The 194,204-nt window shown below is 64.3% G+C and carries 213 protein-coding genes and 2 pseudogenes (1 of these 215 only partly in view); 120 read left to right on the forward strand and 95 right to left on the reverse strand.

Annotated features, from left to right (window positions below; all coding sequences use genetic code 11):
• Together HJO_RS11155 and motA are read right to left on the reverse strand one after the other, a co-directional pair.
• Positions 1–275, reverse strand: partial view of a hypothetical protein gene (locus tag HJO_RS11155; RefSeq protein ID WP_035616937.1) — the 5' portion only. Its footprint begins 145 nt before the window's first position; the window shows 275 of its 420 coding nt (coding positions 1–275); it begins with the start codon at positions 273–275; its stop codon lies off the left edge, out of view.
• Positions 276–354: 79 nt separating this feature from the next.
• Positions 355–1,236: a flagellar motor stator protein MotA gene (gene motA, locus HJO_RS11160; RefSeq protein WP_035616938.1), complete on the reverse strand. Its 882-nt coding sequence runs from the start codon at positions 1,234–1,236 to the stop codon at positions 355–357.
• Positions 1,237–1,394: 158 nt separating this feature from the next.
• Between motA and HJO_RS11165 the strand changes: the two genes are divergently transcribed.
• Entirely contained in the window at positions 1,395–1,856 is a 462-nt protein-coding gene (locus HJO_RS11165; RefSeq protein WP_035616939.1) for a hypothetical protein, read from the forward strand.
• Positions 1,857–1,906: 50 nt separating this feature from the next.
• Positions 1,907–3,172, forward strand: coding sequence for an MFS transporter (locus HJO_RS11170; protein WP_035616940.1), 1,266 nt, complete (start codon positions 1,907–1,909; stop codon positions 3,170–3,172).
• Here the strand turns inward: HJO_RS11170 and HJO_RS11175 are convergent, their stop codons facing one another.
• Positions 3,173–4,555 carry a lytic murein transglycosylase gene (locus HJO_RS11175; RefSeq protein WP_035616941.1) on the reverse strand — a complete coding sequence of 461 codons (1,383 nt, stop codon included), beginning with the start codon at positions 4,553–4,555 and terminating at the stop codon, positions 3,173–3,175.
• Positions 4,556–4,667: 112 nt separating this feature from the next.
• Between HJO_RS11175 and ykgO the strand changes: the two genes are divergently transcribed.
• The 8 genes from ykgO to HJO_RS11215 all read left to right on the forward strand — a co-directional run bounded on the left by ykgO (position 4,668) and on the right by HJO_RS11215 (position 9,699).
• Positions 4,668–4,793: a type B 50S ribosomal protein L36 gene (gene ykgO, locus HJO_RS11180; RefSeq protein WP_034736570.1), complete on the forward strand. Its 126-nt coding sequence runs from the start codon at positions 4,668–4,670 to the stop codon at positions 4,791–4,793.
• A 31-nt stretch (positions 4,794–4,824) separates the two neighbouring features.
• Positions 4,825–5,433 carry an HAD-IA family hydrolase gene (locus HJO_RS11185; protein ID WP_035616942.1) on the forward strand — a complete coding sequence of 203 codons (609 nt, stop codon included), beginning with the start codon at positions 4,825–4,827 and terminating at the stop codon, positions 5,431–5,433.
• A complete protein-coding gene (locus HJO_RS11190; protein ID WP_241764731.1) occupies positions 5,433–6,014 on the forward strand; it encodes a tetratricopeptide repeat protein in 582 nt (193 codons plus the stop codon). Before HJO_RS11185 ends, HJO_RS11190 begins: the two co-directional genes overlap by 1 nt.
• A gap of 5 nt (positions 6,015–6,019) precedes the next feature.
• Complete coding sequence (locus tag HJO_RS11195; protein WP_035616943.1) at positions 6,020–6,964, forward strand: alpha/beta fold hydrolase; 945 nt, start codon at positions 6,020–6,022, stop codon at positions 6,962–6,964.
• Positions 6,965–7,009: 45 nt separating this feature from the next.
• On the forward strand, positions 7,010–7,270 hold the full coding sequence (locus HJO_RS11200; protein WP_035616944.1) for a DUF2312 domain-containing protein: 261 nt from the start codon (positions 7,010–7,012) through the stop codon (positions 7,268–7,270).
• Between the two features lie 41 nt (positions 7,271–7,311).
• Positions 7,312–7,809 carry a hypothetical protein gene (locus HJO_RS18615; protein ID WP_035616945.1) on the forward strand — a complete coding sequence of 166 codons (498 nt, stop codon included), beginning with the start codon at positions 7,312–7,314 and terminating at the stop codon, positions 7,807–7,809.
• 28 nt (positions 7,810–7,837) lie between these two features.
• Positions 7,838–8,722, forward strand: a complete 885-nt coding sequence (locus HJO_RS11210) for an SDR family oxidoreductase (RefSeq protein ID WP_035616947.1) — start codon at positions 7,838–7,840, stop codon at positions 8,720–8,722.
• A gap of 89 nt (positions 8,723–8,811) precedes the next feature.
• Positions 8,812–9,699: an SDR family NAD(P)-dependent oxidoreductase gene (locus HJO_RS11215; RefSeq protein WP_035617186.1), complete on the forward strand. Its 888-nt coding sequence runs from the start codon at positions 8,812–8,814 to the stop codon at positions 9,697–9,699.
• Here the strand turns inward: HJO_RS11215 and HJO_RS11220 are convergent.
• Positions 9,690–9,974, reverse strand: a complete 285-nt coding sequence (locus HJO_RS11220) for a hypothetical protein (RefSeq protein ID WP_035616949.1) — start codon at positions 9,972–9,974, stop codon at positions 9,690–9,692. The two genes, HJO_RS11215 and HJO_RS11220, sit on opposite strands and share 10 nt — an antisense overlap.
• On the opposite strand from HJO_RS11220, the gene HJO_RS11225 reads away from it, so the two are divergent.
• Positions 9,973–10,911 (forward strand): DMT family transporter, encoded by a 939-nt coding sequence (locus tag HJO_RS11225; RefSeq protein WP_035616950.1) that lies wholly within the window; start codon positions 9,973–9,975, stop codon positions 10,909–10,911. The two genes, HJO_RS11220 and HJO_RS11225, sit on opposite strands and share 2 nt — an antisense overlap.
• A gap of 47 nt (positions 10,912–10,958) precedes the next feature.
• A complete protein-coding gene (locus tag HJO_RS11230) occupies positions 10,959–11,981 on the forward strand; it encodes an SDR family oxidoreductase (RefSeq protein WP_035616951.1) in 1,023 nt (340 codons plus the stop codon).
• A 10-nt stretch (positions 11,982–11,991) separates the two neighbouring features.
• On the opposite strand, the gene HJO_RS11235 is transcribed toward HJO_RS11230, so the two are convergent.
• Positions 11,992–12,216: a DUF1674 domain-containing protein gene (locus HJO_RS11235; RefSeq protein ID WP_035616953.1), complete on the reverse strand. Its 225-nt coding sequence runs from the start codon at positions 12,214–12,216 to the stop codon at positions 11,992–11,994.
• Between the two features lie 103 nt (positions 12,217–12,319).
• Here HJO_RS11235 and htpX point away from each other — a divergent pair, with 103 nt between their 5' ends.
• The 7 genes from htpX to purH all read left to right on the forward strand — a co-directional run bounded on the left by htpX (position 12,320) and on the right by purH (position 21,246).
• A complete protein-coding gene (htpX, locus tag HJO_RS11240) occupies positions 12,320–13,219 on the forward strand; it encodes a zinc metalloprotease HtpX (RefSeq protein ID WP_035616954.1) in 900 nt (299 codons plus the stop codon).
• A 4-nt stretch (positions 13,220–13,223) separates the two neighbouring features.
• The gene (locus tag HJO_RS11245) at positions 13,224–14,498 is read left to right on the forward strand and encodes an RsmB/NOP family class I SAM-dependent RNA methyltransferase (RefSeq protein ID WP_035616956.1); all 1,275 of its coding nucleotides are present in this window, start codon (positions 13,224–13,226) and stop codon (positions 14,496–14,498) included.
• 187 nt (positions 14,499–14,685) lie between these two features.
• A complete protein-coding gene (locus HJO_RS11250) occupies positions 14,686–15,183 on the forward strand; it encodes an outer membrane lipoprotein (protein WP_035616958.1) in 498 nt (165 codons plus the stop codon).
• A 95-nt stretch (positions 15,184–15,278) separates the two neighbouring features.
• A complete protein-coding gene (gene rpe / locus HJO_RS11255) occupies positions 15,279–15,947 on the forward strand; it encodes a ribulose-phosphate 3-epimerase (protein WP_035616959.1) in 669 nt (222 codons plus the stop codon).
• A 23-nt stretch (positions 15,948–15,970) separates the two neighbouring features.
• On the forward strand, positions 15,971–17,698 hold the full coding sequence (locus HJO_RS11260) for a heparinase II/III family protein (RefSeq protein WP_156945599.1): 1,728 nt from the start codon (positions 15,971–15,973) through the stop codon (positions 17,696–17,698).
• Positions 17,695–19,587, forward strand: a complete 1,893-nt coding sequence (locus HJO_RS11265) for a polysaccharide biosynthesis protein (protein ID WP_051618531.1) — start codon at positions 17,695–17,697, stop codon at positions 19,585–19,587. Before HJO_RS11260 ends, HJO_RS11265 begins: the two co-directional genes overlap by 4 nt.
• A gap of 57 nt (positions 19,588–19,644) precedes the next feature.
• The gene (gene purH / locus HJO_RS11270; RefSeq protein WP_035616961.1) at positions 19,645–21,246 is read left to right on the forward strand and encodes a bifunctional phosphoribosylaminoimidazolecarboxamide formyltransferase/IMP cyclohydrolase; all 1,602 of its coding nucleotides are present in this window, start codon (positions 19,645–19,647) and stop codon (positions 21,244–21,246) included.
• An 11-nt stretch (positions 21,247–21,257) separates the two neighbouring features.
• On the opposite strand, the gene HJO_RS11275 is transcribed toward purH, so the two are convergent.
• From HJO_RS11275 to HJO_RS11315, 9 genes are all read right to left on the reverse strand, one after another.
• Positions 21,258–22,262 carry a zinc-dependent alcohol dehydrogenase family protein gene (locus HJO_RS11275; protein WP_035616962.1) on the reverse strand — a complete coding sequence of 335 codons (1,005 nt, stop codon included), beginning with the start codon at positions 22,260–22,262 and terminating at the stop codon, positions 21,258–21,260.
• Positions 22,263–22,323: 61 nt separating this feature from the next.
• Complete coding sequence (locus HJO_RS11280; protein WP_035616963.1) at positions 22,324–22,818, reverse strand: hypothetical protein; 495 nt, start codon at positions 22,816–22,818, stop codon at positions 22,324–22,326.
• Positions 22,802–23,455, reverse strand: a complete 654-nt coding sequence (locus tag HJO_RS11285; RefSeq protein ID WP_035616964.1) for a DUF5671 domain-containing protein — start codon at positions 23,453–23,455, stop codon at positions 22,802–22,804. The genes HJO_RS11280 and HJO_RS11285 overlap by 17 nt, the downstream gene beginning before the upstream one ends.
• A 64-nt stretch (positions 23,456–23,519) precedes the next feature.
• The gene (locus HJO_RS11290; RefSeq protein ID WP_051618549.1) at positions 23,520–24,485 is read right to left on the reverse strand and encodes an alpha/beta fold hydrolase; all 966 of its coding nucleotides are present in this window, start codon (positions 24,483–24,485) and stop codon (positions 23,520–23,522) included.
• A 66-nt stretch (positions 24,486–24,551) separates the two neighbouring features.
• Entirely contained in the window at positions 24,552–24,854 is a 303-nt protein-coding gene (locus tag HJO_RS11295; protein ID WP_035616966.1) for an SCP2 sterol-binding domain-containing protein, read from the reverse strand.
• 123 nt (positions 24,855–24,977) lie between these two features.
• Positions 24,978–25,322 carry a DUF1428 domain-containing protein gene (locus HJO_RS11300; RefSeq protein ID WP_035616967.1) on the reverse strand — a complete coding sequence of 115 codons (345 nt, stop codon included), beginning with the start codon at positions 25,320–25,322 and terminating at the stop codon, positions 24,978–24,980.
• Between the two features lie 130 nt (positions 25,323–25,452).
• Positions 25,453–26,421, reverse strand: coding sequence for an SRPBCC domain-containing protein (locus HJO_RS18700; protein WP_241764732.1), 969 nt, complete (start codon positions 26,419–26,421; stop codon positions 25,453–25,455).
• A gap of 44 nt (positions 26,422–26,465) precedes the next feature.
• Complete coding sequence (locus tag HJO_RS11310; RefSeq protein WP_035616968.1) at positions 26,466–26,909, reverse strand: SRPBCC family protein; 444 nt, start codon at positions 26,907–26,909, stop codon at positions 26,466–26,468.
• Between the two features lie 5 nt (positions 26,910–26,914).
• Complete coding sequence (locus HJO_RS11315; RefSeq protein WP_035616969.1) at positions 26,915–27,532, reverse strand: TetR/AcrR family transcriptional regulator; 618 nt, start codon at positions 27,530–27,532, stop codon at positions 26,915–26,917.
• A 137-nt stretch (positions 27,533–27,669) separates the two neighbouring features.
• On the opposite strand from HJO_RS11315, the gene HJO_RS11320 reads away from it, so the two are divergent.
• Together HJO_RS11320 and HJO_RS11325 are read left to right on the forward strand one after the other, a co-directional pair.
• A complete protein-coding gene (locus HJO_RS11320; protein ID WP_035616970.1) occupies positions 27,670–29,217 on the forward strand; it encodes an acyl-CoA carboxylase subunit beta in 1,548 nt (515 codons plus the stop codon).
• A 114-nt stretch (positions 29,218–29,331) separates the two neighbouring features.
• The gene (locus tag HJO_RS11325) at positions 29,332–30,222 is read left to right on the forward strand and encodes a DUF4349 domain-containing protein (RefSeq protein WP_035616971.1); all 891 of its coding nucleotides are present in this window, start codon (positions 29,332–29,334) and stop codon (positions 30,220–30,222) included.
• Positions 30,223–30,285: 63 nt separating this feature from the next.
• Here HJO_RS11325 and gltB read toward each other — a convergent pair whose 3' ends face one another.
• Positions 30,286–34,827 (reverse strand): glutamate synthase large subunit, encoded by a 4,542-nt coding sequence (gltB, locus tag HJO_RS11330; RefSeq protein WP_035616972.1) that lies wholly within the window; start codon positions 34,825–34,827, stop codon positions 30,286–30,288.
• 5 nt (positions 34,828–34,832) lie between these two features.
• Positions 34,833–36,278 (reverse strand): NAD(P)-dependent oxidoreductase, encoded by a 1,446-nt coding sequence (locus HJO_RS11335; RefSeq protein WP_035616973.1) that lies wholly within the window; start codon positions 36,276–36,278, stop codon positions 34,833–34,835.
• Between the two features lie 248 nt (positions 36,279–36,526).
• Between HJO_RS11335 and HJO_RS11340 the strand changes: the two genes are divergently transcribed.
• Both HJO_RS11340 and HJO_RS11345 read left to right on the forward strand, forming a co-directional pair.
• Entirely contained in the window at positions 36,527–37,378 is an 852-nt protein-coding gene (locus tag HJO_RS11340) for an undecaprenyl-diphosphate phosphatase (RefSeq protein WP_035616974.1), read from the forward strand.
• A gap of 69 nt (positions 37,379–37,447) precedes the next feature.
• Positions 37,448–38,008 carry a PA2169 family four-helix-bundle protein gene (locus HJO_RS11345; protein WP_035616975.1) on the forward strand — a complete coding sequence of 187 codons (561 nt, stop codon included), beginning with the start codon at positions 37,448–37,450 and terminating at the stop codon, positions 38,006–38,008.
• Between the two features lie 276 nt (positions 38,009–38,284).
• Here HJO_RS11345 and HJO_RS11350 read toward each other — a convergent pair whose 3' ends face one another.
• The 3 genes from HJO_RS11350 to HJO_RS11360 form a co-directional block, all read right to left on the reverse strand.
• Entirely contained in the window at positions 38,285–39,274 is a 990-nt protein-coding gene (locus HJO_RS11350; RefSeq protein WP_035616977.1) for a complex I NDUFA9 subunit family protein, read from the reverse strand.
• Between the two features lie 137 nt (positions 39,275–39,411).
• On the reverse strand, positions 39,412–40,920 hold the full coding sequence (locus tag HJO_RS11355) for a glycerol-3-phosphate dehydrogenase (protein WP_035616978.1): 1,509 nt from the start codon (positions 40,918–40,920) through the stop codon (positions 39,412–39,414).
• 9 nt (positions 40,921–40,929) lie between these two features.
• Positions 40,930–41,553, reverse strand: coding sequence for a DnaJ domain-containing protein (locus HJO_RS11360; protein ID WP_035616979.1), 624 nt, complete (start codon positions 41,551–41,553; stop codon positions 40,930–40,932).
• Between the two features lie 31 nt (positions 41,554–41,584).
• On the opposite strand from HJO_RS11360, the gene HJO_RS11365 reads away from it, so the two are divergent.
• Together HJO_RS11365 and HJO_RS11370 are read left to right on the forward strand one after the other, a co-directional pair.
• Positions 41,585–41,857, forward strand: a complete 273-nt coding sequence (locus HJO_RS11365; RefSeq protein ID WP_035616981.1) for a BolA family protein — start codon at positions 41,585–41,587, stop codon at positions 41,855–41,857.
• 77 nt (positions 41,858–41,934) lie between these two features.
• The gene (locus HJO_RS11370; RefSeq protein ID WP_035616983.1) at positions 41,935–42,276 is read left to right on the forward strand and encodes a hypothetical protein; all 342 of its coding nucleotides are present in this window, start codon (positions 41,935–41,937) and stop codon (positions 42,274–42,276) included.
• On the opposite strand, the gene HJO_RS11375 is transcribed toward HJO_RS11370, so the two are convergent.
• The 3 genes from HJO_RS11375 to HJO_RS11385 are packed head-to-tail and all read right to left on the reverse strand — an operon-like array spanning position 42,256 to position 45,243.
• Positions 42,256–43,518 carry an HlyC/CorC family transporter gene (locus tag HJO_RS11375; RefSeq protein WP_035616984.1) on the reverse strand — a complete coding sequence of 421 codons (1,263 nt, stop codon included), beginning with the start codon at positions 43,516–43,518 and terminating at the stop codon, positions 42,256–42,258. The two genes, HJO_RS11370 and HJO_RS11375, sit on opposite strands and share 21 nt — an antisense overlap.
• A 25-nt stretch (positions 43,519–43,543) precedes the next feature.
• Positions 43,544–44,674 (reverse strand): 3-dehydroquinate synthase, encoded by a 1,131-nt coding sequence (aroB, locus tag HJO_RS11380; protein WP_084141962.1) that lies wholly within the window; start codon positions 44,672–44,674, stop codon positions 43,544–43,546.
• On the reverse strand, positions 44,671–45,243 hold the full coding sequence (locus HJO_RS11385; RefSeq protein ID WP_035616987.1) for a shikimate kinase: 573 nt from the start codon (positions 45,241–45,243) through the stop codon (positions 44,671–44,673). The genes aroB and HJO_RS11385 overlap by 4 nt, the downstream gene beginning before the upstream one ends.
• Before the next feature lie 108 nt (positions 45,244–45,351).
• Between HJO_RS11385 and HJO_RS18840 the strand changes: the two genes are divergently transcribed.
• Positions 45,352–45,486, forward strand: coding sequence for a hypothetical protein (locus HJO_RS18840; RefSeq protein ID WP_277813167.1), 135 nt, complete (start codon positions 45,352–45,354; stop codon positions 45,484–45,486).
• Positions 45,476–47,065, forward strand: coding sequence for a hypothetical protein (locus tag HJO_RS11390; RefSeq protein WP_035616989.1), 1,590 nt, complete (start codon positions 45,476–45,478; stop codon positions 47,063–47,065). The genes HJO_RS18840 and HJO_RS11390 overlap by 11 nt, the downstream gene beginning before the upstream one ends.
• 8 nt (positions 47,066–47,073) lie before the next feature.
• Here the strand turns inward: HJO_RS11390 and cysK are convergent, their stop codons facing one another.
• On the reverse strand, positions 47,074–48,060 hold the full coding sequence (gene cysK, locus HJO_RS11395; protein ID WP_051618550.1) for a cysteine synthase A: 987 nt from the start codon (positions 48,058–48,060) through the stop codon (positions 47,074–47,076).
• Between the two features lie 87 nt (positions 48,061–48,147).
• Between cysK and HJO_RS11400 the strand changes: the two genes are divergently transcribed.
• Together HJO_RS11400 and HJO_RS11405 are read left to right on the forward strand one after the other, a co-directional pair.
• The gene (locus HJO_RS11400; protein ID WP_035616990.1) at positions 48,148–49,062 is read left to right on the forward strand and encodes a tyrosine recombinase; all 915 of its coding nucleotides are present in this window, start codon (positions 48,148–48,150) and stop codon (positions 49,060–49,062) included.
• A 70-nt stretch (positions 49,063–49,132) separates the two neighbouring features.
• Positions 49,133–49,366 carry a hypothetical protein gene (locus tag HJO_RS11405; RefSeq protein ID WP_035616991.1) on the forward strand — a complete coding sequence of 78 codons (234 nt, stop codon included), beginning with the start codon at positions 49,133–49,135 and terminating at the stop codon, positions 49,364–49,366.
• A 77-nt stretch (positions 49,367–49,443) separates the two neighbouring features.
• Here the strand turns inward: HJO_RS11405 and HJO_RS18225 are convergent, their stop codons facing one another.
• Positions 49,444–49,617 carry a YqaE/Pmp3 family membrane protein gene (locus HJO_RS18225; protein ID WP_084141933.1) on the reverse strand — a complete coding sequence of 58 codons (174 nt, stop codon included), beginning with the start codon at positions 49,615–49,617 and terminating at the stop codon, positions 49,444–49,446.
• 111 nt (positions 49,618–49,728) lie between these two features.
• Here HJO_RS18225 and HJO_RS11410 point away from each other — a divergent pair, with 111 nt between their 5' ends.
• From HJO_RS11410 to HJO_RS11425, 4 genes are all read left to right on the forward strand, one after another.
• Positions 49,729–50,784 carry an HpcH/HpaI aldolase/citrate lyase family protein gene (locus tag HJO_RS11410; protein WP_035617192.1) on the forward strand — a complete coding sequence of 352 codons (1,056 nt, stop codon included), beginning with the start codon at positions 49,729–49,731 and terminating at the stop codon, positions 50,782–50,784.
• A gap of 86 nt (positions 50,785–50,870) precedes the next feature.
• Positions 50,871–51,308 carry a hypothetical protein gene (locus HJO_RS11415; protein ID WP_035616992.1) on the forward strand — a complete coding sequence of 146 codons (438 nt, stop codon included), beginning with the start codon at positions 50,871–50,873 and terminating at the stop codon, positions 51,306–51,308.
• Positions 51,305–51,721 carry a nuclear transport factor 2 family protein gene (locus HJO_RS11420; RefSeq protein ID WP_035616993.1) on the forward strand — a complete coding sequence of 139 codons (417 nt, stop codon included), beginning with the start codon at positions 51,305–51,307 and terminating at the stop codon, positions 51,719–51,721. The genes HJO_RS11415 and HJO_RS11420 overlap by 4 nt, the downstream gene beginning before the upstream one ends.
• On the forward strand, positions 51,718–52,254 hold the full coding sequence (locus HJO_RS11425) for a GNAT family N-acetyltransferase (RefSeq protein ID WP_035616994.1): 537 nt from the start codon (positions 51,718–51,720) through the stop codon (positions 52,252–52,254). The genes HJO_RS11420 and HJO_RS11425 overlap by 4 nt, the downstream gene beginning before the upstream one ends.
• Here the strand turns inward: HJO_RS11425 and HJO_RS11430 are convergent.
• The gene (locus tag HJO_RS11430; protein ID WP_051618532.1) at positions 52,251–53,987 is read right to left on the reverse strand and encodes a putative bifunctional diguanylate cyclase/phosphodiesterase; all 1,737 of its coding nucleotides are present in this window, start codon (positions 53,985–53,987) and stop codon (positions 52,251–52,253) included. The genes HJO_RS11425 and HJO_RS11430 overlap by 4 nt on opposite strands.
• A gap of 141 nt (positions 53,988–54,128) precedes the next feature.
• Here HJO_RS11430 and hisB point away from each other — a divergent pair, with 141 nt between their 5' ends.
• From hisB to HJO_RS11450, 4 genes are all read left to right on the forward strand, one after another.
• Positions 54,129–54,725, forward strand: a complete 597-nt coding sequence (gene hisB / locus HJO_RS11435; RefSeq protein WP_035616995.1) for an imidazoleglycerol-phosphate dehydratase HisB — start codon at positions 54,129–54,131, stop codon at positions 54,723–54,725.
• Between the two features lie 15 nt (positions 54,726–54,740).
• Positions 54,741–55,382 (forward strand): imidazole glycerol phosphate synthase subunit HisH, encoded by a 642-nt coding sequence (hisH, locus tag HJO_RS11440; protein ID WP_035616996.1) that lies wholly within the window; start codon positions 54,741–54,743, stop codon positions 55,380–55,382.
• Positions 55,382–56,110: a 1-(5-phosphoribosyl)-5-[(5-phosphoribosylamino)methylideneamino]imidazole-4-carboxamide isomerase gene (gene hisA, locus HJO_RS11445; RefSeq protein WP_035617194.1), complete on the forward strand. Its 729-nt coding sequence runs from the start codon at positions 55,382–55,384 to the stop codon at positions 56,108–56,110. The genes hisH and hisA overlap by 1 nt, the downstream gene beginning before the upstream one ends.
• 69 nt (positions 56,111–56,179) lie before the next feature.
• Entirely contained in the window at positions 56,180–56,785 is a 606-nt protein-coding gene (locus HJO_RS11450; RefSeq protein WP_035616997.1) for a hypothetical protein, read from the forward strand.
• Positions 56,786–56,806: 21 nt separating this feature from the next.
• Here HJO_RS11450 and HJO_RS11455 read toward each other — a convergent pair whose 3' ends face one another.
• A complete protein-coding gene (locus HJO_RS11455; protein ID WP_035616998.1) occupies positions 56,807–57,001 on the reverse strand; it encodes a hypothetical protein in 195 nt (64 codons plus the stop codon).
• Positions 57,002–57,108: 107 nt separating this feature from the next.
• A complete protein-coding gene (locus HJO_RS11460) occupies positions 57,109–58,215 on the reverse strand; it encodes a hypothetical protein (RefSeq protein WP_035617000.1) in 1,107 nt (368 codons plus the stop codon).
• A 168-nt stretch (positions 58,216–58,383) separates the two neighbouring features.
• On the opposite strand from HJO_RS11460, the gene HJO_RS18430 reads away from it, so the two are divergent.
• Positions 58,384–59,379: a LysM peptidoglycan-binding domain-containing protein gene (locus HJO_RS18430; protein ID WP_162173823.1), complete on the forward strand. Its 996-nt coding sequence runs from the start codon at positions 58,384–58,386 to the stop codon at positions 59,377–59,379.
• 72 nt (positions 59,380–59,451) lie between these two features.
• Here HJO_RS18430 and HJO_RS11465 read toward each other — a convergent pair whose 3' ends face one another.
• Complete coding sequence (locus tag HJO_RS11465) at positions 59,452–60,153, reverse strand: TIGR02391 family protein (RefSeq protein ID WP_162173824.1); 702 nt, start codon at positions 60,151–60,153, stop codon at positions 59,452–59,454.
• A gap of 138 nt (positions 60,154–60,291) precedes the next feature.
• On the opposite strand from HJO_RS11465, the gene hisF reads away from it, so the two are divergent.
• Positions 60,292–61,050 carry an imidazole glycerol phosphate synthase subunit HisF gene (hisF, locus tag HJO_RS11470; RefSeq protein ID WP_035617002.1) on the forward strand — a complete coding sequence of 253 codons (759 nt, stop codon included), beginning with the start codon at positions 60,292–60,294 and terminating at the stop codon, positions 61,048–61,050.
• 38 nt (positions 61,051–61,088) lie between these two features.
• A complete protein-coding gene (gene hisE / locus HJO_RS11475) occupies positions 61,089–61,439 on the forward strand; it encodes a phosphoribosyl-ATP diphosphatase (RefSeq protein WP_051618533.1) in 351 nt (116 codons plus the stop codon).
• 102 nt (positions 61,440–61,541) lie between these two features.
• On the opposite strand, the gene HJO_RS11480 is transcribed toward hisE, so the two are convergent.
• Entirely contained in the window at positions 61,542–62,276 is a 735-nt protein-coding gene (locus HJO_RS11480; RefSeq protein ID WP_035617003.1) for a DUF6065 family protein, read from the reverse strand.
• A gap of 59 nt (positions 62,277–62,335) precedes the next feature.
• Here HJO_RS11480 and HJO_RS11485 point away from each other — a divergent pair, with 59 nt between their 5' ends.
• Together HJO_RS11485 and HJO_RS11490 are read left to right on the forward strand one after the other, a co-directional pair.
• Positions 62,336–62,830: a prolyl-tRNA synthetase associated domain-containing protein gene (locus tag HJO_RS11485; protein WP_035617005.1), complete on the forward strand. Its 495-nt coding sequence runs from the start codon at positions 62,336–62,338 to the stop codon at positions 62,828–62,830.
• A gap of 85 nt (positions 62,831–62,915) precedes the next feature.
• The gene (locus tag HJO_RS11490) at positions 62,916–63,932 is read left to right on the forward strand and encodes an aldo/keto reductase (RefSeq protein WP_035617007.1); all 1,017 of its coding nucleotides are present in this window, start codon (positions 62,916–62,918) and stop codon (positions 63,930–63,932) included.
• Positions 63,933–63,943: 11 nt separating this feature from the next.
• Here HJO_RS11490 and HJO_RS11495 read toward each other — a convergent pair whose 3' ends face one another.
• Positions 63,944–66,391 (reverse strand): DNA translocase FtsK, encoded by a 2,448-nt coding sequence (locus HJO_RS11495; protein ID WP_035617008.1) that lies wholly within the window; start codon positions 66,389–66,391, stop codon positions 63,944–63,946.
• A 521-nt stretch (positions 66,392–66,912) separates the two neighbouring features.
• Positions 66,913–68,319: an ammonium transporter family protein gene (locus HJO_RS11500; RefSeq protein ID WP_035617009.1), complete on the reverse strand. Its 1,407-nt coding sequence runs from the start codon at positions 68,317–68,319 to the stop codon at positions 66,913–66,915.
• 213 nt (positions 68,320–68,532) lie between these two features.
• Between HJO_RS11500 and HJO_RS11505 the strand changes: the two genes are divergently transcribed.
• On the forward strand, positions 68,533–69,771 hold the full coding sequence (locus HJO_RS11505; protein ID WP_035617010.1) for an FAD-dependent monooxygenase: 1,239 nt from the start codon (positions 68,533–68,535) through the stop codon (positions 69,769–69,771).
• Here HJO_RS11505 and HJO_RS11510 read toward each other — a convergent pair.
• From HJO_RS11510 to trxA, 4 genes are read right to left on the reverse strand one after another with little or no spacing between them, the layout of a single operon-like run.
• Positions 69,768–70,076, reverse strand: a complete 309-nt coding sequence (locus HJO_RS11510) for a gamma-butyrobetaine hydroxylase family protein (protein ID WP_035617011.1) — start codon at positions 70,074–70,076, stop codon at positions 69,768–69,770. The two genes, HJO_RS11505 and HJO_RS11510, sit on opposite strands and share 4 nt — an antisense overlap.
• Positions 70,073–70,297 carry a Trm112 family protein gene (locus HJO_RS11515; RefSeq protein ID WP_035617012.1) on the reverse strand — a complete coding sequence of 75 codons (225 nt, stop codon included), beginning with the start codon at positions 70,295–70,297 and terminating at the stop codon, positions 70,073–70,075. The genes HJO_RS11510 and HJO_RS11515 overlap by 4 nt, the downstream gene beginning before the upstream one ends.
• Before the next feature lie 11 nt (positions 70,298–70,308).
• Positions 70,309–70,959: an LON peptidase substrate-binding domain-containing protein gene (locus HJO_RS11520; protein ID WP_035617198.1), complete on the reverse strand. Its 651-nt coding sequence runs from the start codon at positions 70,957–70,959 to the stop codon at positions 70,309–70,311.
• Positions 70,960–71,010: 51 nt separating this feature from the next.
• Positions 71,011–71,898: a thioredoxin gene (gene trxA, locus HJO_RS11525; RefSeq protein ID WP_035617014.1), complete on the reverse strand. Its 888-nt coding sequence runs from the start codon at positions 71,896–71,898 to the stop codon at positions 71,011–71,013.
• 244 nt (positions 71,899–72,142) lie between these two features.
• On the opposite strand from trxA, the gene HJO_RS11530 reads away from it, so the two are divergent.
• The 4 genes from HJO_RS11530 to HJO_RS11540 all read left to right on the forward strand — a co-directional run bounded on the left by HJO_RS11530 (position 72,143) and on the right by HJO_RS11540 (position 75,007).
• Positions 72,143–72,808: a LolA family protein gene (locus HJO_RS11530; protein ID WP_035617016.1), complete on the forward strand. Its 666-nt coding sequence runs from the start codon at positions 72,143–72,145 to the stop codon at positions 72,806–72,808.
• A gap of 292 nt (positions 72,809–73,100) precedes the next feature.
• The gene (locus HJO_RS11535) at positions 73,101–73,904 is read left to right on the forward strand and encodes an exodeoxyribonuclease III (RefSeq protein WP_035617017.1); all 804 of its coding nucleotides are present in this window, start codon (positions 73,101–73,103) and stop codon (positions 73,902–73,904) included.
• 183 nt (positions 73,905–74,087) lie between these two features.
• Positions 74,088–74,255, forward strand: a complete 168-nt coding sequence (locus HJO_RS18435; protein ID WP_156945605.1) for a hypothetical protein — start codon at positions 74,088–74,090, stop codon at positions 74,253–74,255.
• Positions 74,256–74,398: 143 nt separating this feature from the next.
• Positions 74,399–75,007, forward strand: coding sequence for a hypothetical protein (locus HJO_RS11540; RefSeq protein ID WP_156945606.1), 609 nt, complete (start codon positions 74,399–74,401; stop codon positions 75,005–75,007).
• A 51-nt stretch (positions 75,008–75,058) separates the two neighbouring features.
• On the opposite strand, the gene HJO_RS11545 is transcribed toward HJO_RS11540, so the two are convergent.
• Positions 75,059–75,745: a response regulator transcription factor gene (locus HJO_RS11545; RefSeq protein WP_035617199.1), complete on the reverse strand. Its 687-nt coding sequence runs from the start codon at positions 75,743–75,745 to the stop codon at positions 75,059–75,061.
• Between the two features lie 105 nt (positions 75,746–75,850).
• Here HJO_RS11545 and HJO_RS11550 point away from each other — a divergent pair, with 105 nt between their 5' ends.
• A complete protein-coding gene (locus HJO_RS11550; protein WP_035617020.1) occupies positions 75,851–76,360 on the forward strand; it encodes a L,D-transpeptidase family protein in 510 nt (169 codons plus the stop codon).
• On the opposite strand, the gene HJO_RS11555 is transcribed toward HJO_RS11550, so the two are convergent.
• Positions 76,357–77,016 carry a YggS family pyridoxal phosphate-dependent enzyme gene (locus HJO_RS11555; RefSeq protein ID WP_035617200.1) on the reverse strand — a complete coding sequence of 220 codons (660 nt, stop codon included), beginning with the start codon at positions 77,014–77,016 and terminating at the stop codon, positions 76,357–76,359. The genes HJO_RS11550 and HJO_RS11555 overlap by 4 nt on opposite strands.
• Between HJO_RS11555 and HJO_RS11560 the strand changes: the two genes are divergently transcribed.
• Positions 77,015–77,641 carry a thiamine phosphate synthase gene (locus tag HJO_RS11560; protein WP_206741850.1) on the forward strand — a complete coding sequence of 209 codons (627 nt, stop codon included), beginning with the start codon at positions 77,015–77,017 and terminating at the stop codon, positions 77,639–77,641. The genes HJO_RS11555 and HJO_RS11560 overlap by 2 nt on opposite strands.
• A gap of 8 nt (positions 77,642–77,649) precedes the next feature.
• Here HJO_RS11560 and HJO_RS11565 read toward each other — a convergent pair whose 3' ends face one another.
• The 3 genes from HJO_RS11565 to HJO_RS11575 all read right to left on the reverse strand — a co-directional run bounded on the left by HJO_RS11565 (position 77,650) and on the right by HJO_RS11575 (position 80,718).
• Positions 77,650–78,858, reverse strand: coding sequence for an APC family permease (locus tag HJO_RS11565; RefSeq protein ID WP_199285758.1), 1,209 nt, complete (start codon positions 78,856–78,858; stop codon positions 77,650–77,652).
• A 154-nt stretch (positions 78,859–79,012) separates the two neighbouring features.
• Entirely contained in the window at positions 79,013–79,465 is a 453-nt protein-coding gene (locus tag HJO_RS11570; protein ID WP_162173825.1) for an NtrZ family periplasmic regulatory protein, read from the reverse strand.
• A 74-nt stretch (positions 79,466–79,539) separates the two neighbouring features.
• The gene (locus HJO_RS11575; protein WP_162173826.1) at positions 79,540–80,718 is read right to left on the reverse strand and encodes a porin; all 1,179 of its coding nucleotides are present in this window, start codon (positions 80,716–80,718) and stop codon (positions 79,540–79,542) included.
• A gap of 116 nt (positions 80,719–80,834) precedes the next feature.
• Here HJO_RS11575 and HJO_RS11580 point away from each other — a divergent pair, with 116 nt between their 5' ends.
• The 4 genes from HJO_RS11580 to holA are packed head-to-tail and all read left to right on the forward strand — an operon-like array spanning position 80,835 to position 85,360.
• Positions 80,835–81,257, forward strand: a complete 423-nt coding sequence (locus HJO_RS11580) for a DUF3576 domain-containing protein (protein ID WP_035617023.1) — start codon at positions 80,835–80,837, stop codon at positions 81,255–81,257.
• A gap of 34 nt (positions 81,258–81,291) precedes the next feature.
• On the forward strand, positions 81,292–83,859 hold the full coding sequence (gene leuS / locus HJO_RS11585) for a leucine--tRNA ligase (protein WP_035617025.1): 2,568 nt from the start codon (positions 81,292–81,294) through the stop codon (positions 83,857–83,859).
• Positions 83,856–84,329: an LPS assembly lipoprotein LptE gene (locus HJO_RS17790; RefSeq protein ID WP_051618535.1), complete on the forward strand. Its 474-nt coding sequence runs from the start codon at positions 83,856–83,858 to the stop codon at positions 84,327–84,329. Before leuS ends, HJO_RS17790 begins: the two co-directional genes overlap by 4 nt.
• Entirely contained in the window at positions 84,329–85,360 is a 1,032-nt protein-coding gene (holA, locus tag HJO_RS11595) for a DNA polymerase III subunit delta (RefSeq protein ID WP_035617026.1), read from the forward strand. Before HJO_RS17790 ends, holA begins: the two co-directional genes overlap by 1 nt.
• Here the strand turns inward: holA and HJO_RS11600 are convergent, their stop codons facing one another.
• The 9 genes and pseudogenes from HJO_RS11600 to hemE all read right to left on the reverse strand — a co-directional run bounded on the left by HJO_RS11600 (position 85,361) and on the right by hemE (position 94,985).
• A complete protein-coding gene (locus HJO_RS11600) occupies positions 85,361–86,275 on the reverse strand; it encodes a ParB/RepB/Spo0J family partition protein (RefSeq protein ID WP_035617027.1) in 915 nt (304 codons plus the stop codon).
• Between the two features lie 5 nt (positions 86,276–86,280).
• Positions 86,281–87,093 carry a ParA family protein gene (locus HJO_RS11605; protein WP_035617029.1) on the reverse strand — a complete coding sequence of 271 codons (813 nt, stop codon included), beginning with the start codon at positions 87,091–87,093 and terminating at the stop codon, positions 86,281–86,283.
• On the reverse strand, positions 87,080–87,703 hold the full coding sequence (rsmG, locus tag HJO_RS11610; RefSeq protein ID WP_035617030.1) for a 16S rRNA (guanine(527)-N(7))-methyltransferase RsmG: 624 nt from the start codon (positions 87,701–87,703) through the stop codon (positions 87,080–87,082). The genes HJO_RS11605 and rsmG overlap by 14 nt, the downstream gene beginning before the upstream one ends.
• 3 nt (positions 87,704–87,706) lie before the next feature.
• The gene (mnmG, locus tag HJO_RS11615) at positions 87,707–89,566 is read right to left on the reverse strand and encodes a tRNA uridine-5-carboxymethylaminomethyl(34) synthesis enzyme MnmG (protein WP_035617205.1); all 1,860 of its coding nucleotides are present in this window, start codon (positions 89,564–89,566) and stop codon (positions 87,707–87,709) included.
• A gap of 74 nt (positions 89,567–89,640) precedes the next feature.
• Positions 89,641–90,975 (reverse strand): tRNA uridine-5-carboxymethylaminomethyl(34) synthesis GTPase MnmE, encoded by a 1,335-nt coding sequence (mnmE, locus tag HJO_RS11620; protein WP_035617031.1) that lies wholly within the window; start codon positions 90,973–90,975, stop codon positions 89,641–89,643.
• Positions 90,976–90,991: 16 nt separating this feature from the next.
• On the reverse strand, positions 90,992–92,269 hold the full coding sequence (gene rho, locus HJO_RS11625; RefSeq protein WP_035617032.1) for a transcription termination factor Rho: 1,278 nt from the start codon (positions 92,267–92,269) through the stop codon (positions 90,992–90,994).
• Positions 92,270–92,432: 163 nt separating this feature from the next.
• Positions 92,433–92,861 carry a CopD family protein gene (locus tag HJO_RS11630; RefSeq protein ID WP_035617033.1) on the reverse strand — a complete coding sequence of 143 codons (429 nt, stop codon included), beginning with the start codon at positions 92,859–92,861 and terminating at the stop codon, positions 92,433–92,435.
• A 47-nt stretch (positions 92,862–92,908) separates the two neighbouring features.
• A pseudogene (hemH, locus tag HJO_RS11635) lies at positions 92,909–93,939 on the reverse strand (ferrochelatase); the annotation flags it as partial.
• An 8-nt stretch (positions 93,940–93,947) separates the two neighbouring features.
• Positions 93,948–94,985 (reverse strand): uroporphyrinogen decarboxylase, encoded by a 1,038-nt coding sequence (hemE, locus tag HJO_RS11640; RefSeq protein WP_035617034.1) that lies wholly within the window; start codon positions 94,983–94,985, stop codon positions 93,948–93,950.
• Positions 94,986–95,332: 347 nt separating this feature from the next.
• Between hemE and HJO_RS11645 the strand changes: the two genes are divergently transcribed.
• Genes HJO_RS11645 through dnaQ form a run of 5 tightly spaced genes read left to right on the forward strand, consistent with a single transcriptional unit; the run spans position 95,333 to position 98,880 of the window.
• Positions 95,333–96,175, forward strand: a complete 843-nt coding sequence (locus HJO_RS11645) for a pyruvate, water dikinase regulatory protein (RefSeq protein ID WP_035617035.1) — start codon at positions 95,333–95,335, stop codon at positions 96,173–96,175.
• The gene (locus tag HJO_RS11650; protein ID WP_035617037.1) at positions 96,172–96,768 is read left to right on the forward strand and encodes a Maf family protein; all 597 of its coding nucleotides are present in this window, start codon (positions 96,172–96,174) and stop codon (positions 96,766–96,768) included. Before HJO_RS11645 ends, HJO_RS11650 begins: the two co-directional genes overlap by 4 nt.
• Complete coding sequence (aroE, locus tag HJO_RS11655) at positions 96,765–97,580, forward strand: shikimate dehydrogenase (RefSeq protein WP_035617038.1); 816 nt, start codon at positions 96,765–96,767, stop codon at positions 97,578–97,580. Before HJO_RS11650 ends, aroE begins: the two co-directional genes overlap by 4 nt.
• Complete coding sequence (gene coaE, locus HJO_RS11660) at positions 97,577–98,185, forward strand: dephospho-CoA kinase (protein ID WP_035617039.1); 609 nt, start codon at positions 97,577–97,579, stop codon at positions 98,183–98,185. Before aroE ends, coaE begins: the two co-directional genes overlap by 4 nt.
• Positions 98,182–98,880 carry a DNA polymerase III subunit epsilon gene (gene dnaQ / locus HJO_RS11665; protein ID WP_084141939.1) on the forward strand — a complete coding sequence of 233 codons (699 nt, stop codon included), beginning with the start codon at positions 98,182–98,184 and terminating at the stop codon, positions 98,878–98,880. Before coaE ends, dnaQ begins: the two co-directional genes overlap by 4 nt.
• Positions 98,881–98,883: 3 nt before the next feature.
• On the opposite strand, the gene secB is transcribed toward dnaQ, so the two are convergent.
• Positions 98,884–99,396 (reverse strand): protein-export chaperone SecB, encoded by a 513-nt coding sequence (gene secB, locus HJO_RS11670; RefSeq protein ID WP_035617041.1) that lies wholly within the window; start codon positions 99,394–99,396, stop codon positions 98,884–98,886.
• A 135-nt stretch (positions 99,397–99,531) separates the two neighbouring features.
• Here secB and HJO_RS11675 point away from each other — a divergent pair, with 135 nt between their 5' ends.
• The 3 genes from HJO_RS11675 to HJO_RS11685 all read left to right on the forward strand — a co-directional run bounded on the left by HJO_RS11675 (position 99,532) and on the right by HJO_RS11685 (position 101,981).
• Positions 99,532–100,149: a Tim44/TimA family putative adaptor protein gene (locus HJO_RS11675; RefSeq protein WP_035617042.1), complete on the forward strand. Its 618-nt coding sequence runs from the start codon at positions 99,532–99,534 to the stop codon at positions 100,147–100,149.
• A gap of 68 nt (positions 100,150–100,217) precedes the next feature.
• Positions 100,218–101,438, forward strand: coding sequence for a murein transglycosylase A (gene mltA / locus HJO_RS11680; RefSeq protein WP_035617209.1), 1,221 nt, complete (start codon positions 100,218–100,220; stop codon positions 101,436–101,438).
• A 9-nt stretch (positions 101,439–101,447) separates the two neighbouring features.
• A complete protein-coding gene (locus tag HJO_RS11685; protein ID WP_035617043.1) occupies positions 101,448–101,981 on the forward strand; it encodes a Smr/MutS family protein in 534 nt (177 codons plus the stop codon).
• Positions 101,982–101,997: 16 nt separating this feature from the next.
• On the opposite strand, the gene HJO_RS11690 is transcribed toward HJO_RS11685, so the two are convergent.
• Together HJO_RS11690 and HJO_RS11695 are read right to left on the reverse strand one after the other, a co-directional pair.
• Positions 101,998–102,669: a DUF1013 domain-containing protein gene (locus HJO_RS11690; RefSeq protein WP_035617045.1), complete on the reverse strand. Its 672-nt coding sequence runs from the start codon at positions 102,667–102,669 to the stop codon at positions 101,998–102,000.
• 134 nt (positions 102,670–102,803) lie between these two features.
• The gene (locus HJO_RS11695) at positions 102,804–103,778 is read right to left on the reverse strand and encodes an NAD(P)H-quinone oxidoreductase (RefSeq protein WP_035617046.1); all 975 of its coding nucleotides are present in this window, start codon (positions 103,776–103,778) and stop codon (positions 102,804–102,806) included.
• Between the two features lie 96 nt (positions 103,779–103,874).
• Here HJO_RS11695 and HJO_RS11700 point away from each other — a divergent pair, with 96 nt between their 5' ends.
• On the forward strand, positions 103,875–104,054 hold the full coding sequence (locus tag HJO_RS11700) for a DUF1192 domain-containing protein (protein WP_035617048.1): 180 nt from the start codon (positions 103,875–103,877) through the stop codon (positions 104,052–104,054).
• Positions 104,055–104,118: 64 nt separating this feature from the next.
• Complete coding sequence (locus HJO_RS11705) at positions 104,119–104,667, forward strand: DUF1465 family protein (protein WP_035617049.1); 549 nt, start codon at positions 104,119–104,121, stop codon at positions 104,665–104,667.
• A 3-nt stretch (positions 104,668–104,670) separates the two neighbouring features.
• On the opposite strand, the gene HJO_RS11710 is transcribed toward HJO_RS11705, so the two are convergent.
• Together HJO_RS11710 and HJO_RS11715 are read right to left on the reverse strand one after the other, a co-directional pair.
• Positions 104,671–105,702 carry an acyltransferase family protein gene (locus tag HJO_RS11710; RefSeq protein ID WP_035617050.1) on the reverse strand — a complete coding sequence of 344 codons (1,032 nt, stop codon included), beginning with the start codon at positions 105,700–105,702 and terminating at the stop codon, positions 104,671–104,673.
• 70 nt (positions 105,703–105,772) lie between these two features.
• Positions 105,773–106,372: a TetR/AcrR family transcriptional regulator gene (locus HJO_RS11715; RefSeq protein WP_035617051.1), complete on the reverse strand. Its 600-nt coding sequence runs from the start codon at positions 106,370–106,372 to the stop codon at positions 105,773–105,775.
• Between the two features lie 144 nt (positions 106,373–106,516).
• Here HJO_RS11715 and HJO_RS11720 point away from each other — a divergent pair, with 144 nt between their 5' ends.
• Positions 106,517–107,143: a carbonic anhydrase gene (locus HJO_RS11720; RefSeq protein WP_035617052.1), complete on the forward strand. Its 627-nt coding sequence runs from the start codon at positions 106,517–106,519 to the stop codon at positions 107,141–107,143.
• On the opposite strand, the gene HJO_RS11725 is transcribed toward HJO_RS11720, so the two are convergent.
• The 5 genes from HJO_RS11725 to HJO_RS11745 form a co-directional block, all read right to left on the reverse strand.
• Positions 107,136–107,759, reverse strand: a complete 624-nt coding sequence (locus HJO_RS11725; RefSeq protein WP_035617054.1) for a LysE family translocator — start codon at positions 107,757–107,759, stop codon at positions 107,136–107,138. The two genes, HJO_RS11720 and HJO_RS11725, sit on opposite strands and share 8 nt — an antisense overlap.
• 18 nt (positions 107,760–107,777) lie before the next feature.
• Entirely contained in the window at positions 107,778–108,320 is a 543-nt protein-coding gene (ppa, locus tag HJO_RS11730) for an inorganic diphosphatase (protein WP_035617055.1), read from the reverse strand.
• A gap of 100 nt (positions 108,321–108,420) precedes the next feature.
• On the reverse strand, positions 108,421–108,720 hold the full coding sequence (locus HJO_RS11735) for a putative quinol monooxygenase (RefSeq protein ID WP_035617056.1): 300 nt from the start codon (positions 108,718–108,720) through the stop codon (positions 108,421–108,423).
• A 32-nt stretch (positions 108,721–108,752) separates the two neighbouring features.
• Positions 108,753–109,367: a TIGR02466 family protein gene (locus tag HJO_RS11740; protein ID WP_035617057.1), complete on the reverse strand. Its 615-nt coding sequence runs from the start codon at positions 109,365–109,367 to the stop codon at positions 108,753–108,755.
• Positions 109,368–109,434: 67 nt separating this feature from the next.
• Positions 109,435–110,328: a class I SAM-dependent methyltransferase gene (locus HJO_RS11745; RefSeq protein ID WP_035617059.1), complete on the reverse strand. Its 894-nt coding sequence runs from the start codon at positions 110,326–110,328 to the stop codon at positions 109,435–109,437.
• Between the two features lie 201 nt (positions 110,329–110,529).
• On the opposite strand from HJO_RS11745, the gene HJO_RS11750 reads away from it, so the two are divergent.
• Positions 110,530–111,012 carry an Hsp20 family protein gene (locus HJO_RS11750; RefSeq protein ID WP_035617060.1) on the forward strand — a complete coding sequence of 161 codons (483 nt, stop codon included), beginning with the start codon at positions 110,530–110,532 and terminating at the stop codon, positions 111,010–111,012.
• A 68-nt stretch (positions 111,013–111,080) separates the two neighbouring features.
• Here the strand turns inward: HJO_RS11750 and HJO_RS11755 are convergent, their stop codons facing one another.
• The 3 genes from HJO_RS11755 to HJO_RS11765 are packed head-to-tail and all read right to left on the reverse strand — an operon-like array spanning position 111,081 to position 113,866.
• A complete protein-coding gene (locus HJO_RS11755; protein WP_035617061.1) occupies positions 111,081–111,554 on the reverse strand; it encodes a DUF2269 family protein in 474 nt (157 codons plus the stop codon).
• Complete coding sequence (locus tag HJO_RS11760) at positions 111,554–112,846, reverse strand: SDR family oxidoreductase (RefSeq protein ID WP_035617062.1); 1,293 nt, start codon at positions 112,844–112,846, stop codon at positions 111,554–111,556. Before HJO_RS11760 ends, HJO_RS11755 begins: the two co-directional genes overlap by 1 nt.
• 24 nt (positions 112,847–112,870) lie before the next feature.
• Complete coding sequence (locus HJO_RS11765) at positions 112,871–113,866, reverse strand: glutathione S-transferase family protein (protein ID WP_035617210.1); 996 nt, start codon at positions 113,864–113,866, stop codon at positions 112,871–112,873.
• Between the two features lie 140 nt (positions 113,867–114,006).
• Between HJO_RS11765 and HJO_RS11770 the strand changes: the two genes are divergently transcribed.
• Positions 114,007–115,056, forward strand: a complete 1,050-nt coding sequence (locus HJO_RS11770; protein WP_035617211.1) for a glycosyltransferase — start codon at positions 114,007–114,009, stop codon at positions 115,054–115,056.
• Positions 115,057–115,065: 9 nt separating this feature from the next.
• On the opposite strand, the gene HJO_RS11775 is transcribed toward HJO_RS11770, so the two are convergent.
• The 3 genes from HJO_RS11775 to HJO_RS11785 all read right to left on the reverse strand — a co-directional run bounded on the left by HJO_RS11775 (position 115,066) and on the right by HJO_RS11785 (position 117,444).
• Entirely contained in the window at positions 115,066–115,521 is a 456-nt protein-coding gene (locus tag HJO_RS11775) for a bifunctional diaminohydroxyphosphoribosylaminopyrimidine deaminase/5-amino-6-(5-phosphoribosylamino)uracil reductase RibD (protein ID WP_035617063.1), read from the reverse strand.
• Complete coding sequence (gpmA, locus tag HJO_RS11780) at positions 115,518–116,231, reverse strand: 2,3-diphosphoglycerate-dependent phosphoglycerate mutase (protein ID WP_035617064.1); 714 nt, start codon at positions 116,229–116,231, stop codon at positions 115,518–115,520. Before gpmA ends, HJO_RS11775 begins: the two co-directional genes overlap by 4 nt.
• 70 nt (positions 116,232–116,301) lie before the next feature.
• On the reverse strand, positions 116,302–117,444 hold the full coding sequence (locus tag HJO_RS11785; protein ID WP_035617065.1) for an AGE family epimerase/isomerase: 1,143 nt from the start codon (positions 117,442–117,444) through the stop codon (positions 116,302–116,304).
• Between the two features lie 84 nt (positions 117,445–117,528).
• On the opposite strand from HJO_RS11785, the gene HJO_RS11790 reads away from it, so the two are divergent.
• A complete protein-coding gene (locus tag HJO_RS11790) occupies positions 117,529–118,179 on the forward strand; it encodes a hypothetical protein (RefSeq protein ID WP_156945607.1) in 651 nt (216 codons plus the stop codon).
• Here HJO_RS11790 and HJO_RS11795 read toward each other — a convergent pair.
• Complete coding sequence (locus HJO_RS11795; protein ID WP_035617067.1) at positions 118,176–119,915, reverse strand: amidase; 1,740 nt, start codon at positions 119,913–119,915, stop codon at positions 118,176–118,178. The genes HJO_RS11790 and HJO_RS11795 overlap by 4 nt on opposite strands.
• Positions 119,916–120,112: 197 nt before the next feature.
• On the opposite strand from HJO_RS11795, the gene HJO_RS11800 reads away from it, so the two are divergent.
• From HJO_RS11800 to HJO_RS11840, 8 genes are all read left to right on the forward strand, one after another.
• Entirely contained in the window at positions 120,113–122,197 is a 2,085-nt protein-coding gene (locus HJO_RS11800) for a prolyl oligopeptidase family serine peptidase (protein ID WP_156945608.1), read from the forward strand.
• Positions 122,198–122,301: 104 nt separating this feature from the next.
• The gene (locus HJO_RS11805; RefSeq protein ID WP_035617069.1) at positions 122,302–122,892 is read left to right on the forward strand and encodes a GNAT family N-acetyltransferase; all 591 of its coding nucleotides are present in this window, start codon (positions 122,302–122,304) and stop codon (positions 122,890–122,892) included.
• Positions 122,893–123,079: 187 nt separating this feature from the next.
• On the forward strand, positions 123,080–124,549 hold the full coding sequence (gene ffh / locus HJO_RS11810) for a signal recognition particle protein (RefSeq protein ID WP_035617213.1): 1,470 nt from the start codon (positions 123,080–123,082) through the stop codon (positions 124,547–124,549).
• Positions 124,550–124,864 carry a chorismate mutase gene (locus HJO_RS11815; RefSeq protein ID WP_035617070.1) on the forward strand — a complete coding sequence of 105 codons (315 nt, stop codon included), beginning with the start codon at positions 124,550–124,552 and terminating at the stop codon, positions 124,862–124,864. It begins immediately after the preceding gene.
• A 33-nt stretch (positions 124,865–124,897) separates the two neighbouring features.
• On the forward strand, positions 124,898–125,362 hold the full coding sequence (rpsP, locus tag HJO_RS18955; RefSeq protein WP_035617071.1) for a 30S ribosomal protein S16: 465 nt from the start codon (positions 124,898–124,900) through the stop codon (positions 125,360–125,362).
• 159 nt (positions 125,363–125,521) lie between these two features.
• Positions 125,522–126,232, forward strand: coding sequence for a beta/gamma crystallin-related protein (locus HJO_RS17795; RefSeq protein ID WP_051618539.1), 711 nt, complete (start codon positions 125,522–125,524; stop codon positions 126,230–126,232).
• A gap of 50 nt (positions 126,233–126,282) precedes the next feature.
• Positions 126,283–126,816, forward strand: a complete 534-nt coding sequence (gene rimM / locus HJO_RS11835) for a ribosome maturation factor RimM (protein WP_035617072.1) — start codon at positions 126,283–126,285, stop codon at positions 126,814–126,816.
• Between the two features lie 77 nt (positions 126,817–126,893).
• A complete protein-coding gene (locus tag HJO_RS11840; protein WP_035617073.1) occupies positions 126,894–128,540 on the forward strand; it encodes a beta/gamma crystallin-related protein in 1,647 nt (548 codons plus the stop codon).
• A gap of 18 nt (positions 128,541–128,558) precedes the next feature.
• Here HJO_RS11840 and HJO_RS11845 read toward each other — a convergent pair whose 3' ends face one another.
• Positions 128,559–129,308 carry a glycosyltransferase family 2 protein gene (locus tag HJO_RS11845; RefSeq protein ID WP_035617075.1) on the reverse strand — a complete coding sequence of 250 codons (750 nt, stop codon included), beginning with the start codon at positions 129,306–129,308 and terminating at the stop codon, positions 128,559–128,561.
• Between the two features lie 135 nt (positions 129,309–129,443).
• On the opposite strand from HJO_RS11845, the gene HJO_RS11850 reads away from it, so the two are divergent.
• From HJO_RS11850 to HJO_RS11865, 4 genes are all read left to right on the forward strand, one after another.
• Positions 129,444–129,764 (forward strand): DUF6614 family protein, encoded by a 321-nt coding sequence (locus HJO_RS11850; protein WP_035617218.1) that lies wholly within the window; start codon positions 129,444–129,446, stop codon positions 129,762–129,764.
• Positions 129,765–129,863: 99 nt separating this feature from the next.
• The gene (locus HJO_RS11855) at positions 129,864–131,243 is read left to right on the forward strand and encodes a hypothetical protein (protein ID WP_156945610.1); all 1,380 of its coding nucleotides are present in this window, start codon (positions 129,864–129,866) and stop codon (positions 131,241–131,243) included.
• Positions 131,240–131,884 carry a vWA domain-containing protein gene (locus tag HJO_RS11860; RefSeq protein ID WP_035617078.1) on the forward strand — a complete coding sequence of 215 codons (645 nt, stop codon included), beginning with the start codon at positions 131,240–131,242 and terminating at the stop codon, positions 131,882–131,884. The genes HJO_RS11855 and HJO_RS11860 overlap by 4 nt, the downstream gene beginning before the upstream one ends.
• 94 nt (positions 131,885–131,978) lie before the next feature.
• The gene (locus HJO_RS11865; RefSeq protein ID WP_035617080.1) at positions 131,979–132,593 is read left to right on the forward strand and encodes a hypothetical protein; all 615 of its coding nucleotides are present in this window, start codon (positions 131,979–131,981) and stop codon (positions 132,591–132,593) included.
• A 51-nt stretch (positions 132,594–132,644) separates the two neighbouring features.
• Here the strand turns inward: HJO_RS11865 and HJO_RS11870 are convergent, their stop codons facing one another.
• Positions 132,645–133,121, reverse strand: coding sequence for a hypothetical protein (locus HJO_RS11870; protein WP_035617081.1), 477 nt, complete (start codon positions 133,119–133,121; stop codon positions 132,645–132,647).
• Positions 133,122–133,242: 121 nt separating this feature from the next.
• Between HJO_RS11870 and trmD the strand changes: the two genes are divergently transcribed.
• A complete protein-coding gene (trmD, locus tag HJO_RS11875) occupies positions 133,243–133,968 on the forward strand; it encodes a tRNA (guanosine(37)-N1)-methyltransferase TrmD (protein ID WP_035617220.1) in 726 nt (241 codons plus the stop codon).
• Positions 133,955–134,554 carry a 50S ribosomal protein L19 gene (gene rplS / locus HJO_RS18960; RefSeq protein WP_035617082.1) on the forward strand — a complete coding sequence of 200 codons (600 nt, stop codon included), beginning with the start codon at positions 133,955–133,957 and terminating at the stop codon, positions 134,552–134,554. Before trmD ends, rplS begins: the two co-directional genes overlap by 14 nt.
• Before the next feature lie 60 nt (positions 134,555–134,614).
• Here the strand turns inward: rplS and HJO_RS11885 are convergent, their stop codons facing one another.
• Positions 134,615–135,523 (reverse strand): LysR family transcriptional regulator, encoded by a 909-nt coding sequence (locus HJO_RS11885; RefSeq protein WP_035617084.1) that lies wholly within the window; start codon positions 135,521–135,523, stop codon positions 134,615–134,617.
• Positions 135,524–135,614: 91 nt separating this feature from the next.
• Between HJO_RS11885 and HJO_RS11890 the strand changes: the two genes are divergently transcribed.
• The 12 genes from HJO_RS11890 to HJO_RS11945 all read left to right on the forward strand — a co-directional run bounded on the left by HJO_RS11890 (position 135,615) and on the right by HJO_RS11945 (position 144,288).
• The gene (locus HJO_RS11890) at positions 135,615–136,622 is read left to right on the forward strand and encodes an NAD-dependent epimerase/dehydratase family protein (protein WP_035617224.1); all 1,008 of its coding nucleotides are present in this window, start codon (positions 135,615–135,617) and stop codon (positions 136,620–136,622) included.
• A gap of 78 nt (positions 136,623–136,700) precedes the next feature.
• Positions 136,701–138,098, forward strand: a complete 1,398-nt coding sequence (gene leuC, locus HJO_RS11895; RefSeq protein WP_035617085.1) for a 3-isopropylmalate dehydratase large subunit — start codon at positions 136,701–136,703, stop codon at positions 138,096–138,098.
• A gap of 99 nt (positions 138,099–138,197) precedes the next feature.
• The gene (locus HJO_RS11900) at positions 138,198–138,833 is read left to right on the forward strand and encodes a glutathione S-transferase family protein (protein ID WP_156945611.1); all 636 of its coding nucleotides are present in this window, start codon (positions 138,198–138,200) and stop codon (positions 138,831–138,833) included.
• Complete coding sequence (locus HJO_RS11905) at positions 138,830–139,675, forward strand: VOC family protein (protein ID WP_035617087.1); 846 nt, start codon at positions 138,830–138,832, stop codon at positions 139,673–139,675. Before HJO_RS11900 ends, HJO_RS11905 begins: the two co-directional genes overlap by 4 nt.
• Before the next feature lie 9 nt (positions 139,676–139,684).
• Positions 139,685–140,314 carry a 3-isopropylmalate dehydratase small subunit gene (gene leuD / locus HJO_RS11910; RefSeq protein ID WP_035617088.1) on the forward strand — a complete coding sequence of 210 codons (630 nt, stop codon included), beginning with the start codon at positions 139,685–139,687 and terminating at the stop codon, positions 140,312–140,314.
• The gene (locus HJO_RS11915) at positions 140,293–140,520 is read left to right on the forward strand and encodes a hypothetical protein (protein ID WP_035617089.1); all 228 of its coding nucleotides are present in this window, start codon (positions 140,293–140,295) and stop codon (positions 140,518–140,520) included. Before leuD ends, HJO_RS11915 begins: the two co-directional genes overlap by 22 nt.
• A 2-nt stretch (positions 140,521–140,522) precedes the next feature.
• A complete protein-coding gene (locus HJO_RS11920; protein ID WP_241764739.1) occupies positions 140,523–140,813 on the forward strand; it encodes a putative quinol monooxygenase in 291 nt (96 codons plus the stop codon).
• A gap of 124 nt (positions 140,814–140,937) precedes the next feature.
• Complete coding sequence (locus tag HJO_RS11925) at positions 140,938–141,246, forward strand: hypothetical protein (protein ID WP_035617091.1); 309 nt, start codon at positions 140,938–140,940, stop codon at positions 141,244–141,246.
• A gap of 51 nt (positions 141,247–141,297) precedes the next feature.
• Complete coding sequence (locus tag HJO_RS11930; protein ID WP_035617093.1) at positions 141,298–141,633, forward strand: hypothetical protein; 336 nt, start codon at positions 141,298–141,300, stop codon at positions 141,631–141,633.
• Positions 141,634–141,686: 53 nt separating this feature from the next.
• Positions 141,687–141,956 carry a hypothetical protein gene (locus HJO_RS11935; RefSeq protein ID WP_035617095.1) on the forward strand — a complete coding sequence of 90 codons (270 nt, stop codon included), beginning with the start codon at positions 141,687–141,689 and terminating at the stop codon, positions 141,954–141,956.
• A gap of 7 nt (positions 141,957–141,963) precedes the next feature.
• On the forward strand, positions 141,964–143,019 hold the full coding sequence (gene leuB, locus HJO_RS11940; protein ID WP_035617096.1) for a 3-isopropylmalate dehydrogenase: 1,056 nt from the start codon (positions 141,964–141,966) through the stop codon (positions 143,017–143,019).
• Between the two features lie 75 nt (positions 143,020–143,094).
• The gene (locus tag HJO_RS11945) at positions 143,095–144,288 is read left to right on the forward strand and encodes an amidohydrolase family protein (protein ID WP_035617097.1); all 1,194 of its coding nucleotides are present in this window, start codon (positions 143,095–143,097) and stop codon (positions 144,286–144,288) included.
• On the opposite strand, the gene HJO_RS11950 is transcribed toward HJO_RS11945, so the two are convergent.
• Entirely contained in the window at positions 144,285–145,088 is an 804-nt protein-coding gene (locus tag HJO_RS11950) for a TIGR03084 family metal-binding protein (protein ID WP_241764735.1), read from the reverse strand. The genes HJO_RS11945 and HJO_RS11950 overlap by 4 nt on opposite strands.
• A gap of 13 nt (positions 145,089–145,101) precedes the next feature.
• Entirely contained in the window at positions 145,102–145,473 is a 372-nt protein-coding gene (locus HJO_RS11955; protein WP_035617099.1) for a nuclear transport factor 2 family protein, read from the reverse strand.
• A 126-nt stretch (positions 145,474–145,599) separates the two neighbouring features.
• Here HJO_RS11955 and HJO_RS11960 point away from each other — a divergent pair, with 126 nt between their 5' ends.
• Positions 145,600–146,643, forward strand: a complete 1,044-nt coding sequence (locus HJO_RS11960; RefSeq protein WP_035617100.1) for an aspartate-semialdehyde dehydrogenase — start codon at positions 145,600–145,602, stop codon at positions 146,641–146,643.
• 21 nt (positions 146,644–146,664) lie between these two features.
• Here HJO_RS11960 and HJO_RS11965 read toward each other — a convergent pair whose 3' ends face one another.
• Positions 146,665–147,744 carry a hypothetical protein gene (locus tag HJO_RS11965; RefSeq protein WP_051618541.1) on the reverse strand — a complete coding sequence of 360 codons (1,080 nt, stop codon included), beginning with the start codon at positions 147,742–147,744 and terminating at the stop codon, positions 146,665–146,667.
• A gap of 203 nt (positions 147,745–147,947) precedes the next feature.
• Between HJO_RS11965 and rarD the strand changes: the two genes are divergently transcribed.
• Positions 147,948–148,862 carry an EamA family transporter RarD gene (gene rarD / locus HJO_RS11975; RefSeq protein WP_051618542.1) on the forward strand — a complete coding sequence of 305 codons (915 nt, stop codon included), beginning with the start codon at positions 147,948–147,950 and terminating at the stop codon, positions 148,860–148,862.
• Positions 148,863–148,968: 106 nt separating this feature from the next.
• Here the strand turns inward: rarD and HJO_RS11980 are convergent, their stop codons facing one another.
• Both HJO_RS11980 and HJO_RS11985 read right to left on the reverse strand, forming a co-directional pair.
• Positions 148,969–149,586 carry a LysE family translocator gene (locus HJO_RS11980; protein ID WP_035617230.1) on the reverse strand — a complete coding sequence of 206 codons (618 nt, stop codon included), beginning with the start codon at positions 149,584–149,586 and terminating at the stop codon, positions 148,969–148,971.
• 1 nt (position 149,587) lies between these two features.
• Entirely contained in the window at positions 149,588–150,709 is a 1,122-nt protein-coding gene (locus HJO_RS11985) for a serine hydrolase domain-containing protein (protein ID WP_035617104.1), read from the reverse strand.
• A gap of 176 nt (positions 150,710–150,885) precedes the next feature.
• Here HJO_RS11985 and HJO_RS11990 point away from each other — a divergent pair, with 176 nt between their 5' ends.
• From HJO_RS11990 to ftsY, 8 genes are all read left to right on the forward strand, one after another.
• On the forward strand, positions 150,886–151,773 hold the full coding sequence (locus HJO_RS11990; protein WP_035617105.1) for an HpcH/HpaI aldolase/citrate lyase family protein: 888 nt from the start codon (positions 150,886–150,888) through the stop codon (positions 151,771–151,773).
• Positions 151,774–151,785: 12 nt separating this feature from the next.
• Positions 151,786–152,133 carry an ArsC/Spx/MgsR family protein gene (locus tag HJO_RS11995; RefSeq protein ID WP_035617106.1) on the forward strand — a complete coding sequence of 116 codons (348 nt, stop codon included), beginning with the start codon at positions 151,786–151,788 and terminating at the stop codon, positions 152,131–152,133.
• An 80-nt stretch (positions 152,134–152,213) separates the two neighbouring features.
• Positions 152,214–152,498 (forward strand): hypothetical protein, encoded by a 285-nt coding sequence (locus tag HJO_RS12000; RefSeq protein ID WP_156945613.1) that lies wholly within the window; start codon positions 152,214–152,216, stop codon positions 152,496–152,498.
• A 44-nt stretch (positions 152,499–152,542) separates the two neighbouring features.
• Positions 152,543–153,592 (forward strand): MaoC family dehydratase, encoded by a 1,050-nt coding sequence (locus HJO_RS12005; RefSeq protein WP_035617108.1) that lies wholly within the window; start codon positions 152,543–152,545, stop codon positions 153,590–153,592.
• A 52-nt stretch (positions 153,593–153,644) separates the two neighbouring features.
• Entirely contained in the window at positions 153,645–154,061 is a 417-nt protein-coding gene (locus HJO_RS12010) for a hypothetical protein (protein ID WP_035617109.1), read from the forward strand.
• A gap of 50 nt (positions 154,062–154,111) precedes the next feature.
• Positions 154,112–154,921 (forward strand): diaminopimelate epimerase, encoded by an 810-nt coding sequence (gene dapF / locus HJO_RS12015; protein WP_035617111.1) that lies wholly within the window; start codon positions 154,112–154,114, stop codon positions 154,919–154,921.
• Positions 154,922–154,989: 68 nt separating this feature from the next.
• A complete protein-coding gene (gene mtaB, locus HJO_RS12020; protein ID WP_035617112.1) occupies positions 154,990–156,264 on the forward strand; it encodes a tRNA (N(6)-L-threonylcarbamoyladenosine(37)-C(2))-methylthiotransferase MtaB in 1,275 nt (424 codons plus the stop codon).
• Positions 156,261–157,649, forward strand: coding sequence for a signal recognition particle-docking protein FtsY (gene ftsY, locus HJO_RS12025; RefSeq protein WP_035617113.1), 1,389 nt, complete (start codon positions 156,261–156,263; stop codon positions 157,647–157,649). The genes mtaB and ftsY overlap by 4 nt, the downstream gene beginning before the upstream one ends.
• A gap of 3 nt (positions 157,650–157,652) precedes the next feature.
• Here ftsY and HJO_RS12030 read toward each other — a convergent pair whose 3' ends face one another.
• The 3 genes from HJO_RS12030 to HJO_RS12040 form a co-directional block, all read right to left on the reverse strand.
• Positions 157,653–157,868, reverse strand: a complete 216-nt coding sequence (locus tag HJO_RS12030; protein ID WP_035617115.1) for a helix-turn-helix transcriptional regulator — start codon at positions 157,866–157,868, stop codon at positions 157,653–157,655.
• Positions 157,869–157,872: 4 nt separating this feature from the next.
• Positions 157,873–158,277 (reverse strand): hypothetical protein, encoded by a 405-nt coding sequence (locus tag HJO_RS12035; protein ID WP_035617116.1) that lies wholly within the window; start codon positions 158,275–158,277, stop codon positions 157,873–157,875.
• 74 nt (positions 158,278–158,351) lie between these two features.
• Positions 158,352–160,091: an N-acyl-D-amino-acid deacylase family protein gene (locus HJO_RS12040; RefSeq protein WP_035617117.1), complete on the reverse strand. Its 1,740-nt coding sequence runs from the start codon at positions 160,089–160,091 to the stop codon at positions 158,352–158,354.
• A gap of 111 nt (positions 160,092–160,202) precedes the next feature.
• Between HJO_RS12040 and HJO_RS12045 the strand changes: the two genes are divergently transcribed.
• Together HJO_RS12045 and HJO_RS12050 are read left to right on the forward strand one after the other, a co-directional pair.
• The gene (locus tag HJO_RS12045; RefSeq protein ID WP_035617118.1) at positions 160,203–161,078 is read left to right on the forward strand and encodes an EamA family transporter; all 876 of its coding nucleotides are present in this window, start codon (positions 160,203–160,205) and stop codon (positions 161,076–161,078) included.
• Positions 161,079–161,158: 80 nt separating this feature from the next.
• A complete protein-coding gene (locus HJO_RS12050; RefSeq protein ID WP_035617119.1) occupies positions 161,159–161,800 on the forward strand; it encodes an inner membrane-spanning protein YciB in 642 nt (213 codons plus the stop codon).
• Here the strand turns inward: HJO_RS12050 and HJO_RS12055 are convergent.
• On the reverse strand, positions 161,797–162,348 hold the full coding sequence (locus tag HJO_RS12055; RefSeq protein ID WP_035617121.1) for an NUDIX hydrolase: 552 nt from the start codon (positions 162,346–162,348) through the stop codon (positions 161,797–161,799). The genes HJO_RS12050 and HJO_RS12055 overlap by 4 nt on opposite strands.
• Before the next feature lie 126 nt (positions 162,349–162,474).
• On the opposite strand from HJO_RS12055, the gene HJO_RS12060 reads away from it, so the two are divergent.
• A complete protein-coding gene (locus HJO_RS12060) occupies positions 162,475–163,083 on the forward strand; it encodes a MarR family winged helix-turn-helix transcriptional regulator (protein ID WP_035617123.1) in 609 nt (202 codons plus the stop codon).
• A gap of 6 nt (positions 163,084–163,089) precedes the next feature.
• Here HJO_RS12060 and HJO_RS12065 read toward each other — a convergent pair whose 3' ends face one another.
• The 5 genes from HJO_RS12065 to ccmA are packed head-to-tail and all read right to left on the reverse strand — an operon-like array spanning position 163,090 to position 165,761.
• Positions 163,090–163,614, reverse strand: a complete 525-nt coding sequence (locus HJO_RS12065) for a redoxin domain-containing protein (RefSeq protein WP_035617124.1) — start codon at positions 163,612–163,614, stop codon at positions 163,090–163,092.
• Positions 163,611–163,775 (reverse strand): heme exporter protein CcmD, encoded by a 165-nt coding sequence (gene ccmD, locus HJO_RS18230; protein ID WP_162173827.1) that lies wholly within the window; start codon positions 163,773–163,775, stop codon positions 163,611–163,613. The genes HJO_RS12065 and ccmD overlap by 4 nt, the downstream gene beginning before the upstream one ends.
• Positions 163,775–164,506 (reverse strand): heme ABC transporter permease CcmC, encoded by a 732-nt coding sequence (ccmC, locus tag HJO_RS12070; protein WP_035617125.1) that lies wholly within the window; start codon positions 164,504–164,506, stop codon positions 163,775–163,777. The genes ccmD and ccmC overlap by 1 nt, the downstream gene beginning before the upstream one ends.
• 20 nt (positions 164,507–164,526) lie before the next feature.
• The gene (gene ccmB / locus HJO_RS12075) at positions 164,527–165,192 is read right to left on the reverse strand and encodes a heme exporter protein CcmB (RefSeq protein ID WP_084141947.1); all 666 of its coding nucleotides are present in this window, start codon (positions 165,190–165,192) and stop codon (positions 164,527–164,529) included.
• A complete protein-coding gene (ccmA, locus tag HJO_RS12080) occupies positions 165,189–165,761 on the reverse strand; it encodes a heme ABC exporter ATP-binding protein CcmA (protein ID WP_241764736.1) in 573 nt (190 codons plus the stop codon). The genes ccmB and ccmA overlap by 4 nt, the downstream gene beginning before the upstream one ends.
• Before the next feature lie 115 nt (positions 165,762–165,876).
• Here ccmA and acnA point away from each other — a divergent pair, with 115 nt between their 5' ends.
• Together acnA and HJO_RS17800 are read left to right on the forward strand one after the other, a co-directional pair.
• Complete coding sequence (acnA, locus tag HJO_RS12085) at positions 165,877–168,648, forward strand: aconitate hydratase AcnA (protein ID WP_035617127.1); 2,772 nt, start codon at positions 165,877–165,879, stop codon at positions 168,646–168,648.
• A 122-nt stretch (positions 168,649–168,770) separates the two neighbouring features.
• The gene (locus HJO_RS17800; RefSeq protein ID WP_051618543.1) at positions 168,771–169,445 is read left to right on the forward strand and encodes a DUF1223 domain-containing protein; all 675 of its coding nucleotides are present in this window, start codon (positions 168,771–168,773) and stop codon (positions 169,443–169,445) included.
• Between the two features lie 9 nt (positions 169,446–169,454).
• Here the strand turns inward: HJO_RS17800 and HJO_RS12095 are convergent, their stop codons facing one another.
• The 7 genes from HJO_RS12095 to purE form a co-directional block, all read right to left on the reverse strand.
• Complete coding sequence (locus tag HJO_RS12095; protein WP_035617128.1) at positions 169,455–170,513, reverse strand: DUF4340 domain-containing protein; 1,059 nt, start codon at positions 170,511–170,513, stop codon at positions 169,455–169,457.
• A complete protein-coding gene (locus tag HJO_RS12100; RefSeq protein ID WP_035617129.1) occupies positions 170,510–172,408 on the reverse strand; it encodes a GldG family protein in 1,899 nt (632 codons plus the stop codon). The genes HJO_RS12095 and HJO_RS12100 overlap by 4 nt, the downstream gene beginning before the upstream one ends.
• A 4-nt stretch (positions 172,409–172,412) precedes the next feature.
• Positions 172,413–173,168 (reverse strand): ABC transporter permease subunit, encoded by a 756-nt coding sequence (locus HJO_RS12105; RefSeq protein WP_241764737.1) that lies wholly within the window; start codon positions 173,166–173,168, stop codon positions 172,413–172,415.
• A complete protein-coding gene (locus tag HJO_RS12110; protein WP_035617130.1) occupies positions 173,165–173,896 on the reverse strand; it encodes an ABC transporter ATP-binding protein in 732 nt (243 codons plus the stop codon). Before HJO_RS12110 ends, HJO_RS12105 begins: the two co-directional genes overlap by 4 nt.
• Positions 173,897–173,974: 78 nt before the next feature.
• Complete coding sequence (locus HJO_RS12115) at positions 173,975–174,730, reverse strand: creatininase family protein (RefSeq protein ID WP_035617131.1); 756 nt, start codon at positions 174,728–174,730, stop codon at positions 173,975–173,977.
• Positions 174,731–174,734: 4 nt separating this feature from the next.
• Positions 174,735–175,814: a 5-(carboxyamino)imidazole ribonucleotide synthase gene (locus HJO_RS12120; protein ID WP_035617133.1), complete on the reverse strand. Its 1,080-nt coding sequence runs from the start codon at positions 175,812–175,814 to the stop codon at positions 174,735–174,737.
• Positions 175,811–176,299, reverse strand: coding sequence for a 5-(carboxyamino)imidazole ribonucleotide mutase (gene purE / locus HJO_RS12125; RefSeq protein ID WP_035617134.1), 489 nt, complete (start codon positions 176,297–176,299; stop codon positions 175,811–175,813). Before purE ends, HJO_RS12120 begins: the two co-directional genes overlap by 4 nt.
• 164 nt (positions 176,300–176,463) lie before the next feature.
• Between purE and HJO_RS12130 the strand changes: the two genes are divergently transcribed.
• The 4 genes from HJO_RS12130 to HJO_RS12145 all read left to right on the forward strand — a co-directional run bounded on the left by HJO_RS12130 (position 176,464) and on the right by HJO_RS12145 (position 178,565).
• Complete coding sequence (locus tag HJO_RS12130) at positions 176,464–177,129, forward strand: GGDEF domain-containing protein (RefSeq protein ID WP_162173828.1); 666 nt, start codon at positions 176,464–176,466, stop codon at positions 177,127–177,129.
• A 114-nt stretch (positions 177,130–177,243) separates the two neighbouring features.
• The gene (locus tag HJO_RS12135) at positions 177,244–177,411 is read left to right on the forward strand and encodes a YdcH family protein (RefSeq protein WP_035617135.1); all 168 of its coding nucleotides are present in this window, start codon (positions 177,244–177,246) and stop codon (positions 177,409–177,411) included.
• 59 nt (positions 177,412–177,470) lie between these two features.
• Entirely contained in the window at positions 177,471–177,797 is a 327-nt protein-coding gene (locus HJO_RS12140; protein ID WP_156945614.1) for a hypothetical protein, read from the forward strand.
• A 6-nt stretch (positions 177,798–177,803) separates the two neighbouring features.
• Positions 177,804–178,565 (forward strand): SDR family NAD(P)-dependent oxidoreductase, encoded by a 762-nt coding sequence (locus HJO_RS12145; RefSeq protein WP_035617139.1) that lies wholly within the window; start codon positions 177,804–177,806, stop codon positions 178,563–178,565.
• Positions 178,566–178,568: 3 nt separating this feature from the next.
• Here the strand turns inward: HJO_RS12145 and HJO_RS12150 are convergent, their stop codons facing one another.
• Positions 178,569–180,281 (reverse strand): alkaline phosphatase D family protein, encoded by a 1,713-nt coding sequence (locus HJO_RS12150; RefSeq protein WP_035617244.1) that lies wholly within the window; start codon positions 180,279–180,281, stop codon positions 178,569–178,571.
• A 90-nt stretch (positions 180,282–180,371) separates the two neighbouring features.
• On the opposite strand from HJO_RS12150, the gene HJO_RS12155 reads away from it, so the two are divergent.
• On the forward strand, positions 180,372–181,391 hold the full coding sequence (locus HJO_RS12155; RefSeq protein ID WP_035617141.1) for an RluA family pseudouridine synthase: 1,020 nt from the start codon (positions 180,372–180,374) through the stop codon (positions 181,389–181,391).
• An 8-nt stretch (positions 181,392–181,399) separates the two neighbouring features.
• Here the strand turns inward: HJO_RS12155 and HJO_RS12160 are convergent, their stop codons facing one another.
• Positions 181,400–182,293 (reverse strand): DUF3108 domain-containing protein, encoded by an 894-nt coding sequence (locus HJO_RS12160; RefSeq protein ID WP_035617143.1) that lies wholly within the window; start codon positions 182,291–182,293, stop codon positions 181,400–181,402.
• A gap of 248 nt (positions 182,294–182,541) precedes the next feature.
• Between HJO_RS12160 and rpmB the strand changes: the two genes are divergently transcribed.
• From rpmB to HJO_RS17805, 6 genes are all read left to right on the forward strand, one after another.
• Positions 182,542–182,832 (forward strand): 50S ribosomal protein L28, encoded by a 291-nt coding sequence (gene rpmB, locus HJO_RS12165; RefSeq protein ID WP_035617144.1) that lies wholly within the window; start codon positions 182,542–182,544, stop codon positions 182,830–182,832.
• 167 nt (positions 182,833–182,999) lie between these two features.
• Entirely contained in the window at positions 183,000–184,667 is a 1,668-nt protein-coding gene (locus HJO_RS12170) for an amidohydrolase (RefSeq protein WP_035617145.1), read from the forward strand.
• A gap of 280 nt (positions 184,668–184,947) precedes the next feature.
• The gene (gene cobS, locus HJO_RS12175) at positions 184,948–185,931 is read left to right on the forward strand and encodes a cobaltochelatase subunit CobS (protein WP_199285759.1); all 984 of its coding nucleotides are present in this window, start codon (positions 184,948–184,950) and stop codon (positions 185,929–185,931) included.
• A 17-nt stretch (positions 185,932–185,948) separates the two neighbouring features.
• Positions 185,949–186,617, forward strand: a complete 669-nt coding sequence (locus HJO_RS12180; RefSeq protein ID WP_035617147.1) for a dienelactone hydrolase family protein — start codon at positions 185,949–185,951, stop codon at positions 186,615–186,617.
• Positions 186,617–188,593, forward strand: a complete 1,977-nt coding sequence (gene cobT / locus HJO_RS12185; protein ID WP_051618545.1) for a cobaltochelatase subunit CobT — start codon at positions 186,617–186,619, stop codon at positions 188,591–188,593. Before HJO_RS12180 ends, cobT begins: the two co-directional genes overlap by 1 nt.
• A 68-nt stretch (positions 188,594–188,661) precedes the next feature.
• On the forward strand, positions 188,662–190,449 hold the full coding sequence (locus tag HJO_RS17805; protein ID WP_051618546.1) for an alpha/beta hydrolase: 1,788 nt from the start codon (positions 188,662–188,664) through the stop codon (positions 190,447–190,449).
• 53 nt (positions 190,450–190,502) lie between these two features.
• Here the strand turns inward: HJO_RS17805 and HJO_RS12195 are convergent, their stop codons facing one another.
• The 3 genes from HJO_RS12195 to HJO_RS12200 all read right to left on the reverse strand — a co-directional run bounded on the left by HJO_RS12195 (position 190,503) and on the right by HJO_RS12200 (position 193,270).
• Positions 190,503–190,940, reverse strand: a complete 438-nt coding sequence (locus HJO_RS12195) for a baeRF12 domain-containing protein (RefSeq protein ID WP_035617148.1) — start codon at positions 190,938–190,940, stop codon at positions 190,503–190,505.
• A gap of 134 nt (positions 190,941–191,074) precedes the next feature.
• The gene (locus HJO_RS18235; protein WP_084141951.1) at positions 191,075–192,013 is read right to left on the reverse strand and encodes an HNH endonuclease; all 939 of its coding nucleotides are present in this window, start codon (positions 192,011–192,013) and stop codon (positions 191,075–191,077) included.
• A gap of 15 nt (positions 192,014–192,028) precedes the next feature.
• Positions 192,029–193,270 carry an argininosuccinate synthase gene (locus HJO_RS12200; protein ID WP_035617149.1) on the reverse strand — a complete coding sequence of 414 codons (1,242 nt, stop codon included), beginning with the start codon at positions 193,268–193,270 and terminating at the stop codon, positions 192,029–192,031.
• 175 nt (positions 193,271–193,445) lie between these two features.
• Here HJO_RS12200 and HJO_RS12205 point away from each other — a divergent pair.
• A pseudogene (locus HJO_RS12205) lies at positions 193,446–194,204 on the forward strand (hypothetical protein); the annotation flags it as partial.

The following is a 194,204-nucleotide window of genomic DNA, read 5'->3' on the forward strand; positions in this document are numbered from 1 at the left end:
AGTTCGAGCACTGTTGCGAACCCGAGCACGATGACGGCCGCAGCATCGCGCCGGCGCACGCCAATGGTCAGGGCAACCCAAACGGTGAGGGAGGCAAAGGCGACAACCCGGACCACATGGTCCTGCAGGTCGATTCCGACGCCGGAATTGTACATTGTGGCCTTGATTGCCACGAATATGGCAAGCATGCCGGTCAGGAGCGTCGCGCCCTTGGCCAGGTTGCCCGATAGCCAGTAATTGCGCTTGATATTACCTTCGACTGGAAGTTCCGACATGGCTGCGACCTCGTCTTGCGGATTTCAGGCAGACTGGCAGAGCCGGATTTCCCAAGGCTTAAACTGAACCTTTGAATTTTCAGGCGGCGTTTCTGCTGGCCGGAACGAAGCGGGCGGCGCTGATTGCCCGCTCGAGCAGGTCGGGATCAGGCTGAAGCGCCAGCGGGATCGTTGCACGGCCCAGTTCCAGCGCGATTCCGGGTTGCTGGCCTTCCGCGAAGGCGCTGAGCACATTGCGGGCAACATCCAGGAACCTGCCCTCTTCCTCAACCACTTGCCCGAAACGCGCCGCAACAGGCCCGACAAGGCCGTAGGCGAGGAAAACACCGAGAAACGTGCCGAGCAGGGCCGACCCGATCATCGTTCCCAGCACGACCGGTGACTGGTCGATCGAGCCCATGGTGCGGATGATGCCGAGCACGGCGGCGACAATCCCGAGGGCCGGCAGCGCGTCCGCCAGCGTATGCAGCGCCGCCACGGCCTTCATGCGCTGGTCGAGATAGACGCCAATCGCCTGGTCCATCCGGGTTTCGGCGCGGGCCGGGTCTGACAGGTCGAGCGCCATCAGGCGCAGGGAGTCACACACAAGGCTGCAGGCAGCGGCATCGCCGAGTATGCGCGGAGCGGCCGCAAACACGGCTGAATCCTGCGGCGCCTCGATGTCCGATTCGACCGCCACGAAGCCGCCATTGCGCGCCTTGCGCATCAGCGTGCCGAGCAGGACCAGCAGGTCCTGGTAATCCTCACGCCGCCATTTTGCGCCCCGGAATGCCTTCGCAAACCCGCCCAGCGCCTCACGCGCCACGCTCAGCGAGTTGCCGATCAGTACGGTGCCGATGGCAGCGCCCCCGATCAGCGCCAGTTCGAACGGCAATGCATGCATGGTTGCGCGCCCGCCGGTCAGGACAAGACCGCCGAAGACGAGCACGATGACAAGGACGAGGCCGAAGAGTTGCGCCAAGCAGGATACCTTTCGAGGCAGGAGCCAGGGCCGAGTGTGCCCAGAAGGGTCTTAACCCTGCGTTTCTTTCCTGATGGTGAGGCAGTTGATCCCTGTGCGGCCACAGCCTATCAATTCGGGGTCTCCGGCACCGGGGACGGTTTGTGTAGAGTCGGCCGATGCGGATTTTCCTTGCAGCACTGCTTGCCCTGCCGATGCTTGCCGGCCAGGCCGCCGCCGACACCTATCGCACCTGCCCGGCGACGACGACCGAACAGGGCCGCAGCATCGTCTCCGCCGCCTGTGGCGCGCTCTCCGCGCCTGGTTTCACGGCTGCCAGTTTCACATCACCCCTCGATCTTGATGCCGCGCGCGGCGACCGCGATGCCTTCCTTGCCCGGGTTGATGCGTATGCGGCCTGCGTCTCCGATTTCATCGACAGGTCCCGCCAGCCAGGCATGTCCGCCGACAGCCTGACGCCGGACCAGGCCGCCTGTGCCCATTCCTGGGCCGAGGACCAGGCCACCGAAGCCGTACGCACCTTTGGCCGCGCCTGTATCGATTATGCCAACCGGTCCGTCATGGACGCCCGCCTCACGCCCTGGACGGGGGCGTGCTATCCGTCGCCGGACATCAATTAGGCCCCTCATCTGTCTGGACTTTTCAGCGGACCCAGACGAAGAAGCGCGCCATGACCCAGTCCCCCGATCCGATGCTGGATGTATCGCGGCCTGATCGCCGCCGCGCGTTCTTCCTGCTCTTCTTCTCGCTGATGGCGATCGGGGCGGGCAATACGATGCTGATCGCCGCCGTGCTGCCGCCGCTTACCCGCGAGATCGGCCTGCCGGACTGGATGGCCGGGTCGATCTTCGCCCTCTCGGCATTCTGGTGGTCGGTGTCGTCTCCGTTCTGGGGCAAGAAATCAAACCGCTTTGGCCGGCGCCGGATCGCGGCCATCGGCCTTGCCGGCTATGGCCTGTCGATGGCGCTGCTGCTCCTCTTCGGCTGGCTCAGCCTCAGCCACACGATCACAGGCACCGTGCTGGTCTTCGCCTGCCTGGCGGGGTCACGGTCGTTTTTCGGCCTGATCGGCTCTGCCGCCAACCCGGCCGCACAGGCCTATGTCGCCGACCGGACCAACCCCGCCGAACGCCAGTCGGAGATCGCGTTCATTACATCCGGCTTCAGCGTCGGCACGGTGATCGGCCCTGCGATCGCCGCTGCGCTCGTTGCCACGGCCGGCCTGCTCAGCCCGCTCGCGCTGTCCGCCATCATCGCCTTCACCATGTCGGCCCTGATCTGGTTCCGCCTGCCCGAACAGCGCGCACCCGTGACGGACGCGACCCTGTTCGAAGAAGAGCCGGGCGCCCGCGGCCTCTGGCGCTCCGGCTCGGTCCTGCCCTTCCTGATCTTTGCTGTCCTGCTGTCGCTGACGACCGGCATCCTGACCCAGGTTTTCGTGTTCACCGTGATGGACCGGATGGGCGTGGCCGGGCGTGAAGCGGCGCAATTCACCGGGCCTGCCTTCACGGTTGGCGCGCTCGCCGTGCTGCTGGCCCAGCTCGTCCTCATCCCGCGCCTCAAGATGCGCAACAAGACGCTGATGATCGTTGGCTGCCTGCCGCTGCTGGCGGGCGCCATCATCCTGGTCTTTGCCCGCGACTATGCCAGCCTGATCCTGGCGCAATTCTGCATCGGGCTCGGACAGGGTCTCGCCCGGCCGGGCTTTTCCAGCGGCGCTTCGCTCGCCGTGTCGCCACAGCTTCAGGGCAATGTGGCCGGGCTGGTGATCTCCGCCAACGGCATGGGCTTCATCATCACGCCCTTCTTCGGCCTGTACGTCTACCAGTACGTCAACCCGCACCTGCCCTTCGTGTTCTGCGCGGGCCTGCTGGTCTTCATGATCCTGTTCGCGCGCTTCGCCCTGAAGGACGGGATCGGCGAATATGACGAGTGATCAGCTGGGGCCTTCGGTCGCCGACGAGATGCCGACGCCGCCGGCGCCCGTCCCGGTCACCAGCTGCAGCATTTCGCGGGTCGGATAACCGTCTGCCACCAGGCCTTGCGACTTCTGGAAGTCCTGCAACGCGGTCTTGGTCTGGCGTCCCGGGATGCCATCGACCGGACCGGCGCTGAAGCCCTTGGCGTTGAGGCCGGCCTGCAAGGCCTTGATGTCCGCCACCGACAGGGGCCGCAGATGGGTCGGCCAGGGGGTTGCCGGACCCGGACGTCCGATCATCGCATTGCCGGCCATGCCGACCGCGAAGGCATAGGAATCGGCGTTGTTGTACGTCTTGAACACCTTGAAATTGTTGAACAGCAGGTATTTCGGCCCCTCCGCCCCGGCCGGCAGCCAGAGCTGCGCGAAATCGGCGCCGCCCGTGTTGAACGGCCCGCCGGTGATGGGTGCCAGCCCTGCCGCCTGCCAAGTCTCCATGCGGCGCTCCTTGCCGTCGGCCATGGCGAAATCGAAGCCCGCCGGCACCACGACCTCCAGCCCCCAGGGCTGGCCCATCGCATAGCCGGACTTCTTCAGGTAATTGGCGGCAGACGCCAGCGCGTCGCCTTCATTCTTCCAGACATCCTTGTGCCCGTCGCCGTCGAAATCCTCGGCAAAGACAAGATAGGTCGACGGCATGAACTGGGTCTGCCCCAAGGCGCCTGCCCAACCGGCAACAAGCTCGTCGCGGTCGGCATCGCCACGCTCGACGATTTTCATCGTCGCCAGCAACTCACCCTCGGCAAAGCTCCGCCGGCGCCCTTCCACGGCCATGTTGGCCAGCACGTTCGGCGCGTCGAAACTGCCGATGACGGCGCCATAGCTGGTCTCCATGCCCCAGATCGACACCAGCACCTGCCGGTCAACGCCGTAGCGGGCCTCCAGCGCGTCAAACAGCGCCGGGTTCTCGCTCAGGCGTGCCTTGCCCCCGGAAATGCGGCTCTCGCCCAGCGGCACTCTCAGGTATTCCCAGACCGGCTTTGCGAATTCCGCCTGGTCGCCGATCCCGGTGCCGGCCACCTGCACGTCGGGGCTCAGCCAGAGCGGGATCGGCTCGATCCCGGCCAGCATCGACTCGACCAGCGCCCGGTCATGGCCGGCCGCCAGCGCGCGGTTCGAGAAATCATCGCGCCAGGCGTCCATGGCCGCATGGCCGGACGAAACATAGGAAATCGGGCCGGTCGCCGGAGCCGGATCGCCGGGCGCCGGCGTTCCCGAATTCCCGCCACTGCCCGGTGTCGGCGTCGGCACGGGTTGCGGGCCGGCGGCGCACGACGCCAGCAAGCCCGTCAGGGCAGCCACCGCGAGCAGCTGTGTTCTGGCAAGGCCATTACGTTTCATTCCCGATCTCCACTTTGTTGGCGACGCTTGGCAGCACGCGTCCTTGACTCTGTCACCCGGATTCATTACTCGCACCGCTTTCCCAATACTACATGATCGTCAGGCTAGGCCCATGAAAGTCCGTTCGTCTCTCAAATCCCTCAAGGCGCGTCACCGCGATTGCAAGATTGTGCGCCGCAAGGGCCGCGTCTACGTGATCAACAAGACCAACCCGCGCTTTAAAGCGAAACAGGCCTGAGCCGAAGATGAACAGGCAATGAGGCGGCAAGATGACCGTGTCCATTGCCCTCTTCGACCTTGGTCGCGTCGTGCTCGATTGGCAGCCGGCGTACCTCTACGACAAGATTTTCGACCGGCCTGAAGACCGCGACCATTTCCTTGGTTCGGTCTGCACGATGGCCTGGCACATGCGCCATGATGCCGGTGCCACCTTTGCTGAAAACGCTGCTCCGCTGATTGCCGAACACCCCGGCTTCGAATCCCCGATCCGCGCCTGGGGCGGCCGCTGGATGGAAATGTTCCACGGCTACATTCCCGGCACGGCAGCCCTGATCGAGCGCCTCGACGCGGCTGGCGTGCCCCTCTACGCCCTCTCCAACATGCCTGCCGACCCCTGGGCCGAAATGCTTGCGCATTTCACGATCCTCCAGCGCTTCCGCGATGTCGTCGTCTCGGGCGAGATAAACATGATCAAACCGGACCCGGCGATCTTCCGTTACACGCTGGAGCGCATCGGCAACCCGGCTCCTGAATCCGTGCTCTTCATCGACGATAGCGCGGCCAATATCGCCGCCGCCGCTGCGCTCGGCTTTGCCACGCATCACTTCACCGATGCCACCGGCCTCGAGGCCAGCCTCTCCGCCTGCGGCCTGATTTGATGCGAACGGGTGTTGCCGCCGCGCGCTACCCGGCCATATTGATTGGCATGTTCAAGCCCTTGATCCTCGCGAGCCTCGTCCTCCTCGCCGGCCAGGCCATCGCCGCGCCGTCGGATGAAATGTTCGAAAAGCTGCAGAATGCGCCGAGCGAGAGCGAGGCCAATGACATCGCGCAGGATATCTGGGCCTCCTGGATGGAATCCGGTTCGGCCACGATCGACATGATCATGGAGCGCGCCGTCGACGCCCAGACAGTCGGCGATTACGAGACGGCCCGGGCCTTCTACGACCGCGTGATCATGATCGACCCCGAATATGCCGAGGCATGGAACCGCCGCGCCGGCCTGTTCCTGATCGACGAGAATTTTCCCGAAGCCCTGCGCGACATCAACGAGGCCCTGCGGATCGAACCGCGCCATTTCGGTGCCTGGGCCGGCCTGGGCATCATGCTGGAAACCATGGGTGCCGAAGACGAGGCGCTGGACGCCTATCGCGAGGCATTGAAGATCTATCCCCTGATGACCCAGGCCATGCAGGCGGAAAAACGCCTGTCGAAAGCGGCCGAAGGACAGGGGCTTTGAAGCGGGTGATCGGCGCAGCCTTCATTGCGATTTCTGTGGTCGGTGCCGGCGCCTGCGTGTCGAGTGCGGCCTACACGTCCCGCGTCGAAGCGGCCAATCCCGGGTCAGACGGGCAACGGCTCGCGATCAACGGCCATGACGTCAACGTGCTGACGGCTGGCACCGCGGGCCCGCCGGTCCTGATGATCCACGGCGCCAGCGCCAATGCCCGCGAATTTTCCTGGACCCTCGCCCCCCGCCTGTCAGGCGATTATCGCGTGCTGATGGCCGACAGGCCCGGCCACGGCTATTCGCAACGCTTTGAGGGTGCCGACCGGCTCGGCGCGCAGGCCGCGCAGATGGCGGGTGTGCTCGACCAGCTGGCCCCCGGCGAGAAAGCCGTCATCGTCGGTCACTCCTTTGGCGGCGCGGTCGCCCTGCGCCTTGCGCTCGACCGGCCGGATCGCGTGAAGGGGCTCGTCCTCCTCGCGCCGGTCACGCATGACTGGGGCGGCGGCGGCCAGGCCTGGTACAACGGCCTTTCGGCCCGGCCGCTGGTCGGCCCCGTGTTCACGCAAATCGTGCCGACGGTCGGCCCCCAGCAGGTCAAGGCCGGGATCACGGATGTCTTCTCGCCCGCGCCCGTACCGGACCGCTATTTCGAGAAATCCGGCATCGGCCTCCTGTTCCGCCCGCCCGCCTTTCGCGCCAATGCGCAGGACGTGCGCGGCCTGCGCGCAGAGCTCGCCGCCCAGTCGCCACGCTACCCGGAGCTGGAAGTGCCGATCGTCGTGTTTTCCGGCAGCCTCGACACGGTGATCAAGCCGAACCTGCATGTCGGCCAGCTGAAGAAGCAGGTGCCTGTCGATCTCGTGATCCTGCCCAATGAAGGCCATATGCCCCATCACGCGCACGGCGCTGATGTGGCCGATGCCATCAGGCGGCTGGCCACGGACACTGAGTCTCGCTAAGAGGCTCGGCCTGCCCGACAACCCATCCGATTCGAGGACCTTTCCATGGACGACGCCGCCGCAACGCATCTCACCGAAACCACCAAGGAAAAGCTGCGCCAGACTGTCGCCAAGATCGAGCGGCTGGAAGAAGAGAAAAAGGAAGTCGCCGAGCAGATCAAGGAAATCTATGCCGAGGCCAAGGCCTTCGGCTTCGACGTGAAGGCCCTGCGCCAGGTCATTCGCCTGCGCAAGGTCGACAAGGCCGACCGTGAAGAGCAGGAAATGATGCTCGAACTCTACCTTCTGGCCACCGGCGACGCGTGAATCGATTGGCCTCGCGCGCCGAATGACCTAACATTCCCGCCATGGCCCGCGATGTCGACGACCGCAAGAAACGTGCTGCCCTGCGCAAATTGCGCAAGGCCGCCGCGCTTGCCGAACTGGGCCTCGGCCCGGAACTCTCCGATTGGGAGCGCCAGTTCCTCGAAGAGGTCGAGACGCGAATCGAAACCTATGGCTCGGCCTTTGCTGATCCGGGAAAGGGCGCCGACGGCGAGGCCCTGTCCAGCCTCCAGCAAGTCAAGCTGAAGGAGATCGACAAGAAGGCCCGCGGCAAGGGCAAGACGGGCTTCAAGTCGAAAACGCGCAAGGCCTACACGCCGCGCGTGCGGGACGTGACCGCCGACACGACGGATGCCGCACCGCCGCCGGACGCGGCCGAGCCACCCTCTTCCGGCCCCACGAGGCCCCACCTCGTGCCCACCTCACCGCCCTCACCTCCCCCCCGCAACACCCCGTCCGCCCTGCCGTCACGGCCCCGGTTCCGGGTCATCGAAGGCGGCAAATCCGACACTGACGACTGACCTCATCCCACCGGAAGAAAACCCCGACATGCCTCAGGACAAGACCGAGACCTTCCCGCGCACCGTCCTTGTCACGGGCGCATCGACCGGCATCGGCGCAGCGACAGCCACGCATCTTTCCCAGCTCGGCTGGCGGGTCTTCGCCAGCGTGCGCAAACAGGCCGATGGTGACGCCCTCAAGGCCGGCTCGACCGGCGACCTGAGACCCATCCTCCTCGACGTTACCCAGCCGGACAGCCTGGAAGCGGCGGTCAAGACCGTCGCCAAGGCGCTTGGCCGCCAGCGTCTCGCCGGGCTCGTCAACAATGCCGGCATCGCCAGGATGGGCCCGCTCGCGATCCAGCCCCTCGCGGATTTCGAGGCGCATTTCGCGGTCAATGTGTTCGGCCTGTTGCGCGCGACGCAGGCCTTCGTTCCGCTGCTCGGGTCCGACCCCGCGCGTACCGGCCCGCCCGGTCGCATCGTCAACATCACCAGCGTCGGCGGCCGGATATCGGCACCCTTCCTCGGCGCCTATACCGCCACCAAGCACGCCGTCGAAGCCATGACCGACACCCTGCGGCGGGAACTCGTGATCTACGGTATCGACGCCATCGCCGTCGGGCCCGGAGCGGTCAGGACGCCGATCTGGGACAAGGCGGAAGCCGACAATGTCGACCAGCCCTACGCTGCCAGCGACTGGGCTGCGCCGCTGAAACAGTTCGAGAAGGTCATGCTCAATGGCGGCCATACGGGCCTGCCAGCATCCGATGTCGCGAAAGTCATCCAGACCGCACTCGAAGACCCCAGCCCCAGGGCCCGCTACGCCCCTGTCCCCAACAAGCTGACCAACTGGTCCATCCCTTCGCGCCTGCCCAAACGCACGCTCGACGGCATCTTCCGCAAACGCTTCGGCATGCGCAAACCGGACTAGCCGGTGACGGCCGGAAACTTTTCGGCGCCTCCCTTGACGTTCCCTGCGGAAGCCCGGCGCATGTGACCGGAAAACCGGAGGAAACGAGCATGACAGACCTGAGCGGCAAGATTGCCATCATCACAGGCGCAGCCAGCGGCATTGGCCTTGCCGGCGTCGAGACCTTTGTGAAGGCGGGCGCGAAGGTCATCGCCGGCGACGTGCAGGACGAAAAGGGCAAGGCCCTTGAAACCCGCTTCGGCGCAGACACTGTCCGCTACATCCATTGCGATGTCACCGACATGGGCGAACTCGAAGCGCTGATGCAATCAGCGGTCGACGCCTTTGGCGGCCTCGACATCCTGTGGAACAATGCCGGTGCTGGCGGCACGCCGACGGATATCGAAGACCTCGACCTCGATGGTTACGACTTCACCATGAACCTGCTGCTGAAGCAGGTCTTCGCGGGAACCAAGTTTGCCATTCCCCACATGAAGGCGCGCGGCAAGGGCGCGATCATCAACACGTCGTCGATCAGCGCCGTCTGTGCCGGCTATGCCCCGATCACCTATTCGGTTGCCAAGAAGGGCGTGGCGCATTTCTCCAAGCTGGCCGCCGCCCAGCTGGCCAAGTACCAGATCCGGGTCAACGCCATCCTGCCGGGTTTCATCGCCACGTCGATCTTCGGCGGCGCGCTCGGCATGACCCGTGAACAATCTGACCAGATGGCCGAAATGCTGGCCCAGGCTGGCGGCAAGATGCAGCCCATCGGTCGTGTCGGCCGCGGCGGCGACATCGCCGAAATGGCCGCCTTCCTTGCCTCGGACGCGGCCGGCTTCGTCACCGGCGGCGAATTCCTCGTCGATGGCGGCATGACAGTCGGCCCACCACACAGCTGGAACGAGGAAGTAGCCAGTCCGATCCTTGATGCCCTCGGCATCACGCCGGAACAGGCCGAGCAGATGCGCGTCGCGATGGCGTCCGGGTCTCAGTCCTGAACGACCGCTTCCAGCCCCGGTATCGCCTCGACGGCGTGCAACAGGTCGGCCAGTGTCGGGGCCCGGAACATGCGGCGGCCATGCTCGTCCGCCAGGACATAGCCCCTGGCCGTCTTGGTCAGGGGAAACCGGCGCCAGTGCGCCCGCGTGCGGAAGATCCAGACCTGTTCGGGTTCTTCCCCGGCGGTTGCCCAGCCGGTCCACATGTGGTCGATCGGCAAGAGCCGCCAGAGGCGGTCAATCTCATCGATCTCCGACGCGGTGAATCGTTCCATGCCTGATAGCCCAAACCTGTTTGCCGTTCGCGAAGATAACCGTCCCCAACGGGCGCGCAACCTCGAAGGGGCGTTGTGGATGATTGCCTCGGGCGCCGTCTTCACGGCGTTCCTGACCCTGTCGAAACTCCAGTCGGCCCATTTTGATCCCGGTTTCCTCGCTTTCTGGCGCACCGCCATCGCGCTGGTCATCACCTTGCCGATCATCTTCCAGCAGGGGCTGGGCATCATGCGCATCCAGCAGCCCGGCATGGTCTTCCTGCGCAGCCTGTTCGGCACGATGGGATTCATCCTCAGCTTCTATGCCGTCTCCGACGCGGTTGGGCTGCCGCTGTCCGAATTCAACGCGATCAGCTTTTCCCGGGCCATGTTCATCACCATCATCGCCGCGCTCTTCCTGGGCGAGACTGTCGGCTGGCACCGCTGGGGCGCAACGCTGGCCGGCTTCATCGGCGTCCTCGTGATGACCCAGCCGCAAACCGGCGTCAGCGTCGGCACCCTGCTAGCACTCGGCGCAGCGGTCTGCATGGCCGGCGCCATCGCCCTGGTGAAATCCCTGTCACGGCTGCACCGGCCGATGACCCTGCTGATCTGGGCGAACCTCCTGTCCTCGGTGCTGCTGTTGCCGCTGGCGATCTGGAAATGGCCAGCCGTCGCGCCATCCTGGCAGGACTGGAGCCTGATCGGCCTGATGGGCCTGTGCGGCGCCGTCGGGCAATATCTCTACATCCGCGGCATGAGCATCGGGGATGTCTCGTTCCTGTCGCCGATCGACTATCTGCGCCTGCCCATGGCGGCCCTGGTCGACTGGCTCCTGTTCCACCTCCTGCCGGGTCCATGGACCTGGGTCGGCACAGCCATCATCATCGCCGCCACGTTCTACATCACCTATCGCGAGCATCGCCTGCGCGCCCGGGTTGTGGCGCCGCCCTTGTGAACCCGCCCGTTCACGCTCATGATTGAACAAAGCTGAGGGAGAGTAAGATGGCCAGGGTTCTCGTCACGGGTGCAACGGGGTTCATCGCCGGGCACGTCATCCTTCAACTCATCGCCGCCGGGCATGAGGTCCGCGGCACGGCCCGCTCTGCCGCCAGCGGCCCAAACCTCAACGCCGTGCTCAGCAAGTATGCCGGCAAGCCGGTCTCCATCGAGCTCGTCGCCGCAAACCTCGACCGTGACGAGGGCTGGGCCGAAGCCATTTTCGGCATGGACTTTGTCCTGCATGTCGCCTCGCCCTTCCCGGCCGGCGTGCCGAAGGATCCCGACGACCTGATCCGGCCCGCCCGCGACGGCGCGTTGCGCGTCCTGAAAGCGGCGAAGGCGGCGGGCGTCAAACGCGTCGTGCTGACCTCGTCCATGGCCGCAATCGCCTATGGCTGGGGTGACCAGCGGCCGGCCCTGCTGACCGAGGAACACTGGTCGAACCCGGACAACCTGAAGGACAACACCGCCTATACGAGATCAAAGACGATCGCGGAGCGCGCCGCCTGGGACTATGTGAACGGTGAGGGCAAGGGCCTTGAACTGGCCGTGATCAATCCCGCCGCCGTTCTGGGACCGGTGATGAGTGGCGACCTGTCGGCCTCCCTCGAACTGCTGACGCAGCCCATGTCAGGCAAGATTCCTGCCGTACCGCGGATCGGCTTTGGCATTGTCGATGTCCGTGACGTCGCATCCGCCCATGTTGCCGCCATGACCGTTCCGGAAGCAGCCGGCGAGCGGTTCCTCGTCTCGCAGCCCTTCATGTGGTTTTCCGAAGTCGTCGAGATCCTGCGCGCCGAATTCCCGGCCTATCAGAAGAAGCTTCCGAAAGGCACGCTGCCGGACTTCCTGCTGAAAGGCATGGCCCTGTTCAATCCGAGCCTGAAACTGATCCTGCCGGAGCTCGGCCGCGAGCGGAACATCTCGAACGAGAAGGCCCGGCGCGTGCTCGGCTGGCAGCCGCATACGGCGGAGGAGGCCATCCTCGCGGGGGCGCACAGCCTGGTCGATGCGGGCGTCGTCTGACCGCACTGCCTCAGAAATCGTAGGCGATGCCCTTGCGTTCCCAGTCACCGTAGCGCGTCGGTTCGATCGTGCGCGGCCCACCGGATTCGTCATCTGGCAGCTTCGCCGCAGCCGCATTCGCGGCAGCACGGCGGGCATCAGCCTCTTCCAGCGCACGTTGGGCTGCGGCCGGCAGGGCCATGCGGCGCACCTTTTCCAGCGGGTCGGTCTTCCGCTGTGGTAAATTATCAGTCATGTGTGCGCCGACTCCTTAATTCATTAACGGTCACCATATATTTTGCGGTACCTGCCGTAAATGGCCGCGACGGCATGACACGTGAGAGTGGAGTATAGACCCGATGGGGACAGCGAAGACCTTCATACTGCTGGCAATGCTGACAGCACTCTTCATGGCGATCGGCTACCTGGTCGGCGGCGTGCCGGGCATGGCGATCGCTTTTGTTGTCGCCGCAGCCATGAACGTGTTCTCCTACTGGAATGCCGACAAGATCGTCCTCAGGATGCAGGGCGCGCGCGAACTGACACCGGAAACCACGACGCCGATGCTGCGCACGTTCGCCAATGATGTCGTTTCGCTGGCCGAGCGCGCCGGCCTGCCTGCGCCGCGCATCTACATCATCGAGACACCCCAGCCGAACGCCTTCGCCACCGGCCGCAACCCGGACCATGCTGCCGTTGCGGCGACAACGGGCCTGCTCGGCATGCTGACCCGCGAGGAAGTCGCTGGCGTCATGGCCCACGAACTCGCCCATGTCCGCAATCGCGACACGCTGACCATGACGGTCACGGCCACCATCGCGGGGGCAATCGGCATGCTCGCGAATTTCGCCTTCTTCTTCGGGCGCGACCGGGCCGGCCTGATCGGCTCCCTCGCCATCATGATCATCGCCCCGATCGCCGCCGGCCTCGTCCAGATGGCCATCAGCCGGTCGCGGGAATACGAAGCCGATGCCAAAGGCGCCGAAATCTGCGGCAACCCGCTCTGGCTCGCCTCCGCGCTGGAAAAGATCGAGCGCGGCTCGCGTGCCTCGGTCAACGTACAGGCCGAACGCAACCCCGCGATGGCCCACATGTACATCTCCAACCCTCTTAGTGGGCGCGGCGCCGACAATCTCTTCTCCACCCACCCGTCGACAGCGGCCCGCGTCGAAGCGCTGCGCCGGATGGCCGGCGAGCGCATGGAAGCGACTGCAGCGCCACTCGAGCCTGCCCGCCACGCGGTCGGACCGTGGGGTTGAACCGATGAGTGGCGCGGACATTCGCCGCGCAGCGGCCGACCTTCTTACCCTGACACTGGACAGCCGTCGCACGCTCGACGATGCAATGGAGACCAGCCAGGTATTCGGCAGGCTGGAAGGATCCGACCGCGGCTTTGCCCGCGCCATCGCCAGCGCCGCCCTTCGGGAACTCGGGCGCCTCGACGGCGCCCTTGCCCCCCTCCTCTCACGTCCGCTACCCGCCGTGACCGCCCCCATTCGGGCCCTGCTGCGTACCGGCGCCGCGCAGCTCTGGCTGATGGATACGCCGCCGCACGCGGCTGTCGGCGAAACCGTCGAGGCGGCGAAGTCCTGGCCCGAAGCCCGTTCCGGCGGGGCCTTCCTGAACGCGGTCCTGCGCCGGGCCGACCGCGAAAGACCCGATTTTTCACAGCAATCACCCCTGGATATCTGGCCGGACTGGCTGCGCACCTGCTTTGTCTCATCCCTTGGCAGCGAAGCCGCTGAAGCGCTGGCCAGCAGCCAGCTCACCGAACCTGTCCTCTACCTCACCGCAAAATCCGACCCCGCCGCCGTCGCGGCCGCAACCGGCGGGGATGTCATGCCCGGAGGGGCGGTAAGGGTGCCTGGAGGGGCCATAGAGGCCAAGGAAGGCTATGCGGAAGGCGACTGGTGGGTACAGGACGCTGCGGCCATGCTGCCCGCCCAGCTGCTGGCACCGGCCGCCGGTGAGGCCGTGATCGACCTCTGCGCCGCGCCGGGTGGAAAGACGCTCCAGCTCGCAGCGGCCGGCGCGCATGTCACGGCTGTCGACCGTTCCGCACCCAGGCTGCGCCTGCTGGAAGAAAACCTGGCCCGGACGGGTCTTGAAGCCCGGATCGTGTCGGCGAACGCTGAAACCTGGCGTCCCGACGCGCCGGTCAGCAAGATCCTGCTCGATGCCCCCTGTTCCGCGCTCGGAACCCTTCGGCGCCACCCTGAAGGCGCCCATATCAGGCGGGAGGCCGACATTGCCCGGTTTCCGGCCGTGCAGGCCCGTCTCCTCGCCGCAGCGACAGACATGCTCCAGCCAGGCGGTACGCTGGTCTATTGCGTGTGTACGCCGCTCCCTGCCGAAGGCAGCGAGATCGTCGACGCCGCCATCGCTGAAGGCCGTCTCGAACGGCGTCCAGTGGAGGCCCATGAGGTGCCGGGTTTTGAGGCGACGATCACGAAGGCGGGAGATTTATTGACCCTGCCCGGCCCGGGACGCGACCACGACACGTTCTACATTGCCCGCCTGCAGCGGACCGAGCTGTGATTCCCGCCCGTTTTGCGGGCAAAGCCATGGTAAACAACCCACTTGGGCCCGTGCGATCGGGCACTGCATTTGGCCGATCAGGCCATTGAAAAGTCGCAGATTACAACGAAATGAGCGCTGCAGGTTCATCTGCTATTCAGCTGAGCCGGGGCAAAACGTGCCCATACAATGTGCAAGGAGCACTGACATGAATTCGACTACCCACTTCCGCACTGTTCCTGGCCGGTACATGGCCGGTGCACTGACCGCCCTGACGCTCGCCCTCGCGGGCTGTGCCAACAATCCGGGTGTCGGAACGACCAGCACCCAGTCCGTCGGCCAGGCTGCCACGGTCTATCAGGGCACCGTCACGTCGGTTCGGGCCGTCACCATCAAGCCGGACCGGTCTATTCTCGGCGTTGCCACAGGTGCCGTACTCGGCGGTCTTGCCGGGTCTGAACTCGGCGGCGGCGACAAGGCCCAGACGGCAGGCGCCATCGGCGGCGCGGTCGCTGGCGGCGTGATCGGCAACCAGGCCGGCAAGGCGCTCGGCACCAAGCAGGGCTATGCCTACATCGTCCGCTTCAGCAATGGCGAAGTGAAGGAAATCATCCAGGGCGCCGACATCTACATCGCGCCCGGCACGTCGGTCGACATTATTGCCGGTGCTGACGGCTGGAAACTGGTTCCCCGCGGCGGCTACTGATCCGGCCTGCCTGGCAGCCGGGCAAGCCATTAAATAATAGCTAACCGACAGCCGGCTGCCTTGTGCGGCCGGCTGTTCCATTTTAGGGAGGAAGGATGAGTACGGTCTTGATTTCCCCGTCGATTCTCTCGGCCGATTTTGCGTGTCTCGGCGATGAGATCCGTGCGATCGACGCTGCGGGCGCGGACATGATCCACATTGACGTCATGGATGGCCACTTCGTGCCGAACCTGACCTTTGGGCCACCTGTGATCGAAAAACTCAGGCCACACACGAAAAAGCCCTTCGATGTGCACCTCATGATTGCGCCGGTGGATCCCTTCATTCCGGCCTTTGCGAAGGCCGGGGCCGATATCCTGACCGTGCATCCCGAAGCCGGCCCCCACCTCCACCGCACCCTCCAGGCCATCCGCGCAGCCGGCATGCGCCCCGGTGTGGCGCTCAATCCCGGCACACCCGCGGCGCTGGTCGAACCGGTCATCGACAATGTCGACCTGATCCTCGTCATGTCGGTCAATCCAGGCTTTGGCGGCCAGGCTTTCATCGAAAGCCAGCTGCGCAAGGTCGAAATCCTGCGCCGGATGATTGACCAGACCGGGCGTGACATAATCCTGGAGATTGATGGCGGCCTGAATTCAGAGACTGCGCCTCGCGCCATCTCGGCCGGGGTGACTGCGATTGTTGCCGGCTCCGCCGTTTTCAATGGTGGCGGCTCGGCCTATGGTGCCAATATTCGGGCCCTTCGGCCGGGCGTTCACGTATAGTAGCTTACAGGATGGGTCGTGCCTTGGGAGGTGGAGACAGCGAATTCCAAGCTGACCGGCGAAGATCCGTAGCTGATGACGCGGCAATCTGGCGTCGATTCCGCGGCGTTGGCGGCGAAGATGCGCGCATCGGCGCCCTGCAGCGCCTGAAGCTTGCCGGCGCTGTGCCTTCGGGCTTTTCTGTCCGTCTTCCCGATATCATTCCGCCCGACACATGGCGCGGCGAGGCGCTGATGCGCGACACGTGGCGCATCGGGATGGAGCGGCTGACCCTTCCCAAGGGCGCCGCACCCTGGACCGCTGCCCTGCCCTCGCGCCATTACGCAGACCGCCTGCACCGCTTTGACTGGCTGCCCGACCTCATTTCTCAGGGCGAGGCCGGCGAACAACGCGCTGTCGAATTCGTCGATTCCTGGATCGAGGCATTCGGTGCATTCGACGGATTTGCCTGGCGCGCCGAGCCGACAGCCTATCGTTTGTGGAACTGGATGCGCTGTTCGGACGTGCTGTTCCCGAACGGTGGCGGGTCCGAAAGAGACGCACGGATGGAAAACCTCGTGCGCCAACTGCGGTACCTGGCCGACGCGCTGGAGCATACGTCAGACCCGAAAACCCGCTGGATGGGATCCTGCGTGCTCGTGGCGCGCGCGATCTGCCTCGACGGTGGACAGAAGCTCGACGAAGCACTTGCCCGCCTCGATGGGGAATGCACCGCGCAGATCCTGCCGGATGGCGGCCATGTCAGCCGCAGCCCTGCGCGGTTGCTGTCAGCGCTCCTCAACCTCCTCACGCTGCAGGAGGTGCTGCAGCAGGCTGGCCATGTGGTTCCGGAATTCTTCGGGAAGTGGGTATCGCGCATGGGGGCGATGCTCGCCTTCTTCCAGACCGAGGACGGTGCCCTCAACACGTTCAATGATGGCGACGAGGCCCGCCCCGAAACTGTCGAAGCGGCGCTGTCCCGTCTCAGCGCGCCGCCCCGGCGGTTCACGTTCGCCCCCAAGTCAGGCTTCCAGAAACTGCAGAAGGGCGCGTTGCGGCTTGTCCTCGACTGCGGCGAGGCGCCCTTGCCGCCGTTCGGCGATTTTGCCCATGCCGGCGCCCTCGGCTTCGAACTGTCCGACGGCCCCGCCCGCATCGTCACCTCGTGCGGGTACAGCGCCGAGGTCAACGTCGACTGGCAGGCGGCTGTCCGCCGCACCGGCGCCCACTCCACGCTCGTCCTGGCCGGCCGCGACTCCTCCAGTTTCGTCATGAATGATGAAAGCCGCGTCCTGGCTGCCAGCGGTCCGGAAGGCATTTCAGCCAAGCGGCTGGAGGAATCCGACGAGATCTGGCTGGACGCCCAGCACAGCGGCTACAAGGCGCCCTGCGGCCTGCTGCACCGCCGGCGCCTGTTCATGTCCGGCGACGGCGCCCGCCTGACAGGCGAAGACTCGCTGGTCCGGCCGATTTCCCAGCCACCTTCCGACGATAACAAGTTCATCAATTTCGAGATCCGCTTCCATCTCCATCCGACGGTAACTGCCATGATGTCTCGCGATGCTATCCGACTGATCTGTGACAATGGGACTGTCTGGCGTTTCAAGACCAGCCATGAGGGTACCCGCCTCGAACGCACCGTCTATCTCGCGCGCGGGATTGTCGAACAACCCGAGCAGATCGTCATGGCCGGCTATGCAGACCCGAACGGCGACGGCAATGAGCCGCCCAATTGCGTGCGCTGGGCATTCCTGCGGGAGGCAGCGGCATGAACCCGCTCCATGCTGCCCGCCGCGCCATGGCGCTGACGCTCGGATTCGACATTGTTGCGGCCACCGCCGCGATGATCCTTGCCTCTATCCTCGTCTGGTCGTCCGACAAGGTGGTCGGGGCATTGTCTCTGGACGCAATGATCGTCAGCACGACGTGTTTCGTGGTCGCGGTCGGCGCCGGATTCGTTATCCGCGGCGTGCAGAAGCAGGTCTGGCGCCACATGGGCTGGCCGGATGCCGTGATGATCGTCCAGGCGATCGGATTGTCGACCCTGATCTACCTGCCGGTCATGCTGTTGCTGAGCAGTCGGCTCGTGGCGCCCTGGGCAACCCTTCTCGTCGCACTCGTCCTGTTGACGGTCTTCCTGTTCTCGGGACGCATGCTGGCGTTGTCGCGATCGACACGCATGCCGCTGCAGATATTCAGCCCGGTTGCCCGGGCCGGCCAGCCGGTCCTCCTGGTCGGGGATGTCGACAGTTGCGTGAACGTGCTTCGCCGGCTGCAGGGCTCACCGCAGGGCGGCAAGGTCCGCGTACTCGGCGTGGTCGAAATGCGTGGCAAGGATCCCGGCCGGGCCATTCGTGGCGTGCCGATCATGGGCTGCCTGAGCGATCTCGGCACGGTGATCGATGTGATGAAGGTGCGCTACGGACAAACGCCCTGGGTCGCGGTAACCGGGGTCGCGCGCGAGCGCGACGGCATGTTGCAGGTCCTGGCCGTTGCCTCGACCCACGGCGCCGAGATCATGGCGCTCGGCAGCGACGAGGCCGCGCAGGTGCTCGAGCCCGTGCACCCTGCAGACCTGCTCTCCCGGCCGGAACGCCAGCTCGACATCACGCCAGTGCGCAGCATCGTGGAAGGTGCCAAAGTGCTGGTCACCGGTGGCGGCGGCACGATCGGCTCGGAACTGGCGCGCCAGGTCGCGGCCCTGTCTCCTGCCTGTCTCACCGTGCTCGACGCGTCGGAATTCAATCTCTACAGCATCGACATGTCCCTTGCGGCCGAGGCGCCTGGCGTTGAGGTCGTGACCCGGCTGGGCGACGTCCGCGATACGGCGCGTCTGACAGATGTCTTCCAGCGCGCCCAGCCGGATCTCGTGATCCACGCGGCCGCGCTGAAACATGTTCCCCTGATGGAACACAATCTCTGCGAAGCGATCCTCACCAATGTCGCCGGCGCCGTGAGTGCCGCGCGCGCCGCGGTCTCCGTCGGGGCCAAACGCTTCGTGTTCATTTCAACCGACAAGGCCGTTGATCCCGACAATGTCATGGGCGCAACCAAGCGGCTCGCGGAAATCGCGGTGTCGCGCATCGCGGCAGAATCGAACATGTCCGCATCCATGGTCCGGTTCGGGAACGTGCTTGGATCGTCGGGCTCGGTCGTGCCGCTGTTCGAGCGTCAAATTGCCGCCGGCGGGCCGATCACGCTGACCGATCCGGGGGTCACGCGGTTCTTCATGACCGTTGAGGAAGCCTCTTCCCTCGTGCTGCAGGCCGCCGCACTCGGTGGCGGGCAAGGCACGTCCGACCTGTTCGTTCTGGACATGGGCGAACCGATCCCGATCCTGCAACTGGCCGAGACGATGATCCGCCTCAAGGGCTGTGTCCCGGGAGTCGACATCGAGATCGTGACTATGGGCCTGCGCGACGGTGAAAAGATGCACGAAGTGCTGACCTATGACCACGAACAGATCAGCCCGACCCGCGTCGACGGGATCAACCGGGTCGCATCGGTCAATGGCCATGGCGAACTGTTCGACAAGCAGCTGTTGGCCCTGATCGAGGCTGCCAGCCGTCGCGACCGCTCCGAAGCCCTGCGCCTGCTCGGTATCCTGGTGCCGGAATACGGTGCCAATCGCGCAGAACGACTTCAACGCCACAGCGCTTGACGCTCTGGCCGGTCGTGCTACCCCGCGCGGACTGATTCAGCCGCCAGAGGAAACACCATGTCCGACCCAAACAGCGGATCCGCCATTCGCGTCCGCAGAGCCCTGCTTTCGGTTTCGGACAAGTCAGGCCTCGTCGACCAGGCCCGCAAACTCGCCGCAATGGGCGTCGAACTGGTGTCTACGGGCGGCACGTCGAAACTGCTGAAAGAGGCAGGCCTTGCGGTAAAGGACGTCGCCGACCTTACCGGCTTCCCGGAAATGATGGACGGGCGCGTCAAGACGCTTCACCCGGCCGTGCATGGCGGCCTGCTCTACCTGCGCGACAACCCGTCCCACGTGAAGGATGCCGAGACCCACGGCATCGGCGCCATCGACCTCATCTACGTCAATCTCTACCCGTTCGAGGCGACCGTCGCTTCCGGCGCGGATTTCGAGACCTGCATCGAGAATATCGACATTGGCGGCCCGGCCATGCTGCGCGCCGCCGCCAAGAACGGTGCCTTCGTGGCCGTCTGCACCGATGGCGGCGATGTCGACGCGGTGATCGCTGACATGGAAGCCAATGACGGCCAGGTGCCTGTCTCGCTCTGCCGCAAGCTGGCGGCCAAGACCTATGCCCGCACCGCCGCCTATGACGCCGCCATCTCCGGGTGGTATGCCGACCAGCTTGGCGAGAGCGCGCCCGACTGGGCTGCGATCGGCGGCAAGCTGCAGGAAGCCCTGCGCTATGGTGAGAACCCGCACCAGAAGGCCGCCTTCTACGTCACCGGCGCAACGCGCCCCGGCGTCGCCACAGCGAAACAACTTCAAGGCAAGGCGCTCTCCTACAACAATATCAATGATACGGATGCGGCCTACGAACTGATCGGCGAACTGGGCGCGGAAACGCCGACCGTTGCCATCATCAAGCACGCCAATCCGTGCGGTGTCGCGCAGGGCAAGACCATCATCGAGGCCTATCGCGCTGCCCTCGCCTGCGATTCAACATCAGCCTTTGGCGGCATCGTTGCCCTCAACCGCCCACTGGACGAGACGACGGCGAAAGAGATTTCCCAGGTCTTCACGGAAGTGGTCATCGCCCCCGGCGCCGATGCGGCCGCCGAAGCGGTCTTCGCGAAGAAGAAAAATCTCCGCCTCCTGATCACCGAAGGCCTGCCGGATCCGGCCGCACCGGGCCATTTCGTCAAGACGGTGGCAGGTGGCTTCCTGATGCAGGACCGTGACTTCGGCCGCATCACCCGGGCCGACCTGAAAGTGGTGACGAAGATTGCCCCGACCGAGCAGCAACTCGATGACCTGCTCTTCGCCTGGCGCGTCGCCAAGCACGTCAAGTCGAACACGATTGTCTATGCCAAGGACGGCGCCACGGTGGGTGTCGGCGCTGGCCAGATGAGCCGCATCGACTCCGCCCGCATCGCCGCGCGCAAGGCCGAGGATGCCGCCGAAGTCGCTGGCTGGCCGGAGCCGAGGACGAAGGGTTGCGTCGCCGCGTCAGACGCCTTCTTCCCCTTCGCCGACGGCTTGCTGCAGGCCGCTTCGGCTGGCGCGGTTGCCGTCATCCAGCCCGGCGGGTCGATCCGCGACGACGAAGTGATCGCCGCCGCGGATGAAGCCGGCCTTGCCATGGTGTTCACCGGCATGCGCCACTTCCGGCACTAGGCCCGCCTCTCTCAGATAGACAGGACGATCTTGCCGAAATGCTTTTGCGAAGCCTGATGGGCGAACGCATCTGCAATCTTGTCGAGCGGGAATGTCTGGTCCAGCACCGGCTTGATGCCATTGGCCTCGATCGCCGCAATCATGTCTTCCTGCATGCTTGCGGATCCGACCGTGATGCCTGACAGCGTGATGTTCATCGAGAACAGCGCCGCTGTCGGCACCTCTCCCGAAACGCCGGTCAGCACACCGATCAGCGAGATGTGCCCGCCCATCCTGCTTGCGGCGATCGACTGGGCAAGTGTCCCCGGTCCGCCGATTTCGACCACTTCGTCAACGCCGCGCCCGCCAGTCAGGGCCTTGGCTTTCTTGCCCCAGTCAGGCGTCGTCTTGTAATTGATCAGGTGGTCCGCGCCGAGCGCCTTCATGCGTTCGAGCTTTTCATCCGACGAGGAGGTCGAGATCACCCGCGCGCCGGCCGCCTTGGCAAATTGCAGCGCGAAGACCGACACGCCGCCCGTGCCCTGTGTCAGCACCCAATCGCCGGGCTTGATTCGGGCTTCCACCATCAGCGCCCGCCAGGCTGTCAGCGCGGCGCAGGGCAGCGTGGCGGCCTCCTCGAAGGAATAGCCTTCCGGCATCCGCGTGAACGCCGTCTCGGGCGCCGCGACGAGTTCGGCGGCAAAGCCGTCCGCCCCGTCTCCGGGCACGCTGGAGAAGCCTGCCATCTGCGGTGCGCCGGCATGCCAGTTCGGAAAGAACAGGCCCAGAACCTTGTCGCCTGGTTTGAACCGCGATGCCCCTTCGCCGACAGACACCACTTCGCAGGCCCCGTCCGACATCGGGATCCGCCCGTCCGGCGTGGGGATTCCCCCCATGACGACGACGAAGTCATGATAATTGAGACTGCTTGCCTTGACGCGAACGAGAATTTCACCCCGTCCGGGTTTCGGGTCCGGGCGCTCTTCGATCACCAGGTTTCCGGGACCTCCGGGCTTTTTGACGGCGGCTACTTTCATGGGGTGCTTCCTCTTCGCTTTCACCGAACGTGGGTTGGCGACGTTAGGGAAGTCAAGCAGATCAGTCGGGTTCCGCGACAAGACTCACGGTGTAGCAGAACCGCCCCGCCTCGGGACGCGGCGTCGCCAGGTCGATATAGTCAGCGCCCGAGCCATGATACGCCATCCCGGAGGTGCGGCCCGCGGGCCGGGCGAAAACCGCACAGATCTGGGCTTTCCGGTCGTTAATGGGCACAATCTCGAACGCCTCGCCTGAAATCGGATCGTCCTGCCATTGCGCATTGCGACACCCTGCGGCAAGCCGCGCCGGCGAACCTGAATCCTCGATCGCTATCCGGACGCTCTGCATGTCTTCCGGCAGGAGGCCAATCCCGCGGTGATAGCAGTTGAGCGCGTTGGCAGTCACTGCCAGCGCCTGAAGGCGCGCTGCGTCCTGGTTTTCCTGCCGCGCTGCTCCCGGACCGCCAATGATCGCGAGCCCCGCAACAATGGCGGCACCGGCCACCCCGACAAGCGCGATGGCCAGCCAGTCTCCGGATTCACTGGGAGTCCACATCGCCCTTGTCTCCCTTTTCTGCATTGCCGATGAAATAGGTGAAGATCGCCCCTGCGATCACGGCCACCACAAGGGATTTGAGGACAAACCGCACGGTCAGGTCTCCACCGAGGAAATTGTAGACTAGCGACATGCCGTCCCCAACCAGCGTACAGCCGGCGATGACGAGGCTGATATAGGTCAGCCATTTGCGAATGCGTGACCGCTGCATTTGCGGGTTCCGGCGCCGCGCGCCGCGCAGGATGTAACCCAGCCAGAGGAAGATCGGTGTCGCCACCAACAGGCCCGACACGCCGCTGCGAACCTGCGATTTCAGCCTCAGCACACGATAGTCGTTCGGGTTTGCCTTGTCCGGAAAGGCATACTCGATCAGCGCGAACAGCAGCGAGCCGAGGCTGTAGGACACAATGCCCAGCAGGATGAAGAACAGAAGGTAGAAGAAGGCTTCGCGGGCTGAAAGGTAAGGCTGCGGGCGGGGCACGGCGACCGGGAAGACCACATCGGAAAACGTTTCCAGCGCCGCGTCAACTTCGCCCTTGCGCCAGCCGGCCTTGGCCAGTGCGTCAACGATGGCGGTGCGCGACTGCCCTCGTTCGAGGCTCTCCTTGACGAATTCCACGAGTGTCTTGTCGGCCATCGCGTCCTCACTCCCCTGTTCCGGCAGTCAGTCTATCCCGTCTCCCAGTCCGTCACCAGTCGGATCATATGCCGGCGCGTTGCAGCAGGCGCTGGAAGCCTTCCCAGAACTCGGCACGCCGATCATCGGTTTCCATCAGGATTTCGTGCAAGGCCCCCTCGACGGTGACATGTTCACAGTCGGGCAGGCGTTTGCAGATGGCTTCATGCGACGCATTGTCGACCAGCTTCTCCTCGCTGGCCGATGCCACGAAGACCGGGATGGTCACATGCTTCAGGGCCTTTGCCTTGCCGAAGGTGGACAGGATGTTCATCGATGCGCCCAGCCAGCCCCAGGTCACCGGCCCGAGCTCCAGTTCCGGCGCGGCGTCGCACAGGTCGCGCTGCATCTGCCAGCGGCGCTTGTCGTGCGTCACGATATTGGTCTCGAACGTCTCCGGCGGGCCCGGCTGCTGGGCGTAATCGTCTGATCGGCCCGTCGCCCGCATCGCCCAGACGAGATAGTTCATGCCGAAGAACTTGGATTTCAGCCCCCACATCGGCGCCGAAAAGGCGGCGGCCTCCACCTTGACGAGATTCTGCGCGATGGCCGCCAGCGCAATCGCGCCGCCCATCGAGTGAGCCAGCGACACGTAGGGGCGCGGCAGGCGGTCATCGAGTTTCTCGAGCCCCCTCGCGAGCGCGCCCATGAAGGTCTCGAACCGGTCGATATGCCCCTTTTTCGTATCATCGAGCAGGCGATCCGACAGGCCCTGTCCCGGCCAGTCGATGATCACGACAGCAAAGCCCATGACCTGCAGCTCGCGCCCGACCTCGAAATACTTCTCGATGAACTCGGTCCGCCCGGGACACACGATCGCCGTGCCGCGCGGGTTCTTGTCGGTCAGGGCCGGGGCGACACAGGCGCGCAGTGATCGGCCGCCACTGCCCTTGAACCAGACGATCTCAGCGCCGTCCGGCGGCGGGTTGCCGGGAACGGTCACGAAGTCCTGCCGGTATTCGGCTTCGGGCGGCGCAATCTGGTCTGTCATGAGAAAAAAGCCGCCCACAGGTTTCCCCGGGGCGGCCCCTTCATAGCTGGAAAGCCGTCACGGGCCTTACGAGAATTTCTTCATCAGGTTCTGCAGCTGCATGGCAACGGACATGTCGCCCTCAACCTTCAGTTTACCCTGCATGAAGGCCATTGTCGGGTCCATTTCGCCGCCGGAAATCTTCTTGAAATCGTCCCAGTCGACCTTGATCGTCGCATCGGCTGCGCCGTCGGAATTGTCGACCTTGCCAGCAGCGCCATCGATGAACAGCTTGCCGATGCTGCCAAAATCAAACTTCACCTTTTTCGTGAAATCGCCGCCGGGCTGGACAGCGGATGATGCTTTTGCCGTGAGTTCTGTGAGATCCATATCGAGCTCCTCTTTGGAATGGGTCTTGCGGGGATAAAGCAGAGGGATGCAGGGGAACGCAAGTAAAGATTGAAGCGCGCCCGAATCGTTCAGGCCAGCCACGTTCGCCCGTCCGGTGCGGTTTCAGGCCTCGAAAATGGTCTCGAACCCGCCAAAGATCATGCGCTGGCCGTCAAACGGGACGTCATCCGGCGTCCCCATCTCCTGCATCACCGCCTCCATGCCCGTGTCGCGGGCTTCCTTCGACGGCCAGGTGATCCACGAGAAGACCACGGTCTCATCCGGCTTCAGTTTCACCGCCATCGGGAAGGAGGTGACCTTGCCATCGGGCACATCGCTTCCCCAGTTTTCCACGACGCTGAGCGCGCCATGTTTCTTGAACAGCACCGCGGTCTCGCGTGCGACCTCCAAATAGCGATCCTTGCGAGCGGTCTGCACCGCGATCAGGAATCCATCCACATACGTCATATTCGCCTTCCTTTCCTATCCTGCAAAAGCGGCCTCTATCACCGCGCTATCGAATTATATCATTCCCCTTCACGCCCCGCCTCCGCGCCGCTTTCATGCCAGACGAAAGGTGCGCCCTCTGGCGCGGCGATCATTCCGGCGCCGCTTGTTTCATCGCCGCCTGCAGGGCTTCGTTCGTGCGCGGCGCATTCTCGCCCGGTGTCGCAATCGACCAGCGGTGGCCAAACGGGTCTTCAACCATGCCGTAGAGGTCGCCCCAGAACTGGCGTTCCACCGGCATGACAAGCGTCGCCCCGGCCTTCACCGCCCTATCGGTCACACCTTGGGCATCGGTCACGCTCAGATGGATGGTGACGGGTGTCCCGCCGATGGATTTGGGGCCAAGGCAGCTCTGCTCCGGGAACTCGTCCACCAGCATGACCATCTGGCCATTGATGGCGACCGAGGCGTGGTAGAGGCGCCCATCAGGCGTCGGCAGGCGGATCATCTCGGTGGCGCCAAATGCACGCGCGTAGAAGGCGATGGCATCGGCCGCGCCGGCGCAGACAAGGTGCGGCACGACTTCATGGCCGTCGCCGGGATTGGCTGGCGCGACGCGCGCCTCTGTTTCCCGTGGCAGGCTTTTCGCGAGTTCCTCCAGCTGGTCGGCCGCTTTGCCCCAGCCTTCATGGAAGCCCATCTCCTCGTGCATCTTCTTGTCCTCGGCATTCCAGTGGCGAGCCACCGCGCGGTACAGCGTCGTGCCGTCGCCAAGGTCCTTGAAGGTAATGATCGAGGTCATGAACGGTTTCTCGGACGGCACCCAGCCGCCGACAAAAGCATCCGTCCCGACAATTCGCTTGTCCGGCACGACTTCCAGATACTGGCCGCGAACGTGATTCACTTCGCCGTCCGGTCCTTCCATTCGGTGGTAGCTCGCGCCACCAGGACGCAGGTCGAGCCTGGCTTCGGTCACCCTCCACGGCTTTGGGCAAAACCACTGCCTCACGAGCGTCGGCTCGGTGTAGCAGCGGTAGAGTGCATCCGCACCCGCGACTATCGTCCGCTCAAGGACAAGGTCAAGTGCGTGGGGCGTTTCGGGGGCAGTCGGATCAGCCATGATTGTCTCCTTTGCTGACGGGGTATGACGGGCCGGTCTCCGGATCAGTCGGGAATGTCAGGCTCCACCAGCCGGGCGAGGTTGAGCAGGGAGTCCTGCCAGCCGAGATAGCAACCCTCGGCCGGGATCTCATCAGGGATGCCTTCCTGAACCACGGAAATCTCGGTGCCGACCGACACGGCCTTCAGGTCTATGGTGGTCATCGTCTCGCCGGGCAGGTTCGGATCGTCGAACGTGGCCTTGTGTCTGATTCGCGCGCCGGGCTTCAGCTCGATATACTCACCGCCAAAGCCGTGGGTGTGCCCGCTGGTGAAATTGGTGAACGCCATGCGGTACGTTCCGCCGACTGTCGGATCCATGGAATGCACCTTCGCCGTAAATCCGTTCGGCGGCAGCCACTGCGCGTACGCGTCGGGATCGAGGAAGGCACGGTAGATTTTCTCGGGCGTCGCTGTCAGCACGCGATGCAGGCGGACGGTACTCGGCATGAGCTCTACTCCATTGGCACTGGGGGCAAATTGAACAGCATCCGCACATAGCGGATCAGGTGGTTGGCGGTGTCACGCGCCGCGCCGCCACCATTGTCGGCCTTGGCCAGGATGAAGGCGCCCTGCAGAACAGCTTGAGTGTGCAGGGCAAGGCTTTCGGCGGTCCAGTCGCCGGTCACGCCATGCCGCTCGCGAGCCGCCTCGATATCGTCAACCAATGTCAGCGCATGGCCCCAGATCGAGGCGTGACAGGCGGCGCGCAGCGCCGGCAGCGTGTCATAGGATTCCTGCACCATTGTGCCGACAAGACAGGTGAACTCCGCGACTGGACCGTCCAGCATGTCGCGCCGGAATTCCAGGTAGCCGAGCAGGCGGTCGAACGGGTCTTCGTGATCCATGTAGGGTGCGCTGCCGAAAAGATCATTCGCGTGGACCTTCCAGGCGTCGGCTGCCGCGATGCCCAAATCCACCTTGGTCGGGAAATGGTGGAAGAAGGCACCCTTGGTAACGCCCGCCTCGGCGCAAAGCTCGTCCACCGACGTGGCGTTGAAGCCCTTCTCGCGCACCACCTTCACGGCGGCTGCGATCAGCTTGTCTTTCGCGGGGGCCTTGCGTGCAGCCATGACGCATCTCCTCATCAATAACATACCGACTGGTCGGTATGATGTCAATCTGGATTCCAGCCTGCCGCAACGGCATCTTTCGCATTCGGTCCGTAAAGCCTTGACCACAGGGGGTTTCACCGCCGAATGATGGGGCCATGTCATGGAAAAAATCGATCGAGGAACTCCGCCGGCGCGAACGCCTGTCTGAAAAGATGGGCGGCGAGGAGCCGGTTTCACGCCAGCGCGGACGCGGCAAGCTGACTGTCCGCGAGCGTGTCGCCTTCCTGGCGGACCCGGGCAGTTTCCACGAGGTCGGCAAGATCGCCGGCAAGGCAACCTATGGCCCTGACGACGAGCTTGAGGCATTCACCCCGTCCACCTCCGTTACCGGCCGTGCCACGCTCGACGGCAAGCCCACCGTCATCCTCGCCGACGATTTCACCGTGCGTGGTGGCGCCTCCGATGCCGCGATCTGGCAGAAGATGGTCCAGTCGATCAGGATGGCGACCGAATACCGGATGCCGCTGGTCCAGATGATCGACGGCACCGGCGGCGGCGGCTCGGTCAAGAGCCTCGAGAAGGACCCGCGCACCTATATTCCCGAAACGCCCGGCTGGAACGAGATCGTCCACGGCATGACGCAGGTGCCATTCGTCTCGCTGGCGCTCGGTCCGTGCGCCGGCATGGGCGCGGGTCGCGTCGCCGCGAGCCATTTCTCGGTCATGGTGAAGGAACTCTCCCAGGTCTTCGTCGCCGGGCCGCCGGTTGCAATTGCCCTCGGCGAGAACGTCACCAAGGAAGAACTCGGCGGCTGGAAGATCCAGGGCCAGAACGGCACGGTCGACAATGTCGTCGACAGCGAAGCCGATGCCTTCGAGGCCGCCCGCCGCTTCCTCTCCTACCTGCCGCCTTCGGTCCACCACCTGCCCGAACGCACCGCGCCCACCGACGACCCGAAGCGCAAGGAGGACTTCCTGCTCTCCATCGTGCCGACCGACGGCAAGACGCCCTACAAGCCGCGCCGCATCATCGAAGCCGCTGTCGACCGGCACAGCTTCTTCGAGATCGGGCATGACTGGGGCCGCGGCATGGTCTGCGGCCTGGCCCGCATTGACGGCTACCCGGTCGGCATCCTCGCCGGCGACCCCTTCTTCCTCGACGGCGCCTGGACGGCAGATGTCTGCGACAAGGTCACCCGCCACATGGACCTCTGCTCGATGTTCCACCTGCCGGTCGTGCACTTTGTCGACTGCCCGGGCTTTGCCGTCGGCGTGAAGGCCGAGACGGCCGGCGTCACCCGTGCCGGCGTCCGCACCATGACCGCCATCTACCAGGCCAGCGTCCCGGTCTGCTCCGTCGTCATCCGCAAGGCCTATGGTCTCGCCGGCTCGGCGATGATGAACCAGTCCCGGACCAAGTGGCGTTATTGCTGGCCCAGTGGCGACTGGGGCAGCCTGCCAATGGCCGGCGGCATCGAAGCGGCCTTCCGCAAGGAACTCGCCGAGGCCGAGAACCCGGAGGAACTGAAGGCCCAGCTCTACAGGAAGTTCGAGGCCATCCGCTCGCCCTTCCGCACGGCAGAAAGTTTCCTCGCCGAGGAAATCATCGACCCGCGCGACACGCGCCCGTTGCTCGTCGACTTCATGCACCATGCGGCCCGCATCGTGGAGACCGGCGAGTTCCGCCACGGCTACCGCCCCTAGGGCCATCCGCTGCCTGACCCGGTGCGGGCGCACGCCCTGTCCATATTTCCAGCGTCATATTGCCTTTATTCGGGTTTCATGATGGCTCTGTGCACCTGTGGAGGGACCCTGAAAATGAACACATACAAGCTATTGATCGGCGCGGCTGCCGCCCTTGCGCTCGCCGCCTGTGGCGGCCCAGGCAGCATGGACCGCTCCGAGGCAGTACCATCCATGGCGCCGCCGCCACCCGCCCCGATGATGGAAGCCGGTGATGCCGCCCCGATGCAGGCCGATGGCGCGGCCCCGGCCGAACCGGGCGTCCAGCAATACATCGCCTACTCGCATGCCATCGGCATGCGCCTGCCGGTCAAATCGATCGAACCGGTGATGCAGGGCCATATCGCCGCCTGCAAGGCGGCCGGTCCCGACACCTGCATCATCACCAATTCCTATCTCAATGCCTGGTCGGAGGATGAAGCGTCCGGCTCGCTCTACCTGCGCGCCATCCCGGCCTGGATCGACACGTTCCTCGGCGGCGTCGAGGCTGAAGCCGACGCCGTCAATGGCGAAGTGACCAGCCGTCAGACCACTGCCGAAGACCTGACCGTCACGATCATCGACACCGATGCCCGCCTCAAGGCGCAGGAGGCGCTCCAGACGCGCATCCAGCAATTGCTCGACAGCCGCCCCGGCGACCTCGGCGAACTGCTCGACACCGAACGCGAGCTCGCCCGCGTCAATGGCGAGATCGATTCGTTGAAATCCTCGAAAAAGGCGCTGATGGCGCGGGTCAACATGAGCCAGCTCTCGGTCAGCTACGAGACCAAGCGCAACCCCGTGTCACGCGGGGCGCTCGAGCCACTGGGCAACGCCTTTGGCGGTTTCTTCTACAACCTGTCGAGCGCTGTCGCGGCCGTGATCACGGCCTTCGCCGTCGGCCTGCCTTGGCTTCTGCTGCTTGGCTTCTTCCTTTGGTTCTGGCTGAAGCTGATCTGGCCACGCATCCGCCGCAAGAAGACCTGACCACCGGCCACCCGGGCCTCATCCTCGCGACCGCGAAGGACGAGGCCCGGTCATGGACAGGTCTCAGGCTTTTTCGGCCACCTTCTTCTTCACCTTCGGCTTGGCCTTGGGCAACAGCAGGTGGGCAATCTCCTTCGGCACGATCATCAGGATCTGGTTGATCGCCGTGTTCCACTCCGCCAGCAGCTCGTTCGCGCGGATTGATCCCGTCCGGTCGGCATGTTCCTGGACCAGTGCCCGGCACGACTCGATATGTTCGGTCGGCATGCCAGCCAGCGAATGCCAGTCGATCGAGTCCGGGTTCGCGAACCGCTCGAACCGCTGCTCCGGATCCCAGACAAAAGCGACACCGCCCGTCATGCCGGCACCGAAATTGTCCCCGACCGGGCCGAGGATAACCGCGCGTCCGCCGGTCATGTACTCACAGCCGTTCGCACCACACCCCTCAACCACGGTCCTGGCGCCGGAATTGCGCACGGCAAACCGCACGCCCGCCGTGCCGGAGGCAAACAGCTTGCCTGCCGTCGCACCGTAAAGGCAGGTATTGCCGACAATCGCATCGCCGGATGCAGACCGCCGCTCGCGCGGTTTCGGCGCCACGACGATCGTCGCACCCGACAGGCCCTTGCCGACATAGTCATTGGCATCGCCGATCACTTCGAGCAGCAGGCCCTGCACGCTGAACGCGCCGAGCGACTGGCCGGCCGAACCTTCCAGCCGGATATGCAGCCTTCCCTCCGGCAATGCGCTCATGCCGAACTTGCGGGTGATCGCCGAACTCGACCGCGCACCGATGGCCCGCATCGTGTTCTGGACATTGTATTCCAGCTGCATCTTCTCGCCACGCTCGAAGAAAGGCTCCGCGTCACGCAGGATCTGCACGTCCAGCGAATCCGGCACTTCCTCGCGCCGGGTCGGCTGGTAGACGACGGGGTGATCGGTATCGACCTGCACCAGCAGCGGGTTGAGATCGAGGTCATCGAGGTGGGCTGCACCGCGGCTGACCTGGACCAGGAGGTCGGTCCGCCCGATCGCTTCATCGAGTGAGGTCAGGCCCAGCGAGGCCAGCACTTCGCGCACGTCCTCGGCGATGAAGCTCATCAGGTTCACCACCTTTTCCGGTGTCCCGGTAAAGTGCGCCCGCAATGCTTCGTCCTGGACGCAGACACCGACCGGACAGGTGTTGGAATGGCACTGGCGCACCATGATGCACCCCATCGCAATCAGGCTGGCCGTGCCGATGCCGTATTCCTCGGCGCCGAGCATGGCAGCGATCACAATATCGCGCCCGGTGCGCAGGCCGCCATCTGTGCGCAGCGTGACCTTGTCGCGCAGGTTGTTGAGGCTGAGAATCTGGTGCGCCTCGGCCAGGCCAAGCTCCCAGGGCAGGCCGGCATACTTGATCGAGGTTTGCGGACTGGCGCCCGTGCCCCCGACACCGCCGGCGATCAGGATGATGTCCGCCTTGGCTTTCGCCACGCCAGCGGCCACCGTGCCGACACCTGACTGCGCGACGAGCTTCACGCAGACCCGTACTTCCGGGTTGATCTGCTTCAGGTCGTAGATCAGCTGGGCCAGGTCTTCGATCGAATAGATGTCATGGTGCGGCGGCGGCGAGATCAGCATCACGCCGGGCGTCGCATGGCGCAGCTTGGCGATGAACTCCGTCACCTTGAATCCCGGCAGCTGGCCGCCTTCGCCGGGCTTCGCGCCCTGCGCGATCTTGATCTCGATCTCGCGGCACTGGTTGAGATATTCCGCCGTTACGCCGAAGCGGCCGGAGGCAACCTGCTTGACCGCCGAGTTCATGTTGTCGCCGTTCGGCAAGGGCCGGTAGCGCGCCCTGTCCTCGCCGCCCTCACCGGACACGGATTTCGCACCGATCCGGTTCATCGCGATGTTCAGCGTACCGTGTGCTTCGGGGCTCAGCGCGCCGAGCGACATGCCCGGCGTGACGAACCGCTTCCGAATCTCGTTGATCGACTGAACCTGCGTCAGCGGAACCGCCTCGCCCGCCACCTTGAAGTCCAGCAGGTCGCGCAGCTGGATCGGATCACGCGCATGCACGGCCTCGACATATTTGCGATAGATCGAATAGTCGCCGCGATTGCAGGCCGCCTGCAATGTGTGGATCAGGTTCCCGTCCAGCGCATGCGGCTCTTCGTTCGCCCTCAGACGGTAGAAACCACCAACCGGGAGAGACACCACATCCTCGTCAAACGCCGCTTCATGGCGAACCAGCGCGTTCTCTTCCAGGCCAGCGAGACCCAGGCCCGAGATACGGCTGTTCATGCCGGGGAAATAATCCGCGACAAGTGCACGCGACAGCCCGAGCGCCTCGAAATTGTAACCGCCGCGATACGACGAGATCACGGAGATACCCATCTTCGAGATGATCTTGAGCAGCCCGGCCTCGACAGCGTCCTTGTAGTTCTTGACGCACTCGTTCAGCGTCATCTCGCCGAACAGGCCGCGCGCGTGCCGGTCAGCGATCACGTCCTGCGCAAGATAGGCGTTCACACATGTTGCGCCGACGCCCACCAGGACCGCGAAATAGTGCGTGTCCAGGCATTCTGACGACCGCACCGTGATCGAGCAGAACGTCCGCAGGCCCTGCGCCACGAGGTGCGAATGCACCGCGCCGGTCGCCAGGATCATCGGGATCGCGATCTTGTCCGCAGACTGATACTGGTCGGTCAGCACGATATGTTCGCGGCCCTCGCGCACGGCTTCCTCCGCCTCGCGCCGGATCCGGCTCAGCGCATCCTTCAGCGCGCCGCCATCCGCAGTCGCGTCCGCCTCATCGAACGTGCAGTCGATCTCGGCCATGCCGACGCCCAGCCGGACGATCAGGCGTTCGTACATGCCCGTCGTCAGCACCGGGCTCTCCAGCACGAAGACTTCCTGCTGCGACTTGTCCGTATCCAGCACGTTGCCCAGGTTCTTGAACCGCGTCTTCAGGCTCATGACCCGCGCCTCGCGCAGCGGATCGACGGGCGGGTTGGTCACCTGGCTGAAATTTTGCCGGAAGAAATGACTCATCGGCCGGTAGGAGAAAGACAGGACCGCGGGCGCCGTGTCATCCCCCATCGACCCGATTGCCTCCTTGGCCGTTTCGGCCATGGGCGCGAGGATCAGTTCCAGCGTCTCGAGCGAATAGCCGGCCGCCGTCTTGCGCCGCAGGAGTTCCTCCTTGCTGTAAAGCTGGGGCTCCTCGCCCGGGCCGATTTCCGGCTCAAGCTCTGTCACGCTGGACAGCCATTCCTCATAAGGGTTTTCGGCAGCGAGGAAATCGATCAGCTCACGGTGTTCGTAGAACTTGCCTGTCTTGAGGTCGGCCGCAATCATGCCACCGGCCGGAATGGATCCGCGCTTGGCCACTTCATGGTCGCCCAGCGGGCACATGCCGGCTTCCGATCCGACAGCCAGGATGCCGTCGGTCGTCAGGGCGTAACGCAGCGGTCTCAGGCCGTTCCGGTCAAGCCCGGCAATCGCCCAGCGTCCGTCATAGGCGGCAATGCCGGCAGGGCCGTCCCAGGGTTCCATCACGGAATTGCAATAATCGTACAGCGCCTGGTGCGAGGACGGCATCACCGAATCCCGCTTCGACCAGGCTTCCGGTATCAGCATGGCCTTGGCCATCGGTGCCGGGCGGCCCGACTTGCAGAGCAGTTCGAACACCGAATCCAGCGCACCGGAATCCGATGAGCCGTCCGGGATGACCGGCTTGATGTCGTCGACATGTTCGCCAAAGGCTTCCGAGACCATGCGGATCTCGTGGCTCTTCATCCAGTTCTTGTTGCCGCGCAGCGTGTTGATCTCGCCATTATGGGCGATCATCCGGAAAGGCTGGGCCAGCGACCATTGCGGGAACGTGTTGGTCGAATAACGCTGGTGGTAGATCGCGAAGTTCGAGATGAAGCGCGGGTCGCGCAGGTCGAGATAGAAATTGTCGATGTCCTGCGCCAGGAACATGCCCTTGTAGATCAGCGAGGAATGGCTGAGCGAGCAGACATAGAAACCCGGAATCGCCATTTCGCGGGCCCGGCGTTCAATCCGGCGGCGGCAGATATACAGCGCCCGCTCCAGGTCTTCCGGCGAACGGGCCTGCGCATCGCGGAACATGATCTGTTCGATTGCCGGGCGCGTGTCCTTGGCCTTCTGGCCGATCACCGACACATCGACCGGCGGCTGGCGCCAGCCATAGATGTAAAAGCCGAAATGCAGCACTTCGGTCTCGACGATCGTGCGCGCCGCTTCCTGGGCCGCAAAATCGGTGCGCGGAAGGAATATCTGGCCAACACAGATCGGGTCGTCGGTCGGCGTGTGCCCGGTGCGGGTGACATGCTCACGGAAGAAATCCTGTGGCACGGCCACGCGGATACCCGCGCCGTCCCCGGTCTTGCCATCGGCGTCGACCGCCCCGCGGTGCCAGACATTCTTCAGCGCCATGATGCCCATCTCGACAATCTCGCGGCGCGGCTTGCCGTCCAGCGCGGCAACAAGACCGACGCCGCAGGCATCGTGCTCGTCGGCGGGGTCATAGGCATGGCCATCGACCAGCTTCTGGCGGTTGGCTTCGTACTGTTTCACGTAATCTGACATCTGCTCTACTCCGCCGCGACTTTCGCGGCCCGGGTGGCCGCCTTCATCGCCTGATGCATCGATGCGGCTGCATCGCGCCCGTCCTTGATCGCCCAGACCACGAGAGATGCCCCGCGGACGATGTCGCCCGCCGCATACACGCCGGTCAGGCTGGTTTCCATGGTTGCATAATCGACCCGCACGGCGCCCCAGCGGTTCACCGTCAATGCCGGTTCGTTGAACAGGTCCGGCAGGTCTTCCGGGTCAAATCCCAGCGCCTTGATCACCAGGTCGACCTTGACGTCGATCGTGTCGCCGGACTTGATCGGGCTCTGCCGTCCGCTCGCGTCCGGTTCGCCCAGCCGCATCAGCGCCGCACGCACCGCCTTTACCTTGCCGGCCTTGGTGACGAGGATCACTTCGGGCGAAGCCAGCCATTCGAACACGACACCTTCTTCTTCGGCATTGGCCACTTCGCGCGGGCTGCCGGGCATGTTCGCCCGGTCGCGGCGATAGAGACAGGTCACGGACTTCGCGCCCTGGCGCACGGCCGTGCGGACACAGTCCATCGCCGTGTCACCGCCACCGATCACGACCACGCGCTTGCCTTCGGCATTCAGCGTTCCATCGTCAAAGGCCGGCACGTCGTCGCCAAAACTCTTGCGGTTGGAGGCGGTCAGGTAGTCGAGCGCAGCCAGCACGCCTTCAGCATCTGCGCCGGGACATTTCAGGTCCTTGGCCTTGTAGACGCCTGTCGCGATCAGCACCGTGTCGTGCGTCTTGCGCAGGGCCTGAAGCGAGACATCCTCGCCGACCCGCGTATTGAACTTGAATGTGATTCCGCTGTCCTCGAGGCGCTTGATGCGCCGTTCCACGACAGGTTTTTCCAGCTTGAATCCTGGAATACCGTAGACGAGCAGGCCGCCGCCCCGGTCATAGGCGTCATACACCGTGACCTGATAGCCCTTGCGGCGCAGCTGTTCGGCAGCCGCCAGCCCGCCGGGGCCCGCGCCGATGATGCCGGCCGACTGCTTGCGTTCGCGCGGCGGCACGATCGGCTTGACCCAGCCCTCTTCCCACGCCGTGTCGGTGATGTATTTCTCGACGGCCCCGATCGTGACCGTGCCGTGGCCCGATTGCTCGACCGTGCAGATGCCTTCGCACAGCTTGTCCTGCGGACAGATACGCCCGCAGATCTCCGGCATGTTGTTGGTGGCCGACGAAACCTGCCACGCTTCCTCGAGCCGCCCCTCGGCGGCCAGTTTCAGCCAGTCGGGAATATTGTTCTGCAACGGGCAGCCCTGCTGGCAGAACGGCACGCCGCACTGCGAACAGCGCGCAGCCTGCGCCGCCGCGGCCTCAAGGTGGTAGTCGGAATAGACTTCCTCGAAATCCTGGGTCCGCTGCTCCGGCGCACGTTTTACCGGCATCGACCGTTCGAGCCGTACAAATTGCTGCATCTTTCCCGCCATTCGGACCTCCAGTCAGGACTGGCGTCCATTTACACTGCCGCGACGGCCTTTCACAAGCACCAAAGTCCTGATACAAATCATATTGATACTTTAATAGCGTATTCTGGAGTTATCTCCCGGGGAATTTTTGACTTCTTTGTCAATTGAGTATCGTTTTGATATCTCCATAGGCACTGCCTCAGCCGGGCAAACTCGGCTAGGCGAAAGACTTCACCCGACGACCCGCCTTGCCTGAAAGATGCTTCCCCATGTCCCTGCTGCAACTCATCATCATTGCCACCCTTCAGGGTTTCACCGAGTGGCTGCCGATTTCCTCGTCAGCCCATGTCCTGCTCGCCTCCGGCTATTTCGGTCTCGAAGGCCGTGACGAATTGCTGATCAATGCGGTCTCCAATCTCGGGACGCTGGCTGCGATGCTGCTGTATTTCCGCAAGGATGTCGCCCGCGCCGTGATGGGCGGGTTCGAACTCGTCGCCGCGCCGGTCAGCCGCAAGCCCCTCTCACCCGGCGCCCGTCTCGCACTCTGCATCCTCGTGGCAACGCCGGTCGCGCTCGCCGTGGCCGCGGTGTACGAAAAATTCCTGCCGCCCGAAATGCAGGCCATGCTTCGCAGCGCCTACACCGTCGCTGGCGCCACCATCGTGTTCGGCGCGCTGCTCTGGTGGGCGGATGCCAAGGGCGGACGCGAACGCACCGAGGCCGACATGACGCTCGGCCACGCTTTCCTGATCGGGGCAACCCAGGCCATCGCGGCCATCATCCCCGGCACCAGCCGCTCCGGCATCACGATGACCGCCGCACGTGCCTTCGGCTATGCCCGGCCCGAGGCAGCGCGGTTCTCGATGCTGATCGGCGCGCCTATTCTGGCGGCCGCTGGCCTCTATGGCGCTCTCGGGCTGATGGACACGCCGGCCACTGCCGGTGCCGTGACCTTCCAGGACGGAATGATCGTTGCCGGCGTGGCCTTCCTCACCGGTTTGGCCTCGATCGCGGCCCTGATGGCGATCCTGCGCAGGATAAGTTTTCTTCCCTTCGTGCTTTACCGGTTCGCACTGGGCATCGCGCTTCTCCTGACCACACCGATGGTCGGTCTCCTCTAGGCGGGGCGGAACCCATCTGCGTGGCCGCGAGTTGGTCCGGTGTCCAACAACACCGGAAAGGATTTTCCCATGAGACTCCACATTTACGCTCTGACCGCCATTGCTGCGCCGCTCGCCCTTGGCGCCTGCGCCAATGCCGGCCTCTCCCAGCAGGAGCAGGCCGCAGCGTCGCAAAGCGCGGCTGAAGCGCCCTATCTCAAGGCCGAAGTCACAGCCCTCAACAAGCTCGCCGCGATCTACATCGACGCTGCCGCCCTCTACAAACAGGCCGCCGATATTCCTGACGAGAACAATGGCCTGAAGGAAATGCTTCTCAGCCTGCACGACTACCGCAACGGCGAACGCGAAGTGATCCAGGACCGCGTCATTGCGCTCGGCGGCCAGCCAGCCACCATGGGCGAAGCGCTCGGCACCGGCCACCGGACCTTCACGGCCCTGCGGACTGCCGTCGACAATGATTCCGAAGTCGCCGTCGAGGAAGTGTTGCGCGGTGAGGAATACATTCGCGACGAACTTGCCAAAGTCGCCGCAAAAGACCTGACACCGGAAACCAGCGCCCTGATCGCCAAGCTCCAGGTATCGGTCAAGGCAGAGATCACGAAACTGAAGGCAACCGACCAGGCCATCTGACCTGATCGGCCCGGATGACCAAACACCCGGACGGCCATTCGTATGCGACTTGATCGTGTGCGGATGGCCATGCGATTCTGGCGCCACGCAAAGCAACACGCGCCCGGTGCCCAATTGGCGCCCCGCCGCGTGTTGCCCCTCTCGCATCGTGCGTCCCAAACGCCTGCGGAGAATGCCTATCTGATGCACCAATCAGGCACGCAAGACGGCACATATCAGGCAATTTGCGGGCATTTTTATTCGGGTAGCATTCAGGTTGGCTGTGCCAGCCGCCCGTCAGGCGTCGGCGGGCTTGCTGAATTCCCCGTACGGACGGAAACGCCACAGGTAGGTCGGGGCAATCGATTCAACCGATTCCAGATGCGTCAGGCCAAGCTCGGCGGCTGTCAGGGCATCCTGCGCCACTACATTGTCCGTCTTCAGCATCTGGACCTGGTCGCCCGTCAGGGGCGGCTCACCGATCATGCCCCAGGAAAACGGCGGGATGTAGCGCCAGATTGCTCCGAAGATATAGCCCATCGGGCGGGCAACGAAGAAGGGCAGCGACAGTTTGAACCGGCGCCGGTCAACCTGCTTCAGGATGTAGTCGTAGATCTCGTTGAACGTATATGTCCGCGGCCCACCCAGCTCGTAGGTCTTGCCGGCCGCGCCTTCCAGATCGACGGCCTGCGCGATCGCATCGGCAACATCGCCGGCATAGATCGGTTGCAGCCGCGTCTTGCCGCCGCCGACCGACGGCAGGATCGGCAGGAACCGTGTCATCTGGGCAAACCGGTTGAGGAAACCGTCTTCCGGGCCGAACACGATTGACGGCCGCAGGATTGTCGCCGTCGGAATTGCGGCGCGCACGGCCGCCTCGGCTTCGCCCTTGGTGCGGCCATAGTCGGAACGGGATTCGGTGTTGGCACCGATGGCAGACACCTGCACGAAGCGGGTGATGCCCTTCCCGGCCGCCACTTCAGCCAGCAGGGCCGCGCCATCGCGCTGCGCTGACTCAAAGCTCTGCGGGCCCTTCTCGAACAGGATGCCGACCAGGTTCACCACCGCGTCAGCGCCGTCCAGCGCCCGCTCGATGGAGGCGCGGTCACGAATGTTCGCCTGCACGATATCGACCCATCCCGGCGGGCCGGCGAGGCGCACGTCCTGCGCGGTGTTCACATGACGGCAAGCCACGCGAACGCGATAGCCTTTTTCCACAAGCGTGCGGGCTGCATAGCGGCCGATAAAGCCCGAGCCCCCGAAAACCGTTACCAGTCCCTTGGTCATGTCACCTGTCTCACTCGCTGGCTGGGCCAGAATTTTGCCTGCCGCCTTTGACCATAGAGACCGGCCTCTGTCCATGCGGCAAGAACTGACGCAGCGGGCAAATTCGCCCGCGCAATGGGCGCGGGCCGGTCATCCGGTCAGGTGGCACCCGTCGCGCCGCGATCTTGCCCGTTTTGCTCCATCCAGGCGGCCAGCGCTTCCTGTTGGGCTGCTGTCAGGTGCAGGCGCATCTTGCTGCGCCGCCACAGCACGTCCTCGGCGGTGACGGCAAATTCGTTCGCGATGAGATAGGCCACCTCCGCCGCATACAGGCCGGCACCGAAATCATGCCCCAAGCCGGAAACATCGGTGGCGTCGCCAAGCACCTCGGGCACGCGCGTGCCATAGGCCCGCGCCAGGCGGCGCAGCAGGTCTGGCGCCATCCAGTCATAGCGCTGCGCCAGGCCGGTCAGGAAATCCTCGAAGTCGGCCCGCGGAATGTCGCCGCCGGGCAGGCTTGCGTCGCGCGTCCAGGCCGGCCCCATGCCGGGAAAGTCGCCCGCCAGCTCCTTCAGGGCGTGTTCGGCCAGTTCGCGGAACGTCGTGATCTTGCCGCCGAACACCGACAGGACCGGGGCGCCGCCGGTGCGGTCGCAGTTCAGCACATAGTCCCGCGTCACCTTCGATGCGTTCGCCGCGCGGTCATCGTACAGCGGGCGCACGCCGGAATAGGTCGCCACGACATCGGCCGGCGTGATGGCGCGCTTGTAATACTCGCTGGCACCCGCGCAGAGATAATCGATCTCGTCCTGGCTGATCACGACATTGTCCTTGTCGGCCTCGAACGGCACATCCGTGGTGCCGATCAGCGTGAATTCGCCGCGCTCATAGGGAATCGCGAACATGATCCGCCCGTCGCCGTTCTGGAAGAAATAGGCATGGTCGCCTTCATGCCAGCGCGGCACGATGATGTGGCTGCCCTTGACCAGGCGCAGGTGTTTCTGCGTCCGGCCCGGCTCGGCCAGGCCAAGCACCGCGTCGACCCAGCCGCCAGCGGCGTTGACCACAGCCCGCGCCATCACGGTCCTCTCGCCGTCCGGCCCCTTGAGGGTCGCCTCCCAGTGATCGGCATGGCGCACCAGGCCCGTGCAGGCCGTGCGCGTGCGTATGTCGGCCCCGCGCGTCTGCGCATCCACCGCGTTCAGCACGACGAGGCGGGCATCCTCGACCCAGCAGTCGGAATATTCGAACGCGAGCCGGAATTCCGCCTTCAGCGGGTCCAGCCGGTCCGTCTTGCCGCGCCGCAGCGTCTTCGTCGGCGGCAGCATCTTGCGCCCGCCGAGATGGTCGTAAAGGAACAGGCCAAGCCGGATCAGCCAGGCCGGCCGCAGGTCCTTGTCATAAGGCAGCACGAATCGCATCGGCCAGATGATGTGCGGCGCCGCCCGCAACAGGATTTCCCGCTCGATCAGCGCCTTGCGCACGAGGGCGAAATCATACTGTTCAAGATAGCGCAGGCCGCCATGGATCAGCTTGGTGCTTGCCGAACTCGTATGCGCGGCCAGGTCATCCTTTTCGCAGAGAACGACTTTCAGGCCCCGCCCCGCCGCATCGCGCGCAATCCCGACACCATTGATACCGCCGCCGATGACCAGGAGATCATGCATGCCCGGGCCCTAGCCCTTCATCAGGCCCGCCGCCTTGAGCAGTTTGCCGGCCCGGATCACCCGTTGCAGCTTGTGCTCAGACGAACGGTCGCCCTTGTTCGAGTCCGGGTGGAAACGGCGGATATATTCGGCATAGCGTGCCCGGATCTCGGCCGGCGGAGCCGTCGCCTCCAGGTCGAGCTCGTTGAGCGCTCGCACCTGCATGCTCGAGCGGCGCGCCTGCGACCCGGCTTCGGCATTGGCGGCGTCATCGACATTGAAGAAGCCCCGGCCCGCCCAGGTGCGCGGATCATGGCTCTTGGACGCCTTCTTGCCGGCCATCGGCCCGGTGCCGAACTTCCAGGTGCGCTTGTGGCCGAACCGTTCGGCGCGTGTGAACGCGGCCGCTTCGGCCTCCGACATGCCTTCGAAGAAGTTGAAGCTGCGATTGTATTCGATGATGTGCGCCTGGCAGAAATGGTGCTTGCCTTTGCCGCCACGCTTGGGCGCCGGGAACGCGCCCTCCAGTTCGCAGCCATCATGCTCGCACACCCGTGTCTTGCGGGCACGTGCCTTGGAAGCCTCATCGGCCGGGGGTTTCACGCGAATATCGGTGAATTTGACGCGGTAGCTGAAGGGATCTGAATCTGACATAGCGGGCCATAATACGGATTGGATTGTAAACATGCCACAACCAAGTGACAGAACATCGCGAATTCGTGCACTTCTTACCGAAGCGTTCGAACCCACCCACCTCGAGATCATCGACGACAGTGCCCGTCATGCGGGCCATGCCGGCGCTGCGCCCGGTGGTGAAACGCACTATAATATAGAGATCACGTCGACTGCTTTCGAGGGCCTTTCGCGCGTCCAGATACAGCGCGCCGTCATGTTGGCCCTGCAGGCGGAATTCGATTCCGGCCTCCACGCACTCTCCCTGAAGGCGAAAATGCCATAATTGACCTTTTTTAATCCTTACGGGAACCCGATTTCGAATCAATCGTTTCGTCTTCGAACCGTCGAGGAGTACGGGTGATGGACTGCAAGAACCTCATACTGGGCGCCGCCTGCCTTCTGGCCAGCGGAACGGCCCTTGCCGAAAACCGGCTCGGCGAGCTGGACCTGCCACTCCTGCACAGGATTCAGGAAACGACCTGCGCCGGAAATGCCAGCATCATGTTCGTGCCGGTATCGAACGACGTCGACGCCTACCGCACCACCTATGCCGTCATCTCGCTGCGCAATCCGGCTCCCGACTCGGCCGATATCGTATCCGAACGCGAACGCCTGTGGCTGACGACGAATGGCTGCAACGGCCCGCGCGCGGACGCAATCATGGCCTCGGGCGAGAGCGACTCAGGCCGGGTCAGATTCTGAGATATTGAGCCCTGTCACCTGGTTGCGCTGGCGGCGCAGGATATTGAACCGGTAGCCGTGGAACACGAAGCTCTGCCCTGGTTCGGGAATCGCCTGCGCCTCATGGATCACCAGTCCGGCGACCGTGACGGCCTCCTCGTCTGGCAGGTCCCAGCCGGTCGCCCGGTTGAGGTCGCGGATCGGCACCCAGCCATCGACATTGACCGTTCCGTCGGCTTGCGGGCGCACACCCTGCACGGCGACGTCGTATTCGTCATGGATCGAGCCGACAATTTCCTCGAGAATGTCTTCCAGCGTGATCAGCCCCTGCAACTCGCCGTATTCGTCGACGACCAGGGCAAAATGGCTGCGCTTTGACAGGAAGAGGTCCAGCTGGTCCTGCACCGGCGTCGTTTCCGGCACGAACCACGGTTTCCGGAGAATCCCTTCAAGATCCAGCGCCGACAGGTCGCCGCCCAGCGGCAATGCCGCCCGCAGCAGGTCCTTGGCGTGCAGGATGCCGACAATCTCTTCCTTCTCCCCGCGATACAGCGGCAGGCGCGTATGCGGGCTCGCCAGTGCCTTCATCACGATCTGGCGCGGCTCCAGGTCGGCGTTCAGCATCTTGATGTTGCGCCGGTGGATCATGACGTCCTCGACGGTCAGGCCCTTCAGGTCCAGCGCGCCGACAAGGCGCAACCGGTCTGCGGCGGCCACGCCGCCTTCTGACGCATGCAGGTCGATCGCGCCGCGAATCTCGTCTTCCGCTGTCAGCGCGTCGGCCGGCGTCGCCAGGCCGAGCAGCTTCAATGTCGCCATCACGATCATCTGGATCAACTTGACGATCCACGAGGCCGAGACCACCAGCAGGCCGATCGGCCGGGCGACACCCATCGCCATCGAATCCGTGCGCGTGATCGCATAGGTCTTCGGCAGGACTTCGGAAAACACCAGCACCAGGATCGTCATCACGCCGGTCGCGACGACCATGGCCAGCCCGCCCTGTCCGAACAGCAGCGTGAACAGGGACGTCGCCAGGACCGAGGCGAGGATATTGACCAGGTTGTTGCCAAGCAGGATCGATCCGATCAGGCGCTCCCGGTCGGAAATCAGGCGGTTCACGGCAGCCGCGCGCCGGTCACCCTCCTTTTCCAGCTGGTGCATGCGAGCGCGCGACGCAGCCGTCAGCGCCGTCTCCGACCCCGAAAAGAATGCAGAAAGACCCAGCAATACCAGGATCGCGATGATGTATCCGACTATCATGGTGCCCCGAGAATGGAGATGTCCCTCACGCCTTGCCCAGTTCGGCGGCCAGGAAGGCCGCCACCGACTTGAGGTCGGCATCCGGATGAATATAGGACTGACCGATCCCCCGCGCCAGAATAAGCGGCACCCGACCGCCAATCGCCTTTTTGTCCTGTTTCATCAGGTTGGCAAGATTGGCCGCTTCATAAGGGCCGCCCGGAACCGTGCCCAGTGCCACCGGCAGGCCGGCAGCGGCGATCACGCGGCTGACCCGCTCGGCCGTTTCCGGCGTCGTAATCCCTTCGCGCGCGCCGTAACCGAACGCGAGCGCCATGCCGAGCGCCACCGCCTCGCCATGCAGGACGTCTGGCCCGAACCCATTGGCCGCCTCCACCGCGTGGCCGAATGTATGGCCAAGGTTGAGCAGCGCCCGCACGCCAGCCTCGGTCTCGTCTTCCGCGACGATTGCCGCCTTTGACCGGCAGGATGTCGCCACCGCCCTCTGGATCGCCACCGCCTCCAGCGCCAGCACGTCGGCGCCATGCGCCTCGAGCCAGTCGAAGAAGCCCGGATCATTGATCAGGCCGTATTTCAGCACTTCGGCATAGCCCGCACGCAACTCGCGCTGCGGCAGCGTTGCCAGCAGCGCCGTATCGGCAATCACGAACCGCGGCTGGTAGAATGCGCCGATCATGTTCTTGCCGTGCGCCGAATTGACCGCCGTCTTGCCGCCGACCGAGGAATCGACCTGCGCCAGCAGGGTCGTCGGCACCTGCACAAAGCCCATGCCGCGTTTCATCAGGCTGGCGGCGAGACCGGCAATATCCCCGATGACACCCCCCCCCAGCGCGACCAGGATATCGCTCCTGTCCGCACCGGCGCCAAGCAGCCAGTCGAGGATACGGTCCAGGTTGGCGAATGACTTGGTCTGTTCGCCCGGCGCCAGCACCAGCGTTTCCGCAGCGATGCCGGCCGGGGCCAGGGCATGCTCCAGCGCGCCCATATGCAGGCGCGACACGTTTTCGTCGGTCAGCACGAATACGCGCGGGCGCTTCAGCAGCGGCGCAAGCCGCGCGCCGAGGTCGCCCAGCGCGCCATGCCCGACAAGAATGTCATAGCTGCGCACGCCGAGATCCACACGGACGGTTTCGAGGGCCGGTGTGGAGAGGGTCATTGCGGTGTCCATGTCTTCAGCGCCTTGAGGATTGCGTTGACCGTCGTGCCGTGCGGGCCGTCCTTGGAATCAACCACGAGGTCTGCCTGCGAATAGATCGGTTCGCGCTCGACGAACAGGTTCGCCAGGACCGACTTGGCATCATCGCGCCGCAGCAGTGGCCGTGTCGACTTCTTCTGCACCCGCCGCCACAGGGTCTCGAGGTCGGCATTCAGCCAGATCGTCACCGCCTTTTCGCGCAACAGGGTCCGCGTCTCCTCGTTGAGGTATGCCCCGCCGCCCGTCGCCAGCACGTGCGGTTCCTCGGCCAGCAGGCGTTTCAGCACCTGCTGCTCGCCGCGCCGGAAATCGGCCTCGCCGTGCAGCGAGAAAATATCTGCCACCGAAAGGCCGGCTGCCTTCTCGATTTCCTGGTCGCTGTCATAGAATGTCCGGCCCAGCCGGTGGGCCAGACGGCGCCCCACTGTGGACTTTCCGGCCCCCATCAATCCGACAAGCGCGATCGTCCGCGTCGCATAGGCTGGCGCGGGCGGGGAAACAGGGGCAGGACTGTCGCTGTCGGCAGGCATGAAGGGCTTTCATTCACTATTCAGACCAATTCCTATAGAGACGAGGCCATGTGAGCAATCGGCCAGCCGCCGACGCCGGCCCGAATTCGACCAAGAGGTGAAATCCATATGCGCAAATACCTGATTCTCCTGGGCATTCTCGTTGTGCTCGGCCTGGTCGGGGCCTGGTGGCTCGGCCAGCAGGCCGAAAAGAACAAGCCGGTCGACGGTGAAGTGCGCATCGAGGTCGACGGTGTTCTCTAGGACACTCGCGGCCTGTGCCTGCGCAGTCGCTTTCACCCTCTCTTCGTCCGCCCAGATCGAGGATTCCGGGCTGCTGCAGGTCGATCCCTGGGGCACCGGCTTCCTGGCGGCAGGTGAGCCGGCCCTGCCGGTCACGATGTGGCAGGCCTCCGACAGCGCCTCCCTGCTGGCGCTGATGCAGGCCGCACCAACCGAAGGCCTCACCCCCACCGGGCGCAAGCTGATGCGCCGGATAGCGCTGTCCCCGGCCGCCGCCCCGCAGGGTGACGACACAGCGCCGCTTCTCGCCGAACGCGCCCGCATCATCTTCGCGCTCGGAGAACCGGCCGCCGCAGCTGGTCTCATCGCCCGGCTCGACACCGCGCCTGAGGGCATGGACGCCGCCGAGATCACCGCCGACCTCAACCTCGCCATCGGCAACGAGGCCGAGGCGTGTGCCGATCCGCTCGGCGGACCGAAGGACGGCGCCTACTGGGCCCGGCTGCGCGCCGTCTGCGCGGCCCTGCGCGACAATGGCGCCGGCGCCGAACTCGCCATCGAAATGGCCGCCGGGCAGGGCGTGAAGGATGGCTGGCTGACCTCTGCCGTATTCGCGGCCTCCGGCGAACTGCCGAAGCCGCCCCCGGCGCGCTATGACAGCGGCCTCGCCATCGCCATTTCGGTCAAGGCAGGCCTGGCGCCCCCCGACTCCCCCCTTTCCGACACCCGTCCGGACCTTGCCGCCGCCCTCGTCACCCGGCCCGGCATTCCCGCCAGCGTCCGCAACGCGGCCGCCGCCATCGCCGCCGAAGCCGGGCTGGTCGATACCGCGGCCTGGCGCAACACGCTGGACACGGCGCTTGCCGATCCGGACTTCACCCCCGAATCCAGGGTGGAAGTCGCCCTCGCCACCGCACGGAACATCGACATGCCGCAAGACGGCCGCGCCGATGCCCTTGCCGACGCACTGAACGCCGCCGCTGTCAGTCCCGCCCGCTTTGCCGCTGTCTCCCGCGTCCTTGCGGAAGACCTCGCACGCCTCAGCCTGACCAAGGAAACTGCGCCGCACGCCCTTCTCTTCGCCCGCGCCAGTATTGCCGCCGGTGATTTTGAAGGTGCGGAACTCTGGACTCTGGTGCCGGACATTGACGGCGCGCCGGACATCAAGCCGTTCGATTTCGCCATGATCGACGCCCTCGCCGTCCTCGCCGGCAACGGCGATCCCGATGCGGCCGCGACACGGCTGATCGAAACCGCGACCGCAAAAGGCGACGGCAAGACGGCCGCCCGCCTGTTCGCATTGTGGACTGTCGCCGGCATCGCGCCGCCGCCCGCGGCCCGCGCCCTGATGGCCGCCGAGAGCGAAACGCCGGGCAAGACCGGCAAGCCGGGAGCCGTGCTCGCCATGCTCGCCGCCGCAGATGCCGGGGCCGCAGGTGAAACGATCCTCGCCGCCGTCACCCTGGTTGGCAGCGATCCGTCAGGGCGCGACGCCGCCGATCTCGCACTCGTCGGCGCCGCCCTTCGCAGGATCAACGCCCCCGAGGCCGCCGCCAGCCTCGCCCTCGAAGCCAGCGGCTACTGGAAAGCGGCGAAGTAGGCGCTGCCTCAGCCAAGGCCTTCGAACAACAGGGTCGAGACATAGCGTTCCGCGAAAGACGGGACGATCACGACAACCGTCTTGCCTTCCATGTCCGGCCGCTTCGCCACTTCGAGGCCTGCGGTCAGCGCCGCGCCAGACGAGATGCCGACCGGAATGCCATCCGTCCGTGCCACCCGCCGCGCCGTCTTGATCGCATCCTCGTTCAAAACCTTGATCACGCCATCCATCAGGCGTGTGTCCATGTTGTCCGGAATGAACCCGGCACCGATGCCCTGGATCACGTGCGGGCCGGGTTCGCCGCCTGACAGGACTGAACTGGCTTCCGGCTCGACTGCGAACATTTTTACCGACGGCTTCTTCGCCTTCAGCACACGGGCGCACCCGGTGAACGTGCCGCCCGTCCCGATGCCCGCAATCACCGCATCGACCGCGCCGCCGGTATCGTTCCAGATTTCCAGCGCGGTCGTCGCCTCATGGATTGCCGGATTGGCGGGATTGTCGAACTGGCTCGGCATGACGGCGCCGGGAATCGCGGCCAGCAGCTCGGCCGCCTTGTCGAAGGTTCCCTTGATGCCAAGTTCCTTCGGGGTCAGGTGCAGTTCCGCGCCGAGGATCGCGAGCATTTTCCGGCGCTCGATCGACATCGAATCCGGCATGGTCAGGATCAGGCGGTAGCCGCGCGAGGCCGCCACCATGGCGAGGCCGATCCCCGTATTGCCTGATGTCGGCTCGACCAGCACCGCGCCCGGCCCGATCTTCCCGTCCTTCTCCAGCTGCGAAATCATGCCGATGGCGATCCGGTCCTTCACGCTTGCCAGCGGGTTGAAGAATTCGAGCTTCAGCAGCAGGTCACTCTTCAGGCCCTCTTCCGCCGAGATGCGCGGAATGCGCACCAGCGGCGTGTTTCCCACCGTTTCCCGGATCGAGTCATAGATCCGCCCGCGTCCCGGCTGGTCCAGCTTGACGCCATTATAGTCCATCGTTCCGCTCATCCTGTGTCCCCTGTCCTGGCTGATCGCCATCGCCGGCCCAGAACCGGCATAGAGGCGTCATTAACACAGGCGCGGTACAATTGCCCCATGTCGGACCGCGCCCGTATCGAAGCCTTTCTCGAAATGATGAGCGCGGAGCGCGGCGCCGCCGCCAATACGCTGGACGCCTATGCCCGCGATCTCCTCGACGCGTCGGAATTCTGCGGCAGCCGCCTGACCACCGCCTCCGGCCGCGACCTCTCCGCCTGGCAGGCCGATCTCAGCGTGCGCGGCATGGCCGCCACGACCTCCGCGCGGAAACTGTCAGCCGTCAGGCGCTTCTTCCGCTTCCTGTTCGAGGAGGGCGACCGCAAGGACGACCCGACCGCCAAGATCGACGGCCCGAAAACCTCCCGCGACGTTCCCGACGTCCTCTCCCGCGAGGAGATGACGCGCCTCATCGCCGCCTGCGGCGAGGATCTCCGGCTGACATGCCTGGTCGAACTGCTCTACGGGGCAGGCCTGCGTGCCTCCGAACTGGTCTCGCTCACCCTTGGCAGCCTGCCACGCCGCAAGGGCGCCCGCTGGGTGACACGCGACATCATCATCCGCGGCAAGGGCGGCAAGGAGCGCCTCTGCCCGCTTGGCCTGCCGGCACTCGTCGCCCTGTCGAACTGGCTCGCCGTGCGGGAAGACAGCCTGCCCGCAGGCAGCCTCGCCCGAGGCCGCGCCGAACCCTACCTCTTCCCGTCGCGCGGCAAGGAGGGCCACCTGACCCGGCGGCGCCTCGGCCAATTGCTTGACGCCCTTGCCCTCGCTGCCGGTCTCAACCCCGCGCGGGTCCACCCGCACGCCCTGCGGCACGCCTACGCCACCCATCTCCTGCAGGGCGGCGCGGACCTGCGCAGCGTCCAGACCCTGCTTGGCCACGCCGACATTGCGACGACGCAGATCTACACGCACGTCCTCACGGACGAACTCGCCGAACTGCTCGAAACATCGCATCCGCTGGCCCGCCGCTGACGATCTGAAAAAGGCCATTGCCATTCCCGGCCGGCGCGCCAATATCACGCTGAATAGCGGAGATTATTCCATGAACCGGTTCTTCAAGGCGCTCGTGCCAACCCTGCTCCTCACCGAGCTTGCCCTGATCAGTTCGGCAACCGCCGTCTGGGCCATCCTGTCGGAAATGCATGCCGGCAAGTACGTGGTCTTCGGCGCCGAGATTCTCGATGTCATCGGCGCGGTCCTGCTCTCGGTGGTCATCTTCCGCATGGCCTGGCGGTCGGAAGGCCGCATGAACCTCGAAAAAGCCGGCGACAACTAGCCAACTCCCACACTGCAAACGAAAAGCCCGCCTGCTCTGGAGCATGCGGGCTTTGTCATATCGGGTCGGGGCCTCTCTCAGGCGACGGCGGATCCGCCGCGCGTGTTGACCCAGAATGCGTGCACAACGCCCGGCAGCCAGCCGATCAGCGTCAGGATGATGTTGATGAAGAACTGGCCGCCAATACCCTCCTTCATCGCCACGGCGACAGGCGGAAGGAAGATTGTCAGGAGGATCATCAGGAGGGACATGGGCTTTTCCTTTGCGAGTGTTCACCTGACTTACGGGCCACATTCGGATTTGTTCCTGTTTGACGCGCCGCAACATCGGCCTTAGGCATCGGCACGCCTGAGGAGATGAACATGAGCCAGAAAACACCGCGCAACTTTTTCAAGCCACTCGCCATCGGCGCACCCGCCCCGATGCAGGAGCTGCCGACACGGCTGGAGCGGATGATCCATTTCGTCCCCGGCCATAATGAAAAAGTCCGCTCGAAAACGCCTGCCATGGCGCCCAAGGTCGACGTCATCCTCGCCAATCTCGAAGACGCCATCCCCGCCGACGCCAAGGACGCCGCCCGCGCCGGCGCCATCGAAATGGCTGGCATGTACGACTGGCAGGGCACCGGCACCGGGTTCTGGAGCCGCGTGAACCCGCTGAACTCGCCCTGGTTCCAGGACGACGTCACAGAGCTGGTCCTCAAGGCCGGCCACCAGCTCGACGTCATCATGCTGCCCAAGGTCGAAGGCCCGTGGGACATCCATTTCGCCGACCAGTATGTCGCCCAGCTCGAGGCGAAGGCCGGCCTGACCCGTCCGATCCTCTTCCACGCCATCCTCGAAACGGCCCAGGGCATGTCCCTCGTCGAGGAGATCGCGCTCGCCTCTCCCCGCATGCAGGGCATCAGCCTTGGCCCGGCAGACCTTGCCGCAGACCGCAAGATGAAGACGACCCGCGTCGGCGGCGGCCACCCCTTCTACCGCGTGATGGAAGACCCGAACGAGGACGGCAGCGCCCGCGCCAGTGTCCAGCAGGATCTCTGGCACTACACGATTGCCCGCATGGTCGACGCCTGCCGCATGGCCGGCATCAATGCCTTCTACGGGCCGTTCGGCGACATTTCCGATCTCGACGCCTGCGAACAGCAGTTCCGCAATGCCTTCCTGCTGGGGTGCGCAGGGGCCTGGAGCCTCCATCCGAACCAGGTCGACATCGCCAAACGCGTGTTCAGCCCGGCCCCGGACGAGGTGAAATTCGCCCGGCGCATCCTCGAAGCCATGCCTGACGGCACCGGCGTCGCCATGCTCGATGGCAAGATGCAGGACGATGCAACCTGGAAACAGGCCAAGGTTATCGCCGACCTTGCCGACCTCGTCGCCTCGAAGGACCCGGACCTCGCAGCCGCCTACAAGGCCTGATTGCCCCTTAACTTGCGCGAACAGCGTGCTAACCTCCGCTCATCGCCCCGGATTCTCCGGGCCGTCAATGATCGGAGGTCGGCGCAATGTTGAAAATGATCCTGGCAATCAGTGCGGCGACGATCGTCGCCGGCTCGGCGGTTGCGGATGAAGTCTGGACGACGCCGATCGGCGCCGTGATCTACGAACGCGAGTTGCCGAACGGTGATGCCGTCCTCTCCTATCCCGGCATCGAAGCCGAAACGCGCGGCCTGGCCTATATTCACGGCCTGGCTCAGGTCTATGAAGGCCGCGGCGCCTTTTCCGGTGTCTGGATCGAGCCGGACCTAGCTGACGGTGAAGGCTGCGCCGTGGCCATCGCCGATCCGGAATCAGGTGAAGCGCGCAACAATTGGGGCCGTATCGACCTCGTCTTCACGGAGCCTGACTTCCCGGGCGGATGGGTCGCCATCCGAGGGGAATGCTTTGTCCAGCCCGACGCCTACCTGATCGGCAAGCCTGTGGTGGCAGAGGGCGTGGAATGATCGCACTTACCGGCCACTCGCCCAATCTCCAGCGCTGGTTCGACTGGATGGAAGGCAGCCATGATGCCGCGGGCCTGTCGGACCTGCTGGCCGAGCACGTCGTCTTCCGCAGCCCCGTCGTCCACACGCCGCAGGAAGGCAAGGCCATCACCATGGCCTACCTCACTGCGGCCGGGCAGACTCTCGGCGGCGATACGTTCGAATACACACGCATCTTCGATTGCGGCGACAAGGCCGTGCTCGAATTCGAATGCGTGATGGACGGGATCAGCGTCAACGGCATCGACATGATCGAATGGGACGACCAGGGCAAGATCACCGATTTCAAGGTCATGGTCCGCCCCCTGAAGGGCATGCAGGCCGTCCACGCCGCGATGGGCGCCATGCTCGCCAAGATGAAGAGTGGCGCTTGATTACCGAGCCTCCAACACTCGTCACCGACCGCCTGATCCTGCGCCCGCAGCAGGCCAGCGACTTTGAAGACTGCGTCGCCATGTGGAACGATGTCGACGTCGTGCGCCATATCGGCGGTGTGACCCGCCCGCCGCAGGACGTCTGGTTCACGCTCGCCCGGTCACGCGGCATGTGGCCGCTGATCGGCTACGGCTACTGGGTCGCCGTCGAAAAGCCGACCGGCCGCTTTATCGGCGAAGTCGGCTTTGCCGATTTCAAACGCGGCATGAACCCGGACCTGTCGGCCTGGCCCGAGGCGGGCTGGGCATTCAACCAGCATTCCTGGGGCAAGGGCTTTGCCAGCGAGGCGGTCGCGGCGATCCATGCATGGCTCGACGAAAACCGTCCGGGTCCGACCCATTGCATCATCGACATGGACAATCTCGCCTCACGCCGTGTCGCGGAAAAGTCAGGCTACGAGTTCTGGTGCGAGGCGCTGTACCGGGACAAGCCGCTCAACGTGTACCGCCGCGAAGGCCCCGGCGCCGCCTAGCTGGCCTTGCGCGCATCCATCGGCCGCGGATTGGCGTGGAACGCTTTCAGGAATTCGAGGAAGGCGCCGTGCGGCAGGCCCGGGCTGTAAAGGAAGCCCTGCCCCATCGTACAGCCGCGCCGCCGCAGGAAGTCTGCCTGGCGTTCGGTTTCCACGCCCTCGGCGACCGTCTGCAGGCCGAGTGTCTCGGCCATCGCAAGAATCATCTCGACAATGGCCGGCGCCTGCTTGTCACCCTCCAGCGCCGACACGAACTGGCGGTCGATCTTGAACACGTCGAACGGCAACTGGGTCAGCATTGACAGGTTGGAGTGCCCGGTGCCGAAATCGTCGATGGCAAGCTTCATGCCCATCATGCGCAGCGGCCCCATCACTTCGGCCACCTTGGCGGGGCTTTCGACGGCCATGCTTTCCGTGATCTCCAGCTCCAGCCGGTTCGGGTGCAGGCCCGTGCGCTTCAGCACGCCCATCACGGTGTCGGTGAGATTGCCACGCTCGAACTGGCGCGGCGACACATTCACGGCCACCGAGACCTCAAGCCCCTCATTCATCCACACCCGCGCCGACTGGCAGGCTGCTTCGAGAATCTGTTCGCCGATCTGGCTGATCAGCCCGGTTTCCTCGGCCAGCGGGATGAACGCGGCCGGAGAAATGATCTTGCCATTGTGGCGGCGCCAGCGTGCCAGCGCCTCGGCGCCGACGACCTTGCCGGTCTTGAAATCGATCTTCGGCTGGAACACCGCCTTGAATTCGCGGTTGGCCACGGCTTCGCGCAATTCGTCTTCCAGCTTGTACTTGCCGCGCGCGACCCGCGTCAGGCGCGGCGTGAAGAAGCGGAAGCCGGACGTCGCCTCGTCGCGCACCAGGCGCAGGGCCAGCTCGGCATGGCGGAACAGTTTCGCCGCGCTGTCGGCATCTTCCGGCGCCATCACGATCCCGCCCGAAATGCCCAGGTTGACCGACTGGCCGTTCATGTCGAAGGGCGCCGCAAAGGCCTGGCGGATCGCCCGCGCAATCGTCGCGACATGCTCGCGGCTGATCGCACATGGCAGGTAGAGCGCGAATTCGTCTGCCTGCAGGGCGGCAATCGTCATGTCGCGCAACGCCGCACCGGATGGCCCGACAATCGCGCCGAGTTCGGTCTTCAGTCTCTGCGCAGCCAGCACGAGCAGGGCTTCGCTGGCATAGCTGCCAAGCTGTTCGGAAACGCGGGTGAACCGGTCGAGATCCAGCATGATCAGGGCGGCCGGCGCGTCAAAGGTCGCGGTCGGCAGCGTGTCGGAGATGGCGCGTTCCATCGCGATCATGTTGGCCAGGCCCGTGCGGGAATCGACATAGGCCGTCTCGCGCAGCTGCGCGTTCTCGCGCCGCAGCTTGCCGATTGTCCGGGTGACGCCGACGCGCAGCCGGCGGAGTTCGGCGAACTGCATGCCCTCCAGCGGGCCGGAATCATCGAAGCGCGCATTCATCAGGTAGTCGTTGAACCGGTCAATCGACCGGTGGAACCGGGATGCCGCCGCATAGGAGGCCAGCGCCGATGCCAGGATTGCGACAACGATCTCGATGGCCAGCACGACAGGCGGATTGGGCAGGATCGGCTTGCCCGGTTCGCCTGCTGCAAGATGGTAGGTGACTTCGATGACCAGCAGCGCGGAAAACACGATCACGGCGACTAGAGCGCCGGCCATCGCCGCGAACGCGGGGATGGTCATCGTGCCGAAAATTCGGCTCATCTGGCTCTTCTTATGCAAGCGCGAATCGCTTTCCTACTTCCCCTCAGGGGTGTGTCTGGAGTGACATTCGGCGAATATGTTTAGAAATCAGTGAACAAACTGCGCTAGCTGTTGTGTTTACAGCGCACTATATGGTTCCAGATGATTAAACACCGCACCGCCACCGTCGACCGCAAGACGAAGGAAACCGATATTTCGGTCACCCTTGACCTTGATGGCACCGGCAAGTCCGATATCGCCACCGGTATCGGCTTCTTCGACCACATGCTGGAAAGCTTTTCCAAGCACGCCGCCATCGACCTGACAGTCCGCTGCAAGGGCGACCTGCACATCGACATGCACCATTCCGTCGAGGATACGGGCATCGTCATCGGCCAGGCCATTCTCGAGGCGCTCGGCGATTTTGCCGGCATCACGCGTTTCGGCCACGCCTATATCCCGATGGACGAGACGCTGAGCCGTGCCAGTCTCGACCTCTGCAAGCGCCCCTACCTGATCTGGAAGGTCCAGTTCGCCCGCGACAAGGTGGGCGAGATGGATACCGAACTGTTCAAGGAATTCTTCCACGCCCTCGCCGGAAATGGCGGCATGTGCCTGCACGTGGAGAATCTCTACGGCGAGAACAGCCACCACATCATCGAGAGCTGCTACAAGGCCACTGCCCGCGCCCTGCGCACCGCCATCGCGGTCGATCCCAAACTCGGCGGCAAACCGGCCTCGACGAAGGGCAGCCTTTAGCCTAAACGCGGCGCCATGAACCTGGTCGCCCTCATCGATTACGGCTCCGGCAATGTCCACTCGGCCGCCGGTGCGCTGGCCGAGGCCGCCCGGCGCGCGAACCTCACGATCGAGGTCACCACCACGGCCGACCCCGCCACAATCGCGCGCGCCGACCGCATCATCCTGCCGGGCGTTGGCCATTATGCCGACTGCGCCGCCAATCTCCACGCCCGCCCCGGCCTGGTCGATGCCCTCGAATCCGCTGTCATGGACGCCAACACGCCGTTTCTCGGCATTTGCGTCGGCATGCAGCTCCTGGCCGATTTCGGCCTCGAGGATGGCGAGACGCGCGGCCTCGGCTGGATCCACGGCGTGGTTGACCGCATAGAGCCCGGCCCCGGCCATGCCATTCCGCATGTCGGCTGGAACGAGCTCTACCTGCCCCGCCCCCACCCCGTGCTCGACGGACTTGGCGAAGACCCCCACGCCTATTTCACCCATTCCTACGCGATCAGCCCGGAAGACCCGGCCCACGTCGCCGCCACCACCGAATATGGCGTGCCCTTCACCAGCGCTGTCGCCCGCGACAACATCTTCGGCACCCAGTTCCACCCGGAAATGAGCCAGCGCGTCGGCCTGCAACTGCTCACGAACTTCCTGCAATGGACGCCTTGATGACCTTCACCCTCTACCCTGCCATCGACCTGAAGGACGGCGCCTGCGTCCGCCTGCTGCGCGGCGAGATGGACGCCGCCACCGTCTTCAATGACAGCCCTGCCGACCAGGCCCGCGCCTTTCATCAGGCCGGTTTCAGCCATCTCCATGTCGTCGACCTCAACGGCGCCTTTGCCGGCCAGTCGGCCAACACCGAAGCGGTGAAGGCCATCCTCGCCGCGACGCCCGCGCCGGTCCAGCTCGGCGGCGGCATCCGCACCCGCGCCCAGATCGACGCCTGGCTGGAGGCCGGAATCTCCCGCGTCATCCTCGGCACGGCGGCCCTGCGCGACCCGGACCTGGTGAAAACCGCCGCCCGCGCCCTGCCCGGCCGCATCATTGTCGGCATCGACGCCAAGGACGGCATGGTCGCGGTGGAAGGCTGGGCCGAGACCAGCGACATGCCCGCCTCGGAACTCGCCAAGGCGTTCGAGGGCTGCGGCGTCGCCGCCATCATCGCCACCGATATCGGCCGCGATGGCCTCAAGACCGGCGTCAATGTCGCCTTCACCAGCGCGCTCGCCAATGCCGTCTCGATCCCGCTGATCGCGTCAGGCGGCGTGCGCGACGTGGCCGACATCACCCGCCTGCGCGCAGCCCCCGGCACCGCGGTCAGCGGCTGCATCCTCGGCCGCGCCCTGTATGACGGCGATATCGACCCCGCCACCGCCATCGCCGCCGCACGCTAGGCCCCCACTGCCGCCTGGCACGGGAATGTGCTACACTGGATTTCGTGTGTAGAGGGAGGGACAGGTCCGGTGAGGCATCAGGCGCCATGTGCGATCGTGCTGCTCGGCGCCCTTGCTGCCTGCGCCACGGCGCCGCCTGCCACGCCCCCCCAACGCCACGTCATCGCCGTCGGCAGCAGCACGCCGGCAACAGACCTCGACACTTGCATCAACGACGCCTTCACCCGCATGGCCGGCGGCTGGCACATGCGCTTTGACGCCAGCCTGCCCGACGGCACCGTCACGCACAGCGACGGCCACCTGCAGGTCCGCCCGGTTGCCGGCGACCGCTGGATCATCCTGCGGCCCAACCATGTCGGTGACTACGTGCCCTACAGCGAGATCACCAATTACGGTGACGGCCAGCTGGAATCGGTCCGCCTCGATGCGGTCTCCACCACGATCTTCCAGGAGCGCTACACCGCCTGCCATCCGCCTGATGCCAGTGGCCGTTTCAAATATGTCTCGACCCTGCTGGAGGCGATGCCAGGCGGCGCGCCCCTGCGCGTCACGCGCACCGGCTGGGGCACGGCGGACCACCATTACTCCATCGATGTCATGGAAAGCGCCGACGGCACCGGCCAGTATGCCCTGCGCACCCGCGCCGGCGAACGTGAGAGCCCGCCGGGCCACTAGGGCCCGGCCAGCGGTGTGCGCCTACAGCCGGGTCGACAGGCTGGTGCGCAGTTTGCGCCGTGTGCGCAGCGCATGCGCCAGGTCGCTTTCCGGCGTGTCCGGCGCATCTTCGGGCGGCACCAGCGGCGCCAGTTTCGCGGCGCGCCGGCTCAAATCCTCGGCGCCGGCATTCCTGATCGCTTCAGCCGCCCTGATCTCGGTGATCCTGAGGTCCATCACATGTCTCCTCTTCGGTTCAAGCCTCGCACGCGGGCCGCGGCCCGCGCGTGGGCACAGTATAGCCGAAAAGGGCCGCTCTTTCCATGAAAGGGCGGTCAGGTGGCCTATTGGTAAGCCGTGATCCCGACGCCGCGTGACGTGTCGGGCGCGCCATACAGCCGGCAGTCATCGGACACGACGCGGGCGCGCTGGCGCACGGCCTCGATGATGTCCTCGGTGCTGGCGGGCGCATCATTGCATGCCACCAGCCGCGTCAGGCGGACATCCTCCTTCTGCGCCAGGTCGAGCAGGAACACGGTCAGGCTCTGCGCCAGCAGGTGCGAGTTGAGCTGGTTGGCGCGCTTGCGGGCCGAGCGGGCGCCCATGCCGGTTTCGGCCAGGTTGCCCCGCCGGGCCTTGGTAAAGCCGGCATGTTCGCCGCGCGGTTCCAGCTGCAGCGACGCATAGTTCAGCGGGTTCATCTGGCCCAGCAGCACCAGCGCCGGCCCGGACAGTGCCGCCACCCCCGTCACCCATGTGTACGACTGGTAGGCATCATTCCACCCGGCCTGCGACACCTCGTCGATCGCGTCCCCGCCGAAAAAGTCCTGCAGCTTGGCATTGTTGTTCCACAACTCCACCAGCCCGCCTTCATACAGCGTGAACGCGCCAAAGGCCTGGGCCGCGCCGATCACGCCGGGCGCCGAGACATCATAGGCAAGGCTGGCATCCCGCTCGTTGAGGCCCGGATAGGCCGCGACAAACCGCGAGCCGATGCTGTTCTCATACACGACGGCATGCGTGCGCCGGTCGACAATCCGGTAGATCGCGTCCGTCTTGCCGGCGAAATTCCGGCCGAAGGCATCGGTGTCCAGGTCCGTGAACTCGATCTGCAGCGCATAGCGCGCGCCCGCCGCTGTCCTTGCCTGCAGGCCCGCCTGTTTCAGCGCCCGCGCCACCATCGGGCGAAACAATTCCTGGTTGGGCTCCTCGAACAGGTAGTCGCGCTGCGACATGCCGCTGATATAGTCCAGTTCCAGCCCATAGCGCAGGCGGTCTTCCGGGTACCATTTGATGAAATCCGTCACCGGCAGGGTCGGGCGCTGCATCTCGATCGTGTTGTGCCTGTTCATGAATCCGGGCAGGTTCATGGCGCCGTCCTTGGACGGCTGGTGGTTCGCACAGCCCGACAGGGCCAGGGCCGCCGCTCCCAGAAAAACATGTCTCAGCATCCTCGCCTCCCGGATTAGGTTCATCCGGAAGGTGATAGGCCGTAAACCTTAAGAATCTTTTTCTCCGCGTACCGGTTGCACGCGGCGGCTTCCGCGCAAGGGCGGCGCCGCGCTCGGCGCGTCAGGCGCAGCCGTAACCCACCGGGCAGGTGTGCGGCACGGGGCAACGTGGATATCGCGCCGCTCAACCTACCCTACGCTTGCTCAACGCGTGGCGTCGATTCTCCCCCAACGGGAATCGTGGCGACGGTAGAAGCGACTCATGAACTGATTGGTGAAAACTGGCGATTGCAACTTGTTATGCTTGAGGAAGAAAACGAACCAGAAACTGAGCCGTCCGTCGGATGGATTGCAAAGCTCGTGCTTCGCTGCGTTGCTATTTCGATCGCGCTTGGATCATACATCTGGTTGTCAGCGGCAAGCCTATCAAAGATTGCGGATTGGACGGCGATCTTGTTCACTTGGGGCGGACTTTACTTAGCCGTCTTTGAACCAAAAGCGCTCGGTTGGATCATCTCTCGAGTGGCGGCTTTTGTTCGACAATGGGATAAAGGGACTGCGCAATGGCCTAACTTTTGGGTGTCAGTCAAAAACTCTTGGTCTGGACTCAATTGGAGACGGCTCAGACGTCGGAAGCCGGCTGCACGCAAACGGACTGGTCCTAAAACCAGAGTAGCACCCGCACCGATCGTGCCTTCAAATGTTCAGCGAGGGAACGGAAGCACACCTCTTGTCGGTGATGAATCCATTCGGTTGGCAATCGTAGCTGCCGCTCTGGTTGCATTGGTCGCGATACTGCTGCTCACGCCGACGCCAGAGCAAGCTGCTGAGTCGACACCTGGAGTTCCACCTTCTGATGTAGTCGAAATTGTCGAAACTCCAGACGAGGCAATCAGCGGCATATTGGATGCGCCCGCGTCTATCCAGCCGCAAGTAGAGACCGACAGACACAAACTCATTCGCACAGGGGATACATGTTGGACCATTGCTGAACGCTGCACAGGCAATGCAGAACGCTTCGTCGAACTAGGCCCACCTGTAAACGACTGGCTCGACGTCTCGAATCGAGAATTCTGCCCTATCAACCCAGGTGAAGTTCTCAACATTCCCGACGACTGGCCAACGGATTGCCTTTTGGACCAAGCATTAACTCAGATCCCATAGGCGGGGTTAGGAAAACCGGCAATCCATCGGGCAGGTGCGGCGCACCAAGCCGCTAGTGAGTAGCGACAATCGCTATTCGTGAGGTTCGACAAGCTCAATTCGTGCCAGCAGAAAGCTACACGCAACCATGATTTGAAAGCACTCAATACGAGTGAACCCATTCCATCCGTGCGCCAATGGATTTCGGATTCCTCGAAAGATGCCGAGCAGCATATCTTTCAGTCCACCTGACACGGAAATTTCGCTTTCTGTAGAGCAGGGAGAAAATGCCAAATTTCCCGCACCGGCACCAAACACATCGTTGATAAGTCTATGTCCGTCGCCGTCCTGACCAGATATTCGACGAACCTCATCCATAATGACCTCTACCGCCGACCGAGCCGCAATAGAATAATTTTGATCGTTAAACTGAGGTAGAGAAGTGTCTCGTATCAGCGGATGCAATAGCTGAAACGGTTCGAAATCAATCTCGAATTCCTCTTGCGCAAATATCGCGTTTTCTTCTCCCCCGCGCCTATAATTTTGAACCGACCCTTGTACGGCAGGGATATCCTGAAATTCGATGTCAAAAAAATCATGCGGTTGCGCGAATCCAATGTGTCGCGCTAAGTCTGATCCCCGGGCAGGCGTAAAGTCTTCAGGAAACAGCTCCACAATACGTCTCCATGCACCACGAAATTCGGTTCGGTCCTCCAATTCGCGCAGGTCGTGATTCTCCAGATGCTGACGAGTCACTCGCGCCATATGTGCCAACGTATCAAGTCGAGAGATCATGTCTGCTCGCCAACGTCGCAGCTGCTCAGGAGTCATAGGCATATTATATATCCAACGAGATTGATTGAATCCATGATTGGCCAATTTAATAATTCGAAAATTCTTGGTCCATCTGTAGCAGTGCGCTAAACGCCTCCCATGCTCAAGACCCGCATCATTCCCTGCCTGGACGTGAAGGACGGGCGCACCGTGAAGGGCGTCAATTTCGTCGACCTGCGCGACGCGGGCGACCCCGTGGCGCTGGCCCGCGCCTATGATGAACAGGGTGCCGACGAGCTGTGCTTCCTCGACATTACCGCCAGCCATGAAGGGCGCGGCACGATGCTGGATATCGTCACCCGCACGGCAGAGGCCTGTTTCATGCCGCTCACCGTCGGCGGCGGCGTGCGCAGCGCGGATGACCTTGTCGCCCTCTTGAAGGCAGGCGCCGACAAGGTGGCGATCAATTCCGCCGCCGTGGCAGACCCCGCCCTGATCAGCCGCTGCGCCGCCAAGGCCGGGCGCCAGTGCGTCGTCGTCGCCATCGACGCGCGCCGCACCGGCGACCACTGGGAAATCTTCACGCATGGCGGGCGCACCCCCACGGGCATCGACGCCGTCACCTTTGCCGCCGAGGCCGAACAGCGCGGCGCCGGCGAAATCCTGCTCACCAGCATGGACCGCGACGGCACCAAGGCCGGCTATGACATCGCCCTGTTGAAGGCCGTCTCGTCGGCCGTGAACATTCCCGTCATCGCGTCGGGCGGCGCCGGCAGCGTCGGCGACCTTGCCCCGGCCGTGCTGGACGGCGGCGCCAGCGCCGTGCTCGCCGCCTCGATCTTCCATTTCGGGGAGGCGACAATCGCCGACGCGCGCAAGGCCCTCGCCGAGGCCGGCGCCCCGGTGCGGCCCCTGTGAACCTTTTCCCCGAAGGGAGAAGCGCCTAAGAAGGCCCCATGACCCACCCTCTCGGCCCCCTCGCCCGCCTCGGCGCGGCCCTCGCCCACCTCTCCGGCACGATCGACATGCGCGCCACCGAAGGCGATGCCGGCACCAGCTGGACTGCCCGCCTGCTGGCCAAGGGGCCGGACGCCTGCGCCGCCAAGATCGCCGAGGAAGGCGCAGAACTGGCCGAAGCCGTGATCCGCGAGAGCGACGACGCCGTCGCCAGCGAGGCCGCCGACGTGATCTATCACCTGATGGTCGGCCTGCGGGCGCGCGGCGTGCCGCTGGATGCCGTCGCGGCAAAACTCGAAGCCCGCCAGGGCACGTCCGGCCTCGACGAAAAAGCCGCGCGTCCGGGCTGATCGCACGGACGTCCGTGCACCCGCCGTGCTGTGTCCGTGCTTTGTCCGTGCCCCTGTTCGTGCAGGCCGCGCCCGGCCTTTCCGCCGGATACGGGCGGCGGCCTACATGTCTTTCGGTTGCTTCAGGCGGCGCTTGGTCTGGTGATCGTCGGCCTTGTCGCCGGTCACTTTCTCGCCCTTCATGTAGTGGCGCTGCCAGCGCTCCTTCATGGCCTTTTCCTCGCCGGTTGCGAGGCGAGAATTGAAGTCAGACCGGCTGGCCGTCCAGGCCTCGTATTCCTTCACCAGTTCCGGATTGGTCGACATTGCCTTGCGTTCCGGGGTGATCTCTTCCAGCTTCTTGTGCTCGAACAGCGTGATGAAGCAGAACGGTTCGCCCTTGCGGAACACCACTTCGCCGGGCCGCGTCATCGCCCAGTTCATCGTGAACGGGAAGGGCAGCCAGTCGGTTTCCACCAGGCCGGTCAGCGGCGCGATGCCGTCTTTCGGCCAGTTCGGCGGGCCGGTCACCCACACGCCCCAGCCCGGCGGCGTGCGGAACAGGTGGCCGGTATGGAACGTCACGATGCCGCGCATGAAGTGGCTGTCGGCAAAACTCGCCACCGCCTTCGGGTCGCCCGTGGTGAACAGCTTGATGTCTTCCTTGCGCGGCCCGCCATTCCACTGGATCTTGATATCCATCGGGCAGAGGATTTCCCAGCCGGTGGAATTCGCCATCGTCAGCGGCAGGCACCTGTACGGATGGCGGTCCGGAAACGCATCCATCCATTCGCGCTGGCTGCGCCCGGCCACGATTTCCGGTGCGATGTCATGTATCTTGTAGCATTCGAGGCGCATGGGGACAAAATTCTCCGGGAGGCTTGACGCTTGCCGCAAGTCTTGGCCCAAAGTGCCGGATGACTGCAAGCCCTGAAGCCCTTTTCGCCTACCTTGACGGTCTCGGCATCGCGCATCGCACGCACCGGCATGCCGCCGTGTTCACGGTCGATGAAGGCCGCGACCTGAAGGCCACGATGCCGGGCATCCACACCAAGAACCTGTTCCTCAGGGACAAGGCCGGCACTTTCGTCCTGATTTCCGCCGAAGCGAGCACGAAGATCAGCCTGAACCAGCTCCACCGCAAAATAAACACCCGCCGCCTCTCGTTCGGTTCTCCCGAGGACATGCTGGCGCTACTGGGCGTCACGCCCGGCTCGGTCACCGCATTCGCCCTGATGAATGACACGGCCGGCAGGGTCCGGTTCATTGCAGACGCCGCGCTCTTCACGGCCGATCCGGTCAATTTCCACCCGCTGACCAATACCGCAACCACGGCCATATCGCGCGCCGATTTCAGGCGCTTTGTCGAAGCGACCGGCCATGCCTGCAACGTGCACGATTTTTCCGCCTGACCTTGCGGCAATCATCCGGTGCTATGGCGCTGTCACGGTAAGCCGCTAGTCTTGATACAGCATCAGGTATTCCGGAGAGAAAATCATGAAAACACGTCGCCTCGGCAAGAGCGCCATCTACGTATCCGACATCTGCATGGGCACCATGACCTTCGGGTCCCAGGCCGACGAGGCGGAAGCCTTCCGCATTCTCGATGAATGCTATGATGCCGGGATCAATTTCTACGACACCGCCGAGAACTATCCCGTCCCGCCAGACCCGAAATGGGCCGGTCGTTCCGAGGAAATCGTCGGCAAGTGGATGAAGACCAAGGACCGCGACTCACTGATCATCGCCACCAAGGTCTCAGGCCCGTCGCACGGCTGGATCAAGAGTTCGCAGCGGGCCGGCATGACCGCCATGGACCGCCACAACATCACCCGCGCCGTGGAAGCCAGCCTGACGCGCCTCGATACCGATTACATCGACCTCTACCAGACCCACTGGCCCGACCACGGCACCGGTTTCGACGAAGCAATGGAAACCCTCGACGACCTCGTGCGCGCGGGGCTCGTCCGCATCGTCGGCTGCAGCAACGAGAACGCCTGGGGCCTGATGAAAAGCCTCGCGACATCCGAACGCCTCGGGACGGTCCGCCACCAGACCATCCAGAACAATTTCAGCCTGAACAACCGGCGCTTCGAGGACGAGCTGGCAAATATCTGCAAGCGCGAGGGCGTCAGCCTCATTCCCTATTCGCCGATCGCCGGTGGCGTCCTGTCCGGCAAGTACAATGGCGGCGCCACGCCCGAGGGCGCGCGCTTCTCCAGCTATATCAAGAAGGGCGGCCGCCACACGGCCATGGCCCAACGCTTCGTCAACGAGAAGTCGCTGTCAGCAACCGAGCGCTACATGGCGATCGCGAAAGAGGCCGGCATGTCGCCGGTGACGCTCGCAACCGCCTGGTCCAAGCAGCATGACTTCGTTGCATCCACCATTGTCGGCGTCAGCAAGCTGGATCAGGTTGCGCCCATCCTGGCGGCTGCAGACCTCACCCTGCCGGATGACGTCATGAAAGCCTGCGATGCGATCTCGAAGGAAATCCTCTACCCGATGGGCTAGGCCCGCCCGGATCAGTCGTTTCCAGGGCCGCCGTGAGCGAGCACTTCGCGCCGGCCGGCATGGTTCGGCGCGGAGATCACGCCGTCTTCCTCGAGCCGGTCGATCAGGCCAGCCGCCTTGTTGTAGCCAACCTTGAGACGGCGCTGCAGGTAGGACGTCGACGCCCGCTTGTCGCGAACGACGATGGCGATGGCCTGCGCGAACAGGTCTTCGTCCTCGTCACCGGTCGACGTACCGAGCATGGCGTCCATCACGGCCGAGCCGGTCGACCCGTCTTCCGGCGCTTCCAGGATGTCCATGACATAGTCAGGTTCACCCTGCTCCTTCAGCCAGTCGACCACCGAGCCGACTTCCTCGTCCGACACGAACGGCCCGTGCAGGCGCTGGGATTTCTTGCCGGGGGCCTGGTACAGCAGGTCGCCCATGCCAAGCAATTGTTCTGCACCCTGCTCATTCAGGATCGTGCGCGAATCGATCTTGGTCGTGACCATGTACGAAATCCGTGTCGGGAAGTTCGCCTTGATCGTGCCGGTGATCACATCTACCGACGGACGCTGCGTCGCGGTGATCAGGTGGATGCCGGCGGCCCGCGCCATCTGGGCGAGGCGCTGCACGCAGCCTTCGATTTCCTTGCCCGCCACCATCATCAGGTCTGCCATCTCGTCGATCACGACGACAATGTTCGGGATATGGTCGATCGGAAGCGACTCGGTTTCATGCACCGGCTTGCCGCGCTCGTCGAAGCCGGTCTGCACCTTGCGCACCATCTCCTCGCCGGAGGCGCGATACTTGGCGGCCTTGTCGTTGAAGCCGGACAGGTTGCGAACGCCGGCTTTCGACATCAGCTCATAGCGGCTTTCCATCTCGCGCACGGTCCATTGCAGCGCGTTGACCGCCTTTTTCGGGTCGGTCACCACCGGCGCCAGCAGGTGCGGGATGCCTTCATAGATCGACAGTTCCAGCATCTTCGGGTCGATCATGATGAAGCGGCACTGTTCCGGCGTGTGACGGTACAGCAGCGACAGGATCATCGCGTTGACGCCAACCGACTTGCCCGAGCCGGTCGTGCCCGCGATCAGCAGGTGAGGCATCTTGGACAAGTCGACGACCGTCGGCACGCCGCCAATATCCTCGCCGAGCGCCATTGGCAGGCTCGCCCGGGTCGCAACATAGGGCTCGGACTGCAGCAGGGTCCGCAGGTAGACGGTATCGCGGTCATCATTGGGCAGTTCGATGCCGATCGCGTTCTTGCCGGGCACAACAGCGACGCGGGCCGACACCGCGCTCATCGAGCGGGCAATGTCATCGGCCAGCGAGATCACGCGGGAAGATTTCACCCCCGGTGCCGGTTCCATCTCGAACAGGGTGATCACCGGGCCTGGCCGCACTTCCTTGATCCGGCCGCGCACGCCGAATTCCTTCAGCACTTCCGACAGGCGTGCCGCCTTGGCGATCAGCGCATCCTCGTCAACCGTATCACCGCGCTCTTCAGGCATCTGGAGCAGGTCGATCGACGGCAGGCGCGGCGTCTTCCCGCGGCGGGTCGTCTTGGTAACGCGGGGCGCTGACGGGCGCGGGGAAGGCTTGGGGGTCGCAAACCGGGTCGTGCGCACGGGCGGCGCAGCTTCCTCGGCGTCGACCTCATCCTCGTCGTCGAAGTCCTCGTCGTCTTCATATTCCTCGTCATCGTCGATATCGTCACTGACGGCGCGGCCACGGAAGAATCCGCGGGTTTCGCCCTCGTACTCGTCCTCGCCGGTCACCACCCGTGCACGGTCATCCGGATCAGTCGGGCGCCGCTTGAACTTGAAGACGCTGGCAATCGCAAACAGCAGTCCCACGGCGCCACGCGCCTTGCGCGCCGCGCGCAGGCCGGACTTCGACGCCGCCTCCTGCAGCAGGTGTGCATCATCGCGCCGGAAGCCAAGGGCCGTGAGTGCGGCCCAGACCGCCGCGATTCCGAGCCCGAATCCCGCCCATGTCGGTGGCGACGGCAATAGCAGCGCCTTGAAGGGCATCTCGGCATAATAGAATAGCGCATCGCCGATGACGCCGCCGAGCCCTGCGCTGAGCGGCCAGGATTCCGGCACCGGCCAGCCGGCAAAGCACGCAGCCGACAAGGGCACGAATGCCGCGCCCACCAGCCAGCGGCGCACGCTCGGTGCGCCGATCAGCACGGCCCGCATCGCCCCGCCGATCATCAACGCGAGTCCGGCGGTCCAGCTTGACCAGCCGAGCGTCTGGCGCGCGAAATCCGCGAAGGTCGCCCCGGCACCGCCGAACAGGTTCTGCACGGCCGCATCGGTCGCCGCGTTCCAGCTCGGATCGCTCGGCACGTATGACCCCACGCTGCCGCACACGAACACGCCCGCGCCAAAAGCGGCTGCGCCTGTCAGGATCCGCCAGACAGGATCGCTTACGCTCGTCAGTTCGTCGTCGGAATAGGCGTAATCTGTCATCAGGTGGGGGATCTCCGCGGGCGCTGTTCGGGAAACACCACTCATGCCGCAACAGCCTTAACGCCCGGCAAACGCAAATGCGGCAATCCCTGCTGGCGCGTTAACCTTTTGCGCGGCCTGCAAGCGCCCGGACGGCCAGGCCTGCGCGCCCGCCGCAGGGGCTGCGGGCCGCGTCCGGTAACCATCACCTAACGCACGGGTGCAGGCCAAACCGGGCCCTGCTGGCCCCCTGGCGGAGGCCCTGACGCCGATGATACCGCACCGCCGGCCCGGCGTTGCGGCCGCGCCGGTCCTGTTAACAGGTCCACCTTCCCGGGCTCAGGATTTTAACGATAATCCCGGTGCGATTAACGATTCCGCTGCCGTCATCTGCACACCAGGCCTGCGGGCCGATCCCCGGCCCAGCGTACGGCGAAATCAAAAGCGCCCCGGAAGCAAGGGCTCCGGGGCGCTTTCGCAGCCTGAATGTAAAACCCCGGCCGGTGCGGGACCGGCCGGGGTTTCGTTCACATGTTAGCCCCTCAGCCCGATGTGAACTCCGGATAGGCCTCAAGGCCGATCTCAGCCTTGTCGAGACCCATTTCCTCAGCCTCAAGGCTGCACCGCACGCCCATGGTCAGCTTGAGCAGCATCCAGACGACTGTCGAGGCTGCCACAACGAAGATGCCCGTCACGCCGACGCCGACCAGCTGGCCGATGAAGTTCGGATCGCCCGCTTCGTTCGGCATGAACGCCGCACCGTGCGTGGCCGGAACAATCATCGTGCCCCAGATACCGCAGACCAGGTGAGCCGGGATGGCACCGACGACATCATCGATCTTGAACTTGTCGAGCAGCGGAACCGCGAGGACGACAAGAATGCCGCCGACGCCGCCGATCAGCACGGCCTGCCCCATGCTCGGCATCAGCGGTTCAGCCGTGATCGACACCAGGCCGCCGATGGCACCGTTGAAGACCATGGTTGCATCGATCTTGCCCTTGTAGAGGACCGCCGTCGTGATCATCGCGGCCAGCACGCCGCCGACAGCTGCCATGTTCGTGTTGGCAAAGATCTGCGCGACCGAGTTGATGTCGGCAGCCGTACCCGCCGCAAGCTGCGACGCGCCGTTGAAGCCGAACCAGCCGAACCACAGCAGGAACGTACCGAGCGCTGCAAGCGGGATGTTCGACCCCGGCATCGGGTGAACCTGCTTGCCGAAATACTTGCCCGCCCGCGGACCAATGATGATGGCGCCGACAAGGGCTGCCCAGCCGCCGACCGAGTGAACCAGCGTCGAACCGGCGAAGTCGGAGAACGCCCACTTGGTGTCGAGGAAGCCTGCGCCCCATTCCCAGGACACGACAACCGGATAGATCACGGCCGTCAGGACGGCGGTAAAGATCAGGAAAGGCCACAGCTTGACCCGCTCTGCCACCGTACCGGAGACAATCGAGGCGGCGGTCGCAACGAACACCATCTGGAAGAACCAGTCGGACGCCGGCGCATAGCCTGCGTCGCTCTCGACACTGAGGTCCCCGCCTGCCCAGAAGAAGGCGTCCATCGCCGGCATGCCGAAGAATTTCAGGCCCTCGTCGCCACCGATCCACGCGCCCGGATAGGCGATATTGTAACCGATCACCCAGAACATCAGGCCCGCAATGGAATAGAGGGCAACGTTCTTGGTCGATTGCATCGCCGCATTCTTGGAACGGACAAGCCCCGCTTCCAGCATGCAGAAGCCTGCCGCCATCAGCATGACGATGATCCCGCCGATCAGGAACAGGTAGCTGTTGTCTACATAGCTGCTGGCGCTGCCACTCACGCTCTCTTCGAGCGCGGCCAGGCGCGCGGCAATATCGTCTTCCTGCGCGTAGGCAAGCACGCCCGCTGTCAGCGCGACCGGCAGTAACGCAGCCCCGCGTATCCATCTTCCAATCGTGTGGCCCATTTGGCCCCTCCTTCAGTGAATGACATGGAGCTCGGGACCCCCCGCGCTCTCCCATCGCTGATATGATTGGGGCGGCTCCCGAAAGTCGCTTGCCGGACTGGGGTGAGGCGGGATTCCGGGTGCTCGTGGTCAAACCCTGTGCAGGGTTGCGGCCAATCGCCCAATTCTGCGCCATTGCTGGATGCTTTGGTTACCGGTACCTAGCTAGGCGATATGGCTGTAACCTCCCGGACCCCGCCACTTGAGGCAGATATCGCCGTGATCGGCGCTGGTCCCGTCGGGACCAGCCTCGCGATCCTGACGGCTGCTGCAGGATTCCGCACCGTTCTTGTGGATGCACGGGATCCGGACCGCGACCCGCCGCGCGACACACGCAACTTCGCCATTGTCCGCGGCAGCTGGCGCCTGCTCGGCGCAGCCGGCGTGCATCCGGCGCTGCACGGCCTGACCCAGCCACTGCTGGGCCTTGAGGCAACCGATGGCGGGCGCCACTGGTTTGGCGCGCCCTCTGTCCTGTTTGGTACAGACGACCTGCCGCCGGACGCTGACGGCGAACCGCTCGGCGAAATGGTTCCGGCTGAAGCGCTGCAGGCCGCGCTCGATTCGATCGCCGCAAAGGCGGCCAACCTGACCTGGCTGCGCGGCCGCAAGTTCACTGCCCTGGCGACAGACGCCGCCTCAGCCCGGATCACCCTCGACACGGGCGATGAAATCACCGCCGGGCTCGTCGCTGCCTGTGACGGCGTCCGGTCACCTGTCAGGACCGCGCTCGGCATCCCCACCGAGGGCCGCGCATATGGCAAGTCGGTGTTCGCCGCCGATGTCAGGCTCGAACGCCCCCATAATGGCCTCGCCCGCCAGCTGTTCACCCCGGATGGCCCGTTCGCCACCCTTCCGCTGCCCGGAAACAGGGCAAACCTCGCCTGGTACATGAAGACGGGCGCGGCCGAGACAATGGCGGCGCTTCCGGCAGACGCCATCGAGGCCGAACTCAACGCCCGGTTCTCGGATTTCGCCGGGCCGATGACGCTCGACGGCCCGCCCCTCTCCTATCCGCTCCACCTGCAGATCGCGGCGGTCATGACCGGGCCGCGCACGGCGCTGCTGGGCGACGCCGCCCGGCGCATCAATCCACTCGCCGGGCAGGGCCTCAATCTCGGCTTCAAGGATGTCGGCGCGCTCGTCGATGTGATGACCGATGCCCGCCGTGTCGGCCTCGATCCCGGTGCGGCGACCTCGCTGCAGCGCTACCAGCAATGGCGCCGCGTCGACGCGGCCACCACAGCCATGTTCATGGATGCCGTCGAACGGGCCTTCTCGAATGACAATGCGATCCTGAAGCCCCTGCGGGGCCTTGCGCTGACAGCCGCCAGCAAGCTTGGCCCCGTCCGGCGCGCCATGGCCCGCCAGGCCAGCGCCGACCAGCCCGGCCTGCCGAGCCTGATGCGCTAGGCCGCCACGGTCAGCTGGCGCAGCAGGTCCCAGGTATAAAGCCCGCTGGAATGGCCATCCGAAAACATGATCCGCACCGCATAGCGCCCGACCGGCTCGGCTCCGTTGACAGAAATGTCGTCCGGCACCGGCGGCTGGAACGGTTTCGGGCCGGACCCGTGGCCACGCACGGCGGCTGACGGGCTTTCCTCGCGCAGGCGCTGGAACGACACGGTGCCGACCTGGCCGTCATCGAACTCTGCACGCAGTTCACGCGCCCCGCGCCGGAATGTCAGCCGGACAGGCCATGCCGCCGCGCCGCTCATGCCCCCGTCTCCGGGTCAGCCAGGTCACGCGCCTCGTCCGCCAGCATGATCGGAATGCCGCCACGGATCGGAAAGGCCAGCTTCGCCCGGCGCGACACCAGTTCGCCGGCGGCGCGATCATAGCTCAGCGGCTGGCGGGTTACCGGACAGATCAGGATTTCCAGCAGGCGCGGGTCGATGCCCGATCCGCGCTCCGTGCTCTTGCTGTCGTCTTCGGTCATGGTCTCGCCGCCTATTGCATCGTGCCGGCATCACTGCCCGGCACATCCATCTTCAACAAGGTGATGAGCGTTTCGGCGCGCGCTTTCAAGGTCGGCGCTTCAACAAGGGCCTGCTTTTCGATCGGCGAGAACGGGCAGCCCGAGCAGAGCGCGTTGACCAGCGTCTCCATCGGCGCGCCTTCGACAGCAGACCAGTCGGCCTGCATCTGGTTGGCTTCGACATAGGCGTGCAGCGCCGCGATCAGTTTCTCGCGGCTCGGCAGGGCGATCTCCTGCACGGCATGAAGGTCATCGGCGAACCGCTTCCAGCCCGGCCTCACCTGCCGGTAGGGCGTGGTGACATCCAGCTCCTGTTCGATCTCGAACCGGGCAATCCCGGTCAGCGTGATCAGGTAGCGCCCGTCATCGGTCTCGGCATATGTCGTGATCCGCCCGGCGCAGCCGACCTCCGCCACGTCGGGTTTTTGCGGGTCCCCGCCCATCGCCTGCACCATGCCGATCAGGCGCGACCCGGCCATCGCATCGTCGATCATGTTCAGGTAGCGCGGCTCGAATATGTTGAGCGGCAGCGGCCAGCGCGGGAACAACAGCGCGCCCGGCAACGGGAAGATCGCCAAGGTGGCCGGCAGGTCGTCGATCTTCCTGTAATGCGCTGCGGTCATCGGGTCGGGTCCAATCGGCTTCATGTCTGTGAAGGTGGGCCGATTGCCGCGTCAGGCAAACATCAGGGACGCCAGCCTCCGGCGGCCTTCGATGGTAACCGGGTCTGTCGGCCCGGCGGCTTCGAACACCTGCAACAGTTTTTCCTTCGCCTTGCCGTCGTCCCAGTCCATCTTCGAGCCGAGAATGATCAGCAGGTGGTCGACTGCGTCCTTGTAGCGCTGCGCGCCGACATATTTCTCGGCCAGTTCGAACCGCTTCTGGTGATCGTCAGGGGCTGCCGTGACGGCCTCCAGCGCGGCATCGAACTCGCCCGGCGGCTCGTCATCGGCCATCAGGTCGATCGCCGTGCGCACGCCCTTGACGGCATTGTCATGCTTTTTCGACTCCGGAACCATGTCCAGCGTCGCAATCGCCCGCGCCTTGTCGCCATTGGCGAGATAGCAGCGTGCAAGGCCGGCAATCGCCGTCACGTTCTCGGGGTCTTCCTCGATCACGCTGGCATAGATCTGCGCCGCCGTGCCGAGATCGCCTGCCTGGCTGGCCGCCTCGGCCTGCGCCAGCGCCTCGGCGATCACCTGTGCGCTGTCGGTGCCGGTCATGATCTTGTCGACAAAGCCCTTTACCTGGCTCTCCGGCAGGGCGCCGAGAAAGGCGTCGACCGGCCGGCCCTTGTCAAACGCATAGACTGCCGGGATCGACCTTACGCCCAGCTGGCCGGCATAGCCCGGGTTCTCGTCAATATTGATCTTGACCAGCTTGACCGCGCCCTTCTTGCTGTCGACGACGCGCTCGATCACCGGGCCGAGCTGCTTGCAGGGCCCGCACCACGGCGCCCAGAAGTCAACGATCACCGGTTGCGTGTTCGACGCCTCGACGACGTCGGCCATGAAATCCTGGTCGGTGCTGTCCTTGGTATTCAGCGAACCCATCTCGGTCATGCGTGCAGTATCCTTGTAAATCTGGGGCAAAGATGGGCTTGGATGGGCAAATACGCAAGCATCGGGTGTGCACGGTGGAAACAAGGCCGCAGGCAGCGCGTTCATCTCCGGGCCGGTTTGGCCCATCCGGCACGCCAGGCTGAACGCAAGCCAACGAAAAGCGGCTGAAATATCATTATCCTGCCCTGTTTAGGTGGGGTTCAGCCGCTTAGGTTTAGGGCATAGGTCAAAGGAGGCCGAGATCATGATGAACTTGCTGACGACACTGGGTGCAATTACCGCGCTCGCCACTTCGCCGCTCGCCCTGTCCCTGCAGGCGCCCACGCCCGCCGTGCCTCAACTTGTCGCGCCCACCGCAACCAGCAGCAGCCTGTCGGCATCAGAGCGCAGCCAGGTGCTGGCTGACGTCTCCACCGCCCTGACCGGCGTCAAGACAGCGCGGGGCAAGTTCGAACAGGTTGCCCCCGACTATTCGGTCACGACCGGCAGCTTTGCCCTGTCGCGCCCCGGCAAGGTCCGGTTCGACTATGATGACCCGACACCCATCCTGATCGTCAGCGACGGCACCACGGTTGCGCTGCAGGACAGCGAGCTCGAAACCACCGACCGCGTGCCGCTGGGCACGACGCCGCTGTCGCTGTTGCTGGACGACGATCTCGATTTCGAAACCGAGGCCGAAGTGCTTGACGTCGCCAAAGGCAATGGCCGGATCGAGGTCACCCTGCAGGACCGCTCCGGCGAAATGGACGGCACGCTGACCCTGGTCCTGTCAGATGGTACGCGTGACCTGCTCGGCTGGCGCACGGTCGACGGCACCGGGAACATCACGTCGGTGCAATTGTCGGGCGTTGAGTACGGCAAGAAGCTCAATCCACGCCTGTTCATCCTCAAGGACTTTGAAGACGACTAGGCGACTCCTGCAACGGGCAGGCCACGACCGGCCCGTTGCGGAACTTTAAAAAACTGCAAAAGCAACCACCTAACGCATAATTTACTTGAATTTTTTGCCAGTAGTGACATCTTTGCAACTGTCGATGAAACGGATACCCCGCGCAGCAATTGACCCCCCGCTGTGAAACCCCCGTGACATCACCGCCGGAACCTCCCTTACCGGCGAGACGTCGAATATCGCGTCAGGCGCGCCCGAACTCCCCCGCGTTCGGGCGCGTTGACGTTTCAGGCAGCGGTGCTACGCACGGCAAATGCCCAAGCCTCTCAAGATTGTCAGCTGGAACATCAACTCGGTCCGCCTGCGCGCGCCGAATGTCGCCGAATTCGTCGCCGCCGAGGCGCCGGACGTCATCTGCCTGCAGGAAACCAAGTGCCAGGACGGCGAGTTCCCGGAAAAGCAGTTCCGCGAAATGGGCCTGCCCCACCTTGTGCTGAACGGCCAGAAGGGCGGCCATCACGGCGTCGCCATCGCCTCACGTTTCCCGCTGGAGCGCGTCGACGTCCCGGATCTTTGCCGCGAGGGTCACGCCCGCGCGATTGCCGCGCGCGTCAATGGCATCGAAATCCACAACATCTACCTGCCCGCCGGCGGCGACGTGCCCGACCCGGCCGTCAATGACAAGTTCGCCCACAAGCTCGACTTCCTCGAAAAGCTCGGCCCCGGCTACAAGAAGCTGAAGAAGACGCCGCGCATCCTGGTCGGCGACCTCAACGTCGCCCCGCACCCGAACGATGTCTGGTCGCACAAGCAGCTCCTCAAGATCGTCTCCCACACGCCTGTCGAGACCGAACTGCTCGAGGACTCGCGCCAGGCTGCGGGCTTTGCCGACATTGGCCGCATGTCGGTGCCGGACGAACAGAAGCTGTATTCCTGGTGGAGCTATCGCGCCAAGGACTGGGCCGCCGCCAACAAGGGCCGCCGCCTCGACCATATCTGGGCCAATCCGGCCGCCCTTGCCGACACCAAGGTCGACTCCTACAGCGTCCACCTCGCCTGGCGCGGCGGCTGGAAACCCTCAGACCACGCCCCGATCAGCGTGAAGGTGAGTGTGTAATCCTTCCTCCATCCGCAGTCCCGGCGAAAGCCGGGATCTCATGCAATTGGAGACCAGCAAGAGCTGTCCCGGCCAGACGAGCGAGCTTGCGTCAACTTGATTGGCCGCCCAAAAACTAAGGGAGCGAACCGCTCTGATTAGTTTTACAGGTCCAAGAGCATGTGGCGATTGAGAGCAGTGGCAGTGTCCGCACTATTGGGCTTCGCAGCGGGCGATATTGTGGCGCTCATTCTCGGCTACGCAGACGGTTTGACTGACAGGCCCGCATTACTGATCGGCGCGGTCTTTTCTGCTGCTTTTGTCGGTTTGACGCTCATGAAATTTCTGACCGACCTTTTATTCAAGCGATAGGGGTAGCAAAGCGTAGGGTGGGTTGAGCAGAGCGATAACCACCGCCCCAACACGCGCCCCCCTCGTTCCCCAATCACACACCCATCCCTCACACAGACGACCCCTTATCCAACTGATATCCCGCCTGCGCTATAATGCGCCGCATGAGCCATCCGCCCGACTTGATCCACCACGGCCTTGAACAGGCGCGGCTCGCGCTGTGGGCAGTGATCAACATGACGAACGCGCATCTGCGCCCGCTGATGCTGAAGCGCAGCCTGAAGCAAAAGGCCATGGGGCGCCTCAAACAGCTCGAAATCATCGTCCGCCGCCTGCTGACCTTGCTGGCCCTGTCGCTGACCCTCGCCCCGGTCAAACCGCGCAGCCCGGCGACGCCTGGTTCCGGGGATCGGCTCGCAGACCCCGTGTGCCGCAAGGCCGTGCCGGGCTTTGCCCTGACCGGGAAGCTGCTCTCTGGGTTCGATCCGGACACGTCCGGGCTTTTTCCGTGCACTGTCCGTGCATCCGGCCCGGTGCCGGCCGCGCCGATCCTCGCCCGCCTCGCGGCGCTGCAGCAGGTGCTCGCCGCCCCGGACGCCCATGCAAGGCGTCTCGCCCGCGCGCTCCAGCGCCAGCGGGACCGCGGCGAAGCAAGGCCCGTCGCGCTGCCCATGACGCGCACCCATCGCATGGTGCCGGAACTCGGCATGATCGCCACCGCCCTGCCGGGCCTCATCCGCACGGCGCTGGAAAGCTGGGATAATTCAAGCTGAATCCGACAGCCTGTCAGACAGGTCCTGCCGGACGCCGAAGGGTGGTTCCGGTTACGGCTGCAGCCGGTAGCCGCCCGCATCGGTCAGCAACAGGCGCGCATTGGCCGGGTCCGGCTCAACCTTCTGCCGCAGGCGGTAGATATGCGTTTCCAGCGTGTGCGTCGTCACGGCGGCATTATAACCCCAGACTTCCGACAGCAATTCCTCGCGCGCCACCGGCTTGCCGCCGGCCCGGTAGAGGTATTTCAGGATATTGGTTTCCTTCTCCGTCAGCCGCACCTTGCGGCCTTCCGACGTCACCAGCAGCTTCATCGACGGGCGGAAATCATACGGCCCGATCTGGAAGGTCGCGTCCTCTGACTGTTCGAAACTGCGCAGGTGCGCCCGCACCCGCGCCAGCAGGACGGAAAACTTGAACGGCTTGGTGACATAATCATTTGCCCCGGAATCCAGACCCAGGATCGTGTCGGCATCGCCGTCCTGGCCGGTCAGCATGATGATCGGCGCCCGAACGCCCTGTCGCCGCATCAGCTTGCAGGCTTCGCGCCCGTCCAGGTCCGGCATTTCAATGTCCAGCAGGATCATGTCGAGCCGCTCGGCCGAAGCCGCCGCCACGCCATCACGGGCATTCGCCGCCTGCAGCGTTTCAAAGCCGTCATGCAGCTCGAACTGTTCGGCCAGCGCTTCGCGCAGGTCGTCGTCATCATCCACCAGCAGGATCCGTTTCTTGACTGACATCAAGGCGCTCCGTTCTTTTCCAATCACTGCCTTGCACATATCCAAGACAACACCTCTTGTCATAAGTATGTGCAAGGATTGCGATCACAACACAGGGAGACCCGCGTGAACAGCCTCTTCATTGCCCGCGCCAACGGGACCTTTTCGGGCATGGATATCGCCTGCCGCTGTGCACTCGGCGCCGGGGGTGTCATCGGCGCCAACCTGAAACGCGAGGGTGACGGGGCCTCTCCCATCGGCGTCTGGCCCGTCCGGCGCCTGTACTACCGGCCCGACCGCACCCTGCCGCCTGAAACGCGCCTGCCGAAAGTGCCGCTGCGCCCGCAGGACGGCTGGTGCGACGCGCCGGACGACCCTCTCTACAACCGCCCAGTGGCCCTGCCCTACCCGGCTTCGGCCGAAAAACTCTGGCGCGCCGACCATGTCTACAACCTGATTGTCGAGCTCGGCTACAATGACGATCCGGTCGTTCCCGGACATGGCAGCGCGATCTTTCTCCATCTCGCCCGCGAGACGTTCCAGCCGACAGAGGGCTGCATCGCCCTTGCCGAAGCGGACCTGCGGACGGTGCTGCGCTTCCTGACCCCGGATTCGCGCATCGAGATCGCGATTTAGCGCGCCCCGAACAGGGCCGAGCCAACCCGCACATGCGTCGCGCCAAACCGCGCGGCCAGTTCATAGTCACCGCTCATGCCCATCGAGAGACCCGCCAGCCCGTGTGCCCGCGCCAGCTTTGCCAACAAAGCGAAATGCGGGCCGGCCGGCTCGTCCACCGGCGGGATGCACATCAGGCCCTGCACATCGAGCCCGCAGTCCCTGACCGCGACCTCCAGCAGTGCCGCCAGCCCGTCCGGGTGCACGCCGGCCTTTTGCGGCTCCTCGCCGGTATTCACCTGCACGAACACTGGCAGCCGCCGGCCCGCCGCCGCCATCGCCTTTGCCAGCGCCCGCGCCAGTTTCTCCCGGTCCAGCGTCTCGATCACATCGAACAGCGCGACCGCATCGGCGGCCTTGTTGGTCTGCAGCGGCCCGATCAGGTGCAGTTCGAGATCAGGATAGGCAGCGCGCCGGGTGGCCCAATGCGCCTCGGCCTCCTGCACCCTGTTTTCCCCGAACAGGCGCTGGCCGGTCGCCAGCATCGCTTCGATCTTCTCGTCCGGCTGCGTCTTGGAGACGGCAATCAGGCGCGGCGGCGGCGTCGCGGCCTTGGCCAGCGCCGCAAGAATGTCGTGGCGCTGCTTGGCAAGGGAAGGAGAAACGGTATCTGTCATGGCCATGACGTTGAAACGCCAATCCTCGCAAAAGCGCAAGCTGTTCGCCGCCGCACGGATCGCCGCACGTCACCTTCCGCCCGCCCTGCCGCCGGTCCTGTTCCTGACCGATCCCGTCCGCACGCCAGACCCCGTCACGATTGCCACAATGCTCCCGCCCGGATGGGGTGTCGTCTTCCGCCATTTCGGCGCGCCGGACGCAGCCGCCATTGCGCATCAGCTCGCGCGGGTCTGCACGGCCCGCAAGCTCAGCCTGCTGATTGCGGCCGATCCCGCCCTCGCCCTCGCTGTCGGGGCCGACGGCGTGCACTGGCCACACGCGCGGCTTGGCCAGGCTCGCCGCTGGCACGGGCGCTTTGCCCTGATGACCGCCAGCGCCCATTCGCGGCGCGACCTCGCCGATGCGGCGGCATGCGGGATCGATGCGGCCCTGCTGTCGCAAGTCGCCGGATCACGCAGCCCGTCGGCCAGGCCACCGCTTGGCCTGCTGAAATTCCGGGAACTGGCACGCGCCGCATCCCTGCCGGTCTACGGCCTCGGCGGCGTCGATACACGCACTGCGCCAGGTGTGGCCGGCGTCGCAGGCCTTGCCGCCATCGATTCCCTGTCAGCCGCTTTCGGCTGAACCGGGCATCAGGCACCACCTTCAGCCGGGGTTCCGAACGCCGCGATCAGCAGGCCGAGCGCGGCCAGTGCACCATAGATCACGGCGCGCGGCCCGAGTCCGGCCTTGCGCCAGGCCGTGATCGAGGCAATCGCCGACTGGATCGCGTAATAGATGGCAAAGGCACGCGAGGCGTAGGAAATGATCTGGAACAGATCGATTGTCCACGTCATCACCAGGCCGATGGCAACCAGGATCGCATAGGCTTGGCGCTCCGATAGCCTTCCGCCCGTCACTTCCGCCGCCAGCCCGCCCGATCCACCGGTGTCGGCGATGGCCGCGCTGAACTGGGCCGTCAGGGCCGCCGCCACGAGCAGGTAAGGCAGCACGTTCGAAACGACCCGCATCATGTCGATGATCGCGGTTTCATGCAGGTCGAGCTGGTCACGCCGGAAGACATAGGCCAGCAGCACGATGTAGGTCATGTAGATCGCGGTGGATAAGAGCTGGGCTGCCCGCATCGAGCGAATGCGCGTTTCCGGGTCATAGGTCGCGCGCAGGTAACGCGATGTCTCGAACCCCTGCACGGTCACGATCAGCCCGAACGCCAGCGCAATTCCGGCCCAGCCCTGTTTTTCCGGCGCAAGGAAGACGAGGTCTCCCGACGCCACCCGCCCGGAAAAGAAGACGGCCAGCCCGACCAGCAGACCCAGAATGATCGCCAGCTTCACGCTGACCGAGACCTGCTCCATGCGCTCGAGCGCGCCAAACCCCTTCAGCCAACCGACAAGCAGGACCAGGACCAGCACGGCACTCGTCACGCTCCGGGCGGCCACCTTTGTGTCCATCGGCGTCAGGCTGACACCGAAATGACCGAACAGGTTCAGGTAATAGGCAACGGAAATCACATAAGCGAAGGCCAGCGTCGCCGAGGCGGCGGTTTCCATCCGTCCGATCAGCGACCCGGTCTGTGGCAGGCCGTCTTCGCGGCTCAGGATATTGTAGCGAATGGCCGATCCGAACAGGTAGGCCCCGGCGCACAGCGCCGCCATGACCAGCGGTGCATACTTGCCATAGGAGGAATCCAGGATCGGCCCGAGCACCAGGAACCCGCTGCCGATGATCGAGGCCAGCGGCGTGATCGTCGCCCGCCACGCCCTGGCGTTCGCGATGCGCGGCAGCAGCAGGATGACCGCGCTGGCCAGCGTCACCAGCAGGATCACGCCCGTCAGGATCATGCGCGGTCCGTGCCGCGTTCGGGAGGCACCGGCATCGATCTCATTGGTGCAAGCCCCTGTACATCGACCGGTTGCGGCCCGAATACCAGCTTAACGGCACACGACTTCCCCGCGCAACCGGGCGGAAAGCAGGAACAGCTGCATGATGGGGATTCTAGAACTTGAAGGCGGACTTCAGGCGAATGCCGGTCTCGACCTGACGGTCTTCCCATTCCGACGTGTCGTTCAGCCGGTCAGCGCCGACGCTGACTTCACCGCCGACCGAGAAGCGCGGCGTGACGCGGAACGTGGCGCCGGCCTGCATCTGCTCGCGCGGCAGGGGAGACGAGTTCGGACGGGTCAGCATGTCGAGATTGAGCTGCCAACGGGTATTCCCGCCGAACTGGACGGAAAAATCGTCGGTCGCATCGGGCTGCCATGACGGCTTGGTGTCGACCGGCTTGGCCTGCGCGAACTGGCGATACCATTCAGCTTGCGCCGCTTTGGTTTCGGAAAGGGTCGGCGCTTCGACCTTCATGACGGCTTCAGGCGCAACAGGATCGGCCACGGCTGGCAGGGCCAGCGCGGCTGAAATAATCGTGAGAGATAGGATAAAGCCCGTCTTCATTTCCTGCACCTTCCACAAGACAATAGTCATCCTGGCCAGTTAAGAGAAGATTAACATTCGGAAACCGTGGCAATTTAGAAGGATAGTGTGATTTCTAACACAACACCTTCCGCCGAATCGCGCTGCGAAGCCGGTCGCAAGGGCAGGATTTGCCGCTGGCGATTGTCCTGTTCGCGATAGCCAAGCGCCAGATTCACGCCGTCACGCACCTCTTTCGAGGCCCCGATGCTCCACGCCTCGCTGTCCAGACCGGTGAGATCGTCCTGCGATTCACCATAATCAAGCCCGAATGTCAGGGAAAACGCCTGCTTGGTCGCGCCGATCGTCCAGGCCGAATAGTCTCCCGGCCCTGAATCCACGCCATTATTGCTGCTCAGCACGCTCGCGCCGACCGTGACGGTGTCGAATTCGGCCGAGCCACCCGCCGACCAGGTCTCGACGGTGCCGTAGATCGGCGCAGCCGCTGCGCCGGCGTCCACGTCTGCCCGGCTATAGGCCAGCGTTGCCTGGAGCCTGATGCCGCTCTCTCGCAGGCGCCGGTTGAGGTTGAGCGCGGCTTCGGCCGCCGATTCGATGCGGATATCCGGCACGCCGGGGATGCTGCGCTCGGGATCGCGGTCAAGGCCGCGCACATCGGCGCGCGGCGTGAACGAGATCCCCGCCCTCAGTCCGAGGATGCGCGGGCTGGCATAGCTCAGCTTGGCCGCCGGGCCCGTCAGGTCATGGTCGGTGCGGATATAGCCGCCGCCGGCCGGATCCAGCACAGGATTGGCTGTTGTCGCCGCGCCGAAAATGCCCGGCGCGCCCTCGTGGAACCGCGCCGCCACGCCCCGGTCGCGCCCCAGCCGCACCTCGCCATAGCCACCCTCGGCATAGATATAGGCCGCTTCGAGCTGGCCGTGCGGGCCGACATGTTCCGATTGCGGGCCAAGCGCCAGGCCACTGAATGCGCCCTGCCAGCCACCCGCGACGCCTGTGCCGCCCCCCGGCACGCCGCTGAAGCCCGCCCGCGCCGGATGGTCAGCCTGGACCTCGAACCGCCCCGCCGCACCGATCTCCAGCCCGTTGTCGAGCACCCGGTTGGTCGACAGGGAAAAACGGCCCAGCCAGGCCACCGGCGCGCCGTCTGCTGTCGATGCGGCAACCGCAATATCAGCCTCGTGTTCGGTTTCCCAGACGTCCCAGTCGTCCTGCGCCACTGCGTGGGCGCCTGCGAGGCCCATAACCACTAGCAAACTCACGGGCTTCCACATCGGTCTCTCCTGCCTTCGGGGTGTATCCTTGTGCAGCATATCAGCACTGGCGAGCCCGGACTCCCCTTGTTATACAAACGCTCGTCAACAAGGTCTTGCACTCAGGAACAATCTTCATGGTCAAACACATCCTCACCGCCGCCCTGGCTGGCATGCTGATCGTTTCCGCCTGCCAGTCCCGCGGAAAGTCAGCTGAGCGCAACATCACAGCGGACAATGTCGGCACTGTGAACCCGTTCCTGTGGCGCGCCACACTGGACACGTTCGAGAACATGCCGGTCCAGAGCGCCGACCCGATTGGCGGGCTGGTTGTCTATGACTGGAAGTCCTTCCCGACCGCTCCGGGCGAGCGCATCAAGGCGACCGTCTACATCCTCGACACTCGCCTTCGCGCCGACGGCGTGAAAGTGTCGGTCTTCCGCCAGACCAATGAAGACGGCACCTGGGCGGATGCGAGCGTGGACCAGGAAACGGCGATCCAGCTCGAAAACGAGATTCTCAAGCGCGCCCGCCGGCTCAAGGCAGCGCAACTCGGCTAGAAAGCCGGCCACCCATTTTTCGAAGGAGCGGGACATGGCCACCCGTTACGATCCGCAGGCCGCGGAATCCAGATGGCGTGCTGCATGGGATGCAGCAGACCTTTTCAGGGCAAAATCACCGGCTGAGGCCGGGGACGCGCCCAAGGCGTACGTCCTTGAAATGTTCCCCTATCCATCGGGCCGCCTGCACATGGGCCACGTGCGCAACTATGCCATGGGCGATGTGGTGGCACGGCACAAACGCGCCAATGGCTATAACGTGCTCCACCCGATGGGGTGGGACGCCTTCGGGATGCCGGCCGAGAACGCCGCCATGCAGCGCGGCGTGCACCCCGGAAAATGGACCTACGAGAACATTGCCGCCATGCGGGCCCAGCTGAAGAAGCTCGGCCTGTCACTCGACTGGAGCCGCGAATTCGCGACCTGTGATCCGGAATATTACGGTGCCCAGCAGGCCCTGTTCCTCAAGATGATGGAAAAGGGCCTCGTTTACCGCAAGGCCAGCAAGGTCAACTGGGATCCGGTCGACAATACGGTGCTGGCCAACGAGCAGGTTGTTGACGGGCGCGGCTGGCGCTCGGGCGCGATCGTCGAGCAGCGCGAGCTGACCCAATGGTTCTTCCGCATCACTGACTATGCCGACGACCTGCTGGAACAGGTCCGGAAGCTGGACCGCTGGCCGGAAAAGGTCCGCACGATGCAGGCCAACTGGATCGGCCGGTCCGAAGGCCTGCAAATGCGGTTCGAGTTTTCCGGCGACGCGCCTGAAGGCTTCGAAAGCGGCGTCGAGATCTTCACGACGCGCCCGGACACGTTGTTTGGTGCAAGCTTCATTGCCCTCTCGCCTGACCACCCGCTCACCCTGCAGCTGGCCGCCGGCAATAATGCCCTGACGCATTTCCGCGCCGAGTGCGCTGCTGTCGGCACCAGCGAGGAAGCCATCGAGAAGGCGCCCAAACTTGGCTTCGATACCGGCCTCACGGTCCAGCACCCGTTCGACCCTGAACGCACCCTACCCGTCTGGGTCGCTAATTTCGTGCTGATGGGATACGGAACCGGCGCGATTTTCGGCTGCCCGGCACATGACCAGCGCGACATCGAATTTGCCCGCAAGTACGGTCTGGACGTGACACCCGTGGTGCTGCCGCCTGATGCCGCCGCGGCCAGCTTCAGCGTCGAAGACGACGCCTATACCGGCATTGGCACCCTGTTCAATTCCGGCTTCCTGGATGGCTTGGCGATCGACGACGCCAAACGCCAGGCCGTTGCGAAGATCGAATCCCTCGGCCTCGGCGAAGGCAAGGTGAACTACCGCCTGCGCGACTGGGGCGTATCGCGCCAGCGCTACTGGGGCTGCCCCATTCCCGTCATCCATTGCGCGGCCTGCGGCATTGTCCCGGTTCCTGCATCCGAGCTGCCCTTGCGCCTGCCTGACGATGTGGCCTTCGACAAGCCGGGCAACCCGCTCGACCGCCACCCGACATGGAAGCACACGACCTGCCCGTCCTGTGCCGGCAAGGCCGTGCGCGAAACCGACACGCTGGACACGTTCGTCGACAGCTCCTGGTATTGGGCGCGCTTCGCCAGCCCGGACGACATGGCTGAACGCGCCTACTGGCTGCCGGTCGACCAGTATGTCGGCGGTGTCGAACATGCCGTCCTGCACCTGCTGTATGCCCGCTTCTTTGCCCGCGCGATGCGCGATGTCGGCGAACTGGACCTGCCCAGCGGCGAGCCTTTCGCTGGCCTGTTCACGCAAGGCATGGTGACCCACGAGACCTACAAGGCGGCGAACGGCGACTGGCTGGAGCCCTCGGAAGTCGCGAACAAGGACGGTGCCTGGTTCGAGATTGCAACCGGCGCGCCTGCGCACGTCGGCCCGATCGAGAAAATGTCCAAGTCGAAAAAGAACACGGTCGACCCGGACGCCATCATCCAGGCTTTCGGCGCAGACACCGCACGCTGGTTCGTGCTGTCCGACTCGCCGCCCGAGCGCGACGTCGAATGGACACAGTCCGGCGCTGAAGGTGCCGCCCGTTTCGTGCAGCGCATCTGGAGCATCTTTGATGGGCTGCCGGAAACAGCGGCGCCCGCACCCGGCACAGACGCCGCCTCGATTGCCCTGCGCAAGGCATCCCACAAGGCGGTCGCAGCCATCGACAAGACGATCAACGAGTTCCGGTTCAACTCTGCCGTCGCCGGCATCCATGAATGGGTCTCGGTGCTGAAGAAGGCCGAAGGCGATACCGGTGCGACCCTGGGCGCGCGGTTCGAGGGCGCCTCGATGCTGGCCCGGTGCCTGGTGCCTTTCATGCCGCATCTCGCTGAATCGTGCTGGGAACGTCTTGGCGGCGACGGCTTCGTCTCTGCGGCAGCCTGGCCCACGCCCGACCCCGCCCTGCTGGAAGATGACAGTGTCACGATGGCGGTCCAGGTGAACGGCAAGCGCCGGGGTGAAATAACCGTCTCCAAAGCGCTGGCGAAGGACGCCGTCGAGGCTGCAGCCCATGCCGAACCCGATGTCGCAGCCTTCCTGGAAGGCAAGGACATCAAGAAAACCATTGTCGTTCCCGGCCGCATCGTGAATATCGTGGTCGCATGAAACAGGTTCTTGCCGCCCTCGCCCTGCTTGCCGCGTCTGCCTGCGGATTCCAGCCCGTCTATGCGCCGGGTGCAAGTTCGCTTGCCGACAGCGGGCCAATCAGTGTCGAACCGATCCGCGGCCGTTCAGGCTACATGCTGCGCCAGGCGCTGCAGCGCGAACTCGCAATCGGCTTGCCGGGAATCACGGAGCCCGCAACGCTGAACGTCATTCTCGACGATAACCTGACACGACTCGCATTCCAGCCCGATGGCGCGGCATCGCGGTCCAGCGTGGTCGCCTCCGGGCGTTACGTGCTCGCGCGTGAAAGCGGCACGGTTTCCGGCGAGGTCGATGCCGTGACCGATTTTGCGGTGCCAGACGCTCCCTACGGCGATGTCGCGGCCCAGACAGGCGCCTACGACCGCACGATGCGCCAGCTTGCCAAGAACATCGTGGCTGACTTGCGATTGCAACTCGCCGCCAACTGATGCTGCTCAAGGGAAAGCAAGCCGTCACATTCTCTCGCCGACCGGGGCCGGAATTCTGGGCGGTCCTGGCATTCGGCGACGACCCGGGGCTTGCCAGTGACGCAGCCGCCAGCCTGATCAAGGCGTGGACGCCCAAATCGGGCGATATCGAAGTCATATCGCTCGATGACGACTCGATCCGCAAGGACCCGGCACTCCTGTTCGACAACCTTGAGGCCGTTTCCCTGCTTGGAGAACCGCGTGTCATTCGCGTCCGCACCAGCGGCGACAAGATAGCTGCCCTGCTCGCAGAAGCGCTGACGGAGGGCGACCGGGAAAGCGGCCGGTATGCTGCCCGGCTGGTGATCGAGGCTGGCAGCCTGCAGAGTCGTTCCAAGCTCAGGGGCGCTGCAATGTCAGCCAGGCTGGCCGCCTGCCTCCAGCTCTTCGCCGACGAGGCGGAAGACATCGAAAGCCGGGTCAAGGCCGCCCTGCTCGAGGTCGGCGCCAGCATGGATGCGGACGCCCTGCATGCGTTCACCGGCGACCTGCCCGGCCATCGCGGCATCGCCAATGCAGAGATCGAGAAGCTGGCGCTCTATGCGCGCGGCCTCGGACGAAATCTCGCGATGGCCGACATTCGGGCCCTGTCGGCAACCGACATTGATCATGACCTGTCAGCCACCATCCGCGCGACGCTCGACGGCAACATCCCCGCTGCCCACACGGCGCTGCAGCGTCTCGACGTCGCCGGCACATCGCCGATTTCCGTGCTCCGGTCCCTGCAAAGCGAAACGCTGAGAATGCTGGACGCCCATGCGAAGATCGCAGCAGGCCAGGCCAATCCGGGCATGAAACTGCGCCCACCTGTCTGGCAGAGCGACTGGCCCGCCTTCCGCGCACGGCTCGCCAAATGGCCGCCGAAGCGCCTCGCCCGCATACTGGAACGGATCTACGAAGCCGAACGGCAAGCCAAGTCCGGCGGCGCGAGCGCTTCGCCCGTTGTCCGTGTACTGATTACCGAACTTGCCCGCGCTGCAGCGGCGGCCTGATCAGGCTTTGCGTTTGGCTGTCAGGCGGCGGCAGACATCGTCCAACTGCTCGAGATCACGATACTTGATGCGGATTTCACCGCCCTCGCGGCCATGTCGAATGTCGACGGCAAGGCCGAGTGTGCGAGTCAGGTCCGCCTCGAGGGCCTCGGTATCGACGTCTTTTTCGTCGGTGGGCCGTGCGGATTTCGTTTCGATCGGGCTGCTGCCCTTGGCGTCACGCGCCCGGGCCTCAACATCGCGCACGCTGAGGCCTTTTTCGGCTGCCAGTCGCACAAGCGCTTCCGGGTCCGGCGCAGCCAGGGCAGCGCGCGCATGCCCCGCACTTATCTTGCCCTCCCGGATATATGACCGCGCGCTTTCCGGCAGCTGCAGCAGGCGCAGAGTATTGGCGATATGGACGCGGCTCTTGCCGACGCTCGTCGCCAGGCTGTCCTGCGTACGGCCAAAGCGCTTGATCAGCGCTTCATAGGCCTCCGCCTCCTCGATCGGATTGAGGTCAGCGCGCTGGACGTTCTCGATGATCCCGATCTCGAGCAGTTCAAGCTCGTCGATCTGGCGGACAATTGCCGGGATGGTTTTCAGGCCTGCGATCCGGGCCGCGCGCCAGCGCCGCTCGCCCGCGATAATCTGGTACTTGCCGGCGTCCTTCGGATCCGGACGCACCAGAATCGCCTGCAGCACACCCTTGGTCTTCAGTGAATCGGCGAGTTCCTGCAACGAGGCCTCATCAAATGTCCGGCGCGGCTGGGCCGGATTGCGGCGGATGAGGTCGACATCAATCTCGTCCGATGCACGGACAGGCGCCTCCCCGGTCTTCGCGTCCGGCGCAGGGCCGACGGCGTCGACCTCGCCCATCAGGGCTGACAGGCCGCGTCCAAGTCTCGATGGTCTGCTCTTTGCGTCTTCGCTCATCTCGTTCAGGCCGCTCTCGCCTTCTCGCGTTGCAGGACTTCGGACGCGAGCCGGATATAGGCTTCGCTGCCCGGGCAGCGGTAATCATACAGCAGTGCCGGCTTGCCGAAGGAAGGCGCTTCCGACAGGCGGACATTGCGCGGAATCACCGTATTATACACCTTGTTGCCGAAGAATTCGCGGACCTGGTCTGCAACGTCATCCGACAGGTTGTTGCGGCGGTCATACATCGTCAGCACCACACCCTGGATTTCCAGGGTCGGATTCAGACCGGACCGGACGACTTCGACCGTTCGCAGCAGTTGCGTCAGGCCTTCCAGCGCCAGGAATTCGCACTGCAACGGCACCAGAAGGGCGTCGGCGGCGGTCATCGCGTTCAGGGTCAACGCCGACAGCGACGGTGGGCAGTCGATCAGGATATAGTCATACCGGACCAGTTCGCCATTGACGGTGCGGTCGATATAATTGTGCAGCGCTTCACGCAGGCGGTATGACCGCCGCGGATCGGCTGCAAGCTCGGTTTCGACACCGGAGAGGTTCTCGTCGCCCGGCACAATGTCGAGCCGCGGCACAATCGTCGACAGGACCGTCTTTTCGAGGCCCACCCGGTCGATTACCAGGTCATAGCTGGTCAGAGTCCTGTCCTGACGAGAGATGCCGAGGCCGGTCGATGCGTTGCCCTGTGCGTCGAAATCGATGATCAGGACGCGCCGCCCGACGGCCGCCAGGGCCGTGCCGAGATTGATGGACGTGGTCGTCTTGCCGACGCCGCCCTTCTGGTTGACCACCGCAAATATTCTTGGCTTAGCCGTCGACACGCTTGAGCTCCCTTATTTTCAATACGACCCCAGCCCCGCCGCTGCGACTCGGAATCGCCTCATACGCGAAGTTCCACACTTGCCGGGCATCCGTCAATTCTTCTTCCCAGCGTTCGCCCTTCAGGAACAGCCCCTTTGCGCCGTTTTTCATCCACGGCGCGGCGTAGTCCAGCAAACGTGGAAGCCTGGCAAACGCCCGGGCGGTGACGAGGTCGGCCGGGTTCACGGGGGCATTTTCGACCCGTCCCTGGACGACATCCGCCGTCAGGGACGCCGCCTGGATCGCCGCGCGCAGGAAAGCGGCCTTCTTGCCGACGCTCTCGATCATTGTCACGTGGACGTCCGGCCGCGCGGCCGCGAGGATGAGACCCGGAAACCCCGCGCCCGATCCCAGGTCGACGATTCGCGCGCCGTCCGGAACATGATCGAGCAATTGCAGGCAATCCCAGACGTGCCGGAGCCAGATGTTCGGCCATTCCTTCGGCCCGATCAGGTTGCACCGCATCCGCCATGCATCGAGCGTATCGATCACCTTATCGAGCCGGTCCAGTGTTTCACGTGAAACATCGTGGGCGGCCAGGAAAGCCGCCCGGTCATTATCCGCCGCCATCTTTCAGCCCGCCTTTGCCCGACGTTTTACATGACTGAGCAGCGCCGTCAGGGCGCCCGGTGTGACTCCTTCGATCCGGCCGGCCTGACCGAGTGTGACCGGGCGGATGGTTTCGAGCTTTTGCCGGACTTCGTTCGACAAGCCACCGACCGTTGCATAGTCGATATCACGTGGCAGCGTCAGGCCCTCGTCTCGCCGGAGCGCGGCAACATCGGCCGCCTGGCGCTCCAGGTATCCGGAATAAAGCGCCTCGATTTCCAATTGGGCGCCGACGGGGGCCGGAATGCTCGCAAGATCGGGCCATACACGGACGAGATCAGCGAGTCCGATATTCTTGTAGGCGAGATAGTCCCACGCCGTCCGCATCCGTCCATCCTGGTTGATATCCCATCCGGCCGCCGCGGCTTTTGCCGGGGACAGGGAGACAGATCGCAGTTTTTCGCGGGCGTCGGTTAACGCAGATTGTTTCACGTGAAACACTTTGGCCCGAATCTGGCCCACAATCCCCGATTCCACGCCCTTTTCGGTGAGTCGCTGGTCCGCATTGTCGGCGCGGAGCGCGAGACGGTATTCTGCGCGCGACGTGAACATCCGGTACGGTTCGGTGACGCCGCGCGTCACCAGGTCATCAATCAGCACCCCGATATAGGCTTCGGCCCGGTCAAACATCACTGCGTCCTTGCCGTCGACCGCGCGCGCGGCGTTCAGGCCCGCAACCAGGCCCTGGGCGCCCGCCTCCTCGTAACCGGTCGTGCCATTGATCTGGCCGGCAAGATAAAGGCCGGGCATCGACCGTACTTCCAGCGATGGCGTCAAAGCCCGCGGATCGACATAGTCATACTCGATGGCATAGGCGTGTTGGCGGATCACGACGTTCTCGAGACCCGGTATTGTCCGAATGAAGTCTTCCTGGACAGACTCCGGCAGCGACGTGGAAATACCGTTCGGGTAGACCGTGTCATCCTCCAGCCCTTCCGGCTCCAGGAATATCTGGTGGCGATCGCGGTCGGCGAACCGATGCACCTTGTCCTCGATGGAAGGGCAGTAACGCGGGCCGCGCCCGGCAATCGCGCCGGAATAGACAGCCGACTGGTTGATATTGTCCGCGATGATCTGGTGCGTTTCGGCCGTCGTCCATGTGATCCCGCAGGAAACCTGCGGCACGTCGATCCTGTCGGTGAGGTAAGAAAACGGCACCGGTTCTGCATCGGCCGGCTGCATCTCCAGCTGGTCCCATGCGATCGTGCTGCCATCCAGCCGCGCCGGTGTCCCGGTTTTCAGCCGCCCCATCGGTAGGTCCATGGCGTACAGCCGGTCAGACAATCCAATCGCCGGGGCCTCACCGACACGGCCTGCCGGAATGCGCTTGTCACCGATATGGATCACGCCCTTCAGGAAGGTTCCTGTTGTAATTACAACAGCACCCGCCCGGTATGACTTGCCGGTCAGACCGGTCACACCGGCAATCCGACCATCCTCGATGACCAGGTCTTCCGCCCCGTCCTCGATGATCGTTAGGTTTGGATAGTCTGCCAGTTCCGCCTGCATCGCTTCGCGGTAGAGTTTGCGGTCGATCTGCGCGCGCGGACCCCAGACGGCCGGGCCCTTGGACCGGTTCAACATCCGGAACTGGATCCCCGCCTTGTCCGCCATGCGGCCCATCAGACCATCGAGAGCGTCGATCTCGCGCACGAGATGGCCCTTGCCGAGGCCACCGATCGCCGGATTGCAACTCATCTCGCCAATGGTGGCGCGCTTGTGCGTGACCAGCGCAGTGCGCGCGCCATAGCGCGCAGCCGCAGCTGCCGCTTCACAGCCGGCATGGCCGCCGCCGATCACGATCACATCAAACTGGTCTGGCATCGCCATCTTCAGCGCCTCGGGGATTGGGGTCTCTTGGCCGACATATAACGGCGATGGCCGTCAAACCCTAGGGGTCATTTACCGATGCAGAACTCGGAAAACACTGCGCCCAGCACGTCTTCCACGCCAACCGTCCCGATAATCGAGCCGAGTTGGCGCAACGCCATGCGCACGTCTTCGGCCGCAAGTTCGGCGCCCACGCCTTCGGCCAGCATGTCGCGCGCCGTTTCCAGGCTGCGCAATCCGTCTTCGAGCCGGGCCCGGTGGCGTTGGCGCGTGATCACGGGCGCTTCGACCGACGCAGCCTGGCGCCCGACAAAGGCAGCGATCGCCTGTTCCAGGTCCGCAACGCCGTCACCGGACCTGGCCGAGATCACATGGTCGGCAACAATGCCAGGCGGCAGGGACCCGATATCCGACTTGTTGAGGACCACGAGATCCGTATCAGTTTTATAGTCCGTAGAAAGAGCACTTGTATCGGGTGCGGCGCCGTCGACCAGGAACAGCCGCAGGTCAGCGTCCCGCGCTGCCTGTTCGGCCCGGCGCACGCCTTCGGCCTCAATCTCGTCGTCGGTGGCCCGCAGGCCAGCTGTATCTGCGATCCAGACGACATGGCCACCCATCACCCGGCGCACTTCGATGACATCCCGTGTCGTCCCGGCGGCCGAATTGACAATCGCGGCGTCGCGCCGGGCCAGCCGGTTGAGCAGCGTCGACTTGCCGGCATTCGGCGCACCGATAATGGCCACACGGAACCCGTCGCGAATCCGTTCGCCGATCCCGCCATCGCCCAATGCTGACTTGATCTCGGAAATGACGCGATCGAGTTTCTTCAGGATCGGCGCGGTCGTGTTGTCGGGCGCATCGCCTTCATCCGGGAAATCAATGGCGACTTCAACCAGCGCCAGAACGCCAGTCAGTTCCGTCCGCCATGTCGCATAGGTCTCCGACAGGCCGCCGCCCAGCTGTCTCAGCGCCTGAGCCTTCTGCGCGCGCGTTTCGGCTTCGATGATATCCGCGACGCCTTCGGCCTCGGTCAGGTCCAGCTTTCCGGCCTCGAATGCACGGCGCGTATATTCTCCCGGCTCGGCGATCCGGACACCGGCATGCGCGGTCAGCGTGGCCAGCGCATGCGCAATCACTGCTGCCCCGCCATGCAGGTAGAGTTCCAGCGTATCCTCGCTGGTATAGCTGCCAGGCCCCGGCATGAAGACAGCAAGGCCCCGGTCGACCAGGGCGCCGTCCGCATCGGTCATGTCGGTGAGGGTTGCGTGACGCGGCGCCGGAACACCGCACGCAAGATGCTGCTCGGCGAGCATGCGGACCTGCGGCCCCGAAAGGCGCAGGATCGCTATCGCAGCCGGCGGCGCGCCCGAAGCGAGGGCGCAGATCGTGTCGCGCTCGCTCATGTGCGCTCCATCATGCCTAGTTCTTCATGGCCTCGAAGAACTCGTCGTTGGTCTTGGTCTGGCGCAGCTTGTCGATCAGGAAGTCGATCGCATCGTTCGTTCCCATCGGGCCGAGGATACGGCGCAGGATGTAGATCTTCGACAGCTGGTCGGCAGGCGTGATCAGTTCCTCTTTCCGCGTGCCGGACTTCATGATGTCGATGGCCGGGAAGGTCCGCTTGTCGGCAATCTTCCGGTCGAGCACGACTTCGGAGTTACCCGTACCCTTGAATTCCTCGAAGATCACTTCGTCCATCCGGCTGCCGGTATCAATCAGCGCCGTCGCAACAATAGTGAGTGAGCCCCCGTTTTCCACGTTCCGGGCTGCGCCGAAGAAGCGCTTCGGGCGTTGCAGGGCGTTCGCATCCACACCACCGGTCAGCACCTTGCCGGAGCTCGGGACGGTCGTGTTGTAGGCGCGGCCAAGACGCGTGATGGAATCCAAGAGGATGACAACATCGCGCTTGTGCTCGACCAGCCGCTTGGCCTTCTCGATCACCATTTCCGCGACCTGGACGTGGCGGGTTGCCGGTTCGTCGAACGTCGAGGCAACCACCTCGCCCTTCACGGTGCGGCGCATGTCGGTCACTTCTTCCGGGCGCTCGTCGATCAGCAGCACGATCAGGTAGCATTCCGGGTGGTTTTCCTCGATTGCAGCAGCAATGTTCTGCAGCAGAACCGTCTTGCCGGTCCGTGGCGGAGCAACGATCAGGGCGCGCTGCCCCTTGCCGATGGGTGCGACGATATCAATGACGCGGCCGGAGCGATCCTTCTTGGTCGGATCGCGGCTTTCCATCTTCATCCGCTCTTCGGGATAAAGCGGCGTCAGGTTGTCGAAGTGGACTTTCTGGCGAGCCTTTTCCGGCTCCTCGAAATTGATCTGCGACACGTCGGTCAGCGCGAAGTAGCGCTCGCTGTCCTGCGGGGCCGTAATCGGGCCCTCAACCGTGTCGCCGGTCCGGATATTGGCTTTTTTCAGCACTTCCGGGCTGACATAGATGTCGTCCGGGCCGGGCAGGTAGTTCGATTCCGGCGAGCGCAGGAAACCGAAACCGTCGGTGAGGACTTCCAGCACGCCCTGGCCGGTGATCTCGACCTCGCTGTCGGCCAGTTCCTTGAGAATGGCGAAGAGCATGTCCTGCGTACGGAGCGCGGAGGCGTTCTCGACCTCGAGTTCTTCGGCATAGGCCAGAAGCTCTTCGGGAGATTTTGCCTTGAGTTCGCGCAAGGTGACGCTGGTAACGTTGTCGAGCATGGATAAAGCCAATTTAGGGTGGAATCCGGATGTGGGTCGGGTCAGGACTGAATGTGGGGAACCGGGCGAACAGGAGAACGCGCTGCACAAGGACTGTGCGCCGATTGCCGCGCATATGGGGCAACCAGGGCTGCTTCGTCAAGGCATGAATGCCCGTGCCGCCTCAGAACGGCTCGACGACAACCAGGATGACGATGGCGATCATCAGCACGAAGGGCACTTCGTTCATCATGCGCAGACGCCGCACGGACACGCCGTCGGCGCCGCGGTCAACCTTCTTGCCGACCGAAATGAAGTGCCCATGCAAAGCCGACAGGATCAGCACGAGCAGAAGTTTCACATGCATCCAGCTTTGCGACAGCAGGCCGGGATTGAGCCACAGCATGGTCAGCCCGAGCAGCCAGACCAGGATCAGGCTCGGATTCATGATGATCATGCGCAATTGCTGCGACGCTTTCTTCATTGCCTCGAACAGGGGCTCGCCTGGCGCGCTCGACAATTGGTGGATCTTGTACCGCGGATAGATCAGCAGGCTCGCCATCAGCGCGATGACGCAAATAATGTGAAATGCGCGTACCCATTCATACAACACGGGCCTGCTCCTCTTCTGCTGCCAGCGACACGGCATGGCCCGCCGTGCGCACCACGTCTGCATGCGGACACCCCGTCGCGCCGGTTGGGCAGAGCCGGCTGCCGGCACATGACCGGATCCGTCCGGCCATACCAAGTGCCGCTAGGGTTTCGCCTGCCAGCACCGCGATGAAATCCGGATGATCTCCCAACGCCTCGACCCGTGTATAGCTCGGTGCGCCATGCTTTTCGGCCAGCAGGCGGTATTCCTCGCCGAGTTCGACCAGCGTTTCGATATGCTCGGAAACGAACGCGATCGGCGCAATCAGGATGTTCTTCTTGTCGGTCGCCGCGCGCTCGACCTCCGCATCGGTTGCCGGGCCGATCCATTTCAACGGGCCGACGCGAGACTGGTAACAGCCGACGACATCCCACTCCTGCGGCACGCGCGCGGCAATCATCGCGGACAAGGTCTCGCACTGCCACTGGTAGGGATCACCCGCCTCGACGATCTTTTCAGGCAGGCCATGCGCCGACAATAGCAAGCGAACATTCTCCGGCCGGCCCGCCTGCTCGTGTGCCGCCATGATCCGGTCGACATGTGCGCTGACAAAGCTTTCGGCGAATGGATAGCAACACACCGTCCGCGTCGGACCTGAATAATGCCGCTTCCACTCTGCCAGCGACGAACCCGTCGTGGTTGTCGAGAATTGCGGATAGAGCGGCAGAAGGACAATTTCGTCCGCGCCCCAAGCTTTGACGGCCTTGGCTGCGGCCTTCGTGAACGGATGCCAGTAGCGCATGGCGATGAAGGTCTTCACTTCGTCGTCCGGCAACTGGACGGCGAGATCTGCACGCAATGCATCTGCCTGCTTCTCGGTTTCCGGCAGGAGGGGAGATCCCCCGCCCATGATTGCATAATTCTTGCGGGCCATCGGTGCACGGGTACGGGAAATGAACCGCGCGAGTGCCCAGCGGACAAGTCCTGGCGCCTGGATGATCGCCGGGTCGTCAAACAGGTTCCGCAGGAAAGGCCGCACGGCTTCCGGGCGATCCGGACCCCCTAGATTGAACAAGACAACAGCGATCTTCCTGCCCATGACGGAGGTCAGCCTTCCCGCAGGATGTTCAGGGCGCGCTCGACATTCGCAATCGGCGTGTCCGGTCGGACGCCATGCCCGAGATTGAATATATGGGGCCGACCTGAATAGGCTGCCACCAGTTCACGGATGCGTGCGTCCATTCGTCCGCCACCTTCGATCAGCAACAGCGGGTCGAGATGCCCCTGCACAGGCAGGTTCTCCGGCAGGCTCGTATTCACGAATCCAGGCACTGCCGCTGTATCCAGGCCCACGGCCGATACGCCTGTCTCGCGCGCATACTCGCCCAGCATCACACCTGCGCCGCGCGGGAACCCGATAATCGGAACCGTGACTCCCATCTCGCGGATCAGCGAAACCAGCCGTGTTGTCGGCGCAATGATCACTTCCCGGAAAATATTGTCAGGCAGGCCCTCGGCCCAGCTGTCGAACAGCATCAGCACGTCAGCGCCAGCTTCAACCTGCCGCGCAAGATAATGCGCCGTCGCCTCGATCACATGGTCCATCACGGACTGCAGCTCTTCCGGCCTGCCATGCGCCCAGCGCCAGGCCAGCGACTTGTCAGTCTTGCCACGCCCCTCGATGGCATAGAGGCTGACCGTCCAGGGTGATCCGGCAAATCCGATCAAGGCCTTGTCCGGCGCGAGGGCTTCGCGGACACGCGACACCGTTTCATAAACAGGCGCCAGACGGTCGGCAGCGAGCCTGGCAGGTACTTTCCCGAGATCCGCAGCACTGCTGATCTGTTGGACAAGCGGGCCAACGCCCTTCTGGAACTCGACCTTCAGTCCCATCGCATCGAGCACCAGAAGGATATCGGCGAACAGGATGGCAGCATCCATATCGTAGCGCCGCACCGGCTGCAGCGTCGCTTCGCTTGCCATGGATGGGGTGTAGCAAAAGTCGAGAAAGTCCTTCGCGCGGGCGCGCAGCTCGAGATATTCAGGCAGGTGGCGTCCGGCCTGGCGCATCATCCATACCGGAGGCGTCTTGGCTGGCGTGCCGGAAAGAACCGAAATCAGTTTGGATGTGCTGGTTTGCCCCATGACCTGCCTTGTCTTTCATTATCTCAAAAAGCCCGTCAGGGCGCTTATGATTATTATGCGGTGTAATAGGGGGAGAAAGGCCACTGGCGATATTTGTCCAGCAAATTCCACACGCGAGTCACACCGTGTCGCACCCCGTTAGGATCTTCTTAACCCTCCGATCCTGCGGGGGTTAATGGCAGGTTAACACGCCTTGTGGAGTCACAGGATGAAACATAGCGGGAACCATGGGGAGTCAGATTCGCGTCGGTGTGGATGGATTGTGACTCCCTGTGTGGCAAATCCCCTGTCCACAGGTTGCACACAGGCCTTGTGAAACGGCGCGTGCCTCGGCAAGAGATAGAGCCATGTCCATGCCGCCACGCCCCAGCATCTATTTCAACGTGCACCTTGTGTCCGACAGCACGGGGGAAACCCTGAATGCCGTGCAGCGTGCCGCCTGTGCCCAGTTCGAGAACGTGCAGCCGCTCGAGCACAATTACTACCTTGTCCGGTCGGAACGCCAGCTCGAACGCGTGATGCGCGAAATCGAAGCAGCGCCCGGCGTGGTCTGGTACACGATTTCCGACGAGGCCTTGCGGGCGCGCCTCGAGACCTTCTGCCGCGAGCGCGGTGTTGCCACCCTGCCTGTCCTGGATGCATCGATCGCCATGCTCGGCCGGCACCTCGGCATTGCCGCAAACCACAAGGTCGCCGGCCAGCATACCCTCGACCAGGACTATTTCGACCGCATGGAGGCGATCAACTTCACGCTCGCCCATGATGATGGCCAGAATGTCGACGGCCTCACCGGCGCCGATGTCATCCTGCTCGGTGTCAGCCGCACGTCCAAGACACCGACATGCGTCTACCTCGCCAACCGCAAGGTCCGCGCCGGCAACATCCCGCTGGTGCCGGGCGTATCCATCCCTCCTTTTCTCGAGCAGTTCGGCGAGAAGGATCCGATGGTCGTCGGCCTCAAGATCAGCGCCGAGCGCCTCGTCCAGATCCGCCGCCAGCGCCTGATCTCCCTGAACCAGGACGAGCACACGATTTACGCGGACGAGGACGCCGTGCGCGACGAGATCACCCAGGCAAACCGCCTCTTCCAGCGCAACAAGTGGAAGACGATCGACGTGTCGCGCCGCTCGGTGGAAGAAACGGCGGCGGCGATCCTGAACATGCTCAATGAACGGCGTGCACAACAATGAGTACTGCCATCACCCTCGCGTCCGGCAGCGCCAGCCGGCGCGCGCTCCTCGCCGCTGCGGGCGTCGATGCGGCCAGCGTCAGGCCGAACGTGGACGAAGATTCTGCACGGGCCGCCATGCGGGCCGATGGCATGTCGGTCCGCGACCAGGCCATGCGCCTTGCCGAGCTGAAAGCCATCAAGGTGTCGCGCAGCACGGAGGGCCTCGTCATTGGCGGCGACCAGATGCTGTCAATCGACAGGGACGCGCTCGACAAGCCGGCTGACCTCGCCGCTGCGGCAGACCATCTCCGCCGCCTTTCGGGCAAGGCGCACACGCTGGAGACGGCGATCGTCATCTGCGAAAACGGCGCGCCTGTCTGGCGGCACCTCGCCCGGCCGAAACTCACCATGCGCCCTCTCAGCGAAGCCTTCATCGCGGCCTATGTCGAGCAGGTCGGCGAACCGCTCCTGGCCACTGTCGGCGCCTACCAGCTGGAAGGGCTCGGCGCGCAGCTCTTCACCGCCATCGAGGGCGATTATTTCTCGATCCTCGGCCTGCCGCTGCTGCCGCTTCTCGACTACCTGCGCACGCGTGGGGTGCTGCCCTCATGACCCGGCTCTATGGCGTCATCGGCGACCCTATCGCTCACTCGCTATCCCCCCTGATCCACAATGCCTGGCTGCGCGAGCATGGCATTGATGCCGACTACAGGGCGATGCAGGTGCCTGCCGGCCAGCTCCCCGATGCGCTGGAAACCCTGACCCGCCAGGGCTCGCGCGGGGTCAACATCACATTGCCGCACAAGCAGGTGGCCCTCCAGCTGGCGGAATCATCCGGCAGTCTCGTGATGCGCATTGGGGCTGCCAACACACTCATCCGGACCGATTCAGGCGGCTGGCATGCCGAAAACACCGATGCGCCGGGCTTCGTGCATGCGCTGGAGTCCGCCGGTATCCAGGTCGCCGGCAAGCGGGTCTTCCTGCTCGGCGCCGGTGGATCGGCTCACGCCGTTGCTGTCGCCCTCACGGATCTTCGCGCCGCCCTCACGATCTGCAACCGTACCCTCGCACATGCCGAATCCCTTGCGACCCGGCTCGACATCACGCCCGATATCCGCACGCTCGAGGCTGGTCTGGCGGACCTTTCGACTGCCGATATCGTCGTGAACACCCTCAGCCTTGGCTATGAGGGTGGCGGGCTGGACCTGCCGCCCGGCAGGGGCCGCACCTTTTACGATATCAACTATGGCAGGGCCGCCGCCGCCACGCGCGAACGCGCTGTCGCGCAGGACTGGAAGACGCTGGACGGACTCGGCATGCTGGTCGCCCAGGCGGCGTTCAGTTTCGAACACTGGTTCGGTATCCTGCCGGACATGGCAGCCGCCGAGCAACGCTGCCGCGCCGTCGTGGAGGCAACAACATGATCATCCTTGGACTGACGGGCTCCATCGGCATGGGCAAGTCGGCCACAGCGGCCCTGTTCCAGGACGCCGGCGTGCCTGTCTACGACGCCGACGCGTCCGTACACCAGCTCTATGGCAAGGGCGGCGCCGCCGTTGCGCCGGTCGAGGCCGCCTTCCCGGGCGTGACCAGCGATGGTGCGATCGACCGCCAGCGCCTGCGCGAGCGCGTGCTCGATGATGCCGCTGCGATGAAACGCCTTGAGGCCATCGTCCATCCCCTGACCGGCGCCGCCCAGCACGATTTCCGCGCCGCGGCCCGCGAGGCAGGTGAACCCTTCGTCGTGCTTGATATCCCGCTGCTCTACGAGACGGGCGGCTGGCAGTATTGCGACTACGTCCTCGTCGTGACCGCTCCACCGGACGTGCAGCGGGAGCGGGTCATGTCCCGGCCGGACATGACCGAAGCGGTGTTCGAGTCGATTCTCGCGCGGCAGGTATCCGACGCAGACAAGCGCGCCCGGGCAGATTTCATCCTGTCCACGGCGCACGGCTTCGAGTTTGCGCGAGACCATGTTCAGGCCATAATCGCCCTCATGATTCGCAAGCACGAGGAACTGGACTCATGACCGATCCGATCCGTGAAATTGCCTTCGATACCGAAACCACAGGCCTCAAGCATGCTGAGGGTGATCGCATCATCGAGATGGGCGCCGTGGAGCTCCTCAACCATATCCCGACCGGGAACACATTCCGGACGCTGATCAACCCGAAGCGGCTCGTATCGGCCGATACTGTTCGGATCACCGGCATCACCGACGATCACCTGAAGGATGCCCCCTTCTTCGAAGACCCCCTCGTCGTCAACGCTTTTCTCGAATTTGTCGGAGACGACATCATCGTTGCGCACAATGCGGGTTTCGACCGGGGATTCCTCAACATGGAACTGGCCCTGTGCGGCCGGGCGCCAATCCACGATGACCGGTGGGTCGACACTGCTGCCATGGCGCGCCGGAAATATCCGGGTGCCCCGGCCAGCCTTGATGCCCTCTGCAAGCGCTTCGATATCTCGCTTGAAAGCCGCACGCTGCACGGCGCCCTGCTCGACAGCCAGCTGTTGGCAAGCGTCTACCTTGAACTGCTCGGCGGCCGGGCCCGTGCTTTCGCTTTCGACACGCCGGAAGACCAGGCCACCGCTGGAACCCGTCGTCCGGCCAGCCAACGCCCGCAGCCCCTGCCCCCGCGCATTACGGAGGCAGAGGCGGCAGCGCATGCCGAGTTTATCGAGAGCCTTGGTCCGGACACGCTCTGGAAGCGCGCCTGAGGCCTATTGCGGTGTGTCGGTGCCTGCGCTCGTAGCGGCGGCTGCGCGGCGATACTGCGCCTGGTACAGCTGTACGAAGTCGACCGGGTCGATCAGCAGCGGCGGGAAGCCACCTTCACGCGTGATTTCCGCGATGATGCGCCGCGCGAACGGGAACAGCAGGCGCGGACATTCGATCAGCAGCATGGGTTCCAGCTGGTCTTCCGCAACATTTTGCAGTTGGAAAAGGCCGGCATAGTCCAGTTCGGAGATGAACAGCACGGTCTGGTCCGCCGTCGCCTTCGCCGACAGCTTCAGCGACACTTCATACAGCCCGTTGCCATCGGCATGCGGTGTGGCGCCGACATCGATGCCAAGATCGATATTCGGTTGGGTCTGCACCGGCGGATGGCCAGGATTCTCGAAGGACAGGTCTTTCACATACTGGCCGAGAACGCGCATTGATGCGGCGGGTCCCGATGTGCCATTGGGGTCCTGTGGGCCACTGGGGTTTCCCGGCGCGCTAGTGTCTGTCATGATGTTTCCTCTACCTGGATCGCACCGCGCGCCTAGCATGCAGCCAGAAAAGGCGCAACGCATCACTGGCTTATCGCGCGCGTCGCGACTATCTAGGGTGAGCAAGCCGAGTGGCTAAAAGGAAAAACGCGCCCGATGTTCGATCCAGTTATAGAGGTACTTGTACTTGCCGCGATTGCGCTTTTCGTGCTGTCGCGCCTTTACATGGCCCTGGGTCGGGGCGGCAATGACCGGCCCGTCCAGCGCCCGGCGTCCCCGGCACCCGGCGCAGATGCGCCGTCTGTCGACACGCTTGACCGGCGTGACCGGCGCGAGCCGGCCGACCATCCGATCTTCACGGGCCCTGCTGCCGGTGGGCTCGAAGACATCTACAATGCCGATAACAGCTTCTCGCTGTCGGCGTTCATGCAAGGCGCCAAGTCTGCCTATCAGATGATCGTCGCCGCCTATGCGCGTGGTGATCGGGACAAGCTGCGCCCGCTGCTCGACGATGATGTCTATGAGGCCTGGGACGCGGCGATCACAGCTCGCGAGACCAGCGGAGAAAAGGTCTTCGAGCTTCTGCGCATCAAGCGCGCCGAGATCGAGAGCGCCGAACTCGATGGGCGCACCGCGCGCATCATGATCCGCTACGAGGCAGAACTCGGCGACGGGGAAGTGACCCGGACCGCGAAGGAAGTGTGGACCTATATGCGGGACGTGAAAGCCAGCGATCCGAACTGGATTCTCGACGACGTCGAAATCGCCAGCTAGCAGCGCCGACCTGATCGGGCCGGATGTTTAAGGTGACAGGCCGGCCCGAAGCGTTCCATAAACAGCTGATGCTGCGCTCCCTGGCTGCCCTCACCCTGTCATTTGTCCTGGTGTCGTGCCAGAGCGCCCCGCCGCCGCGGCCAGTTCCCGTTGCGCCGCCACAACAACCCGTCTTCTCCCCGCCGCCGGCCTCTACACCCATGGCCTATCATGCGCTGCCGGGCTGGAATTCGGCGCAGATCCTTCCAGGCCTCGAAGCTTTCAAGCGCAGCTGCGCCCGGATCGAAACGCGGCCCGGCAACAGCCTCCTGTCTGCCAAGGCCGCCTGGGCCGGATCGGTTTCGGATTGGACGGCCGCCTGCGCCGCACTCGATGTCGTGGCCGATGAAGCAAGCGCCCGCACCGTCATGGAAACGCTGTTCGTGCCGATCGGCGTATCGGCGCCCGACGGAAAGAGCCGGTTCACCGGTTATTTCGAACCGATGTACGAAGCGCGCCGCTCGCCCGTACCGCCCTTTACCGAACCGGTTCCGGCGCTGCCCGCTGACCTCATTCCCAACGGCGCTTCGCCGCTCCAGCGCCTGCCCAATGGCCAGACGCGGGCCTACCCTGCGCGCAAGGACATTGTTGCCGGGGGTGTCAGCGCCATCGCCTATGCCCATCCTTCGGACGTCTTCTTCCTGCAGATCCAGGGCTCCGGCCGCCTGACCTTTCCGGACGGCTCGACGACGCGCGCGGTCTATGCGGCGCATAATGGCCAGCCCTTCAGATCGACCGCCAACTGGCTGATCGAGACGGGCCGTATTCGTGCGGGAGAGGCCAGCATGCAGGGCATCCGCGCCTGGATGGACCGGGCCGGTCCCGCCGAAGCCCGCCTCGCGATGAATCAGAACCCGCGTTTTGTCTTTTTCCGGGCTGAACCGGAAGGCGACCCTTCTCTTGGTCCGGTCGGCGCCCAGGGCGTGCCGCTCACACCGCTGGGCTCGATGGCGGTCGATACCGACATCCAGCCGCTCGGTGTGCCCATGTTTGTTGAAACCAGCGCTCCCGGCCTTGGCGGCGCCTGGTCGGGCCTGCTCGTCTCGCAGGACACCGGCGGTGCCATCAAGGGCGCCGTGCGGGGTGATCTCTATTTCGGGACCGGGATGGCTGCCGGCGACCGGGCCGGCACGATGAATGCGCCGGGCCGGTTATGGGTTCTGCTGCCGCGCGCCGTTGCGGCCCGCCTGCTGGCATCGTCGCGTACCGCGTCCACCGGAGCCCTTGGCGGCGTGGCCAGTGCGCCTTAGACGGGGCACATGACCAAGCGCCGCCTGACTGCCGAAGAAGCCCGTGCCTGGTCGCGCGTCGCCAAATCGATCACCCCCATCGGCCCTCGGCCCGACGATTTCGATTCCATGATTTCCGCGCTGGAGGCCGGGCTGCCCCCTGACCCGTCCCCTGCCACACCCTCACCGCCCACACGGTCGGGCGCTGCCACCCGCATGCCACCCCCACCGGCCCCCTCCGCCACCCCCGCAAACCGGGGGAAGGAGAAGCGCGTCAAACGGGGCAAGCTCGTCGTGGCTGCAACGTTCGACCTGCATGGACACACGCAGCTGTCCGCCGCCCGGGCCCTGCCCGGGTTCCTGTCGGGCCAGCAGGCCGGCGGGGCGCGCTGTGTCCTGGTCATCACCGGAAAGGGACGGCTCGGCGAAGGTGTGCTGAAACGCAACTTCCTGGCCTGGCTTGAAACGGCCGAAGCCCGACGTCTCGTGTCAGGATACGCCGAAGCACACCAGCGCCATGGTGGCGCGGGTGCGTTCTATGTTTTCTTGCGAAAAGTGCAGTAACTACTGCAGGGTTAGACTAGCTGAAGTCGCGGAAGACGTCGGCGGCAGAGACGTCCTTCTTGGGTTCTTCCTTGGCTTCCGGCTCGTAGGCAGCAGCGTCATCCTGAGCGGGCTGCAGGCCCGGGCCTTCGGTGTTCGCCGCCTTTTCAGCGTCCATTTTCCGGCGCTTGTCAGCTGCCCTTGCGATCACGTCGTCAAGTTCGATCTGCGAGCACAGGCCCAGTGTCACCGGGTCGACCGGGCGGATATTCTGCGAATTCCAATGTGACTTGTCGCGCACATTGTTGATCGTCGACTTGGTCGTTCCGATCGTCTTCGAGATCTGCGCATCGGACACTTCCGGGTGGTTGCGGATGAACCAGGCAACCGCATCCGGCTTGTCCTGGCGCCGGATGACCGGCGTGTACCGGCTGCCCTTGCGGGGCGGCTGCGGAATGTGGGCAATCTTGGATTCGGCCATCTTCAGCACGTAGTCGGGATCGGTCTCGCCGCGCGCGATTTCCTCGCGGGACAGGATACCACCGGCGATCGGGTCAACGCCCCGCATGTTTTCGGCGACATCACCATCGGCGATGCCTTTGACCTCAAGATGGTGCAGCCCGCAAAAGGCCGAAATCTGGCCGAAAGTCAGGGTCGTATTGTCGAGCAACCAGACCGCTGTGGCCTTTGGCATCAGGATCTCGGGCATGGAATTCTCCTTGGGGCATTGGCGCCTGAAATGCAGCCGCCCGACACAACGTGCCGGGCGGTCAGGGTTTCAGGCAAGCTTGGAACCTAGAATTCCTTATAAGTCATTGTCGCAGGAATGAAAAGGTGCAGCTTTCAGCGCGCCAGAATGATCTTGCCGGAATGTCCGCCGGCCTTCATGTGGGCTTGCGCGCCTTCTGCGTCAGCAAACGCGAACCGGCTGTCCAGCACCGGACGGATCCGGCCCGACACGACGTGTGGCCAGAAGTCCTTTTCGACGGCATCGCGTATCCGGCGCTTTTCGTCCACAGGGCGGGCTCGCAGGGTTGTTGCGGCGAGCGTCAGGCGTTTCATCAGCACCGGCGCGAAATTGACACTGACCTGGAACCCGTTCTGGTAGGCGATGTTGACGATGCGGCCGTCCACCCGTGCCGCGCCGATATTCTTCTGGACATAATCGCCGCCGACCATGTCGAGGACGACATGCGCGCCGCCAGCGGCGCGGACGATCTCTTCGAAGTCTTCCTCGCGATAGTTGATCGCGCGATCAGCGCCGAGCGATGTCGCCAGAGCGCATTTTTCCGCGCTTCCGGCCGTTGCATGGATTGTTCGGGCGCCTGCAACCCTGGCCATCTGGATGGCCATCACGCCGATGCCACTGGTGCCGCCATGGCAGAGGAAGTCCTCGCCGCTTTTCAGTCCGACCCGGTCAAAGACATTTGCCCAGACGGTGAACATGGCTTCCGGGAAGCAACAGGCATCCACCATGTCCATACCGTCAGGGACCGGCAGCAGTGAGCCCTCATCAACGCTCGCATATTCGGCATAGCCGCCGCCGGCGAGGAGTGCGCACACACGGTCTCCAACTGCCCAGCGGGACACGTCCGCCCCGACCGACGTGACCACGCCTGCGACTTCGAGACCCATGATCGGCGACGCGCCCGGCGGCGGCGGATAGGCCCCGGTGCGCTGGATCAGGTCCGCCCGGTTCAACCCGGCGGCCTTCACCTCGACCAGGACGTCGGACGGTCCGACCGCTGGAATGGCGACATCCTGCAGGCTGAGCGGCTTGCCATCCTCGGCGACCACCGCCTTCATCATTTTCGTCATCTGCTTATCCTTCGGAAAAACCTCTGTCTGGAGTCGCTTCTAGCGCGCGTTTCTGTTTTTATGAAAGCCCGGCACAGGAAGCAGCGAGGCCACAGAATGTTCGAAGAAGAGCCGATCCTGACAGATCGCGGTCAGACCCTGGACCAGATGTCGCTTGAAGACCTGCACGAGCGCATCAACCAGTTACGCCAGCAAATCGACGCGTGCGAGGCCGAAATTGCCCGCAAGCAGGCGCAGAAATCTGCAGCAGATGCTCTGTTTGGCGGAAAAGGTTAAGGCCCCGGAAACCCGTGGTATAGTTAGTGTGGACATTGGTATTTGGCGTTCAAAGGGTTTTGACATGGCGGCGAGTGAATCCCCCGAAAGCGAAGTCGGCGCCCTCGGTAGTTTCACCGGTGGCAAACTGTTCGACACCGTATTCGGCAAGGGCATGGCACTGGTTGAAGAGACGGCGTCCTATCTTGATGGTCCCGGGCGCGAGCATTCCCGTACGCTGCCGCGCGAAGCGGGCCTGACCTATTCAGCCTGGAGCATGGAGCTGACGACGCGCCTGATGCAGGCCGCGAGCTGGCTGGTCATGCAAAAGGCAGTTCGTGACGGCGAAATGCGGCGTGAAGATGCGGCCGCGCGCAAGTACAGGATTCGCCGGGACGATCCTCCGCTGGACCCGGATGCCCAGCGCGACAAGGGCCTGCCGCTGCGTTTTCTTGAACTGGTCGCCCGGTCGGAAGCGCTGTTCGAGCAGATCTGCCGTCTCGACAACGCCCTTTACGGTGCGCAGGGCGCGGGCCACGCGACCAACGCCGTCTCCGAACAGATCGCCCAGCTGCAAAAGGCTGCCGAAACGGGCGCGTTCGACCCGCTCATGGTCTGGCGCCGCGGCAAGTAGGACTCAGGACAGAAGGCGACCGGACTGGACGGCTCTTGCCGGTGTCAGCCGGAAAGGCGCGGGGCGCTGGAATAGCAGGTTCAGCCACGTGCGCACGGCGAGGCCGTGGAATGCCAGCGCGAGGCACATGGCGAGCATCACCGACAGGAACACAGCCAGGCCGCCGTCCGGGACCAGCCCGGTTGCCGCCAGCCCGCGCTGCAGCAAGGTCATGGGAATGGTGAAAACGAGGTAGATCGGCAGGAATTGACGACCGAGATAGGAGGCCGGCCCGGAAACCGGTGTCGAGCCAAGCGCCACTGCTGTGGCGACCAGGGCAAACGCGCCCGAAAAGCCCAGCACCAGCCCAATGATCGGCAATTGGTGGATATTGAGGGCAACGAAGGCGGCATTCACCATTGCCCAGCCAGCGAGCACGGGCCACAGGGTGCGCGCCTGCCCCGACATTCTTTGCGCGTATTCGAATATGTGCGGCGCAGCAGCGAACCCGGCAAAGAAGAAGACAAACCATTCGGCAAACAGGTTTGTGACATTCCAGCCGCTGACGATGAATCCGCTCGAGAACAGGACCTGGATCATGGCGGCAACCCCAAACACCTTCAGCGGCGGCAGGAAGCGGAGGATTCGCATGGCGGCGTGGAAGACTGCCAGCATGTAGATCAGGGACAGGCTTTCGGGTGGATCGACGAGGTTCGACACCAGTTGCCCTGCAAATTCCGACGGGCTGTTGATCAACGTGTCAGCGTCCAGGATCGCTGTCTGCAGCACCATCCACACGAGGTAGAAATAGGCGAGGCGCAGCAGCTTCCGGTCGATATAGGTGCGCGAGGAACCGAAGAGCGACAGGCTCAGGAACAGGCCTGCCACGAGAAATATGGCCGGGATCAGCGCTGGCTCCAGCCCGCGTGCGAGCAGCCCCATCCAGCCGGTCGGCTCGGACATGAGCGCATAGCTGGCTGCCCCGTAGGACGCCAGGATGAGGATAATGGCAATCCCCTTGGCGCGGTCGACCCAAGTTACCCGTTCGGTTGGCATTTTTGTTCATCCCCGGCTGCGTCAGCCCGGAACGATGCAATATTCGTGCAGGAATCCCGCCCCGCAGGCCCTAAAACGTCGCGTAGACCCGCAAGCAATTGCCTGCCTGCTCGGCGCAGAAGCCTTCGCGCACCGGTGCGCGCATGATCATCAGGCGATGCCAGAGCGGGCCGAGCAGCAGCTCAATGACCTCGTCCAGGTCAAAATCGCGCCGAATGACGCGCTTCCCGGCGAGCTCGGCAAGCAGCATCCGCAACGGTTGGCGGATATCGCGCCCGATCCAGGCCCGCCAGAGGTCTCCGGCGTCCTTGTCGTCAGCCGCTGCCAGCAATGCGACGCGCAGCACGGCATGCCCGTTTCCGGTCCGCGCCGTGGCTTCCAGCGGCACGATCAGCGCGGTGATCCGCTCCTGCGGATCGCGCCCGCCATCGGGACTGTCGGGAATCAGCGCGAGCGCCGCATCCACGCACATGGCGCCGATCGACGGCCACCACCGGTAAATTGTCTGCTTGGAGGCACTGGCCCGCTTGGCAACGCTGTCAACGCTGAACCCGCGCCAGCCCGTTTCGGCCATTTCCACGCGCGTCGCTTCAAGGATCGCAGCCTTGGACGCTTCGCTTCGAGTGGGGCCTTTGCGGGAAGGTTTGGTGCCTTCGGTTGTCGTTGACATGTATCTCTCCTGAAGAGGCGATCCGCCGCATGGGTTCGACGCCTAGATTGGCATTATACGCATATCGCTAATAATTTGTCCCGATTTGGCTTTCTGTATATGCAATATGCTCTAGTCCGACCGCGATGACGCAGGGAGCGGCACATGAATTCGATTGATGACCTGATTTCGGGCTACCGCCGTTTCCGGGCGGGCGTTTATGCCGAGCAGGCAAGCCTTTATCGCCAGCTCGGCCACGGCCAGTCACCCAATATCATGCTTATTGCCTGTGCCGACAGCCGGGCCGAACCATCAGACATATTCGATGCGGCGCCGGGGCAGCTGTTCGTCATGCGCAACGTCGCCAATCTTGTTCCGCCCTACCAGCCGAACGGCGGCCTTCACGGTGTCAGCTCCGGGCTGGAATACGCGGTGAACATTCTGGAGGTCGAGCATATCGTCGTTATGGGGCATGGCGGATGCGGCGGCATCGTGGCCTCGCTCGCCAGCGAGGGTAACCCTGCCATAGGTGAGTTCGTGACGCCGTGGGTCAGCCTGCTGGACGAGGCGCGCGACAAGGTCGTGGCGAGCGGATCGGTCAATCCTCATTTCGCGCTCGAGCTTGAGGGCATTGAAGTATCGCTCAAGAATCTCATGACGTTCCCGTTCGTCGCCCGGCGGGTCGAACAGGGCACGCTCAACCTGCATGGGGCCTGGTTTGCCATCATGCATGGAGAGCTGCACTGGCGGAATGCGACGACCGGCCGGTTCGAGGTGATTTCGACTACCTAGCCGTCGTCAGGAACGCGGCGAACAGCGCGGACGCCAGCATGGCAGCCGCTGCGAACCGGTTGAACCAGCGGGCGAAATCCGGATTCTGGAAGCGCCGGTTCATCGTGTCGGCAGCCCACGCGTAAACCGTCAGTCCCAGCATTTCGGTCATCGTGACGGTTCCCATGATGATGGCGGCCTGGGGAATGACGGGGCGGGCGGCGTCGAAATAGCTCGGCAGCAGAAGGCCGAAGAATACGAGCGCATTGGGATTGAGCAGCTGCAGGCCAACACCGCGCCCGAACAGGGCCGTGCGCAACGGGGCGAGGGCGGCGCTGGCCCGGGGCTGGGCCGGGTCGGTGCTGGCCATGGACCAGGCGAGCCATGCGATGAACAGCAGGCCGGCGATCTTGAGGCCGGTCAGGACAACCGGCAGGCTGGCCGCAAAGGTGGCGATCCCCGAAGCCGCGAGCGTCATCCAGACCAGGTTGGCTGCCGAAATTCCGACGGCGGGTATCAGCGCGATCCGGGCATTATACCGCAGGGACGTGCTCATCACGAGCATGACGGCAGGGCCAGGCGTCAGCCCGCCGGCAAAGAACAGGGCCAGCAGGGCAAGCCAGACTGATAAATCCATGGCTCGCCAGTGCGCCCCTCAGCCTTGATCGTCAGACTCTTTGCCGCGTTTGACGGCGAGTGAAATCAGCTCGCGCGCCTTTTCGATGCCATACCAGCCTTCGATCCGCGTCCACTTGCCCTTTTCGAGATCCTTGTAGTGCTCGAAGAAGTGCGCAGTCTTGTCGATCAGCGTCTGCGGCAGGTCGTGATACGTCGCGATCTTGTCGTAATAGCTGGTCAGGGCACCGTGTGGAACGGCGAGGATCTTTTCGTCCGGTCCCTTGTCGTCGGTCATCATCAGGACACCGACGGGGCGCGCGCGCACGACACTGCCGGGCACCAGCGGACGGTTGCCAACGACCATGACGTCGATCGGGTCTCCATCCAGGCTGAGGGTGTGCGGCACGAAACCGTAATTACAGGGATAGCGCATCTCGGTGTAGAGGTAGCGATCAACGAACATGGCGCCTGATGCCTTGTCGATCTCGTATTTGATCGGGTCGCCGCCCAGCGGCACCTCGATCAATACGTTGAGATCGTCAGGGGGGTTCTGGCCGGTTGTTATCTTCGAGAGGTCCATGGATCGGGCTCGCTTTTGAAAGCTGGGAGGATTGGATTTGCTGGCGAGGCGATGGCCTGTCGCGGCCTTCAGGTCAAGTCCGTGTCGGTGACGCGCGCCTCTACTTGCCCTGCCTTTCTGTTGCGTCGAATATCTTCATCCCGGTTGGCGCGGGAGACAATTCGCGGATTGCTCGGATGAATTCACCGCTGGCCGGAACGGCGAAGTGGGCGTGAAGGGCAGCCATGTCAGACCAATATTCCACGAACACCAGCCGCGCGGGGGTCTCGCAGTCCTGGTGCACATTGTGCGCGATGCATCCGGGCTCGGCGCGTGACCGGGCGACGTGTTCAAGGCTGAGGGCGAGGATATCCGCGTGCGAGTCGGGCGTGGTCACGACGCTGCCGATGACGATGATCATGCTGGGCAACTCCGGAAAACGATGCTGGCGGGCTATTTTCGCGTCAGCGCGTAATTGAAACTGATCGAAATCCGCGGGGTTTCGGACCGGTTTGCCATCACTTCATGGCGCAGCCAGCTCTCCCAGAGAAGGATCAGGCCATCTTCCGGTGTGACATAGACAAACCGGCGCGCGGTTTCAGGCGCATCGTCTTCCGGTTGCGGTGCAGCCATCATTGCGGTCAGGCGTGGATCCTCGAATTTCAGCTGGCCCGCGCCTTCGGGAATGCTGACATAGAGCGTGCCTGATATCACGCTGCCCGGGTGGACATGGCCGGAATGCGTGCCGCTTTCACCGAGGATGTTGACCCAGATGGCGTCGAGTTCCAGGGCGTGATCCCGCATGTCCCAGTGCAGGTCGCGGGCAAAGCCGGCAGCCGCTGCATCGAGACGGGTCTTCAGGTCGGCAAATTCCGGGAAGCGCTGCGGCAGGTCGTCGAGCGAGGCATAGGACGTGTAACCGTCATAGCCTTCCGCATCACACCAGTCATTGCCGGCCTCGTCTTCGTCCTCGAGGACCCAACACGCCTTTTCCAGCGCCTTGCGAAGCGCGTCATCATCGAGGCGGGCGTGTTTGACGAGAGTTGGGAAGAGGGTCTGGAGGGTCATGCGAAGGGGGTCCCAGGGGTGGCAAAGGGGTGTCGCCCCCCGGGGACAGGGGGTGGCAGGGCCGGTATCAGTCCGGCTTGACGAATTTCAGCGTCATCCGGTCGCTCTCGCCGATATCGGTGTAGCGCGTCGGATCGAAATCGTCCGGCGTGTTGCCGTCGCGGTCGGCTTTCGAGCTGACTGGCGGCAGCGTCCAGACGCCGAACGGGTGGTCAGCCGTGTCGGCGGGATTGGCGTTGATGTCGCTCGCGCCGACAAATTCGAAGCCGGCTGCGATCGCGCGAGCCTTGACGAAGTCTTCGTGCACATATCCGGTTGATCCGGTCGGGTCCTGGGTTGCAGTAGACGGCAGGCGGTGTTCGACAACGCCGAGCACGCCGCCGGGCTTCAGCGCGGCATAGGCATCAGTGAAGAATTTCTCCGTGAAGCTGCCGGCCATCCAGTTGTGGACGTTCCGGAAGGTCAGGATCGCATCAACGGTGCCCGGTTCGGTCAACGGGCCGCTGATGCCGGAAAAGACCGTGTATTCGATGGTGCCGAATTTCGGGTCGGCATAGTTCGCCTTGAATTCGGCGAGGCGCTCTTCGGTGCGCTGGCGGCGCGCTTCATCAGGCGCGGCTGCAGGGTCAAACCCCGCGGCGATCAGCTTGCCGCCGCCAGCCGCCAGGTAGGGTGCGAGGATATTGGTGTACCAGCCGCCGCCCGGCCAGATTTCGATGACCGTGTCGTCCGGTTCGATACCGAAGAAGGCGAGCGTTTCAGCAGGGTGGCGCCAGGCGTCCCGGGCCTTCTCCTCGTCCGAACGCGCATCATTGTTGATTGCAGCTTCCAGCGGCGTGAGTTCGGCAGCGGCTTCAGGTGCGGCTGCAGCAGGCGCGGCGGGGCTTTCGGCGGGCGTGCTTTTCGGTCCGCAGGCAGCCAGCAAGGCCATTGCGGCCCCGGCCATAAGGATATTCTTCATCGCGCCTTCTCCTCGTTCCACATCTTGAACACCCCTTTACGCTACCCACATAGCACTTGTCACGGTGCCGATACCGGGTCGTGGCCGGAAGCCGTACCAGTGCCGATACCGGGCTGGAAAATCGCGGTTTCCGAACCGAAACCGAGCCGCCCGGTTGCTATGGGCCGCTCACAGTTGCTTCAAATCAAGAGGACTGTTTCCATGAGCAATATCGATCTAACCCCTCTCTACCGCACGATGGTTGGCTTTGACCGCATGGCCACGATGATCGACACGGCGTCCCGTCTCGACGGGACCCAGGGATATCCCCCCTACAATATTGAACGCTCCGGCGAGAATGCGTTCGCGATCGAGATCGCAGTCGCGGGCTTTACCGAAGACGATCTCGACATCGAGACCAAGGAAGGCCAGCTGACAATTGCCGGCAAGAAAGGCGAAAACGAAGACGGCGACGGTCGTGAATACCTGCATCGCGGCATTGCCCAGCGCAGCTTCATCCGCCGCTTCCAGCTAGCCGATCACGTGATCGTGACCGGTGCCAATCTCGACCACGGCGTGCTGCGCGTCGACCTGGTGCGCGAGCTGCCGGAAGAGAAGAAGCCCCGGAAGATCGAGATCGGCGCAGACACGGAAGCGTCGAAGCCCAAACTGATCGGCAAGAAGGCTGCGGGCAACGCGGCCTGAGCCTTTGGCCTGACATGACAGAGCGGCGCGTCCCCATGGGGCGCGCCGTTTTTCGTCACGGACTGGTATCAGCCGAAAACGGGGCGCGTCACCATCAACCAGACGATCGCGAGCGCCGCGAAGAACGCCGGAAACCCGCAGGCAAACCATATCCGGTACAGGCGGAAATAGCGCTCGGGCAGCGGCTGGCCAGCCTGTACCGCGGCGCGGGCGAGGTTGCGCATCTGGTGTTGTATCCAGACCACCGGTAACCAGAACAGGCCGATCAAGACGTACAGCGCGAGCGAGGCAACCAGCCATCCTTCGGTCAGCGGCCAGCCTATGGCGCGCGCCAGAAGGACGCCTGTGACGGGCTGGGCGATCACGGCAGATGCCGTAAAGAGCCAGTCGGCCAGAACCACGATGGCGGCGGTGTGCGCGATCAGGCGCGCGTCGCGTGTCCTGTGCGCCATGACCATGAAGAAGGCGATGCCGGCCCCCGTGCCAAGAATGACGGCTGCACCGAGAATGTGTGCCCAGCGCAGGAGGGGGATCCAGTCCATCAGCGCGACTCGGCCAGTGCGCCGACAATGACGGCGAGCGCAATTCCAGGGATCACTTTCACCATCGGGCCAAGCGGGTCGGCCCAGAGCCATGGCACGAAGATGGCGGCACCGACCAGGTAGGCGAGGCTGAGCAGGATGGCCGCGAGGCAGGCGAGGCGCACAAGAGGGCGGACGAGGAGGCCCAGCCCGATGAGGATATCAAGTACGCCGCCGGAAAGAACAGCCAGTTTGACGAAAGGCGCCGGTACGGCACCCGCGATCAGGCCAAGCGCTGCGTCCTGGCGCAGGAGGCCGATCGTGCCGGACGCGATCCAGAACAGCGACAAAGTGATCAGCAGGAACGGAAACCAGAACATGGCGCGGGCGTGAATGCGTTCCTGAAGCGTCGACGGAAGGTCACGCAGGCTCTCGTCCAGTGTCCGCATCGTCTGGCCGCTTAGTGCCGGCCATGCCGCGGCATCGCCGAGCACATCGGTGGCGAGCACCCGCAGGGATGTGGTGCGCAGGGATGAGCGCCAGCCGAGATAGCTGGCGGCGTCCGCGAACAGGGCCACCACCCGGCCAAGGCCCAGCGGGACAGATACCGTGACAAGAGGCGGCCGGAAGCCGAGCCATTTCCGGACAGAGAGAGTCAGCGCGGTCAGCGTATGCGGTGCCTCCTCGACCAGCGCCGCATCAACGCCGGAAAGGGAGTGTTCAAGGGCGTGGAGAACGGCATTGGCGACGTCCCCGACATGGACAGTCTGGATCCTTGCCTGCCCCAGTGTGACGACCTGGATTGCGGGCATCGCTGCGAGGCGGCGGATCAGGCTGGTGCCGCCATAGGCATGGGGCGACAGGACGAGCCCCGGCCGCAGGATGGTCCAGTCGAGCCCGCTTGCTTTCAGCGCCTCATCCGCTTCGGCCTTTGTCCGGAAGAATTCGGTATCTGACGTGACGGTCGCGCCGGGCGCTGAAATCTGGACGAAGGCCCTTGCCCCGGATACCTCGCACGCCGCGATCAGGGCCTTGATCGCATCACGCTGCACCAGGGCCACCTGGTCGCGCAGGCCATTCTGCAAAAGGCCGGCCGCGTTGACGATCGCATCAACGCCTTCCAGCAGCGGCATCCACTTGTCGGCAGAGGTGAGGGTCGAGATGTCGGCTGTGACCCAGTCGGCATCAGGTGCGACAATCAGGCCTTTCGAGGCGGACCGGCCAAGACCGGTCACCTGGTGTCCATGCGCCAGCAGGGTTTGTGTAATAGCGGTACCGATCAGCCCGTATGCGCCGAGAACCAGTACTCTCAATCCTGCCCCCTGTTCGTCGGCGTGTCAGCCGATGTATTTATTGGCGCTCGCGCTCTCGAGGAACTCCTGGAGCGGCGTGTTGTCCTTCATCTCGCTGACGGCTTTCCGCACGGCCTCGAACGACCGAGCCGCATAGCGCTGGGTCGCCTGTTCGAACAGGCCGTCGGCCAGGGTTGCCGAGAAGCGTTTGCGGTTGCGCGAGGCGCTCGCCGCATTGGCACTCGCCCAGGGCAGGTAGGTCACCGCAAGTTCGCCATCGAAGAGCGGCACAAGGGTGGATTCCAGCGCAGCGAGGTCTTCGAACGGGCCACCGGCTTTCGGGTCTTCCATGTGTTCGCACCAGGCGGTGACGAAAGGCGCCCGGTCGTTCAGCCACACGCTGGGTGTCGGGTCGAGCAGCATCTGCTGGAACTGCGCGGCAATCGAGAAATCGGCTACCGAAGGGCGGCCGCCGAAGATGAACAGGTGGTCTTGCAGGTGCGTGTTCAGGCGCAAGGCAAACCGCCGGTAGGAGGATTCCAGCGTTTCGGAATTCTCGGCACCGGCGCCAACCAGCGGCAACCGCGCGGCCATGCGCTCGGCGATCTGCTTTTGCGGCGCCTTGCGGGCCCGTGGCGGCTTGCCGTCATAGAGTTGTGTGAGGACGCGCAGGGCGGCCGCCTCGCGATCCGGTGACTGGCCCCAACGCTGCTGGAACATGCACTTGTTCAGCCATTCGTCGCCATAGTCCTCGAGCACCAGGGCCAGCGCCGCGCAGGCGGCGTCGTCCGGCACGGTCGATGGTTCCGGATGGTCGGCCTCGAGCGCCGACAGGATGGCGGTCGAGTCCTGGCTGACGGGCCGCTGCGGCGACACGAGCAGTGGAACGGTCGCCAGTGTCTGGGCATTGGCCTGGAAGTCAGGCTCGTTGTTGCGCGAGCGCGGGATCCATTCAAACCCGACGCCCTTGTACCGCAGGAACGAGCGGACCTTGAGAGAATAGGGAGAGGTGTCTGCCCCGAACAGGCGATAATCAGTCATCAGGATACTCATGTTGGCTTGGCCCTTGTCTAGGGACTTAGCCTGCAACTGCCAAGCAGCGTTTGCCGCAGGGGCCGAGAATCGCTATGCGCAGCGGGGACAGCGGCCGGGGCGGGCCGAAAGACAGAAGGACGCAGACAATGCGCGCAATGCATGTGATGGCCGGTGCGGCCGAGGGCGGAGCCGAGAACATCATGCTGGAGTCCGTGCTGGCGCTGGCCGAGGCCGGCGTGGAGCAGCACGTCGTGACGCGGCCGGACAATGCCTTCCGTGTGCAGAAATTTCGTGAAGCCGGAATTGGCGTCGATGTCGCACCATTCAACAACAGCTGGCCCTTCCCGACGCGGCGCACGCTGGCAGAGGCGATCAAGCAGTTCCAGCCGGATGTCATCGAATACTGGATGGGCCGCGCCGGACAGTTCGCTCCGAAGCAGTACCGTGCCCGCTCGATTGCCTGGTATGGCGGCTATTACAAACTGTCGCGCTTTGCCAATTGCGAGTGGCATGTCGGCCTGACCATCGACCTGCTGCGCCACATCAGGGAGCAGGGCGTCAGCGAGGATCGCTCGGTTATCGTGCACACCTATGCAGACTTCACCGGCGAGGCACCTGCCAGCCGTGCGGCCCTGTCGACGCCGGACGATGCGCCCGTTGCGCTTGCACTGGCCCGCTTGCATGAAAAAAAGGGCCTCGACACGCTGCTTGACGCGACAGCGAAGATTGACGGGCTGTATGTGTGGATTGCGGGCGAGGGGCCGATCGAGGCAGAGCTGAAAGCACATTGCGCCCGGCTTGGTCTCGACGACCGGGTGCGCTTCCTGGGCTGGCGCAACGACCGCGGCGCGTTGCTTGCTGCGTGCGATGTCGTGGCCTTCCCGTCGCGCTACGAACCATTCGGGACGGTCACGGTCGATGCCTGGGCCGCCTCGCGCCCGCTGGTTGCGGCCGACGCGGTCGGGCCGGCGGCCTATGTCAAGGACGGTGTCAACGGCCTGCTCGTGCCCAAGAATGATGTCGATGCGCTGGCCGATGCGTTGCGCAAGGTGACCACTGACAAGGCGCTGGCGGCAAAACTGGTCGCAGGCGGGCGTGCCTCCTACGAGGCGCAATTCACCAAGACGGTGTTCCAGCGCGATTCACTGGCGCTCTACGAGAAAGTCGCGGCCCATGCCGGGCCGTTTGGTGCCTGACGGCCGGACTCAGCCGATCGACCGGAAAAACCTGTCATAAAGGCCCGCTGCCGTGTGTCGGCCAAGGCCGATGTCCACGCGGATACCGGCCAGCCGCAGGGCGGTGACCCCGCCATCGGCGAGCGGGTGCGGATCACGGATGGCGCAGACAACCCGGGCGAGGCCGGCTTCTTTCAGCCGGGCCGAGCAGGAGGGCGACCCGTTGGAGCGCTCCCGGCAGGGTTCGAGGGTGACATAGGCAGTGCCGCCGCGCGCGGCTTCGCCGGCTTCATCCAGCGCAATCTCTTCGGCATGGGGGCGCCCGCCAAGGGCTGTCACCCCTTCACCGACCGGGTGGCCGTCGCGGTCCAGGATGACGCAGCCGACGGACGGGTTCTCGCCGGTCAGGCCCTGGTTCAGCCGGGCGAGCGCAAAGGCGCGTCCCATCATCCGCCGATCGCGGCGGCGGGTGATCCGGTATGTCATGGCAGGTCCGGAAGCGAAGCGCTGCGCGCTGAATCCAAATACCGAACTTTGGTCGGCTTCAGGTTGGCGTCGAGGTCGATCAGGAGCGGGTTGCCGGTCGGAATCTCGATCCCGGTAATGGACTCATCCGGCACATTGAAGAGATGCTTGACCAGCGCGCGCAGTGAATTGCCGTGGGCGGCGATCACGGTATCGGTGCCGGCGGCCAGGACTGGCGTGATATCGCTGGTCCAGTACGGCAATACGCGCTCCAGCGTGTTCTTCAGGCTCTCTGTCGCCGGCACGTCGATACCGCGATAGCGTGGATCCTGCGCCGGATCGAACGGATTGCCGGCTTCGATCGGCGGTGGGGGAATGTCGTAGGACCGACGCCAGATATGTACCTGTTCGGCACCATGCTTCACGGCGGTCTCCGCCTTGTCGAGCCCGGTCAGGCCGCCATAATGCCGTTCGTTCAGGCGCCAGCTCTTTTCGACGGGCAGCCAGACACGGTTCATTTCCGTCAGCGCCATCCACAGCGTGCGAATGGCGCGGGTCTGCAGGCTGGTGAAAGCCATCCGGAAATCTGCATCGACATCCTTCAGCATCTGGCCGGAGTGGCGCGCTTCGGCTTCGCCCTTCTCGGTCAGGTCAGCGTCCCACCAGCCAGTGAAACGGTTTTCGAGGTTCCAGGCCGATTGGCCGTGGCGGACGAGGGCAAGTTTTGTCATCGGAGGGCTCTCTTCAATTCGGCGCCACGAAAGGCAACTGGCGGTCTTTTCGGGGTTTAAGCGGCAAGATTCAAGCGCGCATGATGCGCATCAGTTCGGAGAAGGCCAGCACGACATGGTATCCGGTCGACGCGGGCATGTCGCGCACCAGCACTTCGCCCTTGGCGCTGTAATGGTCGATCCAGCCGCCATCGGGGGTCAGGAACTCGTCCATGAGGACATCGAAGCTTTGGCACGCGGCGTCTGCGAAGCGGTCGTCACGCGTGGATTCGAACATCGCCAGATGGGCCTTGAGCGCCTCGGTCTGGGGCCAGGTGCGGCGCGAGCCGTCCTCGGCCGTGGCACCGCGCGTGACCTCCTGACAGGCCCGGCCATCCTGGTCGAGCGAGGAAATGCCGAATGTATACAGCCGCGTTGCCGCATCAGGCACAGGCAGGCCGGCGGCGGCGGCGTACGTATGCAGCAGCCAGACCCATTCGAACTGATGGCCGGGTTCGACGATTTCGGCATCGCGCCCGGTGGGCTCCTGCCACCCTGTGGTGAAGCGCTCGCCCAGAAGGCCGCCGGGCCCGGCGGTGAAGCGTGTCTCGAACAGGCTGATGATCTCGCCCGCACGGGCGAGATAGGGTGTGTCCGGGTCTGCGCGGTGGAGTGCCAGGCAGGCTTCCAGCAGGTGCATGTGCGGGTTCTGCAGGCGCATGGGTGGCGGTGGCAGGGTCTCGGCGTACCCGCCATTCGTCCGGTCGCGCATCTGGCGGTCGACAGAATCCAGCAGTGCATTGGCACTCGCCCGGACTGCGCCGGTTCCGCCGAGTGCCGCGCCGGCCTCGGCGAGGGCGAGCAGCGTGAACGCGATATCGTAGAGGTCTGCGGTGTCGTCCGCCCAGCCGGTTCCGTCGGCCCGCAGTGTCCGGCCAACCAGGCCGTCGGGCCGGCGGGCCAGGCCGGTGAGGACACCAAGGCCAAGTTCTATCCGGTCGCGCGCCATGTCCGGTCGCCAGCCGAGCCGCAGCGCCTCGGTGAATACGTAGGTCTGACGGGCCTGAACGCGGACGCGCGTGGTGTCGGTGTCGGCGGGCGTATGGTCAAGGTTGAGGGTCTCGCGAAACAGGCCACCGGGGCCGACGCCGCGTTCGGCCCATAGCGGGAAACAGGCGTCCATCAGCCAATGGCGCGCTTCCTTCGCTCTTCGCAGGAGAGCTGGCTTCGACATGACGACGGGTCCCTAAAAAGCACTGCAGGCGTCGCATTCGCCTCGCCAAACCGTTCGCGCTCCTGCTATCAGCAGATGCATTGAATGGCTAGCGCTTCGCGCGTCGGCCCCGGCTGGAAGGATGTTCAATTGCGAGACCGCTTTTTCTTTGCGTCCGCATTGGTGCTGGCTGCGCTGATGGTGTTCCTGGCGATCCGGCCCGGCATCGGCGCCCTGCCGACCGGGCCTGTCGCTGGAGACGGCACGCACTACGACAAGATCGTGGTGCAGGGAAACTACCTCCACAAGGTCTTCGCTGGCGGCAATGCGAAGACTGAACTTGTCGAAGGTGATGGCGGCAAGAAGCTGCTCTTCGTCGAGGCGGCCGCGGGGGTCTTGCGTGACCAGCCGGAACTCGGGCCGCACTTCCGTCTCGCTGGCGACCTCGAGACCCAGTTTTCCAGCATGACAATCCGGGTCACGGTCCGGATGCGCCCGGCCGATGACCGCGGCGCAATGCAGGCAGCGGTCAATTACTCCGCTGGCAGGGTGGGTGAATCCGGCTGGCAGATATTCGACCTTCAGCCGGTGTTTACGGATTTCAGCTTCGACTATGACGTGCCGATCGCGATTGGCGAACAGGGTGTCGACTATCTCGGCATTCGTCCGGTCGTGCCGGAGAAAAGCCGCGCCCTGCTGGTCGAGCGGGTGACGTTCGAGCGGCTCGGGCGCTGGGTCGAGTCCTCGCAGCCCTAGAGTGCCGGCTGGACCTTCGCCACATCCAGACGCGCCTCCAGCGCGCGGCCGAGCGTCAGCATCGGGCCTTCCCGGAACAGCGGCGACCACAGTGAAATGGCGACCGGCGTGCGGGCGGTCGGCGCCTCGGGATTGGCATCGGCATCGAACAGTGTCCGCGGGCGCGTCTCGTCGAAACCGCAGCGCATGACGAGGCAGGGGTGACCGGTGAAATTTGTCGGCGTCAGCATGCCGCTGGTAAAGCTCGGCCCGATCACGACATCGACTCCCTCGAACGCCGTGTGCATCGCCTGCATCCATTTGCGGCGCAGGCGGTCAACCTGGATCAGGTCGATCGCGCTGATGAAGCGGGCGGCGCGGAACGTATTCGGCCAGGCCACATCGTCCTGCCATTTGAGTTCGTCATCACGATTGGACAGGGTCAGGTCCTCAAACGCCGCAGCGGCCTCGGCAAAGAGTTGCAGCGAAAGTGGCCCGGACTCGAGGTCGGGCCGCCGGAAGTCGACGAGCTGTGCGCCTAGCCCGCGGGCCGCTTCGATGGCGGCGCGCTCGGTTGCGGTTGCCACGTCCATCCAGGCCGGATCGACACCGAGCCGGATGTCGGCGAGCGGCAGGGCGTGGTCATAGGCGAAGCCGGCGTCGATCGAGCCCGCATCGGCCGGGTCGTAGCCATTGATGGCTTCCAGGACGAGGGCGCAATCCTCGACGCTGCGCCCCATCGGGCCGGTCTTGTCGAGTGACCAGCAGAGCGCCATACCGCCGGCGCGGCTGACCCGCCCGAACGTGGGACGGATCGCGGTCGTGCCGCAGCGCATTGCGGGAGAGACCAGTGATCCGAGCGTTTCGGTGCCGATGGCAAAGGCGCACAGGCCGGCCGCCGTTGCGCTGGCCGACCCGGCGCTCGACCCGGAGGAGCCTTCACGCGGATCGAACGGATTGCGGGTCACGCCGCCGAACCAGATGTCGCCATAGGCGAGCGCGCCGCACGTGGTCTTTCCGAGCAGGACAGCACCTGCCGCTTTCAGCCGGCGGACAATCGCGCTGTCGCCATTCGGCTGCTGGTCCTTGTACGGGCTGGCGCCCCAGGTGGTCGGCGCGCCTTCGGCATCGAACAGGTCTTTCACCGCATACGGGATGCCGTGCAGCGGACCACGAACCGTGCCGGCCGCGATCTCGGCGTCTATGGCGTCGGCTTCTGCGCGGGCGCGTTCGGCCATGACGGTGACGAAACATTCCAGCTTTGGCGCATAGGATTCGATGCGCCGGAGGTAGATGTCCGTGATGGCCCGGCTGGTGATGGTGCCGGCGCGCAGCCAGGTGCCCAGTTGACGGATGGAGGCAAAGGCGACGTCGATTTCGCCCGGTTTGGCACCGAGCTGGAACGGCGACACCCGGACACGTGTTTCGGCCGGGATTTGATAATCGACACCGGGCAGGCGTGGGTCAAAGACGGTGGCTGGCGCCAGGCTGTTGGGCTTGTCGACGCTGCGCAGCTGGGCAAGCATTTCGAGGCGCCTGTCGAGTTCGGCCGCCATCTGGGCGCGTTCGGAATCCGTGTAGGTGACGCCGAACAAGTCCTCGCTGGCGGCAATCTTGTCCGGCGATGGTCCACCCGGAATGTTCACTGCCTCATCAGGCTTCGAACAGGCGGCAACAGCGATGCCAGCGAGCCCGGCGCCTGCGCCGATCAGGAGGTCGCGCCGGGATCCCCCGGCCTTGCGGTTCGTGTCGCTCATTTGCATCCCCTGATAATTGCCTTGGTATTCATCCGGGACTATGTCGGTCAGCCATGCCAGTCGGCGAGTCAATTCTGGCGGAGGCCGACAAACCTGACAATCCCGGAGAGACTGGGCCCGCCGCCTTTGCCCCGCTTTGCCTGCTTGTGCTTACGGCCTGCGCCCAATCGTCCAACACGGAGGCCCTCGTGCCCGAAATGCCTGTACCCACTGCTGAAGTGACTGAAACGGACCCGAACCTGTGGCTGGAAGAGGTGGAGGGCGAAAAAGCGCTCGCCTGGGTGCGCCGCCAGAACAGCCGCAGCCTTGCCGTGCTGCAGGCCGATCCGCGCTATGCCGGTTTCGAGGCGGCCGCCCTCGACGCCCTGAACTCGAAGGAGCGCATTCCCTACGGCACGGTGCGCGACGGCATGGTCTACAATTTCTGGCAGGATGACGTGAACGTCCGCGGCCTGTGGCGCCGCGCCAGTCTCGAGAGCTACGCGACTGACGCGCCCGACTGGGAAACCGTGGTGGATTTCGACAGGCTGGCCGCCGACGAAGGCAAGAACTGGGTCTACAAGGGCGCCGACTGCCTGCGCACGCTGGATGCGCCGGCACGCCATTGCATCGTGTCGCTGTCGGATGGCGGCAAGGACGCCGTGATCACGCGCGAATTCGACCTGGGAACGAAAGCCTTCGTCGAAGAGGGGTTCGAGACGCCGGAAGCCAAGCAGGGCGCGGCCTGGGTTGATGCCGATACGCTGCTGATCGCCTCCGACTGGGGCGCCGGTACGGTGACGCAATCGGGCTATCCCTTCATCATCAAGCGGTGGACCCGCGGCACGCCGCTGGACGCGGCCACCGAAGTGCTGCGCGGCAAGGAGACCGATGTCGGCGTCTGGCCGATGACGATCGAGCTCGAAGACGGGCGCGTGCTGCAGGGCGGCGTGACGTCCGAGACCTTCTTTACACGGTCCTACTGGTGGCTCCCGGATGGCGAGACCGCGCCCGTGCGCTGGCCGATTCCGTCGAAATCCTCGCCGAACGGCATCTACAAGGGCCATTTCCTGCTCTCGCTGGAAGAGGACTGGGCGCCGGAAGGCCAGAACGCGGCGTTCAAGTCGGGCGACCTCGTCGCGTTTGACGTCGAGACCTTCCTGGAGACGCGCACTTTGCCGCCGGTCAGCCTTGTGTTCCGCCCGACAGCGACGCAGGCCGTCAACGGCGTGGCCATCGCCAGGGGCGCTGCGCTCCTCTCGATCAGCGATAATGTTGTCGGCAAGGTGCTGCGCCTCGAGCCCGGCGCAGACGGCTGGACGACTGCGGCGATCACCCTTCCCGGCACCGGCCAGGCCGGCATCGCCTTTTCCGATGAGCACGAAACCACCGTGTTCCTGAACTACGAGGATTTCCTCACGCCGGATTCGCTCCTCAATTACGATATCGCGACGGGCGAGGTCTCGACCCTCAAGAGCCTGCCGGCCAAGTTCGACACGACCGGCCTCACCGTCGAGCAGTTCTTCGCGACGTCGAAGGACGGCACGAAAGTCCCGTACTTCCTCGTGCATCGCAGCGACATCCCGTTCGACGGTACGACACCGACCCTGCTGTACGGCTATGGCGGGTTCCAGGTATCGATGAACCCGTCCTACAGCCCGGTGCTCGGGCGGCTCTGGCTGGAACAGGGCGGCGCCTATGCGCTGGCCAATATCCGGGGCGGCGGTGAATTTGGTCCGCAATGGCACCAGGCAGGCCTGAAGTTGCACCGCCAGCGCGTCTATGACGACTTTATCGCGGTCGGCGAAGACCTGGTCGCGCGCAAGGTGACGACGCCGGCGCATCTCGGCATCGAGGGCGGTTCGAATGGCGGCCTGTTGATGGGAGTCATGCTGAACCAGCGCCCGGACCTCTGGAACGCTGTCGTTGTCCAGGTGCCACTGCTCGACATGCTGCGTTACCATATGCTGCTCGCGGGGGCTTCGTGGGTTGACGAGTACGGCTCGCCGGACGTGCCCGAGGAGCGTGCCTTTCTCGAGACGATCTCGCCCTACCAGAACTTCGACGCGTCGACGCCCTATCCGGTCCCCTTCTTCGTGACATCGACCAAGGATGACCGGGTGCATCCCGGCCATGCCCGCAAGATGGCCAAACTGTTCGAGGACGCAGGCCTTCCCTTCCTCTATTACGAGAACGTGGATGGCGGGCATTCGGCGGCGGCGAACCAGACAGAACGCGCCAAGCGTTCCGCTTTGGAATTCACCTACTTGTCCGAGCGTCTTTTCCCTGCGCTGCGCGACTAGCGCATCTGAAAATGGAACTTAATTGAGAGCAGGTTCCCAACAGGAATGCGGATTTACTTGTCCCGGCACCTTTGTGTCCGTTGCGAACCGTGCGACGCTGGGGCATGCGGCTCGACGAACCAGGTTTGCACAATGATGTCGTGAGGCTCGACCTTCTGGAAGAGTCCGACAGGGCTCGGCTCGGCGGATCAGGCGCGATATCGGCCATGTGGGAATGGTTGCCGGTCATTCCCTCCGGAACGAATTTCCATGCCTATTTCGACTTGATGCTGGCGATGAAGGCGAAGGGCAGCATCATCCCTTTTTCGATTACGCGCCAGGCCGACGGCGCATTTGCGGGTGTGATCGCCTATCTCGATGTGTCGCGAACCCATCGCCGCGTCGGGATCGGCTACGTCTGGCACCCGCCCGAAATGCGGGGCACGGCCGTGCCTGTGGCGACGCAGATGGCAATGATCGGACGGGCGTTCGGCGCGCGCATGCGGCGTATCGAATTCCCGATCGCGGCTGCCAACGAGCGGGCCATCAGCTCGCTGGAGCGTCTCGGCGCGCGCAGGGAAGGTGTCCTGCGCCGTTACATGCGTCTCGCCGACGGCTCCTGGGCCGATCTCGCCATTCTGTCGCTTGTCGATTCCGAAATCCGCGTGGCAATCGACCTGCTCAAGGACCGTGTCGCCGAGATGCAGTTGGCTTGACCTCACGGCCCCCCCATGCTTTAGGCGCGCTAACATTCGCGCAAACATGAAAAGCGCGCTTTGACTGACACTTGAGGTCAGCGAGGCCCCCCGCCCGGCGAAGATTCGCTCAGCGGGGCTTCATGCATTGTGCGGTGCATTTGAGCGCCCATGTCTGGCTTACAGGCAAATGGCAAAGGAGTGGCCCATGTTCGACGCATTGAGCGAACGCCTCGGCGGAATATTTGACGGCCTGACCGGCCGCGGCGCGCTGTCCGAAAAGGACGTGAACGCCGCCCTGCGCGAAATCCGCGTGGCCCTGCTGGAAGCCGACGTTGCCCTGCCGGTGGTCAAGGATTTCATCGACAGTGTGCGCGCCCGCGCCGTTGGCGAGGAAGTCGTCCGTTCGGTGAAGCCCGGCCAGCAAGTGGTCAAGATCGTCTATGACGGCCTGGTCGAGATGCTGGGCGGCAGCGAACCGGACCGCGGCCTGCGCATCGACAGCCCGCCGGCGGTGATGATGATGGCCGGCCTGCAGGGCTCCGGTAAAACGACGACGACGGCCAAGATTGCCAAGCGTCTTGCCGAGAAGCAGCGCAAGAAAGTCCTCCTCGCCTCGCTCGACGTGCGTCGCCCCGCCGCCATGCAGCAGCTTGCGATCCTTGCCGACCAGTGCGGCGACAATGTCACGTCCCTGCCCATCATCGAGGGCCAGTTGCCAGCTGACATTGCCCGGCGCGCCGTACAGGCTGCAAAGCTTGGCGGCTATGACGTCCTGATCCTCGACACGGCGGGCCGCACGACCATCGACGAACAGATGATGGGCGAAGCCGCCGAGATCGCGGCGATCGCCAATCCGTCGGAAACCCTGCTGGTTGCTGACGCGCTGACCGGCCAGGATGCCGTGGAGACAGCCCGGCGTTTCCACGAGCGCCTGCCGCTGACCGGCCTGGTCCTGACCCGGATGGATGGCGATGGTCGCGGCGGTGCCGCCCTGTCCATGCGGGCCGTCACCGGCCTGCCGATCCGTTTCCTCGGTGTTGGCGAAAAGCTCGATGGCCTTGATTCCTTCGATGCCTCGCGCGTTGCCGGGCGCATCCTTGGCCAGGGCGACATTGTCAGCCTCGTCGAAAAAGCGTCCGAGCAGATGGACGCCGACAAGGCCGAGCGCATGGCGGCCAAGCTCAAGAAGGGCGAGTTCGACCTTGAGGACCTGGCCGACCAGTTCCGCCAGATGCAGCGCATGGGCGGCCTCGGCGGCATCATGGGCATGATGCCGGGCGCGCGCAAAGCCAAGGAAGCCATGGCGAACGCCAATCTCGACGACAATGTGCTGAAGCGCCAGGAAGCCATCATCCTGTCGATGACCCGCGCGGAACGGCGCAAGCCGGCCCTGCTCAACGCCTCGCGCCGCAAGCGGATCGCCGCCGGTTCAGGCACCAGCGTGCAGGAAGTCAACAAGGTGCTGAAGATGCACCAGCAGATGGCCGGCATGATGAAGAAGATGCGCACCAAGGGTGGCATGAAAGCCATGATGGGCGCAGCCGCGCAGGCCGGCATGTCTCCGGGCGACCTTGCGAAGATGGGTGGCCAGCAGATGCCAGGCGGCCTGCCTGGTCTTGGCGGCGGGTCGCTGCCGTCCGGCATGGGCGACCTTCTCGGCGGGAAGAAGAAGTAGATGCAGACCGCAGACAACACACTCGCCCGTTTCCAGCTGAACCAGCTGCGCGCCTCGATCGACAATCTCGATGCGATCCTCGTCCATACGCTGGCCGAGCGTTTCAAGGCGACCAAGGAAGTCGGCAAGCTGAAGGCGGCCCACAACATGCCGCCGGCCGACAAGACACGCGAAGCCGAACAGATCGAGCGCCTGCGCCAGCTGGCCAATGATGCCGGCCTCGACCCGGCCTTTGCCGAGAAATTCCTCTCCTTCATCGTGGCGGAAGTCATCCGCCACCATGAGCAGATCCGCAGCGAAGACGCTGAACTTTAATTCCAGAGACGACACTTTACAGGAGTAACCCCGATGTCCCTCAAGATCCGACTCGCCCGTGGCGGGTCCAAGAAACGCCCCTTCTATTCCATCGTCGTCGCCGATGCCCGTGCGCCGCGCGACGGCCGCTTCATCGAGAAGATCGGCGTCTATGACCCGCGCCTTGCCAAGGATTCCGGCGAGCGCGTGAAAATCGACGCCGCCAAGGCCGCCGAATGGATCAAGAAAGGCGCCCAGCCGACCGAGCGCGTTGCCCGCTTCCTGTCGCAGATCACGCTGGAAGGCGAATCCGCACCGGTCTACGCCTGGACCCACGGCACCAACCCGAAAAAGGGCGAGCCGGGCAAGAAAGCCCAGGAGCGCGTGAAAGAGCGCGCCGACAAGGCCGCTGCGCTCGCTGAAGCTGCCAAGCAGGCTGCTGAAGCGCCTGCAGAGGAAGCACCAGCCGAGGAAGTCGCGGCTGAGGCAGCACCGGCCGAAGAAGCCGCCAGCGAATAGCGCCGGCTTTCCCCTGATCCTGAAGAGGCCAGTGCAGATCGCACTGGCCTTTTTTGTTGGCGGCTGGGTCGGGGAGTTGCTGAACACGTGGCAACAGGGAACTCCGACCCGGTTCAGTTCGCTTCACCTAGACAGTGATCAAACTGAAAGGAGACCGCCATGATCCCGGTCAAAACATTACGCAATTGCGCCCTCGCCGCGGCAAGCCTTGCGGCCCTCGCCCTGCCCGCCCAGGCCGCGCCCGGCCATGCGCGCCATGGACCCGCCCATGGTGGCGGCGTGATCCTGTATGCCGATGCCGGGTTTTCCGGTGCGGGCCTGGAAATCGACGGGGCTGTGCCGGACCTGGCGCGCCTGCGCTTCAATGACAAGGTTTCCTCGATCGCCATGCGTTCGGGCGCCTGGGAAGTCTGCACGGACGCCAATTTTCGCGGCCGCTGCCGGATAATCGATACTAGCGTCTCGCGCCTGTCCGCCCTGCGGCTGAACGACAATATCTCGTCGCTGCGTCCGGCAGGCTATGGCGCCGGCGCACCGAGGGGCGACTGGGGCGGGTCAGGCCGCGGCAACCGGGCCGATGTGGTGCTCTTCGCCGATTCCGGCCTCAGGGGCCAGCCGATCGAGGTCAACCGGGACATTCCGGACCTGTCGGACTATCGCTTCAATGACCGGGCCAGCTCCATCCTGGTCAACAGCGGCACGTGGCTGGCCTGCGAGCATGCCAATTACCGGGGGCGCTGCGAAGTGGTTGGCCGCGGGTCCGGCGAGCTGCGGCCGATCGGCCTCAACGACAATATTTCGTCGATCCGCCGCTATGACAGCCGTTACGAGGCCCGCAACGATCGTGACCGCTATGGGCGACGCGACTAATTTGGGCGCGGCTGTTCTCACTTGCCCAGAGTGGCGTTAAACACGCCCGCATGAACAGCCGATCGAACAAACGCATCGTGGTGGGCGCCCTGAAGGGGGCCCACGGCGTGCAGGGTGAAGTGAGGGTGAAGAGCTTCACGACCGAACCGGGTGACCTGTTCACGTACGGACCGCTGACCGACGCCGACGGAAACGTGCTGGTGACGCCGGTCTCCGCCCGGTCGGGCAAGGACCATTTCATCGTGGCGGCACGCGAAAAGAAGCAGAAGGAAGAGTGGGACGCGCTGAAAGGCGCCCTTCTGCATGTCGAGCGCGCGATCCTGCCGGAAGCCGAGGATGACGAATTCTATATCGAGGACCTTGTCGGCCTTGCGGTCCATGCCGTTGACGAGGTGGCCGAGGGGCGGGTCAAGTCGGTGCAGAATTTCGGGGCTGACGACCTGCTCGAAATCCAGCTGATCACTGGCGGTGCCAGCGTGTTCGTGCCGTTCACGCTGACCGATGTGCCCGAAGTCGACATCAAGGCCGGCCGCATTTCCATCCCGAACCTGATGTCCTGGGTGGAAACCCCGGACAAGGAATAGCAGGAAATCGCGCCCACGTTGCGCGATGTTCAGGTGCCGGGGGCCATGTTACAAGGCGTAACATAGAGGAATTGGCCATGTTTGCCGCGCTCATGCGCTTCGGCGCCATCATTGCACTCCCGTTCGCGCTCGCCAGCGTGGCGACGGCGCAGCAGGATGTACCGCAGGAAGAGGCCGCGCTGATCCTGTTCAGTGGCAAGGACTTCCGCGGCGCCGCAACCAATGTGTTCGACCCGATCCTTTCCCTCCATGACCTCGACTTCAATGACCGTGCCCGCTCGGTGTCTGTGCTGTCAGGCGCGTGGGAGCTTTGCGAGAACGTTGATTTCACCGGCCGCTGCGTGTTCCTGCGCGAGGATTCGCCGGACCTCAGCTATTTCGGCCTTGAAGGCATCGTTTCGTCTGTCCGGCCGATCTACGAATATACCGATGCGGCCTCGGGCCTGATGTTCACACGCGACGAGAATGGCTACATCCACTACGCCGACGAAACCGATTACGGGTACAATGACTACGCCTATGATGATCGCTACGATGACGGGTACGGGGCAACAACGCGTGTGGAGATCTACCATTACGGCTATTCGCCGGCGTATCGCTCGTATGGCTATTATGATCCGCTGGCCGGGTATGGCCCCTACGGGTTCGGCTATTCGCGCGGTGGCTACAACAGCTACCGGCCTGCCTACTACAATCACAAGCGCCGGCCCGTGCGCGGCCACCATGGCGCCAAGAACGGTGCTGCGACACTGTATACCGATTCCAACGGGCGTGGCGCGTCGCTCGGGATCAATCACGGCATCAGCGATCTCAGCCGCTACCGGTTCAACGACAATGTCTCGTCGCTGGATATCAGGTCGGGCAAATGGGAAGTCTGTGAGCACGCCAACTACCAGGGCCGCTGCCAGGTCATTGATGCCTCGACCGGCAAGCTGAACGGCTACCGGCTGAACGACAATATTTCCTCGATCCGGCCGGTTCCCGGCACGTTGCCTGATACCGGGCGTGGCGACCGCAAGGGTGACCGCGACGGGCACAAAGGCCGCCGCGACGGTGACGCGCGTGGCGACAGGGGCCGCGGTGATCGCGACCAGGGTCGCAGGGGCGCTGTCGCGGCTGCGCCGACGACCCAGCAGCCCCGCGCAGGCAACCTTGCCGGCGGCCCCGGCACGATCCCGTCGCTGCCGGATACGACCCTGCCGAACCGCCCGACGCGCGGCCAGCGTGGTGTCGTCGCCCCGGACCCGGTCGCCACTACGCCGCAGGCCCGCCCTGACCGGGATCGCCGCGACTACAGCCGCAGCAATGCCACGCGCACCACACGGCCCGATTCGAGCACCAAGCGGTCCGACACGTCCCGCACACGGGTTGAGCGCCCGCGCGTTGTCAGGCCCGCAAGTTCAACGCCTGCCGCCCAGCCGCAGCGCCAGAAAGCGCAGCGCGCCCGGCCCCAGACGCCAGCCGTGCAGGCGCGCCAGCCGGTGAGAGCGCCCGTCCAGCGGGCCGCGCCGCAACGGGCACCCACGCGGGCTATCACACAGCGGGCGCCGGTCAAGGCCGCGCCTCCGCCACGCCAGGTCCGTTCCGCACCGTCGCCGCGCCCGGCACAAGCGGCGCCGACGCCGCGTCCTGCGCCGCAACGCCAGGTCCAGCGCCCCAATCCGCGATCGTCGGACGGCATGCGCGGGCGCCAGAATGGCCGCGTCGGGAAAAATCAGAAGTAGGATGATCCGGGTGCGGGCCTAGTCGGCGCGCGGGTCGTTCCATTCGGCGGCGATGCCGTAACCGCCGCGCCGCGTCAGCCAGAACATGCCGACAAGGTCGAAGAGGCCGGCGCCGAGGCGCCCGAGGAAGCCGTATTTCGATACGCCCGCCATCCGTTCGCGGTCATTGACCCGCTCCTCGCGCACATCCCAGCCCGCGCGCTTGACCAGGGCCGGCAGGAAGCGGTGCATCGAGGCGAAGAAGGGCAGGTCCCGGAAGGCCTCCGTGCGGACAAGCTTCCAGCCGCAGCCCGTGTCCGTCGCATCATCGCGCAGCACGAACCGGCGCACGCCATTGGCTACGCGCGATTGCAGCCACTTGAAGCCGGAATCGTTGCGGCTGTTACGCTTTCCGGCAATGATGCCCAGCCTGGGCGGGGCGCCGGGCACGATGATTTCGGCCCAGAGGCGGGCTGTATCATGCGGGTCGTTCTGGCCATCGCCGTCGAGCAGCTGCACCCAGGTGCCGCGCACCGATTTCAGGCCCGTGAACAGGGCCGCTGACTTTCCCCTGCGCCGGACATGGTTGAGCACGGTGACCGTGTGCGGGTGGCGCGCCATGGATTCAGCCAGTTCCACGGACGTTGCGTCGCCCGAGCAGTCATTGACGCAGACGATCTCGAAATCGATGCCGGCGAGCGCGGAATGCACCTCGTCGATCACGGGATGCACGTTGCCTTCCTCGTTGAAAAAGGGAATCAGGACGGAAAGGGCGGGAGAGTTAGCCATCCATCCTCCCGTATAGAACATGGCGTAGCAGCGCAATTTACACGCTCAGCATGCACGGATAAATGCACGGAAGAAGCCCGAAAACAGCCCGGACATTGCACGGACGTAATGGACGGGAGCCCGAAAGGCAGGATCATGGATATCTACCACGTCTGGTTCGACCTGAAGCCCGGTACGGACGAGCGGGCCTTTGCCGCCGCCCTGCCCGCCTTCCTTGATCACATGAAGGGGGAGGGCCGCATCGAGGCCTGGCGGATGATGCGCTGCAAGCTGGGCCTGAGGCCCGATACCGTGCGGGAATTCCATATCATGATCGAGACGCGCGACCTGGCCCAGCTCGATACGGCGTTCAGGGCAGCTGCGCGGCGCGAGGGCGAAACCGACACGCTGCACTTTGCGGCGAACGCGATGGTGACGAACGTGAAATTCGGCCTGTTCCGCGACTGGCCGGACTGATTTGGGATTTCACCAAATAGGCATCCCTGCCTTGGCTTTGCCGTTAAGCTTTGATTAGTCTCTGGTTTGGGCCGCAGTGTGGCCTCCCATGAGGTGAACATGACCCTGCCTGGTGACTGGAGTGACTGGAAGACATGGGCGATCCTGATCGCCGTCATCATCCTTCTGTATATTGCGCGCCCCCATCTGCAGCGCACGTTCCGCAGCCTGTTCATGGGCCTGGCCTACATGCTGAACCGCCTGGCGCTGTGGTTCGGCACGGCGGCGGCCAACATGTATGCCAAGTATTGTGAAACGGTCGCGGCCCATCTTGCGGACGAATACCAGGACAAGCTCTATTCCCACGAGGCCCGGCTTGGCGCGCGGTCGAACAAGCATGACCGCGAGATCCTGCATGTTGTCGGAAAGCTCGAAACCAGCAGCCAGGAAATCGAGGGCTCGGTCGAGACGCTGAAACAGATCAACCTGCCGCAGACCACGCTGGACGCCGTGCGGATGTCGCTGGCGGAGACGGTCAATGCCAAGTCACAGGCGCGGCTCACCAGTGCGATGAACCAGGTCAAGCGCACGGTGTCGGCGGAAATCCAGACCGTTCGCCCCGACCTGCAGAACATTCGCAGCCACCTGAAGCCGATCGGCGAGAATGTCGTGAAGCTGAAGACCTATGGCCAGGAGTTCGCGCGGCTGGCCGATCGCATCAACAGCGATTTCGATGTGTTCGAGGAAAGCATCCATTCCGACGATCGCGTCGCGGTGGCCCAGAAACAATCCATTCTCATTCCCCTGCTGATCGCCCTGATCGTGATGTTCGTTGCCCTGACGGGCGCGTTCCTGAACTTTTTCCTGATCGCGCGGCCGATGGCGGAAATCGTTGGCGACGGCCTGCAGATTCTCGGCATGCCGCTGCCGACGGCCGCCGCGCTTGTGGTGATCTTCCTCGAAGCGGTTGCCGGCATCGTTCTGATGGAAGCGGCGGGTGTCACCAAGCTCGGCTTTTTCCTGACGATCGGCGTCGCGGGCCGGCGCATCCTGTTCTGGGCGGCCTTCGCCTTTCTCTGCGGCTTCTCGTTCTTTGAGGCGATCCTCGCCATGCAGCGCGATTCCCTGATCATCCTGGACCAGCAGACGCAGGTGATGGCGCTGGGTGACCTCGTCGTCGAGGAACCGGCCGGCGTGTCGCTGATCATGATTGCGCAGATCATGCTGGCCGTTGTCATTCCCTGGCTGCTGGCAATTGCGGCCATCCCGCTCGAGACCGTGGTCAAGAACTCGGTCTTCCTGTTACGGATCGTGGGGCACGTGATCCTGGTCTTCCTGTCGAACTTCTTCCGGCTTCTCTCGACGGTGGTGAAAAGTGTCGGCCTGTTCCTGTTGCGGCTCTACGACCTGATCATCTTCCTGCCGCTTGCCATCGAGCAGGTCGTGCAGACCGTGCGGCATGCGGGCAAGGCCGGCAAGCCGGACGAGGCGCGGACATGATGCGCTGGCTTGCAGCGGCGCTCTCGCTCGTGATCCTGGCCGGGTGCGGCGCGATCAAGTCGAACTCGCGGGCCGTCTTCGTCCTCGTCGATGCGTCGGGCTCCTATGCCCGGACGATGGAGGAGTCGATCACGACGTCGCGCCTGATTGTCGCCAAGCTGAATCCGAACGATTCCATCGCTGTGGCGCAGATCAGCTCCTGTTCGTTCTCTGACGACAGTGTCGTGTTCAACCAGCGCCTGCCCGGCATTCCAAGCCAGGCCTCGCACATGAAGCAGGCGATCTTCGGCGCCCTGAATGCCTATGGCGAAGGCTTCAAGTCGTCAGACTTCACCGACATCCACGGGGCCCTGCGTTACGCCGCGAACGAACTGGAAGCGAACCGGGCGACGTCGCGCTACGTGGTTGTCTTTTCGGACATGATCGAGGACCTGGCGCCAGATTGCGACACCAGCGAGCTTAGCCTGGACCTTGCCGGGATTACGGTGATCGCGACCAATGTGACCAAGACAAAGGCCGATTCCAGCAATCCCGACCTGTATGACGAACGCCTGGCCACCTGGGAAAAGATCGTCACCGATGCGGGTGGGCAATGGCGCCACGCCAAATCGCGCGACCAGTTGCTAGACGAAGTGTTCTGACGCGCGTTCGCCGCGGCCCGGCCCCTGATCCCTGTCACGAGGCACAGCCTAGCGAAACTTGTCAGGTGTGACAGATCAGGGCATCCACGCACGCATGACTGACCCCATAGAAGCAATTCGCGAAAAGATGCGCGGGCTCGAGATCGAGCTGGAATCGGAACTCGCGAAGCAAAGGACGGGGCTGCGCTATGGTCTCGAACGCGGCCGCGCCCTGTTCGAGGAAGAGGTCGTGCGCCGGCACCGCGCCCTGCGCACTCATGTCGCGCGCTACATCTTCTCGGCCCGGCCGCTGGTCTGGCTGACGGCGCCGGTGATCTATTCCCTGATCATACCGTTTGTGATCGTCGACCTGTGGGTGTCGATCTACCAGGCCATCTGCTTTCGGGTCTACGGCATCCCGCAGGTTCGCCGCCACCGCTACCTGGTGTTTGACCGCAGCGGGCTGGCCTATCTCAACGCGATTGAAAAGCTCAACTGCGCCTATTGTTCCTACGTGAACGGCGTGATCGCCTATGTCCGCGAAGTCGGTTCCCGCACGGAACAATACTGGTGCCCGATCAAGCAGGCCCGGCGCGTGATCGGCACGCATGCCCGTTATGCCGGCTTCGAGCCCTATGGCGCTGGCGAGCACTATCATGAACGGCTGAAGGTATTGCAGGCAGACATTAGGGCCGCCGAGGCGCCAGCCGATCCGCTCGAGGATGCGTGACGCGGGTTGCGAAGACCAGGCCGACCAAGGCGCGGGTGAAGTTGTTCCTGCCTATTCCGCCGCTGCCGCCGCCATTTGCGCGGCGAGGCCGTCAACATAGCGGGCAAAGCTGCGCGCGTAGAAGCCCCGGCTTTCGCCCCACCATTCCCGGATCGACGGATTGGACAGGGAGTCCTTCAGCCGCGCTTCGGACCCTTCCCACAATTCCTCCTCGAACACGCCAAAGCGCCTGTGGGTATGCAGGACTTCGAAATGCCGGAAGGAAATGCTGAGGAAGTTCGTGACGCGCAGGTATTCGGCGTCTGTCCAGTTGTCGCGGCCCTGCTGGTTGACGAGCAGCGCGGCGAGTTCGCCGTTTTCCGCAACCCGGCCGAGATTGGACGAGAGGAGCTGGGCAGAGGTCTGCGCGGCGGCCATCCGCGTCAGGTGGGAGTTCTGGCGCAACTGCAAGCCGATGAAGACGAGGGTCAGCACTACGGCGCCGGACGCCATGATGTTCGCTATCGTTGCGATCGTGTCGAGATTCATGCGGCTCCCTCCCCCGGTATCTCGGTCCTATCAAGCGCCTGGCCGGGCGGGCCGTCAACCGGGCCGCGCGCCTCGGGCAACGGCGTTTGCCGCCGCGTTTCATCTGCTGTAGATGCGCGGCATGTTCACGACCACGATCATCACCCTCGTGCCGGAAGCCTTTCCGGGACCGCTCGGCGCCTCGATCCTCCAGCGCGGCCGCGAAAATGGCCTGTGGGACCTCGAGACGGTCAACCTGCGCGGTTTCGGTGTCGGCAAGCACCGCAATGTCGACGACACGCCGGCCGGCGGCGGCGCGGGCATGGTGATCCGGCCGGATGTCGCGGCGGCGGCCATCGACAGTATCGACCGGGGTGGGCGCCCGCTGGTCTACCTGTCCCCGCGCGGCAAGCCGTTCAACCAGCAAAAAGCCCGTGACTGGGCGGCCGGGCCGGGCCTTGTCCTGTTTTGCGGCCGGTTCGAGGGCCTCGACGAGCGCGTGATCGAAGCGCGCGGCATGGAAGAGGTCTCGCTGGGCGATTTCGTGCTGGCGGGTGGTGAAGTGGCGGCCATGGCGATGGTTGAAGCGGTCGTGCGGCTGTTGCCGGGCGTGGCGGGCAACGAGGCCTCGCTGACCGATGAGTCCTTCGAACAGGGCCTGCTGGAACATGCCCATTATACGGTGCCGCGCGAGTGGGATGGCCGGTCAACACCGGACGTATTGCTCTCGGGCGATCACAGGCGAATAGAAGAATGGCGTCGCAACAGCGCAAAGACGTTGACAAAGCAGCGCCGTCCCGATTTATACGCCGCTTACTCCGAGACCCCCAAATTCCAACCGCCGGAGACTGGCGATGAACATGATTGAACAGCTTGAGGCGGAAGAACGCGTCCGTGTCCTCGGCGACAAAACGATACCCGTATTCTCGCCCGGCGATACGCTGGCCGTGAACGTGAAGATCAAGGAAGGCGACCGCGAACGCGTCCAGCGCTTCGAAGGCGTCTGCATTGCCCGTTCGGGCGGTGGCCTGAGCGAGAGCTTCACGGTTCGCAAGATTTCCTTCGGTGAAGGCGTCGAGCGGGTCTTCCCGCTGGTTTCGCCGCTGATCGAGTCGATCGAGGTGAAGCGCAAGGGCCGTGTGCGCCGTGCGAAACTTTACTACCTGCGCGACCGTCGCGGTAAATCGGCCCGTATTGCCGAGCGGACCACGGGTCACGGCATCGAGATCGTCGAGATCGCTGTCTCGAAGACCGAGCGCCGTCGCCAGAAGGACGCCGAGAAGCTGGCCCGCAAGGAAGCGGCTGCCGCTGACCGCGACGCCGCCGCCAAGGCCAAGCTTGAGGCTGAAAAGGCCGCTGCGGCCGCCGCTGAAGCCGAAGCCAAGGCTGCTGCCGAAGCTGAAGCGAAAGCCGCTGCAGAAGCCGAAGCGCCAGAGGCAACTCCGGAAGAATAGATTTCTTCCACCCAACCGATTTCAGGAACGCCCTTGCCCTCCGGCAGGGGCGTTTTTCGTTCAGGCGCTGTGTCCGGCTTTCACATAGGCGCTGAGGCCGGTGGCGAGATGGTCGAAGACCAGGCGCACGCGTTGGTTGCCGCGCAGGTCGCCATGCATTGTCACCCAGGTTTCGAGCGGGAATGCCATCGTGTCCGGGAACAGGCGGACCAGCTGCGGGTCGCGCCGGGCAAGGGCGACCTGGCAGATACCGATGCCGAGGCCGGCGCGGATAGCGGACAACTGGGCAGCATCGCTGTCGGTTCGAAAGCTGAACACCTCGCGCCGGATATCGAGGCCCCTGTCGCGCAGGCTTTGCGCGGCCGTCGTCTCGTGGTCGAAACCGATCAGGGCGTGGCCGGCCAGGTCCTCGATCGCGGCGGGCGTACCGCGCCGGGCCAGATAATCCTGCCGCGCAAACATGCCGAGCCGAATGTCGCCGACCTTGCGGGCGATCAGCGCGCCCTGGCTGGGGCGGACCATGCGCACGGCAATGTCGGCATCCCGGCGCAACAGGTCGGCGGTTTCATTCGTTGCCACGAGTTCGAAAGTGAGCTGCGGATGTACGGCCCCGAGACTGGCAAGCATGGCCGGCAGGACTTCGATTCCGATGACTTCGCTGGCCGTGATGCGCACGGTGCCGGCCAGGGCATCGTCCGGCCCGGATGCAGCGCGCACCATTGCGGCGGCGGACGCTTCCATGGCGCGCGCATGGGGAATGAGGGTTTCAGCGGCCTCGGTGGGCGCAAGCCCCTGTGGCGAACGCGTGAACAGGGCGGCCCCGCCGAGCGCCTGCTCGAGCTGTTCGACATGGCGGGCGACGGTCGGCTGCGTCACGCCGAGGGCGCGGGCGGCGGCTGACAGGCTGCCCGTCCGGTACACACTCAGCAGTGACCGGCAATGATCCCAGGAAAGGGCTGACTGATCCATGATTTATGTTTAGCGGGTATACATATTACCGCAATTTCTTTTAGCTCTCCGTGAGGCGATCTTGTGGCGGTCATCAGAACAGGAGATCGTCATGACGCGGACCGGAACAGCCCTCATCCTCGGCGCAACAGGCGGCGCCGGATACGAAATTGCCCGCGCATTGCGGGCTCGCGGCTGGCAGATACGCGCCCTGCACCGCCGTCCGGACGCAGTGGCGGCCCTGATACCGGACGCCGATTGGGTGGGCGGTGACGCAATGGTGGCAGGTGACGTGCGGATGGCCGCCACGAATGTGGACCTGATCGTGCACGCCGTGAACCCGCCGGGATACCGCAACTGGGGCCAACTGGTGCTGCCCATGATCGACAATACGATTGCGGCCGCACGCGTGAATGGGGCCCGGATCATACTTCCGGGGACCGTCTACAATTACGGGCCGGATGCCTTCCCCTTGCTGGGTGAGGCATCGCCGCAGAACCCGACAACCCGCAAGGGTGCGATCCGGGTCGAACTGGAAGCCCGCCTCCGCCGCGCCTCTGCGGCGGGTGTGCGGGCGCTCGTCGTGCGCGGCGGCGACTTCTTCGGGCCGCACATGACCGGCAATTCCTGGTTTGCGTCCGGGCTGGTGAAGCCGGGCCGGCCTGTCCGGTCGGTGACCTATCCGGGCAGGCCGGGCGTGGGCCATGCTTGGGCCTACCTGCCGGATTTTGCCGAAGCGATTGCATGCCTTGTCGACCGGGATGCTGACCTGCAGCCATTTGATACCGTGCATTTTGGCGGCCACTGGCTGGCGGACGGGCGCGAGATTGCCGAGCGGACGCGCCATGTCGCCGGTGTGCCGAATGCGCCAATCCGTCCCCTGCCCTGGTGGCTTGTGCGGGTTCTCTCGCCCGGCGTGCGCATTTTCCGGGAATTGGCCGAGATGGAATATCTCTGGAAAGTGCCGGTCCGGCTGGACAATACGAAACTGGTCAGGCTGCTCGGCAGCGAGCCGCATACGCCGCTCGACGTGGCCCTGCGGGCAACTCTGGAGGGCATGAACTGTCTTGAGGCACCTGTCCCGCGTTCCCAGATAAAAGACGTGGCGGCGCCAGCGTAATGTCATCGCGGGTACGGGCTTCCCACGCCCGGATCTGCCGCTATGGTGCGCCGCAACAGTTGAGGATGAGCAAGACGAATGGCCGGCAAGACACTTTATGACAAGATTTGGGACGCGCATGTCGCGCATACGGACGACAGTTCCGGCGAGAGCCTGCTCTATATCGACCTGCACCTGATCCATGAAGTGACGACGCCGCAGGCTTTTGACGGGTTGAAGACAGCGGGTCGCACGGTGCGCCGCCCCGACCTGACGCTGGCCGTGGCCGACCATAATACGCCGACCGAGGGCCAGGCGCTCGGCATGGCCGGTGTCACCGATCCCGAAGCCCGCAACCAGCTGGAGACGCTGACCCGGAATGTCGCTGAATACGGCATCGAATATTTCCCGATGGGCGATATCCGCAACGGTATCGTGCATGTCGTGGGGCCCGAACAGGGCCGCACACAGCCCGGCATGACGATTGTCTGCGGTGACAGCCATACCTCGACGCACGGGGCGTTCGGCGCACTGGCGCACGGTGTCGGAACTTCCGAAGTCGAGCATGTTCTCGCCACGCAGACCCTGCGGGCACGCAAGATGAAGAACCTGGCGATCGACGTATCCGGCCAGCTGCGCGAGGACGTGACGGCGAAAGACCTGGCGCTGCACATCATCGCCCAGATCGGCACGGCCGGCGGCACCGGCTATGTCATGGAATATCGCGGCGAAGCGGTCGAAGCCCTGTCGATGGAAGGGCGCATGACGCTCTGCAACCTGTCGATTGAGGGCGGCGCCCGGGCTGGCCTGATCGCGCCGGACGAAAAGACGCTGGAATACATGAAGGGCCGCCCGGCCAGCCCGAAGGCGGGTGCCTGGGACTATGCCGTCTCCTACTGGAAGACACTGTATTCGGACGCCGACGCCCATTGGGACCGTATCGTGGAGATCGACGGCCCGTCGGTCGAGCCGACGGTGACATGGGGCACCAGCCCGGGCCAGGCGATCCCCGTGTCCGGCATCATCCCCGACCCGAAGACGATTGCCGATCCGTCGATCCGCGCGGCCGTGGAGCGGGCGCTCGACTATATGGGGCTGGAAGGCGGCACGCCGATTGCCGGTACGCCGGTGCAGCGCGTGTTCATCGGCTCGTGCACCAACAGCCGGATCGAAGACCTGCGCGCCGCCGCCGGGATTGCCAAGGGCAACAAGGTGGCTGACGGCGTGCGGGCGATGATCGTGCCGGGCTCGGGCCTGGTGCGGGCACAGGCGGAGGAAGAGGGCCTCGACCTGGTGTTCATGGAGGCGGGATTTGAATGGCGCGAGCCGGGCTGTTCCATGTGCCTCGGCATGAACCCGGACACCCTGTCGCCGGGCGAACGCTGCGCCTCGACCTCGAACCGCAATTTCGAAGGCCGCCAGGGCCGCGGGGGGCGTACCCACCTGATGAGTCCGGCGCTTGCCGCGCGGGCGGCGATAACCGGCGTGATCGGCTGATCCTGCGGCCGCGACGGCAATCGGGCGATTTCCGAATTGGCGATTTCAAAGGACCGCAAGACCGGCCATATTGCCGGCCTCAATCAAAGGGTTTTTCCAATGGCACGTTACACGCTCCACGGGATGTTTGCGTCCGGCCCGACCTACAAGGTCGGCCTGATGCTGCGCCTGACAAAGACGCCGTTCGACTATGAACATGTCGACCTGCGCTCCGGCGCGCACAAGGCGGATGCGTTCCTCGCCAAGAACCGCTACGGGCAGGTGCCGGTGCTTGAAGACGACGAGAAGGACATGTGCCTGTGCCAGTCGTCCGTGATTCTCGATTACCTCGCTGACGAGACCGGCCAGTTCGGCGGCAAGGACCGGGCCGAGCGCCTGCGGGCCCGCGAATGGCAATTATGGGGTGCAGGCCAGCTAACGACCGGTATCTACCGCACGCGTGCCCTGAAACTCGGCTTCTTCAATTTCAACGAGCAGGTGGCCGAGGCCAACCTGAATGCGGCGACCGGCGCGCTGCGGGAACTGAACGGCCTGCTGGAGGGCCGCGACTGGCTGGTCGGCGCCGCGCCGACCATCGCCGATATCGATATTTACGGCATTGCCGCCTACTCCGGTGAAGCGGTCATAGACCTTGCAGCCTACCCGCATCTTCGGCGCTGGATGGGCCGGGTCGAGGCGCTGCCTGGCTACAAGGGCATCGCCGACTGCCTGCCGAAGGAGACGGTTGCCGCGTGATCACCGGACTGGACCATATTGTCCTCGTCTGCCCGGAGATCGCCTCCGCGACGGAGGCCTATGTGCAGCTGCTTGGCCGGGCGCCGGACTGGCAGGCGACCGGCGACGGGGCGGCGACTGCGCTGTTCCGGGTCGCCAATACAGCGCTGGAACTGATGGGGCCTGATGGCGAGGGGCCGGTTGCCGACCGGTTGCGGGAGATTCTCGCAGCCGACGGACCGGGCCTGAAAAGCCTCGCCTTCCGGGCCCGCGATATCGAGCATGCCCATCACCGGCTGACGCGCCGCGGCCTGAAACCGCAGGACATTGTGCCCGGTGAAAGCCGGAACAAGGCTGACGGCCAAGTCCGCGACTGGCGGCGTTTCCGGTGCGATGATGCCGAGACGGCGGGCGTAAGGACCTTCCTGATCGAACACTTGACGGGCGCGCCCTCACCCCAGCCGGCGCCAGCCGATGCGGTCGGCGCCCTCGACCATATTGTCATCAACACGCCGAACCCGGACCGGGCAGCCGCGCTCTATGGTGCGCGCCTGGGACTCGACATGGCGCTCGATCGTACAGCCGAGCAATGGAAGACGCGGTTCCTGTTCTTCCGGACGGGAAACCTGACATTCGAGGTCATCCACCGGCTGGGCGAAACGCACGACCCGGCCGGCCCGGATTCGATCTGGGGCCTGACCTGGCTGGTCGAGGACCTTGACGCTGCCCACGCGCGCCTGACGGCCGCCGGGCGCGACGTGTCCGAGGCGCGGAAAGGCCGCAAGCCGGGCAGCCGCGTGTTCACGGTCCGCGACGGCACGCTCGGCGTGCCCACCCTGTTCATTTCGCACCAGCCGGAATAGGATATTTCCATGAAAGCATTCACCACACTCACCGGAACCGCCGCGCCTCTTCTGGACAAGGGCAAGCCGATGTCGAACGTCGACACGGACATGATCATCCCCAAGCAGTTCCTGAAGACGACGACGCGCAACGGCCTGTCGAAAGGCCTGTTCCATGAGCTGAAAACGAACGCTGACGGTTCGGAAAACCCCGATTTCGTGCTCAACAGGCCGCAATATGCCAAGGCCAGTATCCTGATCACCGGCGAGAATTTCGGCTGCGGTTCCTCGCGCGAACACGCACCGTGGGCCTTGCTGGACCAGGGCATCACCTGCGTGATCGCGCCGAGCTTCGCCGATATTTTCCATAATAACTGCTACAAGAACGGCATCCTGCCCGTGCGCCTGCCGGCGAATGTCTGCGAAGATCTCGCCGCCCAGGCCGGTGGCGCCAATCATGTGTTCACGATCGATCTTGAAAACCAGACGGTGGTGACGCCGGACGGTGTCGTGCATCCGTTCGATGTCGACCCCGGCCGGAAGCTCAACCTGATGGCGGGCCTGGACGAGATCGGCGCCTCGCTCAGTGCGGAGGCTGATATTTCGGCATTCGAGACAACCCGGCGCCTGATGACGCCATGGCTGGAACAGGCAAGCTGATCCACACCGTTCGGGAGGACAAGGACATGAAGCTTTGGAAACAGGCATGCGTGATGGCAGTTGGCCTGGTGCTGCTCGGCGCCTGTCACACCGATCCGTTCAGCATCAAGCCTGAAGTGAATGTCACGCTTCCCGAAAAGACGCCTGACACCCAGCCGGCACCGGAACCGGAGGCGGTTGATCCCGACGCGGAGCCCGGCGCTTGATCGTGATCGAAGGCACCGTCCGTATTCCGCCTTCCCGGCTGGAGGACGCGCGTTCAGCCATGGAACAGATGGTTCGTGCCAGCCGCGCGGAACCTGGCTGTGTTGACTACGCGTATGCCGTCGACGTGCTGGATGCCGGCCTGATCCGCGTATCCGAACGCTGGGAAAGCCGGGACGCGCTGGCAGCCCATTTCAAGACGGCCCACATGGCGACCTGGCGCGCCTTCTTCCCGCAGCTTGGCATTTCGGACCGTTCGCTGCGCCTCTATGAGGCCGAGCCGGAGCCTATCTGAGCATTTTTTCTGCAAGCTGACAGCGCGCCTGGCGCGGTCGTTCAGGCCGGCGTGGAACGTTGTTTGTTGCGCTTGCAGCCTTGCGCCGGTATTCATGGCGGACGGTTTATTCAGGAGACGCCCCGTGAAAATTGCCTCAATCGCCATAGCCGGGCTTTTCCTGGCGGCATGCCAGTCTGCGCCCGTCGCCACGACCGGGCTTGCCGCCACGCCAGCCGGATCTACCGACGCCGCGGAATCCGTGCAACTCGCGGAAGGCGGGGAAGACGTGATCTGCCGGAACATGAAGGTGACCGGCAGCCGCTTTGCCAAGCGCGAATGCAAGACGGGCGAAGCCTGGAAAAAATTCGATGCCTACACCAACCAGAATGCCCGCGAAGCCGCGGACAAGATCCAGCGCGTGGGCACTGGCAGCTCCGTCGGCGGAACCTGATAGCGCGGTAGATACACGCCACCACTGAGACAATTGCTACGGAGTCAAGGAATGATACGGATACCAACACCTCTTGCCATGATCGCGTCCGCCGCGGTCCTGGCGGCTTGTCAGGCCGCGCCGGTCGCACCTCAAGCAGCTGCACCCGCCGCCGCGCCGGCTACGGCCGAGGCCGACGCCGAGGGCGTCAAAGTCGCGTCAGCGGACGTGGAAGTCGTCTGCCGTTCGCTGAAGGTCACAGGCACGCGTTTCGCGCAACGCGAGTGCAAGACGCCGGAAGCGTGGGAAGCCTACGACGAATATACAACAGGGAATGCGCGTGAATCGACGAACAATTTCCAGCGTGTGCGCTCGGGCTGTTCGACACAGAGCCAGGGCACTTGCTGATCCGGACCGGGACGTTCGGCAGACAGACCAGACATCAAGAAGGGGGACCACCCATGAAACGCACGATGCTAATTCTCGCAGCGGGCTTTGCGCTTGCAGCTTGCGCGTCCAGTCAACACGCAGACATGTCGGTCGAAGAAGGGGCGCAGCGGGTATGTCGCTCGGTTACCGAGTCCGGCACGATCCTTCCCAAGCGAATCTGCAATAACAAGGCGACCTGGGCGGCGATAGACGAACAGAACCGCGAGGCTGCGGCAAAGACCATGGATGACATCCGCTCGCGCCGCGGCTACATGGATAAAGAAACCAAGATGGGTAATTAGATAATTCATGCACCAGACACTCTTGTTGCTTCCCGGGGACGGGATCGGGCCTGAAGTTGTGGCCGAAGTCCGCCGGGTGGCGGAGATTCTCGTTCCGGACCTGAAGTTCGAAAACGGTCTGGTCGGTGGTGCATCGCTGGACCAGCACAGTGTCCCACTCACGGACGCAACGCTTGAATTGGCGCGGCGCGCTGACGCTGTCCTGCTCGGTGCCGTCGGCGGCCCCAAGTGGATCAATGTCGCCCGCGACAAGCGCCCGGAAGCCGGCCTGCTCGCCCTGCGCAAGGGCCTCGACGTGTTCGCGAACCTGCGGCCGGCCTATTGCTTTCCGGCGCTGGTCGACGCCTCCAGCCTGAAGCGCGACATCATCGAAGGGCTCGACCTGATGATTGTCCGCGAGTTGACGGGAGATGTCTATTTCGGTGAACCGCGCGGCATCGACACCGATGCGAATGGCTACCGGCGTGGCTATGACACGGCCGTGTACACGCACCCCGAGATCGAACGGGTGACGCGGGTTGCCTTCGACATTGCGCGCGGCCGGAAGGGACGGGTCTGCTCGGTCGAGAAATCCAACGTGATGGAATCCGGCCTGTTCTGGCGTCAGGAAGTGACTCTCACTCATGCCGAGTTCGGCGCCGGCGTGGACCTCAGCCACATGTACGCCGACGCCTGCGCCATGGAACTGGTGCGCGCGCCGAAACAGTTCGACGTCATCCTTGCCGGCAACCTCTTCGGCGACATCCTGTCGGACGAAGCGGCGATGCTGACGGGCTCGATCGGCATGCTGCCCTCGGCGTCTCTCGGGGCGCCCGGCACGCCGGGCCTCTACGAGCCTGTGCATGGCTCCGCGCCGGATATTGCCGGCCAGGGCATTGCCAATCCCTGCGCGGCGATCCTGTCGCTGGAAATGGCGCTGCGCTGGTCGTTGGACCGGGAAAAGGCGGCCGACGCCCTTTACGCCGCTGTCGGCAAGGCGCTCGACAAGGGTGCCCGCACCCGGGATCTTGGCGGCACGCTGTCGACCCGCGAAATGGGCGACGCCATCCTCGCGGCATTCTGAACGCAGCCCTGTCGGTGATTGTCGTTCTCCGGCCCGTGTGACAAGTTCTCCGGAAAACATGCCGGAGGAAACACCATGACCTATGCAGGCGGCCGCCTTGTGCACGATGCCGACAGCCATTTGATGGAACCGGTCGACTGTCTCGACCCGTATTTCGATGCACGCCTGCTGGCGCGATTCCGGGCGCTGCCCTACATGGAGCGCCTGCGCGCCGAATGGGCCGCGTCGATCGATGCCAGCCTCGCCCGGCACGAGGATGCGGCGTTCCGCGCCGAGATCGACGACAATATCCTGTTGCGAAAGAACTACGAGGCCCACGGCGCCTGGGCACGCGAGGACCGTCCACACGCGCTCGACCTGCTCGGCTTTGCCAGCCAGCTGGTATTCACCACGCGTTGCCTCGGCAATTTCGGGCTGGACCAGGGCGACGACATGGAACTCTGCTATGCGGCCGCAGACGCGCATAACCGGATGATGACGGATATCTGTTCCGCCGACCGCCGGCTCCTCGCCACGGCCTATGTACCGCTGGAAGATATCGAGCGCGCCATTCAGACGGCCCGCGCCGCCATTGGCATGGGCGCAAAGGCGCTGATGGTGCCGTCGCTCTGCCCGCAGCACCATTCGCCAAGCCATGTCGGACTTGATCCGGTCTGGGCGATGGCGGAGGAGGCCGGCCTGCCGATCCTGTTCCATGTCGGCGGCGAGGAGAAGCTCAATCCCGCCTACAAGGAAAACGGCTTGCCGCCGGTGCCGGACTTTCATGGCGGCGACGACAATTTCACCTCGGTCAGCTACATGCCGATCCCGAATTCGGCGATGCAGACCCTGGCGACATTGATCTTTGATGGCGTGTTCGACCGCTTCCCGGCCCTGAAGTTCGGCGCGATCGAACTTGGCGCGTCCTGGGTGCCCGGCTGGATGCGGTCGATGGATTCAGCGGCGCATGCCTTCATGCGCAACGAGACCCGGCTGCAGACCCTGTCGGCGCGCCCGTCCGAGATCGTGCGGCGCCAGTTCCGCGCAGCGCCTTATCCGCATGAAGACGCCGGCTGGATCATCGCCAATGCCGGCGAGGAGGTCTGCCTGTTTTCGTCGGATTACCCGCACGTCGAGGGTGGTCGCAACCCGTTGAAGCGGTTTGACGAAAGCCTGAAGGGGCAGCCGCCGCGCGCCATCGAGGCCTTCTATTCGGGCAATTTCATCGACCTGATGGGCGAGGGCCTGGCGAAAGACCTGCGCCGACCAGTCGGGCAGACTGCAGCCTAGGCCGACACGCGGGTCTTGCGGGTGCCGGGCGGAGGCGGTTCTTTCGGCGGTCCGGCGAAGCATTGGGCATGCGCCATCCAGCGGGCGGCGTTCGGGCCGGTCACGGAAAGCGCCGTGTCAGCAATATTGCGCGTCTGCGTCACGACCTGGCAGAATTCCTCCGCGAGGCCCTCGATCCGTTCGCCATCCTGCACATCGCCATAGGTCCACGTCTCGCCTGACGGGGCCGTCAGCACGAGGTGCGGCATCGGCTGGGGCGCCTCTTCGCGGCGATTGGCAAAGGTCCAGCCATAGGTGTTGACGCCCAGGACGACGATATTCCGGATCCGGTCGGCGTTCTGGCGGACCACGCCGAGCTGGTCATAGACTTCCTGGCCGTGCGCCCAGGTTTCCATCAGGCGGGCGGTGATCGATGAGCGGGCACTCATGCTGGGCCCCACCCAGGCGAGCCGGCGGGACGGATCGGTCTTGCTGAAGGCGCTGGCGGTTTCGGCTGCCAGCGTGCGCCAGGCGGTGCGCAGGGCCTGGCCGGACAGGCCATTGAAATAGGCGGCTTCGTGCACAGGCAGCGACCCGCCCTTGACGGCGCCGCTGACGTCCGCGACCAGGGCCTTGAACGCCGCTTCGTCCGTCAGGGACAGCAGGGCTGCCTTGTTCCAGAAGTGGAGGTGGCGCAGCACCATGTCCACGGTCCAGTCCTTGAACGCGGTCTGCTGCAGGAAATCGCTGTCGGCCAGCGGTGCCAGCAGGGCGGCCAGCGCCTCGGTCTCGTCGAGAAAATCCTGTGCCTGTTGCATCATGCCCCCTTGGCGGTCAGCTGTAATCAGCGATCCGGCAGAGCAGGTTGCCACGGAACTCGAAGAAGCTTGCGCCGCGGACCTTGACCGTTTCGCCTGCCCTCACGCCGTTCGGCAGGTCGACCGCGGCCTTGCCTTCGAACTCGATTTCGGCCGCGGCCTTGCCCGAACCGGTCACGACATTCACCAGCCGCTGGCGGCGATAGGAGAAGGCATTGCCGGACAGGTCTGCCACCTGGCGCATCATGTCCTTGCCGTCGAGCCGCATTGACTGGCCGGAATTGGAAATGTTCTCGAACACGACATCGTCCGTCACGCATTCCAGCATGCCGTCTATGTCGCGGGCGTTGTAGCTCGCAATATACCGGGCGATAATGTCGTCAAGCACCACAAGGCTCCTTCGACTTTGGCAGGCTCTGGTCCTGCCTTACACATAGCGCGATGGCAACAGGCTTTCGCACGGGCCAAGAATGCGTCATAAGCCTGCGAAATACAGGATGGAGCTTTACATATCATGGCCACGCGGATTGCAATTGTCGGTGCTACGGGAAATGTCGGACGCGAACTCCTGAACATTCTCGACGAGCGCCTGTTTCCGGCTGACGAGGTGTTCGCTGTCGCGTCACGGCGCTCGATAGGCAAGGAAGTCAGCTACGGCGACAAGACGCTGAAGTGCCACGATCTCGAGAATTTCGACTTTTCGCGGGTCGACCTGGTCCTGATGTCGGCCGGCGGCAAGGTGTCGAAGCAATGGGCACCGAAGATCGCGACTGCCGGCGCCATCGTGATCGACAATTCCTCGGCCTGGCGCATGGACAAGGACGTGCCGCTGATCGTGCCGGAAGTGAATGCCGACGCGGTCATGGGCTATGCCAAGAAGAACATCATCGCCAATCCGAACTGCTCCACGGCACAGCTTGTGGTTGCCCTCAAGCCGATCCATGACGCGGTCGGCATCACGCGCGTCGTGGTTGCGACCTATCAGTCGGTTTCCGGTGCCGGCAAGGACGGCATGGACGAGCTGTGGAACCAGACCAAGGGCATCTTCGTCAACGACGAGCCGACGCCGCAGGTCTTCCCGAAGGAAATCGCGTTCAACGTCATCCCGCAGATCGACGTGTTCATGGACGACGGCTTCACCAAGGAAGAATGGAAGATGCGCGAGGAGACGAAGAAGATTCTCGATCCCGCCATCGAACTGGTCGCCACCTGCGTGCGGGTTCCGGTCTTTGTCGGCCATTCGGAAGCCGTGCATATCGAACTGGCCGGCCCGATGAGCGCGGCCGAGGCCAAGAAGCTGCTGCGCGAAAGCCCCGGCATCATGCTGGTCGATGACCCGAAGGAAGACCTCTACATCACGCCGAAGGAGTGCGTCGGTGACTGGGCAACTTTCATCAGTCGCGTGCGCAAGGACCCGACCGTCGAGCACGGTCTTGCCTTCTGGTGCGTCTCGGACAACCTCCGCAAGGGCGCTGCGCTGAACGCGGTCCAGATTGCCGAAGAGCTGCTGAACCGGGGCATTATCAAATCGGAAAAGCAGGCCGTCACGACCAGCTGATCCGGGCGTCGCCCGGCCGCATCATCTCATCTTCGACATGTCTTCAAGGCTCTTGCACAAGCCATCGAGGCATGTCCCGGTCATTTCGTCGAACAGGCTGGAATGCCCGATGTTGCCTTTCGGTTTGGGGGCGCCGTCCTTCAGGACGAAGTCAACGCGATGGGCACCCGCCAGACCCGTGGGGATGCCCGGGATGGACCCTTCGATCAGATAGGCACCATCGGGCCTGAAGGTTATCAGACCCGCTCCGAGAAGCTGAAGCAGGCCGGCCTGTCCCGGCAGGACATCATAGACAGCGACAGGTCGGGTCGACACGACCGCGCCGGGATCGAGCATGACAACTCCCGCCGGATAGAACCGTTTGAACTGGCGATCAGGGAAATTCCGTCCTCGTTTGTTGATGCGTTTCGGCTTGCCATCCTGGATGACATAGGTGCCTCCGCCGCCTTCGATCATCGGTCCCGCGCCGGCGCGGTTGCCCGGCCCGGGCGTTCCGGAGGGCGCATTCGCCGTGCCGAGACTATCAAGACCGATAACAAGAAGATCGGGGCGCCTCAGGACGGAGCGGAGTTTCTCAAGCTGTGCCATCGCCTCACCCTGCGTGTAAGAGTAGGCGCCTCCGCAAGCATCTGCCGTCAAAGCACTGACCTTTTTCGACGGCAATCCGGCGACCCCGACACCCGGCCCTTCCCGCTCCGATGGCGGCTGGATCACGAGGCGCTCGACCCGCTCGGTCGCGCCAGTCACGTTCCAGACCATCGCGCTGCCGTTCAGGGCGAACAGGTAGACAGGGGCTTCGCCGGCTTCGATGAATATCGTGGCAGCCGTCGTCTCGTTGTCGACGCCTGTAACGGCAATATTGGAGACCGCGTTTCCCCGGCCCGCAATGATGGCAAGAACCTGGGCCTCTGCACTCGGGGCCGGCATGTTGCAGGCGCGCGACATCCGGGGGATGAGCATGCGGCCGGGTGGCAAGGCATCTTCGGCCGTCTCAACGGGGACCCTGGTTCCAAGGGGTGGGACAAGCGGCCCCGATGACTGGTCACAGGCTGCGAGCATGACGAGGGCGACGAACGCCCATAGTGCGGCGGCTCTTTCCATGATCAGCTCCCTTTTCGGGCCTGTCATGACACGCAGTTCTTTCTATTGGGTTTCTCCTTATGGTAGAAGTTCTGTTTTCCCGATCATGCGCGGTCGATGCCAACAATCCGGACCAGTTTGCGACCCGAGGTGCAGGAAACCAAAATCTTGCGTGAGCAAGAATTGGGTGGCACCGCAGGGCGCGCAGGCCTACATGCGAGCGCATGAGCACATTGTCCTCCCTTCGCCTCGGATTTCCCGCCGCCCTCGGTGCCTATGTCATCTGGGGCTCGCTGCCGCTGTATATCCGGGCGATGCAACATGTCGGGGCGGTGGAGCTTCTCGCGCACCGGATCATCTGGTCCGTGCCGACGGCGCTGCTGCTGATTGCGGTTGCCGCGAACTGGCGTGACATCCGTTCGGCGTTCAAATGGCAAAACCTCAAATGGCTTGCCCTGTCGGGCGTGCTGATCGGCGTGAACTGGCTGATCTATATCTGGGCGGTGAACCAGGGCCGCACGATGGAGGCGTCGCTCGGCTATTACATCAACCCGCTGGTCAACGTCCTGTTCGGCATGCTGATTTTCTCCGAACGCCTGCGTCCGGCGCAGTGGGGCGCTGTCGTCATCGCGGCGATCGGTGTCGGGGTGATGACAGTCGCCTTTGGCCGGATTCCCTGGGTCGCCCTTGGCCTCTGCTTCACGTTTGCCTTCTATTCCGTGATCCGGAAGAAGGTCGCCATCGACAGCCGGGCCGGGTTCCTGGTCGAGGTTGCCGTCCTGACTCCGCTGGCCATGGCCTGGTTCACCTGGTTCCTGCAGCAGCCGGAGGGCCGCCTGATGGGTACTGGCGGCTGGGACATTCCCCTGTTGATGCTCGCCGGGCCGATCACCGCCACGCCGCTCATCCTGTTCGGCCTCGCGGCCAAGCGGCTGAAACTCTCGACCATCGGCATGATGCAATATATCGGCCCGACCCTGCAGTTCCTGATTGCGACCCTGGTGTTCCACGAGGCCTTCGGCTGGACTCACGCCATCGCGTTCGGGTGCATCTGGGCGGCGCTGGCGATCTACACGACGGACAGCATGCTGGGTGAGGCCAAGGCGCGGCGGCTTGCGCGCACGGCCCGCCCGGCCTGAAAAAAAGTCCCCGGCGGTCAAGGGGCGCACCGGGGACAAGGTCTTTGCATGGTGACAGACCAAGTCTGGCCTGTCCGGGTCAGTGCAACCGCTGTGCCAGAACCAGTCAGCCCGGCTGGGTCGATATCGCGATCCATACGGCGATCCCGGCAAGTGCAAGCGCGAAACCGAGACGGACGGGAAGCGCAGTCCGCCAGCGATCTAGCAAGCTGCCGAGACTCGCGCCCATCAGGACGATTCCGACATGGACCAGAATGGCGACGGCAAGGTGGATCAGCCCCAGCAAAACGATCTGTACCCAGATGGCGCCGGCCGCAGGTTCCGCGAACTGGCCGACGATCAGGAGGTAGAAGACCAGGGCCTTGGGGTTCAGGATATTGGCAATGAAGCCGCGCCGGAAGCCTTCACGTCCGTCGCCGCGCACTGTCGAGGCCGACCCGTCATCGTTGAAGGCTTCCCAGGCAAGATAGAGCATGAACGCGACGCCGGCCCAGCGCAGCGACTGGTAGACCAGCGGCAATTCCGCCAGCAGGGCGGACAGGCCCGTCGCCGCAGCGACAAGCTGGCAGGCCAGGCCGAGCGTCACACCGGCGACGGCGACAAGGCCGACGCGCCGGCCGGAGCGGGCTGACAGGGCGGCGAGCCAGCCCATGTTTGGGCCCGGTGTCAGCTCGACAGCGGCCATCGCGAACAGGAAGGCTGGCCAGTCGACATGTGCCAGCATGTCAGAGGCACCCATAGACAGCATTGACGAGGCGGACGGCGCGCGGGTCGCCGACCAGCACATTCGACTGCTTGTTCATGACATAGGCGCAGGTCAGGTGCCGGTCAGGATCGGCAATCGCCATCGAGCCGCCCCAGCCGCAATGACCGAGCGTTGCCGGGTTTGGTCCGAAAAAGCCGTGTGTGTTGCGCATGATTCCGGCGCCGAAACCCGTGTGCAGCGGCAGGACCAGGTCCGGTCCTTCCGTCCGTGACCGGGTCAGGGCATCAAACAGGCCGGCAGGCACCACAGGGCTGCCGGCGACAGCGCCGCCATGCGCATAGGCATCGTAGAGGGCCGCGACGCTGGCGGCCGTGCCGTGGCCATTTGCCGAGGGGATCTCGATCTCGCGCCAGATGGCCCCGCCGCGATTGGGCGCGGCCCATTTGGTGCCGAACGCGGCCCGGCGCGGCGGCGTCATCTCGCCCAGTTCCGGCAGGGCTTTCGGGCGCTGCACATCAGCGCAGCGTTGGTGTTCGCTGGCAGGCAGGCCGATATGGAAGTCGATGCCGTTCGGCGCGCAGACCGTCTCGCGCAGCCAGGTGCCGAGCGTTTGCCCGGCGATCCGGCGCACGATCTCGCCGACAAGGTACCCCCAGCTCAGCGGATGGTAGCCGTGCGCGCTGCCGGGAGGCCACATCGGCGCGAGGTCGGCGAGGGCCGCCGCGCATGCGGGCGGATCGAGCCAGAGGTCGGGGTCGATTTCATCGGGAAAGCCCGGCAGGCCGGCCTGATGGCTGGCCAATTGCCCGATCGTGACCGCGTCTTTGCCGTTCGCCGCGAATTCCGGCCAGACCGCCGCCACCGGTGTCTCGTAGCCATGCGCCAGCGTGGCGACATGGGCGCCGAGCACCAGCGCCGCGACGCCCTTGGTGGTCGAATAGATCGGCACGAGCGTCTCGGCGTCCCAGGGGCGGGTCGATTGCCGGTCAGCCCACCCGCCAGCGAGATCCACGACCGGCTGGCCGTCGAGCAGAACCGTGAATCCGGCGCCAAGTTCGCCATTATCCGCGAAGTTCGCTTCGAAGACCTCGCGGACCGGTTCAAACCCGTTTGCGACATGGCCAGAGACCGGCACGCTCATTCGATTTCCACTTCTGCTCTGCCCGGTTTCGTTTTCCGTTTCCGGGCTGTTCACACTGGAAAGCAGCTATAGAACATTCGAATAGCCATGAAAGCCCCGCGGCTGTGGCGCGGGGGATTGTTGATCTCGCCTGCCGGACAGGGCATTGACCGGGAAGACAATTCAGGAGTTCACGCATGCCAGTCCCAGCCCACCGCCCCCGCCGGTCCTGCCTCTACATGCCGGGCGCCAATACACGCGCACTTGAAAAGGCAAAGGCCCTCGCCGCCGACACGCTGATCTTCGATCTCGAGGACGCCGTTGCGCCCGACGCCAAGGCCGAAGCGCGCCAGGCGATTGCCAATGCAACCGGCGCAGGTGGCTATGGCGCACGCGAGATCGTCGTGCGCATCAATGGCCTTGAGACCGAATGGGGCGCCGACGACCTGAAGATGGCGGCGACATGCGGCGCCAACGCGATCCTTGCACCAAAAGTGGTCTCGGGTGCCGACATTGACCGGCTGGATTCGGCGCTCACCGCTGCAGGCGCCCCGGTCGACATGGGCCTCTGGGTGATGATCGAGATGCCGCTCGCCATTCTCAACATCCAGGAGATCGCTGAAGCGGCCCACCGCACGCGGCTCGCGGCCTTTGTCATGGGCACCAATGACCTCGCCAAGGAATATCGCGCCCGCGCCACGCCGGACCGCCTCGCCTTCCAGACGGCGCTGCAGCTCAGCATGGCGGCCGCCCGGGCCTATGGCCTTGTCGCCATTGATGGCGTGTTCAACGATATCAAGGACGAGCAGGGCCTGATCGTCGAATGCGAGCAGGGCCGCACGCTGGGCTTCGACGGCAAGACACTGATCCATCCATCGCAACTGGACACCGCCAATCGCGTCTTCGCGCCAAGCCCGCATGATGTCGAACACGCCAAGGCCGTCATCGAGGCCTTCGCTGACCCGGACAATGCCGGAAAGGGCGTGCTCAAGGTCAACGGCAAGATGACGGAACTGCTGCACCTCGACGAAGCCCGGCGAACGGTGGCGATGGATGAGGCCATCAAGGCCTTCGAAGCGGCCTGAGGAGAGACTGACATGATCTATACAATCCTGCACAACCCGGTCTGCAGCACGTCGCGCAAGGGCCTCGACCTGCTGACCGAGAACGGTATCGAGCCGGTGATCCGCAAATACATGAACGAATCCGAGCGGTTGAGCGTCGAAGAATTGCGGGACATTGCCCGCAAAATGGGCGGCGTCGGCCCCCGCGCCTTCCTGCGCGAGCGGAACGCCACCGAAGCCGGCCTGTCTGCGGCGGCGAGTGACGCGGATGTCTTTGCTGCCATGGCGAATGATCCGAAGCTGATCCAGCGCCCGATCGGGATCAAGGGCGACAAGGCGGTCCTCGGCCGGCCGGTCGAGCGCCTGCTGGACATTGTCTGAATCGCCTGATCGCTGCGAATTCGGGCCTGAACCGGGCCAATCGATCAAATTTCACCGATCCGGGCGACGGAATATCAGCCTTGTTGCGCGATAAGGCGCAGATGATGTTCGTCCTTTCCGCCCTCGCTGCCCTCCTGATCGGTTTTGCCGGCTTCTGCCTGCTGGGCGTGCCCTACATGCTGGCCGGCCCGCGCGCGATCGACCGGTTTGCCGAACGCACCGACCAGCAACTGATGGCAGCCTGCCTGCTGGGTGCGGCGATTTCGCTCGTTCTGGCGCCTTTTTTCGCTAGCGGCTTGATTTCAGGCTCCGCCCACGTGCAGGTGTTCGCCGACACCCTGACGGGCTTCACCGGTTGCGCCTGACCCTCTGAGCGCAACCGTTGGGGCCTCATATCAAGAGGCGGCAGATGGCAAGCGCACAGAAATCCAAACCCGGAAACTATTTCGAGGACTTCCATGTCGGCATGGAGATCATCCATGCGACTCCGCAGACGCTGACGGAAGGCGATATCGCCCTCTATCGGGCGCTGACGGGCAACCGCTATGCGCAATATTCGTCGGCCGAATTCGCCCGGGCCGCCGGCATGGCGGGCCTCAGCATTGATCCGCTGCACGCGTTCCATGTCGTTTTCGGCAAGTCCGTGCCGGACATCTCGCTGAATGCGGTCGCCAATCTCGGCTATGCGGACGGGCGGTTCTTCCTGCCGGTCATGCCGGGCGACACGCTGAACACCGTGTCGGAAGTCATCGGCATCAAGCAGAACTCGAATGGCAAGACCGGCGTCGTCTGGGTGCGCACCCGCGGGTTCAACCAGCGTGGCGAGACCGTCATGTCTTTCGTGCGCTGGGTGATGGTCAACAAGTTCGAGATGGACAATCCCGCGCCCGACCCCGTCATTCCGGACCTGCCGGATGCCGTACCGGCCAGCGAACTGGAAGGCTATCCGGACATGCGGGACTGGGATGCGGCGCTGTCCGGCAGCCCGCACATGTTCGATGACTACGCTGTCGGCGAGAAGATCAACCATGTCGACGGCATGACCGTGGAAGAGGCCGAGCACCAGATCGCGACGCGCCTCTACCAGAACACCGCCAAGGTCCACTTCGACGCGCATGGCCAGAAGGACAGCCGGTTCGGCAAGCGCCTGATCTATGGCGGCGTGGTGATCTCGATCGCCCGTTCGCTCGCTTTCAACGGCCTGGCCAATGCCGGCCAGATGCTGGCGATCAACGCGGGCAGCCATGTCAGCCCGCTTTTCGCTGGCGACACGATCTATGCCTGGAGCGAAGTCCTGGACAAGGCGGTGCTTTCGGAAACGTGCGGCGCGCTTCGCCTGCGGCTTGTCGCGGTGAAGGACCAGGACCCCGGCGCCTTCGCCTACAGGACCGATGCCGGCAAGTACGCCGACGGTGTCCTGCTGGACTTCGACTACTGGGCTGCCATCCCGAAGCGCTGACCAGCATCTCTTCCGTGCTTCCGTCCGGACGCGGTATGCCTATATAGGGCGGATGAGCGGATATGGACCCTTCGACGATTTCACGCTGGCGGCGATCTCGCTGGCCATCGTCCTGTCGGCGATTATCAGCCTGATCGGCACGTCGGCGCGCAAGCGGTCGATCTATCTGGGTGAAGCCCGGGCTGCGGATCTTGCCGAGATGACGGGCATCCTCGACCCGAAACAATTGCTCGCAGCCTTCGGTCCACCCGACATGGGCCGGGTCTGGCGCACCGTCACGCTGCTGGACGTGCGGCGCGCAAGGCAGCCGCAGGGCTGGTTGATGTCGAGCGATCTTGTGGACTATGGCTGTGTCCTTGTCGCGGTCCTGGCCTTCTTCATCTCGCACCCGCTGATGTATGGCGCGCTGCTGGTGGCATTGGCGATCCAGGTCGGCGGGTGGGTCGTTGCAACACGATTGCCGAGATAGGTTGAAATCTCCGGTTTTCCGGCGACACAAAAGCGAATAGGGACAACGCCATGAGAGTCTGGAAGATGAACGGTGCCGGCAACGCGTTTGCCATATTCGATGCGCGCTCGACGCCGTTTGCGCCGACGCAGGATCAGATTCGGCAGATTGCGACCGACCTGAAGGCCGACCAGGTGATCGCGCTGGAGCGCGATGCCACCAAGGACGTGTTCATGCGGATCTGGAATTCCGATGGCGGGGAAGTCGCCGCCTGTGGCAATGGCGCCCGGGCCGTCGCGCACCTGATTCTCGAGGAAACCGGCAAGCAGATGGTCACGATCCAGACCGAAGCGGACATGCTGAAGGGCTTCAAGGCGATCGACGGGCTCGTAACGGTCGACATGGGCTCGCCCCTGATGGGGTGGGAAGACATTCCCCTCGCTGAAAAGATGGATGTCCGCGGTGTCGACGTGAAAATCGGGCCGATGGACAATCCGACCCTGGCGCGCCCCGCGGTGGTCTCGATGGGCAATCCGCATGCCGTCTTTTTCGTGAAAGACGTCAACGCCTACAACATCCCGCAGCTGGGCCCGCTGGTTGAGTGGCACCCATTGTTTCCGGAAGGCACGAATGTCGGCTTCGCCCAGGTCCTCGACCGGGAGCATATCCGGCTGCGCGTGTGGGAACGTGGCGCCGGGCTGACCAAGGCATGCGGGACTGGTGCCTGCGCCGCCCTCGTCTGTGCGGCCCGTGCCGGGCTGACGGAGCGCACCGTCAAGCTGATCCTGGATGGTGGCGAACTGCTCATCGACTGGCGCGAAAATGACGACCACGTCTACATGACGGGCCCTGTCGAGATCGAGTTCGAGACGGTCATATAGACCCAGACTGGCCCCTCAGGCTTGATTCTGCCGTCAGGGCGCGCGATGTGGCCCCTGACACACCTGCCATGACTGACACGAAATCATCCCCCAGCCCGACGCTGATCACGCTCGGATGCCGTCTCAACACCTATGAATCGGAGGTGATGCGCAACCATGCGTCCGATGCAGGCCTGAAGGACGCGGTGATTATCAACACCTGCGCCGTGACCTCCGAAGCTGTCCGCTCGGCGCGTCAGGCGATCCGGCGTGCGGCGAAGGACCATCCCGGTGCGCCGATCCTGGTTACCGGGTGTGCTGCGCAGATCGACCCCGCCATGTTCGCCGCCATGCCGGAAGTCACCCGCGTGATCGGCAACCACGAAAAGATGCAGGCCGAGACGTGGGAACCGGCCACGCTGCTTGCCGGCAACGAAAAGGTCCGCGTCAACGACATCATGGCGGTACGTGAGACCGCCGCCCACCTGATCGACGGCATGGAGGGCCGGGCCCGCGCCTATGTCCAGGTCCAGAATGGCTGCGACCATCGCTGCACCTTCTGCGTCATCCCGTTTGGCCGGGGCAATTCCCGCTCAGTGCCGGCCGGTGACGTCGTGGCGCAGGTGCGCCGGCTGGTGGAGACCGGGCATCATGAAGTCGTGCTGACCGGCGTCGACCTGACCAGCTGGGGCGCCGACCTTCCGGGTGCGCCGCAGCTTGGCAACCTTGTGCAGCGCATCCTGAAACTGGTGCCAGGCCTCGCCCAGCTGCGCATTTCCTCCATCGACGCCATCGAGATCGACGATGCGCTGGTCGAAGCCCTCTCAGACACCCGCCTTGCCCCTTACATGCACCTGTCGCTGCAGCACGGTGACGACCTGATCCTGAAGCGCATGAAACGCCGCCATTCGCGGGACCAGGCCATCGCGCTCACCCGGCGCCTGCGCGACGCACGGCCGGACATCGCCTTCGGCGCCGACCTGATCGCCGGCTTTCCCACCGAGACCGAAGCGCATTTCGAGAATTCCGTCCGGCTCGTCGAGGATTGCGGCATCAGTTTCCTGCATGTCTTCCCCTACAGCCCCCGCCCCGGCACGCCCGCCGCGCGGATGCCGCAGGTCGACAAGGCCACCATCAAGGCGCGCGCTGCCCGCCTCCGTGCGGCCGGTGACATCGCCCTCGTCACCCACCTTGCCCGCCATGTCGGCACGACCGCCCCTGCCCTCGTCGAGAGCGGTCCTGTCGCCCGCCTGCCTGACTTCACCCCGGTCCACCTCGAGGGCACCCTGCCGCCTTCTGGACGCGTCGTGCGCACCCATATAACCGGGCACAACGGCACACAGCTTGTTGGGACGATTGAATGATTCTCTGGTTCGGGAAGAAAAAGGCTGAGGACGCAGCGAAAGCAGCGGGTGCGGCGATGCCGGAACCGGAGCTCTCGGCTGACGAGATTGCTGCCCGCGACGCTGAAATCGCTGCGAAAGAGGCCGAAAAGGCTGAAATTGAACGCGCAGTCGCCGAGGCGAACAAGGCGTGGGAAGACCGTCAGGCCCGCGAAGCCGCTGAAGCGGAAGCTGAATCCAGGCGACTGGACGACGAGGCGCGCAAGGCCGAAGCGGCGCGCGCCGAGGCCCTTGCCCGCGCCGACGGTGCCGAAGCCCGGCGTCTTGAGGCCGAGGCGGAAGCGGCCCGCCTGGCCCGCGAGGAACGCGAAGCGACGCGCGCCAAGGCTGCGGCCGAACTGAAACTCCTGGAAGACCGCCGCGAAGCCGTGCGCCTGCGGGAAGAACGTGAAGCGACCGCGCGCGCCGCGCTTGAAGCCGAAGCGAATGATCCGGGGTTCGTTGCGAAACTCGGGTCCGGCCTTGCGCGCTCGTCTTCCCGGCTCGGCTCCGGCCTTGCCGCGTTCAACAAACGCAAGCTGGATGACGAGACACTTGAAGACCTTGAAGACCTGCTGATCACGTCAGACCTCGGCGCCGCCGTTGCCCAGCGCGTGACGAAGGGCCTGGCGAAGGGGCGCTTCGATCGGGAAATCACCGAAAACGAGATCAAACAGGCCCTGGCGGCCGAAATTGAAGCCGTTCTCGCGCCGCACGAGCAGGTTGTCGACTTTTCCGACGGCCCGCGCCCGCGTGTGGTGCTGTTCGTTGGCGTCAATGGTTCGGGCAAGACAACGACGATTGGCAAGATCGCGTCGAAACTGAAGGACCAGGGCGCCAAGGCCCTGCTGGTGGCAGGCGATACGTTCCGCGCTGCCGCGATTGAACAATTGACCGTCTGGGGCGACCGGGCCGGGATTCCGGTCATGTCCAAGCCGACCGGCGCGGACGCGGCGGGCCTTGTCTATGAGGCGATGGAACGCGCGAAAGCCGAGGATCTCGACCTCGTCCTCGTCGACACGGCCGGGCGGCTGCAGAACAAGACGGAACTGATGGCCGAACTCGCCAAGGTGGTTCGTGTTGTCCGCAAGCTCGATCCTGCGGCTCCGCACGATGTCATCCTCGTGCTGGATGCGACGGTCGGTCAGAATGCCCTCAGCCAGGTCGAGGCGTTCCGCCACACGGCGGGTGTGACGGGACTGGTCATGACCAAACTGGACGGCACGGCCAAGGGTGGCGTGCTGGTTGCGATTGCCGAGGCGCACGACCTGCCGATCCACTTCATCGGCGTCGGTGAAGGCGCCGATGACCTGCGCCCGTTCAGCGCCCACGCATTTTCGCACGCACTGGTCGGGGCCATCGACTAGGCTTTACTCCGCCGCTTTGGACACGCTCAGTCCATCATCGAAAATCTCTTCGATCCCGCGCTCGAACAGGCGTGCGATGGCGAAGGCGAGCGGCAGGGACGGGTCATATTTTCCCGTTTCGATGGCATTCACCGACTGGCGCGAAACGTCGAGGCGGTCGGCCAGTTCTGCCTGGCTCCAGCCGCGTTCTGTCCTCAGGATTCGCAGGATATTGTTCATCAACCTAAACCGTCTTGCCAAAAATAGTTCGACACGAAGCGAGGCCGAACGCAGCGAAATAGGCCGGCCCAAACCAGAAAACGTCCACCGGGCCGATCACTTCGAAAATCTGGAGAAAGCCGACAAGGAAGACCGCGCAGGCGATAATCGCGCCGCCTTCTGCCAGGGCCCGCATCTGACGGGCGCGGGTATATTCGTCGGTCTCGTAGGTCATCCGGAGACCAGCCCATATGCACCCGATGATCGGCGCAGTCGTGGCGATCGCGCAGGCAATCCGCAGCCAGAGCGGCGCCGTGTCCTCATCGAACAGCCATTTCGCCCCGAAGATGACAGCGACGTAGATCGCGATCATTGGCCAGAACAGCCGTTTGTACCGCTTGTTTGCCGTGCGAAATCCGAGTGTTGCCATGATGGCCTCCTTGTCCAGTGTGCTTTACATTTAGACAAGGACACTTTACATGTCAAGGGTGCTTTACATGTTGCCTATTCCGCCGCCATTGCCCGCACGGGCGCGGCTTGCGCGCCGCGAACAAGGCGACCGGGTTTCGCGCCTGTCGGGTCGCCGTCGCGATGGGTCACCTGTCCCGCCAGGAGCGTGGCGGTATAACCGCTGGCTCGCTGCATCAGGCGCCGCCCGCCGGCAGGCAGGTCGTGCAACACTTCAGGCAGGTGCAGTTTCAGGTTCGCGAAGTCGATGACGTTGAGATCGGCCCGGTATCCCGGCGCGATCAGGCCGCGATCGTCCAGCCCCATCCAGCGCGCGGTCATCCGTGTCTGGCGGTGGATCAGGTATTCGAGCGGCAGTTTCGGGCCCCGCGTGCGGTCCCTGGCCCAATGGGTCAGCATGGTCGTGGTGAAGCTGCCGTCGCAGATCATGCCGACATGCGCGCCGCCGTCTGACAGGCCAGGCAGCGTGGCCGGGCTGTCCATCATCGCGCGGGCCGGCTCCAGGCTGCCTTGCGAGTAGTTGAGGAAAGGCAGGTACAGCATGCCGCGTCCGTCGCGCTCCAGCATCAGGTCGAGCGCGGCTTCTTCGTTGCTGACGCCGCGCCGGGCCGCAATCGCTTCGATCGTGCGCTCGGGACCGGGCTCGTAGTCGACCGGGTCGGTCAACTGGAACATCTTGCCGAAGCTGCGCAGCATGACCTTGAGGAACGGGTTGTCGGTCTGGGGGGCATCGGCCAGCAGGCGCTTGCGGAAGTCTGCATCGTTCAGGCGGCGCACCTTGTCTGCGAATGGCAGGTCGGCAATCTCCCTGAATACGGGATACGCACTGAAGGTATTGAGTGTGAGTTCAAGACCGAGCAATACGCCAACCGGGCGGGGAGCGACCTGCGCCGCCATGGGCAGGCCGTCATCGACAGCCTCTTCGATGGCTGCCAGCAGCTTGCGCCAGCCTTCCGGCGCGACATCGGCCTGCGCCAGCGATACCGACAGTGGCCGGCCCGAGGCTTCGACGATCCGGCGCAGCATGGCGGCTTCCTTTTGCGGATCGTTGAAGTCCGACACGAATTGCAGCACGCCGCGCCCGGCCTCGGCGAGGCCCATCGCAATTCCGGTAAGTTCGGCCTCGCTCGCCGTGAGTGTCGGCGTCGGCTGGCCGTCCGAGGTGCGGTGGTTCAGTGTCCGAGACGTCGAAAACCCGATAGCGCCGGCCATGACGGCAGCTGTCGCAAGGCGCGCCATCTCGGCAATCTCTGCCGCCGTCGCGTCTTCCCGGTTGGCGCCGCGCTCGCCCATGACATAGACGCGCAGGGCCGCGTGCGGCAGCTGGGCGGCAATGTCGACATCGAATTCGCGCGCTCCCAGGAAGTCCAGGTAATCCGGGAAGCTCTCCCAGCTCCAGGGCAGGCCTTCGGTCAATACCGGGAAGGGAATGTCCTCGACGCCCTCCATCAGGCGGATCAGCCGGTCATGATCCTCGGCCCGGCACGGCGCGAAACCCACACCGCAATTGCCCATGACAGCAGTCGTGATGCCGTGCAGCGAGGAGGGGCTGATGGCGCTGTCCCAGGCGGCCTGTCCGTCATAATGGGTGTGAATGTCGACAAAGCCAGGCGTGACGATCTGGCCGCGGGCGTCGATTTCCTCGCGGCCCGTGCCGTCGACCTTGCCAATGCGCGCAATCACGCCGCCATCGACGGCAACATCCATTTCCCTGGGCGGTGCGCCGCTGCCGTCAAAGACCAGCCCGCCGCGCAGGATGATGTCATGAGTGGCCATGGCGATCGTCTCCCTCTTTTCGCCGGAGAATGACCCCGATCGGTCTTTAGTCAAACCCTAACGCCGCGTCGGGCTTTTCGCAGCGCCAAAAGCCGCGCATACAGCGCCGCCATGACAACTGCCCTGTTTCCTGTTGCGCTCTGCCTTGCCTCGGCCATCTCGCTCGCCGCGACGAATGTCCTGGTCAAGCGCGGCGGGGACGTGCTGACGGCGCGCATGCTGGTGTCGCTGGTCATGGCCGTCACCGTGCTGCCACTCGTTCCCTTCGTGCCGCTGCCGCCGCGCGAAACATGGCCGCTGATCGCGACGTCCATGGTGGCGCACTGGTTCTACCAGTTCAGCGCCGTCCGGGCGATGCACCGGGGTGACCTGTCACTCGTCTTCCCGGTGATGCGCGGCCTCGGCCCGCTTGCCACGGCCTGCTTTGCCGCCGTCATGCTGCGCGAGACACTCAACCCGATCCAGATGGTCGGCCTGTTTGCGGCGAGTGTCTCGATCATCGTCTTTGCCCTGCCGACGGGTGCGACCCTGCATGCCCGCCGTCTCGACCGCCGGGCTCTGTTCTGGGCGGTCATGACCGCCGTCGGCGTCGGGCTCTATGCGGTTGCGGATGCCCGCGCCGCGCGCGAGATGCCCGGCCTGGCGCTGCCCGGCTCCATGACATTCATCGTCTGGTTGTTCCTGATCGACTGGATCGGCGTCACCGTGGTGACGGTGTGGCAGCGCAAGGGGCGCCTCCTGCAAACGGTACGCCCCCTGATGCGCGGCGGCCTGATCGCCGGTCTGCTCGGCTCGCTGTCCTATGGCATGGCAATTGTCGCCTATACGCTGACGGATGCCGCGATGGTGACGGCGCTACGGGAGACCTCCGTCGTGTTCGCGGCCGGGTTCGGCGCTTTCCTGCTGCACGAAGGGTTCGGCCCGCGGCGTACCACGGCGGCGGCCGTGCTGGCGTGTGGTCTCGTTGTCATGCAGGCGGCGGGGTGATCGGGGTCTGGTGGGACAGGGCCCTTTGTGCAAGACAGTCGCAAAGCATCCAGGGACGGCCCAGCCGCGTAAGACTCCATATGACAGACACGCCCGAACAGACCGCCGACTCCGTCACCAAAGGCCGCAAGCCCGGCAATGTCTGGGTAGAGCTTGGGCCGACGCTGGTCTTTGTAGTGATCTACAACGTGCTGCTGCGCTTCCCGGAAGGCGACGGCTTGTTCACCAAGGACACGGCACTCTACTGGGCCACCGGCGCGCTGATCGTGATGACGCTCGGCGTGATCATCCAGAAGCTGGTGAAGGGGGAACGGATCCCGCCTTTCCTGATCATGTCGTCGGCACTGATCGGCACATTCGGCACGATCGGCATCGTGCTGCAGTCGAAAGTGTTCCTGTTCATCAAACCGACCATCATCAACTTCCTGTTCGCCGGCATCATATTCGGCGGTCTCGCAGTTGGCCGCAATATCTGGAAAATGTTCTTTGACGGCGCGTTCCACCTGCCGGATTTCGCATGGCGCACGCTGGCAATACGCTGGGGACTGTATTTTGTCGCCATGGCGATATGGAACATCGTCCTGTGGCAGTTCTTCACCGAGGAAACCTGGGCCAATTGGCGTCTTGGCAATGTTGCCGTGGGCTTCGTCTTTGCACTCATCAACATTCCCTACACCATGAAACACATGATCGACCCTGATGAGGCCGATACATCGGCCTAACGGGTCAGTCTTTCCGTGCCCGGCGGATTGGTAAATGGTGGGAAACCAGATAGGAAACGCGTCTGGGCATAGTGTGTCAGCGCCCAGACCACGGTCGGGAAGGCGAGTTCGGACCAGGGAATATCCTTCCAGTGAAACAGGCCGACTTCCTCGCTTTCAGGCCCCGCTGCAATACTAGATGCAAGCCTTGCCCGGAACATGACCTGCACCTGGCTGATGCGGGGCACGGAATAGATCGCGAGAATTTGATCGAGCCGGATATCCGCACAGGCTTCTTCCTGTGCTTCGCGCCGCGCAGCGTCTTCAACCGTCTCGCTTTGCTCCATGAATCCTGCCGGAAGCGTCCAGAATCCCTTGCGCGGCTCGATGGCGCGCTTGCAAAGCAGGACCCTGTCATCGCGCGTGACAACTGAACCTGCGACGATCCGCGGGTTGACATAGTCGATAAAACCGCACGTGTCACAAACGCGCCGCGACCGATCGTCACCTTTCGGCACGCGCATAATAAATACAGGCCTTTTGGAACCTTTTGCTAATTGATCCGTCATCAAATCTTCAACCTATGTCTCGTATGGAGAAAACCGTTGATCCGCACACGGGCGAGCTGTTTAAAGGCCGCATAGACAAGTTTTTGGCGAATTCACGCCAACCAGACCAGGAAAGTAGACACTAAAATGGCAACGACAACCAGTTTCAATCTCAACAAATCACCGAGTCACTTGCTGCACCGCGCCCAGCAAATCGCTGCGAACCACTCCGCGTCGGCACTGAAGGCTGCCGGCGTCACGCTGCGCCAGTTTTCGGTGCTCGCCGCGCTTTCGGGCAATGAAGGCGTCAGCCAGTCTGATCTCGTGAACGCAACCGGCATCGACCGGTCGACGCTCGCCGACATGGTCGCCCGCATGGAAAAGGCCGGCCTGATCAAGCGCGTCGCCTCGAAAACCGATGCCCGCGCCAAGTCCGTCTCGCTGATGGCAAAAGGTCGCAAGGCGCTGGACAAGGCGCAACCGGCTGTTGACGCGGCTGATGCCGCCCTGTTCGACGCCATGCCGAAAACCAAGCAGGACGCGCTCCTGTCGGGCCTTTCGAAGCTGGTTGAAGATACCGAAGCGGCGGCTGCAAAGCCTGCTGCGGCAGAGGCACCTGCGGTTGTGCGTGCGCGGCCGAAGACCGCTACCAAGCGGAAAGCCGTGAAAGCCAAGCCAAGGGCAAAATCCAAGGCCGCAGCGGAAAAGGCGCCGGTCTTGAAAGCCAAGCCGAAAGCCAAAAAGAAGAAGAAATAATTCCCGTCAGGGTTCGCGGGGCGCGTTCAGCGCCCCGCTCACCTCGCGCACGGCCTTGGCGTCCAGCGGACCCGGTACGTGCAGGAGGATTTTGCCTTCGTGCGAGATGACGAAGGTTTCCGGTACGCCGGTCAACCCGAAATCGAGACCGCCCTGCCCGTCAGGGTCCAGCGCCACCCCGGCAAAGGGGTTGCCCATGCGGTCAAGGAAACCGGCGCCATTTTCGGGGCTGTCCTTGTAGAGTATTCCGTAAACCCGGCCCGGGAACGCCTTTGACAGGGCAACCAGCTGCGGATGTTCTGCCTCGCACGGCGCGCACCAGCTCGCAAACAGGTTCACGACGATTGCCGCGTCTCCCGGGGGCTGCGAATAGGTCACCACGCCGCCTTCCATTGTTTCGAATGCCCGGTCCGGTGCGTCGCGGGAGACGCGCTCGAATTCGCCCTTTTGGGGACTCAGCAGCTGCGACAGCCCGAGTCCGGCGAACAGGAGGAGTGCGATTACAGGCAAGGCGGCCAGCCAGCGAGTCATTCCTTGTCCCCTTCATCCAGCGTCAGGCGCGCGAGTTCGGCCCTGGCTGCGCGCGCCCGCAGGACAACGCCGAGCAGCGCGCCGCCGATCAGTACAAGCCCGAGGCCATAGCAGGCCCAGATATAGGCCGCGTTCTTGTCGAAGGCCGGAATGATCTCCATCAAGCGCCCGCCAGCAGACGTGCGCGCTGGCGCGCCGCGCGCCGCGTCCATATTTCAGCCCGCATCAGGGTCATCACCATGGCGCCGAACAGCAGCGAATGACCGAGGCCGCTCATCAGCAGCGGCCAGAGATAGACCGCCGCCATTTTCGGCCCTTCGGCGGTCAGTACACTGGAATCCTGGTGAAGCGACGTGAAGAGATCGACCGAAAACTTGATCAGCGGCACGTTGATGGCGCCGACCATGGCGAGGATCGCCCCGGCCCGCGCGGCTTTCTGGCGCGAATCCATTGCGGCCCGCAACGCCATGTAGCCAAGGAACAGGAAGAACAGGAACAGCACGCTCATCATCCGTGCATCATCCCATTGCCACCATGTGCCCCAGGTCGGCTTGCCCCAGATTGATCCGGTCGCAAGGCACAACGCGGTCCAGACAGCGCCGAGCGGTGCAATGGCCTTGGCCGCGATGTCGGCAAGTTCATGGCGCCAGATGAACCAGACGAAGCTGGCTGACGCCATGGCGGTATAGCTCGCCATTGCCAGCCAGGCCGCCGGGACGTGCACGAACATGACACGCATGATGTCACCGCCCTGCACCTCGTCCTTCGGCACCACATACAGGCCCTGCCAGAGGCCCCAGGCGATCAGCCCGGCGCCGAGCAGGTAAAAGACCGGTGCCAGCCATTTCGACAGGGCCAGGAACCGGTGCGGATTTGCGAACGCAGATAACATGCCCACCAGATAGCCTCCCCTCAATCCGCCGCCAAGCGCAGCGCCGCAGCCATGGCGAATGGCGCGACCGCCAGTGCGAACAGGGTCGAGGCGGCAAGCAGCAGGGGCGCGGCCGTGGTACCCGCTGCGCCGGAAACCGCCATCGATCCGAAGATCGCCGTCGGCACATAGAGCGGCAGGGCGATCAGGGCAATCAGCAGGCCGCCGCGCCGCACCGTCGCAGACAGTGCTGCCCCGACACCGCCCCAGAAGAAGAAGGCCAGTCCGCCAAGCCCGTAGGCAAGGGCGCCGGACAGGAGGTTCACGTCGGCATCCGCCTGGAACATGAGGGCAAGAACCGGGCTCATCAGCGCCAGCGGCAGACCGGCGGTCAGCCAGTGGGCGAAGGTCTTGGCCGCCGCAATGGCCGAAACCGGCGCACCTGCCTGCAACCAGAGGTCCAGCGCGCCATCCTCGACATCAGCCTGGAAGATGCGCTCCAGTGTCACCAGGCTGGATAGCGCAAGGGCGACCCAGAGGATGCCGGGCCCGACCGCGCGCAGCATGCCAGGTTCGGTTCCGATACCCAGCGGCACCAGGACAGCCGCTCCGGCGAAGAAGCCAAGCGGCAATAGCGCGCCTGCCCCGCCTGCCCAGGCTTCGCCCAGGGCCTGTCGGAAGGCGGAAAGGATGGGTGCCGGGCTCACAGCACCATCTCCTGGCTCGCCACAAACCCGGAGTCGCCATGCACCGCAGCCACGACCGCGCCGCCGTTCTGACGGTGCTTGTGAACCATGGCCAGTACCCGCTCGCGACCCTCGGCATCCAGCGCCGTGAACGGCTCATCCAGCAGCCAGACCGGGCGGATGTCCAGCATCAGCCGCGCCAGCGCCGTACGGCGCCTTTGCCCGGCGGACAGGTAGCGCGCCGCCACATCGGCGGGCCGCGAAAGCCCCATATCACCGAGAATTGTATTCGTATCGGCCTCGGCACCCCAGGCCTTCGCCCAGAGCGCGAGATGCGCCCGCGGTGTTTCGTGCGGCTTCAGCCCTTCACGGTGCCCGATCCAGTGATGCGCCGCGCCGCGGGTGACGTGCCCGCTGTCCGTCCGGGTAAGGCCGGCCAGTATGCGCAACAGGGTGGTCTTGCCGGCACCGTTGGCGCCGCGCAGCAGAACGGCGTCGCCCCGGCGAACTTCAAGCGACACGCCCTCGAACAGGACGCGCTCGCCCCGCAGGATCCCGAGATTTTCGGCGCTCAGCAACACAGTTTCCACCCGGAATAGACCCTTTGTCCCAATTGCATCGGGTCCATACCCCCTATATGACACCAGACAACACGCCGCCTTGCTGCGGCACCTGCCTGAAACACCAAGACACGAGGTCTCCCGCATGCCGTCTCTCGACAGCTTCAAATCCAAACGCACGCTTACCGCTGCTGGCAAGACGTACACTTATTATTCGCTCGCCGCAGCCTCTGAAAACGGTCTCGGCGATGTGTCGCGCCTGCCGGCCTCCCTGAAAGTGCTCCTGGAGAACATGCTGCGCTTCGAGGATGGCAAGACGGTCACCAAGGATGACATCCTGGCGTTCAAGGCCTGGCTCGACAACAAGGGCCAGACCAGCCACGAAATCGCCTATCGCCCGGCCCGCGTCCTGATGCAGGATTTTACCGGCGTTCCGGCGGTTGTCGATCTCGCCGCCATGCGCGACGCAGCCGCGAAGCTGGGCGCCGCACCGGATGCGATCAACCCGCAAGTGCCTGTCGATCTCGTCATCGACCACTCGGTCATGGTGGACAGTTTCGCCACGGCCAATTCGTTCGCCAAGAACGTCGAGCGTGAATACGAACGCAATGGCGAACGCTACGAATTCCTGCGCTGGGGCTCGTCGGCGTTCAAGAATTTCCGCGTCGTGCCGCCCGGCACAGGCATCTGCCACCAGGTGAACCTCGAATATCTCGGCCAGACGGTCTGGACCAAGGAAGAAGGCGGCGAAACCGTCGCCTATCCCGACACCCTGGTTGGTACTGACAGCCACACGACCATGATCAACGCGCTGGCCGTGCTTGGCTGGGGCGTCGGCGGCATCGAGGCCGAGGCGGCCATGCTCGGCCAGCCGGTTTCCATGCTCATACCGCAGGTCGTCGGCTTCAAGTTCACCGGCAAGCTGGCGGAAGGCGCAACCGCGACCGATCTCGTGCTGACAGTGGTCGAAATGCTGCGCAAGAAGGGCGTTGTCGACAAGTTCGTCGAATTCTACGGCCCCGGCCTCGACCACCTCACGCTCGAAGACGAAGCCACGATATCCAACATGGCGCCGGAATATGGCGCGACTTGCGGGTTCTTCCCCATCGACAATGAGACGGTCACCTACCTGACCGAGACCGGCCGTGATGCCGACCGCGTCGCGCTGGTCGAAGCCTATGCCAAGGCCCAGGGCTACTGGCGCCCCGACATGGAAGATCCGGTTTTCTCCGATACGCTGGAACTCGACCTCGGCGACGTCGTGCCGTCGCTCGCTGGCCCCAAGCGGCCACAGGACCGCGTCCTGCTCACCGAAGCTGCGGCGCAGTTCAAGAAGGATGTTCTCGGCATCAAGGGCGGCGGCGTCGAAAAGGACAAGGAGCCGGAATCGGTTGGCGAAGCGCGTTTCGTCGACGAAGGCGCGACGATGAACAAGACCATCCCTGACGATTACGGCGTGCCGACCTACGCCGTCGAAGGCTGCGACTACCACCTGCATGACGGCTCGGTCGTCATTGCCGCAATCACGTCCTGCACCAACACATCGAACCCGTCGGTCATGCTGGCTGCGGGCCTGCTCGCCCGCAATGCGCGCGCCAAGGGCCTCTCGTCCAAGCCGTGGGTGAAGACGTCGCTCGCGCCCGGATCGCAGGTGGTGACGGACTATCTTCTCCGTGCCGGCCTGCAGGACGATCTCGATGCCATGGGCTTCAACCTGGTCGGCTATGGCTGCACGACCTGTATCGGCAATTCCGGACCGCTGGCACCGTCGATCGCCAAGTCGATCAACGAAAACGACATTGTCGCCTGTTCCGTTCTCTCCGGGAACCGGAATTTCGAAGGCCGGATCGGACAGGATATCCGCGCGAACTATCTCGCCTCCCCACCGCTGGTCGTCGCCTATGCGATTGCCGGATCGCTGCACAAGAACCTGACAACCGACCCGCTTGGTAACGACCAGGACGGCAAGCCGGTCTACCTCAAGGACATCTGGCCGACCTCGAAGGAGATTGCCGAAGTCATGCGCGCCTCGGTGACGGCGGACATGTTCCGCAGCCGTTACGCCGACGTGTTCAAGGGCGACGAGAAATGGCAGGGCATCAAGGTGTCCGGCGGACAGACCTATGACTGGCCGATCAATTCGACCTATGTCCAGAACCCGCCCTATTTCGAAGGCATGGGGCTGGAACCCGCCGCGCTCGAGGACGTCAGCAACGCCCGCGTACTCGGCCTTTTTGGCGACTCGATCACCACCGACCACATCTCCCCGGCCGGCAATATCAAGTCCGATGGCCCGGCTGGCGATTACCTGCGCGAGCACCAGGTGCCCGTGCTCGAGTTCAACTCCTACGGCGCTCGCCGCGGCAACCACCAGGTCATGATGCGCGGCACGTTCGCCAATATCCGCATCAAGAACCAGATGGTTCCCGGCGTTGAAGGCGGCGTGACCAAGCATTATCCGGGCGGCCAGGAACTGCCGATCTTCGACGCCGCCATGATGTACAAGGACGAGGGCGTGCCGCTGGTCATCTTCGCCGGCCAGCAATACGGCACGGGTTCATCGCGTGACTGGGCCGCCAAGGGCACGATTCTGCTGGGTGTGCGGGCCGTCATCGCCGGCAGTTTCGAGCGGATCCACCGCTCGAACCTGATCGGGATGGGCGTCCTGCCGCTGGAATTCACCGGAGACCTGACCTGGGAAAAACTCGGCCTCAAGGGCGACGAGCAGGTTTCCATCCAGGGCATCGGCGATATCACGCCTCGCATGACACTGCCGGTCACCATCACCTCTGCCGACGGGTCGGTCACCAGCATCGATTGCCGCGTCAGGATCGATACGGAAAACGAGCTGGATTACTACCGCAATGGCGGCATTCTCCACTACGTCCTGCGCAATCTTGCCAAGGAAGCGCTCTGATACAGGCCGCCTCCCCCGTTTGCGGGGGAGGCGGCGCCATATTGGGGGGTGGGGTTAAAATAGCAGTTCTCACACCCCTGTGATTGTCATGCGATTTCGCACGAGACTATAACTGGGCACTCATGAAACGCGCGCTCACATCCTTCGTCCTGCTTTTAGCCGGCCTGGCCTTCCCGGCCCTGGCGGACGATCCGGTATCCGTACCTGACTCCGGTCCGGTCCTTGTTGAGCTTTTTGCCTCGCACAATTGCCGCGTCTGCCCCAAGGCGCACCGGACAATGCGCGAAGTGGATGCCAGCCGGAAAGACGTCCTGATCCTGACCTGGTCGGTCGATTACTGGGATTATCTCGGTGACAAGGACCCCATGGCGATGACCGAATCGAAGGACCGTCAGCGGGCCTATGTCGACCGGTTCCGCCTGCGCGGGCCGTATACACCCCAAACCGTCTATAACGGCATCGAGCAATGCCCCGGCAGCAAGATGCCACAGGTCCGGTCGGCACTGGACCGCGTGATGATGGTCGCGCCATCCCCGGCGCATCTCGCGCGCAAGGGCAAGATCATCGAACTCACCGGCGACGTCAAAGAGCTCACGGACATCTTTGTCATCGATTACCTCGACGGTGATGCGAACCCGACCGACATGGTCCACCCCGTGACGCATGTGACGTCGATCGGTCCCTGGCTTGGCGGCCGCGTCGAAATCGACCCGTCTGTCTGCAAGGCGACATGTGCGCTGGTCGTCCAGGAAGCGGGCTTTGGCCGCGTTCTGGCAACAATGAAACTCACCAACTAGCCGCTGCCTTCACGGCTGTGTCGGTGCGGCGTCCTCGTCGGGCGTGTCCGGTACCGGGGGCCGCACGATGGAGGAGATGTTCGGTGTGAACTCGTTCCAGTCGAACTCGGTCAGTTCGAACGCCCAGCCCTTGGCCTTGTCATTGATCGTGCTGCCGCGATTGGCGCCCTCGCCCGCCTCGATGGCGCGCAGGGTGACGAAGAAACCATCCCGCTCACGATAGGCCTTGAGGTCCACTTCCAGTCCGTCATGCGTCTCGGTGATGTGGCGGGCAGCCGGCCGTGTCGCCAGTTCGGACGCGGGTTTCACGCCGATCGGCTTGAACCGGGCCAGGGCCAGCGCCGGTGTCGAGGCCGCAATCCGGCTGACCAGTCGGTAGTCCTGGTAAGGCGGGGCCGGGCGAAAGCTGCGGTCGCTGCTGCCGACCGTGCGTTGAAGGTAGAGGCTGGCGCCGCGCGAATCCGTCAGCCGGACGGCCGATACGGCGTCGCTGTGAATGTCGATAATGTCGAGATCCAGCCAGGCATCGTGATTGTAGAGCGGCGGCAGGTCGCCGGAGACCCTGAAGGCGCGCTGCTCGTCCGGACGGCGGGCATAGACATGCTCGCCCTTGCGGCCCGTGATCAGCGACGCGGTGACCGCCCCCGCCTCGTTGACGATTTCCACCAGCGCACCGGTGCCGCCATCGCGCGGATCGCCGAGACCGATCCGGTTCATCTTGTCCGGGTCGCGCGTTCGGCTCTCGCCCCATTTCAGCTCTTCCAGCCCGCTGGCCAGCGCGGCCAGCCGGTCCGGACGGACGGGATAACCTGCCTGGCTGCCCAGCTTCCAGCCATCCGGACCATTGACCAGCTGGTAGGATTCGTCGGCCAGCGTGACGCGGATCTGGGCGGCTTCTGCGCGGATCATGGCAAAGTTCGGGATCACCGGCTGGCCCGTCCGCTCGTTGCTTTGCGGCGCTTCGGGTGCGCCGAGATGCGCGAACACGGCAAGCACGGTCAGCAGGGCGGCAACGGCCCCGAGAATCTGGAGGCGGCTGTTGCGCTGTTGGTCAGGGGGCCGGCTCATGAGTCAGCCTGCGTATGCCGGCGCTGGCGCTGCCATACCAGCCCGCCGATCAGCACGACGACGAACGGCCCGCCCCAGATGTTCAGCAGCTTGAGCGTTCCCTCCATCCGGTCGATATCGCGCCGGTAATCGCGCTCGATGCCGCGCAGGCGCCCGCGCAGCGCCACGATATCGGCGCGCAGCTTGCCCAGTTCGGCCCGTTCCTCTTCCGTCAGGTCGGCCTCGATGTCGCCGGCAAAGAAGCCGTCGGTCGCACCGATCTGCTGCAGTTCCTCGAGCCTGGACTGGGCCGTCGCCAGCCGGTTTTCCAGCTCGCTCTGCTGGCGGAAATACTGGGCCTCGGCAGCTTCGCGCATCTTGTCGATACGGGTCATCGGTCTCAGGCTGGGCGAGCGTGACCGCAAGCGTGACAGTGCCCCGCCGCCGGACAGGGCGTCGAGCGCGTTCAGCACGAGCGCGCCATTGTCGGCCACGACGACACCGCGCCCCGGCACGATGTAGAAATCGTCTGCCAGCAGGTCGACATCCGCGATCAGCACGATTTCAGCGTCGGTCTGGCTCTTGGCTATGTGCGGCGGCGCATTGGCCGCTTCTGCCCGCATCAGTTCGGCCAGCGCCGGGTCTGACGGTTCGTCCAGGGCCGGCGCACCGGCCGGGAAGGCCGTCACCAGCCGGCCGGACAGGCGGCCTGCCAGGACGAGCGGCTCAGGTTCGGTCCGGTAGGCCTTGAGCACCTCGCCGGGCGGCATGTCGCGCACGGCCTTGGCAGCGTCGATATAGGACGGGCTGGGCCCGGTGATGATCAGCGGCGAAAAGACCACCCCGTCGGGCAGGGCGGCCGTCACGAACGCGCCGGGCGCCCCGAAATTGACATTGCGTGTCAGGTCAGCCGTGACGAGGTCCTGCTGGTTCATGTCGCTCGCCGGCTCGCCGAGGAAGAGCGGGTGGGCGAGTTCTTCCATGCGTCCGTTCCCGGTATCGACCGGCACCGGCAGGGCACTCGCAGCGTCAGCCACGGCATCTTCCGACAGCGCGACGCCCCATGCCGTTCCCAGCACACCGAGATCGGACCGGGGGTGGTTGTGCATGACATCCATCAGGCCGCTGCCGACGGCGGTCTTGGCCGCCGGGTCGACCAGGATCACCGCGCGTCCGTTGCGCAGGACATACTGGTCGATCAACCATTGCTGGCGCAGGGTCAGGTCTGGCGGGTGTGCCATCAGGAGGACGTCAAGGTCTTCCGGCATTGCCTGGAATTCCTCGGAGATTGGCACGAGTTCGAATGATTTCGCGATGTCGGCGAGCAGTGTGTAGCCACCCTCGCCGCCGGGCGCGGTCATGCCGGGCAGGGAGGACAGGATGCCGACGCGCGGTGGGTCCGGGTCGTCCAGGCGGGCGACCATTCGGGTCAGGTCGTATTCAAGGGTCACTTCCCGTTCCGGCGCCAGGAACGGGATCACCCGCTGGTCATCGACAGCGTTGCGTCCGATCAGGCCGAAATAGAGCGGGTCCGTGCCATTCGTGCTGACTGCCGTGATGCCGGCGGCGAGCGCCTCGTCTTCGGCTTCGGAAAAGGGCGACGGGTCGATCTCGCGCACGATCACCCGGTTGCCCGACTGCGTCCGGTAGGCCTCCAGCAATTCCCTGACGCGCGCGGCATAGGCGCGGACGGCCGGATATTCCTGCCCGACGCCGCGCGTGTAGACGAACGTGATCTCGACCGGCTCGGCGACTTCCTTGAGCGCGGTCTTGGTGGCGTTGGACAATGTGTAGAGATGGTTCTCGGTAAAATCGATGCGGCTGCCAGCCAGCACTTTCTGCATCAACAGGTTGCCCGAGACGAAGATCGTCGCGGCGAGCGCCGTTGCGGCGAGAAGGTAGTGCTTGGCCTTCATCCGGTTAACCGAGCCTCCGGCGGGCAGCCCAGAGCCCGTTCAGCACCGCCCAGAAGGCAGTGAATCCGATGAAGAACACGATGGCCCGCATTTCCAGCACGCCGCGCTGGGCGCCCTCGAACTGGGTCAGGAACGAAAAGTCGGCAACGAGGTCTGCGACGCTGGGACCGAACACCGATTTCACGCCCGACAGGACCAGCGGCCAGCCGGCAGCAGTGAACACGAACGCGACCACGACGCTGATCACGAACGCCGTCACCTGGCTGCCGGTCAGGGCCGAGACGGCAGCCCCGACAGACAGGTAGGCCCCGGCCATCAGGAAGCTGACGAGATAGGTCAGCATGATCGCGGCATTGTCGGGACTTCCGAGGAAATTCACGGTCAGCCACATCGGCGCCGTCAGCAGCAGGCCGACGCCGGCAACGGTCCACGCTGCCAGCAGCTTGCCCAGCACCAGCCCGGGCATGCCGAGCGGCAGCGACAGCAGCAGCTCGTCTGTCCCCGCCGTGCGTTCGTCCGCCCAGAGCCGCATGGCCAGCGCTGGCAGGAAGATCATGTACAGCCAGGGATGCCAGACGAAGAAGGGCGCCAGGTCGGCCGAGCCGGTATCGAAGAAGCGCGATGCTTCCCAGGTGAACAGGCCCAGCGCCAGCAGGAACACCGCGAGAAAGACATAGGCGAGCGGCGTCGCGAAATAGGCGCCAAGTTCGCGCCGGTAGGTCGCGCCGAAACCGCCCATCTGTTCCTTCAGCCAGTTCATATGGTTTCGGCCTCGGCCTGGTCCGTCAGGCGCGTGAACGCGCTCTCCAGCGTGCCGTCCTCGGATTTCGCCGCGAGCCCTGCAGGTGTCTCGTCGGCAATCACCAGGCCCCGGTCGATGACGATCGCCCGGGTGCACATGGCGGGTACTTCGGTCAGCGTATGGGTGGAGATGAGGATTGCCTTGTGCGGTGCCATGCGGGCGATCAGCGCACGCACGGCGCGCTTCTGGTTCGGGTCGAGGCCGTCGGTCGGTTCGTCGAGCAACAGGACCGGCGGGTCATGCAGGATGGCACCGGCCAGGCCGACGCGCCGACGATAGCCCTTCGACAGGGCGCCGATCCGCTGGCCGCACACCGTGGTGATCCGCGCGTCCGCGATAGCCCGTTCGACGGCATCCTTGCGGGCAACGCCCTTCATCCGGCGCGCGGAGGCCATGAAATTGAGGAATTCGGGCGGCGTCATGTCTTCGTAGAGCGGCGCACCTTCCGGAAGGTAGCCGAGCGCGCGCTGGGCTTCGCGCCGGTCGCGCAGGATGGACTTGCCGTCGATCAGCGCGTCGCCGCCGTCAGGCTCCAGCACGCCGGCAATCATGCGCATGGTTGTCGACTTGCCAGCGCCGTTCGGCCCGAGGAATCCCAGCACCGTGCCCTTTTCGAGCCGGAACGAGACACCGCGCACAGCGTGCTTGCCACCAAATGATTTTTCCAGCCTCTGGATGTCGAGCATGTGTCCGGTTCGCACGCCTTTCTGGAAGCAAGCCGTGATACCGCCCTTCGCGCGGTCTGGCCAGAGTCCGCGCTGTGCTCAGGCTGAAAACCGTTTCACGTCTTCCAGCATCGCCCGTGCAGACGCTTCGACGATCTTTTCGCCGTCTGCGGCATTGGACTGGGTCGGATCGGAGCCAATGCGGCCATCGGGAAAATCGCGCCGGTACTGGACCGCATCGCTGATCCGGCCGTTCGGGGCAATCTTCGGACTCATCTCGACCTCCGGCCGTGCCCGGTCCGGATAACCGAAATAGGTCACCGACACTTCCGATGCCGTGGCATGGCTGCCGTGGCCCGTTGGGTAGAGCTTGTTGCACAGGCCCATGACGTCCCGGAAATCCCACCAGTCGCGCCGCTTCAGCGTCAGGCCGGGCCGGTTGTCCTCGCCGCGCGGGTCGAAGCTGCGCTTTGCATGCATCTCGCTGAAGGCCGTCTCGATCGTGTGAATGTTGCCGCCATGGCCGTTGAACCAGTAGAGGCGCTCGAAACCGTGCCGCATCAGGCTTTCGGTCCAGTCGACCATGGCAGCGATCATGGTCGTGGGGCGCAATGTGATCGTGCCGGGAAAGCCGAGATGATGCTGGGCGCAGCCGACGCTGAAGGTCGGGCCGACAAGGATGTCGTCCGGCGCGAGGCTTTCGGCATGGCGGGCGATGATTTCCGGGCAGAGGGCGTCCGTTCCGACGAAGCCGTTCGGTCCGTGCTGTTCCATCGAACCGATCGGGATAACGATTGTCCGGGATTTTTTCAGCCAGGATTCAATGTCCTGCCAGGTCGCAACGGGAAGCAGCATGGTGTCAGTCCTTTCTGGGGTCGAGACGGCGCGTGATGTGGCCCATCTTGCGCCCGGCGCGTGCTTCGCGCTTGCCATACAGGGTCAGGGTCTCGTTCGCGGCGAGGCCTGCCGGGTCGACATGACCGGCCTCGCCGATCAGGTTTATCATCTCGGCATCGAAAAGCCGATGCGTGTCCCCCAGTTTCCAGCCGGCAATTGCCCTGATGTGCTGTTCGAACTGGCCGGTCTGGCAGGCTTCCGGCGTCCAGTGGCCGGAATTGTGGACGCGCGGGGCAAACTCGTTGGCGATCAGGCTGCCGTCGGCCATGACGAAGAATTCGAGCGCCAGAACGCCGACATGACCGAGTGCGTCGACCAGCGCGACCGCCTGGCGCCGCGCCTCGATCTCGATGGCGCGGTCGAGCCCTGACGGCACGACGGACTGCGCGAGGATGCCGTTGTCATGCACATTGCGCGGCGGGGCCCAGCTGGCTGTCTCGCCGGTCGATGAGCGCGCGACGATCACAGATATTTCGCGGTCGAATGCGATGGCTGCCTCAAGCACGGATGGCGCCCGGCCGACGCTTTCCCAGCCTGCAGCAATGTCCGCCTCGCCCTTCAGCCAGGCCTGGCCCTTGCCGTCATAACCGTCACGCCGCGTCTTCAGCACGCCCTTGCCACCCAGCGCCGCCAGCGCCGGGGCGATGTCGGCTTCCGCCGCAATCACGCGATAGTCTGCCGTGGAAATGCCGATCCCGTTGAGGAACGCCTTTTCGTCGGCCCTGTCCTGCGACACGGCCAGCGATTTCGCGCCGGGATGCAGCGGTGTCCCGGTTGCGGCGATGGCCTCGACCGTGCTCACCGGGATATTCTCGAACTCGAGTGTCACGACGCTGCAGGCCCGCGCAAAGCCGCTGAGCGCCGCGTCGTCAGTATAGTCGGCCTGCCAGTGTTTCATCGCCACGCGGGCCGCCGGGGCGTCAGCTTCCGGGCAGAACACGTGAACATCGAACCCCAGCTGGCTTGCTGCTGCCGCCAGCATCCGGCCGAGCTGTCCGCCACCAAGAATCCCGATCACAGTGCCGGGCGGCAGCGCCGTCATCCCTCCGGCACCTCGCCAATGCTGGCCGTCTGGGCCGCGCGGAAGGCGGCGAGTTTGGCTGCCACGTCCGTGTCACCAAGGGCGATGATGGCAGCGGCCAGCAGGCCGGCATTGACCGCGCCGGCTTCGCCAATCGCCAGCGTGCCGACCGGAATTCCCTTCGGCATCTGGACAATCGACAGGAGGCTGTCGAGCCCTGACAGCGCCTTTGACTGGACCGGCACACCCAGCACCGGCAGGGCCGTCATGGCCGCCGTCATGCCAGGCAGGTGGGCGGCGCCGCCAGCGCCTGCGATGATCACTTTCAGGCCGCGGCCTGCGGCGCTCTTGGCATAGTCTGCCAGGCGATCAGGCGTGCGGTGTGCCGAGACGATCCGCGCCTCATGGGCAACGCCCATCTGGTCGAGAATGTCGGCAGCGCCCTTCATGACCGGCCAGTCCGACTGGCTGCCCATGATGATGCCGACGAGAGGAGATGAAGTCATGCGCGATACGGCCCTTCGGGGCTGGAAAGCGCGCACAATAGGAAAGCCGCGCGCCCGGTCAACTGGCGCGGCCAAAGCGACCTTCCGGCAATTCGTGAACCTGCAGTCTCCACAGCGGATGAAAACGTGTATATCCTTGGGGAATGTCGGGAGAATATCATCAGGTGACTCAGGAGGAACGGCGGGCACTGCTCGACATTCTCGGTGTCGACCTCGCGACCAGCAGGCCGCGCGAGCGTGCAGCGCTTGAGGCCCTTGCCGAGGAAGTCATCGCCCTGCGCGCCGAATCGGCCGGGCTGCGCGCGGCCCTCGCCGATGCCGAGCTGCTGGCCGACAATGATGCGCTCTGCCCGGTGTTCAACCGGCGCGCCTTCGAGCGGGAGGTCCGCCGCGAGATCGCCCTGGCCGGCCGCTTCCAGACTCCCCTGTCGCTGATCTTCATCGATCTCGATCACTTCAAGAAGGTCAATGACGCGTTTGGCCATTCGGCGGGCGATGACGTGTTGATCCGAGTGTCCGATATCCTGCTGCAGAACACGCGCGAGACGGACATTGTCGGCCGCCTGGGCGGGGACGAATTCGGAATCGTCCTGGCCCACGCCACCCATGGCGACAGCGTCGCCAAGGCCGCCGAGCTGGCCAGTCGGATCGACCAGCTGGTCGTCCTCAATGGCGATGACGATGCGCTCTCGCCGATCCGTGTCGGCGCGTCCTGCGGGGTCGCTGAATGGCAGGACGGGCAAGGCGCCGACGGTCTCATCGCTCGGGCCGACCAGAACATGTTTGCCCAAAAAGCGCGCAGGAAAGCGGCCGGATCGCTGCCTGCCTGACCCGGCCAGATTAAACTCGCGAAATCCTTGGGCGACCCCCGTGACGCGCCATCGCTTCTGTGGTTTAGTGTTGCCCTAAAGACACAAAATCTTAACCGCAAAAGGAGACTGCCTATGTCGCTCAACGGTCGGATCAGTGAGCTTGCCAGCAAGCATCGTCAACTGGACGAGAAAATCTCCGAGAAACAGAAACACCCCTCGACAGATACGCTTGAGCTCAAGGATTTGAAGCGGCAGAAACTCAAGATTAAAGAAGAGCTGCGATGGTTGAAGGTCAGCTAGCGCGGTAGAGGCGGACACAGTCCTCCGCCGCTGCGCAAGCGATTTGCGGAGGACGACCCATGAGAGACGTGTTTGACCAGGACCGGCCAATGACGCTCGGTGCTGTTAAAATGGCCACCGCCATACTCGGGATCGCGCTCGCCGCCGCCGCAGTCCTGATCCTGATCGGCGTGATCATCACCCTGTTCAAGGGCAAGCTCCTGATCGCGCTGACACAGCTCGTCCTCGGGTTCGCTGGCCTGATCTTTCTCTTTGTGACGGTGCGGCTGCTCGGCGAGATTCTCGCGGCACTGCACCGCCTCAATGACCGGCTTGCCATTCTCGGCGATGATATCCGCAATCCTCGCCGGGTGGCCGGCGCCCCGGGCGACAAGGCCGAAGGCTGACCTGCCATGAGTGAGCCCGTTACAGCTATCCTCGGCCTTGGCCGGGAAGTCGGCGACTCGATCGCGCGCCGCTTCAGCGAACAGGGCCATCGCGTGCTGGCCGCAGACCCGAACCCCGAACGCCTGGCAACGGCACGCAGTGCGATGCCAGACGACGTCATCCTCCATCAGGGCGAACTGCACACCCGGCTTGGCCTGCGCAATGCTTTCACGGCCGCCATTGAAGGCTTCGGCCGCATCGACAATGCCGTCGTCATTCCGCAACTCGAAGAGCCGGATACGTTGATGGATTTCTCCGCCGAGAAATTCGACAAGGCGATGGCCCGCTCGATCCGCGGGTCTGCACTGGCGCTGCGTGTATTCGCCGAACGGATCATCGAGCAGGATGACCAGCCGGTCGCCGGTGTCGAGCGCCTGCGCCAGAAGGGTACCGTGACGTTCGTTCTGTCTTACACCGCGATCGCGTCGAGACCGGGAATATTCTCCGAAAGCATCGCACAGGGCGGCGTTCTGGATGTCATGCGCGCGGGTGCAATCGAACTGGCCGACCAGGCGATCCGGGTGAATGCGATCGTGGCGGTCCGCCCCCGCGAGGACAAGACCGAGGCCTGGACCAGTCGCCGCACGCCGCTCGGCCGGACAGCGCTGGCCGACGAAATCGCGGATGCCTGCCGCTTCCTCGCCTCGCCGGAAGCGGCGTTCATCACCGGCGAAGCGCTGAAGCTCGATGGTGGGCGGTCACGCCTGTCCGGCGTGATTGACGACTGAGGCTCAGACCCTGCTCAGGGCCGATACGCCCGCCTCTTCCGGTACGGCCTGATAGGTCGCAACACGCGTCACGTCGAAGTCCGGATCGGTAATTGTCGACACCTTGACGAATTCGCCGGTCACGCGCTCCGGCGTCAGGGTGACCAATGTGTAGCCGTGGCCCCATGGGTCGAACCAGTCGACTTCGCTGTTGGCAGCGGCGAACCGTTCGCCCAGATCCGGAATGTCGGAAATATAGTCGCCCATGCCGGGTGAGGATATCGACGCGCAAGCGAACTCGACCCCGACACGCTTGCCTTCATCATCGGCCAGCGTGTTGGCCCAGGCGGTGTGGGTGTCGCCAGCCAGTGTCACGAGGCGCGCGCCTGCGGCCTGCACGCTGTCATACAGCCGCTCGCGTGCAGCAGGGTAGCCGTCCCACGCATCGAGGTTCCACGGCAGGCCCATCGCCGAGAACGGGATCATGGCCTGGACCTGGGGCACCGTCTGGGCGGCGATCTGCTCGGGCGTCAGGGTTGCCGCGAAATTCGGCATGGCAACACGGGCCATCACGACCTGGTTGGCGAGGACCTGCCAGGTCTTTCCGGCAGCAACCGACTGTGCCAGCTGTTCGGTCAGCCAGGCTTCCTGCTTTGCCCCCATCATTGTCCGGGCCGGGTCGTGGATGGCCTCGAAATGGGCCATTGCCTGCGCGGCAACTTCGTCCGGACCGGTCGCGTCGCTGAGCACCTCGGACCAGCCCACGCTCGGCGAGCGGCCGGTCAGGCGCGTTTCGGTGGCGTAGACGGTCGCGACATCGCCAAAGGTGAAGGCGCGCCAGACGGCCGACGTGATGTTCCCGGATTCCGGTTCGCGCATCGGCATCCATTCGAAATAGGCCTGGATGGCGGCCTGCTTGCGGTCTGACCAGTCGCCTTCGCCCTGGTCCGGATTGTGGTTCTCGCCGCCGGTTCGGTAGCTGTCATTGCAGCTTTCGTGGTCGTCCCAGGTGCAGATCCACGGCACGTTGGCATGCGCGGCCTGGAGGTTGGGGTCGGTCTTGTACTGGGCGTGGCGCGTCCGGTAATCGTCCAGCGTGATGATCTCGGTCACTGGTTCGTGCGGGCGCCCCAGCGCCTTGGCGGTTTCGCCGCCATACCCGTCGATGCCGTACTCGTAGAGATAGTCGCCGAGGAAAACGATCGCATCGAGGCCCGGCTCTTGGGCCAGCGCCTTGTAGGCGTGGAAATACCCGAACTGCCAGTTGGCGCAGGAGGCAACGCCCAGCTTGACCGGCGTCGTGCCGGTCATGGCGGTGGTGCGGGTCCGGCCCGAAGGGGACACAACCTCGCCAGCGCTGGTCAGTGCGGCGAACCTATAGGTGTAACTTGTTGCCGGCGTCAGGCCGGTGACGTCGACCTTGACGCAGTAATCATGCGAAGGGTCGGCCGACACGATGCCCGAATGGATCGGGGTCTCGCCGCTGCTCGCGCTGTAAACGTCAAATCGCACGGGGATCGGGCCGGTCCCGGTCTTGGGTGTAACACGGGTCCAGAGGATGACCTTGGTCGGCAGCGGGTCGCCGGAGGCAACGCCATGACCGAATTCGACTTCGCCGTCATAGGACGGCGCTGTCACCAGGTCGGTCTGGGTCACGGCGGGTGTCGCGCAGGCTGCAAGGCTCAAGGCCCCGGTTGCTGCGGCACCAAGCAGGCCGCGTCGTGTTACTGTGCTCATGATTTCCTCCATCGCGTTCGCGTCGCCTATAGAGTGCGACTACGACAAGACCATGACGCGCAGCTCGGTTCGCGTCTATAAGGCGGGGCAATGGAAAAGTTCACTTTTACGGCCCGTCCGCAGGATGCCGGCCTTCGTCTCGACAGCTTCCTGGCGGAGCAGGCCGGCGCCCTTTCGCGATCGCGCGCCAAGGCGCTGATCAAGGAAGGCGCGGTCAGCATTGACGGCGCTGCCACGGACGACCCCCGCAAGGCCGTCATTGTCGGCAGCGTCTATACGCTCGAGATGCCTGACCCCGTGCCGGCGGTGCCGCAGCCGGAGGACATCCCGCTCGATATCCTGTTCGAGGACGAACACCTGATCATCCTCAACAAGGCATCCGGAATGGCCGTCCACCCCGCGCCGGGCAATTGGGACGGCACGCTGGTCAATGCGCTGCTGTTCCATTGCGAGGGGAAATTGCCCGGGATCGGCGGCGTCGAACGCCCCGGCATCGTGCACCGCCTCGACAAGCTGACGACGGGCGTCATGGTCGCGGCGAAGACAGAAGTCGCGCATACCGGCCTGTCCGCCCTGTTCGCCGAACACGATATCGAACGCGCCTACCTCGCTGTCACCCGCGGTGCGCCGCGGCCGCTTTCCGGGACTGTCGATGAGCCGATCGCCAGGTCGACTGGAGATCGCAAGAAGATGGCCGTTGTGCGAAATCCCGACGGGACGGCTGGCCGGCCCGCCATCACGCATTACAAGGCGCTGCAGACTTTCGGCCTGCGCGACAGGGGCACGGGCCTGCCCGCTGCGGCATTGATCGAATGTCGCCTCGAAACCGGCCGCACCCACCAGATCCGCGTTCACATGAGCCATATCGGTGCGAGCCTCATTGGCGATCCGGTCTATGGCCGGTCGAAGGGCATCACGGCCTGGGGATCGGGAGACGGCTACGACGCCGCGAAGGCCGCCGCCCGCAGTTTCGAACGCCAGGCCCTGCATGCAGGCGTGCTCGGCTTCATCCATCCGGTCACGAAAGCGGCGCTCCGTTTCGAAGCGCCGCTGCCGGATGACATGTCAGGCCTGATCGCGGCGCTGCGCCGCCTGCCGACCGAGGACTGAGCGAAGGCTCACCCGCCGCCGGGGGCGACAGCCGCCTCTTCGGTCACGATCGGTTCAAATCGCAGTTTCCTGGCTTCCAGCACGACCTTGCCGATCTTGTCGGTATCGGCCTGGATCTTGATCGGCACTGTTGCGCCATTGCCGAGCGGCGCCAGCCACATGCGCAGGGGGCCATCAATGCCGGACAGGTTATCCTTGTTGGATTCGCCCTTCTTATAGCCGGCAACCTTGTCCATCGTGACATGGCATTCGATCGCCTCGCCCGTCCAGGCCGCCGTCTTCATGTGCTTCATGCCGGCATTCTTGAGGTGCAGGTAGGTCAGTTGGCGCCCGTCAAAGATGCGGATCGGCCCGCCGCACGGGTCGGCGCCCGGCGCGCGGGGCTCCAGCGCGAAGGTGATCAGCGCCGTGATCGGGTCATTGGTCTTCAGCACCTGTTCGGTCGTCGCGGCCGGATCGCCGAGATTGCCGAATTCCGGTACGGCCTTCATCGAGAAGGAATTCGGGCCGATGGTCAGGTTCACCTTGCGGTTCTTCTTCCCGTCGCGGTTCTGGGACACGTAATTGTAGGTCTTCAGCTCGTTCTCGCGGGTATAGCCTGAGGCCTGCAGCACCATGTCGTAATTGATGAACCAGTCAGCGATGCCGGTCACCTTGACCCGCGAACTGATCAGGTAATTGTCGGGCCGCATCTCGACATCGAAGCTCGCCCTGCCGGTCGCGGGGATGAACAGGACACGCGCCTTCGCCTCCAGCTCGTAGATCATCCGCATCGGTTCGCCGGCTTTGACATTGGCGAGCAAGGCCGTCGCTGCCGGACGTGCGGGCACAGCGGTATCGGCCACAGCGAACCCTGTGATGGCGAGGGCGAGGCCTGAGGCCAGAAGGAGCGGTTTTCTCATGAGACGAAATCCTTTGGGTCGGTTCGCATTAAGCCCGTCCTATATATAATGGACGCCAACGCCGCCTGAACAAGATTGCCCCCATAATGCCCCAATCGCCGGCCGGTTAGCAGTCAACTATCATGACAGGCCATGACACGGGCTGCAAAACCGCCAATTGCCTGCCTCAGAGAGTTGACATGAGTGGCCTTGGCCCTGTAACGACGCGCCTTCGAGACAATCCTGAACCTGCAATCGGAGCGAGGCCCATGTCCCGCGAATGTGAACTCACCGGCACCAAGCCGATCGTTGGCCACCTGGTCAGCCACTCCCAGCACAAGACCAAGCGTCGGTTCCTGCCGAATCTGGTCGATGTGACGCTTCATTCCGAAGCGCTGGACCGCAAATTCAAACTGCGCATTGCGGCGAAAGCCCTGCGCACGGTCGACAAGCTCGGCGGCCTCGACGGCTTCCTGGCGAAAGCCAAGGACGCGACGCTTCCGGCCAAGGCCCTGAAGATCAAGCGCGACATCGCGAAGAAGACGACCGCAGAAGCCTGATCGCTTCTGGCATGCATGCATTACAGAACGCGCTCCTTCCGGGGCGCGTTTTTGTTTGCAGGCAGGGTTGCATGGCCAGGGTGGCCGGGGCCTGCCAAGCTTGACAGGTGGGCAGGGGGGCTTTCAGGTCGGGGCAACCCGTTCCTCTGAAACAAGGCCCGCCGCTCATGCGTCTCTCCTGTCTCGCCCCCGCCGCCCTCCTGCTCGCTGCCTGCGCCACGCCGGCCCCGGCAACGCCCGTTCCTGATGATGTACGGGCCGACACGGTGACCGTCTTCAGCGGCGGCACGATCTATACCGGCAATCCGGACCAGCCGACGGTCGATGCCGTTGTTGTCGGTTCCGACGGGCGCATCATGGCGACAGTGCCGCCAACATCCGCCGACTGGAGCGAGGATGAGGTCACACTGATCGACCTCAAGGGCGCTGTCATGTTCCCGGGCTTCACGGATTCGCATGTCCACCTCCTCGGAGTCGGCCAGCGCGAACTGATGCCGAATTTCGAAGGCACCACCTCTGTGGCAGATCTCGTGACCCGGCTGCAGGCCGAGCTTGAAGGCAAGACTCCCGGCGGCGTGTTGTATGGTGGCGGCTGGATCGAAACGGGCTGGCCGGAAGGTCGCATGCCCGTTGCCGCAGACCTCGACCCCGTCAGCGGCGCCTCCAGGGTCATCCTCTGGCGCGCAGACGGCCACGCCATGGTGGTCAACTCCGCCGCGCTTGCCGCAGCGGGCATCACGGGGCAGACACCAGACCCCGACGGCGGCCGCATCGAGCGCGGCCCGGATGGCGCGCCCAACGGCCTCCTGATCGACAACGCCATGAGCCTGGTCGCGCCGTTGATCGGCAGGCCGGATGACGCCGCGATCAGGCTCGGCCTCGAAACCGGTGCCAGGCTGTATGCCTCGCGCGGCTGGACCGGGGGCCACAACATGAGCGTTGGGGCCGCGGAGATTCCGTTGATGGCCGAGCTGGACGCGGAGGGCCGCCTGCCGATCCGCCTCTACAACGCACTCGCCATTAAAGGCTTCGACATCGCCGCGAACCACGACATGGAGACCGACACGATCCGCAATCGTGCGGTCAAGCTCTACATGGACGGCGCCCTTGGCAGTCGCGGGGCCTTGCTGATTGCGCCCTATAGCGACCGGCCGGACACGTCCGGGCTTGCCCTGATGAGCCCGGATGGCCTGGCAGCGGTCATGGCCCGGGCCGATGCAGCTGGCGTCCAGCTTGCCATCCATGCGATCGGCGATCTCGGCAACCGCCGCATCCTCGATGCGGTCGAGGCTGGCGGTTATGACGGCGCGCATCGCTGGCGGATCGAACATGCCCAGATCATCGCACCGGAAGACCTTCCGCGCCTCGCCGCAGACGGCATCATCGCGTCCATGCAGCCGTCCCACGCCATCGGAGACCTGTTCTTCGCGCCGTCACGGCTTGGCATGGACCGGCTGGCCGGGGCCTATGCCTGGCGCAGCCTGGTCGATTCCGGCGCCGTCGTCATCGGCGGCTCGGACGCCCCCGTCGAAGTCGGGTCGCCCCTGATCGAATTCTACGCTGCAGTTGCCCGCAAAAGCCTCAAGGGCGAATCCGGCGAGGGCTGGCATCCCGAACAGGCCCTGACACGGGAAGAAGCGCTCGCCCTCTTCACCTCGGCCGCCGCCTATGCCGCCTTTGCGGAAGACGATCTCGGCACGATCGAGCCCGGCAAGTTGGCCGATTTCACCGTGTTTGACCGTGATCTCATGACCGTGCCGGAAGCGGACATCCTGCAGGCAAAGCCGGTCATGACCGTCATCGGCGGCGAAATTGTCTGGCAGGCGGCAGACTGAGCCTTTAGGTTTCCGACGGTTTCGAACGCATGGGGCAGCCCGCCATAATCGAGCTGTGCCTTGATCCGGGCCGAGCCCCAGCCCGGTGTGCCAAACAGGATTATTCCGGCCATACTGGCACCGTGAGAGGCCCGCCGTGCGGTGGTCAAGAAGCAGTCCGGCCGGTCCGGACCGCCGCGGCGGGATTCGTGTTTTCCCTTACGTCGCACTAGGCGTCGGCGCTTCGCGTGCTAGAACCTACCCTGAGACAATAATTCCTCCCCGACGAGACAGAGCTTCCATGACAGTGATGAGTGATACCGATGCCCTTGAAGGCATGAAGCCGACCGAAAAGATCAACGTGAAGAAGGTCTTCGGCCTCGACACGACGATGACTGTGCACGGCTTCAAGACGCGCACCGAATATGTGCCCGAACTTGACCCGGCCTACCGGTTCGACCCCCAGACCACGATGGCGGTCCTCGCCGGGTTCGAGCACAATCGCCGCGTCATGGTCCAGGGCTATCACGGCACAGGCAAGTCGACCCACATTGAGCAGATCGCGGCGCGCCTCAACTGGCCGATGATCCGGGTCAACCTCGACAGCCATGTCAGCCGGATCGACATGGTCGGCAAGGACGCGATCGTCCTCAAGGACGGCAAGCAGATCACCGAATTCCGTGAAGGCATCCTGCCTTGGGCGTTGCAGCGCCCGGTCGCCATCTGCTTCGACGAATATGATGCCGGCCGGCCGGACGTGATGTTCGTGATCCAGCGCGTGCTGGAAGCCAGCGGCAAGCTCACCCTGCTCGACCAGAACCGCGTCATCGCGCCGAACCCGTTTTTCCGCCTGTTCGCCACCACGAACACGGTCGGCCTCGGCGACACGACCGGCCTCTATCACGGCACCCAGCAGCTGAACCAGGGCCAGATGGACCGCTGGAGCATCGTTACCACGCTGAACTACCTCGAGCACGACGCCGAGGTGGAGATCGTGAAATCCAAGGCGACCGGCGTCGACGATGACACGCTCTCCAAGATGGTCACGCTCGCCGATCTCACCCGCAATGCGTTCATGGCCGGAGACCTCTCGACCGTGATGAGCCCGCGGACCGTCATCACCTGGGCCGAGAATTTCGTGATTTTCGGCAATCTCGGCCATGCCTTCCGCATGACATTCCTCAACAAGTGCGACGAACTGGAGCGCCCGCTGGTCGCTGAGATGTACCAGCGCTGCTTCGCCGAGGAACTGCCGGAAAGCGCCCTGATGGTGAAGGTCGCCTGAACGGATACGGACACGCCATGACCACGACCAGCCTGACCCTGACGAGCCGCGACGGTTTCGAATTCGGTGCCGTGCGCATCGAACCGACGGGCGCACGTCTGGCTGGCCTGATCCTGGTGCAGGAGATCTTCGGCATCAATTCCCATATGCTGGATGCCGGCAGGCGGTTTGCCGCCGAAGGCTACGAAGTCCTGATCCCGTCCATGTTCGACCGCCAGAAACCCGGCTTTGTCCGCGAGGACCATTCGCCCGAAGCGATCACTGAAGGCGGCGGCTATGCACGCGCCAACGGGCTGGAAAATGCCATGGCCGATATCGATGCCTGTATCGACGCACTGGAGCGGCCGGTCTTCATAACCGGATTCTGCTATGGCGGTTCGATCGCCTATCTTGCCGCCTGCCAGTTGAGCGGCCTCGCGGCGGCGTCGGCCTTCTATGGCAGCCTCCTGCCGGCCTTCAAGGACTCCGAGCCCAGATGCCCCGTGATTGCGCATTTCGGTCGCGACGACGCGCATATCCCGATGGAGGGCGTCGAAGCCTTTATCGCCACCCGGAATGATGTGCCGGTCCATGTCTACGAGGCCGGCCACGGATTCGCGCGGCAGAATTCCGATGACCATCACGCCGCCAGCGATGCGCTCGCCTTCCAACGCACGCTGGATCTGTTCTCGACCACGGTCCGCTGATGGCCAAGGACACCACCCCCCAGGACCTGTTCAAGCAGGCGCTCGCCACGACGACAAAGGCGATGAGCGCCGACCACGACGTGGAAGTCGGGTTCGGCAATGATGCCAGCGATGGCGAGCGGATCGTCCTGCGGCCGCCCCCGATCGACTTGCCGCCGGCCGTGGCTGCCCGGATCCGGGGCGAGGCGGACGCCGTGGCGCTGCGCCGGGCGCACCATGATGACGCTGCCCATATCCGGAACCGGCCGCAGGGCGACCTGGCGCGCAAGGTCTATGACGCCGCCGAACTGGCCCGCATTGAAAGCCTCGGGTCCAACGCGATGCGTGGCACGGCCGAGAACCTCGAAGCGGTGCTCGAACAGCGCTGCACGTCCGGCGAATTCGGCACCGCCGCCGACGATCCTGACGCCGTGCTTGCCCCCGCGCTCGAATTCCTGCTGCGCGAGAAGCTGACCGGCCGCGCCCTGCCGGAAGACGCCCGGCGTATCGCCGACGTCTGGCGTGAACGTGTCGAGGCTGAAACCGGCGGCGCGCTCGACACGCTGATCGCCCAGCTGCGTGACCAGGCGAGCTTTTCCCGTACCATACGCGACATGATCCGTGACCTGACAGCTGGCGACCAGTCGGGCGACGAGTCCACCGCCGAAGACGAACAGGAACAGGACTCCGAAGACGAGGAGCAATCCCAGCAGGGCGACCAGGACATGGAGTCCGACGAGCCGATGGGTGCCTCCGCCGAGCAGATGGAGGCCGGCGACACGGAAGAACTTGAAGGCGAGGAAACCAATGTCAGCGTCGACCAGGACGCCGACCTCGAAGCTGATGATGACGCCGACGATGCCGATGACGGCTCTAAACCCCTGCGTCCGAACTTCCGGGACGGTGACGAACGCGACCGGTTCAATTATGCGGTATTCACCCGCGCCCATGACGAAGTCGCGCAGGCTCCCGATCTTTGTGATCCGGAAGAGCTGACGCGGCTGCGTGCCTATCTCGACCACCAGCTGCAAGGCTTGCAGGGCGCGGTCTCCAAGCTCGCCAACAAGCTGCAACGCCGGCTCATGGCCCAGCAGAACCGGTCCTGGAGCTTTGACCTGGAAGAAGGCGTTCTCGACACGGCGCGTCTCACGCGCGTCATCACGGACCCGACCGCGCCGCTCACCTTCAAACAGGAAGATGACAGCGATTTCCGCGATACGGTCGTCACGCTACTGCTGGACAATTCCGGCTCCATGCGCGGTCGCCCGATCATGGTTGCAGCCCTCTGCGCCGATATTCTCGCCCGCACGCTGGAGCGCTGCGGCGTCAAGACCGAGATTCTCGGCTTCACGACCAAGGCGTGGAAGGGTGGCATGGCGCGCGAAGACTGGGTCCGGGCCGGCAAGCCCAATGGCCCCGGCCGCCTCAACGATATCCGGCATATCGTCTACAAGCAGGCGGATGCCCCGTGGCGCCGCGCCCGCAAGAATCTCGGCCTGATGATGCGCGAAGGCCTGCTGAAGGAAAACATCGACGGCGAGGCCCTGCTGTGGGCACACGACCGCCTGCTTGCCCGCGCCGAACAGCGCAAGATCCTGATGGTGATCTCCGATGGCGCGCCGGTCGACGATTCGACGCTCAACGTGAACATCGGCAACTATCTTGAGCGCCACCTGCGCCAGGTCATCGACGAGATCGAGAACCGCAGCCCGATCGAACTCATCGCCATCGGCATCGGGCATGACGTGACGCGCTATTACAAGCGCGCTGTCACCATCGTGGACGCCGAACAGCTTGGCGGTGCGATGACCGAGCAACTGGCCAGCCTGTTCGACGAAAACGGCCCCAATCCCAAGGCCATGGCAATCCCGCCGCTGACCGACCGTACCGTGCGCGGCTCCACCAGCGGCGCGCCCAGTTATGGCGGTCGCAAGGTGGGCATTGGCCAGGCGGTCAAGAAAACCACGCTGCAGGCGGTCAAGGGGCCGAAATCCTGACCGCAGGGCCTGTCCCACAATTCTGCCTTCATGCTAGGGTCGGATGGGTCAGTCAGGGGACAGCACACATGCCACGCAATCCAATCCGAACGCCGCTCATCCGTCTCGCGCTTTCCGGGCTGCTGCTCGCCGTTGCGGCCTGCGCCTCCGGGCCCGAACCGGACCGGCTGGTACTGCTCGGCGATGCCCAGGCAGCAGGTGACAGGGTCGAGGAAGTCGCCCAGGCCCGGGCCCTGCTCGCTGATCCCGCCGTCACCGGAGACTTGCGCACCGATCTTGGCGACATCCTCGCCTCCGCCGGCCAGACAGAGGCGGCTCTCGTTGCCTACCGCCAGGTGCTGACCGAAGCGAGTTCGCAATCCCCGCCCGATTATGCCTACCAGATCGACCTGCGTGCCCGCATGGCCGAGATTGCGCTGGACGCCGGTGACAAGGCCCGCGCGGCTGACGAGATCGGCGCAGCGGCCCGCCTCGCGCGCGTGCATCTCGGCGCAGACCATCCGCGCCTTGCCCCGTTGCTCGCCTTCGCCGTGGAAAACGACCTCGACACCGGCCGCATTGCAGAGATCGTCGGCCTGCCCGTCGGGGTCATGCTGAAGGACAGCATCAACCGGTCCCGCGAGTCTGTGGTGTCGGCGTCCAGCGTACCGACCCGCGCCCTGGGCGTTGAGCCTGACTTTGATCTCGTCCGCGTCTTCTTCGGCACCAACCGCGCGCCGCGCCATGCCACGCCGCTGCTGGTCGATGGCCAGCCGGTCCTCGACCCCAGGAAATACTATGGCGGCAAGCGCGCCCCGCTGCAGACCGGCAGCGTCATCGTCTCGGTGCCGCGCAATCGCGCGCTCGGCGAGATCCCGAAACCCAGCATCTTCAGCTTCGACCGCCGGCCGGACCCCGCCCGCCACGTCATCCTCGGCGACATGACGCTCGACCCGGACATGCAGGCCTTCGTCAACAATGTCCGCCTCCAGCTTGTCCAGTCGGATCGCCGTGAAGTGTTCATCTTCATCCACGGCTACAACAATGATTTCCCGACCGCCGTCGAGCGCACGGCCCAGCTGGCTGTCGACCTCGAGATTGACGGTGCGCCGGTGCTGTATTCCTGGCCGTCGGCCGGCAGTGTGTTCGGCTACAAGGCAGACCGCTCCCAGATCACGCAGGCCACGATCGACGACCTCGAACATTTCCTCCACGTCCTCACCGAGCAGACAGGCGCCGCGCGCGTCAACATCGTCGCCCATTCCATGGGCAACGAATTCCTCGTCCGGGCCCTGCAGGAAATGGCCGATGACGAGCGCGCCGTGCCCGCCCCGTTCGACCAGATCGTCTTTGCCTCGCCGGATGTCGATGCCGATGACTTCATCGAGATGATGGGCCGGGTCAGCGGGCTGGCCCGCGACATGACGCTGTATGCGAGTTCCCGCGACCGCGCGTTGCAGGCGTCGCGCCGCTTCAACCGGTCCGGCCGCCGCGCCGGGGAATCCGACGAGCCGGTCCTGCTCGCCGGGCTCAACACGATCGACACGACGCAGGGCTCCACCGGCGGGCTGGCGCTCGGCCATTCGGACATTTTCGGCGCTGCCTTCCCGGATTTCCAGGCCATCACCTGGCTCAGCCTCGAGCCGGAACAGCGCTGCGTGCTGGGCAAGCGTGAGGTGAAATCCGGCACGGCGTGGATCTTCGGCACGCCGCGGGCGGACTATTGCGGCGCAGCGGATTTTGCCACCGCGATGACCACCGTGCGCCGCCTCGGTGTCGCCGACTCGATCAGCGAATTGCAGGCCCTCGCCGCGTCAGACCCGGCCGGTGCCAGTCACTGGATGTCCGCCCTGAAAGTCGTGGAAAACCTGAAGTAACGGGCGCGCCGCCACCGCCCCGCAAGCGAGGCCACCGCCGGTTTCAGGGCGCATCAAGCCTTGGCCAAGGCCTCTTCCATGAAGGCGATGGTGCGGTGCGCATAGTCCTTCTGCACTTCGCCGCACACCCGCGTCTTGACCCGGTCGGTCAGGGCCGCGCGCAACACGCCCAGCGTCCGGCTGTCTGCCACGATCACAAGCTGGCTGAACCTGTCCTCCATCGCCCAGCGGTCGAGCATGCCTGCAAGGTCTTCGGCAAAGCGGGTTTCGGCCAGCTGGTGCCAGTCGGTTTCCTGGGTCGTGCCGCGCCGGTCCGGCGAGATGGCAAACCGGCCGGGCCGGTCGGTGCCCTGCGCGCTGGTCATCGGATTGTCAGACGTGTCATGCGCCACCACGCGCAGGTCCATGATCGCCTCGTCGCCATTGTTTTCAAGCAGCAGGAACTTGCCGCCGTCGCACACAATCACCCAGGTTCCGTTTTTCAGTTTCATGACATCCACCTCTGCTTTCCAGGCAACCTAAGCCATCAGGCCGCCGCGCGCCAGAACAGGCTCGGAGAGACGGTGGGTCAGCAGTGGGTATCGCTCAGCTCAAATCACCCTACGTGTGCTTTATTCCAAATCAGCTAAGCGGCTTCTAGGCGATGGAATTCACGATGCCAGCGTAAAAATTCAGGATGGGGATGGTATTCAGTCTTCTTGGGGCGAACCAACTTCCTCGTTGGATTGATCAAGCGTTCGATACTTTCACGATCGTTCACTTTTCGAGAGATGATGATCTCGTCATTGGCGGCGACTCCAATCAGCCCTCGATCGAACATCCAATGAACGGTGCCCGATAGAGCCAATCCATTGCAAATTTTGTCGGGACCTCCATGCTCCACAGGTCGAATATGTGCGGCTTCGGCTTCGGCCCTTCCTCCACCATTGATAAAGTTCCATCCCGTAATTGCGCACCGCTTCTCATAGGCATGTAACACAGCGGTACGAAACCTAGCGTCACGTACTTTTCGGTTGAGTAACTGGGCAACAATCTTGCGCTCGGTCTCATGCACAAAGCCGAGTTGATCCTCCCGCACGCCATTTTGCCGATGTTCGTTATCTAGATCGTTCCGGCCGACGCGTGGCAATTCTACGCCTGCGTCGGGCCAGGCTAGGCCAAGTATGCGATCAAAAGCTTCATCGGGGATGTGACGAACAGCTTGGAGTGCGACGCCAACATTCGTTGAGCCGTTCTTTCCCGCCAAGCTAGGCTCAATGAAACTTCCATCCACAATCCTCGGAACGGGGCTCGCAAAGTCTGCATAAGTCTCCGACCGAATTTCTACATAGTATAGGCCGTCATTCGAAGGGTCAGGAGATATTGGGCCAAGTTCGGCTGTCGCAAAGTACGATCCCCGGCTTTCCTCGCTTACGCCAGTATCTTTCACGGGCCGATAAAATACAGCCCAATCCCGTACGGCAGATTCGACGCGATTAAGATAGCGTCGAGGGAAGTGGTATCGGATGCCAGTATCATCGTCGTAGATGGAGGATGATTTTTCAACCAGAACCACTTTGACCATGAAAGTATCTCCTACCTAGTTCTTCCCGAACTTCCTGTCCCGTCCCGCCAGCAACCGCAACCTGAGCGCATTCAGCTTGATAAAGCCTTCCGCGTCTTTCTGGTCGTAGGCGCCGTGGTCGTCCTCGAAGGTCACGATCTTTTCCGAGTAGAGGGAATAGGGTGACGAGCGCCCGGTCAGGTAAGCCTGGCCCTTGTACAGCTTGAGCGTCACGTCGCCGGTCACCCAGCGCTGCGAGTAATCGATCGCGGCCTGCAGCATCTCGCGCTCCGGGCTCCACCAGAAGCCGTTATAGATCAGCTCGGCATATTTCGGCATCAGCTCGTCTTTCAGGTGCGCCGCGCCGCGGTCCAGCGTTGCCTGTTCGATGCCGCGATGCGCCACCAGCAGGATCGTGCCGCCGGGCGTCTCGTAGATGCCGCGCGACTTCATGCCCACGAACCGGTTTTCCAACAGGTCCAGCCGCCCGATGCCATGCTTCTTGCCATAGGCGTTGAGCGCGGTGAGCAAGGTCGCAGGGCTCATCGCCTCGCCATTGATGGCGCAGGCGTCGCCGCGCTCGAAACTGATCGTGATCGTTTCCGGTTTGTCGGGGGCTTCTTCCGGGCTGATCGTGCGCATGTGCACGAATTCCGGCGCTTCCACGGCCGGGTCTTCCAGCACCTTGCCCTCGGACGACGAGTGCAGCAGGTTCGCGTCGACGCTGAACGGTGCGTCGCCCTTCTTGTCCTTGGCAATCTCGATGCCGTGGGATTCGGCGAATTTCATCAGGTCGGTGCGGGACTTGAAGTTCCAGTCGCGCCACGGCGCAATCACCTTGATGTCCGGGTTCAGGCCGTAATAGCCCAGCTCGAAGCGCACCTGGTCATTGCCCTTGCCGGTGGCGCCATGACACACCGCATCGGCGCCCACCTGGTCGGCAATCTCGATCTGGCGCTTGGCGATCAGCGGCCGGGCAATCGACGTGCCCAGCAGGTACACGCCCTCATACACGGCATTGGCGCGGAACATCGGGAACACGAAATCGCGCACGAATTCCTCGCGCACATCCTCGATGAAGATGTTTTCCGGTTTCACGCCGGCGGCCAGCGCCTTGGCCCGTGCCGGTTCCAGTTCCTCGCCCTGGCCAAGGTCGGCGGTGAAGGTGACCACCTCGGCGCCGAACTCGGTCTGCAGCCATTTCAGGATGATCGACGTGTCGAGACCGCCGGAATAGGCGAGGACGACTTTTTTCGGGGCGGTCTTGGCGGATGGCATGAGATTGCACCTTTTTTGTGCGCGGCAATAAAGAGTGTTGCCATAAGGACAGAACCCGTGACTGACAAGGCAGGCGCCCGGGCATTTCCTATGGTTAAAGAAGTCCTGAGCCCCTATACTCGCCCCAGACGCGTATAGTGACACCCTTCCTCCCGACCTGCTGACGAGACGGCATATGTTCACCAAGGATTTTGTCAAACCGGAACCGGCCAGGCCGATGATTCCGCAGAGTGTGCTGGACGTCGTGCGCGAGGCGCAGGCCGCTGGCCGTCGGGCAGAGGAAAAAGCCAACCTTAACATGCCCTTCCGCGCCCGCCTGCGCGCGCGCGAGGCCGTGCGTCCGCAATCCACGCTGGCCATCATTTCCGGTATACAGGCCAGGCCCCCCGCACAGGCCGCCAAGGCGCGGCCTTTCCGCCCTGCCCCGCCTTCGCGCGCGCCCAAGCGGGCCATGCGTGCTGCGCCCGGCCAGTCGGGCCCGCTGCAGATCGGGCGTGGCGGCAAGGGCCTCGCCCTCGCTGGCGGCGGCCACGACGATGATGGCGGCTCCAGCAGGCTTGGCGACATGTCCCAGTTCGCCTTTGCCGGGCTCGCCGTCCTCGGCCTTGCGGGCCTCTCCTTCATGGCAGCCGACAGTGCGCTGAACGGCGGCTTTGCCGATCAGGACGGCGGCGATGGCCAGCCGGACACATTCGCCAATGGCCACCCGACACCGCCTGCGGGCGACGCCTCCGTGGCCGCGATGGCGGTTGCCTCCACCCCGGTCGGGGCTGCGCCGGTCCAGTGGTTCGATTATCGCAAGCTGGCCGATACGCTGGCCGCGCAGAAGGCCAGCTTCCAGGCTGCTGCTGCCGAAAGTGCGAAGGCCGACGCTGCCGCCGCCCGGCAGGCCAAGGCGCAGGCCGCCACTGCGATAGCCGAGGCCGAAGCCGCT

Origin of the sequence: Hyphomonas johnsonii MHS-2 (assembly GCF_000685275.1) — a bacterium.
In the GTDB taxonomy this organism is placed as follows: domain Bacteria; phylum Pseudomonadota; class Alphaproteobacteria; order Caulobacterales; family Hyphomonadaceae; genus Hyphomonas; species Hyphomonas johnsonii.

Bases quoted from the DNA above. Each gene is read 5' to 3' on its own strand.
- ffh (WP_035617213.1), top strand. From the start codon at position 123,080: ATGTTCGACGCATTGAGCGAACGCCTCGGCGGAATATTTGACGGCCTG.
- HJO_RS11985 (WP_035617104.1), bottom strand. From the start codon at position 150,709: ATGAGCGTGCCGGTCTCTGGCCATGTCGCAAACGGGTTTGAACCGGTC.
- HJO_RS11545 (WP_035617199.1), bottom strand. From the start codon at position 75,745: ATGTCAGTCAAGAAACGGATCCTGCTGGTGGATGATGACGACGACCTG.
- HJO_RS11915 (WP_035617089.1), top strand. From the start codon at position 140,293: ATGGCTGGAACAGGCAAGCTGATCCACACCGTTCGGGAGGACAAGGAC.
- HJO_RS18235 (WP_084141951.1), bottom strand. From the start codon at position 192,013: ATGGTCAAAGTGGTTCTGGTTGAAAAATCATCCTCCATCTACGACGAT.
- HJO_RS11890 (WP_035617224.1), top strand. From the start codon at position 135,615: ATGACGCGGACCGGAACAGCCCTCATCCTCGGCGCAACAGGCGGCGCC.
- HJO_RS11725 (WP_035617054.1), bottom strand. From the start codon at position 107,759: ATGGATTTATCAGTCTGGCTTGCCCTGCTGGCCCTGTTCTTTGCCGGC.
- HJO_RS11460 (WP_035617000.1), bottom strand. From the start codon at position 58,215: ATGCTGAGACATGTTTTTCTGGGAGCGGCGGCCCTGGCCCTGTCGGGC.
- HJO_RS11700 (WP_035617048.1), top strand. From the start codon at position 103,875: ATGTTCGAAGAAGAGCCGATCCTGACAGATCGCGGTCAGACCCTGGAC.
- HJO_RS12065 (WP_035617124.1), bottom strand. From the start codon at position 163,614: ATGACTCGCTGGCTGGCCGCCTTGCCTGTAATCGCACTCCTCCTGTTC.
- HJO_RS11315 (WP_035616969.1), bottom strand. From the start codon at position 27,532: ATGGCTGCACGCAAGGCCCCCGCGAAAGACAAGCTGATCGCAGCCGCC.
- HJO_RS11365 (WP_035616981.1), top strand. From the start codon at position 41,585: ATGCCACAACCAAGTGACAGAACATCGCGAATTCGTGCACTTCTTACC.
- HJO_RS11965 (WP_051618541.1), bottom strand. From the start codon at position 147,744: ATGGAAAGAGCCGCCGCACTATGGGCGTTCGTCGCCCTCGTCATGCTC.
- HJO_RS11505 (WP_035617010.1), top strand. From the start codon at position 68,533: ATGGCTGTAACCTCCCGGACCCCGCCACTTGAGGCAGATATCGCCGTG.
- HJO_RS11900 (WP_156945611.1), top strand. From the start codon at position 138,198: ATGGCACGTTACACGCTCCACGGGATGTTTGCGTCCGGCCCGACCTAC.
- HJO_RS11170 (WP_035616940.1), top strand. From the start codon at position 1,907: ATGACCCAGTCCCCCGATCCGATGCTGGATGTATCGCGGCCTGATCGC.
- HJO_RS11790 (WP_156945607.1), top strand. From the start codon at position 117,529: ATGGCTAGCGCTTCGCGCGTCGGCCCCGGCTGGAAGGATGTTCAATTG.
- HJO_RS11385 (WP_035616987.1), bottom strand. From the start codon at position 45,243: ATGCCTGCCGACAGCGACAGTCCTGCCCCTGTTTCCCCGCCCGCGCCA.
- HJO_RS11845 (WP_035617075.1), bottom strand. From the start codon at position 129,308: ATGGCTAACTCTCCCGCCCTTTCCGTCCTGATTCCCTTTTTCAACGAG.
- ykgO (WP_034736570.1), top strand. From the start codon at position 4,668: ATGAAAGTCCGTTCGTCTCTCAAATCCCTCAAGGCGCGTCACCGCGAT.
- leuC (WP_035617085.1), top strand. From the start codon at position 136,701: ATGGCCGGCAAGACACTTTATGACAAGATTTGGGACGCGCATGTCGCG.
- mltA (WP_035617209.1), top strand. From the start codon at position 100,218: ATGCTGCGCTCCCTGGCTGCCCTCACCCTGTCATTTGTCCTGGTGTCG.
- HJO_RS11350 (WP_035616977.1), bottom strand. From the start codon at position 39,274: ATGACCAAGGGACTGGTAACGGTTTTCGGGGGCTCGGGCTTTATCGGC.
- HJO_RS12095 (WP_035617128.1), bottom strand. From the start codon at position 170,513: ATGAGCCGGCCCCCTGACCAACAGCGCAACAGCCGCCTCCAGATTCTC.
- HJO_RS11400 (WP_035616990.1), top strand. From the start codon at position 48,148: ATGTCGGACCGCGCCCGTATCGAAGCCTTTCTCGAAATGATGAGCGCG.
- HJO_RS18700 (WP_241764732.1), bottom strand. From the start codon at position 26,421: ATGGCTGATCCGACTGCCCCCGAAACGCCCCACGCACTTGACCTTGTC.
- gpmA (WP_035617064.1), bottom strand. From the start codon at position 116,231: ATGACAAAACTTGCCCTCGTCCGCCACGGCCAATCGGCCTGGAACCTC.
- HJO_RS11795 (WP_035617067.1), bottom strand. From the start codon at position 119,915: ATGAGCGACACGAACCGCAAGGCCGGGGGATCCCGGCGCGACCTCCTG.
- HJO_RS17790 (WP_051618535.1), top strand. From the start codon at position 83,856: ATGAAACAGGTTCTTGCCGCCCTCGCCCTGCTTGCCGCGTCTGCCTGC.
- HJO_RS12050 (WP_035617119.1), top strand. From the start codon at position 161,159: ATGACAGACACGCCCGAACAGACCGCCGACTCCGTCACCAAAGGCCGC.
- HJO_RS11310 (WP_035616968.1), bottom strand. From the start codon at position 26,909: ATGCCGAGTACCGTCCGCCTGCATCGCGTGCTGACAGCGACGCCCGAG.
- HJO_RS11735 (WP_035617056.1), bottom strand. From the start codon at position 108,720: ATGATCATCGTCATCGGCAGCGTCGTGACCACGCCCGACTCGCACGCG.
- HJO_RS11230 (WP_035616951.1), top strand. From the start codon at position 10,959: ATGGCCAGGGTTCTCGTCACGGGTGCAACGGGGTTCATCGCCGGGCAC.
- HJO_RS11750 (WP_035617060.1), top strand. From the start codon at position 110,530: ATGAGCAATATCGATCTAACCCCTCTCTACCGCACGATGGTTGGCTTT.
- HJO_RS11250 (WP_035616958.1), top strand. From the start codon at position 14,686: ATGAATTCGACTACCCACTTCCGCACTGTTCCTGGCCGGTACATGGCC.
- HJO_RS11960 (WP_035617100.1), top strand. From the start codon at position 145,600: ATGGCCACGCGGATTGCAATTGTCGGTGCTACGGGAAATGTCGGACGC.
- HJO_RS11995 (WP_035617106.1), top strand. From the start codon at position 151,786: ATGATCTATACAATCCTGCACAACCCGGTCTGCAGCACGTCGCGCAAG.
- HJO_RS11265 (WP_051618531.1), top strand. From the start codon at position 17,695: ATGAACCCGCTCCATGCTGCCCGCCGCGCCATGGCGCTGACGCTCGGA.
- HJO_RS11295 (WP_035616966.1), bottom strand. From the start codon at position 24,854: ATGGATCTCACAGAACTCACGGCAAAAGCATCATCCGCTGTCCAGCCC.
- hisB (WP_035616995.1), top strand. From the start codon at position 54,129: ATGATTAAACACCGCACCGCCACCGTCGACCGCAAGACGAAGGAAACC.
- HJO_RS11220 (WP_035616949.1), bottom strand. From the start codon at position 9,974: ATGGAACGATTCACCGCGTCGGAGATCGATGAGATTGACCGCCTCTGG.
- rsmG (WP_035617030.1), bottom strand. From the start codon at position 87,703: ATGGCGGCGGATAATGACCGGGCGGCTTTCCTGGCCGCCCACGATGTT.
- HJO_RS12115 (WP_035617131.1), bottom strand. From the start codon at position 174,730: ATGCTGCTTCCCGTTGCGACCTGGCAGGACATTGAATCCTGGCTGAAA.
- cobT (WP_051618545.1), top strand. From the start codon at position 186,617: ATGGCCAAGGACACCACCCCCCAGGACCTGTTCAAGCAGGCGCTCGCC.
- HJO_RS11555 (WP_035617200.1), bottom strand. From the start codon at position 77,016: ATGACAGATACCGTTTCTCCTTCCCTTGCCAAGCAGCGCCACGACATT.
- mtaB (WP_035617112.1), top strand. From the start codon at position 154,990: ATGACTGACACGAAATCATCCCCCAGCCCGACGCTGATCACGCTCGGA.
- HJO_RS11375 (WP_035616984.1), bottom strand. From the start codon at position 43,518: ATGATAGTCGGATACATCATCGCGATCCTGGTATTGCTGGGTCTTTCT.
- HJO_RS12180 (WP_035617147.1), top strand. From the start codon at position 185,949: ATGACCACGACCAGCCTGACCCTGACGAGCCGCGACGGTTTCGAATTC.
- HJO_RS11510 (WP_035617011.1), bottom strand. From the start codon at position 70,076: ATGAGCGGCGCGGCGGCATGGCCTGTCCGGCTGACATTCCGGCGCGGG.
- purE (WP_035617134.1), bottom strand. From the start codon at position 176,299: ATGACTTCATCTCCTCTCGTCGGCATCATCATGGGCAGCCAGTCGGAC.
- HJO_RS11290 (WP_051618549.1), bottom strand. From the start codon at position 24,485: ATGACAGACCAGATTGCGCCGCCCGAAGCCGAATACCGGCAGGACTTC.
- HJO_RS11345 (WP_035616975.1), top strand. From the start codon at position 37,448: ATGAGACTCCACATTTACGCTCTGACCGCCATTGCTGCGCCGCTCGCC.
- trxA (WP_035617014.1), bottom strand. From the start codon at position 71,898: ATGACCGAGATGGGTTCGCTGAATACCAAGGACAGCACCGACCAGGAT.
- HJO_RS11580 (WP_035617023.1), top strand. From the start codon at position 80,835: ATGGTCAAACACATCCTCACCGCCGCCCTGGCTGGCATGCTGATCGTT.
- leuB (WP_035617096.1), top strand. From the start codon at position 141,964: ATGCACCAGACACTCTTGTTGCTTCCCGGGGACGGGATCGGGCCTGAA.
- HJO_RS11200 (WP_035616944.1), top strand. From the start codon at position 7,010: ATGGACGACGCCGCCGCAACGCATCTCACCGAAACCACCAAGGAAAAG.
- mnmE (WP_035617031.1), bottom strand. From the start codon at position 90,975: ATGAGCGAGCGCGACACGATCTGCGCCCTCGCTTCGGGCGCGCCGCCG.
- HJO_RS11860 (WP_035617078.1), top strand. From the start codon at position 131,240: ATGATGCGCTGGCTTGCAGCGGCGCTCTCGCTCGTGATCCTGGCCGGG.
- HJO_RS12010 (WP_035617109.1), top strand. From the start codon at position 153,645: ATGAGCGGATATGGACCCTTCGACGATTTCACGCTGGCGGCGATCTCG.
- HJO_RS11500 (WP_035617009.1), bottom strand. From the start codon at position 68,319: ATGGGCCACACGATTGGAAGATGGATACGCGGGGCTGCGTTACTGCCG.
- HJO_RS12100 (WP_035617129.1), bottom strand. From the start codon at position 172,408: ATGAAGGCCAAGCACTACCTTCTCGCCGCAACGGCGCTCGCCGCGACG.
- HJO_RS11210 (WP_035616947.1), top strand. From the start codon at position 7,838: ATGCCTCAGGACAAGACCGAGACCTTCCCGCGCACCGTCCTTGTCACG.
- HJO_RS12060 (WP_035617123.1), top strand. From the start codon at position 162,475: ATGGCAACGACAACCAGTTTCAATCTCAACAAATCACCGAGTCACTTG.
- leuD (WP_035617088.1), top strand. From the start codon at position 139,685: ATGAAAGCATTCACCACACTCACCGGAACCGCCGCGCCTCTTCTGGAC.
- HJO_RS11815 (WP_035617070.1), top strand. From the start codon at position 124,550: ATGCAGACCGCAGACAACACACTCGCCCGTTTCCAGCTGAACCAGCTG.
- HJO_RS12145 (WP_035617139.1), top strand. From the start codon at position 177,804: ATGAGTGAGCCCGTTACAGCTATCCTCGGCCTTGGCCGGGAAGTCGGC.
- HJO_RS11720 (WP_035617052.1), top strand. From the start codon at position 106,517: ATGAATTCGATTGATGACCTGATTTCGGGCTACCGCCGTTTCCGGGCG.
- HJO_RS11515 (WP_035617012.1), bottom strand. From the start codon at position 70,297: ATGACCGAAGACGACAGCAAGAGCACGGAGCGCGGATCGGGCATCGAC.
- HJO_RS11360 (WP_035616979.1), bottom strand. From the start codon at position 41,553: ATGTCAGATTCAGATCCCTTCAGCTACCGCGTCAAATTCACCGATATT.
- rpe (WP_035616959.1), top strand. From the start codon at position 15,279: ATGAGTACGGTCTTGATTTCCCCGTCGATTCTCTCGGCCGATTTTGCG.
- HJO_RS11740 (WP_035617057.1), bottom strand. From the start codon at position 109,367: ATGACCCTCCAGACCCTCTTCCCAACTCTCGTCAAACACGCCCGCCTC.
- HJO_RS11755 (WP_035617061.1), bottom strand. From the start codon at position 111,554: ATGGACTGGATCCCCCTCCTGCGCTGGGCACACATTCTCGGTGCAGCC.
- HJO_RS11930 (WP_035617093.1), top strand. From the start codon at position 141,298: ATGATACGGATACCAACACCTCTTGCCATGATCGCGTCCGCCGCGGTC.
- rimM (WP_035617072.1), top strand. From the start codon at position 126,283: ATGAACAGCCGATCGAACAAACGCATCGTGGTGGGCGCCCTGAAGGGG.
- HJO_RS12150 (WP_035617244.1), bottom strand. From the start codon at position 180,281: ATGAGCACAGTAACACGACGCGGCCTGCTTGGTGCCGCAGCAACCGGG.
- coaE (WP_035617039.1), top strand. From the start codon at position 97,577: ATGATCATCCTTGGACTGACGGGCTCCATCGGCATGGGCAAGTCGGCC.
- HJO_RS11335 (WP_035616973.1), bottom strand. From the start codon at position 36,278: ATGGCGGGAAAGATGCAGCAATTTGTACGGCTCGAACGGTCGATGCCG.
- HJO_RS18840 (WP_277813167.1), top strand. From the start codon at position 45,352: ATGCGCAAATACCTGATTCTCCTGGGCATTCTCGTTGTGCTCGGCCTG.
- HJO_RS11420 (WP_035616993.1), top strand. From the start codon at position 51,305: ATGATCGCACTTACCGGCCACTCGCCCAATCTCCAGCGCTGGTTCGAC.
- HJO_RS11455 (WP_035616998.1), bottom strand. From the start codon at position 57,001: ATGGACCTCAGGATCACCGAGATCAGGGCGGCTGAAGCGATCAGGAAT.
- HJO_RS11645 (WP_035617035.1), top strand. From the start codon at position 95,333: ATGTCCATGCCGCCACGCCCCAGCATCTATTTCAACGTGCACCTTGTG.
- ftsY (WP_035617113.1), top strand. From the start codon at position 156,261: ATGATTCTCTGGTTCGGGAAGAAAAAGGCTGAGGACGCAGCGAAAGCA.
- cysK (WP_051618550.1), bottom strand. From the start codon at position 48,060: ATGAGCGGAACGATGGACTATAATGGCGTCAAGCTGGACCAGCCGGGA.
- HJO_RS11770 (WP_035617211.1), top strand. From the start codon at position 114,007: ATGCGCGCAATGCATGTGATGGCCGGTGCGGCCGAGGGCGGAGCCGAG.
- HJO_RS11935 (WP_035617095.1), top strand. From the start codon at position 141,687: ATGAAACGCACGATGCTAATTCTCGCAGCGGGCTTTGCGCTTGCAGCT.
- HJO_RS11490 (WP_035617007.1), top strand. From the start codon at position 62,916: ATGAAAACACGTCGCCTCGGCAAGAGCGCCATCTACGTATCCGACATC.
- HJO_RS11745 (WP_035617059.1), bottom strand. From the start codon at position 110,328: ATGAAGAATATCCTTATGGCCGGGGCCGCAATGGCCTTGCTGGCTGCC.
- hemE (WP_035617034.1), bottom strand. From the start codon at position 94,985: ATGGGGCAAACCAGCACATCCAAACTGATTTCGGTTCTTTCCGGCACG.
- HJO_RS12155 (WP_035617141.1), top strand. From the start codon at position 180,372: ATGGAAAAGTTCACTTTTACGGCCCGTCCGCAGGATGCCGGCCTTCGT.
- hisA (WP_035617194.1), top strand. From the start codon at position 55,382: ATGACCTTCACCCTCTACCCTGCCATCGACCTGAAGGACGGCGCCTGC.
- HJO_RS11300 (WP_035616967.1), bottom strand. From the start codon at position 25,322: ATGACGTATGTGGATGGATTCCTGATCGCGGTGCAGACCGCTCGCAAG.
- HJO_RS11190 (WP_241764731.1), top strand. From the start codon at position 5,433: ATGCGAACGGGTGTTGCCGCCGCGCGCTACCCGGCCATATTGATTGGC.
- HJO_RS17805 (WP_051618546.1), top strand. From the start codon at position 188,662: ATGCCACGCAATCCAATCCGAACGCCGCTCATCCGTCTCGCGCTTTCC.
- HJO_RS11245 (WP_035616956.1), top strand. From the start codon at position 13,224: ATGAGTGGCGCGGACATTCGCCGCGCAGCGGCCGACCTTCTTACCCTG.
- hisE (WP_051618533.1), top strand. From the start codon at position 61,089: ATGACCCACCCTCTCGGCCCCCTCGCCCGCCTCGGCGCGGCCCTCGCC.
- HJO_RS12135 (WP_035617135.1), top strand. From the start codon at position 177,244: ATGTCGCTCAACGGTCGGATCAGTGAGCTTGCCAGCAAGCATCGTCAA.
- gltB (WP_035616972.1), bottom strand. From the start codon at position 34,827: ATGTCAGATTACGTGAAACAGTACGAAGCCAACCGCCAGAAGCTGGTC.
- leuS (WP_035617025.1), top strand. From the start codon at position 81,292: ATGGCCACCCGTTACGATCCGCAGGCCGCGGAATCCAGATGGCGTGCT.
- HJO_RS11410 (WP_035617192.1), top strand. From the start codon at position 49,729: ATGAGCCAGAAAACACCGCGCAACTTTTTCAAGCCACTCGCCATCGGC.
- HJO_RS11870 (WP_035617081.1), bottom strand. From the start codon at position 133,121: ATGAATCTCGACACGATCGCAACGATAGCGAACATCATGGCGTCCGGC.
- HJO_RS11285 (WP_035616964.1), bottom strand. From the start codon at position 23,455: ATGGCCGACAAGACACTCGTGGAATTCGTCAAGGAGAGCCTCGAACGA.
- HJO_RS12110 (WP_035617130.1), bottom strand. From the start codon at position 173,896: ATGCTCGACATCCAGAGGCTGGAAAAATCATTTGGTGGCAAGCACGCT.
- HJO_RS11355 (WP_035616978.1), bottom strand. From the start codon at position 40,920: ATGCATGATCTCCTGGTCATCGGCGGCGGTATCAATGGTGTCGGGATT.
- HJO_RS18615 (WP_035616945.1), top strand. From the start codon at position 7,312: ATGGCCCGCGATGTCGACGACCGCAAGAAACGTGCTGCCCTGCGCAAA.
- HJO_RS11600 (WP_035617027.1), bottom strand. From the start codon at position 86,275: ATGAGCGAAGACGCAAAGAGCAGACCATCGAGACTTGGACGCGGCCTG.
- HJO_RS11225 (WP_035616950.1), top strand. From the start codon at position 9,973: ATGCCTGATAGCCCAAACCTGTTTGCCGTTCGCGAAGATAACCGTCCC.
- HJO_RS11370 (WP_035616983.1), top strand. From the start codon at position 41,935: ATGGACTGCAAGAACCTCATACTGGGCGCCGCCTGCCTTCTGGCCAGC.
- rplS (WP_035617082.1), top strand. From the start codon at position 133,955: ATGAACATGATTGAACAGCTTGAGGCGGAAGAACGCGTCCGTGTCCTC.
- trmD (WP_035617220.1), top strand. From the start codon at position 133,243: ATGTTCACGACCACGATCATCACCCTCGTGCCGGAAGCCTTTCCGGGA.
- HJO_RS11485 (WP_035617005.1), top strand. From the start codon at position 62,336: ATGACTGCAAGCCCTGAAGCCCTTTTCGCCTACCTTGACGGTCTCGGC.
- HJO_RS11715 (WP_035617051.1), bottom strand. From the start codon at position 106,372: ATGTCAACGACAACCGAAGGCACCAAACCTTCCCGCAAAGGCCCCACT.
- aroE (WP_035617038.1), top strand. From the start codon at position 96,765: ATGACCCGGCTCTATGGCGTCATCGGCGACCCTATCGCTCACTCGCTA.
- HJO_RS11325 (WP_035616971.1), top strand. From the start codon at position 29,332: ATGAACACATACAAGCTATTGATCGGCGCGGCTGCCGCCCTTGCGCTC.
- HJO_RS12045 (WP_035617118.1), top strand. From the start codon at position 160,203: ATGACAACTGCCCTGTTTCCTGTTGCGCTCTGCCTTGCCTCGGCCATC.
- HJO_RS11465 (WP_162173824.1), bottom strand. From the start codon at position 60,153: ATGATCTCTCGACTTGATACGTTGGCACATATGGCGCGAGTGACTCGT.
- HJO_RS12055 (WP_035617121.1), bottom strand. From the start codon at position 162,348: ATGACGGATCAATTAGCAAAAGGTTCCAAAAGGCCTGTATTTATTATG.
- htpX (WP_035616954.1), top strand. From the start codon at position 12,320: ATGGGGACAGCGAAGACCTTCATACTGCTGGCAATGCTGACAGCACTC.
- HJO_RS11710 (WP_035617050.1), bottom strand. From the start codon at position 105,702: ATGCCAACCGAACGGGTAACTTGGGTCGACCGCGCCAAGGGGATTGCC.
- HJO_RS11520 (WP_035617198.1), bottom strand. From the start codon at position 70,959: ATGACCGCAGCGCATTACAGGAAGATCGACGACCTGCCGGCCACCTTG.
- HJO_RS18225 (WP_084141933.1), bottom strand. From the start codon at position 49,617: ATGTCCCTCCTGATGATCCTCCTGACAATCTTCCTTCCGCCTGTCGCC.
- hisH (WP_035616996.1), top strand. From the start codon at position 54,741: ATGAACCTGGTCGCCCTCATCGATTACGGCTCCGGCAATGTCCACTCG.
- HJO_RS11800 (WP_156945608.1), top strand. From the start codon at position 120,113: ATGCCTGTACCCACTGCTGAAGTGACTGAAACGGACCCGAACCTGTGG.
- HJO_RS11765 (WP_035617210.1), bottom strand. From the start codon at position 113,866: ATGACTGATTATCGCCTGTTCGGGGCAGACACCTCTCCCTATTCTCTC.
- holA (WP_035617026.1), top strand. From the start codon at position 84,329: ATGCTGCTCAAGGGAAAGCAAGCCGTCACATTCTCTCGCCGACCGGGG.
- HJO_RS11855 (WP_156945610.1), top strand. From the start codon at position 129,864: ATGACCCTGCCTGGTGACTGGAGTGACTGGAAGACATGGGCGATCCTG.
- HJO_RS11840 (WP_035617073.1), top strand. From the start codon at position 126,894: ATGTTTGCCGCGCTCATGCGCTTCGGCGCCATCATTGCACTCCCGTTC.
- HJO_RS11215 (WP_035617186.1), top strand. From the start codon at position 8,812: ATGACAGACCTGAGCGGCAAGATTGCCATCATCACAGGCGCAGCCAGC.
- HJO_RS12160 (WP_035617143.1), bottom strand. From the start codon at position 182,293: ATGAGAAAACCGCTCCTTCTGGCCTCAGGCCTCGCCCTCGCCATCACA.
- HJO_RS11980 (WP_035617230.1), bottom strand. From the start codon at position 149,586: ATGCTGGCACATGTCGACTGGCCAGCCTTCCTGTTCGCGATGGCCGCT.
- HJO_RS11495 (WP_035617008.1), bottom strand. From the start codon at position 66,391: ATGACAGATTACGCCTATTCCGACGACGAACTGACGAGCGTAAGCGAT.
- HJO_RS11560 (WP_206741850.1), top strand. From the start codon at position 77,015: ATGGCCATGACGTTGAAACGCCAATCCTCGCAAAAGCGCAAGCTGTTC.
- HJO_RS11690 (WP_035617045.1), bottom strand. From the start codon at position 102,669: ATGCCCGAGATCCTGATGCCAAAGGCCACAGCGGTCTGGTTGCTCGAC.
- HJO_RS11480 (WP_035617003.1), bottom strand. From the start codon at position 62,276: ATGCGCCTCGAATGCTACAAGATACATGACATCGCACCGGAAATCGTG.
- HJO_RS11540 (WP_156945606.1), top strand. From the start codon at position 74,399: ATGAGCCATCCGCCCGACTTGATCCACCACGGCCTTGAACAGGCGCGG.
- HJO_RS12040 (WP_035617117.1), bottom strand. From the start codon at position 160,091: ATGGCCACTCATGACATCATCCTGCGCGGCGGGCTGGTCTTTGACGGC.
- HJO_RS11775 (WP_035617063.1), bottom strand. From the start codon at position 115,521: ATGACATACCGGATCACCCGCCGCCGCGATCGGCGGATGATGGGACGC.
- HJO_RS11235 (WP_035616953.1), bottom strand. From the start codon at position 12,216: ATGACTGATAATTTACCACAGCGGAAGACCGACCCGCTGGAAAAGGTG.
- HJO_RS11675 (WP_035617042.1), top strand. From the start codon at position 99,532: ATGTTCGATCCAGTTATAGAGGTACTTGTACTTGCCGCGATTGCGCTT.
- rpsP (WP_035617071.1), top strand. From the start codon at position 124,898: ATGTCCCTCAAGATCCGACTCGCCCGTGGCGGGTCCAAGAAACGCCCC.
- HJO_RS11865 (WP_035617080.1), top strand. From the start codon at position 131,979: ATGACTGACCCCATAGAAGCAATTCGCGAAAAGATGCGCGGGCTCGAG.
- HJO_RS12035 (WP_035617116.1), bottom strand. From the start codon at position 158,277: ATGGCAACACTCGGATTTCGCACGGCAAACAAGCGGTACAAACGGCTG.
- HJO_RS17800 (WP_051618543.1), top strand. From the start codon at position 168,771: ATGAAACGCGCGCTCACATCCTTCGTCCTGCTTTTAGCCGGCCTGGCC.
- cobS (WP_199285759.1), top strand. From the start codon at position 184,948: ATGACAGTGATGAGTGATACCGATGCCCTTGAAGGCATGAAGCCGACC.
- HJO_RS12200 (WP_035617149.1), bottom strand. From the start codon at position 193,270: ATGCCATCCGCCAAGACCGCCCCGAAAAAAGTCGTCCTCGCCTATTCC.
- mnmG (WP_035617205.1), bottom strand. From the start codon at position 89,566: ATGCCAGACCAGTTTGATGTGATCGTGATCGGCGGCGGCCATGCCGGC.
- HJO_RS11430 (WP_051618532.1), bottom strand. From the start codon at position 53,987: ATGAGCCGAATTTTCGGCACGATGACCATCCCCGCGTTCGCGGCGATG.
- HJO_RS12140 (WP_156945614.1), top strand. From the start codon at position 177,471: ATGAGAGACGTGTTTGACCAGGACCGGCCAATGACGCTCGGTGCTGTT.
- HJO_RS11275 (WP_035616962.1), bottom strand. From the start codon at position 22,262: ATGAAAGTAGCCGCCGTCAAAAAGCCCGGAGGTCCCGGAAACCTGGTG.
- HJO_RS11990 (WP_035617105.1), top strand. From the start codon at position 150,886: ATGCCAGTCCCAGCCCACCGCCCCCGCCGGTCCTGCCTCTACATGCCG.
- HJO_RS11570 (WP_162173825.1), bottom strand. From the start codon at position 79,465: ATGAAGACGGGCTTTATCCTATCTCTCACGATTATTTCAGCCGCGCTG.
- ccmD (WP_162173827.1), bottom strand. From the start codon at position 163,775: ATGGAGATCATTCCGGCCTTCGACAAGAACGCGGCCTATATCTGGGCC.
- HJO_RS11950 (WP_241764735.1), bottom strand. From the start codon at position 145,088: ATGATGCAACAGGCACAGGATTTTCTCGACGAGACCGAGGCGCTGGCC.
- HJO_RS11320 (WP_035616970.1), top strand. From the start codon at position 27,670: ATGTCATGGAAAAAATCGATCGAGGAACTCCGCCGGCGCGAACGCCTG.
- HJO_RS11785 (WP_035617065.1), bottom strand. From the start codon at position 117,444: ATGTCGAAGCCAGCTCTCCTGCGAAGAGCGAAGGAAGCGCGCCATTGG.
- rho (WP_035617032.1), bottom strand. From the start codon at position 92,269: ATGCTCGACAACGTTACCAGCGTCACCTTGCGCGAACTCAAGGCAAAA.
- HJO_RS11175 (WP_035616941.1), bottom strand. From the start codon at position 4,555: ATGAAACGTAATGGCCTTGCCAGAACACAGCTGCTCGCGGTGGCTGCC.
- aroB (WP_084141962.1), bottom strand. From the start codon at position 44,674: ATGACCCTCTCCACACCGGCCCTCGAAACCGTCCGTGTGGATCTCGGC.
- HJO_RS17795 (WP_051618539.1), top strand. From the start codon at position 125,522: ATGATCCCGGTCAAAACATTACGCAATTGCGCCCTCGCCGCGGCAAGC.
- secB (WP_035617041.1), bottom strand. From the start codon at position 99,396: ATGACAGACACTAGCGCGCCGGGAAACCCCAGTGGCCCACAGGACCCC.
- HJO_RS11340 (WP_035616974.1), top strand. From the start codon at position 36,527: ATGTCCCTGCTGCAACTCATCATCATTGCCACCCTTCAGGGTTTCACC.
- HJO_RS11945 (WP_035617097.1), top strand. From the start codon at position 143,095: ATGACCTATGCAGGCGGCCGCCTTGTGCACGATGCCGACAGCCATTTG.
- HJO_RS11165 (WP_035616939.1), top strand. From the start codon at position 1,395: ATGCGGATTTTCCTTGCAGCACTGCTTGCCCTGCCGATGCTTGCCGGC.
- HJO_RS12120 (WP_035617133.1), bottom strand. From the start codon at position 175,814: ATGACGGCGCTGCCGCCCGGCACTGTGATCGGGATTCTTGGTGGCGGA.
- HJO_RS11280 (WP_035616963.1), bottom strand. From the start codon at position 22,818: ATGTGGACTCCCAGTGAATCCGGAGACTGGCTGGCCATCGCGCTTGTC.
- HJO_RS11650 (WP_035617037.1), top strand. From the start codon at position 96,172: ATGAGTACTGCCATCACCCTCGCGTCCGGCAGCGCCAGCCGGCGCGCG.
- HJO_RS11535 (WP_035617017.1), top strand. From the start codon at position 73,101: ATGCCCAAGCCTCTCAAGATTGTCAGCTGGAACATCAACTCGGTCCGC.
- HJO_RS12170 (WP_035617145.1), top strand. From the start codon at position 183,000: ATGCGTCTCTCCTGTCTCGCCCCCGCCGCCCTCCTGCTCGCTGCCTGC.
- HJO_RS12005 (WP_035617108.1), top strand. From the start codon at position 152,543: ATGGCAAGCGCACAGAAATCCAAACCCGGAAACTATTTCGAGGACTTC.
- HJO_RS12105 (WP_241764737.1), bottom strand. From the start codon at position 173,168: ATGAACTGGCTGAAGGAACAGATGGGCGGTTTCGGCGCGACCTACCGG.
- hisF (WP_035617002.1), top strand. From the start codon at position 60,292: ATGCTCAAGACCCGCATCATTCCCTGCCTGGACGTGAAGGACGGGCGC.
- HJO_RS11565 (WP_199285758.1), bottom strand. From the start codon at position 78,858: ATGATCCTGACGGGCGTGATCCTGCTGGTGACGCTGGCCAGCGCGGTC.
- HJO_RS11415 (WP_035616992.1), top strand. From the start codon at position 50,871: ATGTTGAAAATGATCCTGGCAATCAGTGCGGCGACGATCGTCGCCGGC.
- HJO_RS11405 (WP_035616991.1), top strand. From the start codon at position 49,133: ATGAACCGGTTCTTCAAGGCGCTCGTGCCAACCCTGCTCCTCACCGAG.
- ccmC (WP_035617125.1), bottom strand. From the start codon at position 164,506: ATGTTATCTGCGTTCGCAAATCCGCACCGGTTCCTGGCCCTGTCGAAA.
- purH (WP_035616961.1), top strand. From the start codon at position 19,645: ATGTCCGACCCAAACAGCGGATCCGCCATTCGCGTCCGCAGAGCCCTG.
- HJO_RS11530 (WP_035617016.1), top strand. From the start codon at position 72,143: ATGATGAACTTGCTGACGACACTGGGTGCAATTACCGCGCTCGCCACT.
- HJO_RS11185 (WP_035616942.1), top strand. From the start codon at position 4,825: ATGACCGTGTCCATTGCCCTCTTCGACCTTGGTCGCGTCGTGCTCGAT.
- HJO_RS12030 (WP_035617115.1), bottom strand. From the start codon at position 157,868: ATGAACAATATCCTGCGAATCCTGAGGACAGAACGCGGCTGGAGCCAG.
- HJO_RS11805 (WP_035617069.1), top strand. From the start codon at position 122,302: ATGCGGCTCGACGAACCAGGTTTGCACAATGATGTCGTGAGGCTCGAC.
- acnA (WP_035617127.1), top strand. From the start codon at position 165,877: ATGCCGTCTCTCGACAGCTTCAAATCCAAACGCACGCTTACCGCTGCT.
- ppa (WP_035617055.1), bottom strand. From the start codon at position 108,320: ATGGACCTCTCGAAGATAACAACCGGCCAGAACCCCCCTGACGATCTC.
- HJO_RS11685 (WP_035617043.1), top strand. From the start codon at position 101,448: ATGACCAAGCGCCGCCTGACTGCCGAAGAAGCCCGTGCCTGGTCGCGC.
- HJO_RS12195 (WP_035617148.1), bottom strand. From the start codon at position 190,940: ATGAAACTGAAAAACGGAACCTGGGTGATTGTGTGCGACGGCGGCAAG.
- HJO_RS11885 (WP_035617084.1), bottom strand. From the start codon at position 135,523: ATGGATCAGTCAGCCCTTTCCTGGGATCATTGCCGGTCACTGCTGAGT.
- dnaQ (WP_084141939.1), top strand. From the start codon at position 98,182: ATGACCGATCCGATCCGTGAAATTGCCTTCGATACCGAAACCACAGGC.
- HJO_RS11850 (WP_035617218.1), top strand. From the start codon at position 129,444: ATGGATATCTACCACGTCTGGTTCGACCTGAAGCCCGGTACGGACGAG.
- HJO_RS11695 (WP_035617046.1), bottom strand. From the start codon at position 103,778: ATGACGAAAATGATGAAGGCGGTGGTCGCCGAGGATGGCAAGCCGCTC.
- HJO_RS11705 (WP_035617049.1), top strand. From the start codon at position 104,119: ATGGCGGCGAGTGAATCCCCCGAAAGCGAAGTCGGCGCCCTCGGTAGT.
- dapF (WP_035617111.1), top strand. From the start codon at position 154,112: ATGAGAGTCTGGAAGATGAACGGTGCCGGCAACGCGTTTGCCATATTC.
- HJO_RS11575 (WP_162173826.1), bottom strand. From the start codon at position 80,718: ATGTGGAAGCCCGTGAGTTTGCTAGTGGTTATGGGCCTCGCAGGCGCC.
- rpmB (WP_035617144.1), top strand. From the start codon at position 182,542: ATGTCCCGCGAATGTGAACTCACCGGCACCAAGCCGATCGTTGGCCAC.
- rarD (WP_051618542.1), top strand. From the start codon at position 147,948: ATGAGCACATTGTCCTCCCTTCGCCTCGGATTTCCCGCCGCCCTCGGT.